This is a genomic window from Shewanella sp. ALD9 (genome assembly GCF_002836315.1).
Lineage (GTDB): Bacteria > Pseudomonadota > Gammaproteobacteria > Enterobacterales > Shewanellaceae > Shewanella.
This window is the reverse complement of sequence record NZ_PJCD01000041.1, coordinates 1-230,686: the sequence shown is the minus strand read 5'-3', so window position 1 is coordinate 230,686 and position 230,686 is coordinate 1. Positions and strand designations below refer to the sequence as shown.

At 41.7% G+C, this 230,686-nt stretch carries 181 protein-coding genes, 6 tRNA genes, 1 other RNA gene and 1 pseudogene (1 of these 189 cut by a window edge); 92 read left to right on the top strand and 97 right to left on the bottom strand.

Features of this window, described 5'->3' with window-relative positions; all coding sequences use genetic code 11:
• Positions 1 to 206, top strand: partial view of a glutathione S-transferase gene (locus CXF88_RS17700; protein ID WP_101088001.1) — the 3' end only. 451 nt of this gene lie to the left of the window's left edge; only the last 206 of its 657 coding nucleotides appear in the window; its start codon lies beyond the left edge, outside the window; the stop codon is at positions 204 to 206.
• 152 nt (positions 207 to 358) lie between these two features.
• On the opposite strand, the gene CXF88_RS17695 is transcribed toward CXF88_RS17700, so the two are convergent.
• The 3 genes from CXF88_RS17695 to CXF88_RS17685 all read right to left on the bottom strand — a co-directional run bounded on the left by CXF88_RS17695 (position 359) and on the right by CXF88_RS17685 (position 4,496).
• Positions 359 to 1,117, bottom strand: coding sequence for an ATP-binding protein (locus CXF88_RS17695; RefSeq protein WP_101087999.1), 759 nt, complete (start codon positions 1,115 to 1,117; stop codon positions 359 to 361).
• A 430-nt stretch (positions 1,118 to 1,547) separates the two neighbouring features.
• Positions 1,548 to 2,432, bottom strand: coding sequence for a DMT family transporter (locus CXF88_RS17690; RefSeq protein ID WP_242445193.1), 885 nt, complete (start codon positions 2,430 to 2,432; stop codon positions 1,548 to 1,550).
• 357 nt (positions 2,433 to 2,789) lie between these two features.
• Complete coding sequence (locus CXF88_RS17685) at positions 2,790 to 4,496, bottom strand: AMP-binding protein (protein ID WP_101087995.1); 1,707 nt, start codon at positions 4,494 to 4,496, stop codon at positions 2,790 to 2,792.
• 583 nt (positions 4,497 to 5,079) lie between these two features.
• On the opposite strand from CXF88_RS17685, the gene CXF88_RS17680 reads away from it, so the two are divergent.
• From CXF88_RS17680 to CXF88_RS17670, 3 genes are all read left to right on the top strand, one after another.
• Positions 5,080 to 8,415 (top strand): MHYT domain-containing protein, encoded by a 3,336-nt coding sequence (locus CXF88_RS17680; RefSeq protein WP_101088218.1) that lies wholly within the window; start codon positions 5,080 to 5,082, stop codon positions 8,413 to 8,415.
• A gap of 14 nt (positions 8,416 to 8,429) precedes the next feature.
• Positions 8,430 to 9,425: a two-component system response regulator gene (locus CXF88_RS17675; RefSeq protein ID WP_192115968.1), complete on the top strand. Its 996-nt coding sequence runs from the start codon at positions 8,430 to 8,432 to the stop codon at positions 9,423 to 9,425.
• A gap of 114 nt (positions 9,426 to 9,539) precedes the next feature.
• Positions 9,540 to 10,745 carry an MFS transporter gene (locus CXF88_RS17670; protein ID WP_101087993.1) on the top strand — a complete coding sequence of 402 codons (1,206 nt, stop codon included), beginning with the start codon at positions 9,540 to 9,542 and terminating at the stop codon, positions 10,743 to 10,745.
• Between the two features lie 274 nt (positions 10,746 to 11,019).
• Here the strand turns inward: CXF88_RS17670 and CXF88_RS17665 are convergent, their stop codons facing one another.
• The gene (locus tag CXF88_RS17665; RefSeq protein ID WP_192115969.1) at positions 11,020 to 11,352 is read right to left on the bottom strand and encodes a hypothetical protein; all 333 of its coding nucleotides are present in this window, start codon (positions 11,350 to 11,352) and stop codon (positions 11,020 to 11,022) included.
• Between CXF88_RS17665 and CXF88_RS17660 the strand changes: the two are divergent.
• Positions 11,329 to 11,559: pseudogene (locus CXF88_RS17660) on the top strand (IS110 family transposase); the annotation flags it as partial. The gene CXF88_RS17665 and the pseudogene CXF88_RS17660 overlap by 24 nt on opposite strands.
• 33 nt (positions 11,560 to 11,592) lie before the next feature.
• Here CXF88_RS17660 and CXF88_RS17655 read toward each other — a convergent pair.
• Positions 11,593 to 11,889 (bottom strand): hypothetical protein, encoded by a 297-nt coding sequence (locus CXF88_RS17655; RefSeq protein WP_157822829.1) that lies wholly within the window; start codon positions 11,887 to 11,889, stop codon positions 11,593 to 11,595.
• A gap of 239 nt (positions 11,890 to 12,128) precedes the next feature.
• Between CXF88_RS17655 and CXF88_RS17650 the strand changes: the two genes are divergently transcribed.
• Entirely contained in the window at positions 12,129 to 13,367 is a 1,239-nt protein-coding gene (locus tag CXF88_RS17650) for a cation diffusion facilitator family transporter (protein WP_101087988.1), read from the top strand.
• An 8-nt stretch (positions 13,368 to 13,375) separates the two neighbouring features.
• Positions 13,376 to 13,783, top strand: coding sequence for a MarR family transcriptional regulator (locus CXF88_RS17645; protein ID WP_101087986.1), 408 nt, complete (start codon positions 13,376 to 13,378; stop codon positions 13,781 to 13,783).
• Between the two features lie 177 nt (positions 13,784 to 13,960).
• Here CXF88_RS17645 and CXF88_RS17640 read toward each other — a convergent pair whose 3' ends face one another.
• The 5 genes from CXF88_RS17640 to CXF88_RS17620 all read right to left on the bottom strand — a co-directional run bounded on the left by CXF88_RS17640 (position 13,961) and on the right by CXF88_RS17620 (position 17,121).
• Positions 13,961 to 14,296: a DUF6488 family protein gene (locus tag CXF88_RS17640; protein ID WP_101087984.1), complete on the bottom strand. Its 336-nt coding sequence runs from the start codon at positions 14,294 to 14,296 to the stop codon at positions 13,961 to 13,963.
• A 69-nt stretch (positions 14,297 to 14,365) separates the two neighbouring features.
• Positions 14,366 to 14,887, bottom strand: coding sequence for a hypothetical protein (locus tag CXF88_RS17635; protein ID WP_011637972.1), 522 nt, complete (start codon positions 14,885 to 14,887; stop codon positions 14,366 to 14,368).
• Positions 14,888 to 14,900: 13 nt separating this feature from the next.
• On the bottom strand, positions 14,901 to 15,599 hold the full coding sequence (locus CXF88_RS17630) for a HupE/UreJ family protein (protein ID WP_101087982.1): 699 nt from the start codon (positions 15,597 to 15,599) through the stop codon (positions 14,901 to 14,903).
• Positions 15,600 to 15,755: 156 nt separating this feature from the next.
• Positions 15,756 to 16,736, bottom strand: a complete 981-nt coding sequence (locus CXF88_RS17625) for a M56 family metallopeptidase (protein WP_101087980.1) — start codon at positions 16,734 to 16,736, stop codon at positions 15,756 to 15,758.
• Between the two features lies 1 nt (position 16,737).
• Positions 16,738 to 17,121 (bottom strand): BlaI/MecI/CopY family transcriptional regulator, encoded by a 384-nt coding sequence (locus CXF88_RS17620; protein WP_101087978.1) that lies wholly within the window; start codon positions 17,119 to 17,121, stop codon positions 16,738 to 16,740.
• A 410-nt stretch (positions 17,122 to 17,531) separates the two neighbouring features.
• Between CXF88_RS17620 and CXF88_RS21935 the strand changes: the two genes are divergently transcribed.
• A complete protein-coding gene (locus tag CXF88_RS21935; protein WP_157822828.1) occupies positions 17,532 to 17,705 on the top strand; it encodes a DUF6435 family protein in 174 nt (57 codons plus the stop codon).
• Between the two features lie 241 nt (positions 17,706 to 17,946).
• Positions 17,947 to 18,276, top strand: a complete 330-nt coding sequence (locus CXF88_RS17615; RefSeq protein ID WP_101087976.1) for a hypothetical protein — start codon at positions 17,947 to 17,949, stop codon at positions 18,274 to 18,276.
• 12 nt (positions 18,277 to 18,288) lie between these two features.
• Here the strand turns inward: CXF88_RS17615 and msrQ are convergent, their stop codons facing one another.
• Positions 18,289 to 18,894 carry a protein-methionine-sulfoxide reductase heme-binding subunit MsrQ gene (gene msrQ, locus CXF88_RS17610; protein WP_101087974.1) on the bottom strand — a complete coding sequence of 202 codons (606 nt, stop codon included), beginning with the start codon at positions 18,892 to 18,894 and terminating at the stop codon, positions 18,289 to 18,291.
• Positions 18,894 to 19,931, bottom strand: a complete 1,038-nt coding sequence (gene msrP / locus CXF88_RS17605) for a protein-methionine-sulfoxide reductase catalytic subunit MsrP (protein WP_101087972.1) — start codon at positions 19,929 to 19,931, stop codon at positions 18,894 to 18,896. The genes msrQ and msrP overlap by 1 nt, the downstream gene beginning before the upstream one ends.
• A gap of 309 nt (positions 19,932 to 20,240) precedes the next feature.
• Here msrP and rmuC point away from each other — a divergent pair, with 309 nt between their 5' ends.
• The 8 genes from rmuC (at position 20,241) to recD (ending at position 38,151) form a co-directional block, all read left to right on the top strand.
• Complete coding sequence (rmuC, locus tag CXF88_RS17600; protein WP_101087970.1) at positions 20,241 to 21,737, top strand: DNA recombination protein RmuC; 1,497 nt, start codon at positions 20,241 to 20,243, stop codon at positions 21,735 to 21,737.
• A gap of 155 nt (positions 21,738 to 21,892) precedes the next feature.
• On the top strand, positions 21,893 to 23,821 hold the full coding sequence (locus CXF88_RS17595) for a transglycosylase SLT domain-containing protein (protein WP_101087968.1): 1,929 nt from the start codon (positions 21,893 to 21,895) through the stop codon (positions 23,819 to 23,821).
• A 400-nt stretch (positions 23,822 to 24,221) separates the two neighbouring features.
• The gene (locus CXF88_RS17590; protein ID WP_101087966.1) at positions 24,222 to 25,133 is read left to right on the top strand and encodes a MoxR family ATPase; all 912 of its coding nucleotides are present in this window, start codon (positions 24,222 to 24,224) and stop codon (positions 25,131 to 25,133) included.
• Between the two features lie 12 nt (positions 25,134 to 25,145).
• Positions 25,146 to 26,264: a DUF58 domain-containing protein gene (locus CXF88_RS17585; RefSeq protein WP_101087964.1), complete on the top strand. Its 1,119-nt coding sequence runs from the start codon at positions 25,146 to 25,148 to the stop codon at positions 26,262 to 26,264.
• Positions 26,261 to 28,330: a DUF3488 and transglutaminase-like domain-containing protein gene (locus CXF88_RS17580; protein ID WP_101087962.1), complete on the top strand. Its 2,070-nt coding sequence runs from the start codon at positions 26,261 to 26,263 to the stop codon at positions 28,328 to 28,330. The genes CXF88_RS17585 and CXF88_RS17580 overlap by 4 nt, the downstream gene beginning before the upstream one ends.
• Before the next feature lie 103 nt (positions 28,331 to 28,433).
• The gene (gene recC / locus CXF88_RS17575) at positions 28,434 to 32,231 is read left to right on the top strand and encodes an exodeoxyribonuclease V subunit gamma (RefSeq protein WP_101087960.1); all 3,798 of its coding nucleotides are present in this window, start codon (positions 28,434 to 28,436) and stop codon (positions 32,229 to 32,231) included.
• Entirely contained in the window at positions 32,231 to 36,094 is a 3,864-nt protein-coding gene (locus tag CXF88_RS17570) for a UvrD-helicase domain-containing protein (protein ID WP_101087958.1), read from the top strand. The genes recC and CXF88_RS17570 overlap by 1 nt, the downstream gene beginning before the upstream one ends.
• Complete coding sequence (recD, locus tag CXF88_RS17565) at positions 36,088 to 38,151, top strand: exodeoxyribonuclease V subunit alpha (protein WP_101087956.1); 2,064 nt, start codon at positions 36,088 to 36,090, stop codon at positions 38,149 to 38,151. The genes CXF88_RS17570 and recD overlap by 7 nt, the downstream gene beginning before the upstream one ends.
• A gap of 126 nt (positions 38,152 to 38,277) precedes the next feature.
• On the opposite strand, the gene CXF88_RS17560 is transcribed toward recD, so the two are convergent.
• The 9 genes from CXF88_RS17560 to CXF88_RS17520 form a co-directional block, all read right to left on the bottom strand.
• A complete protein-coding gene (locus tag CXF88_RS17560) occupies positions 38,278 to 38,985 on the bottom strand; it encodes a hypothetical protein (RefSeq protein ID WP_101087954.1) in 708 nt (235 codons plus the stop codon).
• Between the two features lie 183 nt (positions 38,986 to 39,168).
• Positions 39,169 to 39,468 (bottom strand): DUF2513 domain-containing protein, encoded by a 300-nt coding sequence (locus CXF88_RS17555; RefSeq protein WP_101087952.1) that lies wholly within the window; start codon positions 39,466 to 39,468, stop codon positions 39,169 to 39,171.
• A 207-nt stretch (positions 39,469 to 39,675) separates the two neighbouring features.
• Positions 39,676 to 40,086, bottom strand: coding sequence for an Sbal_3080 family lipoprotein (locus CXF88_RS17550; RefSeq protein WP_242445192.1), 411 nt, complete (start codon positions 40,084 to 40,086; stop codon positions 39,676 to 39,678).
• Positions 40,087 to 40,218: 132 nt separating this feature from the next.
• Positions 40,219 to 40,494, bottom strand: coding sequence for a hypothetical protein (locus tag CXF88_RS17545; protein ID WP_101087950.1), 276 nt, complete (start codon positions 40,492 to 40,494; stop codon positions 40,219 to 40,221).
• Between the two features lie 159 nt (positions 40,495 to 40,653).
• Positions 40,654 to 40,893, bottom strand: a complete 240-nt coding sequence (locus tag CXF88_RS17540) for a hypothetical protein (protein ID WP_197708465.1) — start codon at positions 40,891 to 40,893, stop codon at positions 40,654 to 40,656.
• 205 nt (positions 40,894 to 41,098) lie between these two features.
• A complete protein-coding gene (locus tag CXF88_RS17535) occupies positions 41,099 to 41,767 on the bottom strand; it encodes a cold shock domain-containing protein (RefSeq protein ID WP_101087948.1) in 669 nt (222 codons plus the stop codon).
• A 247-nt stretch (positions 41,768 to 42,014) separates the two neighbouring features.
• A complete protein-coding gene (locus tag CXF88_RS17530; RefSeq protein WP_101087946.1) occupies positions 42,015 to 42,365 on the bottom strand; it encodes a hypothetical protein in 351 nt (116 codons plus the stop codon).
• Between the two features lie 435 nt (positions 42,366 to 42,800).
• Positions 42,801 to 42,941, bottom strand: coding sequence for a hypothetical protein (locus CXF88_RS22130; RefSeq protein WP_242445191.1), 141 nt, complete (start codon positions 42,939 to 42,941; stop codon positions 42,801 to 42,803).
• A 419-nt stretch (positions 42,942 to 43,360) separates the two neighbouring features.
• Positions 43,361 to 44,965, bottom strand: a complete 1,605-nt coding sequence (locus CXF88_RS17520; RefSeq protein WP_101087944.1) for a methyl-accepting chemotaxis protein — start codon at positions 44,963 to 44,965, stop codon at positions 43,361 to 43,363.
• A gap of 362 nt (positions 44,966 to 45,327) precedes the next feature.
• On the opposite strand from CXF88_RS17520, the gene CXF88_RS17515 reads away from it, so the two are divergent.
• The gene (locus CXF88_RS17515) at positions 45,328 to 45,939 is read left to right on the top strand and encodes a Yip1 family protein (protein WP_101087942.1); all 612 of its coding nucleotides are present in this window, start codon (positions 45,328 to 45,330) and stop codon (positions 45,937 to 45,939) included.
• A 500-nt stretch (positions 45,940 to 46,439) separates the two neighbouring features.
• Here the strand turns inward: CXF88_RS17515 and CXF88_RS17510 are convergent, their stop codons facing one another.
• Positions 46,440 to 46,685: a penicillin-binding protein gene (locus tag CXF88_RS17510; protein WP_101088214.1), complete on the bottom strand. Its 246-nt coding sequence runs from the start codon at positions 46,683 to 46,685 to the stop codon at positions 46,440 to 46,442.
• Positions 46,686 to 47,181: 496 nt separating this feature from the next.
• Here CXF88_RS17510 and CXF88_RS17505 point away from each other — a divergent pair, with 496 nt between their 5' ends.
• From CXF88_RS17505 to CXF88_RS17490, 4 genes are all read left to right on the top strand, one after another.
• Positions 47,182 to 48,786, top strand: coding sequence for an alkaline phosphatase (locus CXF88_RS17505; RefSeq protein ID WP_101087940.1), 1,605 nt, complete (start codon positions 47,182 to 47,184; stop codon positions 48,784 to 48,786).
• A 16-nt stretch (positions 48,787 to 48,802) separates the two neighbouring features.
• The gene (locus CXF88_RS17500) at positions 48,803 to 50,752 is read left to right on the top strand and encodes an alkaline phosphatase (protein ID WP_197708464.1); all 1,950 of its coding nucleotides are present in this window, start codon (positions 48,803 to 48,805) and stop codon (positions 50,750 to 50,752) included.
• A gap of 127 nt (positions 50,753 to 50,879) precedes the next feature.
• Positions 50,880 to 51,611, top strand: coding sequence for a hypothetical protein (locus CXF88_RS17495; RefSeq protein ID WP_101087938.1), 732 nt, complete (start codon positions 50,880 to 50,882; stop codon positions 51,609 to 51,611).
• A gap of 500 nt (positions 51,612 to 52,111) precedes the next feature.
• Positions 52,112 to 52,561, top strand: a complete 450-nt coding sequence (locus CXF88_RS17490) for an excinuclease (RefSeq protein WP_101087936.1) — start codon at positions 52,112 to 52,114, stop codon at positions 52,559 to 52,561.
• Between the two features lie 109 nt (positions 52,562 to 52,670).
• Here the strand turns inward: CXF88_RS17490 and CXF88_RS17485 are convergent, their stop codons facing one another.
• Positions 52,671 to 54,578 (bottom strand): prolyl oligopeptidase family serine peptidase, encoded by a 1,908-nt coding sequence (locus CXF88_RS17485; protein ID WP_101087934.1) that lies wholly within the window; start codon positions 54,576 to 54,578, stop codon positions 52,671 to 52,673.
• Positions 54,575 to 55,132 (bottom strand): hypothetical protein, encoded by a 558-nt coding sequence (locus CXF88_RS17480; protein WP_101087932.1) that lies wholly within the window; start codon positions 55,130 to 55,132, stop codon positions 54,575 to 54,577. Before CXF88_RS17480 ends, CXF88_RS17485 begins: the two co-directional genes overlap by 4 nt.
• Positions 55,133 to 55,400: 268 nt before the next feature.
• Here CXF88_RS17480 and CXF88_RS17475 point away from each other — a divergent pair, with 268 nt between their 5' ends.
• Entirely contained in the window at positions 55,401 to 55,724 is a 324-nt protein-coding gene (locus CXF88_RS17475; protein WP_101088210.1) for a YkgJ family cysteine cluster protein, read from the top strand.
• Positions 55,725 to 55,817: 93 nt separating this feature from the next.
• Here CXF88_RS17475 and CXF88_RS17470 read toward each other — a convergent pair whose 3' ends face one another.
• Both CXF88_RS17470 and CXF88_RS17465 read right to left on the bottom strand, forming a co-directional pair.
• Positions 55,818 to 56,294, bottom strand: coding sequence for a hypothetical protein (locus CXF88_RS17470; RefSeq protein WP_101087930.1), 477 nt, complete (start codon positions 56,292 to 56,294; stop codon positions 55,818 to 55,820).
• The gene (locus tag CXF88_RS17465) at positions 56,294 to 57,466 is read right to left on the bottom strand and encodes a PepSY-associated TM helix domain-containing protein (RefSeq protein ID WP_101087926.1); all 1,173 of its coding nucleotides are present in this window, start codon (positions 57,464 to 57,466) and stop codon (positions 56,294 to 56,296) included. Before CXF88_RS17465 ends, CXF88_RS17470 begins: the two co-directional genes overlap by 1 nt.
• Before the next feature lie 260 nt (positions 57,467 to 57,726).
• Here CXF88_RS17465 and CXF88_RS17460 point away from each other — a divergent pair, with 260 nt between their 5' ends.
• Positions 57,727 to 59,832, top strand: coding sequence for a TonB-dependent siderophore receptor (locus CXF88_RS17460; RefSeq protein ID WP_101087924.1), 2,106 nt, complete (start codon positions 57,727 to 57,729; stop codon positions 59,830 to 59,832).
• A gap of 535 nt (positions 59,833 to 60,367) precedes the next feature.
• On the top strand, positions 60,368 to 61,378 hold the full coding sequence (locus CXF88_RS17455) for a D-alanine--D-alanine ligase (RefSeq protein ID WP_101087920.1): 1,011 nt from the start codon (positions 60,368 to 60,370) through the stop codon (positions 61,376 to 61,378).
• A gap of 80 nt (positions 61,379 to 61,458) precedes the next feature.
• Here the strand turns inward: CXF88_RS17455 and CXF88_RS17450 are convergent, their stop codons facing one another.
• From CXF88_RS17450 to CXF88_RS17420, 7 genes are all read right to left on the bottom strand, one after another.
• Positions 61,459 to 62,046: a cytochrome c3 family protein gene (locus tag CXF88_RS17450; RefSeq protein ID WP_197708467.1), complete on the bottom strand. Its 588-nt coding sequence runs from the start codon at positions 62,044 to 62,046 to the stop codon at positions 61,459 to 61,461.
• A 20-nt stretch (positions 62,047 to 62,066) separates the two neighbouring features.
• The gene (locus CXF88_RS17445) at positions 62,067 to 62,537 is read right to left on the bottom strand and encodes a nitrate reductase cytochrome c-type subunit (protein ID WP_101087915.1); all 471 of its coding nucleotides are present in this window, start codon (positions 62,535 to 62,537) and stop codon (positions 62,067 to 62,069) included.
• Between the two features lie 11 nt (positions 62,538 to 62,548).
• Positions 62,549 to 65,038, bottom strand: coding sequence for a nitrate reductase catalytic subunit NapA (gene napA, locus CXF88_RS17440; protein WP_101088208.1), 2,490 nt, complete (start codon positions 65,036 to 65,038; stop codon positions 62,549 to 62,551).
• 2 nt (positions 65,039 to 65,040) lie between these two features.
• Entirely contained in the window at positions 65,041 to 65,298 is a 258-nt protein-coding gene (locus CXF88_RS17435; protein WP_011638005.1) for a chaperone NapD, read from the bottom strand.
• Positions 65,299 to 65,331: 33 nt separating this feature from the next.
• Positions 65,332 to 65,490 (bottom strand): periplasmic nitrate reductase, NapE protein, encoded by a 159-nt coding sequence (locus CXF88_RS17430; protein ID WP_011638006.1) that lies wholly within the window; start codon positions 65,488 to 65,490, stop codon positions 65,332 to 65,334.
• 391 nt (positions 65,491 to 65,881) lie between these two features.
• Positions 65,882 to 66,790, bottom strand: a complete 909-nt coding sequence (locus tag CXF88_RS17425; RefSeq protein ID WP_101087912.1) for a class I SAM-dependent methyltransferase — start codon at positions 66,788 to 66,790, stop codon at positions 65,882 to 65,884.
• A 40-nt stretch (positions 66,791 to 66,830) separates the two neighbouring features.
• Positions 66,831 to 68,045, bottom strand: coding sequence for an AI-2E family transporter (locus CXF88_RS17420; protein WP_101087909.1), 1,215 nt, complete (start codon positions 68,043 to 68,045; stop codon positions 66,831 to 66,833).
• 158 nt (positions 68,046 to 68,203) lie between these two features.
• On the opposite strand from CXF88_RS17420, the gene folX reads away from it, so the two are divergent.
• Positions 68,204 to 68,569 carry a dihydroneopterin triphosphate 2'-epimerase gene (gene folX, locus CXF88_RS17415; protein WP_101087907.1) on the top strand — a complete coding sequence of 122 codons (366 nt, stop codon included), beginning with the start codon at positions 68,204 to 68,206 and terminating at the stop codon, positions 68,567 to 68,569.
• Positions 68,570 to 68,653: 84 nt separating this feature from the next.
• Positions 68,654 to 69,553 (top strand): TIGR01777 family oxidoreductase, encoded by a 900-nt coding sequence (locus CXF88_RS17410; RefSeq protein WP_101087904.1) that lies wholly within the window; start codon positions 68,654 to 68,656, stop codon positions 69,551 to 69,553.
• A gap of 58 nt (positions 69,554 to 69,611) precedes the next feature.
• Here CXF88_RS17410 and CXF88_RS17405 read toward each other — a convergent pair whose 3' ends face one another.
• The gene (locus CXF88_RS17405; protein WP_101087901.1) at positions 69,612 to 70,511 is read right to left on the bottom strand and encodes a LysR family transcriptional regulator; all 900 of its coding nucleotides are present in this window, start codon (positions 70,509 to 70,511) and stop codon (positions 69,612 to 69,614) included.
• A 369-nt stretch (positions 70,512 to 70,880) separates the two neighbouring features.
• Here CXF88_RS17405 and CXF88_RS17400 point away from each other — a divergent pair, with 369 nt between their 5' ends.
• On the top strand, positions 70,881 to 71,330 hold the full coding sequence (locus tag CXF88_RS17400; RefSeq protein ID WP_101087898.1) for a hypothetical protein: 450 nt from the start codon (positions 70,881 to 70,883) through the stop codon (positions 71,328 to 71,330).
• A 42-nt stretch (positions 71,331 to 71,372) separates the two neighbouring features.
• Here CXF88_RS17400 and CXF88_RS17395 read toward each other — a convergent pair whose 3' ends face one another.
• Both CXF88_RS17395 and CXF88_RS17390 read right to left on the bottom strand, forming a co-directional pair.
• Positions 71,373 to 72,080, bottom strand: coding sequence for a pseudouridine synthase (locus CXF88_RS17395; RefSeq protein ID WP_101087895.1), 708 nt, complete (start codon positions 72,078 to 72,080; stop codon positions 71,373 to 71,375).
• Between the two features lie 148 nt (positions 72,081 to 72,228).
• A complete protein-coding gene (locus CXF88_RS17390) occupies positions 72,229 to 73,092 on the bottom strand; it encodes a DUF4010 domain-containing protein (RefSeq protein ID WP_101087892.1) in 864 nt (287 codons plus the stop codon).
• 498 nt (positions 73,093 to 73,590) lie between these two features.
• On the opposite strand from CXF88_RS17390, the gene CXF88_RS17385 reads away from it, so the two are divergent.
• Positions 73,591 to 73,845, top strand: coding sequence for a TIGR03643 family protein (locus CXF88_RS17385; protein ID WP_101087889.1), 255 nt, complete (start codon positions 73,591 to 73,593; stop codon positions 73,843 to 73,845).
• Between the two features lie 82 nt (positions 73,846 to 73,927).
• On the opposite strand, the gene CXF88_RS17380 is transcribed toward CXF88_RS17385, so the two are convergent.
• A complete protein-coding gene (locus tag CXF88_RS17380; RefSeq protein WP_101087887.1) occupies positions 73,928 to 76,411 on the bottom strand; it encodes an FtsX-like permease family protein in 2,484 nt (827 codons plus the stop codon).
• Complete coding sequence (locus CXF88_RS17375) at positions 76,411 to 77,160, bottom strand: ABC transporter ATP-binding protein (RefSeq protein ID WP_101087884.1); 750 nt, start codon at positions 77,158 to 77,160, stop codon at positions 76,411 to 76,413. The genes CXF88_RS17380 and CXF88_RS17375 overlap by 1 nt, the downstream gene beginning before the upstream one ends.
• A 61-nt stretch (positions 77,161 to 77,221) precedes the next feature.
• On the opposite strand from CXF88_RS17375, the gene CXF88_RS17370 reads away from it, so the two are divergent.
• Together CXF88_RS17370 and CXF88_RS17365 are read left to right on the top strand one after the other, a co-directional pair.
• Entirely contained in the window at positions 77,222 to 77,779 is a 558-nt protein-coding gene (locus CXF88_RS17370) for an arylesterase (protein ID WP_162022733.1), read from the top strand.
• 175 nt (positions 77,780 to 77,954) lie between these two features.
• Positions 77,955 to 79,022, top strand: coding sequence for a DUF3083 family protein (locus CXF88_RS17365; protein ID WP_101087882.1), 1,068 nt, complete (start codon positions 77,955 to 77,957; stop codon positions 79,020 to 79,022).
• Positions 79,023 to 79,108: 86 nt separating this feature from the next.
• Here CXF88_RS17365 and sohB read toward each other — a convergent pair whose 3' ends face one another.
• Positions 79,109 to 80,119 carry a protease SohB gene (gene sohB / locus CXF88_RS17360; protein WP_162022732.1) on the bottom strand — a complete coding sequence of 337 codons (1,011 nt, stop codon included), beginning with the start codon at positions 80,117 to 80,119 and terminating at the stop codon, positions 79,109 to 79,111.
• A gap of 122 nt (positions 80,120 to 80,241) precedes the next feature.
• On the bottom strand, positions 80,242 to 82,731 hold the full coding sequence (locus tag CXF88_RS17355; protein WP_101087877.1) for a VolA/Pla-1 family phospholipase: 2,490 nt from the start codon (positions 82,729 to 82,731) through the stop codon (positions 80,242 to 80,244).
• A 259-nt stretch (positions 82,732 to 82,990) separates the two neighbouring features.
• On the opposite strand from CXF88_RS17355, the gene CXF88_RS17350 reads away from it, so the two are divergent.
• Positions 82,991 to 83,728, top strand: a complete 738-nt coding sequence (locus CXF88_RS17350; RefSeq protein WP_011638022.1) for a YciK family oxidoreductase — start codon at positions 82,991 to 82,993, stop codon at positions 83,726 to 83,728.
• Positions 83,729 to 83,901: 173 nt separating this feature from the next.
• Here the strand turns inward: CXF88_RS17350 and CXF88_RS17345 are convergent, their stop codons facing one another.
• From CXF88_RS17345 to pspA, 6 genes are all read right to left on the bottom strand, one after another.
• Positions 83,902 to 84,237 carry a helix-hairpin-helix domain-containing protein gene (locus tag CXF88_RS17345; RefSeq protein WP_101087875.1) on the bottom strand — a complete coding sequence of 112 codons (336 nt, stop codon included), beginning with the start codon at positions 84,235 to 84,237 and terminating at the stop codon, positions 83,902 to 83,904.
• Between the two features lie 141 nt (positions 84,238 to 84,378).
• Positions 84,379 to 85,470 (bottom strand): TIGR01620 family protein, encoded by a 1,092-nt coding sequence (locus CXF88_RS17340; protein WP_101087873.1) that lies wholly within the window; start codon positions 85,468 to 85,470, stop codon positions 84,379 to 84,381.
• Between the two features lie 35 nt (positions 85,471 to 85,505).
• Positions 85,506 to 86,948 carry a YcjX family protein gene (locus tag CXF88_RS17335; RefSeq protein ID WP_101088204.1) on the bottom strand — a complete coding sequence of 481 codons (1,443 nt, stop codon included), beginning with the start codon at positions 86,946 to 86,948 and terminating at the stop codon, positions 85,506 to 85,508.
• Between the two features lie 53 nt (positions 86,949 to 87,001).
• Complete coding sequence (gene pspC / locus CXF88_RS17330; RefSeq protein ID WP_101087871.1) at positions 87,002 to 87,397, bottom strand: envelope stress response membrane protein PspC; 396 nt, start codon at positions 87,395 to 87,397, stop codon at positions 87,002 to 87,004.
• Positions 87,384 to 87,623, bottom strand: a complete 240-nt coding sequence (gene pspB, locus CXF88_RS17325; protein WP_086019761.1) for an envelope stress response membrane protein PspB — start codon at positions 87,621 to 87,623, stop codon at positions 87,384 to 87,386. The genes pspC and pspB overlap by 14 nt, the downstream gene beginning before the upstream one ends.
• 19 nt (positions 87,624 to 87,642) lie before the next feature.
• Positions 87,643 to 88,326: a phage shock protein PspA gene (pspA, locus tag CXF88_RS17320; protein WP_011638028.1), complete on the bottom strand. Its 684-nt coding sequence runs from the start codon at positions 88,324 to 88,326 to the stop codon at positions 87,643 to 87,645.
• 192 nt (positions 88,327 to 88,518) lie between these two features.
• On the opposite strand from pspA, the gene pspF reads away from it, so the two are divergent.
• The 7 genes from pspF (at position 88,519) to fabV (ending at position 96,301) form a co-directional block, all read left to right on the top strand.
• The gene (pspF, locus tag CXF88_RS17315; RefSeq protein ID WP_101087869.1) at positions 88,519 to 89,598 is read left to right on the top strand and encodes a phage shock protein operon transcriptional activator; all 1,080 of its coding nucleotides are present in this window, start codon (positions 88,519 to 88,521) and stop codon (positions 89,596 to 89,598) included.
• 83 nt (positions 89,599 to 89,681) lie between these two features.
• Positions 89,682 to 91,307 (top strand): ABC transporter substrate-binding protein, encoded by a 1,626-nt coding sequence (locus tag CXF88_RS17310; RefSeq protein WP_101087867.1) that lies wholly within the window; start codon positions 89,682 to 89,684, stop codon positions 91,305 to 91,307.
• Complete coding sequence (locus tag CXF88_RS17305; RefSeq protein ID WP_101087865.1) at positions 91,308 to 92,339, top strand: ABC transporter permease subunit; 1,032 nt, start codon at positions 91,308 to 91,310, stop codon at positions 92,337 to 92,339.
• Positions 92,326 to 93,216 (top strand): ABC transporter permease subunit, encoded by an 891-nt coding sequence (locus CXF88_RS17300; protein WP_101087863.1) that lies wholly within the window; start codon positions 92,326 to 92,328, stop codon positions 93,214 to 93,216. Before CXF88_RS17305 ends, CXF88_RS17300 begins: the two co-directional genes overlap by 14 nt.
• A 3-nt stretch (positions 93,217 to 93,219) precedes the next feature.
• A complete protein-coding gene (locus CXF88_RS17295; protein ID WP_101087861.1) occupies positions 93,220 to 94,227 on the top strand; it encodes an oligopeptide/dipeptide ABC transporter ATP-binding protein in 1,008 nt (335 codons plus the stop codon).
• Entirely contained in the window at positions 94,208 to 94,993 is a 786-nt protein-coding gene (locus CXF88_RS17290; RefSeq protein WP_011638034.1) for an ABC transporter ATP-binding protein, read from the top strand. Before CXF88_RS17295 ends, CXF88_RS17290 begins: the two co-directional genes overlap by 20 nt.
• 105 nt (positions 94,994 to 95,098) lie before the next feature.
• Positions 95,099 to 96,301, top strand: coding sequence for an enoyl-ACP reductase FabV (fabV, locus tag CXF88_RS17285; RefSeq protein ID WP_101087859.1), 1,203 nt, complete (start codon positions 95,099 to 95,101; stop codon positions 96,299 to 96,301).
• Between the two features lie 238 nt (positions 96,302 to 96,539).
• Here the strand turns inward: fabV and CXF88_RS17280 are convergent, their stop codons facing one another.
• Positions 96,540 to 98,309: a flavocytochrome c gene (locus CXF88_RS17280; RefSeq protein ID WP_101087857.1), complete on the bottom strand. Its 1,770-nt coding sequence runs from the start codon at positions 98,307 to 98,309 to the stop codon at positions 96,540 to 96,542.
• Positions 98,310 to 98,580: 271 nt separating this feature from the next.
• On the opposite strand from CXF88_RS17280, the gene CXF88_RS17275 reads away from it, so the two are divergent.
• The 3 genes from CXF88_RS17275 to CXF88_RS17265 all read left to right on the top strand — a co-directional run bounded on the left by CXF88_RS17275 (position 98,581) and on the right by CXF88_RS17265 (position 102,046).
• Complete coding sequence (locus CXF88_RS17275) at positions 98,581 to 99,636, top strand: porin (protein WP_101087854.1); 1,056 nt, start codon at positions 98,581 to 98,583, stop codon at positions 99,634 to 99,636.
• Between the two features lie 200 nt (positions 99,637 to 99,836).
• Positions 99,837 to 100,736, top strand: a complete 900-nt coding sequence (locus CXF88_RS17270; RefSeq protein ID WP_101087852.1) for a LysR substrate-binding domain-containing protein — start codon at positions 99,837 to 99,839, stop codon at positions 100,734 to 100,736.
• 77 nt (positions 100,737 to 100,813) lie between these two features.
• The gene (locus tag CXF88_RS17265) at positions 100,814 to 102,046 is read left to right on the top strand and encodes a DUF819 family protein (protein WP_101087850.1); all 1,233 of its coding nucleotides are present in this window, start codon (positions 100,814 to 100,816) and stop codon (positions 102,044 to 102,046) included.
• A gap of 118 nt (positions 102,047 to 102,164) precedes the next feature.
• On the opposite strand, the gene CXF88_RS17260 is transcribed toward CXF88_RS17265, so the two are convergent.
• From CXF88_RS17260 to CXF88_RS17210, 11 genes are all read right to left on the bottom strand, one after another.
• Positions 102,165 to 103,070, bottom strand: coding sequence for a GyrI-like domain-containing protein (locus CXF88_RS17260; RefSeq protein ID WP_101087848.1), 906 nt, complete (start codon positions 103,068 to 103,070; stop codon positions 102,165 to 102,167).
• 121 nt (positions 103,071 to 103,191) lie between these two features.
• Positions 103,192 to 103,815, bottom strand: a complete 624-nt coding sequence (locus tag CXF88_RS17255; RefSeq protein ID WP_101087846.1) for a pentapeptide repeat-containing protein — start codon at positions 103,813 to 103,815, stop codon at positions 103,192 to 103,194.
• 78 nt (positions 103,816 to 103,893) lie between these two features.
• The gene (locus CXF88_RS17250; protein WP_101087844.1) at positions 103,894 to 105,771 is read right to left on the bottom strand and encodes a SurA N-terminal domain-containing protein; all 1,878 of its coding nucleotides are present in this window, start codon (positions 105,769 to 105,771) and stop codon (positions 103,894 to 103,896) included.
• Between the two features lie 220 nt (positions 105,772 to 105,991).
• Positions 105,992 to 106,264: a nucleoid-associated protein HU-beta gene (gene hupB / locus CXF88_RS17245; RefSeq protein WP_059745462.1), complete on the bottom strand. Its 273-nt coding sequence runs from the start codon at positions 106,262 to 106,264 to the stop codon at positions 105,992 to 105,994.
• A 261-nt stretch (positions 106,265 to 106,525) separates the two neighbouring features.
• The gene (gene lon, locus CXF88_RS17240) at positions 106,526 to 108,877 is read right to left on the bottom strand and encodes an endopeptidase La (RefSeq protein ID WP_101087842.1); all 2,352 of its coding nucleotides are present in this window, start codon (positions 108,875 to 108,877) and stop codon (positions 106,526 to 106,528) included.
• A gap of 131 nt (positions 108,878 to 109,008) precedes the next feature.
• Entirely contained in the window at positions 109,009 to 110,289 is a 1,281-nt protein-coding gene (gene clpX, locus CXF88_RS17235) for an ATP-dependent protease ATP-binding subunit ClpX (RefSeq protein WP_101087840.1), read from the bottom strand.
• Positions 110,290 to 110,420: 131 nt separating this feature from the next.
• A complete protein-coding gene (clpP, locus tag CXF88_RS17230) occupies positions 110,421 to 111,032 on the bottom strand; it encodes an ATP-dependent Clp endopeptidase proteolytic subunit ClpP (protein WP_101087838.1) in 612 nt (203 codons plus the stop codon).
• A 92-nt stretch (positions 111,033 to 111,124) separates the two neighbouring features.
• Positions 111,125 to 112,429, bottom strand: a complete 1,305-nt coding sequence (tig, locus tag CXF88_RS17225; RefSeq protein ID WP_101087836.1) for a trigger factor — start codon at positions 112,427 to 112,429, stop codon at positions 111,125 to 111,127.
• A 394-nt stretch (positions 112,430 to 112,823) separates the two neighbouring features.
• Positions 112,824 to 112,899 (bottom strand) — tRNA-His (locus tag CXF88_RS17220).
• An 8-nt stretch (positions 112,900 to 112,907) separates the two neighbouring features.
• Positions 112,908 to 112,984: transfer RNA gene (locus tag CXF88_RS17215), tRNA-Arg, on the bottom strand.
• 85 nt (positions 112,985 to 113,069) lie between these two features.
• A tRNA-Pro gene (locus tag CXF88_RS17210) sits at positions 113,070 to 113,146 on the bottom strand.
• Positions 113,147 to 113,437: 291 nt separating this feature from the next.
• Between CXF88_RS17210 and folD the strand changes: the two genes are divergently transcribed.
• The gene (folD, locus tag CXF88_RS17205; RefSeq protein WP_101087834.1) at positions 113,438 to 114,292 is read left to right on the top strand and encodes a bifunctional methylenetetrahydrofolate dehydrogenase/methenyltetrahydrofolate cyclohydrolase FolD; all 855 of its coding nucleotides are present in this window, start codon (positions 113,438 to 113,440) and stop codon (positions 114,290 to 114,292) included.
• Between the two features lie 114 nt (positions 114,293 to 114,406).
• Here folD and cysS read toward each other — a convergent pair whose 3' ends face one another.
• Positions 114,407 to 115,789, bottom strand: coding sequence for a cysteine--tRNA ligase (cysS, locus tag CXF88_RS17200; RefSeq protein ID WP_101087832.1), 1,383 nt, complete (start codon positions 115,787 to 115,789; stop codon positions 114,407 to 114,409).
• A 143-nt stretch (positions 115,790 to 115,932) separates the two neighbouring features.
• On the opposite strand from cysS, the gene CXF88_RS17195 reads away from it, so the two are divergent.
• Complete coding sequence (locus CXF88_RS17195; protein ID WP_011638050.1) at positions 115,933 to 116,427, top strand: peptidylprolyl isomerase; 495 nt, start codon at positions 115,933 to 115,935, stop codon at positions 116,425 to 116,427.
• Between the two features lie 2 nt (positions 116,428 to 116,429).
• Positions 116,430 to 117,155: a UDP-2,3-diacylglucosamine diphosphatase gene (locus CXF88_RS17190; protein WP_101087830.1), complete on the top strand. Its 726-nt coding sequence runs from the start codon at positions 116,430 to 116,432 to the stop codon at positions 117,153 to 117,155.
• A gap of 65 nt (positions 117,156 to 117,220) precedes the next feature.
• Here the strand turns inward: CXF88_RS17190 and miaE are convergent, their stop codons facing one another.
• The gene (gene miaE / locus CXF88_RS17185; protein WP_101087828.1) at positions 117,221 to 117,988 is read right to left on the bottom strand and encodes a tRNA isopentenyl-2-thiomethyl-A-37 hydroxylase MiaE; all 768 of its coding nucleotides are present in this window, start codon (positions 117,986 to 117,988) and stop codon (positions 117,221 to 117,223) included.
• A 359-nt stretch (positions 117,989 to 118,347) separates the two neighbouring features.
• Between miaE and CXF88_RS17180 the strand changes: the two genes are divergently transcribed.
• A complete protein-coding gene (locus CXF88_RS17180) occupies positions 118,348 to 118,944 on the top strand; it encodes a Yip1 family protein (RefSeq protein WP_011638064.1) in 597 nt (198 codons plus the stop codon).
• A gap of 92 nt (positions 118,945 to 119,036) precedes the next feature.
• On the opposite strand, the gene glnS is transcribed toward CXF88_RS17180, so the two are convergent.
• The 15 genes from glnS to CXF88_RS17105 form a co-directional block, all read right to left on the bottom strand.
• Positions 119,037 to 120,707, bottom strand: a complete 1,671-nt coding sequence (gene glnS, locus CXF88_RS17175; RefSeq protein ID WP_101087826.1) for a glutamine--tRNA ligase — start codon at positions 120,705 to 120,707, stop codon at positions 119,037 to 119,039.
• 159 nt (positions 120,708 to 120,866) lie between these two features.
• Positions 120,867 to 123,179, bottom strand: a complete 2,313-nt coding sequence (feoB, locus tag CXF88_RS17170) for a Fe(2+) transporter permease subunit FeoB (protein WP_101087824.1) — start codon at positions 123,177 to 123,179, stop codon at positions 120,867 to 120,869.
• Positions 123,172 to 123,411: a FeoA family protein gene (locus tag CXF88_RS17165; protein ID WP_011638067.1), complete on the bottom strand. Its 240-nt coding sequence runs from the start codon at positions 123,409 to 123,411 to the stop codon at positions 123,172 to 123,174. Before CXF88_RS17165 ends, feoB begins: the two co-directional genes overlap by 8 nt.
• Before the next feature lie 199 nt (positions 123,412 to 123,610).
• Entirely contained in the window at positions 123,611 to 124,147 is a 537-nt protein-coding gene (locus CXF88_RS17160) for a GNAT family protein (RefSeq protein WP_101087822.1), read from the bottom strand.
• A 70-nt stretch (positions 124,148 to 124,217) separates the two neighbouring features.
• Positions 124,218 to 124,496: a peptidylprolyl isomerase gene (locus CXF88_RS17155; RefSeq protein ID WP_101087820.1), complete on the bottom strand. Its 279-nt coding sequence runs from the start codon at positions 124,494 to 124,496 to the stop codon at positions 124,218 to 124,220.
• 95 nt (positions 124,497 to 124,591) lie between these two features.
• Positions 124,592 to 126,421, bottom strand: coding sequence for a DUF885 domain-containing protein (locus CXF88_RS17150; protein WP_101087818.1), 1,830 nt, complete (start codon positions 126,419 to 126,421; stop codon positions 124,592 to 124,594).
• 789 nt (positions 126,422 to 127,210) lie between these two features.
• Positions 127,211 to 128,458, bottom strand: a complete 1,248-nt coding sequence (locus CXF88_RS17145) for a tetratricopeptide repeat protein (RefSeq protein WP_101087816.1) — start codon at positions 128,456 to 128,458, stop codon at positions 127,211 to 127,213.
• Positions 128,458 to 129,078, bottom strand: coding sequence for an energy transducer TonB (locus CXF88_RS17140; protein ID WP_101087814.1), 621 nt, complete (start codon positions 129,076 to 129,078; stop codon positions 128,458 to 128,460). Before CXF88_RS17140 ends, CXF88_RS17145 begins: the two co-directional genes overlap by 1 nt.
• Before the next feature lies 1 nt (position 129,079).
• Positions 129,080 to 129,484 (bottom strand): biopolymer transporter ExbD, encoded by a 405-nt coding sequence (locus tag CXF88_RS17135; protein WP_011638073.1) that lies wholly within the window; start codon positions 129,482 to 129,484, stop codon positions 129,080 to 129,082.
• Between the two features lie 13 nt (positions 129,485 to 129,497).
• On the bottom strand, positions 129,498 to 130,025 hold the full coding sequence (locus tag CXF88_RS17130) for a MotA/TolQ/ExbB proton channel family protein (protein WP_011638074.1): 528 nt from the start codon (positions 130,023 to 130,025) through the stop codon (positions 129,498 to 129,500).
• Positions 130,025 to 131,380 (bottom strand): MotA/TolQ/ExbB proton channel family protein, encoded by a 1,356-nt coding sequence (locus CXF88_RS17125; RefSeq protein WP_101087812.1) that lies wholly within the window; start codon positions 131,378 to 131,380, stop codon positions 130,025 to 130,027. The genes CXF88_RS17130 and CXF88_RS17125 overlap by 1 nt, the downstream gene beginning before the upstream one ends.
• Complete coding sequence (locus CXF88_RS17120) at positions 131,380 to 132,162, bottom strand: DUF3450 domain-containing protein (protein WP_101087810.1); 783 nt, start codon at positions 132,160 to 132,162, stop codon at positions 131,380 to 131,382. Before CXF88_RS17120 ends, CXF88_RS17125 begins: the two co-directional genes overlap by 1 nt.
• Before the next feature lie 384 nt (positions 132,163 to 132,546).
• A complete protein-coding gene (locus CXF88_RS17115) occupies positions 132,547 to 133,506 on the bottom strand; it encodes a class I SAM-dependent methyltransferase (protein WP_101087808.1) in 960 nt (319 codons plus the stop codon).
• 101 nt (positions 133,507 to 133,607) lie between these two features.
• The gene (locus CXF88_RS17110; protein WP_101087806.1) at positions 133,608 to 136,220 is read right to left on the bottom strand and encodes a TonB-dependent receptor; all 2,613 of its coding nucleotides are present in this window, start codon (positions 136,218 to 136,220) and stop codon (positions 133,608 to 133,610) included.
• Between the two features lie 574 nt (positions 136,221 to 136,794).
• Positions 136,795 to 139,215: a DNA polymerase II gene (locus CXF88_RS17105; protein ID WP_242445190.1), complete on the bottom strand. Its 2,421-nt coding sequence runs from the start codon at positions 139,213 to 139,215 to the stop codon at positions 136,795 to 136,797.
• 93 nt (positions 139,216 to 139,308) lie between these two features.
• On the opposite strand from CXF88_RS17105, the gene dinG reads away from it, so the two are divergent.
• The 6 genes from dinG (at position 139,309) to CXF88_RS17075 (ending at position 144,869) form a co-directional block, all read left to right on the top strand.
• On the top strand, positions 139,309 to 141,384 hold the full coding sequence (gene dinG / locus CXF88_RS17100) for an ATP-dependent DNA helicase DinG (protein WP_101087805.1): 2,076 nt from the start codon (positions 139,309 to 139,311) through the stop codon (positions 141,382 to 141,384).
• Positions 141,385 to 141,392: 8 nt separating this feature from the next.
• Positions 141,393 to 142,166, top strand: a complete 774-nt coding sequence (locus CXF88_RS17095) for a TSUP family transporter (RefSeq protein WP_101087802.1) — start codon at positions 141,393 to 141,395, stop codon at positions 142,164 to 142,166.
• The gene (locus CXF88_RS17090; RefSeq protein WP_101087800.1) at positions 142,163 to 142,825 is read left to right on the top strand and encodes a primosomal replication protein; all 663 of its coding nucleotides are present in this window, start codon (positions 142,163 to 142,165) and stop codon (positions 142,823 to 142,825) included. Before CXF88_RS17095 ends, CXF88_RS17090 begins: the two co-directional genes overlap by 4 nt.
• Before the next feature lie 9 nt (positions 142,826 to 142,834).
• Positions 142,835 to 143,545, top strand: coding sequence for a DUF2057 domain-containing protein (locus CXF88_RS17085; protein WP_101087798.1), 711 nt, complete (start codon positions 142,835 to 142,837; stop codon positions 143,543 to 143,545).
• Positions 143,545 to 144,486 carry a histone deacetylase gene (locus CXF88_RS17080; RefSeq protein WP_101088199.1) on the top strand — a complete coding sequence of 314 codons (942 nt, stop codon included), beginning with the start codon at positions 143,545 to 143,547 and terminating at the stop codon, positions 144,484 to 144,486. Before CXF88_RS17085 ends, CXF88_RS17080 begins: the two co-directional genes overlap by 1 nt.
• A gap of 80 nt (positions 144,487 to 144,566) precedes the next feature.
• The gene (locus CXF88_RS17075) at positions 144,567 to 144,869 is read left to right on the top strand and encodes a late competence development ComFB family protein (RefSeq protein WP_101087795.1); all 303 of its coding nucleotides are present in this window, start codon (positions 144,567 to 144,569) and stop codon (positions 144,867 to 144,869) included.
• A gap of 214 nt (positions 144,870 to 145,083) precedes the next feature.
• On the opposite strand, the gene ffs is transcribed toward CXF88_RS17075, so the two are convergent.
• Positions 145,084 to 145,180, bottom strand: an RNA gene (gene ffs, locus CXF88_RS17070) — signal recognition particle sRNA small type.
• Between the two features lie 607 nt (positions 145,181 to 145,787).
• Here ffs and CXF88_RS17065 point away from each other — a divergent pair.
• From CXF88_RS17065 to panP, 8 genes are all read left to right on the top strand, one after another.
• Entirely contained in the window at positions 145,788 to 147,962 is a 2,175-nt protein-coding gene (locus CXF88_RS17065) for an OmcA/MtrC family decaheme c-type cytochrome (RefSeq protein ID WP_101087793.1), read from the top strand.
• Positions 147,963 to 148,249: 287 nt separating this feature from the next.
• On the top strand, positions 148,250 to 150,211 hold the full coding sequence (locus tag CXF88_RS17060; protein ID WP_101087792.1) for an OmcA/MtrC family decaheme c-type cytochrome: 1,962 nt from the start codon (positions 148,250 to 148,252) through the stop codon (positions 150,209 to 150,211).
• A gap of 166 nt (positions 150,212 to 150,377) precedes the next feature.
• Positions 150,378 to 151,298 carry a DmsE family decaheme c-type cytochrome gene (locus CXF88_RS17055; RefSeq protein ID WP_242445197.1) on the top strand — a complete coding sequence of 307 codons (921 nt, stop codon included), beginning with the start codon at positions 150,378 to 150,380 and terminating at the stop codon, positions 151,296 to 151,298.
• Positions 151,299 to 151,310: 12 nt separating this feature from the next.
• Complete coding sequence (locus CXF88_RS17050; protein ID WP_101087788.1) at positions 151,311 to 153,398, top strand: MtrB/PioB family decaheme-associated outer membrane protein; 2,088 nt, start codon at positions 151,311 to 151,313, stop codon at positions 153,396 to 153,398.
• A gap of 371 nt (positions 153,399 to 153,769) precedes the next feature.
• Positions 153,770 to 154,927: a sugar diacid recognition domain-containing protein gene (locus tag CXF88_RS17045; RefSeq protein WP_101087786.1), complete on the top strand. Its 1,158-nt coding sequence runs from the start codon at positions 153,770 to 153,772 to the stop codon at positions 154,925 to 154,927.
• Positions 154,928 to 155,057: 130 nt separating this feature from the next.
• On the top strand, positions 155,058 to 156,416 hold the full coding sequence (locus tag CXF88_RS17040) for a GntP family permease (RefSeq protein WP_101087784.1): 1,359 nt from the start codon (positions 155,058 to 155,060) through the stop codon (positions 156,414 to 156,416).
• A 20-nt stretch (positions 156,417 to 156,436) separates the two neighbouring features.
• Entirely contained in the window at positions 156,437 to 157,606 is a 1,170-nt protein-coding gene (locus CXF88_RS17035; protein WP_101087782.1) for a glycerate kinase, read from the top strand.
• Positions 157,607 to 157,836: 230 nt separating this feature from the next.
• On the top strand, positions 157,837 to 159,477 hold the full coding sequence (gene panP / locus CXF88_RS17030; protein ID WP_101087780.1) for a pyridoxal-dependent aspartate 1-decarboxylase PanP: 1,641 nt from the start codon (positions 157,837 to 157,839) through the stop codon (positions 159,475 to 159,477).
• Between the two features lie 401 nt (positions 159,478 to 159,878).
• On the opposite strand, the gene CXF88_RS17025 is transcribed toward panP, so the two are convergent.
• From CXF88_RS17025 to CXF88_RS16985, 9 genes are all read right to left on the bottom strand, one after another.
• Positions 159,879 to 159,964 (bottom strand) — tRNA-Leu (locus CXF88_RS17025).
• 49 nt (positions 159,965 to 160,013) lie between these two features.
• A tRNA-Cys gene (locus tag CXF88_RS17020) sits at positions 160,014 to 160,087 on the bottom strand.
• A 41-nt stretch (positions 160,088 to 160,128) separates the two neighbouring features.
• Positions 160,129 to 160,204, bottom strand: a tRNA-Gly gene (locus tag CXF88_RS17015).
• Between the two features lie 237 nt (positions 160,205 to 160,441).
• Positions 160,442 to 160,990 (bottom strand): CDP-diacylglycerol--glycerol-3-phosphate 3-phosphatidyltransferase, encoded by a 549-nt coding sequence (pgsA, locus tag CXF88_RS17010; RefSeq protein WP_011638096.1) that lies wholly within the window; start codon positions 160,988 to 160,990, stop codon positions 160,442 to 160,444.
• A gap of 44 nt (positions 160,991 to 161,034) precedes the next feature.
• Positions 161,035 to 162,867, bottom strand: a complete 1,833-nt coding sequence (gene uvrC / locus CXF88_RS17005) for an excinuclease ABC subunit UvrC (RefSeq protein ID WP_101087778.1) — start codon at positions 162,865 to 162,867, stop codon at positions 161,035 to 161,037.
• A gap of 44 nt (positions 162,868 to 162,911) precedes the next feature.
• Entirely contained in the window at positions 162,912 to 163,556 is a 645-nt protein-coding gene (gene uvrY / locus CXF88_RS17000; protein WP_011638098.1) for a UvrY/SirA/GacA family response regulator transcription factor, read from the bottom strand.
• Between the two features lie 250 nt (positions 163,557 to 163,806).
• Positions 163,807 to 164,226 carry a secondary thiamine-phosphate synthase enzyme YjbQ gene (locus CXF88_RS16995; protein ID WP_101087777.1) on the bottom strand — a complete coding sequence of 140 codons (420 nt, stop codon included), beginning with the start codon at positions 164,224 to 164,226 and terminating at the stop codon, positions 163,807 to 163,809.
• A 1,154-nt stretch (positions 164,227 to 165,380) separates the two neighbouring features.
• Entirely contained in the window at positions 165,381 to 165,689 is a 309-nt protein-coding gene (locus tag CXF88_RS16990) for a DUF962 domain-containing protein (protein WP_101087775.1), read from the bottom strand.
• Between the two features lie 68 nt (positions 165,690 to 165,757).
• A complete protein-coding gene (locus CXF88_RS16985; protein WP_101087773.1) occupies positions 165,758 to 166,387 on the bottom strand; it encodes a GNAT family N-acetyltransferase in 630 nt (209 codons plus the stop codon).
• 173 nt (positions 166,388 to 166,560) lie between these two features.
• Between CXF88_RS16985 and CXF88_RS16980 the strand changes: the two genes are divergently transcribed.
• Positions 166,561 to 166,797 (top strand): DUF2789 domain-containing protein, encoded by a 237-nt coding sequence (locus tag CXF88_RS16980; protein WP_101087772.1) that lies wholly within the window; start codon positions 166,561 to 166,563, stop codon positions 166,795 to 166,797.
• A gap of 34 nt (positions 166,798 to 166,831) precedes the next feature.
• On the opposite strand, the gene CXF88_RS16975 is transcribed toward CXF88_RS16980, so the two are convergent.
• Positions 166,832 to 167,215 carry a DUF3192 domain-containing protein gene (locus CXF88_RS16975; protein WP_101087771.1) on the bottom strand — a complete coding sequence of 128 codons (384 nt, stop codon included), beginning with the start codon at positions 167,213 to 167,215 and terminating at the stop codon, positions 166,832 to 166,834.
• Positions 167,216 to 167,374: 159 nt separating this feature from the next.
• On the opposite strand from CXF88_RS16975, the gene CXF88_RS16970 reads away from it, so the two are divergent.
• The 3 genes from CXF88_RS16970 to CXF88_RS16960 are packed head-to-tail and all read left to right on the top strand — an operon-like array spanning position 167,375 to position 171,243.
• Positions 167,375 to 167,740 carry a hypothetical protein gene (locus tag CXF88_RS16970; RefSeq protein WP_101087770.1) on the top strand — a complete coding sequence of 122 codons (366 nt, stop codon included), beginning with the start codon at positions 167,375 to 167,377 and terminating at the stop codon, positions 167,738 to 167,740.
• Complete coding sequence (locus tag CXF88_RS16965; protein WP_101087769.1) at positions 167,741 to 168,514, top strand: Zn-ribbon-containing protein; 774 nt, start codon at positions 167,741 to 167,743, stop codon at positions 168,512 to 168,514. It abuts the gene before it with no gap.
• Between the two features lie 8 nt (positions 168,515 to 168,522).
• Positions 168,523 to 171,243: an AAA domain-containing protein gene (locus CXF88_RS16960; protein ID WP_101087768.1), complete on the top strand. Its 2,721-nt coding sequence runs from the start codon at positions 168,523 to 168,525 to the stop codon at positions 171,241 to 171,243.
• A 113-nt stretch (positions 171,244 to 171,356) separates the two neighbouring features.
• On the opposite strand, the gene syd is transcribed toward CXF88_RS16960, so the two are convergent.
• On the bottom strand, positions 171,357 to 172,007 hold the full coding sequence (gene syd / locus CXF88_RS16955; RefSeq protein WP_101087767.1) for a SecY-interacting protein: 651 nt from the start codon (positions 172,005 to 172,007) through the stop codon (positions 171,357 to 171,359).
• Positions 172,008 to 172,061: 54 nt separating this feature from the next.
• Between syd and queF the strand changes: the two genes are divergently transcribed.
• Positions 172,062 to 172,919, top strand: coding sequence for an NADPH-dependent 7-cyano-7-deazaguanine reductase QueF (gene queF / locus CXF88_RS16950; RefSeq protein WP_101087766.1), 858 nt, complete (start codon positions 172,062 to 172,064; stop codon positions 172,917 to 172,919).
• Between the two features lie 74 nt (positions 172,920 to 172,993).
• Here the strand turns inward: queF and CXF88_RS16945 are convergent, their stop codons facing one another.
• Positions 172,994 to 173,929, bottom strand: a complete 936-nt coding sequence (locus CXF88_RS16945) for a LysR family transcriptional regulator (RefSeq protein WP_197708463.1) — start codon at positions 173,927 to 173,929, stop codon at positions 172,994 to 172,996.
• Between the two features lie 140 nt (positions 173,930 to 174,069).
• On the opposite strand from CXF88_RS16945, the gene CXF88_RS16940 reads away from it, so the two are divergent.
• Positions 174,070 to 176,061, top strand: coding sequence for an alkyl sulfatase dimerization domain-containing protein (locus CXF88_RS16940; protein WP_101087764.1), 1,992 nt, complete (start codon positions 174,070 to 174,072; stop codon positions 176,059 to 176,061).
• Between the two features lie 86 nt (positions 176,062 to 176,147).
• On the opposite strand, the gene CXF88_RS22200 is transcribed toward CXF88_RS16940, so the two are convergent.
• A complete protein-coding gene (locus CXF88_RS22200) occupies positions 176,148 to 177,140 on the bottom strand; it encodes a 4'-phosphopantetheinyl transferase superfamily protein (protein WP_101087763.1) in 993 nt (330 codons plus the stop codon).
• A gap of 224 nt (positions 177,141 to 177,364) precedes the next feature.
• On the opposite strand from CXF88_RS22200, the gene CXF88_RS16930 reads away from it, so the two are divergent.
• Both CXF88_RS16930 and CXF88_RS16925 read left to right on the top strand, forming a co-directional pair.
• The gene (locus tag CXF88_RS16930) at positions 177,365 to 178,348 is read left to right on the top strand and encodes an FAD:protein FMN transferase (RefSeq protein WP_101087762.1); all 984 of its coding nucleotides are present in this window, start codon (positions 177,365 to 177,367) and stop codon (positions 178,346 to 178,348) included.
• 142 nt (positions 178,349 to 178,490) lie between these two features.
• The gene (locus tag CXF88_RS16925) at positions 178,491 to 178,898 is read left to right on the top strand and encodes a GFA family protein (protein ID WP_101087761.1); all 408 of its coding nucleotides are present in this window, start codon (positions 178,491 to 178,493) and stop codon (positions 178,896 to 178,898) included.
• A 110-nt stretch (positions 178,899 to 179,008) separates the two neighbouring features.
• Here CXF88_RS16925 and CXF88_RS16920 read toward each other — a convergent pair whose 3' ends face one another.
• The 3 genes from CXF88_RS16920 to CXF88_RS16910 all read right to left on the bottom strand — a co-directional run bounded on the left by CXF88_RS16920 (position 179,009) and on the right by CXF88_RS16910 (position 184,439).
• The gene (locus tag CXF88_RS16920; protein ID WP_101087760.1) at positions 179,009 to 180,586 is read right to left on the bottom strand and encodes a general secretion pathway protein GspF; all 1,578 of its coding nucleotides are present in this window, start codon (positions 180,584 to 180,586) and stop codon (positions 179,009 to 179,011) included.
• Between the two features lie 143 nt (positions 180,587 to 180,729).
• The gene (locus tag CXF88_RS16915; RefSeq protein WP_242445189.1) at positions 180,730 to 183,168 is read right to left on the bottom strand and encodes a LamG domain-containing protein; all 2,439 of its coding nucleotides are present in this window, start codon (positions 183,166 to 183,168) and stop codon (positions 180,730 to 180,732) included.
• Between the two features lie 2 nt (positions 183,169 to 183,170).
• Positions 183,171 to 184,439, bottom strand: a complete 1,269-nt coding sequence (locus tag CXF88_RS16910; protein ID WP_101087759.1) for a hypothetical protein — start codon at positions 184,437 to 184,439, stop codon at positions 183,171 to 183,173.
• A gap of 304 nt (positions 184,440 to 184,743) precedes the next feature.
• Here CXF88_RS16910 and CXF88_RS16905 point away from each other — a divergent pair, with 304 nt between their 5' ends.
• From CXF88_RS16905 to CXF88_RS16805, 21 genes are all read left to right on the top strand, one after another.
• The gene (locus tag CXF88_RS16905; protein WP_101087758.1) at positions 184,744 to 187,401 is read left to right on the top strand and encodes a PD40 domain-containing protein; all 2,658 of its coding nucleotides are present in this window, start codon (positions 184,744 to 184,746) and stop codon (positions 187,399 to 187,401) included.
• Positions 187,402 to 187,458: 57 nt separating this feature from the next.
• A complete protein-coding gene (locus CXF88_RS16900) occupies positions 187,459 to 188,199 on the top strand; it encodes an outer membrane beta-barrel protein (protein WP_101087757.1) in 741 nt (246 codons plus the stop codon).
• Positions 188,169 to 188,831: an outer membrane beta-barrel domain-containing protein gene (locus CXF88_RS16895; protein ID WP_242445188.1), complete on the top strand. Its 663-nt coding sequence runs from the start codon at positions 188,169 to 188,171 to the stop codon at positions 188,829 to 188,831. Before CXF88_RS16900 ends, CXF88_RS16895 begins: the two co-directional genes overlap by 31 nt.
• Before the next feature lie 77 nt (positions 188,832 to 188,908).
• Entirely contained in the window at positions 188,909 to 189,412 is a 504-nt protein-coding gene (locus tag CXF88_RS16890; protein ID WP_101087756.1) for a TlpA disulfide reductase family protein, read from the top strand.
• A gap of 4 nt (positions 189,413 to 189,416) precedes the next feature.
• Positions 189,417 to 189,677, top strand: coding sequence for a DUF4266 domain-containing protein (locus CXF88_RS16885; RefSeq protein WP_101087755.1), 261 nt, complete (start codon positions 189,417 to 189,419; stop codon positions 189,675 to 189,677).
• On the top strand, positions 189,664 to 190,818 hold the full coding sequence (locus tag CXF88_RS16880; protein ID WP_242445187.1) for a DUF3570 domain-containing protein: 1,155 nt from the start codon (positions 189,664 to 189,666) through the stop codon (positions 190,816 to 190,818). The genes CXF88_RS16885 and CXF88_RS16880 overlap by 14 nt, the downstream gene beginning before the upstream one ends.
• 54 nt (positions 190,819 to 190,872) lie before the next feature.
• Positions 190,873 to 191,433: an AraC family transcriptional regulator gene (locus CXF88_RS16875; RefSeq protein WP_101087753.1), complete on the top strand. Its 561-nt coding sequence runs from the start codon at positions 190,873 to 190,875 to the stop codon at positions 191,431 to 191,433.
• 117 nt (positions 191,434 to 191,550) lie between these two features.
• Positions 191,551 to 193,668: a hypothetical protein gene (locus tag CXF88_RS16870; RefSeq protein WP_157822827.1), complete on the top strand. Its 2,118-nt coding sequence runs from the start codon at positions 191,551 to 191,553 to the stop codon at positions 193,666 to 193,668.
• A complete protein-coding gene (locus tag CXF88_RS16865; RefSeq protein WP_101087751.1) occupies positions 193,668 to 196,751 on the top strand; it encodes a tetratricopeptide repeat protein in 3,084 nt (1,027 codons plus the stop codon). Before CXF88_RS16870 ends, CXF88_RS16865 begins: the two co-directional genes overlap by 1 nt.
• The gene (locus CXF88_RS16860; protein ID WP_157822825.1) at positions 196,738 to 197,529 is read left to right on the top strand and encodes a tetratricopeptide repeat protein; all 792 of its coding nucleotides are present in this window, start codon (positions 196,738 to 196,740) and stop codon (positions 197,527 to 197,529) included. The genes CXF88_RS16865 and CXF88_RS16860 overlap by 14 nt, the downstream gene beginning before the upstream one ends.
• A gap of 1 nt (position 197,530) precedes the next feature.
• The gene (locus CXF88_RS16855; protein WP_101087749.1) at positions 197,531 to 197,884 is read left to right on the top strand and encodes a hypothetical protein; all 354 of its coding nucleotides are present in this window, start codon (positions 197,531 to 197,533) and stop codon (positions 197,882 to 197,884) included.
• A 141-nt stretch (positions 197,885 to 198,025) separates the two neighbouring features.
• Positions 198,026 to 198,679: a MotA/TolQ/ExbB proton channel family protein gene (locus CXF88_RS16850; RefSeq protein ID WP_101087748.1), complete on the top strand. Its 654-nt coding sequence runs from the start codon at positions 198,026 to 198,028 to the stop codon at positions 198,677 to 198,679.
• Positions 198,679 to 199,251, top strand: coding sequence for a biopolymer transporter ExbD (locus CXF88_RS16845; RefSeq protein ID WP_242445186.1), 573 nt, complete (start codon positions 198,679 to 198,681; stop codon positions 199,249 to 199,251). Before CXF88_RS16850 ends, CXF88_RS16845 begins: the two co-directional genes overlap by 1 nt.
• Positions 199,248 to 199,781, top strand: a complete 534-nt coding sequence (locus CXF88_RS16840; protein WP_101087747.1) for a biopolymer transporter ExbD — start codon at positions 199,248 to 199,250, stop codon at positions 199,779 to 199,781. The genes CXF88_RS16845 and CXF88_RS16840 overlap by 4 nt, the downstream gene beginning before the upstream one ends.
• A gap of 1 nt (position 199,782) precedes the next feature.
• On the top strand, positions 199,783 to 200,781 hold the full coding sequence (locus CXF88_RS16835) for an AgmX/PglI C-terminal domain-containing protein (protein ID WP_101087746.1): 999 nt from the start codon (positions 199,783 to 199,785) through the stop codon (positions 200,779 to 200,781).
• Between the two features lie 376 nt (positions 200,782 to 201,157).
• A complete protein-coding gene (locus CXF88_RS16830) occupies positions 201,158 to 202,039 on the top strand; it encodes a helix-turn-helix domain-containing protein (protein WP_101087745.1) in 882 nt (293 codons plus the stop codon).
• Positions 202,023 to 209,930, top strand: coding sequence for a type I polyketide synthase (locus tag CXF88_RS16825; protein ID WP_101087744.1), 7,908 nt, complete (start codon positions 202,023 to 202,025; stop codon positions 209,928 to 209,930). The genes CXF88_RS16830 and CXF88_RS16825 overlap by 17 nt, the downstream gene beginning before the upstream one ends.
• Positions 209,927 to 212,020 carry a PfaB family protein gene (locus CXF88_RS16820; protein ID WP_101087743.1) on the top strand — a complete coding sequence of 698 codons (2,094 nt, stop codon included), beginning with the start codon at positions 209,927 to 209,929 and terminating at the stop codon, positions 212,018 to 212,020. Before CXF88_RS16825 ends, CXF88_RS16820 begins: the two co-directional genes overlap by 4 nt.
• Positions 212,017 to 217,974, top strand: coding sequence for a beta-ketoacyl synthase N-terminal-like domain-containing protein (locus CXF88_RS16815; RefSeq protein WP_197708462.1), 5,958 nt, complete (start codon positions 212,017 to 212,019; stop codon positions 217,972 to 217,974). Before CXF88_RS16820 ends, CXF88_RS16815 begins: the two co-directional genes overlap by 4 nt.
• Positions 217,975 to 217,991: 17 nt before the next feature.
• Positions 217,992 to 219,620 carry an eicosapentaenoate synthase subunit PfaD gene (pfaD, locus tag CXF88_RS16810; protein WP_101087741.1) on the top strand — a complete coding sequence of 543 codons (1,629 nt, stop codon included), beginning with the start codon at positions 217,992 to 217,994 and terminating at the stop codon, positions 219,618 to 219,620.
• 63 nt (positions 219,621 to 219,683) lie between these two features.
• Positions 219,684 to 219,941 (top strand): hypothetical protein, encoded by a 258-nt coding sequence (locus tag CXF88_RS16805; RefSeq protein ID WP_101087740.1) that lies wholly within the window; start codon positions 219,684 to 219,686, stop codon positions 219,939 to 219,941.
• A 92-nt stretch (positions 219,942 to 220,033) separates the two neighbouring features.
• Here the strand turns inward: CXF88_RS16805 and CXF88_RS16800 are convergent, their stop codons facing one another.
• Complete coding sequence (locus CXF88_RS16800; protein WP_101088192.1) at positions 220,034 to 220,726, bottom strand: fumarylacetoacetate hydrolase family protein; 693 nt, start codon at positions 220,724 to 220,726, stop codon at positions 220,034 to 220,036.
• A gap of 372 nt (positions 220,727 to 221,098) precedes the next feature.
• Here CXF88_RS16800 and CXF88_RS16795 point away from each other — a divergent pair, with 372 nt between their 5' ends.
• Positions 221,099 to 223,135, top strand: coding sequence for a methyl-accepting chemotaxis protein (locus CXF88_RS16795; protein ID WP_242445185.1), 2,037 nt, complete (start codon positions 221,099 to 221,101; stop codon positions 223,133 to 223,135).
• A 106-nt stretch (positions 223,136 to 223,241) separates the two neighbouring features.
• Here the strand turns inward: CXF88_RS16795 and CXF88_RS16790 are convergent, their stop codons facing one another.
• From CXF88_RS16790 to CXF88_RS16775, 4 genes are all read right to left on the bottom strand, one after another.
• Positions 223,242 to 224,825 carry a PAS domain-containing methyl-accepting chemotaxis protein gene (locus CXF88_RS16790; RefSeq protein WP_101087739.1) on the bottom strand — a complete coding sequence of 528 codons (1,584 nt, stop codon included), beginning with the start codon at positions 224,823 to 224,825 and terminating at the stop codon, positions 223,242 to 223,244.
• A gap of 491 nt (positions 224,826 to 225,316) precedes the next feature.
• Positions 225,317 to 226,330: a succinylglutamate desuccinylase/aspartoacylase family protein gene (locus CXF88_RS16785; protein WP_101087738.1), complete on the bottom strand. Its 1,014-nt coding sequence runs from the start codon at positions 226,328 to 226,330 to the stop codon at positions 225,317 to 225,319.
• Complete coding sequence (rimK, locus tag CXF88_RS16780; RefSeq protein ID WP_101087737.1) at positions 226,330 to 227,235, bottom strand: 30S ribosomal protein S6--L-glutamate ligase; 906 nt, start codon at positions 227,233 to 227,235, stop codon at positions 226,330 to 226,332. Before rimK ends, CXF88_RS16785 begins: the two co-directional genes overlap by 1 nt.
• Before the next feature lie 3 nt (positions 227,236 to 227,238).
• Entirely contained in the window at positions 227,239 to 227,670 is a 432-nt protein-coding gene (locus tag CXF88_RS16775) for a RimK/LysX family protein (protein ID WP_011636685.1), read from the bottom strand.
• A gap of 470 nt (positions 227,671 to 228,140) precedes the next feature.
• Between CXF88_RS16775 and CXF88_RS16770 the strand changes: the two genes are divergently transcribed.
• Both CXF88_RS16770 and CXF88_RS16765 read left to right on the top strand, forming a co-directional pair.
• On the top strand, positions 228,141 to 228,812 hold the full coding sequence (locus tag CXF88_RS16770; RefSeq protein WP_101087736.1) for a DUF2461 domain-containing protein: 672 nt from the start codon (positions 228,141 to 228,143) through the stop codon (positions 228,810 to 228,812).
• Between the two features lie 443 nt (positions 228,813 to 229,255).
• Positions 229,256 to 230,632 carry an RsmB/NOP family class I SAM-dependent RNA methyltransferase gene (locus CXF88_RS16765; protein WP_101087735.1) on the top strand — a complete coding sequence of 459 codons (1,377 nt, stop codon included), beginning with the start codon at positions 229,256 to 229,258 and terminating at the stop codon, positions 230,630 to 230,632.
• Positions 230,633 to 230,686: the final 54 nt, after the last annotated feature.

Here is a 230,686-nt window from a genome sequence, read left to right as displayed (position 1 = left end):
AACCAAGTTTGACAGATTTAGCATTAATGCCGTTTATTCGTCAGTTTGCCAGAGTTGAGCGACAATGGTATTTACGATCACCCTACCCCAAATTACGACAATGGCTTAATCACTATTTACAGAGTCGAATGTTCAGCAAGGTGATGGTACAAAACCCAATGTGGTTAGACTCAAAACAAGAAATTGTTTTTGGGGCCAATGTATAAGGCTGGCTTGATAAGCCAGTCATCAAAACTCGCGGCGACAACATTAAAATATTTCGCCTCAGAATATGAACTAACAACCGTCTAAAATAAAAATCATCTAAGATAACAATCATCTAAGTTAAACGTCATCTAAGATAACAATCGATAGCCTATCAACCTTGTGTATCGCTGAGTAAGTTGGCGTAACGTTCCATTGGAATACTCATTTGCTCTTGTAACGCTTTGCCTTTCGCCAGTAGATCGTGTCTTTTTATCGCAGGAATGTCGCTTTTGAATGCGAGCACAATGGTATTGCCGCTTTCGACGTCAAAACTGAGTAATCGATTTTCAAATTCGAGCGCGAGTAATTCATCTAGCTCTTGGCGTAATTCAGCTGACGTATGCCAGATATTGAGCACCAAAACCCCTTGTTGATTGAGTGCATTTTTACAATCGTGTAAGTAGGATGATTGTACTTGTTTCGGCTCCATACCTTGTGAGTTGTATAGATCTGAAAAGATAATATCGCTTTTTATGTCGGTATTTTTAATGTAATTCACCGCATCGTCAATATGAATAGCAAGACGATCAGTTTCAGGTAAGTAAAAAAACTCTTTCGCAGCCTTCGCGACGGCTTCACGGTATTCAACCGCGTGTACCTTCAAATCGGCGAAGCTACTGAGCAATATCTTAGCCATTGAACCTGCACCCAGCCCCATGATTGTGGCTGTTGTTACTGCGGGAATAAAAAATAAACCTGCCATCATGGCTTGGGTATAGCCCAGATGTAATCCATTAATATCATTGATTTTCATACAACTTTGATAGATTTTTCCATCAAAACTGAGAATGCGGCTGTTTCTTGTTTGATAAACATAAATGGGGCCGTGCTCATCTGCTGTAGATGAAATGCAGGTTCCTTTGATATCCATGGTATTTTTGATACCTCTTAAATATGGGGCTGTAGCGGGTAAGGCAGTATAACGGAAAATAAGCTTAGGTCTTTGTTATTGATTTTTATCGTTTAATAAATGAAAGTATTTAGTGAGTAGCCACTTTTATTTGCTACCGTTGTCACGCAACAAAATATGACATTTCACGCTACAGAGTATGAGCTTTAGATCAAAAACCTCCGATTTACAAAAATGAACCTTGCACCGTTAATTTAACGTTAGTCGCTTTTTATCCGTCATCAAGCTTATGCGAAACATTTTATCTATCATTAATGTCTATCGCTAATATCTAACCTAGTAATGTCTAATCTAATAATCTCTAACTTAATAATATCTAGCCTAGTAATCTCTAATCTTATAGTGTTTAACTTTGTTATGCCTTACCGCAGAGTGAATCAATTCACTCTGCTCATGCGCTATTTTTTATCAAACTTGCTGAGACTGTTTTACGGGTTTGAATTAGGGTATATCCGCCACTTAATACCACCAGCAGGCTTCCAAGTAAGGTTGCTAAATCTGGCGATTCTCCAAATATAAATATCCCCAAACCTAAGGCAAATAATAAACGGGTATAACGAAAAGGAGAAATAACCGATACATCGCCCGCGCGCATAGCAATTGTGAGGGCATTATACGCCATCACCCCAAACACAATTGCACCGATAATTTGCGCTGCTGCAGTGGAACCAAGTTGTAATGGCTCGTTTTGGTATAATTGTATGGCAATGCCTGCTGGAATTAGCACAAAAAAACCATACACCCCAAGTTGCATATTAGACAACACCGGCGAAGCAGCACGAGTTGCTAAATCGCGGCCCGCAAAACCTAAGGTCGCGACAACCGCAAATAAAGACGTTGCTTCAAAGCCATCAAGACCAGGGCGAATAATCATCAACACGCCACAAAAACCAATCAATACGGCAATCCAGCGTTTAAAACCAACCTGTTCACCAAACAATAAAGCTGCACCTATCATTGCTATTAACGGGGTGGCCTGCAAAATGGCCGATGCACTTGATAAAGGCGTTAGCGTGATAGCCAATGCAAAACAGAAACGACCAATAACTTCGCACACCGCACGGATGAGTATTGGCGTAGACAATATCGCTGGGTGTAAAATTGTTTGCCCTTTACGCCAAGTCAGCAGCATAAAAATCAACATTCCGCCCAATCCAAATAACGCTAAAATCAGACCAATAGACGTGGTTTCGGCTGCCGATTTAATCAGCATGTCTTCAATAGAAAATGCTGCCATCGCGGCAACCATAAAAAGACTACCTTTAGTATTATTCAAAATAACTCCAACAATGGGTCGATTGTATCCAGCTGAAAAAGCGGAAAAGCTGACGAACTCAGCCGATAAAAATATAAGCCGGCAATGGTATCACTCACCAAATGCTATCGAGAAAACATCATTTGTTTACAATTGTGTTTAACTCAAACCTAAACTCAAACCTAAACTCAAACCTAAACTCAAACTGTTTATCGAAAGTAAGGCTGTTTCAATTATGCCAATGCTTATGACACAGCTATTTAATGCGTTACTTGTCTGTGCGTGTAATATCAATTTCACTTGCAAATATATTGCCCATTAATGTTAAAGCCCAGTGCGATAACTCAACACTGGGCTTTAATGACTACACGCAAAATATCAATTTATGGCTTCATGTAACTCTTGATACATCAACTCACGCATCTTAAATTTTTGAATTTTCCCCGTCACTGTCATTGGGTATTGGTCAACAAACTTGATGTAGCGCGGTACTTTAAAATAGGCAAACTTTTCGGTTAAAAAGTGACGAATATCGTCTTCGGTGATGTCGGCATTGGCACGGACCTTAATCCACGCGCATACCTCCTCGCCGTATTTGTCACTCTGCACGCCAAACACGGCAGCATCCTGCACGTCCTTATGGCTATAAAGTTTTTCTTCAATTTCACGCGGATATATATTCTCACCGCCGCGGATAATCATGTCTTTTATACGGCCAACAATTTGCACATAGCCTAATTCATCCATTTGGCCGATATCGCCCGAATGTAACCAGCCTGCGCTGTCGATGGTTGCAGCCGTTTTGACTGCATCATTCCAATACCCTTGCATGATGCAGTAACCTCGACTGCACACTTCACCGGGTTGACCAATAGCAACCACGTCGCCAAACTCATTGATGATTTTCACTTCGGTATGCGGCAATGCTCTGCCAACGGTGAGCACTTGTTTTTCGATTGGGGAGTCAATTTCAGTAATGTGATTTAACGGGCTGCATTCGGTTTGTCCGTAACCAATTAGCACTTCTTTCATATACATTAACTCTTGTACTCGGCGCATGACTTCTTCGGGGCATGTGGCGCCCGCCATAATGCCTGTGCGCAATGAGCTAAGATCAAACTGGTTAAATTGTGGATGTTCTAATTCGGCAATAAACATGGTTGGTACGCCATGTAGAGCTGTGCAGCGCTCATTTGCGATTACTTGTAACGTGGTAAGAGGATCAAAAGATTCACCGGGATACACAGCTGCTGAAGCATGAATAACACAGGCTAAACTGCCTAACACCATGCCGAAGCAATGATATAAAGGAACCGGCATACATAACTTGTCAGTTGAGGTAAAGCCCATGGCGTCAGCCACTAAATAAGCGTTATTTAAAATATTGTGATGCGATAACGTCGCGCCTTTAGGGCTACCTGTAGTACCTGAGGTAAATTGAATATTAATCGCATCATGAGTATCGAGAGCGTCAGCAATGGTGGCCAACACATGTTGAGCTTCGTCGTTAACCTCCAGCAGCAAATCATTAAAGTTGAGCATGCCGGGTGTACGGTCGGTGCCCATTCGAATAACATACTCGAGTTCAGGCAGTGCGAGTGTAGTGAGCTTACCTGCTGTGCTGGTGCTTAACTCTGGCAGCAACTCATTTAACATCTGTAAGTAATCACTGGACTTAAATTTATCGGCACAAATCACTGCTCGACAGCCCACATTACTTAAAGAGTATTCCAGCTCTTCAGGCCGATAAGCCGGATTAATACACACCATAATGGCACCAATTTTAGCCGTAGCAAATTGGGTTAAACACCACTCAATATTGTTAGGAGACCAAATGCCGACTCTATCCCCGGGCTGAATACCTAGCGTTAATAAGCCGGTGGCAAGCGCATCAACCTTTGCTTGAAACTCACGGTAATTCCAGCGGATTTGTTGATGATGAACGACTACCGCAAGATTGTCTGGGTAAGCACTGGCAATATCATCAAAATATTGACCAATGGTTTTATCGGTAAGCGTCGTTGAAGTGACACCATGATATTCACTTTGAGTAAGCGGTAGTTGTGCTTGATGTTGATTGACCATTAAAGCCTCCTTGCATGTGCTTCGTCATGCTCAAGCTAACCAATTAACGGCCTGACTCACAAGTAAAAAAGCACTACATTAGACTAAAGAGGCATGGTGAGTAATGTTTACAACAAAGGCTAATATTGACAGTAAAGCATTCATTTTTGTCAGTAACGGTTTGATGATGATGTCTAAACAACCTTATTAAAACGACTTTTTAACGCCCCCTAAAAACAATAAACAAAAGTGAACGACGAACTGGAGTGATAACCGGAGCGATAATTGAAACGATAGACGAAATCGAAAAATTAATCATAGCCCAAACTAAATACCTAAATACCTAAACACCTAAATACCTAAATACCTAAATACCTAAATACCTAAATACCACCGACTATTAACATTATTACAACAACATCATGTAAGTTAACTACAGAATGGAATTGAAAAACACAAAACTATTAACCACAACCCGCACTAAATCATTTAAACGTTGATCTAGCGCAAGCTTTAGTTAAAAATCGAACAAATACTGATGTTTTTTAATTCCAAGCCGATAGCTTCCTTATACTTATCTAAAAGTGACATTCATCTAATTATTATGCTTGAGACAATTCGCACACTCTTTTCCGTTACAGATGAAAGCCTTTTAGTCGTTGGTGACTTTCAACCTATAGTCGTTTTCATCTCTATCGCTATCGCGGTTTTCGCCTCGTTTATGGCATTACAAGTCGCGTCGCAAGCGGTATTAACGCTCAATAAATATAAACGATACTTACTCACCAGCTGCGGCAGTATTGCACTTGGTGGCGGTGTGTGGTCGATGCATTTTATTGGCATGTTAGCGTTCAGTTTATGCACTCCAGTGAGCTACGATTTCGGCTTAACCGCGTTATCGTTTATTCCGAGTATTGCCGCATCTTGGGTAGCCTTAAATGTCATATCAACAGCCAAACCAAAACTAAGCCAGTTTGTGGTGGGCGGTATATTGACCGGTGCAGGTATTGGTACCATGCATTACGTCGGCATGGCGGCTATGGAAATGGCTCCTCTACTACGTTACGACTTATTCTATTTTGGCTTATCAATAGTTATTGCCATTATTTTGGCCATTGTCGCACTGTGGATACGTTTTAGCTTGAACCATCTAGGTCGCTTTACCTTAAGTGAATTACATAAAAATGCGATTGCGGCGATGGTGATGGGTTGCGCTATTTCCGGCATGCATTACATCGGTATGGCTGCAGCTCGTTTTGTCCGCCCACCAGGATTTGAATTTTCTGAACAAACCACAAAGATGTCACTGTATTTAGGCATTGCCGTTGCCACGATTACGGTGGTGATTATTTTATTGGTGTTAGCCGTCAACATGCTGATTAAATACCAAACCTCGTTACACCAAGCCAAATTATCTGAAGCACGCTACCGCGCGACCATTAGTACCGCCGTTGACGGTATCATTACCTTTAACGCTAAAGGGCGTATTGAAAGCGGCAACCGAGCGGTAGAATTACTCCTGGGCTGGCGACTTGAAGATGTGTGCCACCAAAATATTCGTGACTTTATACCAGGCCCATTTATCGAAGAATTTAACGCCCGTTTAGACAGTTTTTTTAACCACAACATAGCGCAGCAAAAAAGTACTGGCCGCGATGTAGAAGCGCTACATGTTAACGGTACGGTCATTCCGGTTAGGGTATCTATTGGTCATGCATGTATTGAAGGTAAAAGCCTGTTTGTGATGTACATAAGCGACTTACGTCATCGTATTGAAATGCAACGTGCACTAATTAAAAGCGAAGCCCAGTTTCGCTCACTTATCGCCAATATTCCCGGTATCGCCTATCGCTGTTTAAATATTGAAAACTGGCCGATGGTATTTATTAGCGACGCGGTTGAAAAGATCACCGGTTATCCAGCAAGCTACTATATAGGCGCAACACCAAAACGTCATTTTTACCAACACGTACACCCAGATGACCTTGAGCAAATAGGTAATCAAGTCGTCACAGAGCAAGTGTTTAAGCTGGAATACCGTATCTATAATGCCAACGGCGATATTCGCTGGTTGCTCGGTTATGGTGCTCATGTTGACGGGATAGATGTACAAGATAAATGGCTCGACGGCTTTATTATGGACATCACCGATCGCAAAGAAATGGAACAATCTTTATTAATTGCCAAAGACAAAGCGGAACAAGCAGCATCAGCTCGTTCGGCATTCCTAGCGAACATGAGCCACGAAATCCGCACCCCAATGAACGCCATTATTGGCTTTAGCGACATTTTACTCGACGATTCGCTACCCGCTGAACAGCAAAAGCATTTACGTACCATTAATCAGTCTGCTAAGTCTTTATTGCACCTATTAAACGATGTTCTCGATAGTGCTAAGTTAGATAAAGGCAAGTTCGATCTCGAATTACGCGATTTCTCTGTTATTGAAGAAATTGATTCGGTGGTATCGACTTTATGGTTACAAGCTAGCTCTAAAGGTCTGTTCTTAAATGTGAATGTATCAGCAGATGTGGCAATGTCCTATCATGGTGCTCCAGATCGAATTCGTCAGGTATTGACTAATTTAATTGGCAATGCGATTAAATTTACCGCCGAAGGGGGTGTCAGTATCGATGTGAGCGTTAAACCAAGCGGTTGCATTGAATTTGCCATTAACGATACCGGTATTGGCATGACACCAGAACAATTAACCTTAGTGTTTGATGCCTTCGCTCAAGCAGATGCCAGCATGAATCGTCGTTTTGGTGGCACAGGTCTTGGTACGACCATCAGCAAACAATTGGTTGAATTAATGGGTGGCAAAATTACCGCCAAAAGCACATTTGGCCAAGGCAGTTGTTTTGGTTTTGCCTTGCCATTAACCGCGCCCAAACACATCAACAGCACGTTGACCCCGTTAACAAACAGTCACATTAAACCATTGGCCATTTTGATTGTTGATGACATTCAGCAAAATATTGATTTGCTCACCATTATGATGAAGCGCCAAGGTCATAGCATCATTACTGCCCGCGACGGTAAACAAGCCCTATTGCGGATGCGCAGCGACAAAATTGATATTGTATTGATGGACGTGCAAATGCCTATCATGGACGGATTAACCGCCTCGCGTACTCGTCGTGAACAAGAGCAAAATGAACAGTTACCGCATATGCCAATTATTGCATTAACGGCCAGCGTATTGCCTGAAGACAAAAAAGCAGCCTTGGATGCCGGCATGGATGGTTTTGCCAACAAACCTATCGATATGATGCTGCTTAATCATGAAATTGCCCAAGTATTGAAACTTGAACAAAGCAATGTGGCCGTCGATAACCCCGCTGTTGATATCGACAACAGGCAAGTGGTTAATGAGAAAAAAGGCGCTTCGATGTGGGGAGATCAAATGACTCTCGTGAAAGAAATCAGCCTATTTATGACTAAACAATACGATAGCAACCAACAGCTTAAACAATTAATACAAACTGCCGACTGGCCAGCTATTAGTCAACAACTGCATGGACTCAAAGGGCTGTCTGGCAATTTAGCTCTAATGCAACTGACACGGTTATTTAGCGATGCTGAACGCTCAGCCATGACAAAATCCAGCACAGAATTACTGACCTTGCTGCCAAAGATTGAACAGGCTTTTGCGCGCATCGCAGCCTATCTTAGCACTCAAGATATCAGTCAACACCCAGATAAAGCCGCAGAAAAAGATCCTATGAGCGTCGATGAGTTCATCCAAATCATTAACCTTATTCGCTTAGCTGCAAAAGAAAATCAATACAATGAACACGATGTCGATACACTAATTGCAGCCACTCCGGCGGCATACCGACAGCAATGTATCAACATACAACATGCTCTAGACGACTTTGAATTTGAACAAGCAATAACACAACTCAATACTCTTGAGTCCGATGTTACTGCACAGTAAAAAGACTGAATTGAATGATATATAACAACCAAGACCGTATGCCGACAATTCTAGTTGTCGACGACGAGCCCGCTAACCTCAGAGTATTAAAGAAAATGCTTGAGGATCAGTACAGGCTGATATTTGCTAAAAGTGGCGAAGAAGCTCTGCGTTTAATTGAACGCGACCTGCCTGATTTGATTTTACTCGACGTGATGATGCCAGGTATGACTGGTTTTGAAGTCTGCCAACAACTAAAAACAGAGCAACGCACCAAAGCAGTACCGGTCATTTTTGTTACGGCGTTAAGTGACGAAGTAGATGAAGCCAAAGGCTTTGATGTTGGCTCGGTAGACTACATCACTAAACCCGTGTCCCCAGCGGTGGTTAAAGCACGTGTTCGTACTCATTTGTCTTTAGTGCAAGCAGACGATTTGCGCCGTACTCGTTTACAAGTCATTCAACGCTTAGGCCGAGCATCAGAATACAAAGACAACGAAACCGGTATGCATGTGATGCGCATGAGCCATTTTTCTAAAATCATTGCCCTCGCCTATGGTTTATCAAAATCGGCCGCCGACAATTTACTCCATGCAGCACCAATGCACGATATTGGTAAAATTGGTATTCCCGACAGCATTATGCTTAAACCGGGTAAGCTCACCGATGAAGAATTTGCCATCATGAAAAAGCACCCTGAAATCGGCGCCGAAATTCTAGGTGAATCAGATTCAGATTTGATCGCCTTAGCCAAAGTCGTCGCCATGACTCACCACGAAAAGTGGGATGGTAGCGGCTACCCTCATGGACTTAAAGGTGAAAATATTCCTATTGAGGGACGTATTGTGGCAATAGCCGACGTATTTGATGCTCTCACCAGTAAACGCCCTTACAAAGAAGCATGGACTGTCGACAAAGCCATGGCATTTTTACATGACCAAAGCGGCATACATTTTGACCCGCAATTAGTGACATTATTTCAGCAATCTTTACCCAGTATTTTATACATTAAGCAGCGCTGGCAAGACTAATATGCCGTAATTGGCACGTTAGTTTTTGTCATGCACAAACGGGCTTAGCTCAGTGGTTTAGCCCGACATCAACTGTTAAATTCACCGTATTTTATATCACCACTAGGATTTTTTATGACACCGGCTGCAGCATTACCAAGCCAACTGAATACTACCGCCATTTTGTTAGTGTTAGCCTTAGGCACATTTATATTGGGATTATCAGAGTTTTCGATGATGCCAATGCTGCCATTAATTAGTGAAACATTTTCCTCAACACCGTCACAAAGTGGTTATGCCATTAGTGCTTACGCGATAGGTGTTGTTGTCGGCGCCCCTATTTTAATGCTGACCACAGCCAACATGAAAAAACGCCATGCCTTGGCAATATTTCTGACCTTAATGTTTATCTCTAATGGCTTAAGTGCCATGGCAACCTCACTTGAACAGCTTATTGTATTTCGCTTTTTAAGTGGCCTACCCCACGGCGCTTATTTTGGTGCCGCGATTTTATTGGCTGCCGATATTGCCCCTCAAAATAAACGTGCAAGCTATATGTCTAAAGTGTTTATGGGCCTAACCATAGCCACTATTGTAGGGGTTCCCATAGTCACTTTAGTCGGCCAAAACTTAAGCTGGCGCTATTGTTTAGCGGGTGCATCTGTCCTCGCCTTAATTGCATTAGTGTGCGTATATGTGGTGATCCCTAAAATTGAAAACAACCAACCGTCAAATTTAATCAATGAGTTTAGCGTGTTAAAGAATAAATTGGTTTGGTCAATTCTTGGCATTGTGATTATTGGCTTTGGTGGTGTATTTTGCATTTACACTTACATTGCCGATACCATTTTAGTGGTGACTGAAACGCCGGCATACACCATTTCAATCGCGATGGTAATGTTTGGTATTGGTTGTACCTTAGGCAATTACGTACTAGGCAAAGCAGCCGATCGCGCCGCCTTAAAAACCACTGGTATTGCTTTAGTTTGTACGATTATATTTTCGCTTGCTTACGTCAGTGCCAGCCATAATATTTGGCTATTGTATGGAGTAATTTTCTTTATTGGCTGCAGTGTGGGTTTAGCGACACTGATTCAAACCTTACTGATGGACGTATCGCCAAATGGTCATGCGATGATAGGTGCATTAGTACAATGTTCATTTAACACCGCCAATGCTATCGGCCCTTGGGTGGGTGGCATGTTTATCGCACAGGGTGCAATGCCTAACGAGACAGGTTATGTAGCGGCAGTGTTATTTGCTGGCGGCTTAATGATGTGGCTGTTAAGTTATCTGCAAATGAATAAGAAAAAGGCTCAACTGGAACAATGTTCTGCATAATCAGGCTTTAGAATTTATTCTTTAACGAATTTTTATAACAAATAATCTAACTAATTATCTAACTAACTCCCTAGCGAATTATCGAACAAATTGCCGGGCTCAATACCGATAACATTGTCGGTAACATTGTCGATAACATTGTCGATAACCGTTAGGGTAAGTAGTTTGAGCGTCTGAGAAACACCTATCTCGGCGACTTATCAAACCATTAAAAGCGTCATTTATATTACGTGATGAAAATGTATCGATATCAATAATGTAAATTAATTAACTATTATTTAATCTCAAATTTTTGCATCCATTTATCACAACGAGCGTCATCAAGCTCTTCATAAAGATGCAGTGCAGGTAATAATTCAAGCTCAAAACTTTCCTCGCTATCATTAGCTATAGCGGTTAACAGCATGGTAAACCAAGCCGTTATTCCACCTTGAGGTGACGCCTTTAATCGAGGAAAACTAGGGTCAGTTGCAGTGCCAATTAACCAGTCTTTCGCAAGTTCAGGGGCTATAACTAACGCACGCGCTAATCCAACAAAATCAACATCGCCACATTCTATTACTTTTAATGCCTGAGTATAGGTTTTAAAGGCCATCGAAAAATTCAAGGAGGACGACACCACGTTAGAACCGTTTTATACATGGCCATGATGTCAGCGATACAATCTAACCTCGTTTCCAAAGGGACTTATCAGCGATTAGTTGCTGCAGAAAAACCAAACAAAGTGGTTATTGTAGCCTACATCAGAAAGATGGTTATTAGCTTAAATTCGATGCTAAGAGATGGTGTTTTATGGGAAGCGCCAAAATCTTAAATTAACTATTGACGCCATAGTCTCGTATTAATATTACTCTTTAATACGCCAACCTTTTGATTTTATACATGAAGCGTTTGCGCTAAAAAAAGATAAAAGTTGAATACTAGCAAAAGCGACTTCAAGCTCTTCTGAGTTTTCATTTAATGTTGCACTACTAACACCTTGCCTAGCTTCTAACGCACAATCACTCGCTTCTTTTCGAAACAGTTCGTTGTCAGCTGACATCTCACCGTATTCGTTATGAACAACAATTGGTGGAGTCGTAGAGCAAGAGCAAATCATAGACAATATAAATGCCAAAGAAAGTATTCTTGTGTTTATAACCATAACTTTTCAACAAATCCTCGTAATGCTAACGTTTCACAGTAAAACATTTCTAGCTTTATCTCTTGCAATCTTACTCCCTCCCCTGAAAAAACTGCAATGCTATTATTAATCAAAAAGATAATCCGAAACAAGACTCTCAAATCAGCTTTTTGAATGCTTAAAATTGATAACTAACTTATTTACTTTGATTATCAAACAATATAACATCGAGAATTACTTGATAATCAAACTATTTTCTTATGAATAAAATTGCCGAAAAATATATCCACCAACACAATTTCACCTCCGTTAACGAGCAAAATGTCAAACGTACTTGGTATGTGCTTGTTATCTCAGTCATCACCATGGCAATCGAAGTGATAGCGGGTACGATATATGGCTCTATGGCCTTGCTCGCTGATGGCTGGCATATGGGGACTCACGCAGCCGCTTTTTGTATTACGCTATTCACCTATAGCTATGCAAAAAAGCATGCTAATAGTGACCGATTCTCTTTTGGCGTAGGAAAAGTCGGCGTTCTCGGTGGATATACAAGTGCAATCGCATTAGCCATTGTCGCTATTATTATGCTGGTTGAATCTCTACACCGTTTATGGTCACCTATTGAGATCCAATTTAACCAATCAATTCTTGTGGCTATCGTAGGCCTAGTCGTCAACATCGCCAGTATGTTTATATTGGGTCATGAACATCACGGCCATGACCACGGTGACCATAAACATCATAGTCATAAGCATGATGACCACAAACTTCATAGCCATGAACATGATGACCACGAGCATCATAGCCACGAGCATGATGACCACAAACATCATAGTCACGAGCATGATGACCACGAGCGTCATAGCCATGAACATGATGGCCACGAGCATGATGACCACAAACATCATAGTCACGAGCATGATGACCACAAACATCATAGCCACGAGCATGATGACCACGAGCATCATAGCCACGAACATGATGACCACAAACATCATAGTCACGAGCATGATGGCCACGAGCATCATAGCCACGAGCATCATAGCCACGAGCATCATAGCCACGAGCACCATAATGGTAACGACCACAATCTGAAGGCAGCTTACTTCCACGTACTCGCTGACGCATTAACATCGGTGTTAGCAATTTGTGCACTTTTGGTAGGAAAATTCCTTGGATGGTATTGGTTAGATCCCATCATGGGAGTCGTTGGTGCGGTGGTGATTACTAAATGGGCTTTAGGTTTAATGAAGCAAACGAGTCCTATTCTATTAGATGAAAATATCGACGAAGATTACCAATTAGACATTGTTAACACCATTAATGATGAACAAACCAAGGTCACCGATATTCATATTTGGAGAATTAGTGCCGACCACTATTCTGCCTCTATCGCAATCTGCACATCCACAGATACCAACGTTGAATCATTTAAACACTTATTGAATAAGTTTGATAAGCTAAGCCACTTAACTATCGAAGTGAATTACTGCTGAGGCCCTTTATGCATTCTTTGAATAATTTAATCATAGAGTTTTACGACAAACTGTCTTCTTGGGAGCAGTCTGTCGTTAAAGATACCGGTTATTCACTGGCACAAGTGCACACCATTGAGGTGTTAGGCTCTCACGGTTCCATGAGAATGAAAGAGCTAGCAGATAGGCTTGCAATTACCACTGGCACCTTAACGGTTCAGGTAGAGAAACTGGTAAATTTTGGACTCATTACTCGCTCTCCACATGAAGACGATAGACGTTCAATATTAGTTGGATTAACAAGCGAAGGCATTGCGCTCCATAAGCACCACAATCGCATGCATATACAACTGACAGAAGATATTACTCGTCATTTAGATCAAAATTCGATAGATGTTCTGACCAAGAGTTTTGAAAAAATGAACCAAGAATTCTAATCTTCAGATTGTAGAATATGATGTTACAACGTCAAATGAAGTGCGAATAAGATAACAAGTAAATCGTTTTTATATCAGTATATTGGGCGTGAAAAATAATTTAGCTAGTGCTTGTTTTGTTTTTGAATCAACGTTAGTTTTGGACACACGAAGTTTGTGTCCAAAACTATTTATCAATTATTTAAAAGTGTTACTTTCAGATACTGCCATGACTTCACCATCGTCAGCAATTTGAAAATATAACGTCTTTTTATCTTCTGTATTAGTGGCACTCACAATATAAACGCCTCCTGTAACGCTAAAGACCGTTACATCAGCAACGGTAATATTTTTCCATGATACCGGAAGCTGACCAACCGCATAGCCGAAGTCCTTAAATGTCATTTGTTTTGCAGACTTGATGACAACACTGATGGCAGCATTATCATTCATATGGCCATGGCTTGAATGTGCCAGCGAATAACTGCTGATTAAACAGCTCAAAAGCACCATTGTAAAAAGTAATGTTCTCATAAATTTCTCCTTATTATTTTAAACCGATCATTTTAAACCGATTATTTTAAACCGATCATTTTAAACCGATTATTTTAAACCGATGACTTTGTATTGTCCTTTTACCAATAACTGTACTGCTACCGGTTGATTAGACTTATTTTTCCAATACCATCCGTGGGAACCAGCAAATGGTGCCGTAAAACTACCTTTCATATCAGCCGACGTCGCGATGACATAACTTTCGTAATATCCTGAGGTATCTCCCTTTGGCTCACCATGGAGGTCAACAAATAAAGCCGTCCCATCTGTTATCCATTCATAGGTCATTTTTTCAAATTGTTGCATGTCGAATTTATATTCTATTCCACGCCCTGCAGGTACCATCACTTCTATCGTTTGAAACTCATTAGAGCCTTCGGCAGGAGCGCTTTGTTGTACTTCTGGTTCTGCCGCTTGCGCTAATACTGTGACACCTATTTTTTGTCCAATTCCAGTCGGATCAATGTTGTATTCGGCGGGTAAAATTAGCGTAACTAAAACAATGCCTGCTACGACAATCGCCGATAGAGCGGCTTTAATTAACGTACTGCTGCTGACTGTATGTTGCATATTTATCTCTTTTTTATTTATTAATTACGTAGCCAGTCAGTTGATACACAATCAACATGACACCCGCGCTCATTAGTAGTGTGTTTGTAAGCGTAGAAAAACGCTGAAATGAAGGCCATTTTCGCCATACATTAATGACAATCAAAATAACCACTAGCGCAGCAAATTGACCCAGTTCTACCCCAATATTAAAGGCCACTAGATTGGTAAAAAGGCCTTCTTTTGGTAAATTAAACTCCTGCAACTTAGTCGCTAAACCTAAACCATGAAACAATCCGAAAATTAATACTGCCCATTGGGTATTAGGCTGCCAATTAAAGCAACGCTTAAAGCCGCCTAAGTTATCAAATCCTTTGTACACGACAGATAAACCAATAATCGCATCAACGAGGTAGGCATTAACTTGAATATCACCTAAAACACCAAGTAGTAAGGTAGTGCTATGGCCAATAGTGAACATCGTGACATATAAGAAAACATCCCGGCTTCTATATAAGAAAAAGATAACACCAACCAGAAATAATAAGTGGTCATAGCCGGTAATCATGTGCTTAGCACCAATGTAGAGAAAAGGTACAAACTGCACGCCACTATTTTGTTCTAAAAAAGCTCGAGTGTTGTCATCAACCCCATGGGCAAATACGTCGATACTGATAAAAGCACAACCAATGAGGATTGCGAACAAGCAATAGCTTGATAATTTACTTAGCATTGGATGGCTCCAAAGTGTCTGTTTCAGTCAAAATAACTTCCTTATGGGTATGTAACATTCGATATAGTGGAGTGTGGTAAGCAAAACAAATAAATCAGTTGGTCATCGGTTTTTTACTTTTACGGTTCTAACGAATTGATTGATTCATAGTCTGATTTAATGGATGAAATAAGTTTCAATTAGATGGTGAAAACCATCTACCATTAATACCGTAAACAGCATTGCAGTTAGAAAACACAGTCCCGTAAATACCAGAGTAAGTTCGGATATTTGGCTCTGTGGTGATAGAAGCTTTTGTACCCGCAAAGTAATTTGATCATGACTAAAATGACTAACCACACTCCCCTCACAACGATGAGGAAACTGACGTTGTTTCTTGGCGACTGAAATTAATGTTTGTGCCACATCAAGGTTATCGTGATAACCCGTTACGGCGGAGTCTGCTTGTTGTTCTGTGAGCAAAGTAAAATGCTGTTGTAAAATGCGCCGAATTGGCTTTGGATAAAGCAGACAGAAAAAAGAGTAAATACTTTTAAATAGAGGATCTCTTGCACGTACATGTGCTAATTCATGTTGGATAATGATATCCAGAGCCAATGGTTCAAGTTGTTGAAGTAATCCAGTGGTAAGATAAACCCTAGGCTTGATCAAGCCAATTGTAAAAGCTGCTGGAATGCTTGATGCAATAGAAAAAATAGTCTGATTATTATCACCACTTATAGGTTGCACATCTGAAAATTTAAAAAGGTTGTGCATCGCGATTGAGTGTCGACGAATTTGAACAAACGCAAGGTTAACCATCACAGCCAATATGAGGGCTGCAACAACCAACGTTAAGCCATGCCAGCTTGTAAACTTGAACACATCAATATGGTGCCAATGAGCAATTTTTTCCATCAAAGCGATTACATTATTAGTATCTTGACGTGGAAAAAATATGACAACGCAACATAAAGCTATCCACCAAGGCGCGGTTGCTAATAGCCATAACGTTCGATTTCGAGCAATAAAACCAAATGAATTGAGGTTATTTTTAATCAACGGGATAATGGCAGATATTAATATCGTCACGATAACGAAAGCCGTTATTGCAACACTCATTAAATTCAACAAAATAGCCTCGTTACCCTCTAGCATCTTATATTTTCCTGCTACGTAACTGGCGTTGCTGTTCGATAAGTTTTTCCAACGCTTCAAATTGAGCATCATCGAGATTGGCTGACGAGGAAGCAAAAGCAGCAATAAGACTATGCTCGCCATCTTCGATAAAATCGGCTGTAACATCTGTAATTAACGTGGCGATGAGCGATTCACGATCGACTATAGCGGTATACAAATGTGCATGCCCCTGCTTAGTTCGGCTTAACAGACTCTTCTTAAATAATCGATCTAATGTAGTTTGAATCGTGTTTAACGAGTTACCACGACTCATCCCAACTGCAATATGAACACGCTTCGCATCGGCTTCTTTTTCAGACCAAAGGAATTGAAGTACTAACTTTTCTAGATCGCCTAATTGCATTACAAAGTTCTCTTAACAAAGTACGCAATAGTATGTCAAACTAAAAACCTATCGGCAATAGGTTTTTGAAAATGTGAGTGATAGAGAATCTATCACATTGATAATTAATAACAATTTATCACTGAAACGATTTCTATTTTAACCTCAGAGTTAGTAACTCTAACGATAATTTAGCAGCACTAATCTTTCGATGCCGTTCATTACCAGCACGGTAATGATTTGTTTTTATAGTGAAAATGAATCAATATCCATAAGGCCAACCACAATATCCTTTGAGCAATAACTCGCTGTATCCTCAGTAATACGATGTGCATAACGAGGAACATAGTGGAAAAGAGCGTGAATGATATTGGGCTGAAATCCCACAGCACTCGTACCATATGCAAATAATCATCACTAAGGGTTACACAATGTTTTCATTTTTAAAGCCAGACCCAGTCAAAAAATTACGTAAAAGCTATGATTTAATACTCGAACAAGCCATGCAAGCCCAGCGTAAAGGCGATATTAAAACCTATTCATTACTCACGGCTGAATCAGAACAGGTTTGGGCTAAAATTGCCGCTTTAGAAGCTGCAAAATAAAGGTCATTTGTTTTGCTAACAAGGCGCAACGCCGTTAGCGGAACAAAGATCAGTTTGATAGTCGTTAATATTCTAAGCAGATGTAATTAAGTAATATGTGAACCACAATCAAGATTCGGCCCCCATTTAACGTTATGCTGCGTCAGTCAAGGTCAATTAATACGCTAGTAATACTGGCAATGATGTTATTGACTACGTTACTGATGACATTTGTTATCGCACGTTATTGAGGAGAATTAGTATGTGGTGGCGAGTAACCATTATTAGCTTGGCTTACCTATTATTGGGCGCACATTTCTTACGATTCGATCAGCATATAATGGCTATTATCGCCATCTGTTCACCATTGCTGATGTTCATTAGACACTCATTTGTGCGCACATTACTCAAACTGGGGTTACTGATCAGCGTGGTATTTGTGTGGGCGGTAACCACGTTCAATTTCATCGATATGCGCATTGCACTCGAACAGCCTTGGTTAAGATTGGCCATTATCATGATATCAGTGATGATATTTACTGTGTTTGCGGCATTTTCAACCAACGGCCTCAATCAAAGATTGAGGCGTTAGCCATAGTTTGGGTTATTTTTTCGGCTTCAACCATTTATAAATACTGTCTTTGCGGTAAAACAATAGCACCGCAAATAGCGCAATATAAATGCTAGGTTCAATAATTTCAGACTTTACCGACCAATAAAAGTGGATAGGTGCCAATATTGCCGCCAGATAAATCCAATTGTGCAATGATTGCCAGCGCTTACCCATACTGCGTTTAATCCGGTTCGGAGAGGTTATCGCCAGTAATAAAATGATAATCAAGGTCGCCGCGCCAACTAAAATATAAGGCCGTTTTATGACCTCTTCAAACAATAATCCCCACGCAAACAACAAATCTAAGCTAATAAATGCACTGATGTGCAGCAACGCATAGGCGCACACATACAAGCCCACCAAACGACGAGTTTGTATCAGCGCTGCTATTTTAAAACGCTTGGCGATGGGCGAAATAAGCAACGTCACTAACAGGCTATTGATCGCGCCCATGCCGGTATAGTGAATAATATACTGCACCGGATCGCCGCCCGCATTGTCTGTTAACACTAGCGCCACGAGATAAAAGGCTGGCAATAAAAAGCTAATATGCAACAACACCTTTAACCAAAACAGACCTCGAGGGCTTATCCGCATTAGTAAAACTTCCTCAAATCGATATTTTTGTATAAATCGGCCACTGAATCGCCATAACCATTGAACATTTGCGTAGGAATACGTTTAGCAGAAAATAAGCCGCCTTCACCAATACTGCGCTCAGATGCTTGCGACCAGCGAGGATGGTCAACTTCTGGGTTTACATTGGCGTAAAAACCATACTCACTCGAGGCCAATTGGTTCCAGCTTGTCGGAGGCTGTTTATCCATCACCCGAATACGCACAATAGACTTAATACTTTTAAAGCCATATTTCCAAGGCACGACTAAGCGGATTGGGGCACCATTTTGTGGCGGCAAGGTTTTACCATATAAGCCTACGGCTAAAAACGATAAATCATTCATTGCCTCGGCAACCGTTAAACCCTCAACATACGGGTAATGGATCCCACCACCCATTAAGCGACTCTTTTGTCCAGGCATTTGGTCCGGGTCAAACAGGGTTTCAAAAGCAATGTGAGTCGCATTACTTTGCACGCCGGCTTGTTTAAGTAAGCTAGCTAACGAAAAACCGACCCATGGAACCACCATCGACCAAGCTTCAACACAGCGTAAGCGATAAGTGCGTTCTTCTAGGGCAAAACGGGTTGTCAGCTCATGTAAATCTAGGGTAATCGGTTTATCGACTAAACCATCGATGGTTAGCGTCCATGGATCAACCTTAAACCCTTGGGCATTATCAACTGGGTCCGATTTGTTGGTACCAAACTCATAGAAATTATTGTGACGAGTCACCTTGTCTTCAGGGGTTTTAGGATTAGGTAACACAAATTTGGCAGGTGTGGCGTATTGCAATCCTTGAGTGACAAAAGGATTTTGTGCTTTTTGCTCGCCAAACAAATCAAAAATACCGGCTTGAACCTGACCAGGTAAACTCGCTCCTAATGCACCTAACCCTAAGGCTTTAATAATGTTACGACGATCATTAAATACCGACTCAGGCGTAACTTGGTTATCAGGAATATGCCAAGAAGCACGTTTTTGTATGCCTTGAGTAAAACGTTTTTTACCGGTCATAAATCACCTCGTTAAAATATTTGTCGACAGCCAAGTGTCACTATAATCTGCCTTACGTCTCTCAATAGACAGGTAAAAAGCTATTTTTATTTCAGCTGATGGTTAAAAACAACTAAAAAGCCGCTAACCTTTATCTATTCGCAAAATAGCACACTGAGCATGTCATCATAGTTGTCTGTACGTACCAATATTGCGAGTAGATTTAAATTTAATCATTAACAACAATATTTCATTAAATCCTTAGTTTACCCCTTGCAGCTGCTTATTAGCCGTGCGACCCTTAACCATTATTTTCTATCGGTTTTTGTTATGCCTTTTGCAGTGTCGTTAACTCCTCCTCAAATTGCAGCTGTGATTGCTGTCGCGTTTGTTGCCTTTTTAATTGGCGCCCTAATCAATCAACGATTAACTCGTAAACGATGGGAGCAGCTTAAACTTCAACATGAACAACAAACACTTCAACAGCTCAACGAAGTTCAAATAGAAATGTCGAGATTACAAGATAATCTCGATGATAAAATCGATCACAGTAATCATCTGCAAAGCAAGATAGAAGATTTGATTGGCCAACTTTCCAGCGCAGAAACCAAAGCAGACAGGGTTAACCTCGTCGAGCAACAAATGGTCGACACCCAACATCGTTTAATGGAATCGCAGCTCAACTTAGCCAAGTCAAACGCGGTGCAACAAACGATTTTGGTCAAAGCAGAAACAGAGCAAAAGTCATTACAAGATAAAATCGTGCTACTCGAGTCCGCTGAAGAACGCCTTAAACTGCAATTTGAAAACCTGGCTAATCGGATTTTTGAAGAACGCAGTGAAAGCTTTAAACAACAAAACGTCTCGCAAATTGACGGTGTTCTCGGGCCACTGAAACAACAATTAGAAGGTTTCAGACGTCAAATTCAAGAGTCGTATACTCATGAGCAATCTGAACGAAGCGCGTTGAAACACCAGTTAGATAATTTGCGCGATCTCAACTTAAAAATGAGCCAAGACGCCATTAACCTGACTAAAGCGCTTAAAGGTGACAACAAGCAGCAAGGTAATTGGGGTGAAGTCATTTTAGAGCGCGTACTACAAGAAAGTGGTTTACGCGAAGGCCATGAGTACCAAACCCAACAAGATTTAAAAGACGATAACGGCAAGCGTTTTAAGCCCGATGTGATTGTGCATTTACCCGAGCAAAAAGACGTAGTAATCGATGCCAAAATGTCGTTAGTTAGCTATGAACGTTACTTTAATAGCGAAGACAAAGTTATTCGCGACCAAGCCATAAAAGAACATGCATTATCAATTAGGCAGCATATTAAAGGCCTTAGTCAAAAAGATTATCATAAGTTGCATGGCCTTAAGAGCTTGGACTATGTGCTAATGTTCATTCCCATTGAGCCGGCATTTTTACTGGCCATTGAATACGACCCAAGCTTAGTCAATTTCGCTTTAGAGCAAAATATTATGCTGGTCAGTCCGACTAACTTATTAGTGGCTTTGCGTACTATCAATAATATATGGCGTTATGAGTACCAAAATCAAAATGCCCAAAATATCGCCAAACAAGCAAGTCGTATTTACGACAAATTATGCGGCTATTTGGAAGATATGGAAAAACTCGGGCGCGCCCTAGATACGGCAGATAAAAGCTATCAAAGTGCCATGGCAAAATTGTCTTCGGGCAAAGGTAACGTCATTAGACAAGCGCATTACATGCAGCAATTAGGCGTAGACACCAGTAAGCAGTTAGATAAACAATTGCTCAACCGTGCACTTGATGAGTCAGTCGAAAAGCACGCCAGTAATAGTTAATCGATAAAATGAGTGATGATTAATCTTTATTTAAGCAACAAGGTTAATAGTCACTCAAGCCGTAACATATTTATTTACAGCAACACTTATTAGCAATCATTTATCAAACACATACTGATAGCAAACGAAATACAGAGGCGGAGATTGTCATTTAAATGCGTAAAACTTGGGCGAACACTTTAATTACAGGCGCATTATTACTTAGTACATCATTGGCCTTTATTAGCCAAGCTAATGCGCTGACTTCACAACAGCAACGCTATCTTGATGCTCGCCAAGCTCTGGATAAAAAACAGCTCGACAAGTATCAAGCCCTTCGCAACCAACTCGGCGACTATCCATTAACGGTTTACCTTGATTACCACGCAAAAATCGACAGCATAGTGCAATCTCCTGGCGACAAAGCGCTCAATGCCATCAACCAATTTGATACCACGCCACTTTATAACAATGCGCGTTATCGCTACCTGCTCAATGCCGGTAAAAAACAGCGTTGGCAAGACTTTCTAGTGATAGCGCCAGACACTCCTAACGATGTGCGCTTACAGTGTTATTACTACCAGGCTCAACTTGATGCTGGTAACGAAACCATGGCTTACAAAGGCATAGAACGTTTATGGGTTCATGGCTATTCACGTCCCAATGAATGCGATGCGGTGATAAACCAATGGACTAAAGCGGGCTATCGCACCCAGGAGCTCATTTGGGCGCGGATGTTGCTCAGCTTTAATGCTAGTCAATCCAGTTTGCTGAGTTATTTATCGCAAAAAGTCACCCAACACGATAATGAAGCCAAACTACTATTGTCGGTTTATCGCGACCCTAATATTTTACGTCACATGAACAAGTTTTCCAGCTCTAAACCCATAGTGGGCGATATTGTTGATGCCGGCTTACGTAAGCTAGCGCAAAAGGATTTACATCAAGCGATTAAATTGTACGTTAAATATCAAAAAGCCAACCGCTTCAGCGACCTTGAAGCGCGCCAGCTCAATCGCTATTTAGTCCGCCGAGCGCTGATTAAGCAAGACGCCAAACTGGTGGCGCATATTGATACCATGCTGCCATTACTGAAATCGGACGATTTATACGAAATGCGCCTACGTTGGGCTATTCGTGAGCAAGACTTCAGCACAGTAGAAAAGTATTTAGCGTTATTGAGCGATCAAGGTAAGGTCGATTCTCGCTGGCAATATTGGCAAGCTAAAATGACCTCGCGCCATGACAAAAACCGCGCAACCCAATTACAGTCAACCTTAAGTGGTGAACGTAATTTTTACGGTTTTAATGCGGCTGAAGCGTTAGGCAAACCTCTGGCGATGAACGACGACAATTTAGCCCCTAATCCAGCGTTGCAAGCAACATTAAACCAAGACCCTGGTTTGGCGCGCGTAGTCGAATTAATGGCTTTAGATAAGCAAATTGATGCTCGCAACGAATGGCTGTATTTAATGCGCCGCCACAACAGTGAAATGACCGCCCAATATGGTCTATTTGCCTTAAGCAATGGCTGGCATGCGTTTAGTGTTGAATCCAGTATTCAGGGCAAATTATGGAATTCACTTGTACTGCGTTTTCCTGAGGCGGCTAACGATGAGTTCCTCAAAGCCAGTAAAAAGTTCTCGGTAGACATTGACGAAATCCGCGCTATTTCTCGTCGAGAAAGTGCGTTCTATCTGTATGCCACCTCTGGTGTGGGGGCTAGAGGTTTAATGCAATTAATGCCTGCTACCGCCAAACAAACGGCCAAAAAGAACAAAATACCTTTTAATAACGTAAAAGACCTGTACGACCCTAAAGTAAACATTATGTTAGGCAGCGCCTATTACAGTGAATTACTTAAACAGTTTGACCAAAACCGCGTGTTGGCAACAGCAGCGTATAATGCTGGTCCTGGTAGCGTGAGACGTTGGTTAAGACAGTCTAATGGCAGCTTAGATGTGATGAGTTTTATTGAAACGATTCCTTACACTGAAACTCGCGAATATGTTCAAGCGGTGTTGAGTTATCGAATGATATTCCAACAGCAAAAATCGTTAAGTGAAGGAATGTTTAGTTCAAAAGAACTCAGCTACCTTTATTAAGCACGATTAATTGTTAGTTACCTTTTTAGTTGCTAGCAGTTAGTTTTTGTTAGCAGTTGTTATTCGTTTTTATTCGCAATAGCCGCCACGCTGTGGCGGTGTATTTTGTTTCACACCCGTCAGCAAGATAACGTATGCTTTAAATATGGTACAGACTGGCTGATTATTGAAGTCCACTTGTGGGTAAATGCAATAGGCCATATGGATCAGGCAATGAGCAATCGTGGCAATATATCAAAGTTAGAAACCGAAGCGCTAAAACATAGCGAGAAATCATAGCGAGTAACCATAGCGAGTAACCATAGCGAGAAATGGCTTTAGAATAAAACGACAAACCATCACTACAAACCGTCATTTACAATAAACCCACAACGGTTTATTACTAACAGTTGGAGTTTTCGTGTCGCAATCAACTATTCAAACATTACTTAACCAACTAAGCCAAGTATTGCTCGGTAAACCTGAGCAGATAAAACTTGCCGTCGCTTGTATCCTCGCCAAAGGTCATTTACTGATTGAAGATCTACCCGGCATGGGCAAAACCAGTTTGTCTCAAGGTATTGCCAGCAGTTTAGGCATGAGTTACCAGCGGATCCAATTTACCAGCGACATGCTACCAGCGGACATTCTTGGGGTGTCCATTTACAGCAAAGAACAACAACAATTTATCTTTCATAAAGGCCCAATATTTAATCAAATGTTGTTGGCCGATGAAATTAACCGTGCCAGCCCCAAGACCCAAAGTGCTTTGCTTGAAGCTATGGCTGAACAACAAATAACCATTGATGGCATCACCCATCCGCTGAGTTCACCTTTTTTTGTTATCGCCACCCAAAACCCAGTTGATCAAGCCGGCACCTTCCCCTTACCAGAATCGCAACTCGATCGATTTATGATGCGTATTTCTATCGGTTATCCCAGTGCAGAAGCCGAGTTAGCCATGTTAAAATCACGCACTCAAGCCAATAAACCAGCATCATTATCACAATGCTTAACGCCGCAAGAGCTAATGCTACTGCAACAACAAGTGGCGCAAGTGTCGGCATCTGATGCGGTACTGAATTATTTAATTGCCTTGGTTGATTTTTCTCGGCAACACAATGTCGCTAACGGTTTATCGCCACGAGCCAGTATTGCTTTGCTACAAGCAGCCAAAGCATGGGCTTTTATCAATCAACGCCAGTACGTGGTACCTGAAGATATTCAAGCGGTATTTGCCTCGGTTGCCGAACACCGCATTCGCAGCAGTAGTCAATTTCAAGGCCAAGCGTTGTCTGACACTATTCTCGCCAGCGTCAACCCAATACGTTAACGGCGCAGGCACATGGCTAAATCGACGACAGCAAACAAGCACTCTTCAACAACCTATGCCAATGGCGCTATTAAGCCGTCTCGGTTACGTCGGTTAATTCCAGCATCGTTAATCCAACGCTGGTCAAGGTGGATAAGTAAGCGCCTGCCACCGCAAAAGCAGATTACCCTCAGCCACAAAGGTATTTTTATTCTCCCCAGTGGTTTTGGATTAGTGTGGATTGGGTTGATCGTTTTACTGTATTTGTTTGGCACCAATTATCAAAATAACTTGGTGATTGGCTTAAGCTTATTGCTCGCCAGTGTGTTCCATACTTGCATAATTTACAGTTATAAAAATCTTGCAGGGTTAACATTTAATGCCGTCACGCCACCGCAAGGTTATGCCGAAGACAGCATGCCATTTCCTATCATGTTAACCGGCCATACTCGCCAAAATAATCCCGACACCACCCACCAACAAATTTGTTTGCAATTTAGTTACCAGCGCCATGTTCGGGTTAAACAAATGCACGAGCAAACTATTGCAATTGTGCCGTTTGAACAGCCTAAACGTGGCAAATTAAACCCTGGGCGAATCAAAGTCTCATCCTACTTTCCGTTAGGATTATGCCGCGCATGGTCCTATGTCGACTTAGATATTCATCATGTTATTTTCGCTAAACCAGAAATGTGTGATATCGAATTGGCAAGCCATATTAGCGATAATGATAACCACAATGAACACGGTAAATTGCGCCCAGGTGTTGACGACTACAAAGGCTTACGCAGCTATATTCCCGGTGAATCACTTAAACAAGTGGCGTGGAAAAAATGGGCTCAGGGCAAAGGCATGTTATCCAAAGAATTTGCTGAGCCAGAAGGATTACCCGTTTGGTTAACCTTGGCCAGCACATCGGGCAATGACATTGAACACAAGCTCAGCAAACTCGCATGGCAAGTCGATAAGTTAAGTCAATCGCAGCAAATATTTGGCTTAATTCTGGATGAGCATATTATCAATCAGCAAACAGGCGAAGCCCATCGAGTGGCTTGTCATACCGCCATTGCAACTTATCATGCACCCACACATATGAATCCCGATTTTAATCCAGGTAATGTGGCAACCTCATCCGTGGGTGAACCATCATGACCGATAACTTTGATACCATCATTAGCCGCAATACCTTGTTTTGGTTGTTAATCACCAATGTAGCCATCCTCAGCCCTTTACATCAACAAGCGACCCTGTGGAGCATTGGTATTTGTGCCATTTGTTTTGTTTGGCGCGTGGGGATTTTTCTCGGCAAAGTAGCCGCTCCACCTAAACTATTGGTAACCACTTTGGCCATTGGCGCCGCTACCACCCTCGCCTTAGTGTCGAGTGAAATCGGTTTGCTCAATGCGTTGGTGAACTTATTAATTTTAGGTTACGCGTTAAAATATATTGAAATGCGCGAACTGAGAGATGTTAAAGCCATTGTGTTAGTCGGCTATTTCCTTATCGGCCTGACCTTGCTTGATCAACAAAGCATGCTTAATACCCTGCACTTATTGGCGGTAGCGGTGCTCAATACCGGCGTATTAATCAGTGTTTACCAAGACAAATCGAACAAAGTCGCTAACCTCAGTTTTAGCCTTAAAATAATATTACAAAGTCTTCCGTTAGCCATATTACTGTTTGTGGTGTTCCCACGCCTTGGGCCATTATGGTTAGTGCCTAATATGAAAACGGCCAAGACAGGTTTGTCTGATGAAATGTCATTTGGTGACATTAGTAAGCTCACTCGCTCAGCAGAATTAGCCTTTAGAGTGGGTTTTGATAATCCAGATGGCAGCACCCTAGGACCTGCCAATCAGGATTTGTATTGGCGTACTCTGGTGATGGAAAATTATGACGGCAAAACCTGGCGTCAAGACCCCAGTATTCAACAAATTCAGCGACAGGCATACTTTAACAAGCCCATGCGCCAAGCCCCTAACAACGTTGCTAGTGCTAATGCTAATCCTAGCAGTAAAAAAATCGACTATGTGGTCATTAGCGAACCCAGTCATCAAAAATGGCTATATGGCTTAGATGAAGCGTTTAGCAGCAATGATCAAGTGGTTGAATTAGCAGATTATCGTTTGTATTCGTTAAGGCCTGTCGATCAGCGAATGAGCTATAGAGTGACCTCATATCCTGAGACGATCATGGGTCTCAAACTCGACTCAAATACCCAACAGCTAAACCTTGCGTTGCCAGCCAATAGCAATCCAAAAACCCGAAAACTCGGTTTGCAGTTCGCCAAAGATTATCCAGATCCACAAGCGCGCATTAATGCGATGATGAATTACTTTGCTGAACAAGCCTATTACTACACCTTGAGCCCGCCCCGTGTCGGCGAGCAGCAAATTGATGATTTTCTGTTTGAAAACCGTGCTGGATTTTGTGCTCATTACGCCTCTGCGCTAGTGTTTATGGCACGTGCTAGCGGCATTCCAACCCGTATGGTAACGGGTTATCAGGGTGGAGATTATAATGCTAAAGCGGGCTATTACAGTGTTTATCAATACATGGCCCATGCGTGGACCGAAGTGTGGTTTGAAGGCCAAGGTTGGCAACGTTTTGACCCTACCGCAATGATTGCACCGCAGCGGGTGTTAGATGGCTTTGATGCCACCTTTGACAGCCAAAGCAGCTACTTACAAGACAGCCCTTTTAGCACGCTGCACATGAAACAATACCCATGGTTAAATGAATTACGCCAGCAGTTTGCCAGTGTCGATTACTACTGGAGTGTGTGGGTATTAGGTTTTGACGAACAACGTAAACAGCAAGTATTAGCAAAGTTATTGGGTGATGTTAGCAGCACCAAAATAGCCTTACTGATGATTGTTAGCTTTATCATTATCGCACTGGTTATTGCCTATTACGCCGGTTTGTTCAATGTTGATCGCCACCAAGATCCGCTTAATAAACGTTATCAACTCATTTGCAAACGTTTAGCGAAAAAAGGCATCGCACGCCAGCAAGGTCAAGCCCCGTTTGATTACGCCGCAGCGGTTAGCGCCCATTTAAGTACCCTGTCCCCTCAAGTGGCAGCTGACTTTACAGCCCTAAGCAATGCCTATGTGGCACTTAAATATCAACCGCTGTCGGAATCACAAACCCAGCAACAGCAACAACACTTTAAGCGGTTATATCGCCGATTGCGTTTGCGACTGCTGCGCAATTGATCTTGTGCACAACATCTGCAATCATCCTGATTATTAACGGTTTTGATTGATGATTTAAGGCAGAGTCCATAGAATGAATTAATCTCAAATTAGCGGGTCGACCATGCTTACTTTAATTCAATCTAATCAGATGGAAGTGTTGTCTGAACAACTGGCCAAACTGTTGGCTATTCGTTTAGATAACGTCAGTTTATTAGCCAGTGAGCATGTGTTAGTTCAAAGCCCGGGGATGTCGACTTGGCTGCGTTTAGAAATAGCTAAACACAATGGTATCGCCGCCGCATTATCGTTCCCGTTACCCTCGAGTTTTACTTGGCAGTTATGCCACGACTTGCTGCCCGATGTGCCAAAAGATAACGCTTTTACCAAAGCGGCGATGACGTGGAAGTTAATGGACTTATTACCAAGTCTGCTAGATAACCCAGATTTTAGCCCACTCAAACAGTACTTATTGCCTCAAGTTGATACCACAACTGATATTGCTGCTACAGATATTCTTGATACCGATGTAAACGCGAATACTGATACTGAAACTAATATTCATACAACAAACAGCCACGCCATATTGCAGCTTAATCAGTCTCATGATGCAATTAAGCTATTTCAACTGTGTGGCCGCATTGCCGATATTTTTGACCAATACTTAGTCTATCGCCCTGAGTGGATTTTAGCGTGGGAGCAAAACCAGCCATTATCGAGCCTAGACAACCGCCTAGCATTAGATGAAAACCAGCAATGGCAACCGATCCTGTGGCGAGCATTAATCGACTATAACCAACATCATTTGCACGCCAGCCATTATCATCGCGCCAATTTACATGCCGATTTAATTGCAACCTTGGCTAATCCAGATACCGATTTATCGATGTTGCCCGCTCGCTTATACGTGTTTGGTATTTCGTCCATGCCGCCACAAACCCTCGATGTGCTGTACCATTTAGCCAGTCGCATTGATGTCATTATGTTGTCTCTCAGCCCTTGCCAGCATTATTGGGGCGATATTATTGAGCCGAAAACCCGCGCCCGCATGGCGCTGCAATATGCCAACAAAAAACAACTCGACCAAGACTGGGAAGACAAACTCGAAGTAGGTAATCCCATATTGGCTAATAATGGTCAAATGGGCCGCGAACTCTTAGATTTATTACTGTCTCTACCGCCAGAACACACCGACTTTGGTTACGACTGTTATGTTGAGCCCGAGCCGAATAATCTGCTGCACGGGGTGCAGTACGATATCTTACAAATGGAAACACTCGGCCAGCCATTAGGGCCAAACGCCAGTTTGTATCAAGACATTCATGCCCGCCGCACCTTATTGCCAAGTGATGACTCAATTACCTTACGCAGTTGCCACAGTGCCCTGCGTGAAGTTGAAACCTTACATGATCACCTTTTAGAGCTGTTATCAAACAACAGCGACTTAAGCCCTAAAGACATCGTGATCATGATGCCCGATGTCGCGGCCTATGCACCGTATATTGATGCGGTATTTGGCACCGCCAACAGTCAGTATTTTGCTGATAAAAACCCGCAAAAAGGCGATTACTACATTCCCTACGCCATTGCCGACAGGGGCGCAGCGCAAGAATCACCGCTGATTAATAGCTTTTTAAGCCTGCTAAATATCAATCAAAGTCGCTTTGGCCTCACAGACATTATTGGTATTTTAGAAGTGCCTGCTATTTTGCGTCGTTTCCAACTCGATGATGACGAATTGTCATTAATCCGCCGTTGGCTAGACGATGCGAATGTCCGTTGGGGCCGCAGTGAGCAAACTCGTAGCCAACTAGGTGTGCAGCCTTTTACGCAAAACTCATGGGCATTTGGCATTAAGCGTTTAATACTGGGCTACGCCTTTAACGACGATGCCGATATTTATCGCGATACCTTGATGGTGCAAGGCATTGAAGGTCAATCATCGCAAGCATTAGGTAAGTTGCTCAACTTTTTAGAAACCATCGATACTTATTTCAACTTATTTGCCAATGACTACAGCACCGCAGAGCGCCTTGAACAATTACAACAACTACTCGCCGATTGCTACGACACCACAGATGACGAGCGTGAACAAATTCAAGCCATTCGAGATGCATTAGTCACCCTAGACACTGAGCTTGAAAGTGCTGGACATCAAGGCCAAGTCGATATTGAAGTCCTAAAGCAGTGGTTTAATCAGCGCTTAACTGAATCTCGGGTCGGCCAACGTTACCTGGCTGGTAGCGTGAATTTTTGTACCTTAATGCCAATGCGCTCAATCCCCTTTAAAGTGGTGTGCTTGCTGGGAATGAATGACGGCGTTTACCCGCGGGTTCAACATCCTGTCGGGTTTGATTTAATGGCGCATTTTGGCCCTAAAAAAGGCGATCGCTCGCGTCGATTAGACGACCGCTACTTATTTTTAGAAGCATTACTGTCGGCCAGGGAACAACTTTACATCAGTTATATTGGCCACAGTGAGCGCGATAATGCTGAGCGCATTGCCTCAATGCTAGTGTCTGAATTGGTCGAGTATTGCCAACTCAGCTACCTACCGCAATCCTTACAGCAACAGCTTGAACAACAAGCCGAAATCAACCTTGATGATGCCGATAAAACCGTACTGGCACAGCTTATTCAAGCACAACCTTTGCAGCCGTTTGACGCTAAACTTTTCCGAGAAACGCCACTATCTGCGCATAGTGTGAATAAGCTGCAACATAGCTTTAATGCCCAATGGTGCCCGCCACCAGCCAATGCGACCATTAACAATCACTTTTTTGAGCAAGCATTACCCTTGTCGGCTGAACAGGCGGATGAAGTATTTGCCCATACTCATATTAATAGCGAAGGCATTAAAGTGGTCGAACTCGAATTGTCGGCATTAATCCGTTTTTATCGTAATCCAGCGCAATTCTTTTTCAACCGCAGTTTAAAAGTCGATTTATCACTGGATATTCAAGCCGATGACAATGACGAACCGTTTAGCTTAAATGCACTCGAACGCTATTTATTGCAATCACGCATGCTCGACAATGCCATTGAACATCAACTCGACAGCCCAGATTTCGAATTACTCAGCAAGCTCAAAACCAGCGGTGAATTGCCCATGGCGCCGTTCGACGACTTGTTAATTAATCAATATTTACGCGATATATCGCCGTTGATTAATCGGGTGCAGTTTTTACAAGACCAACAAACCATGCACACGCTGAATGTGGATCTTAACTTTGATTTACCGATGCAGGATTTTCCAGCGCATGCTCTATCTGTGCAGGATTTACCAGCACAAACAAATCCAGCCCATTCGTCCACCGTGCGAGTCAATCTTGTCGGCCGTATTGACGACATTCTGCCTAAAGGCTTAGTCAATTACCGCCCCGGCACAGCCCACGGACGAGATTTTATTCGAGTGTATTTACGTCATTTATGCATCAACGCCATGGCAAATTCGTTCACCTCAGGCATAGGTAAAAATCAATTCAGTTACTTACTCGACATTGGCCATTTTCATGCCTTTGCGCCTATTACTGCTGAACAAGCGCAGGCACAACTCCTGCGCTTTATCAGTGGTTTTATTCAGGGGCAAACTCAACCCTTGTGCTTTATGCCTAAAACGGCCTTCGCCTATGTTGAAACCGATGGAGACCATGAAGAAAAGCTACTTAAAGCCCAGCAAAAATGGGATGACGGCCAAAACCAATTCGGCGAAGGGCACGACCCACATAACCAGCGTTTATTCCATTTCCCAGAAGACTTTAGCGAAGCTAGGTTTGGTGCATTAGCCATCCATTTGCTGCAACCCATGTTAAGCCAGTATCACAAAGATAAATTGGCAGAATTAGACACTTTTGTCAGTGGCACCGCGGTCGATATTCAAGCGCAACTCATCGCCAACGCAGCTAAACTAGGAGCGCATTAATGGACGCTATTACCGTGACACCGCTTAATGCCCTCACCTTACCTTTTAGCGGTTCCAGCTTAATTGAAGCCAGTGCTGGTACAGGGAAAACCTATACTATTTCTGGTTTATATTTACGTTTATTGTTAGGCCATGGTGGCAAAGCACCGTTAAGTTGTGAGCAAATTTTGGTGGTAACCTTCACCAACGCCGCCACAGAAGAACTCAGAGACCGAATTCGTAAACGGATTAACTTAGCGTTTAAACGCTTTTTAGGCTTAGCCGTCAATGATGAGTTTATTGAACAGCTTTACCAAGACACCTCGGAAGATGAACGTCCTATTGCGTTAAGACGCTTAGACTTAGCGTTAAAGTCGTTAGATGAAGCGGCCATTTTTACCATTCATGCCTTTTGCCAACGCGTATTGTCAGACATGGCATTTGAGTCGTCATTGCTATTTGAGTCCGAATTCACCCTCGACGACAGTGAGTTTTTACACCATGCAGTGCGCGATTTCTGGCGTGAAGTGTGTTATCCATTACCGCCCTTTTTAGCCCAAGCCATTAGTGATGTGTTTGCCGAACCTGATGTGTTAGCGCAAAAGCTGCGACCGTTATTAGGTGCAAGCCAAGCGGTATTGTCAAAGCAGCCTCTGGCCTTTGAAACCCTACAACAACAGCTAAGCCAAAGTATCAGCCGCTTTACTTTATTGTGGCAAAGCCTGCACGACAGCACCCTTGAATTATTGCAATCGCTGCCATTAAACGGTCAACGTTTTGGCAAAGGCACCGACGGCTACCCTAAACTTAGCCAACTGTTTGATAGCATTAGTAACTGGGTAAAATTTGGCCAAGGATTACCGCCAATAAAAGCGCTGGAGCAATTGGCATTATCCGAGCTTAAACTCAATAAAGGTGGCGTTATCCCCAGTGCTGCTGAAGCGCCGTTACTTGAGCATATTGAGCGCTTACTTGAGTTGATTAATCAGCTTATTCCGTCATTTTTAGTGCGCGCCCGTGAGGGAATTCGCCAACGCTTTGCTGGCCAAAAACAGCAACGCAATTTGATGACACCCGATGACCTATTGCTCAGCTTAGCCATGGCGCTCAGCCAAAATCCAATCACCCTAGCCCATGCTATTGCTAAGCGTTTTCCGGTCGCATTAATTGATGAGTTCCAAGACACCGATCCACTGCAATTCACCATTTTTAATCAGGTGTATCAACAGCCGTTAGCATCACAGCTGGACTTAGCCGCTGATACCACTGTGCACAGCCAAAATGATGACAGTAAAAGTAATGACGACATTGGTAATGACAACAACGATGATGATGCTAACAAGGGGCGCTTAAGTTTATTAATGATTGGCGATCCTAAGCAGGCTATTTATGCTTTCCGTGGCGCCGATATTTACACTTATATTGCCGCGCGCCAACAAACACAGGCTCATTATAATCTTGACACCAATTACCGCTCATCGACTCAATTGGTCAATGGTGTTAATCAGCTTTTCAGCCAACACCAAGACCCGTTTATTAGCCAAGCTATCCCCTATGATATTGTTAAAACCCCATCATCGGCAGCCAATAAACACCTGAGTGAAGCCACAACCAATCCAGCGGCGTTGCGGATCCGCTTATTAGCCGAAGACGATGTAAATGGCTTAAACAAAACTACCGCAAGACAACGCCTAGCAGCTGATGCTGCCAGTGAAATAAAGCGCTTACTCACCGAAGCGCAACAGGGATTATGCCGAGTTAATACCAGCTTTGAACAGGAAGCTAAACCGCTCATTGCCAAAGACATTGCCATATTGGTGCGCGACCGTAACGAAGCGGCCGTGATGAAAGCGGAATTATCAGCACGTAAAATTGGTGCGGTATTTTTAAGCCGAGACAGTGTATTTAACACCATTGAAGCCCGTGAAATGGCTATTTTATTGTATGCCTTAGCCACGCCTAAAAATGAACGTGCTATCCGCGCCGCGCTGGCCACTGAGCTTGTTGGTTTTAATGCCCAGCGGATCCATCAATTTAACCAAGATGAAGAACAACGTCAGCAGGTATTAGATCAATTCACTCATTGGCATCAGTTGTGGCAACAACGCGGCGTTATGCCTGCGCTGCTTAACTTTGCCAGCGAAACTAAACTGATCCATCGTTATCTGTCGCAATCTGTCACGGCTGACATCAATAGTGTTGATAAACATAACGCTAATGCTCACCGTGATAGCAGCAATAATGACAACAGTTATAGCAGCAATAGTGACAACAGCTTTAATGATGCTGATGACGACAACGCAGCAGATCTTAAAGCCTCAGGAGAAAGACGCTTAACCGACTTTAGGCATTTAGCCGAATTACTGCAGCAAAAGGCCACTGAGCTAGATGGTAGCAGCGCCCTTATCAATTGGTACGAACAACAACTGATTGGTAACAATGGCGGTGATGAGCAGCAATTGCGCTTAGAAAGCGAACAGAACTTGGTGCAAATTGTCACTATTCATAAAAGTAAGGGCTTAGAATATCCGGTCTGTTTTGTGCCGTTTGTCAGCTTAGCCCGCGGCAATAAAAAACGCCCTGCGCCGATGATGTACCATAAAAATGAGCAGCTCATTTGGGATATCGACGCCACCGACGAAGGCTGGGAACAACTCAAACAAGAAACCCTCGCGGAAGATTTACGCTTATTGTATGTGGCGTTAACACGGCCGGTTTACGTGTGTTATTTGTATATTGCCAACCAAAGCCGCCAATTAAAGGCGGGGATCAGCAGTCAATTGCATGAAACAGGTATCGGTTATCTGTTGGGTATTACCGACAAGAAAACCGACTTTGCTCTTATTCAAGCCAAAGTGAATGCCATTGCCACCTTACCAGCGATGAGTGTGGAATGTTTAAGTAATGATGTTGACGATTCAGTGCTCGCCGATATTAACGACAATAATGACATTCTAGCGGCCAAAAAAGTCACTCGAGTACAGAGCCTTGCGTGGCGAGTGGGCAGTTATTCTGGCTTGGTGAAACATCTGCCTCACGAGAGAGTCGCACCCGGTGCCGACGATGAAGACTTCACCGATGAGTTAATCCAATTACAGTTACAAGATGAACTCACCAGCGAACCCGTACTTGATCGCTTTACCTTCGAGCGCGGTGCCAATGCCGGTAGTTTTATGCATTTAGTGTTAGAACTGTTTGATTTTACCCAAGCAGATACTGAACTGACGCCTGCGCTAACAAAAGCCATGAAAAAATATGGGTTTGACGAAGCCCTATGGCAACAACCGCTAATGGACTGGTATCAGCAAATATTGGCCGCGCCGCTGTTTATCAAGCCATCGTCAGAGGACACATCACTGATATTAAGCCAATTAGGCATGAAGCAAAAAATGGTCGAAATGGAGTTTTACTTGCCTATTTCAACCTTACAAGCATCGCAATTAAATCATATTTTGCAGCAGCACGGTTATGTCGCCGGACTCGACTTTGATACCTTAAAAGGCATGTTAAAAGGCTTTATCGATTTAACCTTTGAGCACCAGGGCCAATTTTATATTGCCGATTATAAGTCTAACCATTTGGGCGATAACTATAGCGACTACACTCGCTCAGCCATGGCTAAAGCCATTGATGCTCATCGCTATAATTTACAATACATCTTGTATACCTTGGCGTTGCATCGTTACTTATCGCTTAGATTACCAAACTACAATTATCAGCAACATATTGGCGGCTGCTATTACCTGTTTTTACGCGGCATGCATCCTGAGCATCCTGGCGCGGGGGTGTTTTATGACAAACCACCGCAAGCATTAATCGAACAACTCGACCGCTTATTTTCAGGTAATACAGACAATCGTGCGCCGGAGACGTCATCATGCTAATACTCACCCATCCAATCACTGAGTTATTGCACCTTTGGCAAGAACAGCGGCTCATTACAGCACTCGATCGTCATTTTGCTTTAGAGCTGGCCAGTATTGAAACCATCAATAACGATCCCGCAATAAGCGAACAACAGCCGCAACTGTTCTTGCTTGTTTGCGCCATGCTTAGCCAGCAATTGTCGAATCAGCACAGTTGTTTAGTCATCGAGCAAATTAATTTAGCCAATCCCATGGCAGAAGACAACCGCGGCAACGCTGAAATCAATTGTCGGATTGAGCTTAACCATCAACAATTAATTGAACAAATCGCGCTATTTGATGCCGTCGGCCAGCCTGGTGACAATAAACCGATGATTTTTGAACATGGACGCTTATATTTAAATAAGTACCACTTCTTTGAAACTCAAGTGGCGGCTAAGTTGACCCAATTAGCCAATCAACAGATTGAAATCGACCTAGCTAACAGTAATCTGCCGCAACTCATTGAATGTTTATTTACCGCAGAAGACAGCAATAGCAGCCCGTTTAACTGGCAAAAAATAGCCACTGCAACAGCGTTGGCCAAAGCATTAGCGGTGATCACCGGCGGCCCAGGAACCGGTAAAACCACCACAGTAACTAAACTATTATTGTTACTGTTAACCCAATCGCCGCTAACCATCCGTTTAGTCGCGCCCACAGGTAAAGCTGCAGCAAGGCTGAGTGAATCGATCAAGGCGTCTAAACATCGTTTACTGCAACAGCTAACCCAAGTGAGCGACCCTGCATTGGCGAAAGTATTAACTGATTCGCTAAAACAAATACCTGAAGAAGCCTCAACATTGCATCGATTATTGGGGGTTATCCCAAACTCGTATCAATTTAGGCATCATCAGGATAATCCGTTGCGCTTAGATTTACTGGTGGTTGATGAAGCATCGATGGTCGACTTACCCATGATGTATAAATTACTCAGCGCCCTGCCGTCTCATGGCCGTTTGATATTGTTAGGCGACCAAGATCAACTCGCATCAGTAGAAGCTGGCGCAGTGCTGGCGGATATTTGTGTTGGCTTAAAACAAGCTAATCAGCATGAGGCATCGCCATGGTCAATGCGTTACAGCGCAGCACAGGCAAAGCTCATTGAGCAATTAACCCAACAAGATGTCAGTCAGTTTATTCATCAACAGCCTAAAATTGGTGACAGTTTGTGTATGTTGATGCACAGCCATCGTTTTAAAGGTGATGCCGGTATTGGGTTATTAGCCAATGCGGTTAATCAATCAAATGTGCATGCGATTCGTCAAGTATGGCAACATGATCATGCCGAATTGAATTGGTTTGAACATCAGCATAATGCCCAGGGAGATAACACAGGTAAACAAGCGTTATTGGCATTATCGGTACAGGCTTATGGTGAGTATCTAAGTTTGGTACAGGAAAATCAGCAAAGGATAAATCAACAGGCCATTATCGATCAAGCGGATCGACAGGACTGCGCCATAACATTGCCGCATTCTGAACAAACCATCATCGACAGCTTTAACCAATATCGAGTCTTGTGTGCCATGCGAGCAGGTGAATTTGGGGTTGAGGGCATGAATATCGCCATCACCGACAGCCTTAAACACGCCAAACTGATTAATCCTCAAAATGAGTTCTATTTAGGCCGACCAATCATTATTCAAAGTAACGATTACAACTTAGGCTTATTTAATGGCGACATTGGTTTAATCTTGCAAGACAGCACTAAGCCAAGTCGCTTAATGGCCCATTTTGTTATGGCCGATGGCAGCCTGCTTAAAGTATTACCCGCACGCTTACCCAGCCACGACACTTGCTACGCCATGACAGTACACAAAAGCCAAGGCAGCGAGTTTGATAAAGTCAGCTTTGTATTGCCACATAAACCCAGCTCCGCCCAATGGCAGCTACTCAGTAAAGAACTGCTTTACACCGCCATCACCCGCGCTAAAAACCATTTTTATTGTTTAGGCACGAATATGATATTTGAAAAAGCCAGCAAACAAGCCACATCACGCGCATCGGGGCTAGCTTGGAGATTGTGGGGCTGAGTGGTTAAAGCAAGTGATCAGAACTGATAAGTGAAGCAGATGGATCTATTGTTTAATTTAAATTTGACAGTAAATGCAGCCAAATGGGAACTGCTAGTCTATTGACAGGGGGAAGACTCATATATGTTATGCTTTACTCCCATCAGGCAATCTAACTTCAAGTATTTCATTCAGTTCTTGAGGAGTTAATATCTCAGTTGTTATATCACTAAGATCTCCAACATTTAATGTATATTTTTCTGGTATTTTATAATTTAGGTCGATTAATATACGATGTTCACGTTGATGTTCAAATGTTTTTCTTTTTTGAAAACCATGCATATCAGAATCTAACTCCCCACTAAAAATTTGATCATCAAAGTAATCAACCAACGATATGGCACCATCAACATTTATACTTTTTATTGCAGATTTCGCTCTTGATATAAACTCACTAACATTTGTGATTGCAACACAATAAGAACCGAGCCCATAACACTTAGAATGTACTTCAAGTATATTTTTAAACTCTTTCAATGTATCAACAGAAATTTTGTCAAATCCTCGTGAGTTTAATGCATAGGTACAAAATGCATTTCGCGAAAGTAGATCATTACTATGAACTAAGACTGCTCCATCGAAGGAATCTGAATCTAATTTTATATTTCCAATCTCAAGCTGAATATCATCAGATTGGAAATATCCAACAATACCTTCACATGGATCTCCACGCAGCTCACCATTGTCATCTATCCAATCTTTATAATCACGGAGTGTTTGCATATATAACTCACCGTTAATAAAACTTTGAGCATGTTGTTTTTCTTTAAATATTTTAACCAGTGCATATATCAAATTATCACCTTAGGCATAAACACCTAGATCATACTGAAAAATTGATTAATCAAATGAATCAAGCACCAATTTTTATGACGTATTATTCATCAAGCAATTTGGTTACCTGCTTAACTGCTATCTTTTTAGTGATATCAATAACTGCAGAAAGACCTTCTCTTTGAAATCTATCTTTAATTATGGTCAAACATCTGGTTTATTAAGAGCTAAAGCAAAATCATACCCTTCTGAAGTAATTCGCCAAGGCATACCAGAAGTAAACTCATATCGTCCTTGCTCATCAAATTCAAGCTCTATTCCTAGTTTTTCATGGGAAAAAGCCCCCGTGATTAGTTTCTTTTCTTGCATAAGAATCAAGTGATGGGCTAACTTTTGTGAGTCTTTTTCATATAACTCAATAAAGTCATCAACACTAACGGTACTTGTTTCTGACTCTACAAAATTTATCAAAATTTCATTTATAAATTCGTAATCTAATTTCATTATTAGCTCAATATATCCAGACTCTCATAAGGTTATAGTATTTATGCGTTGAGCGGTTTGCAAAGCATAAATCATTTGTTGGAATTGGCTGATGAACATCAATATTAATCAGAATAATCGTGGGTAGCCATGTTTACGCTTGTTAATTGGAAGAGTTAATTTTTTTGGTTGCATTCTCTTCCGTCATCCGGCCAAACAAAACACTCATCATATAGCCATCCGTTCTTCAGCATTACCAAATTTATTACCATTTAGACTATTTGGCGCTTTAAACTCTACTTTTCCAACACGCTGACCATTTTGAAATGCTTCAATATATGCATCGTTTATATAGAGTGCCAAATCCCACCCCCAATGCCCTTCATACTCAAGCCTCAGTTTTTCTAAATCATGCTTCGATCCATCACTCGATGTAGTGTATTTGAAATTATGTTTATCGAGCCAAGACTCCATTGTCTTCTGAAATCCTTCTCGTGTTTTTTCATCATTGATAATGACAACCTGCACATCACCACTTTCATAGTCATTAGCAATGGCTGTAGCGGTGTATTTTGGCGCAGCACAACCAGCTAAAACCGACGTAAGCAACACAAATGCAATTACAAATATTTTCTTCACTTTAAACCCTTGATACGTAAGTAGGCACCCCCCCCATTTTTATTGCAAATAATCAGGGTGGCTTTTTTTAGCTTCAATTATTGATCTGTTATTGACTGGATAAAGAGTAACATCTCAAGTATTGGGGTTGGTTCACCCCTTGGGATAAGTACGACTTGCCAGTTCTTTTTTATATTTATGTTCGGTTACGTACCACATGGTTACACCAAATAATAAACCAGCTAATGGCCAAACAATAATGTGAACGATTGCGGCTTTAGAAGTAAAACCATCTACGAAAGGCTTGTTCATAAATGCCATTATGGTTAACATTGGTAAACCATACGACAAAACGCCTCTAATTAGAAAAAAGTTTAACTTACCTTTTTCGCGAGTTAGTTCCCATGCCTTGAATTGATCATCCTTCATCTAAAATATCCTCCATAATTGATTAAAGCATTACACCCTAAATTAATCATACCACCCATTTTTATTGCCAATAAGCAGGGTGGCATTTTTTAGCTTCAACACTTGAGATAAAGACACGACTTAGCGCAGCGTATCCCTATTTGTTAGGTTGTTAGACTTTTAAAATAACCAACCAGTAGGGTTGTCAATTGGTTTTTCCAGTTCAAGTGCTTTCATGCCCTTGAGTGAGCGGATTATTAGCCAAACTGCCCAGAATAAGAGTACAAACCAACCAATGATAACTAAAGATAAAATTGAGCCTAAGAAGATATAAATAGCACCAATCCAAAAAGTCCTAATTTGAAACTGATAATGGGTTTTTAACCATTCAGGGGCATCACCTTTATTGATGTAAGCCATTACTACACCGATTATGCCCGTAACAAAAAATTAATCATGCCACCCATTTTTATTTTTAAATCAGTTCTAAGCGCTTTTAAGACACTAGGCAATGCATTTTGAACCCATAAAATAGGCTTTTTATTTAAAAGAGTAATTCTACAGCCTCAACGCCTCAATAAGAGGCGCCGTAGGCGTCCCACTTTATTGACTTGATACATGGCGATTACACCAGCCACTGATAGATTGCTACACTACTGATAACAGGCAATGTTAGGATGATTAAAAATGATCCAAGACAACCGCTGGATGAGCCTCCTCGAGAATAACTTTGAGTTTCCTCTCTCGGTTTGTTTCTGAGCCAGTCCTTGTGGCATTTGTTGCAGAATAATCTAGTTATCCCCCTGTTCCATGCCTCTACAGTTCTAGGATTAAACCTTTCAACGGCTTTGCAATTAGTGCAAGAATAATGATCTTGTTTTGGTTTTTTATTACGACCAGAGAATAAAAAAGCGACTATGGCTGGAATTGCATATGGCCATACCTTCTCAAGATTATTGAATAGATAAAACTGGTATCCGGTGTAGCTTAATGAAGAAAGAATTATGATCATTAATAAGTAATCAAGGACATCCTTTTTTGGTGGATCAACTTTTATTCGTTTGGTGTTTTCAGTGCTGTTTGTTGGAGATAGCCCATCGATAGAAACAGAAGATGCTTTGATTTTTCCATTCTTATCCTTGCTTAGTTCAAAATCAACACTGTCTCCAACTTCAGGTCTGCGACCTCTTGTTCTGATAGTTGAAACATGGAAAAAAACTCTACTTTTTTTGTCTGAAATAGAGATAAATCCAAAACCTTTTTCATCATTCCACTGACTAATCTTACCTTTCATATACTATTCTGATTACTCCTGAATTTGATTAAGCCATGTGACGCAAATTAATCATGCCACCCAATTTTATGATTTTTATTGCAAATAATAAGGGTGGCTTTTTTAGCTTAAATTCTTGATCTGTTATTGACTTGATAAAGAGTAACATCTCAAGTATTGGGGCTGGCTCAACACTTGAGATAAGGACGCAGCTTAACGCAGCCGATCCCTATTTGTTAGGTTGTTAGGCTGTTAGGCTGTTAGGCTGTTAAAATAACCAACCAGTAGGGTTCTCAATTGGTTTTTCCAGTTCAAGTGCTTTCATGCCCTTGAGTGAGCGAATTATTAGCCAAACCGCCCAGAATAAGAATACAAACCACCCAATGATAACTAAGGATAAAATTGAGCCTAAGAAGATATAAATAGCACCAATCCAAAAAGTCCTAATTTGAAACTGATAATGGGTTTTTAACCACTCAGGGGCATCACCTTTATTGATGTAAGCCATTACTACACCGATTATACCTGTAATACCAAACAATAAACCTACCATGTAAAGTAAGTAAACTATTTTGGCTTGTTCCTTAGTCGTTGGAACATTTTCTACTACTTCACTCATCTATTTTATCCTTTAATTGTGATGAATTTTATAATTGATTCTTCAATATTTGTTGAACAAGAAACTATGCCTCTCATTTTTAAGACAATTAACATAACTGCTTTTAGCGTTGATTGCGATAGCTTTCTGACTATTCAAATGTAAAAATTGAACGAAAATCATCAACAAACTGAGTGGCATATGGAAACTGATGAGCAATACGGTTGAGTTAAAGCATTCGCGGCTTGGTTGATATCAAGCACAAAATGAGGTTATTGTTTCAGTGTGATCTCTAGTTTTAAAGGTTAAGTCTTAAGCACACAACCCGCGTTGGCAGTTCGATGATCCTTGTGCTCGCTTTCGCTCTAGATGTTCGAAATATTCTGTTAAAGCTGGTAATGCCTCGAAAAAAACTTTAAATAATGAGCCAAACTCAGTGGTGATTTTTAGCCCGTTTTAAGCGGAAATATTAAGTCTATTGAGAATGTCTTGGCTACCTGAGCTAATAGCACTGCGCTTATCCTCTCGAATAATTCGCCCTGTATTATCTACCTGCACAATATAATCGTTAACGCTGAGCACCAATCCTTTAGGCATATCCTGACGTTCATTACTGACACAAGCCAATAAGCCTGCTGGTTGTTTACCTTTTATCGCTGAGTTAATTCGGCGTTAAATACAGGTGTAATAAGATATTTCTACTATGGTAGTCATCTTGAGCCGGATGTGCCTTTCTGTTAGTGAATAGATCTCGACATAAGCCATAAAGCCCACCCTGCCGCTTCATCTAATAACGCTTGGTTTTTTATAAAGGAATAGGTAAATCTGCCCTCCCACAAATTAGTCGGGAACGAGTAAAATCTGCCAGTACACTTATCTTCTTTGTTGGCCATTGGGGCAAGCGGCTCATTCAAGAAACGCATAAGCCAACTCATTCCAAGCCCACTCATTAAAGTGGGCTTCTATTATAAGTCTTTTGAACAAATTATAGGCAACTAGAGCGAGTTGAGCTCAACTTATTCACTTAAAAAAGAAGCTAACTCATCAACATGAGATTGAGTTTCATTGATGAGTAGGCCAATTTGAACCGCGGCGTCATTTGACGTTTTCGCAAGATTACGAACTTCGTCCGCAACAACGGCAAATCCACGTCCGGCTTCACCCGCTCTTGCTGCTTCGATGGCTGCATTGAGGGCTAATAGGTTTGTTTGATCGGCGACCGCATTAATAGTCGTTACCGTATTTTGAATTTTACTCAACACAGTAGACATCGCATTGTGCGTTTCGGTCACTAACTTATTACGAGAAGAAACATTACTGCCAAAAACAATATACTTAGAAATATTTCCATTCAAATCCGTAATTGAAGAAATAACACAATCTAAAATCACTTCAGTGCCTTGATGAATCAGTTTCATCATGACTGCTGTCGGTTCGCCTCGTTGGATCATCTGCGTACGAGAATGGTCTAAGTGGTCTTTTAAATTTCCCACTACAGTTTGCATTTTTACATCGTCGTGTAAATTTAACTGCTTTTTAGTATAGTCATTAGCTGAAATAAACTGACCACTTTGGTTAAACTCTAACACAGCCGAATGACTGCTTATTGCATCTCTTTGATTAATCTGTTCTAACACAATACGTTTGATTTCACGCACATCAGAGCTCACACCAACAAAGCCTGTGTGCTCACCTTTTTCATTAAAAATCGGATTTACTGCCAATACAATCCAATATGGCACCCCATGTTTATCAAAATTCAATATCTCCTCATAGAAGGCTTGTTTTGCTTTGAGCTTTTGAGATATGCGCTTAATCGTCTCTTTGTCGGTTTGTTCACGTTGCAAAAGTATACCGGGCTTTTTTCCCTTAACCTCTGCAAGGCTCAAGCCTGACAGTTTTTCAAAACCCGGGTTTACATATTCGACTAAACCATATTTATCAGTGATCAATACACTAGTGCTAGTATTACTTACCACCTTTGATAACATTTCGAATTGCTTTATATGCTGGTTTTGCTCTTGATGGGATAATACATAGACTATGAGTTTTTGATTACCAGAATCAATTTTGTGGCGCGCCACACGAAAATAGACCTTATCTTGCTCAGATAAACAAAGTAGTTGATCTTTACTGTTAAGCCCGTTTTGTAACGTTTTCTGCAAATTTATATCTGATTGATTTAAATAAATAAAATCAGTGTTTACGGGATCCAGATTAGCTGTTACTAACTTTTCATTGTTATCAAATACAACATAGGCCTTGCCACTAAAAGCTAATAACTCTTGCCACACACTTTCATTTAATAACGGTGTTAATACAGCATCAAACGTATAAAGTGAGCAAGACTCTAAGTTTTTATAAGTGAGTGAGATAACTTGCTGACTAACGTGTAAGTTTTCATCACAGCGAATAGTTTTGCTACTACTGTCATAACGAGTAAGTAACAAATTAAAGGTTTGATTATGACCAGCTTGTTTTAAGCGCTGGCTTAATTGGTTAAAAGCATCATTAACGGCAATAATATTCTGCTGAGCATCGACCACAACAGCAGCTGACTGATGCGTGGTAACTAGCTGCAATGCCAGCGCTTTCCTACTAATTTTTGAACTAAACCACATAATAGATCTCTAATAAAAAAGTAACAGCGTCAATACGTTAGTCGAGCGCTAATCGATCACTATTTAGGACTCTGTAATTGGGATCATCGCAATAACTGGTTTGGTCTTTAAATTATTAGATTAAATATATAACGGGTAATAAATATTACTCCGCGTTGAGAAAAGAAACCAAGCCGGCCATTTTTATGATAGTTGAGCAGTACACTCTTAACTGTAGTTGCCACTCACTACCGGATAACTAAATACCGCCGCACAAAGCAAATATCCGCTTACCTCCTATACTGATATCTAAGACACACAGTCGTGTGCCAGTAACCTTAGGTTTTATAAAAAACTGTCGCTTGAATAAGCGAGGAGGAAGCATGATTAATCACGTTTGGGGACTTGTACATCATCCTGATAAAGAATGGCGCGACATAAGTAATGAACATGAAACAGTCAGTCATTTGTACAAAAATCATGTACTGTGGTTGGCGGCGATTCCAGTGGTCAGTACCTTTATTGGTACCACACAATTTGGTTGGACTTTTGGTGGTGAAGACACAATCAAGGTCTCAATGGAGAGTGGTTTAGGCCTGGGGATTTTATTTTATGCGTTAATTTTAACGGCAGTGACAATAGTCGGTAGTTTGATCCATTGGTTGGCACGTAAATACCCTAACTGCCCAAGCAGAAATGAATGTATTGTCTTTGCTGGTTACATGGCTACACCGATGTTTTTAAGTGGCTTGTTTGCTATATACCCTATGATTTGGTTGTGCACACTCGCCTGTATTATGGGCATCTGTTATACCGGCTATTTACTCTATAGCGGTACACCAAGCTTTTTAGGCATCAGCAATCGACAGGGTTTTATTATATCAAGCACGACGCTAGCCATTGGTGTATTAGTTCTAGAGGTTTTACTGGCCGCCGTTGTGCTGCTGTGGAGTCTAGGTGCAGACAATACCATTATCTGGAACCTGTTCAGATAGGCCATATTTTTTGAGCCCATCGACGGAAAACGCCTTAACAATTTGACCAAAGATACGTGAGCCGTTCAGTATTAAGTCATCAGGAGATGCATTATCTTCTGATGACTAACCAAAGAAATGAACAGCTTTTTATTGAGATTAAGCAAACAAGATACCTGTATCGTAACGTCTGAATGCTAGGAGCAGTAAAGAACCAAAACCTATTAGCTAAAACTACCATCATACTATTGTCGCCACACCGCCTAAAAACCGTCAATAAGCCTTCATTTCAAATCCGCGAGTTTATCATTCCACAAAAAATGCATCTTACCTTGTGCAGAATCCAGCGAGCAATTTTTGGATAAAAACCAACCATGCACACCATTTTATAGCGAAAAACATCGTCAAATAATAAATGCGCTGTCGTTATCTGCCGACTTTAGGTGTTTAAACCTATGGCCTAGTGTTCTAAGGCTGAATGAACAAAATACTGATAATAATGATGATTTAATGGCACTCAATCAATAGGTTGAGTTGGGCGTACTCTCAGGGTTAACTTCACCATAAACTTCTTCAGGATCAACATCATTAATCAGTAATATTTCCCTAACGGTTTCAATGTGATCTAATATTTTTTGGTAGCTGTCACCATACTCATACTTAGTCACTTCAATTGATTTAGGCATGTAGGTAAACGCAATTTTCAATGCGTTTAATGCAGACTCACTCATTTTGTCACTATTTACTTCACTATTTACTTCACTCATAACTTCCCTCATCTGATTACTTATAACTTCCCCCATACAAACAGTCCTTATCTAATTGTTGGAATTAATAACATCTTACTTAACTATTCTGCCATAAGGTAGAGTTGCGATTGATTGTGTCAATAAACACATAAGCAAGGTAGGAGTTCAACTATGCTCCCCTCTTTTCTAGCTAATCAACTTAACCTCTTTCAACTCAGGTTACGATAGGTTTTATGCTCGCTTATTAATGTATTAGTTAATTTAATCAGGGTGTTGGGGGTTAATTGCATACAAAAACACTCAGAAGCATAGCGGCCAAGCAAACTTATTGTTCTGCAAAATACCAATACTATAGTCACCTTTAAATAACAATAAAATCAGCAGCTTGATTATATGCACATAAAACCTAAACGCTCTTGTAATCAAATTGTAACCGAAGTGTTACTTAACGTTCATTGTAAACCTCTATGTTATGGCCAGGTTCTCAAATAACTTAACTACAACATAGGGTAATATGAATATGCTCAAACAAGGCTTATCAGTGGTTATCGCTAGTATATTGTCATCGGCAACATACGCAGGTTCTGCAACCGCAGCGACAACGACTGACACACAACTCAATAATGCTTGGTATAAAGACGGCCAAGCAACCATCACTGAAAAATTACAACAATCAAGATCAACAAGAGCAAAAAATGTCATCTTGTTTGTTGGCGATGGTATGGGGATTTCTACACTTACCGCAGCTCGGATTTTAAAAGGGCAATTAGCCGGTAATTCTGGTGAAGAAGGTTATTTAAGCTTTGAAACATTTCCTTATTCAGCTTTAGTTAAAACCTACAATGTAGATGCACAAACACCAGATTCAGCAGGCACCATGACAGCCATGATGAGCGGCTTAAAATCAGACGCTGGTGTTCTGGGTGTTGATGAAGACGTCGTTCGTGGTACTTGTGCCTCAGTCAAAGGCAATGAAGTGGTCACGGCCTTGGAGTTAGCCGAAATAAAAGGCTTATCGACGGGTGTGTTATCGACCGCACGTATTACTCATGCTACGCCAGCCGCCACTTATGCAAAGTCAGCAGACCGTAACTGGGAAGATATCTCAGACATGGATATTGACAATAATGCTGAACGTGCAGATTGCGAAGATATCGCATCACAACTGGTTAACTTTGAAAAAAATCTAGAACAACGTTACACCGGAGTTGATGTAGACGGCATTGATGTTGTGATGGGCGGTGGTCGTCGTCATTTTTTACCTAAAGATGCCGCATTTAATAGTGTCGATGCCGTTAGCGCGATTGAAGGTGACCGTACCGATGGCCGCGATTTGACCGCAGAATGGAGTGCTATGTATCCAAATGGTCAATACGTTATTGACCAAACTGGATTTGATGCCATTGATACAGAATCCACTGAACGTGTTTTTGCTTTATTCAATGAGTCGCATATGCAATACGAAGCCGACCGAGCCAATGATATTGCAGGCGAACCCAGCCTGTCTCAAATGACAGAAAAAGCCATTAAAATACTTGATAACAATCCAAAAGGTTATTTCTTAACGGTTGAGTCTGGCCGAATTGACCATGGTCATCATGCTGGCAGTGCAAGCACAGCGCTTAATGATGCTATTGAGTTTTCCAATGCCGTTCAAGCGGCATTAGATGCAACAAATGATGAAGAAACGCTAATCATTGTCACTGCCGATCACAGCCATGTGTTTACGATTGCTGGCTACCCAAAACGTGGTAACCCTATTTTGGGTAAGGTGGTTGGTATTGGTGCGACTGAGCCTAGCGAAGATTCTGCTGGTAATCCTTACACCACTTTAGGTTATAGCAATGGACTTGGTTTCAGAGACTTAGGGGCTGAAACAGATGGCGACGCATCTTATGCTGCTGCAGCTGTCGCAGGCCGTCAAGACATCACCGCAATCGATACAACAACCTCTGGTTATCACCAAGAAGTGACGGTGCCATTAGATAGCGAAACTCACGCGGGAGAAGATGTGGCTATTCATACATCAGGCCCAGGTGCGCACTTAGTTCAAGGTACAGTTGAACAAAGCGTTGTATTCCATTTAATCAATCGTGCTCTTGGTTTAGTTGGTCAATAGACCCTATAAGGTTTTTATGATGAATAAATTTATATTATCAACATTAACAGTTTCTTTGGTTTTGGCATTATCAGCTTGTGGCGATAACGGTGACAATGGCACCGATGGAACTAACGGCATCAATGGATCTGATGGCTCAAATGGCTCAAATGGCTCAAATGGCACTAATGGCACTAATGGTACTAACGGAACCAACGCATTAATTACCCAAACCCCCTTAGCGGTAGGTAATGCTAATTGTCTCAATGGTGGTGTGCAAATCGACTCGGGTATCGATGCAAATGCTGATACCGTTTTAGATGCGTCTGAAATAACATCAACTCAATATGTATGTTCGCCTGCTGCGACCACAGTAAACGATACCGAACTGCTAACCAGTTTAAATAACTCATGGTTTAAACAAGGCGCTGCCGAAATAGAAACGGCAGACGATGTTTGGAATAAAATTGATAGCCAATTAGCAAACAATGCCAACGTATCGATTGCAACTGCATCTACCGCAGCAGAAATAACCGCACTTAAAGGCTCAGCTAAAAATGTGATTTTATTTGTTGGTGACGGTATGGGTGTTTCAACGGTAACCGCAGCGCGTATTTTAGATGGTCAGAATAAAGGCATGATGGGTGAAGAAAACCAATTAAGCTTTGATAAGTTTCCATTTTCTGGTTTAGCAAAGACCTACAACGTTGATGCACAAACACCAGATTCTGCAGGAACAATGACAGCGATGATGTCGGGCGTTAAAACAGATGCTGGCGTATTAGGTGTTGACGAAGATGTGGTTCGTGGCAATTGTGCTAGCACTAAAGGCATTGAGATGATCACTGCCTTAGAATTAGCTGAGATTGCAGGTAAATCAACGGGTGTTATCTCAACCGCACGTATTACCCACGCGACACCTGCTGCAACTTATGCAAAGTCAGCAGATCGTAACTGGGAAGATATCTCAGATATGGATATTGCCAACAACCCTGAGCGCGCTAATTGTGAAGATATTGCATTACAGTTAGTCAATTTTGAAGCCAACTTAGAAGCTCGATATGCCGGTGTAGATGTTGATGGTATTGAAGTGGTTATGGGTGGTGGTCGCCGTCATTTTTTACCTAAAGATGTAGCATATAACAGCAATGACGCAGTCAGTACCATTGAAGGTGACCGTACTGATGGCCGTGACTTAACCGCCGAATGGCAAGCGAAGTATGCAACAAGTGCTTATGTATTTGACCAGGCTTCATTTAATGCTATTGACACTGAAACAACACCGCGGGTATTTGGTTTATTTAACGAATCGCACATGCAATACGAAGCTGACCGTAAAAATGATATTGCCGGTGAACCTAGCTTGTCAGAAATGACCGCCACTGCCATTAAGGTGCTTGATAATAACGACAAAGGTTTCTTCTTAACGGTTGAATCTGGTCGAATTGACCATGCTCACCATGCCGGCAATGCTTATAACGCGCTAAATGACGCTATTGAGTTTGCTAAGGCTGTGCAAGTCGCGGTTGATGCAACAAGCCAAGAAGACACCTTAATTATTGTTACTGCTGATCACAGCCATGTATTTACCATTGCAGGCTACCCAAAACGCGGTAACCCAATCTTAGGTAAAGTGGTTGGTATTGGTGCGACTGAGCCAAGTTTAGCCTCAGACGACATGCCTTATACCACAGTAGGTTATACCAACGGCCTTGGCTTTAGAGATTTAGGCACACAAACCGATGCTGATGCCAGTTATGCAGCTGCTGCAGTAACAGGCCGCGTTGACTTAACCGATATTGATACATCAACCGCAGGGTTCCACCAAGAGTCGCTAGTGCCACTCGATAGTGAAACACATGCGGGTGAAGACGTTGGTGTTTTTGCTGTAGGACCTGGCGCTCACTTAATTACAGGAACTAACGAGCAAAGCTTAATATTCCATGTGATGGATTACGCTGGCAATCTTTCTGGTACCCCCCAGTAAAGTCAGCTAAATAACCTGAACGTGAGATAAATAAGTAAAAAGTCATCAATAAAGAATAGGGGCTTGCCCCTATTCTTTAACTTTTAGCTTGCGCCTTGATACTTGACCAGCCAATAAGACAAAACACATGAAAACTCTATTGTTACTAACCGCTATCACTTTCCCGTTATTTGCATCAGCAAGTGACACTTGCCAATCAACTGCCTTCATGGCGACCTATAACATTGAACAAACGACTCACGATGCAGCATCAAACAAACAAAACCAACTGGTATTATTAAGAGCCCAAAATTCTGTATTTCATATCAACAATCAACAAGTCGCAACACAATGGACCACACTGCCACATAATCACATGAAAAAAACCTCATACTTCATCGATGACAAACGCGCCATTGAATATGAAGCAACCAAAACGATATCTAATCAAGCATGGCAATATCATGCACAATTACTCCATCCATTATTTCAAAAGCAGTCAACACTCATTGAAACTACTGGACAAGATTGCGATAAACTAGAACATTATCAACAACAAACAAATACAAAAACGGTTGATATATGGTGGTTTCCAGCAAAAAAACTAGTACAACGCATTAGTACTACATTGTCAGATAAAACTGAATCTGCAGATAAAGCCGTAAATTGGCAATTAACTGAGGTGACTTACGACAACAAAATGATTCAACAACAGCTAGATACATTCTCTGCGTACCAATCTACTGACTTTGCTGATATTGGCGATAATGAATCTGACCCGTTTTTTAGAAAAATGATCAACTTAGGTTTTATTGAACACAGCGCTTCAGGATTTTATGACAGCGAAGGAAATTCATTATCGTCAGCACATCAGCATTAACATTGGCCATCGTACTGATGAACTTATGGGCTTCATTTATCTCCGCCCTCCCCGCTTCTATATAAGATAAACAAAGCAATAGCCATGTTATTTTGTCTCGCCATCACAGGGAAGTGAAGCGTTACCCTTAATGCAGCTGATTCAACGTAACGCTGTAGCAAAGTGATGAGATAAGGCTTACTCACTCACATGTTGACCACATTTTCTAGAAGTTGCGATGTTAATGAACAAGCAAATATGACCCCATCACTGTCTGTGTCTGTGTCTGTGTCTGTGTCTGTGCAATGTTTATCACTGCATAGACATTGTTTTACCCCAAATATATCAACACACTTGATTGCATCTGCTAATACCTTATGGTTTCTACCCAACTTTATCACCTGCCGAAAAATTGAATATTTCTCATTGATAGGTGTAAAATCAGTGAGTTAATGTTATTTTGCTTCGCACAAAGGATTTTCACCGTAAAAGCCAAACCAATTAAAAGGATGTTTCTTAGTATGAAAAACAATAGTACGAAAAACAAAATCATCGCGTTATCTCTGGCACTCGCTATTGCCCCTTCTGTTTCTTATGCCCGCGACGATGTCGGCAGTTATTCGGTAGCAGATGCGCTGAGTACAGAACACGCAAAAAATAAACTTGGCAGCAATGTAGCCTTTTATTTTGGTGATCAAGCTTATTCTGAGCCAGTAAAAATTATCGGTGAATTCAGTGCTAATAAAAAGACTAATGCTTTTAATAAATCTGATATCGAAGCTTGCCATTGGGTATTTCTATCGGCAATGATCGCGCTAAAAGAGCGAGCGATTAAAGAAGGCGGTAATGCTGTTGTTGAAATCAAATCAAATTATAAAAACAATCTTACTAGTAGCAATGACACTTTCCAGTGCGGTGCTGGCAATATTGTTGCAGGCGTTGCACTAACTGGTAAAGTGGTTGAATTGTAAACATCTATTTTTTCGTAAGTTTTTCATTCACAGAGCCAGATAGGGTTTAATACTATTAACTGGCACTCAAAGCCACTGAATTACAGTGGCTTTGATTAACTGTTTAAGATTATAAGGATGAAGCGATTTCACTTTGAGCAAAACTTTTCTGCATGAATTTATCAATACTATTGTATAGCGCTTGTTGTGTAATGATGTAGTTAAATCCATGTACTTCATTTTCAAAAAACATAGACTCATACGACTTGCCTAATTTATCTAACACATATTTCAATCGAAAATAATGTTCCGAATCGACTACGCGGTCCCTCCCGCCTTGAGCAATAAAAATTGGAATAGATAATTCATTCATTCTATACACCGGTGAATACTCAATTAAGGTATCCCAAGATTCATTTGGGTCACCAAGAATATCGATCAAAACTCGCCGAGAATCATCTTTTTCAGAAATATTATGATCAGAAAACAGTAATGGTATGTCTGTCACACCGGCATAAGAGATGGCACATTTATATAAATCTGGTCGTCTTATAGCACTGATTAATGCAGAGTACCCACCATAACTGATCCCAAACACACACACTTTTTGGCCGTCAATATCATCTCGAGCAATGACTTTGGTAACGGCAGACTCAATGTCATCTTCTATTAGTCGGCCCCATTGACGCTTGCCACTATTAAGAAATTTTTTGCCAAAGCCTGATGATCCGCGATAATTTGGGGTTAATACTGCATAACCTTTTTGAACAAAATAATGTACATCAACTGAAAAGTGTCTCGTATCATTAACACCTAACGGTCCACCATGAGGCATCACAAGCAAGGGGACGTCTTTAGCGGCAGAATTGCTTGGCATCGTTAAATAAGATTCAATTTCAACACCATCGGAAGAAGTCGATTTAATCACTAAACTTTTGCCTAATGAGTATTGATTTAACCAAGGTCGCTCTTCACCTATAAGCTGGCTTTTACCTGTTTCGGCATCGAATAAATAATAAGCAGAAGGTGAATCGATCGATTGGCTAATCGTCACTATTTTTTGGTAATCTTGATCAAAGTGAATAACATAATTGTCTTCTTTATCTCCTTTACCCTCAGATGTACCAGTATATGTTGACAACTTATTGTCATAATTTTGAACTAACACTCCACCGAGCATATAGGTGTAACCTATGATGCTGCTGTCGTAAGGGTTTTGAATAATGCCGACAATATCACGCCCTGGCAGACTGTAAACTTCACCAGTAAAAGTCTTAGACTGAACATCATATCGAGATAAGCTTTGATAACCATTTTGCTGTTCGGATAACACTAATAATTCATTTTTAGCATCATCAAACCATACTGGTATAAATTTAGTTTGATCATCTTGCCGCCAAACTTGTTGCCACTTACGACTGTCAGCTTTTTTAACATGAACCTCTGTTACGCCCCCTTTGCTAATAAAATTAACGTTAGGTTCACCAAAAGGATTAAGTAACCATGCTCCTTCAGGAAATGGGCCTATTGATATACTCTTTTTACTGCGAAACTGCGCTTCAAAAGCATCATCAGTTACATTAATAGTAAATAAATGTGCTTTGCCATTTTTATAGCGCTGGGCGATAAAAATATCGTCAACCGCGAGTAATGGATCAAATAAGTAAGTTTGTTTTAGTAAAGCAACCTGAGTGACGCTATTGGCTGCATCAACTTTGTAAATCAATAACTGGATACCAGAATGGCGATCAAATGTCGTGACACTAAAATACTCTTTACCTAACCAGCCAAAATCACTAATGGACCTTCTAGATTGCTGGCTAAAACTAATCACCTTGGTATCCCAACTAAAATCTGTGCCAGCAAGTATCACTGTATAATTGTTATCGACCAGTTTTTTATATAGTAAATGTTGCCCCTGCGGACTTAACTTCGGTGCAACGACATCTGGATTTCTGAAGAAGTCGTCTTCAAGGCTTGCTGCGACGGTCATCGAGAAAAACGATAATGCAATAAGAATACATTTAATCAGCTTCATAATTGATTCCCTTCAATTGCTTTAGCATATTCAAAAAAGTGGTCTTTTTCTTTGCCGGTGTAGTTCAAATTATATTGAGCCAATACTTCAGGATAGCTAGATTCCATGTATTCCAGGGCTTGGCTGGCTTTGTTATTAAAATAGAACCTAGCACCACCAATCAAGTAATTTAAGCTGCCATTCATCTCGGTATACATTGAAAGATGGCCTGCATAATTGATTTTCCCGGCCTCAACATTAATCACGTACTTCTGATCCGCTAAGTCAATATAAGTCTGTTTTCCTAGGTACACGCGATTCCAAGTGTAGCTGCCTGCATCTACCACTACGAGCCAGTAATTATAGTTTGACTTAAGTTTTTCAAACCTTAAGTCCGACAACCATCCTTCACTGTCTAACGTAATATGACTCGGTACGTAACCTTGCTCAATTTTCATAGCAACAAGAATATATCCCTCATCTTTACTCAGTTCGGTTAGGCAATAACCCAATGTTGAAACGCAACATAAAACCACGCAAAATGCGCTTTGCAGCAATCGTCGATATCCTTTCACACAACAACTCCTTGTTGACTTGTTATTCTTATTAATGAAATGAGTAAACAGCTGATTTCACCATTACTTTCAACCTTTTCACCTCAAAAATATAACAAATAAACTATTGAAATAAAATATAAATTCTGACTACTGGAGTAATTTGGTTGTCATCACAAATTAAATATCACCTCTATTTGAAGTAAATTTATCTTTCATGAACAAATTTACGCTATCCTTAGCCCAAATGTTCAACTGCAGCCCTTAAATGCCCACCAATATCATTACCATGTTCCCTGAGTCGTCCGATAAATCATCGACTCCCGCAACAATAAACTCTGTAGAGCAACCGGCTGTGACCTGTTCAAATTGCCAAGCCTGTTGTTGCCGTTTAGAAGTGATGTTAATAACCGAAACCGGTGTGCCTAAAGTGTATATAGCCAAAGATAATTGGGGCGGAGAAGTCATGCGCCGACTTGATGATGGTTGGTGTGCAGCACTAGACCGAGACACTATGATGTGTTCGATTTACGAAGTTCGGCCACTGATTTGCCGTGAATTTGAAATGGCTGAATACGAATGTGTTTCTGAACGCGAAGCCTTTGGTATTTAACCGCCTAAGAATACGATGTTAAATGCAATGCAATTACATTTAACATCGACAAACTGCTCGATAAAACCAAGCTGCCCCAAAGACTACAATCGTTTAGTTTGATGACTGATAAAATGCATCAGGTAACTTCCAGCTAATGACTTGCTGTTGCCCCTGCCAATTTTCAATGGTTAACCACGCCTTGTGTTCTGCGGTTAATACTTCTGGCGCAATAGCATGAACTTCTTGTCCATGCTGACTGCCATGCAAGATACCTGCATCGCCCATTTGCAGTGTTTCTAATGGTAAGGGCTCTGTGCCAATATTTAAATATGCTTGACGGATCTTGTTTACCTGCCCCTGACTAAACAATAATAAAAAATCTTTAGTGTAGGTACCATCGTGAAGATATGGCGGATCAAGATTATACGGCATAGGTGTTATTTCAAAAGCTCCGACCGCTTGAGTTTCCCATGCATCAGGGAATTGCGGGAATAAAGACTGATATAGAAAATAACAAACTAGCACTAGCATTAAGCCATTTATTTTATACTTGTAACGATTCCATATGGTGTTTTTAATGCGGGCCATTAGTTACCTTCCTGCTCGACAAGTTGTGGGTTGTGTGTTGCCAACGGAGCATCTAGGTCGGTTCTGGCGGCTTTTACGGTTCGACTTCCCCACATTAAAAATCCTGTGATAGACATCCCCGTTAGAAAAATGCCGAAGATAAACCAAATCACTTTTGTCCACAGCCCGCCTATTGTGCCGTAATGCAGTGGATCAGCAATATGCGAAAGCGTTTGTAAGGTGGTCATTGCCGCTGGCGATCTTTCACTTTCAATGGTGCCGCTCCATGGATTCACTGTCACGCCATAAGCGTACTGGTCATAGAAAATATGATCTCCCTGGCCATACACCTTGTAAGTATCTCGTTGGTGCTCAGGAAGCATAATGTAGGTACTTTTAAAGCCTGGGAATTTTTGCTCGGCCACTTGCAGCGCATTAGATAATGTATACGGTCTAATAGGAGCATCATTTGCTGATGTAGGCACTTGGCTTGCCTCAATTAAAGGTGCATGTGGCTCCAAATCTATGTGGTTGTGCCACAAAATCGCTTGGGTTAAATACCATAAACCGGTAATGCTCATCAGCATTAAAAACCACATTGACCACACACCTGCCAATCGATGTAGATCTGCAAGCAACGTTTTTTTACCTTGATTGATACGTAATTTAGGCTGGATAAATGAACGCCAAAACTTTTTATAAATCACCAGTCCAGATATCAACGCCCCCAACATAACGATGGCCATAAAACAGACAATGTAATAGCCGACACTGTAATTAACATGCCATGGAAACAGTAACCAACCGTGTAAGGAGCGCATAAAATTAGTGAAGGTCATGCCAAGATTAATTGCTTGTATTTGGCCGGTGTATTGATTGACATAAGCAATGGCAAAAGGCGCATCGCTATCGTTAAAAATAACCGCATTAACCAGATAAGACTCAAAGCTCATCACTGTGGTGATGTTTGCTGTTGGGTGCGCTTGTTGCACAATTTTAACAAGTTCCGACATCGGCTTTTCAGCCAGATCTTGTGGGTTACTTGCACGAGCGTCAGGATTAGTGAGCCAGGTTAATTCATGGCTTATCACTGAAATTGTCCCCGTTAGGCACACAAAACAAAAAATTATCCATACGGGTAATGAAAACCAGCCATGAAGCTTAAACCAAAATCGATTACTACGTTTTGCCATCTGATGTCCAAATTTGTCCGCTGTCTTTATAGATATTAATTTTCCACACATGCTAATACGATTGATAACCAATCTCAACAACTATTGAGTGATAATTATTATCAATTGTAAATTTTGCGTTAATGCTCACATTTCAATCAATCTAGCCTCGGTCGTGGTTGCTAATGATAATCATTAGCAATAATCTTAGCGTCTGATAAGCGCTATGGTTCGCCGTTAATAATATTCATCATTAGAAAAAGACACAGATAAGGCACAACATGAAACCTAAACATACCTTTGCACTTTCATCATTAGTTTTGGCAATGGGCTTTCTAGTACAGCCCATTGCCCTTGCAGCAGAACAACAACAAAATGCTGACAACAATGATCAAAACATAGAAAAAATTCAAATCTTGGGTGTTCGTTATAAACGCGTTAGCCAAGGCGCGACTGGGTTAACTATGGAGATTGATGAGACACCGCAGTCAATCAGTGTGGTTACCAACGAGCAGATAACTAATTTTGGGGCCAATAATCTTAACGACGTACTTCGTCTTGCGACGGGTATTAATGTTGAAGAATGGGAAACAAACCGCACACAATATACTTCTCGCGGCTTTGAAATTAAAAGTACCCAAATTGATGGCGTCGGTTTGCCCAATGACTGGGGGATCGTCACTGGTGCAATGGAAGCTTATGGTTATGAAAAAATTGAAGTTATTCGTGGAGCTAACGGGCTACTAACCGGAATAGGTAATTCTGCTGGTACCATTAATTATGTGCGTAAACGCCCGACTAACGAAAATGAAGGTGAAGTAGGCATCTCATATGGCTCAGATGACTTTAAGCGCGTACAAGCTGATTACTCTGCCCTGTTAACAGAAAGCGGTAGTTGGGCTGGTAGAGTTGTTGCGGTAGTAGAAGACAAAGGATCATACTTAGATGGCCTAGAAAACGATCGTGGTTATATTTACGCTGTCGTTGATGGCCAATTAACAGATAACTCAACGCTAACATTAGGGTTTTCATACCAGGATGCCAACACAGACGGTAATACCTGGGGCGGATTAGTATTTAACTATACTGACGGCACCCAAGCTGAATGGGATACCAGCGCTAGCACCACACAAGAGTGGACTATGTGGGACACCATCAATACAACCGCATTTGTTGAGTATACTTACATAATGCCTAACGACTGGGACCTTAAAGTTGCCTATAATCATCAAGGATTAGAAGATGAAAGTAAGTTATTTTATGCTTCTGGAACCATTGATAAGGACACAGGCTTAGGATTAAATGGTTGGCCTGGTCGCTACGACACTGAGTTTTCAGCCGATATTTTGGACATCACCACTATTGGTCATTATGGATTATTTGGTCAAGATCACGAACTGACCTTAGGGTTAAGCGGTTCTCAAAGTAAAAAATACATGTACCAACACCCATTTGATTTTGCAGCGACTCCAGCATATGGTCCCACGCCTGCTTTCCCTTACGATCTCAATGCGATCCCTGAGCCTGAATGGGGCGATAAAGTGGAGTACTCTGACATTGATGTAAGCTTACTTCGCGCCTATGGTTCGACTAAGTTCAATATTAATGACAGCCTATTCGTAGTTGCAGGCTTTAATGCGATTAAATATACCCGCGAAGGTATTAATAGCGGCGTTGATATCGACAACGACGAAAGCGAGTTTAGCCCTTATGCTGGTGTGGTTTACAGCATCACAGAGGATATCAACACTTACTTCAGTTATTCAGACATTTACCAACCGCAAGAGCAGTATGATTACGATGGGTATTTTTTAGACCCCACTAAAGGCGTCAATTACGAACTTGGGCTTAAAACCCTATGGCTTGATAATGATTTAATGGCTACCTTTGCACTATTTAGTGCTGAGCAAAATAACCTCGCTAGCTACGCCGGCCTTAATGCCAACGGAAATTACTATTATAAAGGTGCCAATGTCGAATCGAAAGGCTTTGAAGTCGAAGTCACTGGACACATAACAGACAATCTCAATGCCGTATTAGCTTATACGCTGCTAGATGTAGAAGATGAAGATGGCGCTGAGGCAAATGAATGGGCAGCCCGAAACGTTGTTAACTTTTCGATGGATTATACCTTGCCACAATTGCCAGAAGTAAGCGTTGGATTGGGCGGCAGATGGCAATCTGAAACCAAAAATGTTGATTCTAATGTAGAACAAGATGCCTATTTAGTCGTTAACGCTTTCGCAAGTTGGAATATTTCTGAAGACCTAAATCTGAGAGCTAACATTAATAACCTCACCGATGAAAAATACATTAACAGCTTGGCCACTATCGGTTATTACGGCGCGCCTGTGAATGGTTCGGTGAACTTAACTTATCGCTTCTAGGTAAGATTAAAATATTACACCACAGAGACTAAGATTGAAGCAATAAGCTTAAGTATTCTACTGTCATACGTTTGTTAGTACATCAATATAATCAATGTAGTTGACCACGATAGCAGACATTATATTGATTGATTAAAAACCTCTTTTTTATGAAAATAAAAAGAGGTTTTTCTTTTTTACGGCTGATGCAGAAAAGATAACGCTGAGATTGTCGACAACAAAACGACAGTGTATGACGCCACCCAGCATATTATTGCCACTTAGAACGGATGTGACTAACCAAGACGGATGCCACTAACGCTTATGACATTGCCAATTAATACAATCGCTTCGTGAGGTAATGGAGATGTGATAGCTGTTTATTATCTCGTTGAGGTTATTTAATCGCATTAACGTCGGAAATAGACATAAATAGCTGAAATATTATTAACTCTTACTTGCACTGTATGGCTGTGGGTCTTTATCATAAGCATTACTTTTTTAGGGCTAATCTAATTCAAATCTAGCCCATTTTTTGGGTCTTTCAGGAGCAACCATGCCAAAGATTAATCTGCTGTTATTGTGCGGCGGTGGCGGTGCAGAACACGATATTTCGTTAATGTCTGCACGTTTTTTTGAGTCATCACTGGCAAAGTCAGATAAATTTTCGGTACTTAAGTTAGTACTCGATAAACACGGTCATTATCACACTGAAGACGGTAAATTATGCGACCTGACTAATCGCCGTGAAATTCGTTTTGAAGATAACAATACGCCAGCATGGTCAGTTGATTATGTGATCCCGTGTATTCATGGATTTCCGGGTGAAACCGGTGATATTCAATCGTACTTTAACTTAATCCAACTGCCCTACTTTGGTTGTGAATCTGAAGCCTCAAGCAATTGCTTTAATAAAATCACCGCTAAAATGTGGTTTTCAGCTTTAGGCGTACCAAACACGCCTTACATCTTTTTGCACCAACTAGATGATGATGCAATCAAGCAAACTGAAACGGCATTTGATCATTGGGGATCTGTTTTTGTAAAAGCGGCATCACAAGGATCGTCTGTGGGATGCTATAAAGTCGATGTTAAAGCCAATATCGCTAACGTACTTAAAGATGCGTTTAGTTATGCTCCATATGTGGTTGTTGAGCAAACCATCCATGCGCGTGAATTAGAAGTCGCCGTATACCAATACCAAGGGGAAGTGGTAGCTACCTTACCGGGCGAAATTATTTGCGACAGCAATACCTTTTATTCATTTGATGAAAAGTACGCTAAAAATAGTAAGGCCCGTACCGACGTTGTTGCTGATAACCTCAGCCCTGAGATCAGTCAGCTGATCCGGGATTACGCAATAAAAGCCTTTAAAGGGATGAAATTACGTCACTTGTCGCGCATTGATTTCTTTTTAACTGATGATAATCAAATCCTCTTGAATGAAATCAATACCTTCCCAGGGTTAACGCCTATTTCAATGTTTCCGAAAATGTTGCAAAACCATGGCCATGATTTCACTGAATATTTAATTGATGTGATTGGACAACAGGTTGATTTAACGTAAACAACTTTAGTTCGAAATGCATAAAACAAAAGGCCAGCAAATTTGCTGGCCTTTTCTATACACTTACAATATTAACCGGTTTAGAACCCTTCTACACCCGCCATATCAGGTAATTGGTGTGCAATACCTTTATGACAATCGATACAGGTTTTTTCGCCGCTAGCCAGTGATGTTGAATGCATTTGTGATGCACGCTTAGACTGACGAGTGAAATCCATATAGTCGAAGTTATGACAGTTACGGCACTCTAACGAATCGTTAGCTTTGAGGCGTTCCCATTCATGTTCCGCCAGCTCGCGACGTTTACCTTCAAACTTTTCTCGCGTGCTAATAGTACCGAATATTTTGCCCCACACTTCCTTAGAAGCTTGCATTTTACGAGCAATTTTATCGGTCCAGTTATGTGGCACATGACAATCAGGACAGGTTGCACGCACACCACTTCGGTTAGTGAAGTGAATAGTCGTTTGCAGTTCCTGATAAACATTGTTTTCCATTTCATGGCAACCAATACAGAATTGCTCGCGGTTAGTCAGTTCCAAGGCGGTGTTAAATCCGCCCCAGAAAATCACCCCAGCGATAAATCCACCAATGGTTAAGAAGCCAAGACTGTAATGGACACTCGGACGACACAGCACTTTCCACACTATTTTTAGTTGCTCAAACAATTTTGCAATCATAGTGACTCCTAGTGCTTAACTGGGGCTTTCGCCTTCATTAAGTGATCAATATCGACAAAGTCATTTTCAACTAATAACTTGGCATCTAACTGCGGTGCATGGCACTGAGTACAAAAATAACGACGTGGTGATAAATCAGCCAAAAAATTATTATCACGGTCCATATAGTGAGTCACGCTCACCATTGGAGCCTGTGAATGACCAGTACTAGTACGGGCATGACATTGAATACACTTGTTCACTTTAAGATCGATTTGATAACCATCAATCTTGTGCGGGATCACCGGTGGCTGCATTGGGTAATTACGTACCTGCTTAACATCGGTATTGATCACAGCTTGCATCGCAGGCGGTGTCGGTTCTACATTAATTGGCGCTAAACGTAATGTGTCGATTTTGTCTTCAGGTATGCTGGTAGCCATTACACTTACAGAGAAACCTAATAACGCGATAATCGATAATAATTTACCTGTTTTCATGGTCTGTCTCCTTAAGCCTTAACAATCTTTACAGCACATTTTTTATAGTCAGTTTGTTTTGACAAAGGATCTGTCGCATCTAACGTCACTTTATTAATGAGCTGGCTGGCATCAAACCAAGGCACAAACACTAAGCCAACAGGCGGCTTATTACGTCCTCGTGTTTCAACACGGGTTTTAATTTCACCACGACGAGAAACAATTCTAATTTCATCACCACGACGTAAACCGCGCTTTTTAGCATCTTCAGGATGCATAAAACACACTGCATCAGGGAAGGCTTTATAAAGTTCAGGTACACGTTGTGTCATTGAACCAGAATGCCAATGTTCAAGCACACGACCCGTTGATAGCCAAATATCGAACTCTTCATCTGGTGACTCTGCAGCAGGCTCGTAAGGCAATGCGAAAATAACTGCACGGCCATCTGGCTTACCGTAAAACTCAAATTCTGTACCCGCTTTAACGTATGGGTCTGACCCTTCACGGAAACGCCATTTGGTTTCTTTGCCATTAACCACCGGCCAACGTAAACCGTGCTCTTTGTGGTATACATCAAAGTCAGCTAAATCATGACCATGACCACGTCCAAAGGTGGCATATTCTTCAAATAAACCTTTTTGAACGTAAAAACCAAAATGCTTAGCTTCATCATTTAAGTATTTTTGATCAGCATCTGCCAATGGAAATTTATCAACATTGCCATTGAGATAAAGCACTTCATATAAGGTTTTACCTTTAAACGAAGGGTTAGCAGCTAACACTTCTGCAGGCCAAACTTCGTCAGTAGTGAAACGCTTAGAGAATTCCATTAACTGCCATAAATCAGACTGTGACTCTCCTGGTGCTTTAACCATTTGATGCCAAAATTGAGTACGACGTTCAGCATTACCGTAGGCACCTTCTTTTTCGACCCACATTGCTGTTGGTAAAATTAAATCGGCTGCTTGGGTGGTAACAGTTGGATATGCATCAGACACTACGATGAAGTTTTCAGGATTACGGTAGCCCGGTAAACCTTCTTCGTTAATATTGGCGCCTGCTTGGATATTGTTGTTCACTTGTACCCAGTAACAATTTAAATCGCCATCTTTTAAGCGACGGTTTTGCTCTACTGCATGGTAACCAGGTTTTGGTGGAATAATACCACTCGGAATATGCCAAATCTCTTCGGCGCGCTTTCTGTGTTCAGGGTTAGTCACTACCATGTCCGCAGGTAAACGATGTGAGAATGTACCCACTTCACGTGCTGTACCACAAGCAGACGGTTGACCCGTTAATGAGAATGGGCTGTTACCTGGAGTAGAGATTTTACCGACTAACAAGTGAATGTTATAAATCAGATTATTACACCACACACCACGAGTATGTTGGTTAAAGCCCATGGTCCAGAATGAAGTCACTTTACGATCTGGATCTGCATAAAGCTCTGCCAACTCAATAAGCTTATGTTCTGGTACACCAGACAACTTACTGACAGATTCAACATCATAGTCAGCCACAAATTTAGCAAATTCGTCAAAATCAATCGGGGTAGAGTCACCTGCAGTGGCAACGTTTTTGGCTTTCATTTCTAATGGATGCGTTGGACGTAAACCATAGCCAATGTCTGTGGTTCCCTTGCGGAAATTAACATGCTTTTTGATGAAATCTTTATTCACTTTGCCATTTTGGATAATGTAATTGGCAATAAAGTTAAGCATTGCTAAATCGGTTTGTGGCGTGAATACAATGGGCAAATCAGCAAGGTCGAATGAACGATGTTCAAAGGTAGACAACACGGCGACTTTAACGTGTGGCGCGCTTAAACGGCGATCGGTTACACGAGTCCATAAAATAGGGTGCATTTCTGCCATGTTTGAGCCCCAAAGCACAAACGCGTCAGCCGCTTCCATATCGTCATAACAACCCATTGGCTCATCAATGCCGAAGGTACGCATAAAGCCACCTACCGCAGATGCCATACAATGACGAGCGTTTGGATCGATATTATTTGAACCAAAGCCAGCTTTCATTAACTTAACCGCTGCATAACCTTCCCATACGGTCCACTGACCAGAACCAAACATACCGACGGCTGTTGGACCTTTGGCTTTAATGGTCGCTTTCCAACGCTCGGCCATAGTGTCGAACGCTTTTTCCCATGTAATAGGAGTGAATTCGCCATGCTTGTCATATTTGCCATCAGTCATACGCAACATTGGCGTTTGCAGACGATCACGACCGTACATAATTTTAGAAAGGAAATAGCCTTTAATACAGTTTAAGCCACGGTTAACTTCGCTGTTGGCATCACCATGAGTCGCAACAACTTTACCGTCACGGGTGGCTACCATCACTGAACAACCTGTTCCGCAAAAACGACAAGGTGCTTTGTTCCATTCTAATTTGGTTTGTTCTGAGCTAGTGATCAGGTTGCTTGCACTTGTAGGTAGTGCTAATCCTGCAACACTTGCCGCTGCGATAGCGGCATTGGCCTTCATAAAATCGCGTCTATTCATTTTCATACTTCACCCTCTTCAAGCTCTTCACTTTGGTGATACACCATGGTGGCAGTCAACACACCCGGAATGGCATTAATAGTTGATATATCATCCATCAACGATCGTTGGCTCGGACCTTCAACGACAACAACTAACTTAACGTCATTATTAGCTGACAACTCAGCATTTTTGATGGCCATAATTTTTTGTCTTACTTCAGCCATTTGCTCAGGGTGTACTTGGACAATTAGGCTGGTTACGTGAAGTTCATTGCTCATACATCGTTCTCACATTGTTTATTATTTTTAGGATTAGCCCGCGCCTGGAGGCCCAGTTAAAATTTGGCTAAACCAGATAGTAAAACCTAGTGCGCTAACCAGTAATACAGATAAAATTGGGGCTAGAAAGACGGTCAAAAAAATAAAAATCTTTAGCTCTAAACCCTTTTTGCTTTCGGTTTCATTACTCATGGACCCTCCAAGAGTGGGGATAAAAACAATAAATCATCATCGCTTTATTGCTTCTTTATTACGACTCGGTGAATTTTATCGTTAATGCAGTAACAATCTATATACTCACAAATTGGTAAAACAAGGTTAATATGATCTAGATCATCAATTTTAATAAATCATTAGCTAGATCAGGGTTATCGGTCATAAATACCGATTAAAAGAAGGATTATTTAACGATTATTTGAACAGGTATTTCCTTGGTTAGCATTAAGTATAAGCCACTAAAAACAACTTGCGCGGCGAAGATGTCATTAAGGGGTTAATCGTGAGGTATGTCTTGGCATTTTTTACAGGCATAAAAAAACCGACAGTCACATGACTGTCGGTTTATTTGTAACGCGTTAATAAATTAGCTCATGCAGTAACGTAATACTTTTAATGATTTCTGTTCATCTATATCGGCAAAAACGGACGGATTAGCAATTCGCTCAACATAAGTTAATTGTGGCGCAGTATTAGCCACTTGTTGCATCAAAAAATCACAACCAAGCTCTGGGGCATTTAAGCACAGCAACACTTCACCTTGTGGTGCAAGTAAGTCAGGCAGACGTTTCAATAAGCGCTCATAATCTTTAGTGGCCACAAAACTGCCACGTTGATTACTCGGTGGATCGGCCACAATCAAATCATACGGTCCAAGCTTGGTTAATTTACCCCATGATTTAAAAATATCGTGGCCTAAATAACGCGCTCCTGCGGGTAAGTCATTTAATACATGGTTTTGCTTACCAATGCTTAACGCACCTTTACTCATGTCCATGTTGACCACTTCATCTGCGCCGCCTTGCAAAGCCACTACCGAAAAGCCGCAAGTATAAGCAAATAAATTAAGTACCTTTTTATGTTTTGCGTGTTGTTTCACCCATGCTCGGCCGTTGGCCATATCTAAAAATAAACCGTGGTTTTGTCCGCGTAATAAATGGACTAAAAAGCGCGCACCATTTTCGATCACAATATGCTGTTCTGGTACTTCACCATGCAATAACTCACTGAATGTTTGGCCACCTTGACGGTATTGGTAAACCAAATTAAGTGTTTCAGTTGGTCGTTGTTGCTGCCAAAGTACCTTTACTGCAATCACTAATTCATTGAGTTGCTCGGTTTCAAGCATCTTAAAACTGGTGAGCAATAATACTGGTTTATACCAATCTAAACACAGGTGTTCATCGCCAGCGAATAAGCCGCCGCGGCCATGAAATAAACGGCAAACATCATCACCGAACGTCAAATTTGGAACTATTTGTAAAAAACCTTTCATACACTCTCTTAACTCAATAAACTAAATACAATCAATAGGGTTATGCATTTGTGGTTGATGACTTAGCTTTAGTGTCACTGCCCACGCTATGATCATTATCTACGTCGCTACTGACTCCACTATTAACGTCATTATTAACCTGTTCGTCATCGTCGTCTCTGTGGCAATCTTCAGCTGCAATTTCGGCATCTGCTTTAACATTATTGGCAGATTCATTGGGTGAGTCATCATTATCATCCGACAATAAAATTGCCAGCCAATTGCCCGAGTCGCTCGATTCAAGACCAATTTTAACAATCATGGTTAAGGGTACCGACAGCAACATGCCGACAGAGCCAAGCAGCCAACCCCAAAAAATCAATGATAAAAAAACCACTAAGGTAGACAAGCCTAAACCTCGGCCCATAAAACGCGGTTCAACCATATTACCCATCACCATATTGGTACCCACATACAATAAACCGGTAATACCTGCAGCCCCTGGGCCCATTTGGATAAAAGCCAATAACACAGCCGGAATAGCGGCAATAATAGAACCAATATTAGGAATATAATTAAACAGAAAAGCGATGACTGCCCATAACAAAGCATAGTCAACGCCAATGATTGTCAAACCGATACCAACAACCACTGCTGTCGCTAAACTGACAAGGGTTTTAATCACCATATATTGATTAACCGACTGCAAGAATTTATCGATTTGCTGTAAACGCTTATCTGGAGCATCGAGGGCTAAATGAAACTTTCTAGGCATTGATTGCGCCTCAAATAACATAAATACGATAGTCAAAATAATCAGGAATAAATTAGCCATCACATTGCCAACACCAGACAACATATTGGTGGTCATGGATAACGCCATGCCGGGGTCAAAATAATCGAGTACTTTTTGTTGAGAAATCTGGATATTAAAATCTTGCAGTTTTTCAAGGATCCACGCAAATTGTTCAATCAATTGCTCCCGATACTTGGGCATTTCTTTGGAAAACTCAGTTACCGAACTACCCACTAAACTGGCCAGCCACAAGCCCATTAACACAATAAATCCCATCAATAAGATGATCGATAACCATTTAGGAATACGATAGCGCGTCATCAATACAATGGCTGGATTGCAAATTACCGCTAAAAATGCAGATAATACAAAAGGCACCACAATTGGGCTGGCCGTTTTGATTCCCGCTAGAATGATCACCACACAGGCCATCACCACAAAACTACGGACAGCCATAGGCGATTGTTGTAATCCTTTCATAGAACTAAAAATCCTTATTATTGCTTATTAAAATGATTCTGTATGCTAAGCTAAACTCAGTAACATATTGCAAACTAAGTTAAATATTTTTGTCGATTCACATATAAGTTGATGACAATATTGGCTTACAACAACTTTTAGGGATCCACTCACTCAATATGAAACCAGAAACCGCTATTATACGCATTAAAAACTTACGTTTACGCACCTATATCGGCATTAAAGAAGATGAAATCAATAACCAACAAGATGTCATCGTCAATGTGGTGATCCATTATTGTGCCGACAAAGCGCGAAACAGCAACAATGTCACTGATGCGTTGAATTATCGCACCATTACTAAAAATATCATTGCTTTGATTGAAAATAATCGTTTTTCATTACTCGAAAACCTAACCAATCAAACTCTCGCCATTGCCAGTGAACATGATTGGGTTGAATTTGCCAGTGTCGAAATTGATAAACCCCATGCACTTCGCTTTGCAGACTCTGTGTCGATGGAATTATGCTATCAAAAGCCGTAATAACAAGTATGTTGCGTGCAGAATTTGTGATCATTTCTTAAGGTTACCATCGTATATTGTTCTACTGAGTAGAAGGGAGTTTAGATGAGAATATTAATCACTGGTGCAACGGGGTTTGTTGGCAAACGCTTAGTTAAATCGCTTAGCGAACACCAACTGATCATATTGACGCGAAATATTAATAACGCAAAAAATAATCTTGGCAGTCACCATCAATACTGGCAAACCCTTACTGATAAACCACACCTTAACGACATAGATGCCGTAATTAACCTTGCAGGCGAACCGATAGTCAGTAAACGTTGGAGCAACAAACAAAAAAAACTAATATGCGACAGCCGTTGGGACATCACCACGGAATTAACTCAGCTTATTAGTAAAAGTACTACGCCGCCACATACGTTTATTAGCGCCTCAGCGGTGGGTTACTATGGTCGACAAGACCAGAGTCCAGTCGATGAGACAAGTGGATTTCATACTGAATTTAGCCATGATATATGCCAGAAATGGGAAGACCTCGCACTTCAAGCCCAGTCACAACAGACCCGAGTGTGTATTACTCGAATAGGTATTGTGCTCGGGAAGAATGGCGGCGCATTAGCAAAAATGCTACCTCCATTCAAACTTGGTTTAGGCGGCCCAATAGGCAGTGGCGAGCAAGGTATGAGTTGGATCCATGTTGATGATTTAATTGGACTGATTAACTATTTGCTGAACAACACCAACTTACAAGGTATTTACAATGCTACTGCACCTCAGCCTGTTAGCAATGCAACATTTGCTAAAGCATTAGGCAGTGCGTTAAATCGTCCGGCCAAAATAACCACGCCACCATTAGCGCTAAGACTGGCAATGGGTGAAATGTCAGAGTTGCTCACTACCGGCCAATTTGTACTACCCACAAGGACTTTAGCGGCTGGCTTTGAGTTTCAATACACTGATATCAACAGTGCATTACAACACATTATTAATTCTAAGAGCTAACTCAGCGAGCTAACTCAGAGCACTAAACCACCGAGAAAATTCACCGGGCTAACGGGCATCACTTCACCAACTGTTTAATTTTATTGATTATCGGTCCATAACGACGTGCAAGTGGCCGATGTTTTTTGTAAATGATAAACAAGGGCTCACTGACCACCACATTGTTGGCTTGCTCGGTGGCAAAAGATGCTATGCGGATATGCTGTTGTTGGGCAAAATTATCAACTGCAAATTGTGGTAGCACAGCAAATGCCAGCCCTTTAGCCACGGGAACAAGAATTTGGTTCAATTGGTTAACGTAACTGCGAATAGGCACCTGCAACGCTAACACCTGTTTTTCAATAAAATACTGGCCGACTATTTGCGACCAATAATGCATCGCATCTGGATGGCTCACCATTCCAAGTTCCATGAGTTGTTCAAATGTAACCGATTGATGTGGGTACGACTGCGGTAACACCAGACACAGAGACTGTGCAGCTAATGGGGTCACCACCAGCTCATCCATGTTAATCGGCTGCGTAATGATGCCCACATCAACGGTATTGGCCATAACACTATCAATAATGCGTTTATTAGGCGCCGCTTCCAGATGGATTTGTAATTGACTATATGGCAACTGATAGTCAATAAGGTGAGGATATAAAAGCAACGCCATCGATCCCGAACACGCTAAACGACAAACGCCTACATGCTCATCATCAACCGCTAATTGCGACAAAACTTGTTGCTGTTGCTGCTGCCAAACTAATGCTTGTTGATATAACACAATTCCAGCTTCAGTTAGCTCAAAGCTTTTTCCTATTCGAATCAGTAAATCAACGCCCACTTGCAGCTCAAGCTTTTTAATGTGTTGACTCACGCCAGGTTGCGTCATAAAAAGCTGCTCTGCCGTGTGAGTAAAATGCCCTACTTCGACAAGTTTAATAAATGTGGTTAACCATTGTTGATTTAACATGCTGCGCCTCTATTATGCACTGAACACTTCATTGCATCGACAATGAACATCTCTTATACGACATCGATTATGGGGATACTAACGTCACCGCCGATAATGGCACAATGATAACAAAAAGTTATTGTTTTATGTGTTTTTAATAACCTTACCCACTAACGTTAGCTAAAAGGACAATATAACCAGAAAGGTGTGATTCCAGCTCAAACCCGTGGTTAATACGATTTACTTTTTGCCATCCTCATACACTCCCGTAGAACGGCCAGGTTAACATGCCGCATTGTAGAGTGACTTGACTCTACCTGATTCCTTACCATGATTAAATTGTACAAAAAACGAACAAAATAATTAATTATTAAAAAGGATAATAAAATGAAAAAATTATTAATTACATTAGCTTGCGTTGTATTTAGCTCCGCATTATTTGCCAAAGATAGATTGGAGATTTACCAAGATTACGATCTCGGTACTGAAATAATGGTAATGACTACCGTTAAAGTAGATCCTAATATGGCGGATATATATTTGGCAGGTTTGAGTAATAGCTGGGTTAAAGCGGTTAAAATTGAAAAGGAACTTGGTTATATCAAAGACTGGAAAATCTATGCAAGTGATTTACCAGTGAGTGGTGATTTTAACATGTTATTAGTCGTTACTATGGCTAATGGCGCAGACATGGAGCCTAACAAAAAGAAGTATGAAGCGTTCATGAAAAAGTGGAGCGAGGCTGATAAAAAAATGTCTAATGAAATTTCAGCCAAATACCCTGAAGTAAGGACATTAACGGGTGAATATCGCATGCGTGAGGTCATGATAAAATAATCAATAAAGCGCTTTTTACACAAATACTAAGGGGCGCTGAATTTAAAGCTTATTTAAAAGTATATGACTAAATGAACCAATTTCTACATCGGTTAAATAACGCCATTCACCTATTGCTACATCCAGTTTAACCGCACCAATACTTTCTCGATGCAGCGACACCACTTTATTACCTACGGCAGCAAACATGCGTTTAACTTGATGGAACTTACCTTCAGTTAAGGTCAGTAATACTTCTTGTGGTGTGATAATTTGCAACTGTGCCGGTAATGTCAGCTCTTGCTCCCCTTGCAAAGCAATGCCTTGTAAAAAAGACTCTCCGGCATCTGCTGCTATCGGCTTAGCTAATTTAACCCGGTAAACTTTATGGCATTGTCCAGACGGGGACGTGATAGCAAATGTCCAACGACCATCATCGGTAATAAGCACTAATCCGGTTGTGTCGGCATCTAATCGTCCGGCAATATGCAACTCAGATGGTCGTTCGGCGTCAATTAATGAGAATAGCGACGGATAGACACCATCGACATTCGAACAAAGGGCATTGGCAGGTTTATTGATTAACATATAACGAAACGCTCGAGCAGCAAGATTTTGACCGTTTAAGCTGATGTCATTATTTTCATGAACTTGAACAGCTTCATCCCTGACAACTACACCATTAACGAGCACAGCCCCGTTATGGATATGTTGAATAACCTCATACTTTAATAATTCAGTACTTTTACAAACAAATCGATCAAGACGCATAAATAACCTTAACTTGGGATAATCATTTATTATTGGCTACTTAAGCGGATATTATGCTTTGTCTCGTCAGATATGCAGTCAATGGTGGGGGATATTATGCCACAGACGTAAAGTGCAGTTTGTATTATTAGAGAGAATAGCAAACACATTACTCAAGCAAAAAAGAGCAAAAAAACGTAGCACCGACACTTAATGCAAACCCCACAAACATCATCGCAATAAAAATCCATTTGTGAGAAAAATTGCTTCCTTTAAACATCAAGTACGATTTACTGATGGTGTTACCGAGTAAAATTAACAACAATAAATTTATTAAATCAATATCCTGTGGATTCATAGACCATTCGCTCATCACCGATACAAGAATGGCATGAGCTTCAAAAAATGATACCAGCAAAGTACTGATCCCTCGCGATAAACCAAGTTCACTGCCGATAAAATGCATGGCATATACAAGTCCGAGGATAAAAATAGATAGCTTAGCAACATTTTTCCAATTTATCGGGTGATCAATTAATAGCTCAATATCAACTGTTGGTTGCCCTGACTGGTTACTTAAAAAAAGTAAATTGGATTGCATCTGCACATATATTATCGCCGTAATAAAAAACAATAATTGCGTGACAAAGGGGATATAAAAAATAAAGGCTAATTGGTCTGCCAAAAAAAAGATAATAAATAGACATTCCAGTAACATAGAACATAAAGCAAACAACAATGTCAGTAGCAAGTCACGTTCACTTGTTGATGCAAATTTTTTATCATTTAATATTTGTAAAAAAGCTGCCGTACTGGAAATAAATCCTCCCAGAAAGCCCTGTAACTGGAATCGACTGCGTTTTGCTAGTAAGTGAAAACTAAAAAAGCTGAATAACTCTAGACAGGCAACTAAAGGCACAATTTTTAATAGAGGAACGTAGGCTGCAACAACAAACAATGCTGCAAGCATGGTCATGTCAAACCATATATGTTTGTCTTTAAAATGATATGAGAGTGGTGTTTTATGCTCCATCGACAATATTTGCCTCTATAACTATGTATCCTGGTGGACTAAATCATAAATTATTCAGAACTAACACTTTTCATCACAACATTAACCACTACATTTATCGTGATCGGCACCGAGCACTTTTTAATATAGCTTAATTATACAGCAAGCCAACTTAAAACGATTTAGAGAGTAGACAAATGCTTGTCCAATCTCGTAATCGACAGCTAAGGTGGCTTGATAAATTTTATAGCACGACTTGGCAGGGGGAAATAATATTAAATGTACCGCACTCATCATCGGTAATGAGCACTCACCCTGTGGTGCCAGCATTTAACCGTCCGCCAATAGGATGATCAGATAATTGTTCAACATCCACTAATGAAAAAAATATAGGCCAATAAAGCTTGTCTCTATATTTTAACGTATTCATCTGCCTTAAACACAAATCCTTAATACACTAATCTAAACGCTGATAACTAACGTATTAGAGCGCAAACCCAATAAACATTATCAAACTCAATGCTATCACCGCACGATACCTCAAGGATCATTGAAATGGCATGGGAAGACCGCACGCCATTTGAAGCTATTGAACACCTTTATGGCTTAAACGAATCAAATGTGATTAAACTCATGCGCTCATCACTCAAACCCAATAGCTTTAAGTCTTGGCGAGCCCGTGTTAGTGGCCGTAAAACCAAGCACCTTAAATTGCGACCTGAAGGTATTGATAGAGCGTATTGTCCAACCCAATATAAAATGCGTCAAAAGTAATCACATCAGTGATCAACTAAGGTAAAAAGGCAACATAAAAAAGGGAGATGACAATGCATCTCCCTTAATATTTGTAAGTATTTTAGCCCTCTTTTAACATGTCACTGCACGACTTATTGAGTAACTGACGACAACGCCAAACCCCTAAGATTGCCACAATTAACGCGCCTGCGATTGGAGTGATGCCCCACCATGGCCAATGCATGTATACCACTAGCTCAAACACTTGGGTTTTTAGCATATATAAAGCAAACTCAGCCACAATCACCGCTAATAAACCAGCAATTGCACCAAGCAAAGCAAACTCAATTCCAGTAGAAGCACGAAGTAACCAACCGGATGCGCCAAAAGTTCGCAACACTGCGAGTTCTCGTTGTCGAGTCGCCATGCCTGCCTCAGTTTGCGCAATCAACACCAAGGCACTGGCCAACAACACTAATGCCAACACTAGTGATAGTGATAATGACACTTGATCGATTATTTGCCGTAGCTGCTCAACCATCGCCCCAACATCAATAATCGATATCGTTGGAAATTGTTGGATCAGTTGCAATACCACTTGATTGGCGCTCAGCAAGCTACCATCCGCCGCTAATTGCGCATCATTAAGGTGAAAACTGGCCATCGAGGTATAGGCAAATGGCGCCAACGCTTCAGGGGTAAAAATCATGAAAAAGTTAGGTTGTAGGGTTTCCCACTGAACCTGTCTAATACTGGCAACCTTCACCGAAAAGGATTGATTATCGATGCTATAAGTGAGCTTGTCGCCAAGTATAACGCCTAGTCTATCTGCGACACCGGACTCAACCGAAACATCATCCGCAGCTTGATTAAACTTGCCCTCAAGCAGCTTATTATTTGGCGGTAAAGTATCTCGATAGGTTAAGTTTAATTCGCGAGAAATCCCCACTCGCCCTTCAGCTCCGTTTTCAGCTTGTTTGCCCGAAATCAACTCCTCGTCGTTAATATGAGTGAGTCGGCCACGCACCACAGGATAAATATCGGTAGCGTTAATATGATTTAGGCTTAAAAAGTCATTTAATGGCTTAGCATCCTCAGGGGCAATATTCACTAGAAAGTAGTTAGGTGCATTTTCAGGTAACTGCTTTTGCCATTCATTGAGTAAATCTTGACGCAAGGCCAAGATGGTGAGCAATAATACCAATGCACTGCTAAATCCAACCAATTGCACAGCATTTTGACGAGCACGACGGCGAAGCCCAGCTAATGCTAGTTGGAAAGGATTGGTGGTTTTCATGCCAATGCTATGACCGAAACGGATCATCACAAAGCCCAGCACACTGAGTAAAAAACCTAACAACAGCACCGCAAGTACCACTGTCATCGTCAATGCTAAACTTCTTGAATACAAATACCCCAACAAGGCCATCGCGGCCAAGCTTAATAGTAAATGGAGCCACATGCCCAGCTGCAGGCCTTCTAATTGGCGCTGCAATACTCTTAACGGCGGAATGGCTAACAGCCGCATTAACGGATAAGCAGAAAACATAAATGCACTGATTAGCCCCGTGCTTACACCTAATAAAATAGGCCGTAAATACGGGGGAGAATAAGCGGCTATCTCTGGTGGTAAAAATGCCGTAATGCCAGTATCGAGCAATAACCCGCCCAGTAAACCCAGTGCAATACCCAATAAGGTCACTAACGACAAATGCAGCCCGAATAACACCCGAATTTGCTTGCCTGAAGCGCCAAAGGTTTTCAGCATGGCCACAACATCATAGTGGCGTTGACAGTAACGCTGCGCTGCAATACCAATCGCGGCGCACGCTAATGCAATACCGAGTAAACTGGCTAGCAGCAAAAAGCGCTCCGCACGTTGCACAGCTGAAGCTATCGGGGAATCTCCCGATTGCACATCTACCCAACGCTGGCTGTTATTGAGCAAAGGTTTAGCTTGCAGTTCAAAGGCCGTTAGCTGCTCTGCATCGCCAGTAAATTGGTATAAATACGTCACCCGACTACCAGGTTGAATAATACCTGTCGCCGCCACATCATCTAAACGGATGAGTAATACTGGTGAGGACGCAAACGGATTAAACCCTGCATCCGGTAAACGACTAATCTCTTCGGTTAGCGATAACTCACTATTGCCCAATTCAATGCTTTTTGGGTAGCCAAGCAAACCACCTAAACGATTTTCATACCATGCTTGCCCCTTGCTTGGTAATGCTCGAGTGACACCGTTACTCAGCTCTATATCGCCTTTTAACGGATAGCCATCACCTACCGCTTTAACGGTCACTAATTGAAATTTATCGCCCGAATACACCATCGAGTTAAATTGCATGTTAGTGACGTGGGCAAGGCCTAGTTCATTGGCAACAGTAAGAACTTGTGCATCAAGTTCAACCGGTGAGTCGATAATACGGTCGGCGGCAATAAAGTTAGAGGCTTCGCCATTAATGGCCACTTGTAAACGCTCACTAACCCGCGCTAGCCCGGTCACGGATAACACCGCTAACGTAATAGCCAACACGATAAGAATTAATTGTCCTTGAGCGAGTTCACGTTTAAACAATCTCCACGCAATTTTCCACTCCATTAATTAACCTCCGCAACAGGTTCCGCGCTCATATGGGCAGCCTTAAGATTATCTGCGTATGGTTCTGATAAATGGCCATTTTCCATCACTAATTGGCGTGCGCAACGTTTTGCTAAATGTAAATCATGCGTCACTAACACCAACGTGGTGTCACTTTCTTGGTTTAATTCAAACAACATATCAGCAATTTTATCACCATTTACACTGTCTAAGTTGCCTGTTGGTTCATCTGCAAACAACACTTTGGGTTCACAAATAAAAGCTCTGGCAATAGCCACTCGTTGCTGTTCACCACCTGATAATTGTTTAGGCAAATGATTTAATCGATGAGATAAACCAACGCGATTGAGCATGGTTTGGGCTTTCTGCTTGGCATCTTTCACCCCTGCAAGCTCTGCGGGTAGCATAACGTTTTCAAGCGCTGTTAAGGTATCAACCAGCATAAATGACTGAAAGATAAAACTGACTTTTTGCTTACGAAGCGCTGCTTTTTGCTCTTCATTTAATCCGGATAAGGCCACCCCATCCAACACTATCTCACCAGAGGTAGGTGTATCTAATGCTGCAAGTAAACCCAATAGTGTCGACTTACCTGAACCTGATGGTCCCAAAATGGCGATACTGTCTCCTTGCTTGACTTCTATATTAATGCCGTTGAGGATAGTCAACTCTCCCTCTTGGGTCACGACAGTTTTATTGAGGTTAGTTACAGTAATGGCACTGGTATTTCGATCGATATTATTAGACATACAATCCTTCTTATATTCGTCACTTAAACGCGTGCTTACCAGCGTGTTTATACTGATAGTTATGAGTGTACCGACCTATGCTGCCACGATTTTGATATTAGGTGATAGCTTAAGTGCAGGCTATGGCATGCCAGAAGATCAGGGATGGGTACAATTATTACGTAACCAGTTGCCTCAGCATCAGATAATTAATGGTTCTGTTAGTGGTGAAACAACGGCAGGAGGATTACGTAGACTCCCGAGTTTACTGGCTTCAAGCCAGCCAGACCTGATTGTCATTGAGCTAGGTGGTAATGATGGGTTGAGAGGTTTTCCACCAAATAAACTGAAATCAAATCTTACAAAAATCATTACCCTATCGCAGCAACAAGGCGCCAAGGTGTTATTAACTGAGATTATGGTACCACCGAATTACGGCCCGAGGTATGCCAAATCTTTTACTCAGATTTATCATCAGTTAGCCGAACAATATACTATTAAGTTAATCCCTTTTTTCATGCAAGATATTGCCACCGACAAAACGCTTATGCAGCGCGATGGCATTCATCCGAATGAACAAGCTCAAGACACTATTACGCAGTTAATGTTACCTTGGATCACACAAGTTTTATCCGAGTAAACACTTAAATTTGAACAAGTTTTGTTCGACATGTTAAAAACATTTTAATAAAGTGATCGAAAGTCATTTTAATTTAAGCATCAATGTTTAAAATGGACACTCAGCAAGCGCATTAAATAAGCATAAACATATAACGATAAACTTTAGACAACAACTAAGGCAATAAGGAAATAATATGTCCGTCAGTCGTCAAAAAAAAGTATACTTGCCAACAGCAACACGTAAAAATCAATACATTACCATTGGTTTTCCGTTAACTGATGAATATCTTAATGCATACAGTGATTTAGAAACTTGTTACGATGAATTTAGCAAACTCGTCTATCAACTAGCCGAAAAGCAAGAATTGTACAACGTGCACGTTGTCACTACCGATAAATTACCTATGGTACGCTTCCACAGTGAAGCTTATTGCTTAACCACAGATGAGCAATTACGTTTTTTCTATAACCCAGCCCACCATGAGGCTAACCGTTTACACAGCGTTGCAGGCTTTAGAGCTAGAAAACTTAGAATTGTATTTTTAGCCACTGGCAATGACCTTCGCAGTAATTCGGCTGAGTTTCACTCTCATGTACAAAAATTTATAGCTGAATTAAAACCATTATTACCCGTTAAAAATGTGCCAATTAAAGTCCGTGACCACCAGCATATTTCTTATGATTTCTTTGCTAAAGCAAAAGGACTAAAAGAAACCTACGGTTATAAATTACGCGCTGTTGATAGTCGCTATCACCGACGTCATTGCGAGCTACCAGAAAATGTCAGCACGCTCAATTATGTCACCATAAACATTCCAGTTGACCGCCGCATCAAAAAGCAGTTACTCGCAAATGATACCACCGACTTTACCAGTGTTTATCAAAAGGTATGTGACAAGTTTATCGAAGCGACTAAAAGCAAACAGCTTAATCGTGTTGCGGTGGTTGCCAACGGCAAAATACCACTTGTACGTAACAGTAAGTATGAGCAATTAACCAGTACTAACGAATTTCAGATGGTTGGGTTTGATCCTCATGCAGAATCACCAGAGCCGATTTGCCACTGGGATGCGAACAAGCTTGTAGACGTTTTCCGATTTGTGATTGTCGCAGGTAAAAGCGATGAAACGGACGAAGGCTATGGTCGTTTTATGAATCAAGTTGAAGAAGCTATACGTGTATTTACCAATGAGTTCGACATTGATAAAGAACACGCCGATGTCATTTTACGTTTCCATCAACACATCAGTTACAAAGCTTAGTCACTCATAAGCTTACAGTATAAAAAACGACAGCCTAGGCTGTCGTTTTTGTTTTTAATCAATTGCGTTGTGGTGATGTTGCTGTACTACACCGATTGATTACGCTCCGCAAAACGATTCATCATAGTGGTCACTGATAGTGAAACGCCATGAGCAATTTTATCCGCTAGCTTTTTCTTCATTTGATATTGAATTTTAATCACTTGATGGGTGTTAACCAAGTCTAAAATTACATCATCGCTGGTAGAAACCGCATCGATAAGCCCTAAGTCAATTGCTTGCTGGCCATACCAATGTTCGCCAGTGGCAACTTTAGCAATGTCCATATTAGGACGATAACGGCCGACAAACTCTTTAAAAAGCACGTGAGTTTCTTCTAATTCCTGTTGGAACTTAGCTCTGCCTTCATCAGTGTTTTCACCAAAAACGGTTAAAGTACGTTTAAAGTTACCTGCGGTGTGCTGTTCATAATCAATATCATGATTTTTTAACAAACGATTAAAGTTTGGTATTTGCGCAATCACCCCAATTGAGCCCACTATCGCAAACGGTGCGGCGTAAACCTTATTAGCCACACACGCCATCATATAGCCACCACTTGCAGCCACTTTATCCACGCAAATCGATAATGGGATATTAGCTTGACGCAAACGATCTAACTGACTTGACGCTAGGCCATACCCATGAACCATACCGCCACCACTTTCAACATTGACCAATACTTGGTCATCTTTATCTGCGATGGTTATAATAGCGGTCACTTCTTCGCGTAATGACGCGACTTCATTGGCATCTATACTGCCTTTAAAATCAATAACGAATACTTTGCCTTTGGTTAAGTTTTGTTTCTCAGCCGCTTTTTCGGCTGCTTTTACTTGCTTTTCATAGGCTTTAAATTGCTTTTTAGGCAGTAACTCTTCTTTCAACTGATGCTTTAACTGCATAAGCTCATCTGAAATATCAGTCAATCTTAGCTCACCTTTATCAGATTTGTTTTTCATGCTTGCTGCCAGCACAAATATTACTACCGCTAAAATAGCGACAACAATGGTTACCGCTTTTGCTAAAAACAGGCCGTATTCATATAAAAATTCCAAAACTCGCTCCATACAGGGATGACAATCTTGCGGTATTTTAACAGTAATAACCGACAAGTAGACAATAAAAAACCCAGCTAATTGCTGGGTTTCTTAAGATATTGCGTACTAAATAGTAAACATTAGTTACAGCTTTGGATCACATCGCTGTTACTCACAACAATCGTAGCTTGTCCTAAACCTGCTGTTTTTGCAAAACCAGCAACTTGAGACTGCATTTCAACAGTCGCAGCAAGAGCCATTCCGTCTGTTACACCATCTACTTCACCTGGGCTAACAATCGAACTGTGATGGCCTTTAGAGAAGCGTACAGCACCAGAGCCTGGCATTGTAGTATCAACACATCCTAGCGCTAGCGAGGTAATTAACGGTTCAGTACCCGATAATGGGAAACCTTCAACGCTGTTAGGTAATGTTTGGTCACCTAAGTTGCCTGCCCCATCGCCAACCACTTCAATTAAATGCACTGGTAAACCAGTAGCCGCTAATTTTTCGCCATGGTTAATTGGGTCCGCAGAATCGACAGCTGTTTGCACTGCAAAAGCAAATGTTGGTATAAACTCAGCATACACTGCTTGAACTAAAGCAGCATACTCGGCACTACCTTCCTCATAACCTGCAGTATTTGCAGCAGTCACGAGAGCGGCAAACGTACTAGACGCGGTGACATTGGCGAATAACTGTGGACCAAATGCAGCAGAACCCGCAAATGCACCAGCTAAACCACCAGCAGGCGCCACTAACGATGTTGCATTAATAGCATAAGCGTTAGGTAAAGCATCACCCGTCATAGGATTAACTAATCCAGTACTAGCATAAGTAGAGAATGTAGTGCCAACAATGCCACCTAAACTCAAACCTTGTGCACTGATTTTAGACACATCAAATACTTGAGGTTGATTTGCCGCAGCGAGTTGTTGCGCCATTCCAGTCAATAATAATCTTAACCCTAATTGGTCTAAGGTTGCTTGACGGAAATTGTCACGCACAGTCAATGTGCTGGCGATGTTAACAAACACTAATGGGTTACCATTGGTGAACGCATTAGGCTTACCGACTACAGGACCAAAAGCTGGGGCTGTTGCAGATATCTCATAAGTGCCGTCTTTGTCTAAATCAAATGAACGAGCACCGTGCAATGGCATATCAATCGCAATAGTGGCAACACCAGCTGCAGCGTATGTACCCGCATAAGCTAGTGCCATTTCTTTACCACCACCTAAACCATGCATTGCGATTGTGGTTGGCCAACCACTTGTTGGAGGCACAAAAGTTCCACCTTGCGCAGCGGTAAATGCTGCAAGCTTAGCCGCATTCGGTAAGGTAATTTGAACTGAAACAGTTTCATAACCTTTGATAGCCGGAATAGGGTTAAACTTGGTTAAATGTTTCGTTTTATCTGCAGCAGTACCGTCATCAAGTTTCCACTGTTTACCTGCAAGCAATGCAGGATTACCCAACGCAGCTTGAGGATCTACACCGTTATCAGATGCTTGTGCAAAAAAGTTAGCTTGGCTTAATGTACCCGCCTGTAAAGCTAGCAATACCGACACAGGACTGTCACCTTGAGCAAACCAACGGCCATTAGGTGCTGTTGGAGCACCATCGACGATTGGGATCACACAGCCAGCTGATGAACAATCACCGTAGATTGGCAGTTTAATTTTGGCTGTATAAAGATCAGCCATATCGGCGACTACATAGGCTGCACCCGATGCTGGCGTTAACCCAGCAGCCTGAGCAACTGTCAATCCTGTTGGTGTAGGTGCTTGCACAAATGAAGGTGTGTAAGCAGGATTAGAAGCCATCAATAATTTAGTGGTTTCATACACATCAGCGACTGACTGAGTGGTAAATAAACCTGAAAAACTAATCGATTCAGGATCAACACCGTGTGTTTCAGCAACACCTTTTTCATAACTGTTGACCAGATACTGCAGCATTTTTTGTTGTTCTGTTTCAAGCTGCTGTGTTTCAAAATCTAACTTTAACAGACCATAAGTTGTTGACGGAGCAATAGCACGGCCTAGCGAGTCTTGAATAAGATCGGTAGTCACATAGATATAAGACTGACCAGCTTTTAATGGTTTAATCGGTACTATGGCAACTTTATTGCCTGATGCTTTTGATACAAAATCAACACCAAATTGAAGCTCTTCACCTACTTTACAAGCTGAAACTGAAGGTGCTGATTTACACTCAGCATCACTTGATAATGCTCCGCCCACCGTCGCTTCAAACATACGCACCGCACCAGGTTGAAACACAGAAGCTGCATCTAACGTTAATGCATTGCCCTGTAAATCATTAGCAAGTTCGACAGTAATTGAAATTGGTGAACTAGTTGACCATCCATCTAATGCACCTAATGCAATTTGAGGATCAGTATAGTTACCGCTGGCTTCGCCAGGGATAGATAATGTGCCATCAGTGGTTCCACTGAAGAGTAAGTCGTTTGGTAATGGTACTTTGCTATTAGCAGGATCAAACTGCATATGTGAAACAGGCACTAACGGCTCAGCATTATCTACTGCTTCGTTAAAACTGTCACCACCACATGCTGTCAAGCCAAGAGCAGATGTTATTGCAACACCCAAAATGAGTCTTTTCATCTTTTTTCCCCAAATCTTGTTTTAATAATTTTGTTTTCCCCAAGAATTGGTCACAATAGTCCTATCATGCGACCATAAGGACTTATGTTAGTCCTTAACTATTCTCAAGTTAACGTAAAATTATTGAGTTAGCTACAAGTTTGTTACATGCAAATGACCTATTCTCATACAATTATTAATCATTTGTTTCAAACGGTCGTTTATTTTTTATCCGGTACTAGATTTGACGGGCGATTGCGCTAAGAGGAAATAATCAATCATGTTGGAATATCAAGCTGCAAAAGATTTACTCAATAACAAAACAATCTTGGTTACGGGCGCTGGAGACGGTATTGGTCGTGCAGCATCAATCGAATTTGCCAAACACGGCGCAACGGTAATTTTGCTCGGTAAGACCGTTAAAAAACTCGAAAACGTATACGATGAAATTGTTAATGCCGGTTATCCAAAGCCAGCCATTGTACCGTTAGATATGAAAGGCGCGACCGAACAGAATTATATTGATATGGCAGACACCATTGCCGAGCAGTTTGGTCATTTAGATGGTTTATTGCATAACGCATCTCAGTTGGGGGCATTAGGTCCATTTGAGCATATCGATTTAACCTCGCTTGAAACCATTTTAAAGGTCAATGTCACGGCTCAAGCCATCATGACCAAGTCATTATTGCCTATTATGCGTAAAGCCGAGCATGCTTCAATTGTGTTTACTTCTAGCGGTGTTGGACGTAAAGGTCGTGCTTATTGGGGACCTTATGCATTTTCTAAATTTGCCACCGAAGGCATGATGCAAGTATTAGCTGATGAATGTGACAATACCTCTGTAAGGGTTAATAGTATTAACCCAGGCGCGACTCGTACAGAAATGCGTGCAAAAGCTTATCCTGCTGAAGATCCACAAACACTAAAAACAGCTGAACAAATTATGCCGACTTATTTATTCTTAATGGGTAATGAATCTATCGACACCAATGGCCAAGCACTTAATGCACAATAGTTAACCTGCATGAGTTAACCTGCATGAGTTAACCTGCATGAGTTAACCTGCATGAGTTAACCTGCATGAGTTAACCTGCATGAGTTAACCTGCATGAGTTAAGCTGCATTTGGGCTCGCTGAAATAAAAAACGGAAGCAATTGCTTCCGTTTTTGTATTAATAAGCGTCTCAGTTAGAAACTCATATTCTCGGTATTCTGGCTGACTAACTTTTCACCAATTCCTGTCACCATGGTTAACTGTTTCAGATCGGTAAATTTGCCGTTTTTGGTTCGATAGTCAACAATCGCTTTTGCTTTGGCTTGCCCAATACCTTTCAGCGCTTGTAATTCTTCAGCGCTGGCTTTATTGATATTGACCTTTTGCATAGCCGTTGACTTTTTCTCCATCGATTTTGTGGCTTGTTTTGTGGGCTCTGCCATTGTCTTTACCGTTTCAGCGGCGTAAGAATGACTACTTAGCAAGCAACATAAACCCATTAATAATGCAGTTAATGACAATGATTTCATTAGATTCTCCTTTCTTTCCTTAGTTTGCTGGTATGCGTCCTTCTCCATTACCAAGCTCGAACGATTCAGAACGCTATACGTTTTCCGAATCGGAGGCTAACTGTAGTCAACAAAATTGAATTGTACAAAAAAAACACTAATTTATTCGCTATTATCAGCTGACTGAGTTTGTTTCTGTTTATTTTTAGACATCATTGACGAAGTAAACTGCTTTAATTCACCGAGTAAATGTTGATGAACGTGGGATAATTTAGGCTTGTTGTGTTTGTTAAATGCAATCGGCCGGCACAAGCTCATGGCTTGATAACCTAACCTTGCGGTAAGTAAACCACCACCAAGTCCTTGTGCAATCCGAGCAGACACCTTGCCGGTCATTTCTACTGATAATAATTGGGTACCTAAATCGGTAATCACCTCGGTACTGCCAGCATAAATAATATTCGTCACAATACTACGAATCAGTTTTATGCGGCTCCAGTAACCCAGCTCCACGGCATAAATGGCAGCGACTTCATTAATCATTTTTTGATTTCGCCACAAGATAATAGCCATATCCAGCGCAGCTAAAGGGCTTGCGGCTAATAATAATGCCGACTCAGCAGCAAAGCGGTTAACGCGTTTCTTGGCCAGTAAATCGCGCTCGGATAACACGATATCTTCGAATAACAACACGATTTCTGCATCATTATGTTCATGGCTACAAGCTTGTAAATATTGTTGTTTAGCCTGATTATTTGGGTATTTGGCTAATATTGGTGCCAAAAACGTTTTGGCTTCGCCCATTTGCATGCTTTGGGATAATCGTTCAGCTGTGCTTTGATGATCACTGACTTGTTTAAGATTAACCAACTTACGCCATTCTTTAATCGTAATGACCGTGGCCCATAAGCTAACAATGGATAACACAGAAGCATAAAAACCAAATAACCACGGACTTTGTTGAAAAGAGTCAAGTAACCCCATCACGGTTTGTACGATAACCAATAACACCAAACCAATTACCGATAATATAGCCAATAACGACCAACGCTTAGCCTTTGCAGGTTTAATGCTGTCTTCCATTGCTGCTGGCAATTCTGTTAGCGATTGCTCACAAATAAAGTCAACTTCTTCAAATGATTTAGTCGGCTTAATTGCTTCTTCAGCCGATTGAATCTCATCTGTCACAATAAGATCTGACTCGGTAAATATTTGCGATTTTTTTATCGGCGAATTACGTGTAGGTTCATTCATAACTAATGCTCACATTTATTCTCAAAATAAAACCATTAAGACAATTTATCGCCTAATAGAAACTCCAAGAGATGGTCGAGACGAATGTGTTCGAATTGCGGATTATTATCGTGGATATGGCTCAAATTGGGCGGTAGAAAAGCACTAAAGCTAAACCCTTGTTGTTGCCAAAACTCTGCATCGGGTAATGATGTGGGCACATCTCCTGGGTATACGGTGACTTGCTTACCATCAAGCCCAGTGCCTTTTACCACTTCTTGTTGAACACCCTCTATATTAACCATCCCGTGTTGAGTAGCCTTAATAGCACTTATCGCCATGGTTTCAACTTCACTGCCTTCAAAGTTGGCATAATGCTGGCTTTGTTGCAGCATTGCGGTTAACAAACTAAGCACATGGCTTTGCTGATCACGGGTCACTCTGTCTACTTGGCTGGCAGCAAATAACACTTTGTCTATCCGCGGTGAAAATAAACGTTTAATTAAGCTCGACTGGCCAAACTGAAAACTTTCCATAATGCTGTTTAATGCGCGCCCCATGTCATTAAACTGTGCCTGACCATGATTAAGTGCGTTTAAACAATCAACCAACACTAGTTGGCGATCAAATCGAGAAAAGTAGTCGCGGTAAAATGGCTTAACAACTTGTGATACGTACTGCTCATAACGGCGCTTAAGGACATGATAATTTGAATCGCTTGGGCTTGCTGATAATTCTGAGTGCTGAATTGGGCTTAAGGTAAGCAATGGGAAAAATGTCAATAACGGGGTATTTTCGTATTCGCCCGGTAACAACATACGCCCTGGTTGAGCGTGATAAAATCCCTGTTGTCTAACCAAGTCGACTAATAAAGTTTGATACAAGTCAGCAATGTGCTTAAGGTGCTGTTCATCAGCTAATTGGCTTAACTCTAATGTCTCTACAGCTTGATTGAATGCGCTAAATAAGGGCGAGTGACGTAAACATGCCACATTAACCTGTTGTGATAAACACCATTGAGTAAAATCTTGTTTAAGCATCGGTAAATCAAGTAACCACTCACCTGGATAATCAACAATATCTACGTACAAGGTTGCGGTATCTGTTAATTTAGCTAACAAACCTTGTTGAGGCTGATACTTAATGGCTAAACGTAATTCGGTAATGTTTTTGGTTGAAGCAGGCCAATAAGGAGGCGACGAACATAATGCATTCATTGCACCTTGATAATCAAAACTGGCAATGTCTAAATCAGGTTGCATAGCGCGATTGACAGCAATTAACCGACCTTCGCGTGCCACTTGCCATAATGGTAAAGGATTGTGCTTGGCGCCTTTTCCTGCATGCAATAACTGATTTACTAAGCCACTAATAAAAGCGGTTTTACCTGCACCGGATAACCCAGTGACGGCTAATCTGACATGACGATCGGTACTGCGGTTAACAATAGACTGAGCGGTTTGGCTGACTTTAAACAAGGAACGATCTAAAAATCTCATGATGGCTGATGGCTCCCCAAAAAACACGGGCGGATAACCGCCCATTAGAAGGATTAAAGACTATTGATTTGGCGTTTAAGATCAAAGTTGTCTGAGGTGACATGTTCTTCGAGTCGTCTTAAACGGAGTTCTAATCCGTTAAATTGACGATTAACATCAAACAATGCTTGCTTTGCAGGTTCACCTGCTTGCCAAATTTTCTTTTTAATTTCAATATCTTTGTGATTTTCTTTGTTGTCTAAGTTTTGTGGTTTGATGTCTAATATCATCCATAAGGCAATATAAACAACAAACACAATCCCTGTTCCACCGAGTAAGAATATCGACACAGCAATGACTCGCACTAGCCATGTTTCAAAGTTAAAGTAATCTGCAATACCTGAACACACCCCAGCCACTTTACCATTTTTTGGGTTGCGGTATAGAGTACGACCATTAGATGGGACCATGTTTTGCTCTCCATTCTGGTGATTCAGTATCTAAAATCGCTTCTAATGTTTCAATGCGACCGCTCATTTTTTCAGCTTTCGCAATGAGACCATTAAGCTGGTTAAATTCTTCCTCGGTGAGCCCCTGGCTCACTTGTCGCTTACTGCGATAATGAAGAACCAACCAGATAGGTGCCACAACAACCATAAAGATGATAATTGGTGCAATAAGAAGATCCATATCCATAACTCACCTCTGAATAAATTTACGCTTTAGATTTAGGTTGTGCTTTCGCACTCATTTTTGCTTTTAATGCTGCTAATTCATCATTGACAGAATCTTCTGCTTCTAATGCTGCAAACTCGTCAGCTAGAACGTTCTTTTTACCTAAATCATATGATTCTACTTGTGCCTCAAGTCCTTCAACTCGGCGCTCGTATTGTTCAAACTTCATCATTGCATCATCGATTTTGCTTGAATCAAGCTGCTTTTTGACTTCTAAACGTGAAGTGGCAGTTTGCTTACGCATAATGATGGTTTTTTGACGAGCACGAGCATCATTCAATTTTTCTTGAAGTTGAGCGATTTCATCTTTTAAACGAGCGACATGCTCTTCAACAACTTGCAGTTCCATCTCAAGTGTTTGCAATAAACCAACCGTTTTTTGCTTTTCACTCAACGCGGCTTTGGCTAAGTCTTCACGATCTTTGGATAACGCTAACTCAGCTTTATTCTGCCAATCTTGAACTTGCTCTTGAACACGAGCAATCCGGCGAAGTAATTCTTTTTTCTCTGCCAATACTTTAGCGGAGGTTGAACGTACTTCAACAAGTGTGTCTTCCATTTCTTGAATGATAAGACGGACCATTTTTTCTGGATCTTCGGCTTTATCAAGTATTGCGCTGATATTTGAATTAACGATATCTGCGAAGCGAGAGAAAATTCCCATAATGTGTTCCTCAAAATTAACGTGGATGTCGCAGTTGGTATTACACATTACGTGCCAACATTTACAAATGCAACAACATCATATACTTAAACAAATATTTAACTTTTGCTTTCTTTTAACACTCAAGCCATTTATTATGATTTTCACCAATTATTAGTCTAATTCACTAACAATTTTGCGAGTAAGCTAACTGTGAGCAAACAATTCCAGCAAGACAATCTCATCGGCCAATCTAATGCACTGCTTGAAGTATTAGAACATGTGTCTAAAGTCGCGCCATTATCTAAGCCGGTGCTCATTATTGGTGAACGCGGTACGGGTAAAGAATTAATTGCCGAACGACTACATTACTTATCCCCTCGTTGGGATCAAAGCTTTATTAAACTCAATTGTTCTTCATTAAGTGAAAACTTACTCGAAAGTGAACTCTTTGGCCATGAATCTGGTGCATTTACGGGTGCGAAAGGACGACACGAAGGCCGTTTTGAACGCGCCGATGGCGGAACACTGTTTTTAGATGAATTAGCCAACACTTCTGGATTAATCCAAGAAAAGTTGTTACGTGTCATCGAATATGGTGAATTTGAACGAGTCGGTGGCAGTAAAACGGTTCAATCTGATGTGCGACTGATTTGTGCCGCCAATGAAGATTTACCTACCTTGGCTGACAATGGTGAATTCCGAGCGGACTTACTCGATCGTTTAGCCTTTGATGTGATCACCTTGCCACCATTAAGACATAGAACCGAAGACATTATGCCATTGGCCGAACATTTTGCTATTAGCATGGCAAGGCAACTATCACTGGAATATTTTAGTGGTTTTAGTCCGTTGGCGGTAGAACAATTAATGATGCACAGCTGGCCAGGAAATATCCGGGAATTAAAGAATGTCGTCGAGCGAAGTGTTTACCGTGAAGGCGCTGATGGCCAAGAGATTGATCATATTATTTTAGATCCTTTTGCATCTCCCTATCGTCCTGTAAATCGCGTCAAAACCCGCGAACGTCAATTAAATCAAATAGAACATGCACCAACACCAGTGACGGAATCGGCTGAGTTAAATATTAAAACGGAAACATCTGTGGTGCTTAATAGCATCGAATTCCCGATAGATTTTAAAGAATACACCGAAAACAGCGAAATAGAACTATTGCAACGAGCATTAGCTGAAGGCCAATATAATCAGAAAAAAACCGCCGATTTGTTGGGCTTAAGCTACCATCAGCTTCGAGGTATTTTGAAAAAGTACAATTTACTCGACAAGAGCTGAATCAAGCTTGGATATGCTCATTGCCCCAATGCAATGAACACTGTTAAAATACCCACTCAAAGTCGATAAAAAATGATCACACTATGCCTGTTATAGTAAAACGCTGGTATCAGCAGATGTCTTTATGTCTCTCCAGCATCATGCTGGCTGCATGCGGACAAGTGCAATTGCCTTCTGGCCTTGTGTATTGCAGTGAAGGTAACCCTGAAAGCTTTAACCCTCAGCTTGTTACATCAGGCACCACTATTGATGCAACTTCACATCAAATTTACAGTAGACTCGTCAATTACAGCCAAGAAAAAGCCGAAATCACACCTGGTTTGGCGACATCATGGCAGGTGTCCGATGATGGTTTAAATTATCTATTTACTTTACGTCAACATGTGAGTTTTCATAAGACCCGCCATTTTACTCCAGCAAGAGACTTTAATGCAGATGATGTGTTGTTTTCGTTTAATCGGATTATTGATCCACTGCATCCCTATCACTTAGTCAGTAGAACCGGTTATCCATTTTTTCAAAGCATTGGTTTTGCTGATTTAATTGGCTACATTGAAAAAGTAAACGACTACCAGGTTATGTTTCATTTAACTCGGAAAGACGCTTCTTTTTTATCTAATTTGGCCACTGACTTTGCCGTAGTGTTGTCGGCAGAATATGGTTATCAACTGTTAGCGCAAGGCACACCTGAAGATATCGATTATTACGCGGTAGGCACAGGACCTTTTCAGCTTAGCCAGTATGTGAAAAATGAATATATTCGCTACAAAAAGAATCCAGTTTATTGGGGCCCTAAGGTCGAGCTTGATCAATTAGTGTTTGATATCACCCCCAGAAGCACTGCACGTATTGCTAAATTAATTACCGGAGACTGCAGCGTTTCAGCATTACCTAAAGCTGGTGAACTGGCAGTGCTTGACCAACATAAAGATATTATTATCGATGCAAAACCTGGATTGAACGTCGCATTTTGGGCCTTTAACACTCAAAAACCGCCATTAGATGATGTTCGTGTAAGACGCGCACTTGCGCATGCTATCGATAAAAATAATATTCTAGACGTGGTATATAACGATACCGCTGTCGAAGCGACAGGCGTTTTACCTCCGGCATCTTGGGCTTACAGCAAAAACTTATCTCCAAATGAATATAACCCTGAAAAAGCCAAAGTATTACTGCACCAAGCAGGTGTATCTAACTTATCCATTAATGTGTGGGCCATGCCAGTGGCGCGAATTTATAATCCGAGTGCATTGAAAACAGCGGAGCTCATTCAGGCCGATCTAGCCCGTATTGGCGTAAAACTGAATATCATTAGCTATGATTGGAGTGTATTCACCCAGAAGTTAGCCAGTTCCAATTATGATTCAGTGCTTATTGGTTGGAATGCGGATAATAGCGATCCTGATAACTTTTTCACTCCACTATTAAGCTGCGCCGCATTAGCTTCTAATAATAATCGCTCTCGTTGGTGCAACAAAGACTTTGAACATCTGTTAACCCAAGCTCAGAGCGTATCGACTCAACCTGAACGCAAAGCATTTTATCAATCCGCAGAAGCCATTATTAGCGATCAAGTTCCGCTAGTAACAATCGCACATGCCAAAAAAGTGGTGTTGAAAAAGAGCAATATTACCGCCATGCAAATTAGGCCTTATGGCGGTATTTCCTTCGCCAAAACAACTCAAGCAATAGAGGGAACTGAATAAATGTGGCGTTATCTTTTTAGTCGCATAACCCTGTTTATGGCCACTTCGCTAGTCATGGTGGCCGTACTCTTTATGGCATCAGGACAGTTTCCTGTCAGTAAAGCGTATTCTCTGTCTGGGGTTCAATATCCCACGCTTGAACAACAACAGCAAATAGAGCAAGACTATCAACTAAATGATAACCAATTACTGCAGTTTACCGCATACTTGCGCCAGCGCTTATCGGGTAACTTTGGTATTTCCAGTAACTCACAGCAAGAGGTATTGGAGGAGCTTGAAGCAGTACTACCTGCGTCTTTTGAATTATCATTATTTTCTGGTTTTATTGCCGTGTTTTTTGGCGTGCCCATTGGCGTGCTAGCCGCATTAGGTAATAACAAAGCACTGCAACGCAGTATTTTAGCCATCACCTTAACAGGCTATTCTATTCCGGTATTTTGGCTCGGCTTGACCTTATCTATGTGGTTTGGGGTTAATCTCGGCTGGCTGCCTATTTCAGGCCAAATCAATTTACTTTATGAAATTGAACCTGTGACAGGTTTTATGCTGGTCGACACTTTATTATCCGATTCTAGTTATCGCATTCCGGCGTTTCATGATGCTTTATTACACTTGATTTTACCGGCGGTCACTTTAGCGGTACTTCCTTTTACATTGGTAGTGAGGATCACCCGGCAAGCCATTTTAAATGTGATGAATCAAACCTATATCCGCGCCGCTGAAGCTCGCGGTTTACACACGGCTAAAATTCTACTCCGTCATGTTTTGCCCAATGCCTTAATTCCGGTAATAAAAAGTATTGGTTTAATGCTGGGATCATTTGCCAGCTATGGCATTGTGGTTGAAGTGATATTTTCGTGGCCTGGTGTTGGCAGTTGGTTAGTGTCGGGCATTTATCAGCGTGACTATACTGTTATTCAAGCGGGTATCTTATCTGTTTCATTATTAATTATTTTCTTAAGCATTTTGATTGATTTACTGCATACCGCAATCAATCCAATGAGCAGAAAGGAATTGTATGCCTCGAATTAAAATATACCAAGAAGACCATATAGCCTCGCCTATGTGGCGAATGTGGCAAACATTTTCTGCTAACCCATTTGCGGTGATCGGTCTATGGGCAGTGATTTTTTTATTAATATTAACTATTTTCGCCCCGTTTATAGCGCCTTATTCAGCAGAGATGCAAGACCAACAAGTATTACTTTTACCGCCATCATGGGATCCAGCAGGTACTGTAGAACACTTCCTTGGAACTGACGATCTAGGACGAGATATTTTTAGTCGAATCTTACACGGCGTACAATTAACCTTTGGCATGTCATTATTAATTGTTACTGCATCGCTGATATTTGGTTTTATTATTGGTTCTCTTTCAGGAATGATGCACGGCATAAAGTCGAGTGTGTTAAGCCACTTGCTCGATGCATTACTGTCTATCCCATCGTTATTAATGGCTATTCTAGTGGTTGCTGTCATGGGACCTGGGCTTAATAATGTGTTTTGGGGCGTTGGGATTGCGATGGTTCCACAATTTGTGCGTGCTATCCATCTAGCGGTTCATGAAGAGCTTCAAAAAGAGTATGTTACCGCAGCCAAATTAGACGGTGCCAACTCGTTACAAGTTTTTTGGTATGTCATCATGCCCAATGTATGGGATGTGGTGATTATTCAGGTCACTATGGCAATATCTGCCGCAATACTCGATATTGCCGCTCTCGGTTTTTTAAACCTTGGTGCACAAGCACCGAGTCCAGAATGGGGTGCAATGGTCGCACAAGGGCTTGATAATTTACTGCTTGCGCCTTGGACCGTTACTATCCCAGGTGTCGCGATTTTGTTTACTGTATTATCGGTCAACTTAGTCGGCGATGGTTTACGTTCTGCGCTTGCACCGATAAGAAATTAACCTATGCCTTTACTCGATATTCGTAATCTCACCATTGAATTAGATACACCTGAGGGCACTGTGAAAGTGCTCGAAAAAGTCAGTTTGACTATTAATCCAGGTGAAATCCATGGACTTGTTGGCGAATCTGGCTCTGGGCGCAGTTTATTGGCCAAAGCGATTCTAGGCGTACTAGGTCCTAATTGGCATATTATTGCTGACCGTATGATGTGGGATGGAAAAAACTTATTAGAAATGAGTTCCAAGCAACGACGCTGCCTGATGGGCAGTGAAATGGCGATGATTTTCCAAGACCCTTCTGGCAGTTTAGATCCGGTTAAAACCATTGGCAGTCAATTGATTGAAGCTATGGTACCCAACAAAAATATTCCTTTTTGGCGACGTGGAAAGGCGACCTATTTAAACGCGCAGAAATGGCTCCACAAAGTCGGTATAAAAAAACCAAAACAACTGATGAAGTGCTATCCATGGGAATTGTCTGAGGGCGAATGCCAAAAAGTGATGATTGCGATGGCTGTGGCGAATCATCCTAAATTGCTGATTGCCGATGAGCCAACCAACTCAATGGAGCTCAACACCCAAGCGCAAATTTTCAGACTATTGTCGCAACTCAATCAACTGCAAAACGTGTCTATTTTATTGGTTAGCCATGAGTTAGAAACCATGGTGCACTGGTGTGATAACTTAACGATTTTGTACAGTGGTCAAGTTATGGAATCAGGCCCTGTTAGCGAAATGGTAGCAATGCCTTATCATCCTTACACACGGGCATTATTAAAAAATCTACCTGACCATACTGAAAAAATGCGTCATAAAGCTAACTTACCCACACTGCAAGGCTCTTCGCCGTCGATGCAGCATTTACCAGCCGGTTGTCGGCTTGGTCCACGTTGCCCAGAAGCCCAACGCCAATGTGTAAAACAGCCTAATCTTGAACATATTAAAGACCGCTATTTTGCCTGCCATTTCCCTTATAAAAGTGAGCAAGAAGATGACGATGCCATTGCTTAAAGTAACCGACTTAAGTAAACAATACTTAACCGGTTATAAGCATTTTAAACCTCAATATTATCAGGCTCTCTCTCCGGTTTCATTTGAACTCGGTCGTGGTGAAACCTTGGCTATTGTGGGGTCGGTCGGCTCGGGTAAAAGTACCCTCGCCCGAATTCTAGTGGGTGCTGAACAACGCAGTGGCGGCGACATATTTTTTGAAGGTGAAGCTTTAGAAACACGTAATTTAAAACAACGGTGTCGGTTGATCCGGATGATTTTCCAAGATCCGACAACCTCGCTTAATCCACGTTTATCGATTGGTAACTTACTTAAAGAACCGTTACGGTTTAATACCCAATTAAGTTCAACTGAACGAAAAACATTGGTGATTGAAACCTTAAGAAAAGTCGGCTTATTACCTGAACACGCAGAGTTTTATCCACACATGATTTCCGAAGGCCAAAAACAGCGTGTCGCTGTTGCACGTGCCTTAATGCTTAACCCTAAAATTATTATTGCAGATGAAGCACTAACGGCTTTAGATTTATCGGTCCGGTCTCAGATTATTAATTTGCTATTAAAGCTGCAAAAAGAGATGGGATTATCGTATATTTTTGTATCACATAATCTGAATATTATTCGTCATGTTAGCGATAAAATTATGGTGTTGCAAAATGGTCATATGGTCGAGAAGTCTACTACTGAGGCCTTATTTACTTCACCACAACATGAATACACCCAACGACTCATTCAAGAACAAAGTCAATTTATGCAAAAGCGCTAAACTGCTCCAACCACTGTGGTTTTGAGGGCGTTTTAGAAAAAATCAGTGCCAATTGGCCGTCGAACTATTTATCCTAGAGCCAATGTTAAAGGAAGAAGCTTAAATATGATTATTAAACCTAAAATTCGTGGCTTTATTTGTACAACTACTCATCCAGTAGGTTGTGAAGCCAACGTTAAAGAACAAATCGAACTCATTAAGGCCAAAGGCAAAATTGCTAATGGGCCTAGAAAAGTATTAGTGGTCGGTTCTTCAAGTGGCTATGGCCTTTCGTCTCGTATCACCTCAGCATTTGGTTGCGACGCTGCCACTATTGGTGTGTTTTTCGAAAAACCAAGCTCTGAAACCAAACCCGGTACAGCAGGTTGGTACAACACTGCGGCATTTGATAAGTTTGCTAAAGTAGAAGGCTTGTATTCAAAAAGCATTAATTGCGATGCATTCAGCCATCAAGCAAAGCAACAAGTCATTGAGCTTATCAAGCAAGATTTAGGTCAAATCGACATGGTGGTTTACTCACTGGCTTCTCCAGTACGTAAAATGCCTGACACCGGTGAAGTTATCCGTTCATCACTTAAGCCAATTGGCCAAACGTATACTGCCACGGCTGTTGATACCAATAAAAATACCATTATCGACACTTCTGTAGAGCCAGCGACTGAGCAAGAAATTGCTGATACCGTCACGGTAATGGGCGGCCAAGATTGGGAATTATGGATGAGTGCGCTAAGCGACGCTGGCGTATTAGCTGACAATTGCAAAACGGTTGCTTATAGTTACATTGGTACCGAATTGACTTGGCCTATTTATTGGCATGGCGCTTTAGGCAAAGCCAAAATGGATTTAGATCGTGCAGCTCACGCCCTTGATAGCAAATTATCAGCTACTGGTGGCTCAGCTAACGTTGCAGTGTTAAAAAGTGTCGTGACTCAAGCGAGCTCAGCAATTCCAGTAATGCCACTTTACATCGCCATGGTATTTAAGAAAATGCGCCAAGAAGGCTTACATGAAGACTGTATTGAACAAATATACCGTTTATTCAGTGAACGCCTATACCGTGTTGATGGCCAAGCACCAGCTGTTGATGGCGAAAATCGCTTACGCCTTGATGACTGGGAACTTCGCGAAGAAATCCAGCAGCATTGTCGTGATTTATGGCCGTTAGTGACCACAGAAAATTTAAGCGAACTCACTGACTATGATGAATACAAACAAGAGTTTTTAAAGCTGTTCGGTTTTGGTATTGATGGTATCGATTATGAAGCAGACGTGAATCCTAATGTGACATTTGATGTAATTGAATTATAACAATTGAACCTGAGCTTAAACTTTAGAAAACAATAAGCTAAGTTACACAAGTAAAAGCCGTAATGCCCAGCATTACGGCTTTTTTATTGCGTTATTATCATAGCTAATGTTATTGCCATTATAGTGATTATAATTGCGATACTCACTGTCACTACTGGTACAAATTTGGCGTAAAAAAAGGGTTAAGCCATATGGCTTAACCCAAAAGTAACGCAAGGGATAAAAAGATGTAGTTAAACTATTTTGTCTCTAGAGCATGTTTGGCGGCGTTATCTCCTGCAATTCGACCAAATACCACAGTATCAGCTATCGCATTACCACCTAAACGGTTAAACCCATGTACACCACCAGTAACTTCACCTGCAGCAAACAAACCAACAATTGGCTTACTTTGAAGATCAAGCACTGAAGCATCAGTGTCAATAGCAACTCCGCCCATAGTGTGATGTATACCTGGAGCTACTTTTACAGCGTAATAAGGGCTTTGTGTCATATTTAATGGCATATCCTTACGACCAAACGCAGTGTCTTCACCTGTTTTGACATAACCATTGTAGTCAGATACTGTTTTCGCTAAATCAGCGACTTTCATACCTGTGCTCTTAGCTAACTGTTCAATAGTATCGCCTTTATAAAGCATTTCTAAATGGTCGTAGCCGCGTACCATTTTGGCTTTTTTGTATAACTGGTTATCAAAAATAATCCAAGCAAACTTACCTGGTTGTTTTAAGATGGCATCAGATGCTTTATCACGAGTTGTTAACTCGCTAACAAAACGGTTACCATCTTTGTTCACCATCACAGCGCCCACACCACGTACCGTTTCTGAAATCAGAATACGACTGTCTTTACCTATGGTTGGGTGAGCTTGAACCCAATCGATATCTGTCATGCTAGCGCCAATATCTTTTGCCATCAACACACCATCACCAGTGGCTGTAATGTTGTTTGAGCTGGTCATGTCTTTCATTGTTGGACGGTAATAAGCAATCATTTCTTTATTCATGCCGTAACCACCTGTTGCTAACACAACTGATTTAGCACCAATCATGTAATAGCCAGTATGTTTACCATGAACAACCGCACCGACAACATTGCGTTCATCATTGATAACAAGTTTCACAACCCGAGAGTTTAGGCGAGTATCAATGCCCTGATCTTTAGCCGCTTGGCGTAAAGTATCAATAATTTCTGGACCAGAGCTTTTACCACCATGTGGACGGTGGGTTCGGTCAACACGAGCACCACCGGAGCGTTTTAAGTCTTCTAAGTTCGCGCCTAAGTCTTCTAACCATTTAACGGCACTAGCTGACTCTTCAGCAAGAATTGTCACTAATTTAATATCATTTTTCTGACGCCCGCCTTTCATCGTATCTTCGATAAACCATTCAACTTTATCATCAACACCATGAGCGGCTTGTTGAGGAGTCCCAACAGCATTAATACCACCAGCTGAAATCATAGAATTACCACCACTGAATGGCGCTTTTTCTACCAAAATAACATTGGCACCCGCTTTTTTAGCAGATAAAGAAGCATTAAAACCTGCGCTACCCGCACCCACAACTAATACTTGTGTTGTTTCGCGTGGACCAGCAGCAATCGCTTTTTGGATTTTTTCTTGATTCCATCCGTTGTCCCAAGGTTTTTTCTTCTTGGCATCAGAAAATGGCATTGGCTTGATATCAAATGAATGACATTCATTACAGTAAAATTGAGGTGCTTCATGGCCTTTATGGCAACTAGTACAGTTAATATCACCTAAATGTGAAGCATGTGGATCAAATTGCAATTTGTCATTAGCCAGTTCAGCGTAATCTCCGTGACATGATTTACACTGAGCATTTTCATGAGTTTCACTATCACTCACTTTAATAGGATCGGTGTGACAAGACTGGCAACTACCCATGTCAGCATGGAATGAACCCATGTCAGGAGTTTTAGCCATTGCAGTACCAGAAGAGAGCAACACTAATGCCATCGCTGATACCAGATATTTTAGTTTCATTTGTTCATTCCTTTCTTATTTGAATATTGACTTACTTTTTGTTAAGCGAAAGGTTACTCATAAAGAGATAGTAAAACTTAGACATATATCAAACTTGTCTTTTGGTTAAGTTATAGTGAAACCCTATTCAGACTTTCTTAAAACGCTCTAAAAACTTGAGTGCTGTGACCCACGTTAATATTCGTCTGTCAGTTAATCATTAACATTAATTTATGCTTTCACCCCAATACAGAAAGCAACTAATTTAGGTAATAATAATTAATGAGAAGAGATGATCATGAACACAAATAAAAACTTAGTTTCCATAGTATTACTTTCTGCATTATCGGTAACATCACTCAATGCATTAGCTGATTCACCCACTGCTTATGGCCGTTTAGATATCACATTAACTAATTCAGAGCACGGTTTCACCACCCAAAATAAAAAAGAAGGTACGGTACTTGAGAACAACTTTAGTCGAATTGGCGTTAAAGGGAGCGAGAAAATCAATGATGATTTTCAACTAGTTTATCAAATGGAAGTACAGGTAAATGGGGCAACAAACGAAGGTGACGATGAACTTTTTAGCGCAAGAAGTACCTATTTAGGGGTATCGTCCGATGCTGGTACTCTGTTAGTTGGTCGTAACGATACCGTCATGAAATCATCTAAAGGGGATGTTGAAGCGTTTGATCTTACCAACGCTGCTTATAACCGTATGATTGCCGGTCAAGACAGAAAAGCAGACGGTATTACATATTATTCACCCACCATTGCCGGTTTATTTACTGTTAATGGTACTTACCTAATGGATGACAACTATGAAGGTAATGATGAAACACAATATGCGTTGTCTGTTGTTGCCGGTGATAAGAAATTGAAAAACACTCGTTATTATATAGCAGGCGCATACAACACAATTGGTGGTGTTGATGCCTATCGTGGTGTTGGCCAAATCAAAATGGGCAAATTTGAAGTGGGTGGTCTTTATCAACATTCTGAAAGCCAAAGTTATGATGATAAAGAAGGAAATTCTTATTTTGTCGCCGTTAACTATGATTTAAATGGCGTAAACTTAAAAGTTGAATACGGTAAGGATGAAGCAGGCTTTGGTAAGTTCCTCAAATACAATTCAGCGGTAGCATCATCTGGTGATTACAATCAAGCCACTGACGTTGACATTACCTCACTTGTTTTCGGTGCTGATTACCAGTTATCAAAATCAACCATGCTTCAAGCACATTACGCTATGTATGACGGCGAATATCAAATCGCTAACTCAGGTGTCGTTATCGATCTTGAAGACGATAATATTGCAACTGTCGGCATAAGATTTAACTTCTAAAAATACTTTATACAAACAGTATAAAGCAACAACTGCCAAGCCAAGTTAGCTGTTATCAATACACTAACTTGGCTTTTGTCTGGTTAAACATATAGATAAAAGTTGCGCTTGTTAACGTTTTTAACATTTAGACTTACCCTTTTGTGCTGGCTTCCTTTTGGCACGATATACTCTATAAAACAGCCATCGTTGATCTACTTATGCGAATAACCTTAAAACAATTATCTATTTTTAAAGCGATTCATACCTGCGGCCAAATTTCAAAAGCAGCGATAGAACTACATATGTCAGTGCCAGCGGTGAGCATGGCCCTACGTGATTTAGAAGATTCGCTTGGCAGTCGCCTTTTTGAAAGAAGTAGCACAGGGCTTACCATTAATGATAATGGCGCTGTCATATTACCTTATGCCAATGAGATGCTGTCTAAAGGCATGGAATTAGAACATGTTTTTTCTCAAGGTAGCCCCATTAGAGGCAGTATAAAAGTGGGTTGCAGTAAAACAGCGGGCAACTATGTTTTATCTCGCAAAATTCCATTATTTAAACAACAACACCCTTCTGTTGATATCAAACTATTTATTAACAACAGCCTCAGCATTGAGAAAATGGTGGCTGAAAAAGAACTTGATCTCGGCTTTGTCGATGCAAAACCTGGACATAAGAATCTATTACATGAACCTTGGTTACAAGACCGATTGTGTATTATTACTGGCAAAGACAACCCACTAGTAACAGAAATGATTACTCCCGAGTTGTTATCTGAACAACTTTGGGTAATGGATGAAACGATTTCGGTATCGAGAATCCGCAATACTCAATTACTAAAAAGTGCACATGTAAATATTAAGCAAGAGTTATCCATGAACACTATGGGCGCAATTAAAAGAGCCGTTGGTACTGGAATAGGCATTAGTGTATTGCCTTTGTTAGCGGTAGAAGAGGAAGTGGCACGAGGAGAGTTAGTCGAATTATTACTAACAGACTGGGATTATTCACGTCGTTACTGGGCAATATACCGAAACGATAATCCACTCAGTTCGCTCGCGCGTGAGTTTTTAGAATTTAGCCGGCCGGCTACACTGCTAAATGAAAACGATTAACTCGTTTAGTTCTTCAAGCATTTTAGATCTTCAGCAATATTGATTTATGACATTAGGCAGCACATGAGAATAACCAGTTGATTGATCAAGATCCTGTTATTTTAGGATTATTAGCTCTTACCTTAGGGTTAATTTTCTATACGAGTGAATTACCAAGTAGACCATGGAAAATCCTATATCACTTTGTACCTGTTATGGTGATGTGCTATGTAGTGCCCTCTATATTTAACACTTTTCATATTATCGATATGGCAAATAGCCAGCTCAATGTCATTGCCTCTCGTTATATTATGCCAGCTTGTTTAACATTATTGATTATCAGTGTTGATATTAAATCAATGTTATTACTCGGCCCTAAGATCATCATTTTATTCTTCATCGGTACTTTGGGGATTATTTTAGGTGCACCACTGGCTTTATATCTCTTTTCAATCATTTCGCCCGAGCAGCTTAACTGGGATGGTAATGGCTCGACTTGGCGAGCAATGGCAACATTAGCAGGTAATTGGGTTGGCGGGACTGCAAACCAATTTGCCATGAAAGAAATCTACAATGTTGAAGATGATGTGTTCGCCATAATGATATCGGTTAATGTAGTGTTCTCAGCACTTTGGATGGCATTTTTGCTCATGTGTGCTCCCCATGCTGAAAAAATAGATAACAAAATAGGCGCTGATGTAAATGGTATCCGTTTATTGGTCGATGGGATCCATTTACGTAATACAAAACCAACATCATTACCCAGTCTTAAAGGTTATATCTTTATTTTTGCTGTTGCTTTTGGTGTGACAGGCTTAGCCCATTGGGGGGCTGACGAGTTAGTCCCTTTTTTCAGCCTGCATTATCCAGAGTCAGGGAAATGGAGTTGTACCTCGCATTTTTTTTGGATAGTGATAATAGTCACCAGCACCAGCATTGGTTTGTCATATACAAAAATAAGACATTTGGAACAACTGGGTGCTTCTAAAATATCTACGGTATTATTGTATTTCCTTATTGCTACCATGGGGTTAAAAATGGACTTAACCATGATTAATGATTTCCCTATATACTTTGCAATAGGGTTTGTTTGGTTAACAATACATGCACTATTGGTGATTATTGCTGGTGTGCTGATGAAAGCGCCAGTGGCTTACATGGCGATAAGCAGCCAATGCTGTATTGGTGGCGCTGCATCTTCGCCGGTTGTCGCTATGGCTTTTAATCGTCACTTAGCCCCAGTTGCAGTGATGTTTTCAGTTTTTGGATATGCTTGGGCAAATTATATGGTATGGATTTGTGCTGAAATGATGAAACACATAAGGCCATAACACTCAATATATAAGGGTTTAAAGCACTTACGTTTCATCTAGATGAATACCGCAGTAGCGTCTTATCACGATAAAAAATAACCGATTACTGTCCACATCCTAACTTTTCAGTTTGTCATTAAACAATCGGTAAACAAATTAATACCTGTTGCGCATCGAGTGGTGATCCGGATTGTTGTTCAACGGAGGCAGTTCTGCCAATATCGAGTCGTTCTAAATATACCGGGTAATTTCGTAGTGTAATATCATTAGCATTAACCCAATCGCGATACAGGTAATCTATTGCCGCTGTTAGACCATTGTCATCACCACTGTATTTAATCATCGCACATCGTCCCTGAGGGATTGATTTGAGCTTAATCTGGCTCGACTCAGACACTATAGCTTGTGTCTCGGCATTTAACGATACACCAATATCAATTCGATATTGCGTTTTAACAGATAACTCAAGGGTTGAGTAAAGCAGGTTAAAGGTTCTGCAACTTGTAGGAAATAAGCCAAACTGTCGACGCCATTCAATAAATCTCGCAATGGTTTGAGGTAATAAAGCCGGATCACCATGATGTTCCATCACCGCTAATGCCTGCGCATCAAACGATACAATATCAACAGAGTAAGATTGCTTATCTTGCTGATTAGCATCTACTCGAAATGATTTAAGCGGTTGTTGCTTCGCAAAAAAATTGCCCCAATCAGGTGCTTGCTGAAACGATTCAGGGCTTTGACCTATACTGCGAGTAAACGATTCGATAAAATGCTGTTCGTTACGATACGCTAATTTAGCCGCTATTGTGGCCAGAGAAACTTGCTTGCCAAAACCTAATAAGTGGGCAGCTTCTAGACTTTTTAGCAGTTCAACGTAAGCGTCAATAGACATATGATACAGCGCTGTAAACAATGGGTCGAAATGACATCGTGGGATGTGGGCAATATCGGCCAACACTTGTCGATCAAAAGGCTCATTTAAGTGTTGATCTAAATAGGCTAATGCACGCTCAAATGCCTGATCAAGTCTGTGGCTCATGCCCTCTCCTTTGGATTAAATTGTTACTGTCGATTATTTATTATAACTAAACCAATGTAAATTAACGATTTGTACACATGCAATAAAACACACTTTTGTGCTAACAATGTGGCAATGTACACTAGTCGACTAATTGAATATCTAAACCTTCTAGTAAACTTAAGGCTTCGAACCGACTGAATTTGGCTTGCTTAACGTTATTAGCAGTAATATCAATTTGGTAATTCAACGCATCGGTAAAATTCGCCTTCGTTAAATTTGTATGACTAAATTGGCTTAAATTAAAATCGGTCAGACGCAAATCTGCTTTGTTTAAATTAGCTTCTCTAAAGTCGACATCATGAGCGCGGCAATCAACAAGTGAAAACTCGGGTAAATGCAGCGCATAAAAATTACTGCCATCGAGCAAACATCGTTCAAACTTAATTGTGGTTTGAGCCATAAACTGTGGCCACTGAGCTTTAGTCCAATCAATACCTATGGCTTTACTGTCGCTAAAAGTCACATCATCAAACTCTGTAGCAACAACTGACATTACGCTTAAATTACATTGACTAAAAACACACTCAATAAAATGGCAATGATAGAAATCACTTTGACTAAAATCACATTGGGTAAAATGACAGCGTTCAAAAGTAATATGTTTGAACTGTAAAGCAACGCCCTTGATCGATTCGAATAAGTCATCACTGTAATTTGATAACCCAAACAATTCACTAGGTTGTATATTTGAGATAGTTTTCATGCCTTAAGCACCTTATAAACAAAAAGACCTAGACGTGAGCCTAGGTCTTTTTGTATTTCATCTGTTGCGACGACTTAACTAGTCGGCAACTGGATACTCAATTTCAGCATCAGCTTTTAGTGAGGCAACCACTGCTCGATAATCAGCTTCGCTGTATTGAGGCGCAATACGTTGTTTAAGCGTATTGATGAGGTTGTCATTAATGCCTTCTGCTTTATTGACTTTATCAACCACAATAACCGCATAACCTGTCGCTAACGCTGCAGTATCAATTGTGACACTATTTTCAGCAGGAGCGGCAATTTTGAAGGCTTTATTGGTGATAGCTTGATCAATATCCTGATTAAAGCGACCTAGTTTAGCTAATGTCGTCAATGAAGCACCTGTTAGCGTGTTATTACCCGCTTTTAACTGTGCCATATATTCCGCAGCTTTGTCACGAGCACCGTCATTCGCTTTATCTTGCTGTAAACGTTCAACAATACCAGCTTTTACTTCAGCAAATCCCATAACGCCAGCTGTCTGATGTTTTTTCATGCGAATAACCACTACATGGTTTGGCGCAAGTTCAATCACATCGCTGTTTAAACCACTTGCTAACACTTGGTCAGAAAATGCGGCTTTGATAAATTCAGGATTGTTAAATTTAGCCGGTACGTCATCACGCGAGAATAACTGCGTTGATTGTACTTTTGCATTAACCGCTTGCGCAGTTTCAGCTAAAGTATCAGGGATTTCGTAACTGGTATCAGCCAACTTAGTTTGTAAGCTATAAAACACATCTAAGGCTTTCTTTTCTTGTAGCTGAGCAACAATTTTCGCTTTAACGTTTTCAAAAGCGGTTGCTTGGCTAGCTTGTAAATCAAGCAGCTTAATAATGTGGTAACCAAACTCACTTTTCACAATTGACGAGACTTGATCTTTTTGTAATCCAAAAAGTGCTTCATCAAATGCAGGGTCCATTACGCCTTGTTCAAACCAATCTAACTTACCGCCCTGTTGAGCACTAAGCTGATCGTCAGAATCAGTTTTTGCTAACTCAGCAAAATCTTCACCCGCGGTTAACTTGGCTTCAATAGCATCAGCTTTGGCTTTATCTGCGCTGTCATCGTCAGTTGCGGCGACAAAAATATGCGCAGCAAGACGTTTTTCAGCCGTTTGATATTGCTTTTGATTCTCTTGGTAATAAGTTTTCACTTCTTCATCAGAGGTTTCGCTGTTTTTAGCCATGTCGGCAACATTCAATTCAACATACTCAAGGCTGACTTTTTCAGGGCTCATGTATTGCGAAACATTAGCATCGTAATAAGTTTGAGCTTCTTCATCAGCGACAGAAACAGTTGATAAAAACGGTGTTGAGTCGACGACTAAGTAGCGAATATCACGGGTTTGGCCTTGAACTTCTGCAAGCTGTTTAGCTTCACCGTCCAGCACAAACTCACTACCAACAAGCGCATTTAATAACTGACGACGGGTCATATCTACACGCATCATGTTTCTAAAGCTTGTGGTTTGATAACCTAGTTGACGCAATACTGCTAGGTAGCGTTCGTTATCAAATTGACCGTCGGTTTGAAATGCAGGCTCTTCGATAATCGCTTTCTTGATTTGCTCATCTGATACACGTAAGCCCAACTTGTTGGCAGCTTGATCAATGAGCTTATCGGCAATTAAACGATCCAATACACCTTGCTTAATTCCGTTCATGTAGGAGTCGTCAGCCGCTAATGCAGTAAACATTTCGCCTAGCTGTTGCTCAATACGCGAGCGTTCATTTTGAAAAGCCTGTTCAAGTTCGTTGGCGCCAATTTCGTCACCATTAACAACTGCAGCAGGTACACCCGTGTTTGAGCCTAAATAACTGCTCACACCGGCAAAAGCAAAAGAAAGTATCACAAGTACTAGAATTGTTTTAGCAACAATCCCCTGTGATCCTTCACGAATTTTTTCTAACATCTGAATTCTCGCTTGTTGCGATTAATAAAATAAAAAGGCGCATCACCTTGTGGATGCGCCTTATTGTAAATTATATGGAGTTATCAGACGCTACCACGGGTATGACCCAATACTCCCAATATGTATTATGCTTTGCATAACAATATTGCTTTTCGTAAAAAGCACCGCCTAAGCAGTGCTTGTATTACGAATGCCTTACAAAGGCCACGTTATTAACTATTTAGTTAACAGCGTCTTTTAGCGCTTTGCCAGCTTTGAACGCTGGAATGTTCGCAGCAGCAATTTTAATTTCTTTACCCGTTTGTGGGTTACGGCCAGTACGTTCAGCACGTTGACGTACTTCAAATGTACCAAAACCAACTAGAGAAATCTTATCGCCATCTTTAAGACCTTCCGTTACCGCAGCGATAAAAGAATCTAGTGCGCGGCCAGCAGCAGCTTTAGAAATATCAGCACCAGATGCGATTTTCTCGATTAGTTCAGATTTGTTCATGTCATCCCCTTGAATGTTATTGTCGCGCCGCAACCAAATCTATGTTTAGAGCGGTCTGCGGAGGCTTTATTTTATAAGCTTGATAACACACCAAACTTAGTACGAAAACCAAAAAATGAAATTGGATACTGCTCAACGCCAGATGCCCCAAGGGCTTGGTGCGTCTGACTATCCACAAACCTAGGCTACCACAGGTCAGCGTTTTGTTAAGCCCCTTTTTTCATTTTTTTCATGCTCTACAGCAATTTTTTAACTAACAAGCTATTTTTTAACCACTTCAAAGCCTTCAACTGGTCGCTCAAGCGCCAATTTCAACACTTCATCTATCCAACGCACTGGATGAATGATTAAATCAGCAATCACATTTGCAGGAATTTCTTCCAGATCGCGTTCATTTTCTTGAGGAATTAATACATGCTTAATTCCACCGCGATGGGCTGCTAATAGCTTTTCTTTTAAACCACCAATAGGCAATACTTCGCCACGTAGAGTAATTTCACCTGTCATAGCTACATCACTACGTACAGGGTTACCGGTTAAACTAGACACTAACGCTGTACACATTGCCGCACCCGCAGATGGACCATCTTTTGGCGTCGCACCTTCTGGTACATGCACATGAATATCTCGTTTTTCATAAAAATCATTGTTAATGCCAAGATTTTCAGCACGAGCACGTACTACGGTCATTGCCGCTTGAATCGACTCTTTCATCACATCACCCAGCGAACCGGTATAGGTTAATTTACCTTTACCTGCTACTGAGGTGGCTTCGATTGTTAACAAATCGCCACCAACTTGAGTCCATGCAAGACCGGTTACTTGACCGATTTGGTTATTCGATTCAGCTTTACCGAAGTCAAAACGTTGCACACCAAGGAATGACTTTAAATTTTCCTGGTTAACTTCAACCATTTTGACCGTTTTATCAAGCAAGATATGCTTAACCACTTTGCGACAAATCTTCGACAATTCACGTTCTAATGAACGCACACCCGCTTCACGAGTGTAATAGCGAATAATGCCTAAAATAGCGCTGTCATCAACCTTGATTTCTTTTTCTTTAAGGCCGTTACGCTCAATTTGCTTAGTCAGTAAATGCTTCTTAGCAATATTGAGCTTTTCATCTTCGGTGTAACCCGATAAACGAATAACTTCCATACGGTCAAGTAAAGGGCCAGGAATATCCATTGAGTTTGACGTAGCAACGAACATCACATCTGATAAGTCATAATCAACTTCAAGATAGTGATCGTTAAAGGTCGCATTCTGTTCAGGATCGAGCACTTCTAATAACGCTGACGATGGGTCGCCACGCATATCAGAACTCATCTTATCGATTTCATCGAGTAAGAATAATGGGTTTTTAACCCCTACTTTAGCCATCTTTTGAATGACTTTACCTGGCATAGAACCAATGTAGGTACGACGATGACCACGAATTTCCGCTTCATCACGTACGCCGCCTAAAGCAACACGAACATACTTACGTCCGGTTGCTTTGGCAATCGACTGGCCCAATGAGGTTTTACCCACACCTGGAGGTCCGACTAAACACAAAATAGGCCCTTTAAGCTGCTTAACTCGGCTTTGAACCGCTAAATACTCAAGAATACGTTCTTTGACTTTTTCAAGCCCATGGTGATCGGTATCGAGTACTTCTTGCGCCTTGGCTAAGTCACGCTTTATTTTTGAGCGCTGCTTCCAAGGTACCGCAGTCATCCAGTCAACATAGCTGCGCACAACTGTGGCTTCAGCTGACATAGGTGACATCATTTTGAGTTTGTTTAACTCAGCAGTGGCTTTTTCTTTGGCTTCAACTGGCATGCCAGCTTCTTCAATCTTACGCGCCAATACTTCAAATTCGTCGTGGCTTTCGTCAATATCGCCTAACTCTTTTTGAATGGCTTTCATTTGCTCATTCAAATAGTATTCGCGTTGACTTTTTTCCATCTGTTTTTTAACACGAGTACGGATTCGTTTTTCGACATGAAGCAAGTCAATTTCCGATTCCATCATCGCCATTAAATATTCCAGACGCTCACCGACATTGATCATCTCAAGGACAGATTGTTTGTCTTCAAGCTTCAATGGCATATGTGCAGCCATGGTATCTGCTAAACGAGCGGCTTCATCAATCCCCGACAATGAAGTTAATACTTCAGGTGGGATTTTTTTATTTAACTTGATGTAGCCTTCAAATTGACCGATAGCACTGCGAACTAACACCTCTTCTTCTTTATCACTTAATTCTTCAGACTCGAGGTATTCAGCTGTTGCGGCAAAGAATTCTTCTTCTTGGGTGTATTGCTTGATTTTGGCACGCTGGCCACCTTCAACTAATACTTTTACCGTGCCATCTGGTAATTTAAGCAACTGTAAAATAGAGGCGACAGTACCAATATCGAAAATATCGTCTTTGGTAGGCTCATCAAGATCTGCATCTCGCTGAGCGACTAATAAAATTTGCTTGTCTTGTTCCATTGCCGATTCTAGGCAACGAATAGATTTTTCCCGTCCCACGAATAGCGGAATTACCATATGCGGGTAAACTACCACGTCTCTAAGTGGTAACACGGGGAGTTCGATATGCGCTTCACGCTCTTTAGTCATGGCTCGATTCCGTTTAATGAAATTGACTTATTACTGAGTATATTGGGGTGATGTTATCAGTTTCAATGGCTAATACGAAAAAAGGAGCCCAATGGACTCCTTATTTTTCAACTTCCTGACTATCAGTGCAATTATTGCTCGCCTGAAGCAGCCTGTGTCTCAGTGTTTTCGTAAATCAAAATAGGGGCTGACTCGCCTTTCACTACTGATTCATCAACAACGGCTTTAATCACGCCTTGTGTCGACGGAATATCATACATTGTATCGAGCAAGATGCTTTCAACAATAGAACGTAATCCACGTGCACCGGTTTTACGTGACATTGCTTTTTGAGCGATGGCTTGTAATGCATCATCACGGAATTCAAGTTCGACATTTTCCATCTCAAATAATGCACTATATTGTTTAGTTAATGCATTCTTTGGCTCAGACAGAATCTGTACTAATGCAGCTTCATCTAACTCAGTTAGCGTAGCAACAACAGGTAAACGACCAATAAACTCAGGAATTAAACCAAACTTCACTAAATCACCAGGCTCTACTTGGCTAAGGATTTGTGAAATAGTCGCTTTATCCGCTTCGCCTTTTACTTCGGCACCAAAGCCAATTCCGGTTCCGGTGTGTGCACGTTGCTCAATGACTTTTTCAAGTCCAGCAAACGCACCACCACAGATAAACAGAATTTTAGACGTATCCACTTGCAAGAATTCTTGTTGTGGATGCTTACGTCCGCCCTGTGGAGGAACAGAAGCAACGGTGCCTTCAATTAACTTAAGCAACGCTTGCTGAACACCTTCACCCGATACATCACGAGTAATTGAAGGATTGTCAGATTTACGACTGATTTTGTCAATTTCATCAATATAGACGATACCGCGTTCCGCTTTCTCAACGTCGTAATCACATTTTTGCAGTAGCTTCTGAATGATGTTTTCAACATCTTCACCCACATAACCAGCTTCGGTTAATGTGGTTGCATCTGCCATAGCAAAAGGGACATTAAGTGAGCGTGCTAACGTTTCAGCCAATAAAGTTTTACCGCTACCGGTTGGACCTAATAGTAAAATGTTACTTTTACCTAGTTCAACGCCATCTTTAATAGCGCCATTACGTAAACGCTTATAATGATTGTATACCGCTACGGCTAACACTTTCTTAGCCTGATCCTGACCGATTACGTAGTCATCAAGATGTTTGCGCAATTCATGCGGTGTCGGCAATTTGTCTTCATCACGTTTGGGTGAAATCTCTTTGATTTCTTCACGGATAATGTCATTACATAAATCAACACATTCGTCACATACATAAACTGATGGACCAGCAATGAGTTTTCTGACTTCATGCTGACTTTTTCCGCAAAAAGAGCAGTACAGCAGTTTGCCGCTGTCACCGTTATTTTTGTTATCGCCCATTATTCTACCTCTGTTTACAACTTAGGTTGAACCTAAGCTCTGCTTGTAGATACTTATCATAACCACATTGATGACTGAACGCCTTTCAATACAGAATACCTGAAAGTATCTAGAAAATCAGCTACCAGTTTTTAGCCGCGACTCGTGAGTAATGAATCGACAATACCATATTCAACAGCTTGAGTAGCACTCATGAAGTTATCACGGTCGGTATCACGTTCAACAACCTCTAACGGTTGACCAGTATGGTCCGCTAACATTTGGTTTAATTTATTCTTAATACCAAGAATTTCTTGTGCATGAATGGCGATGTCGGATGCTTGACCTTGGAAACCGCCTAATGGCTGATGGATCATCACTCGAGAGTTCGGTAAACAATGACGTTTACCTTTAGCGCCACCGGCTAACAAGAATGCGCCCATACTCGCGGCTTGGCCCATACATACGGTACTCACATTAGGCTTAATGAACTGCATAGTGTCATAAATAGCCATACCTGCTGTGACAGAGCCACCAGGAGAGTTAATGTACAAATAAATATCTTTATCTGGGCTTTCTGACTCAAGGAATAATAATTGAGCAACAATAAGGTTAGCCATGTGTTCTTCAACTTGACCAACTAGAAAGATGACTCGCTCTTTTAATAGACGAGAGTAGATATCATAAGAACGTTCACCTTTAGCTGTTTGTTCAACAACCATAGGTACAAGAGCATTGAGTACTGATTCTGGTGCTTTATGCATTATTCATTTCCCTAAAATAAAAATGGCCCGCATGAGAGGAACCTCATACGAGCCATTATAAATGGCGAACGGCTTGTTAAGTCAAGCTTAGCTTACGCTCGTCCGGTAGCCTTGTTCATAAATTCTTCAAAAGCGACGTCTTTAACTGTTACTTTTGATGATTTTAACAATGCTTCCACCGCTTGCTCTTCAAGCGCTACGTTGCGCATGTTTTGCATGAGTTCTTTGTTTGAGTTGTAGTATGAAACAACTTCAGATGGATCTTCATACGCTGAAGCCATAGATTCGATCAATGTATTAACACGATCATCTTCTGCTTTTAGTTCGTTTGTCTTGATCACTTCGCCTAATAGCAAACCGATTTTAACACGACGTTCAGCTTGTTCAGTGAAAAGTTCAGCCGGAAGTTCAGGCATATTTTCAGTTTGACCACCAAAACGCTGCATAGCTTGTTGACGAAGTACATTCACTTCACCCTCAATAAGCGCTTTAGGAATAGCGATGTCGTTTGCTGCAAGTAAACCAGTAATAACCTGTTCTTTCACATTCGCTTTTAACGCTTGCTCTAGTTCACGAGTCATGTTTTTACGGATTTCAGCTTTAAGTGCATCTAAGCCACCTTCAGCAATACCAAACAATGAAGCAAATTCATCATTCACTTCTGGCAGATTAGCCGCTTGAACTTCAGTCAAAGTAATAACGAACTTAGCCGCTTTACCTTTCAAGTTTTCAGCGTGGTAATCTTCAGGGAAAGTCACTTCGATTTCGAATTCATCACCTGTTTTATGGCCTACGATACCGGTTTCAAAACCAGGGATCATACGGTTGCTGCCTAATTGAAGTTCGAAATCATCAGCTTTTCCGCCTTCGAATTCTTCGCCGTCAATAGAACCGATAAAGTTCATTTTAACTTTATCGTCAGCAACTGCTGCACGTTCAACAGCGGCAAAAGTGGCATGTTGCTTACGTAATGTTTCAATCATAACATCAACGTCAGCATCATTAACTTCAGCTTTAGGCTGTTCAACTGCAATGCTATCTAAACCCGTTAGAACAACTTCTGGGTAGATTTCAAATGTTGCAACGAATTCAAAAGAATCACCTTCAGTTGAACCAGGAGTAAATACTGGTGCACCTGCAGGATTTAACTTTTCAGCTACGATTGCTTCAATAAAGTTGCGTTGCATCACTTCACCAGTGATGTCTTGACGAATGGCTTTGCCATAACGCTTGTTGATTTCGCCGATAGGCACTTTGCCTGGGCGGAAACCTGGAAGACGAGCACGCTTAGCTTCGCGCAATACATTGTCTTTAACCAATTTCTCGATTTGCTCAGCAGGTACAGAAATAGTTAGGCGACGCTCTAGGCCTTGAGTTGTTTCAACAGAAACTTGCATTGTTTTACCTCGAAATATGTCTGACGTTCTTTGTAATGGTCGACAACTCAACCATTAGATATTCGTTTCTTGACCATGGATTTAGCTCTGAAACCCAGCACAGCGATATTATTGATGCTGAAGACGCTGTTGGTACAGGTAGCTTATTTTTGATATTTATCAAGACGCGACATTATAGCTACCGTTTTTAACAGAGTCGAGCCTGAAAAGGTCGATTTACATGATAAAAACGCCGACTTATGTTCAATTTTGACGTGTTTGCACGTTTAATGTGCGAAATGAGTTTTTGACTTACGCTCAAAAGGACTAGGAGCAAAATAATTATCGTGACCAAATCAAACTTATCTGTACCCGTTAAAAGAGTTATACACGATAGTTTGATTTAATCAGAAAATGGGGTGACTGATGGGGCTCGAACCCACGACAACCGGAATCACAATCCGGGACTCTACCAACTGAGCTACAATCACCATTGAAATGGTACACCCGGCAGGATTCGAACCTGCGACCACCCGCTTAGAAGGCGGGTGCTCTATCCAACTGAGCTACGGGCGCATGGTTACAGTTAGATACTGCATCCTGTCTGGCTGAACAAGTTTACTTGTTCCGTTACTCACTGCAAGAGCAAATAACATTAATTTGGTCGGTGATAGAGGATTCGAACCTCTGACCCTCTCGTCCCAAACGAGATGCGCTACCGGGCTGCGCTAATCACCGAAAATATTGCTTTGTTTTCGAGGCAGAAATTATCTATAAACAATAACGATGTTGTCTCGAGAACGGAGCGCATATTAACGAGTCACCTAGCTATCGTCAACGATTTTTTTAACCCTTATTGCTATATGACGAATTTAGCAGCAAATATCGTGATTAGCATCATAGCGCGAATAGTTTATTCACTGTATTTTCCACGTCTAGCAAATGACACTCTTCAATACGCCTGCTAGAATAACGGCCGATCGACCATTGACTTCAACACCTGTGTCACTCAAAGGAAACTCTATAGCCATGACTGCTCAAATTATTGACGGTAAAGCCATTGCACAATCTATTCGCACCACACTAAAACAAAAAGTAACACAACGTAGACAAGCTGGATTTCGCGCGCCAGGACTTGCAGTTATTTTAGTGGGCAGTGATGCCGCATCTCAAGTCTATGTTGGCAGTAAACGCAAAGCTTGTGAGGAAGTCGGTTTTGAATCTCAATCTTTTGACCTTGACACCAATACAACTGAAGCAGAGCTTTTAGCGTTAATCGATGAATGTAATGCCAATCCAAGCATTGATGGGATTCTAGTGCAGCTGCCTTTGCCCGCCCATATTGATGACTCCAAAGTCATTGAACATATTCGCCCAGATAAAGATGTTGATGGATTTCATCCCTATAATGTCGGCCGTCTAGCTCAACGTATCCCAGTGCTTCGTTCTTGCACGCCGATGGGCATTATGACGTTAATAAAATCAACCGGTATAGATACCTATGGCCTGGATGCAACTGTGGTTGGTGCATCAAACATTGTTGGCCGACCAATGACACTAGAATTATTATTAGCAGGTTGCACAACGACAACCTGTCATCGTTTTACCAAAAACTTAGAACAAAAAGTGCGTCAAGCAGATTTATTAGTCGTTGCCGTTGGCAAACCTGGGTTTATTCCTGGTGACTGGATCAAGCCAGGCGCGATTGTTATTGATGTTGGTATCAATCGTTTGGAGAACGGCAGTTTAGTGGGTGATGTTGAATTTAATGTTGCCGCTGAAAAGGCTGCATTTATTACGCCGGTTCCTGGTGGAGTTGGCCCAATGACGATTGCAAGTTTATTAGAGAACACCCTATACGCATGCGAGCAATATCATAGTTAACTAAATCTCAGATAACTAAATCTCAGATAAGCAAATCTCAGATAAGTAAATTATGCTGATTAATAAAAACAAAAGCCTGCTATTGCAGGCTTTTGTTTTTATGCGCTAAATAAACTACTTTTTACGCCATGTGGTGCCGCTAGGGCCACCATCTTCTAACTCAACGCCTAACTCATTCAAGCGATCGCGAGCAACATCCGCAGCAGGCCAATCTTTTTCAGTACGGGCACGGTTACGTTCAACGATAAGCGCTTCAATCTCTGCCACTTCATCGTCACTGCCCTCCCCCTTAAAGAAAGCTTCTGGCGTCTGGCTGATAAGGCCAAGCACATCTGCTAATTGCTTCAAGCTGACACCTAATGCCGATGCTGCTGCCATATCGGTTGTTTTAAGACGATTGATTTCACGTACCATCTCAAATAACACGGAATAGGCTTCAGGAGTATTAAAGTCGTCATCCATTGCCGACTTAAACTTGGCTACAAACGGTTCAGCAGGCGCAGCATCAACAGTTAAGTCTAAACCTTTAAGTGCTGTATATAAACGCTCTAGTGCTGCACGAGCTTGCTTTAAATTGTCTTCAGAATAATTTAACTGACTACGATAATGACCGGATAATAAGAAGTAACGTACCGTTTCAGCATCATAATGCTTAAGCACATCTCGAATGGTAAAAAAGTTGTCTAATGATTTAGACATTTTTTCACGGTCAACCATCACCATTCCGGTGTGCATCCAGTAATTCACATACGGAGTATCGTGAGCACAGCAAGACTGCGCAATTTCATTTTCATGATGTGGAAACTGTAAATCAGAGCCGCCACCATGAATATCAAAATGTAAGCCTAAATGCTTACTGTTCATGGCAGAACATTCAATGTGCCAACCTGGACGACCAGGACCCCAAGGTGATTCCCAGGTTGGTTCACCCGGTTTTGACATTTTCCATAACACAAAGTCCATAGGATTGCGTTTAGCATTATCTATCTCAACGCGAGCACCGGCTTGAAGCTGGTCTAGGTTTTGACCTGACAACTGTCCATACTCAGGGAATGAGGCAACACTGAATAATACATCGCCATTGCTGGCTACATAGGCATGGTCGCGATCGAGTAAACGCTGAACCATATCGATAATTTCTTCAATATGTAACGTTGCTCGAGGCTCAAAATCTGGACGTTTCATGTTCAAGGCATCAAAGTCTTGGTGCATTTCGGCGATCAAACGCTCAGTAAGCGACTCACAAGATTCGTTGTTTTCAGCGGCCCGTTTGATAATTTTGTCATCAACATCGGTAATGTTACGCTGAAAATTCACCTCATAACCGATATAACGTAAATAACGCACTATCATGTCAAACGAAACAAAGGTACGCCCGTGACCAATATGACATAAATCGTAAATGGTCACGCCACAGACGTACATTCCGATTTTACCTGGATTTATTGGTTTAAATTCTTGTTTATCACGGCTAATACTATTGTAAATCTTTAACATCGATTGTTCTCTTTTACACTAATTTATAACGGGAAATGTTAATGCTGAGTTTAGCATGATGTCACCTGTTTTGAACACTGCACTTTATGCGGCAGTTAAGATAAGTTAGAATCGCGCAAATTATTATTTTCAAGTGAGACAACATGATTACTTTACATACCAATATGGGCGATATTACTTTACAGCTAAATGAAGAAAAAGCGCCAATTACCGCGGCTAACTTTATGCAGTATGTTGAAGATGGTTTTTTTGAAGGTACTATTTTTCACCGTGTTATTGACGGCTTTATGATCCAAGGTGGTGGTTTCACTGAAGATATGAGCCAAAAAAGTGTTAAAGCATCAATCAAAAATGAAGCCAACAATGGTTTATCTAACCGTAAAGGCACTGTTGCCATGGCACGTACTTCTGATCCGCATTCAGCGACAGCACAGTTTTTTGTTAACGTGAAAGACAATACTTTCCTTGATTTTAAATCAGAAACTTCACAGGGCTGGGGTTACTGTGTATTTGGTGAAGTGGTTGAAGGTTTAGACATTATTGAAACAATCAAAAATGTTGCCACTGGTAATAATGGTATGCATCAAGATGTACCATTAGAAGCCATTGTGATCAAAAGCGTTAGCGTTAAAGCGTAATTTTGAAGAAAACAATCTTCGTAGGCGATTTGCACTTAAGTGCAGATCGCCCAGATATTACACAAGCCTTCATCTATTTTCTAAACCATGGTTTAGACAATACTGAAGCGCTTTATATCATCGGTGATCTATTCGAAGTTTGGATGGGTGATGATATTGCAGAACCCTTTACCATTGCCATTGCTGAAGCAATCAAAACAGTATCGAACTCAATACCTGTATATTTTATTCATGGTAATCGTGATTTTATGGTTGGCAAACAATTTTGCCTACGAGCAGGCATGAAAATATTACCTGAAGTCTATTGTATCAACTTGTACGGTGTTAATACTGTGATTTTACACGGTGACAGCCTTTGTACCCTTGATATTGCTTACCAGCGATTCAGGCGCTTTAGAAGTCTTGATATAGTGCGTTGGGTCTACTCTCACCTACCTAAAAAAACACGCTTAAACATTGCCGCAAAAATTCGTCAAAAAAGTGTTCAAGGTAATCAGCAAAAACATTATGAAATCATGGATGTTGAGTCAAGTGCGGTAACCGCGCTACTGGCTCGTACTGATTGTCAAAGAATGATCCATGGTCATACTCATCGCCCTGCTATACATCAACTCACTGCACAAGAACAACGTGTTGTGGTCGGTGATTGGTATACTCAAGGCAGCGTGCTAAACGTCAGCGAGAAAGGTTGCGAGTTAGTAACATTACCCTTTTCCGAAACAAACTAGGCTCACTAAACAGTATCAACGTTGATATCATCAGTGAGTCTTGGTTTATATCTCGCAATTGTGGGCTATTGTGGCGGTAAACCACTGTGAAAACGAAACTCGCTATCTTCTGTCAAAATTAATTCCATTTCTTTTTCGCGAAAATAATCAATGCGTTCACTGATATCTTCACCGGCAATATCCTCAGCAAGAGCCAAATAATCTTGAAAATGTCGCGCTTCTGATCGAAGTAATGAAGTATAAAACTTAGCGAGTTCATCATCTAAATGCGGCGCAAGTTTGGCAAATCGTTCACATGACCGCGCTTCAATAAACGCGCCAATTATTAACTTATCAATTAACGTAAGTGGCTCATGAGTCCGCATATGAATAATTAACTGTTTGGCGTAACGACCGGCACGAATATTACTGTAATCAATACCACGCGCAGTCATAATCTGTAAAACTTGTTCGAAATGATGAAACTCTTCTTTAATCAAACGAACCATTTTACTCATTAAATCAGTGCTGTTAGTGAGGTTTTTATTGACTATTAATTCACTAGTGATGTCGTTCTTTTTACTGTCGCGGGCTAAAAACTCGAGGGCATTACGGTCTTGTTGATAAACAAAATCTTCATAAGGCTTAGCCCAGGTCTTCAATAGATGTGAACTACTCTTGTCAATCGCATATTTGCGGATCATTAACATTGCAGTTTGCGCAGCTTTAAGCTCACAGTTGCAATGGTCAATCAGCAACGCGGTGAGTTGTTCAGGTTGTTTAGCTTGTTCGACCCAACGGTTTGGTGTCTCACAACCTAAAAAGTCGTAAATAGGGACAAGTAATTGCTGCATAAAATGGATAATCCTCTCAAAAATCTATGTTCATTTTACCTTTAGAGCGATCTTTTCTGAAACCAAAAACGTAATACAACTTGACGAAAGTCTATTTATGTTCAATAAATAAGCTGAGCATCTAATTTAACGATTTAATAACAGATGCCATCGATCACCTTAAATGATGATTCTAAATTGGGATAGAGTCATAACTTAACAACATAGATGTTGGCAATAGAACGATCTCAGTGTTATGCCAACACCATTCCCCTGTTGATAAGTAGATGTGGACTGATTAAGGCGATTGGTAAAAAGCTGTAGTCAGTTCGTCGTTGTTTGGCGAGCTAGGTCAAAAATGCTAAACAAGGATAACTATAATGGTATTGAATCACTTAATGGGACTTTACACTCATCCAAAAAAAGAGTGGCACACAATTGAAAAGAATCACGAAGCGCTAAAGAGCAGCTTGAGTCATGTATTGCTTATCGCGCTGATCCCTGCAATTTGTGCTTATTTTGCAACCGCACACATTGGTTGGCATCCCGGAGCTGGAGAACTTCTATTCCTAACCTCAAAAAGCGCACTATTCATGTCAGTTGGGATGTATTTCGGCTTAATTATTGGTGTTATGGCTCTCGCGTATTTAGCATATTGGATGGGCAAAACATTTGATGCGGATCCAACTTATACTCAAGCTCTCGAATTAGCGTCTTATACTGCAACCCCATTATTTATGGTTGGTTTGGCAGCACTCTACCCCGTGTTATGGTTCATTATGATCGTCGGCTTGATTGGCTTGTCTTATTCGGTTTACCTGCTGTATGCCGGTGTCCCTATTATTATGAATATCCCGGAAGAAAAGGGTTTCATTTACGCTAGCTCAGTGGTTACTGCGGGACTTGTGTTATTAGTTGCGCTGATGGCCAGTAGTGTTATTTTATGGAGCATTGGTTTTGGGCCAATGATGCAATAATTTATTGATTATTGATTATTGATTATTGACTATTGAAAAAATAAAACAAAAAAGGCGCATTTAGCGCCTTTTTTGTGATTCCATAATGCTAATTACGCAAAGGTATCTCTTAACGGTACCGTTAAGTTAAACACTAAATGTTCAGCGCTTGAATCTTTACTGTCTGCACAGAAATAGCCTTCTCGCTCAAATTGAAACGCTTTCTCAGCCGGCGCATTGACTAAGCCAGGTTCAGCGAGTCCCTTCACTACTGTGAGTGAATTGGGATTTAGCACTTCATCAACAGTTTCAAAAGCTGCAGGATTTTCACTGGTAAATAAACGTTCGTACAAGCGAAACTCAGCAGGTTTCGCTGTTGAGGCTTCAACCCAATGAATCACCCCTTTAACTTTACGTCCATCTGCAGGGTTTTTACCTAATGTATCAGCATCGTAAGTACAATAGACGGTGGTAATATTACCATCTGCATCTTTGTCACAACGTTCAGCTTTGATGATATAGGCATTACGTAAACGGACTTCTTTACCTAAAACAAGTCGTTTAAAGTGCTTATTAGCTTCTTCTTTAAAATCTTCAACATCAATGAATAACTCACGTCCAAATGTCAGCTCACGAGTGCCCATGGCTTCATTGTTTGGATGAGCTGCAGCAATAATGGTTTCGGTTTCAGTATCTGAATAGTTCTCAATGATAACTTTTATCGGTCTTAACACGGCCATCGCACGAGGTGCATGTTCGTTTAATTCTTCACGAATACACGCATCTAACATGCCGACTTCAATTAAGTTTTCTTGCTTGGTAACACCAATACGTAAGCAGAACTCGCGAATAGAAGCTGATGTGTAACCACGACGACGTAACCCAGCGATAGTTGGCATACGGGGATCGTCCCAGCCATCAACCAGTTTGCGTGTGACTAAATCGTTTAGTTTACGCTTAGACATCAAGGTGTATTCAAGATTTAAGCGTGAAAACTCATATTGACGAGTGCGATTTGGTGCTTGGAAATCATTTAAATGATCTAGTACCCAGTCATATAAACGACGGTTATCTTGAAACTCTAAAGTACAAATCGAATGAGTGATATTCTCAATAGCATCAGAGATACAATGAGTAAAATCGTACATTGGGTAAATGCACCACTTGTCGCCTGTTTGATGATGATGAGCAAATCGAATACGATAAATAATAGGATCGCGCATACACATGAAAGGTGATGCCATATCAATTTTGGCACGCAGTGCACACTCACCTTCTTTGAACTCACCTTTACGCATTTTCTCAAATAACGCGAGGTTTTCCTCAACACTGGTGTCACGGTATGGGCTGTTTTTACCTGGCTCTTTTAATGAACCTCGGTACTCTCTGGTTTGTTCGCCATTTAAGAAACAAACGTACGCCAACCCTTTGGTAATGAGCTCAACTGCATATTGATGTAGTTGATCAAAATAGTTTGATGAATAACGGATATCGCCAGACCATTCAAAGCCTAACCAACGCACGTCTTCCTGAATAGACTTAACATAATTGATGTCTTCTTTTTCAGGGTTTGTATCATCAAAACGTAAGTTACATTGACCTTGATAATCTTTTGCAATACCAAAATTTAAGCAAATAGATTTAGCATGGCCAATATGTAAATACCCGTTAGGTTCTGGTGGAAAACGTGTATGTACTTGGCTGTGCTTACCGCTTTTTAGGTCTTCGTCTATGATATTACGAATGAAGTTACTTGGACGTACTTCGGTGTCCACATGACTCATGGAATTCCTCTTGGCGCACAATGGCAATATGAATAAAAATAGATGATCCTACAGATCTTAAGTAGTTACAACTGCTAGCACTGAAAAAGTTAGCTTGTTAAAGCAAATAAACCCAGCAAAGCCGGGTTTATTGTTTAAATCAATCATCAATGCGGTTAACTATTCCGTGACAATACGTATTCCAGGAATAATTTGTTGTGCTTTGCGACCTTTCTTATTCAACCAGAAATAAAACACAACCAAGGCCGCGGCAAAGAAACAGATCCAACCAGCAGACTGCACCGGATGCTGAGTAAATGTAGCCCCCTGATAAACCACCGTTGCAGAACCATAGGCTAATGAAAATGTCCAAATAGCAGCAAAACGGGCCCACTTAGCACCAAACTCATGTACCAAAGCTCCCATTGCTGCCACACAAGGCGTATAAAGCAAGATGAACAACAAGTATGAGAATGCGGCGATCTGGCTTTTAAAGCCTGTTTGAAGCGCACTGAAGGTAGATGTATCAACAGATAACTCCATTGCTGCTTCATCTAAATCTGTGATACCTGCTATCGCAATTGATAATGGGTCACCAGGTTCAATACCTAATAAGTTTGTTGGAATTGTCGCTAAGCCGACTTTAACACTGTCCCAAATAGACAATAACTCTTCATCATCACCTGCTGAGGTGCTGTATAAACTGTTTAATGTACCGACTACGGCTTCTTTAGCAAAAATGCCGGTAATAATACCAACCGTTGCAGCCCAATTGTCTTGTTCTATTCCCATAGGAGAAAACAGCGGTGTGATTTGTTGGCTAGCAACACTGAGCAAAGACTCTTTACTGTCTTCATGACCGAAAGATCCATCTGTGCCAATAGCATTAACAAAGTTAAGCAGTGTCACCACAATAATGATGGTTTTACCGGCGCCCATAATAAAGCTTTTAGTTCGTTTAGTCGTACGAGACAACACAGCTTTAGACTTAGGCATTTCGTAGCTTGGCAATTCCATAACAACTGCACTGCTTGTGCCCGGCAATACCGTTTTGCGCAGTAGCAAACCGGTGCCAATAGCGGCAAAAATACCAATGATGTACAGTAAAAACACCAAATTCTGGCCTGATTGAGGGAAAAAGGCCGCGGCAAATAAGGCATAAACAGGCAATCGAGCACTACAAGACATGAAAGGCGCCATCATACCGGTAACGATACGTTCACGCTCACTGCCTAATGTTCTGGTTGCCATAATGGCAGGAACCGAACAACCAAAACCAACAATCATTGGCACAAAGGCTTTACCTGGTAAGCCAATACGGCGCATCAAGCCATCAACCACAAATGCTGCACGAGCCATGTATCCAGATGCTTCTAGTACTGAAAGGGCCAGAAATAATGCAGCAACAACAGGAATAAACGTCGCGACAGTTTGGATGCCTTGGCCAACACCGCCAGCTAAAATAGTCACCAGCCAATCAGGCGCTCCAATTGATGACAACAAGGCGCCAAAATGGTCAACAAAAATAGCTCCAGCGGTAATATCGAAGAAATCGATAAAAGAATTACCCACGTTAATACTGAATAAAAACATTAGGTACATAACAAATAAGAAAATAGGAATACCCAACACCGGGTGTAACACTACTTTATCAAGCCTATCTGTGGCGCTTATGTGTTTACCTTGATTTACTGATGCCTCAAACACCTGTTGCACAAAATCGTATCGGGTTGTGGCGATCATAATATCGATGTCTTCGCCGGCTTGCTCTACTCGTAAAGTGCACTGCTTTACTGTGTCGTGTAATTGTACTTCACTTGTTCCACAGCCATCTCCATGGCTATTGGCTAAAATAGCAAGTGCCTGCCCACGGCTCAGCTCAGTAAGACCTTGGCTATCATTTTGCATCTGCAGTGCAGTTACACTTGCTTCAATATCAGTGTGGTACTGCAACATTAATGATTGTACAGAGTCACCTTTTTCCAGCAGTGACATTAATTCAGCTTGTAGTTGTTCTACATCGGCTTGATTTCGTGAGCAAATTGCAACAACAGGACAACCTAAACGTACTGACATGTCGTCAACATTAATGTTGATCCCCAGCTTTTTAGCTGCATCAATTTTATTAATAACAACAATAATCGGAATACCTAACTCACGTAATTGGGTGGTTAAATACAGATGACGTTCAACATTTGTGGCATCAACTAGGTTGATGATTGCATCGACTTGTTGATTAGAAAGATAAGCTTGAGCAATTTGTTCGTCTAATGAACAATCGCAGCTATTGCCTGCGGGAAGTAAATCGTAAATGCCTGGGAGATCGGTAAGAAAAATATCCGTCCCTGAATAATTTATCTTACCCGTTTTTTTTTCGACGGTAACACCCGACCAATTGCCAACCTGCTGGCTTGCACCAGTAAGTGCATTAAAAAGAGTCGATTTACCAGCATTGGGATTACCCACGGTGACACAATGAAATTGTTTAGTCATTTTTGAGCACTACCTCGATGATATCGGCTAAATCACAACGCATACATAATTTACTGCCACGTAAATCTAATTCAACACCCGAGCCCATAGGGGCTCTTCGTATAAAATGAAAACGAGTATTGGGTGTAATGCCCATGGATAACAATTTACGTTTAACAGTTTGCGGTAACGTTAATTGACCTATTTCAGAGATAATCGCCTGATCACCAGGCTTAAGTTCACTCAGCTTCATGTAACACTACCTTCAACAACATTAATAACGTTAAAAATTTTATCGGAACTAAACAAGTTAAACTCAAATCTAGATCAAAGTTTCACTTGTTAACGAGAATAGTTTTCAGTTGTATTACGTATTATGTGACAAATGCCCGTTAGAATATAGTGCGACAAAGATTTTATTTTGTTTTGAGGCTAAACGGACTAAAAATTGGTCACGTTCTCTGTGCGGTCAACAACCCCATGTAACAATCATCGGTCCATTTACCATCTATACAGTTATTCTGTTTTAGCACCCCTTCCAAAACAAACCCCACCTTCTCTAATACATTACGTGAAGCAATGTTTTCTTGAGCACAAACGCCAATGTATTTATGCATACTGAATTGTAGAGCACCCCAATCAGTTACCGCGCGTAAGCTTTCACTAGCGAACCCTAATCCTTGCTGTTCTGGCGCAATGAGATAGCCTACTTCTGCCCGCCTTAGCTGTGCATCATCACATCTAAAACCAATAAGTCCCACGGCCTGACTATTATCAATTCGCTCAATAACAAGCGTTAACCAATCTCCTGACTCAAAAAGCCATACCGCTTTACGCTGCTCAAATTTAGAGACAATATCTGATTCAGATTCAATGTTTCTAATATGCTGATTAACACCTTTATCAAGATGTAAACGTAAAAAAAATGCCCAATCTCTACTGTGCAAATTTCGTAATTTCAGCCGATCACTATAAAGATTTATGTCCATATACCCTCTAGTTTTTTTCAATAAAAATGGCAGCCTAAGCTGCCATTATTTATCACGGACTCAATAATGACTAGCCGCGACTGGTCACTTCAAGTAAATGAAAACCAAATTGAGTTTTTACTGGGCCTTGAACAACATTTAATGGTGCACTAAATACCACTTCGTCAAATTCTTTAACCATCATGCCTGGTCCAAAAGAACCTAACTCGCCACCCTGCGCACCAGATGGGCAAGAAGAATTTGCCTTGGCTACGTCAGCAAAATCAGCACCTGCTTCGATCTGTTGCTTGAGTGATTCGCATTGTTCCTGAGTGCTTACGAGTAAGTGTCTAGCAGTTGCTTGTACCATAATTTGGCTCCTAAAATATAATATAAAATAAAAATGTAACACTAACATAATGACAGAACGATGACATACATAAGTCACCGTCCTTTTTACGGCATTTATTTGGCTAGTTCAGCTTTTATCCAATCAGCAATTTTGTTTTCCATCACCGCCATTGGTAATGATCCTGACGTGAGTAATTGATCATGAAAACCTTTTAAATCAAATTTTTCACCCAAGGCCTTTTCTGCATCCGCTCGTAAGCGCAAAATAGTTAACTGACCGACTTTGTAAGATAGTGCTTGGCCTGGTATGGCCATGTAACGCTCCACTTCTGCAACAATATCAGACTCAGCCATTGGAGAATTGTCTTTCATGTATTGAATAGCTTGTTCACGACTCCAGCCTTTCGCATGAAGTCCTGTATCTACGACTAAGCGCATTGCTCTTAACATTTCATCAGATAACTTGCCGAAATACTGATATGGGTCGTTAAATACGCCCATCTCAATCCCTAAGTACTCTGCATACAACGCCCAACCTTCTTCAAATGCAGTGTAACCCTGGAAGCGCTGAAACTGTGGAACATCAGTTAACTCTTGCTTAATCGCAATCTGAAAATGATGACCGGGAGCAGCTTCGTGCAATGACAAGGTTGTCATACCCCATTTGGGTTGTGCTTTTAAGTTGTAAGTATTGATATAAAAAACACCTGGGCGTGAACCGTCAACTGCTGGTGATTCATACGATGCGCCAGCGGCAGATTTCTCACGAAAACTCTCTACAGGCTTAACAATATAATCAGCTTTGGGCATCACATTAAAATACTGAGGCAATACTTGATTTATATGTTCTTTAATCGTCATATAGCCATCAATTAAATCTTGTCGGTCAGTAAAAAAGTACTGCGGCTCTGAAGATAAAGAAGCAAAAAATGCAGTTAAATCACCTTTAAAACCAACTTGTTCTCTGACCTTGTCCATCTCAGATAGAATGCGTGCAACCTCAGAAAGACCAATTTGATGAATTTCATCCACTGACAAAGTTGTTGTTGTATGGCTATTAGCTAAATGTTGATACCAATCTTTACCATTTGGCAGTCCCCACCAACCATCTGAAGCACGAGAATTGGGTAAATATACATCTTTTACATAGTCTCGTAACTGAGTCAATGCAGGTAATAGTTCAGAATCAATAAGTTGCGAGTATTCAGTGGTTAATTGTGTTTTTTGCTCAGCAGTAAAGCTTTCTGGCAGTAAATTAATTGGGGAATAAAACAAACTACTCTGTGCATCTGTAACAAGTTGAGCGTCTAACTGAGGAATAATCCGCTCGACAAGCACTCGAGGTAGTACAACTTTACTTTCTATACCTTCATCCATACGTTGCTGTGCAAGTTTAGTCCAGTTAATAAACCCACGTAAGCGGCCTAACCAATTTTGATAATCTTCAACAGTCTTAAATGGTTGAGCACTTTCACCACTGCCCAACTGGACCATAGTAAATACTGTGCTATAAAACTGATTAATAGGTAAGAAGTACTCTGGATAAGTTTCGCCAATAAGCTCCATATTACGATCATAAATAAACATGTCGTAACTCAACTTAAGTGATGCAGGAAGCTTATCAACATCAATCGTTTTAGCTTGACTAAAGTAACGGCTATTTAAATTATGACGAGCCTTTAAATACTCTTCAGTTAATGCTCCACCGAATTGGTCGTTATAGTCATTAACTCCCACAAAGGTGGCGTAAATCGGCTCAAGCTTTAATTGATCATTAAAAAAATTATCAACCATTGCCAAATACTGCTCTGAGGCAGATTGAGGCATAACGGCAGCACTAGGTTCGGCGGGGGTTTCAGGCGTAGATGAGACAGTAGTCGCTTCAGAACAACCTTGAGCGACCAATAATAAGGACACAGTCAATGCCAGCAATGTTTTATTCATTTTTATTATTCCTTAACACAATTTAACTCACGCCTTATTAGCGTGTCGATTTATCTCGATGTAACTCACCTTAGCTCAGGATAAAAACAGTTATCAAACGCTCCTTGTCTGGCTAACTGTTTTATATCGACTTGCAATAGACTAGCTATTGACGCGTCAATACGCCTTGTTAGCAAAACAAATGACCAGTTTGATATGACATAGGACAAATGTTGTCATTTTGCCTTACTTATCCAATCTCTTAACCCGAGTCGAGGTTAACTATTTAATCTCGATAAAAATATGATTTAGTTATTACGCTTAAAAAAAACAGGATATGGGGGTTTCATTACCACGTATGAGTAGCCTAATTAGAAGTGAATTTATCTCACGCCCAATCACCACTACTCTACACCTGAGCATATTATTAGATAGCACAACATAAGCTCTCACTAACAATGCCCGACCTTGTCTACTTAAGTGTATAAAATACACTTACAATCAGGCTTACTCGTTCTGGATAACGGATTTCCAATATGTAATATCGTTACTATATGCCATACATGACTAAGCAGACATCATCATTTCACTTATTGTATCTTTGCATGGCGGTACATGAAACTAAACTTCATCAAATACACACTATCTAACAATTTATTGATTTCAAATATCAGTCAATACGTTAATTGAACAAGATTCGAGCCATTAATACAGCAAAATTAATAGCCTAAATACAATAAGAAAGATGAGATAATTTTCATGAGAAAATAAAAAAGCCCCTAAAAAGGGGCTTTTTAAATCAAGCTTAGATTAAAGCGTTACGTTGTGAATCCGAGCTTTTTCTTTGATATAAGAAATATAGCTCTTAGCACTGCGTTCAGTCTTTTTATCATTAGCAGCAAGAACTGCACGGTTATAAGCAGACTTGTACTTTTTAAGGCTCAAGTATGCTAAAGCTAGCTCAAATTGAGCTTCACCCGGGTTATCAATACCAGCATCAAGTGCTTTTTTAAGCACCGGAATAGCTTCATTGTATTTTTGTTCTAAAGCAAGAATACGACCTTGTTTTAAATACAGTTCACCCTTATTACTAACTGCAGCAGCTTTGCCATAATAGTAAGCAGCTTCTTTTAGCTCTTTAGCATTATGATAAAAACCAGCGAGTGTAGTTAAACTCTTCTCGCTTTCAACAACTAAACCAGACTTCATGTGCTTTTCAAAAATGGTAGCAGCTTTATAAGGCGAACCTTTTTGCGCTAACAATTGAGCCAAACGAGTAATATTACTGTCCGTCTCTAAAAAGCCATTTTTATATGCTAAATCATATGTTGCTAGTGATTTATCATAGTCTTCAGTCATCAAGTAAAACTGAGCTAACTGAACCCAGAGACGTTTGTCGTCTTGGAACAAAGGCACCATAGTTTCTAACACTTTTACGGCTTCTTTGTACTTTTTCTGGTTGAAGAAAGCGGTTAACTTCATTTGATACAAGCCTTTATCAGGCGATTCAGCTAAAGTTAAACCTTTGTCAGCAACTTGCAGTACTTTATTCCAATCTTTTAACTCAGTGTAGGCAATACCAATTCGACGATACATTTGCGCATCAGCCTTACAGGTAAAATCCATCCACTTGTAATAATATGGAATCGCTTCTTTAAACTGTTTCTCTTGTAATAACAAATCAGCATACAAACGCATTGTTGCAGCATGATCTGTACCACCAAGAATGTCAGCATCAACAGCAGTCTTTAAATATTTGATTGCTGTCTTCATCTGACCTTTTTCAGCATAGAAGTTACCTAACATACGATCGACATACGCTTTGTCGAAATCGTTTTTAGCATTAGCCTCAAGCAAAATTGCAATCGCTTGGTCTAAATTCCCTTCGGTATATGCTTCAAAAGATTTTTGAACTTTTTTTGCAGCGCTTTCGCCAACAGCACGAGATTGACGTTTGTCAATCTCACACTTTTCCGCAGCAACTACAGAGTTAGACAATAATGCACTTCCGCAGACTGAAAGTAATAACGCTGTAGCGATACTAGTAACTTTACGCATTATCTACCTCCCTTCTCTAGTGTGAAGTCCAGTTGTACTGTCATACCACTTTGTCTTAATGGCTTGCCATCGACAATCTTTGGTTTGTATTTCCATTTTTTCAATGCGCGAATCGCTTCACGATCGAATAAACGCTTAGGTTCAGCTTTGATAACAGAAACGTCATCAACACCACCTAGTTCGTTAATTGTAAAGGTAAGTTGAACCCAACCCTCTTTACCATCACGAGCAGCAGCAATTGGATACTGGGGCTCAATACGAACAATAGGGGTAGCATCACCATCACGGGTCATCATGTTACCAAGCTTGAAACCAGTACTTGGTCCACCAGATTCGATTCCACCCATATTGAACGCCATATTAGTGTCAATATTAGATGATGAATCAGGCGGAGTAGTATCCGGCTTCGGTGGCTGCTCCGGTGGTGGAGGTGGCTTAGGTGTAACCCTTGGTTTTTTCTGTGCCTTCGAATCCTGTTTATCCATCGTAATTTCAATAACAGGGGATTCCACTGAGTCGCCGTTGCGTTGTGCGCCGCCGCCGACCAGGAAAGCCATGAAAGCAAACAGCCCAAAAGTCACTGCAGCACCAATGATTATTGATACGAGTGCTCTTAGCATATTACTCATTCCCCGCTGATACTGAAATTTTATCGATACCTGCAGCTTTAACGTTATCAAGCACTTTAACGACTAAACCATGTAAAGCGTCTTTGTCTGCTTGAATCAGTACGGCTGCTTCAGGTGCTTCCGCCAACATACGTTCTACGTTTGCAGTTACACGTTCGATATCAACCTGACGATTTTCCATCATAATGACACCAGTTTTACTGATACCAATAAAGATGTTCGCCGAAGGTTTAGACGTAGCCTGTGACGCTTTAGGCTTGTTATAGTCTAAGCCTGATGGCTTAACAAACGATGTTGTTACAATAAAGAAGATCAGCATGATAAACACGATGTCTAGCATCGGGGTCATATCAATTTGCGCTTCCTCTTCCATAGTGGAATGCTTCTTACGTGCCATGTTCAATCTCTCTCTAGTGGTGAGGCATGCTGTCTTTTAGCTTTTCTAAACTGATTCTCATTTTTGAGTCTAAACGTGTGCTAAAGAAAACACCCGATAGAGCTGCAACCATTCCTGCCATTGTCGGCATTGTGGCCATAGAGATACCAGCGGCCATTAAACGAGCATTACTCGTCCCCTGAACTGCCATCACATCGAATACTGAAATCATACCGGTTACAGTACCTAATAGACCAATCATTGGACAAATGGCTACTAGGGTTTTGATTAACAGCATACGTGCATTCAAATCTTGCTTCGCTTGGGATACCCAAGCTTCACGGATACGGTGAGCATGCCAAGAAGTTGTTTCTTCTCTTGCTTCCCATGAGGCGATAACGGCTTGATGTTGTTTTGGAGATATCCAATTTAGATACCAATAACGTTCAAGCATTAACACCCACATTAGGAATAGCACAGCTGCAACCAGCCAGAGGACATCGCCTCCGGAGGCCATGAAGCCCCTGACGGAATCCCATACGTCCATCAGGATTAGCATCATTAGTCAGCCCTCTTCTCAGCATGTTCTGCAATGATACCGGCACTTTGTTCTTCAAGAACTTGAACAATAGACTTACTACGAGCAACTACGATTGCATGTAATAACATTAGAGGCAATGCAGCGATAAGACCTTGAACAGTCGTAATAAGCGCCATAGAAATACCGCCAGCCATCAATTTAGGGTCACCAGTACCGAATAATTGAATAGATTGGAAGGTTGCGATCATACCGGTAACCGTACCCAATAGACCCATCATAGGAGCGATAGCTGCAATAACTTTGATGATTGAAATACGAGCTTCTAAAGCTGGTGTTTCTTTTAAGATAGCTTCATCAAGTTTTAGCTCAAGCGTTTCAACATCAACATCTTTATTTGACTGGTATACTTTAAGAATACGACCTAAAGCGTTGTTACCAGGGTTTTCGATGTTTTTACGTTGGCTATTAACTTTAGTACCAATGATAGTCAGAGTCACTAAACGCTCAACCGCAATCAACATACCTAATGCTAACAATGCAAGAATGATGTAACCAATCGTTCCACCGGCTTCTAAACGATCTTCTAAACTAGCTTTGTTAGTAAAGATGTTTAGTAACACGCCACGAGCTGGATCGATATAGAAAGGAGCAACACCTGAAGTAGTATTTTCCCACGTATCAACGGCACTAACCTGGTAGCCTTCTGGTTGCTGTGATAATTGTTGAATTAAACCAAGTTCAGGTTTGTAAACAACATATTTACCTTCAGCAGTTAAGTTGAAAGGACCTACACGGTGAATTGCAGTATTTACTACATTGCCATCGATAGCAGTAACATCACCATCAAATTTAACAACTTTACCTGACTCAACCATTTCAAATAACTGTGCTTCCCAAAATTGTTCTAACTCTTCAATTTTAGGCAGTGATTTACGTGCACCCAATTCAGCAATAAAGGTGTCACGACCAGGAAACTGAGCACTGATGTTAGACGCAGCTAACTTACCAGCGAAATCACCGGCTTCACCTTTAACAACACCAAACATTTCACCCAAGTCACCTTGAGCAGTTTTTAAGTCTTCTTCTAACTGAGCAATTTTACGCTCGTTGTCCAAGAATGCTTGGTTCAAATCTTTGCCACGTTGCTTTTCAGCAGACAGGGCATTTTTTTCACGCTTAAGTAATTCAGCTTTATCGCCACGTTCCGCTTGAAACTCTCTTTCACGCTTAGCGTTTGTCTTACCTTCGTTAGCTCGGTCGGCTTTAACTTGCTGTAACAGTTGACCGATAGTTTTTGGTGCATCTGCAGCAGAAACCATACCAGCTGTTAAAGAGAAAGTTGCAGCTACTAGCACTGATGTAATTAACTTCTTCATTATTGTGCAGTCTCCGCAGCAGGAATTGGTAATGCGAATAGGTCTAGAGCGCCTTGCTTACGAGCAATGCGGATACCTTTAGTAATATCACGTAGGTAGCTATCGTCTAACTTATTCCAAGACTTCGCATCTGCGTCGTACATCCATGCTATTTTCTGATCCAAGCTCTGTGCATAAAGTGCAACGCGGCCTAAATTGAAGAAATCAACTAGCACTTCTTTACCGTCTAGATCTAACTTACCGGTATGAACTGCTACAAAGCTACCATACTCACGCTCAATGCTATAAGCATCAAGGATTAGACGGTATTTTTCTGCCAATGTAACTTCAGCAGTATCAAGGATATCTTTTAAATTCTTAACACGATTCTGACGAGTCTCAATGTTAAATGGTAAATCTAAATTTACGAACTGCTCTAAAGCGTCAACCATTTTAAACATTAATGGCACAACACCCTGACGAAGTTTATCCACGCCGTTGATATCAGTTTGAATTAAATCAAGTGAATTTTGTTGATCAGCTACCAAGCCTGCAACGTAATCATTATATGCTTTCAATGACTCACGCTCATCAGCTACGCTGCCATACTCAAAAAGCATGTCTTGTGCTTGGTCAAAATATTTGTCGACTTTCTGTTGTGACGCAGCTGAAGCAGCATTAAGGCTGCTATCTGCTTTTTGAACGTCAGCTAGAGGATCTGCAACAACGAAGTTGCTACCAGCTAAAGCCAGAGCGCCAACAAGTGCAGTAGCGATTTTTGTTCTATTGCTTACCTTGGACATAGTTCCCAACCAATTTGAAGTGAATTAAAAAGTTCAACTTTGCAAAATAACGATGATCTAAAATTGTTAATCAATGTTACTTCAACTAAGCACGTCTTTTTCTTGTGATTGTTAGTTTTTCTTCCCTTTTCTACACCTATTAAAGCGTAGACCCGTTGGCATCATTTCACAAAATGTTGACCTATGTCAACATTTGCAAAGTTTAAAAACTTGTGGAAAGAGCTGTTAGAGGCGTTAATGTTGTCGAAAGGTTAATAAATAAACGTCTTCAACATAAATGTGTCGTAATTTAATGCTAAGAGAAAAATATTACTTGTTTTTATTCAATTAGTTATAAAATGTTGTCAATTCAATAATACAATGTATTTAGCCTTTTCCTCATTACTAAATAAATTTTGAACCATGTAAATACCAGCCTAAGACTTCATTTCGTTCATTATTTAATACTTTGAGTTCATTTAATATCATATTATTTTGGTGAAATTTAGCTATAAATGTTGCCAATTTAGTTTCATCAAATGAAGCGTTCACTAACTCAGCTAACCGTAGTCTTAACGTATCCATTTGTATTGTAATAAATTCAATAAATTCTAACTTTTTTGCAACAGGCCAAAATAATCCAGCTTTGAAAAACTGAGCCACGAAACGCATTAAATCACAATCCTGAGCGGCCGACTCATCAAACATGACTAATAATTTAATCAAGTGATTGATTTCTGCTCTAATTTGCTCACATTGAAGGTCTTTCTTAATTCGCTCAACATCTTCTTGATTGCTGATATTGCCCATGGCATTTGCCATTTTAGCTAAACAATTAATTAATAAATTGACTTCTGCTTTATCAATTAACGTCAAAATCCTTCTATTACGGTTAAGGATCATTGAACGATTATGATGACAAACAATAACAAATTGGCCATCGTCCTTTAATACTCTAGCCGCTTCTTCAAGTGACTGCTCGACATTTGAATACTCAAAACCAAATTGAGATATATAAAGGTCAACGGAGTTGGGTTCAAAAGGAAGTTGTTCGCAGCGAGTATTAGACATTAAGGCTATGTCTATATTTTGATTGTTGTTACTTACTGAGTTGGCTAAAGTAACCTCTGCTAAATCAACACCAATAACCTTACCCGTTAGCTCACCTTTTGATAACCCATCTCGTAATAACAGCGGTAACGAACCATTACCCGTGCCAACATCAACTACCAAAAAGCCTTCTGTAAGAGCGCTAAATACCGGCTCCCATACACTTTTTAATACACCTTCGTAATTACCTGATAATGCCTCACCGAATGAAGTTGTGTGTCCTTGCTGCCAATATTCACTCCAGTGACTATTCATTTAAACTCCCCTCTTAACCACAACATATTGCTACATAATATACCAAGTAAAAAGGCTCCCGAGGGAGCCTTTCTTATATCTAATTAATAACTAATCAGAATTTAGAACTTAAGTGTATAACTTGCACGATATTCACGACCGTAGTTGTTATACAGGTCAGGATTATCGTATGTGCCTACAGAGCTCAATACTGGATCTTCATCTGTTAGGTTATTGATACCTAACAATACAGAACCATAATTACCTGCGTCATATACATAACTTAGGTTATGGATTAACCATGAATCTAAGTGACCAGTAGCATCATCTTCATATGTAGATGATGTATAGCTCATGTTCCAAGACAGTCTATGGTCGCCCATGCTGTAATTAGTAGTGAAGTTAGACTTGTAGTCAGGTGAACCATTCCAACCAGCGATATCAACCGCTGCAGAACCACCTTCAACTTCTTCGATATAATCTAGCACAAAACTGTTGTTCCAGTTGAAGCCGATATCACCGATTGCAGTTTCAAACTTAGCGTTTAACGCTACGTCAATACCAGTAATTTCTAGCTTGTCACCGTTACCATAACCAGTACCGACTTCTAAAGCACGACCTAATGAACCATCAGCGCCATTAGGTGCACGATTAACGTAGAAAGTTTCATTTTCTACTAGCGTACCAGCAGCAACACCACGCATAACGTTAGTAATTGTGCGGCTGTTAATAACATCATCGATGTTCAGGTTAAAGTAATCAACCTTGATCCCGATGTCATCAACGATATCCCAAGCAACGCCTAAGTTTATGTACTCAGATGTTTCAGGACCTAAGCCAGTGTTAGCACGAATATATGTGTCGTACTGTTTTGAACTACAATCTGCAGCAGAGATACCAGCAGATTCACAGAACGGGTAATCGGTACCTGTATCAGCACTGAATGTTGTTGCTGCGTATAACTGGTTTAGAGAAGGTGCGCGGAATGCTTCTGAGTAAGATGCACGTACTACTACGTTCTCAAGCGCTTGCCAGCGAATAGATGCTTTTGGCGCTACGTTGTCACCAAAATCACTGTAGTCATCGTAACGAGCTGCAAGGTTTAATTCAATGTCATCTGTTAACGGTAGAACCGCTTCATAGAACATTGCCCATACTTGACGATCGCCACCTGCAGAGTTACCCGCACTACCACCGACTAAGCCAGCTTCAGACTGTGCGTCATACACTTCGCTAAACTGTTGGTCGAAATATTCCATACCTACGTAATGTGCAACTGCACCACCTGGTAATTCGAATGCATCAAAACCAATACCACCACTGTACTGATCAAAAGTAGCACGGCCTTGTGTTAACGTCGTGGCTTTCATGTTATTGACGCCAGCTTCAGAGCCTAAATCAATACCATTAGCTTGGTTATAAGCAAGACCAGAATAGCTTAAGTAGTACTCACCGATAGATTTGTTATCGGCGATATTGTGATGGTAGTAAACTTCCCATTCAGCATCGTTTAGTGCACTAATAGTACCGCGTAAACCTGTTAGGTAATCTTGGTTGTAATCGTCTACGTTACCGTCACGAGTACCGATACCCACCCAACGGAAATAACCTGTTGTTTCTTCACCGTATGGGTTATTTGGGTTGTCTGCAGCCATGCTATTCCAAGCTGCAGCTGGAGGCGCGTAACGACCAAACGAGTTACCTTGAGTTACCATTACACGACCAAACCATTCTACGTCTTCTGCAACTTCATAGTTAGCATCAACATATACTGTATTACGCTCTGTAGATGCTTTGTTATAAGAAACGTTAGCAAACGCATACATACAGTAAGTAGAGCCAGCTCCACCCCAATCGTTGTCTGCTTTAACAGTTTGGAATACATTTGAACCGTATTCTGATTCTAAGTCATCACATAATAGTGATGCTTGAGCAGTAGAGAAATCAGGTGCGGCAACTGTTGCGCCATAGATACTCCAACCTGCAGTTTCTTCGTAAGCTTGGATTTCACCATCGCCATTGAAGTCTGTCATGCTCGCCGCAGTATATGGACGATCTGCGTCTGAAATACCTTTACGGTCTTGATGGTCGAATGAGAAAGTAATGTTACCTTTATCCATTTGATAACCAGCAACAACCGAGAATTCTTTACTTGTTAAACCACCGTCCTGGTCGCGTGAGCCACCACCAACGTTGAATTCAATACCCTGGTAATTCTTTTTCATGATGATGTTAACAACACCAGCAATTGCATCAGAACCATAAGTAGAAGATGCGCCGTCAGTAAGAATGTCGATACGTTCTACTGCAGCCATAGGAATAGCGTTCAAGTTAGCAGATGCACCACCTAGCGTTGGTGAACCTGGGAAACGCTTACCATCAATAAGTACTAAAGTACGGCTTGAGCCTGCACCACGTAAGTTGATAGTTGCTTGAGATTGTGCAGAACTACCTGAACGCTCAGAGAATGATCCGAAAGAGTTCAAGTTACTGTTACGAAGTGCATCAGCAACTGTAAAGTTACCTTCCATCTTCATATCTTCAGTTGTAATGGTCGTAATTGGCGAAGCGCCTTCAAGGTCAGAACGCTTAATGCGCGAACCAGTAACCTCAATACGTTCTACTTTTGCGCCATCTTCATCAGCAGCAAAAACTGCTGGCGAAGCAAATGCAGCTGCTGCTGCACCACTGATCAGTGCTAAACGCACCGACTTAGCTAATACGTTCTTATGCATTGTCTATCTCCCTGGACTTTTTTATGTCTTTCTTATAATGCTAACAACCTTTTTAGGTGTTAGTTCAATGAGGGGATGCAACAAAAAACAATCACAACCTCTCAACTACAGGTGCAATAAAATCACATTTGAAACAACTAATCAACATTTGAAGTGTCGTAAGCGCAAAAGTTAATCAAATGTAACAACTTTAACTGTTAAGAAATATGAACAGGTAATTTTTTTTAACCTTATAAACAATAAGTTAAAGTTGTTTAGTTATTGTCGAAATAACATACCAAGTCTAAAGTTAAAAAATTAACCTATTGTTTTAAATAACTATTAATCTGGAGAAGGTAGTTTTTTACTACTTCTGGTAAACATAAAAATGTTAAGTGTTAATAAATAAGGCTATGTAAGTAATTGCTTAACATTAATCGTCTAGATAAATCTTCGTAGATTGGGTTTGCGAGGTTTGTGCGTCATCAAACAATGCTTGATTGCCTTTACTAAATTAAGAACGTAAGGACACGAAGAAAAACAAGCAATGTTAATTAACATTGAAAACATAAGATTGGGGTGTTGGTAAGTTAACTTATAGCAATAGAAGTTGATTATTCACCAGTGAGTCAAAGCTATGGCCACACAGTTGTAGAATGGGCTCCGCGATAGGTTGAATTTGTTTACAAATATAGTATTCATAATCAATATTTTGTGGTTTTGCTTCTATGGCTTGTGCACCAGTGAGTGTCATTATATATCGAATCTGTTGTCCTTTTCGGGTAACACTTACGTCACCGAGTAGTTCGGCAAGCTGTTTTGCGGCTTTAACATGGGGTGACGACTTTGCGGTATAATCTTCAACATTGCGTCTTAATCGCTTTTTAAAAATAAGTTCATTGTCTCGAGCACCGCACTTAATTGCCGCCAGCTCGTTACTCAAATAATCAATAACATCCTCGCCCTTGAAAAACAATTCATATAAATGGTACTGCATCCTTCTTGCTATAGGGCTCCAGTCACTCCTCACCTGCTCCATACCTTTAAAGGTTAGAGTTAATTGTTGCTGATCATTTGACACTGCGCCGACATAACGCTTTTTACTGCCTTCATCCGAGCCCCTTAAGGTAGGCATAATAAATTGTTCAAAGTGGGTTTCAAACTCCAGCTCAAGATAACTGTCTAATTGATATTCTTCTGCGCACCATGCAAGCCAACGTTCGGTTATTGATACAGAAAGATGTTTTCCAACCGCTTGGATATCTTTAATCCCATGATTATCTCCTAACCAGACAAAGGTAGAATCGGTGTCACCATAAATCACTTGATAACCGCACTCTTCTATCCATTGCTTAGTGAGTTTCATAATTTGATGACCGCGCATGGTAATCGAACTGGCTAACTTAGCATCATGAAATACACAACCTCGAGAGCCTAATACGCCATACAATGAGTTCATAATAATTTTTATCGCTTGCGATAACGGCGCATTTTTATCTCGTTTGGCCAGTTCTCTTTGCTCTGCAAGGCTGGCAACTAATGCAGGTAAAATAGGCGATTGCCGACTAAATTGAGCACCTAAATATCCAGCCACTGTCGTTGCATCACCTTTTACTTCACTCGCGTAGAGTCCTTCAACTAAGCCTTTAGGATCGATAAGAAATGTCCTAATAATCGACGGATATAGACTTTTAAAATCTAATACTAAAACATCTTTATAATAACCCGGTATAGAGGACATAACATATCCGCCAGGGCTTTCTAAACCTTGGCTCGCGGGTTGTGCGGGGGCCACAAAGCCACTTCGATGTAAGTGAGGTAAATACAAATGATAAAATGCCGCAATCGATGCACCCACGCGGCCGAACTCCAAGCCCGTTAACTTGGCGCGTTCAAGAGCAAAATCTAACAACTGTGTTTTTTCAAAAATATCCCACACTAGTCGGCAGTCGGTAATATTATAAAAAGCCAATGCATTTTTATCTTGTGCAAATAAATGAGTAATTTCTTGGCCACGATTTTCAACATGATCAATGGCTTTACCTTCGGCTAATAACTGCCTCGATACCGATTCTAACGAAAAACTATCAAACTGATAAAACGCCGCTTTAAGCCAATCAATACCATCCAAAACCACACGCCCAGGTAAAGATAATGTTTCCGGCCGATATTTGTCAGCCACTTTCCAGCTCAGTTCGCTATTACCTCTACCAATTAATAATGGAATTTGATGTAAAGCACAGCGTTTGAACAACAAGGCTAAATCAAAGGTCACTACTGCCCAGCCAATAATAATATCGGGGTCATAGTCGCTAAACCACGCTATTAAATGATGTATCAGTTCAATCTCATTTTTTACCCAAACAATGAAGTCATGACATTCTGCTTGCGGTTCGCCCACCATATACACACATTGATAATCGGCACCATATAAACCAACCGAATAAAGTTCACCCGTAAAACTGCACTCAAAATCCAGTGAAACCATCTTCAAAGGGATATCAACAAGTTCGTTAGCGGGCATTTTTCTAGCCCGATTAATCGATAACAAAGGCATCGTTGAAGTTGAATTACGCTGTTGATAATGCCCTGAACACTCAATATCTAAGGCAATAAATCGTTCTATAAGGTAGCGTTGCTCAGACCTAATATCGGCTTCAAATAAAGTAATACCGCTATCATTAGCTATGCGACTGAGTAATTTCAATTGGGTATTTGATTTAAGATACAAGGCACTGATAGGTTCATGTGCAAAGCTCATCAATGATATCGACTCAGCCTTAAGGGCAAAGCCGACTTTTTGACTTAATTGATTAACATCTTGCTGACGGCAGAAACAGATCACTTCACTGTGATACAGCTCTGCTAATACAGGTCCTTGAGCGGTTTTAATATAATATTGAAGCACTAATTGTCCATGCCGATAAATAGCATGACGAGTTAATACTCGTCCCTTCACATGATTATTGGTCGTTGGATTATCTGTCGGCGTCACAACGGGTTTGAATTCCGGCACAAGTTTACTCAATTTGATTTATTACTTCGTGGCATGCTAATTCACTGTTATTATGTACAGCATAATTCAGTCTATGTAGAAATCATACTTCCTATGCTACCGGATAACATAAAAAGTCAAATTCGCACCATTTATAAAGAAATTGCCGCATCTATGCCGCAATTTCGTTCTCGTCGCGAACAAAACTATATGGTAGCGGAAATATCAAAAACCTTAGCAGGCGAGTATGACAAAGACCGTCGTATCATTGTGGTTGAAGCGGGTACCGGCATTGGTAAATCTTTGTCTTATATCTTAGGGGCAATCCCTTTAGCCATCTCGAGTAAAAAGAAAGTCTGTATTGCCACTGCAACCGTGGCACTTCAAGAACAATTACTCCACAAAGATCTACCTCATTTTTTACAACAGTCTGGTATTGATTTTAAATTTGGTTTGGTAAAAGGTCGTCAGCGTTACGTATGTTTAGCCAAACTTGAAGCCATGATAGGGGCACAAGACAGCTCACAAATAGCCATATGGCAAACTAAACCCGACCAAAGTCAAATTAACGAATTACAAAAATTGCATCAAGATTTTCATCAAAAACGCTGGAATGGTGAAATTGATACTTTAAAACACCCTATTCCTGATTTCTTGTGGCAACAAATTTGCTGTGATAAACACAGCTGTCATCGTCAAGTATCGGCACACCATAATTGCCCGTTTCATAAAGCTCGTGAAGATGTGGACACTTGGGATGTACTCATTGTTAACCACAGTCTGTTATTTGCCGATTTAGAACTTGGCGGCGGCGTCATTTTACCAGAACCCGAAGACATGTTTTATGTTATCGACGAAGCTCATCACTTACCGATAGTTGCCAGAGATTTCTCCAGTGCTCAAGCCACACTTCGAGGAGCATGTGATTGGTTAGAAAAAGCATCGAAAACCTGTTCTAAGTTACAAAATCAACTCAAAACCACTCATATCATTGCCCCTGTACAGGCCATGCTTGACCACACCACAGAGTTAACCAATTTACTGACCCAGGTTGCTCACTTTTGTGATACCCAACCACAGTTATTCGCTAACCCTGAATCCAGGCTTCGTTTTGAACATGGCCAATTACCACAATCGTTATTAATACAGGCAGAAAATCTGGCTACTGCATCAGGTTCCGCGGTAAAGCAATTTAATAAAGTGGTATCAGTGTTAAATGAAGCAATAAAAGATGGTGAAGTGCCTAAACATCAGTCGGAAGGGTTGTTATCAGAAACTGGTTTTATTTTACAGCGGCTAGATAACTTACATAAATTATGGAAGATGATGGCCAAAGAGGACAGTAAAAAAGGCGCACCAATGGCGCGTTGGGCTGAATTAATTACTGGTAAACAACAAGATTATTTATTTTGTTCATCGCCTATAGAAGTGGGCTTTATGCTTGAATCTATGTTGTGGCAAAAAGCCGCTGGCGTGGTGTTGTGCAGTGCAACGCTTCGAGCCTTAAACAGCTTCAACCATTTTGCTCATCAAGTAGGCCTGTCAATGAATGATGGCAGCCGATTTTTAGCATTATTATCCCCTTTCGATTACGAAAATAATGCGACCTTATTTATACCTCAAATGGTTTGCGAACCTACGGACGAAAATTACACCACCGAACTTGCACAACATATTGTGACACTTATCGATGGTGAAATGGCCACATTAGTGCTGTTTGCCTCATATTGGCAAATGGATAAAGTGGTTGAGCTCGTCGAAGGTAAAATTCCCAAAGACCAGCTTTTTGTTCAAGGTGCTATTCCACGTCAACAAATATTAGAACAGCACAAAAAACGCTGTGATGAAGGTCTACCCAGTGTCATTTTCGGTACTGGCAGCTTTTCTGAAGGCCTCGATTTACCGGGCGATTACTTAACAAACTTAATCATTACCAAACTTCCGTTTGCGGTCCCGACCTCACCAGTAGAACAAGCTCACGCGGAATACTTAAAAGTAAAAGGCGGTAATCCATTTTTACAGCTGACAATTCCTGATGCTTCACGTAAATTAGTCCAAAGTTGTGGCCGACTGTTACGAAAAGAGCAAGATTATGGCCGAGTGACCATTTTAGACCGTCGTTTGGTCACTAAACGTTATGGCAAATCATTAATTGATGCCCTTCCTCCTTTTAGACGTGTTATTGAATAGGTATTGAGTTGGATTTATTATTAGACCCTAGCCATTGGGCTATATTAGCGGTCATAGGTATATTTGCGGGTTTTATTGATGCCATAGTTGGCGGTGGTGGGCTTCTGTCTATTCCAGCATTACTCACCGTTGGTATTCCGCCACATTTAGCATTAGGAACCAATAAATTAGCCGCTTGTTTTGGTTCTCTTACTTCGAGTTACACCTTTTATAAACAGCATTTATTTAACCCTACATTATGGAAAACGTGTTTTTTTGCCACCTTGGTTGGGTCGATTGCAGGTTGTGGTTTAGTATTTCTGATTGACCCACAATGGTTAGACAAAATATTACCACTACTCATAATTAGTATCGCTGTTTATACCTTATTTAGCCCCAAAGCGATGGGTGACAAAAATATAATGGCCCCAAAATATCGTTCACCAAAATACAAACAAATTAGCCAAGGATTTGTTTTAGGTGGATACGATGGTTTTGCAGGACCAGGTATTGGTGCTTTTTGGACGGTATCGTCTATCTCGCTGTATAAACTCCCTCTGTTGCACAGCTGTGGATTAGCGAGAGTCATGACCGCGGTGAGTAACATCACAGCACTCATTATCTTTGCATCCATGGGGCAAGTACAATGGATGCTCGGCTTGTGGATGGGGGTATGCATGATGGCAGGTTCATTTATCGGCGCCAGAAGTGCGATTCGATTTGGGATACCTTTTATTAAACCAATATTCATTATTATGGTATTGTCGATTGCAGTCCATCTTACGTGGAGTGCATGGGTATGAACACCCAACAATTGCTATCAATGTTAAAACAACAGCTCGCTAAACTTGAGCAAGACGCATTAATACACGACCAGAATTTGGCGCCTTCGCAACGACAGTCTTTACAAGAAATTGAACGATTTAACAGTCAGCTATTTGCCCAACAAGGAGCCCAACTAAGCCCTTGTATCACTCAGTTACGTCAAGATATTAAACAACTCGAAAAACAACTTTACCTTAAGTTGGGCAGTAATGTTATCCAACTCAGTTGTGATCGTATTCAAGACCGATTTAGTGCATTACGCAGAGCATTGCTAACCACTCACATCAACCTTAAATCCGAACAACAGCGCAAAGCCAGTAATCGAGCCCGATATGCAAAAAAACAACAACAAGCAATACAAGACAGCGGATTTGGTTGGATAGCCAGTAATGTGATGCAAAATAGCCATCAACTCTACGCTGAACTCAATAAACATTTAAATTGGGCAAAAAAAATAGAGCAAAAAATACAACAAATGGAAGCAACTCTTGAATTCTGTCATAGTGATGACAAAATAAAACTGCAAAATGATATTCTGTCTATGCATCGCCGTTTAGGAAAGTGCAAACAAGCAACCAGTTATATTGAAGAGCGTATTCAACTTTTTGAAAGACCTCGCCAAAGTTACCCACGTTAAGGAGCAACAATGAAATCTTTATTTACCACAAGTGCGCTTTTGGCATTTTTAACATCATCATCCGTCTTAGCAGCGAATTTAACCATTCCAATGTCTTTTGAGTACCTAGCGCTTGATGGTGCAGAAGTTGAAACCAGTATGTTCAATCATCAATCGGATTTAGCGTTAACCAATGGCACCCATAAAATTGCAGTCCGTTATCATGATGTGGTTGATGATTCCTTTAGTGACAGTCAATCTTTTGTAAAATCGACACCTTTAATTGTGACGTTAACGGTTGATGGCGATCATCAATATCTATTACAACCCGCTGACGGTGACGTTATCAAGAATCCAAAAGCATTCGCTAAAAAACCACAAATCAACATTAAACGCCAAGATAATGCAGCGGTAACTTACAGTGTAGAACAAACTAATTTTACTGAAGAGTCATTTATTACTAGCCTGTTTAACAATAAAAACCAACATGATATTGAAACCTTATCGGCTTCAGCTACAGGTAACGGCAGTCAACCAATACAAGCATTAGCAGTCAAATCAGATATTGAATCTGCTACGATGAGTGCACCAGTTATTGCAACTGTACCAGTAACGGTGCCAGCAACAACGGCGCAAAAACCGACTCCAGCACAAGCAGAACAAATGCTGCAATATTGGTGGTTACAAGCCGATGACAAAACGCGTAAAGAATTTATGGGTTGGGCAATAAAGCAACTTTAATGTCCGTGTCGATCCCTTTTGTTTACCACGCCAGCTATTCACTGCTGGCGTTACCTAGCACCCATCGTTTTCCAACCACTAAATATCACAACTTATACCAGCACGCGCTCAAACAACAATTGTTGTTTGAGCAATATCGCCATTCGCCTACGCCAATATCGAAAGATTCGCTCTATACAGTGCATTGCCCGCAGTATGTCGAGCAATTTATCAATGGCACCTTAGACCATAAAGCCCAAAGACGTATTGGTTTCCCATGGAGCACAGCGCTAGTCACCCGCACCTTACACGCCGTAAATGGTACCCGTTTATGTGCTGAATTAGCGCTTAAACATGGAATTGCAGTTCACTTAACCGGTGGTTATCATCATGCGCACTATGATTTTGGCAGTGGTTTTTGCATTTTCAATGATTTAGTTATCGCGGCGAGATCAGCCATTGACTCAGGTAAAGCGGATAAGGTACTCATTTTTGATTGTGATGTTCATCAAGGTGATGGAACCGCGACACTCACTCAAGGCAGCCCAGATATTATTAGTTGCTCGATCCACTGTGCACAGAATTTCCCGTCCAGAAAGCAACAATCTGATCACGATATCGCTCTGGATAAAGGGTGTACCGATAAACAATATCTTGAACACATACAACAAATATTACCTTACTTGATACGCATCCATCAGCCAGATCTGATCATCTATGATGCTGGGGTCGATATTCATCAACATGATGACCTTGGATATTTCGCCATTTCGAATCAAGGTATTCTCGCTAGAGATAAACAGGTAATATCGATAGCACAAATGCATAGCATCCCACTTGCAGCAGTAATAGGGGGAGGCTATAGTCGTAATGAAGCAGAATTAACCATTCGACATAGCCAATTGTTAATTGCTGCCAATGAAATCTGGTCACCACAGTGTCAGACAATGCAAAACCAATAACACTGCGTCACTAAATTAAACAAACATCTCGACATTGAAGCATATGTCGATAAAACAAACTGTCTCAATGGAGCGTAATAATGCAATTAGAGATCCGAAACTATTATGAAGTTCTATTAATGGAAATGCTGCGAGATGAAGGTCTAATGGAAGAGTTGCCAGAAGAATACTTAGCGGATTTATGCTGCGTCACGCTGAATCAGTTACCCGTCAGGTACATTCGCCATTTAGTTGATACGTATTTCTTCGAAAATTATCAAGAATTAAAACAGATGAAAACAGAGATAAGCGAAGCACTAGAACGTTCGAGACAATTCCTCAAAGCAAATTTGCAAAAACGTTTAAAAGAAGAAGCTGAAATCGCAGCAGAACAACAACAGTAATTTCACCGGCATTAGCTGATGCTTGCCATTAACTGATGTTTTGCAGGATATTGAATGAATATATTCTAGTAAGCACTGGTTATGGTAATTCCATGAATAATTTATTCGTACAATACAGCTATTTTTTGATTGGAATTTTTTGGTTAGAATATTTTGGTTGCAATACTTTGTTGGAATTAATGCGGTGAAAATCATACGGGGAATATTGGAGGTTCCCCTAGAGCCACACCCCGGCACACGAGTCACTTGCTGCGGTTGCTCCCTTCCAGGCCTGGCCGAGTTCACAAGTTATCGTTGCGGGGGGACCCTAGGGTCACCATTGACTTCTGAACCATATAATACAAAGCTTATGTCTCAGAACGGGGCGATTATCCCCTAACCCATTGGCTGGATCAAGCCTTTATCCTAATAAGTTTTCAATCCTCTACCTAACTGCGCAATACTTAACCTTAACAGGGAATACTAGATGGGATAAGGGATGGGTCAACCGACATAAATCGATCTATTCACAAGCCAAGTATGCCAAACACACTATTTATGTTGCCCATAATACGAATTCAGACGTGAATCATTAATCTATTGAACATAAATACATAGCCAGATGAAATAGAAAAACAGTGGTGAGATAATCGTTTATGACGTCGAGCACAAGTCACTGATGCAGGTTCACATCACTTAGCGTATTCAAGAATATGCTAATAACGGTATTAACACTTTGGAACTATCCTATTTATTTCAGTAATACCGGCAAATCTTCATCAAACAACGTTACCCATAAAGGAATAGTCAGATCTCAGTCACAACTCTAGACATAATTCAATGAGTAAGTGGCCAAGGTTAGCTAACATTAGATTTGAATAAAATCCGCACACTTATAACCAGTAGTGAATGCGAGATAACAAAAAATGCAGGGAATACATGATGAAGACAATAACAGTTAGTCCCGCTGCAAAAGCGGTATTGAGTGCAGGGCTTATTGCTCTAGCGCTATCGGGTTGTGGAGGCAGTGATGGTACTAATGGCGAAGATGGGCCAGATGGTATTATTGGTGTAAACATAGATGCGACATCAACCCTAAAAGCGACCTTTACCGATGCAACCGTAGTCGATGGAAAAGTCAGTGTTGACTTTATTCTTAAAAATGCCAATGGTGTTGCGGTATTGGGACTAACAAAAGATCATGACCTTCGTTTTGGTATCGCTCAATTAACCCCGGTTACTGAAATGGTCGGTGCTGATGGCGCTAAAGTTGAAGTCGACCGTGGTTATCAATGGCAGTCTTATATCAATACAACCAAGCAACCTAATGCAAGTTGGATCCCTGCTGATGAAACCAATATTGCTCCTTCTGCGCAATTTCAAGCTGAAGTGGAGGCTGCTTCAAAATGTGCCGATTGCTTAGTTGATAATCTAGATGGCTCATACTCATACACCTTTCAAACCAATATTGCTCAAGTAACAGAGCCGTTAAGCATCACTTACCAAGCTGATGACACTCAGCGCATTACATTGGAATTAAAACAACCATTAATCACAGCCAATGCTCATTACGATTTTCAACCTTCGACTGGCTTAACCGAAGATATTGCATCACGCGATGTTGTCTCGATTAATGCTTGTTATACCTGTCACCAACCAGAAAGCTTAGCATTGCACGGCGGTCGTCGAATCGATCTTGAAAACTGTGCATCATGTCATACCGCAACATCTGGTGATCCTGAAACCGGTAACAGTGTTGATTTCACTTACATGATCCATGCCATCCATAAAGGCCAAGACCGCGTAACCAGCACTGTTGATGGCGATGTAGCCTCACCTTATAAAGTGATTGGCTATGGCGGTGGAATACACAATTACGGTAACGTGATGTATCCACAAAAACCTGCTGCCGATTGCAGTGCATGTCACGTAGAAGGCACAAACGCTCCCAAAGATGCCGCGCTGTTTAATGCCAATAAAAGTGATACCGCTTGTATTGCGTGTCACACAGAGTTAGCGTCTCAACAACATGTTGGTGTCGGCACAAATTGTACGTCATGCCATGTTGAAGAAGGCTATGGTCGCAGTGCAAAAGAAGCGCATGGCGATGTGATGAAAGCCTATAACGAAACCCAAGCGATGAACGCTGTATTCAGCGACGTAATAGTTACTGCTGATGGGAAATTCAGTACTACGATTAAATTTACTGATGCTTCAGCTAATGTTATTGCAGCAGAATTTATCGACCAAGGTAGCCGTATCGTTATGGCATGGGACAGCGACAAAAACTACCCAACGTATCAAGATGCCAGTTACAGTAATCGTCGTCTTAGATTAAGTGAAGGTACCGCCAACGCAGATAATAGCTGGACCTTAGTTTGGGATAAGATCACCTTACCAACAGATTATGTGGGTAAAACATTTGAACTATGGTCAGCAGTCACAGCCTGTTTTAATCATGGTGGCTACGGCAGACCGGAAGTTAAACTAACGGCTTGTAGTACTGATGATGTTCAGAAAGTGGAAATTAAAAGTAGTCCATACCATTTTGTTATGGCTGCAAGTGCAATAGACACTAGCCAAACCACTGCTACACGTAGAAACATTATCAACACAGAAAGCTGTCAAGGTTGCCATAACCAAGAAGTGTATCACTATGACAATGGTGTCAATTGCCAAACCTGTCATACCGCTGATAAGACGCTTAAAAATGACGATACTTACCCTGGTGGCAAAAAATCGACCAGCTTTGCCTTTAAAGCACACAGCGCTGAAGGTCATTACCTCAAATATGCCGGTGTTGAATCTGGAACCGTGTTGAAAACCGATTGTAAAACCTGTCATACCGCGGATGGGATCCAACTTGGTAGAGCCACTGACAGAGTATGGCGTTATGGCGATATCGATACTGGAGCCGATGTATGGATGTCATCAGATACTGGAGCATGTTTAAGCTGTCATCAAAAGTATCGTACTGATGCCACCGTGTCGCATATTGAATCTAATGGCGGTATTGTTGATGGGATCAGTGAGGACGATGCTCGTAATCGTGCATCAGAAATATGTTCTACCTGTCATACCGTAGACCGCGTCACTAAAACACATGGTTTTTAAACAGTAAAAAGAAACAACCTTGGCGTTTTATCCATCAAAGACCTTAGTTTATAACTAAGGTCTTTTTGTTATCCGAACAATCCTCCCCCGTTAAACTGCGCATTTTACATACCTCTTTATTAATAGGCTGATCATCATCACACAATTACGTTCGTTTTAAAGACGAGTTGCTGTTTGTAACGTAATCTTAGTGTTGGGAAAATTAATTCCAACATCAACTTAACTGAATAAGATAATTGCAGAACATACTGCCAGTGAGTTAGATGGATGACCTTTGCAGGGAAAATATGATGAATAAAAAATACACAAAAATGGCATTGTTACTTGCTATGTCAGCATCAATGACACTGGTCGGTTGTGGCGGAGGCGATGATGGTGAAGCTGGTAATCCAGGAAACCCTGGTGGCGAGCCTGCTGAAGCAATTAAAACGCTAAACTTAGATATCACTAAAGTCACTTATCAAGATAGCAAACCGACTATTGAAGTATTTGCGACCAATGAAAAAGATCTCCCTGTAGCGGGTCTTAAAGACTTTGAAATTAAAAAAGTCGTCCAACTCATTCCAGCTGGCGCAAGTGGTGCAGGTAATTCAGCCCAATGGCAATTTATTGGCTCCGAAAAAGCCTTTACCGACCATGGTAACGGCAATTACAGTTTCACAGTCAATGTTGAAGGCTTTAACCCAGAGCTAACCCAACGTTACAATGTAATTGCAAGTGCATCAACCTTGCAAGACGGCGTTACCGGAGTGCCGCGTACTGAAATTACCAAAGATTTTGACGGTGAAGGATTTGAAGCTAAATACACTAAAAACATCGTCAGTGGCGCTACTTGTAATACCTGCCATGCAAAGGGTGAAAGTATTTATCATAGCTACACTGATTTAGAAACCTGTACATCTTGCCATACCAACGAAATGGCCATTGAAAAAGACAAGGTTCAAGTTGAGTTCAGTCACTTAATTCATAATGTTCATAACAATGCCAAAATGTATGGCCGCAACTTGGACAAGAGTGCAGAAGCAGCGCATGCGATAGTGCAAGATAATTGCACCACTTGTCATGTTAATTCAGAACAACTGAGCGAATCGAACAACTGGTCTCGAATTCCAACCATGGAAGCCTGTTCAAGTTGCCATACCGATATTGACTTTAAAACGGGTCAAGGTCATCCGCAACAAGTGGATAATTCAAATTGTATAGCTTGTCATAATGCAAGTTGGACAGAAGAATTACACACAACTTCGTATACTCAGAAAAAAGCATTTATCGATTTATACGGCATGACAGCAACACTAACGGCTAATAAATCAAGCACCGAAGACAAGTCAGCGACCCTATCGGTAACGATTTTAGATGCTAATGGTACGGCCATTGATGCTGCAAGCTTAGTCAGCAAAATTCAACGAATTGAAACCATCACTAACGTCGGACCTAACTTTCCAATTATGGGATATAACCCTAGCCCAGGAAGCGGTTTAGCCAAAATCAGTAAAGACTTTATCAAAGCGGGTCTGTTACAAGCCGATGTAGTCATTGAATCAGGTAACTTAGTCTATAACATTGCATCACTGCCATTTGGCGCTGGCGACACAGATACCGCCTTTAGTTTTATTGGTCTTGAAATGTGTAACGATGGTATTCAAGCCATTGATTGTGCCGACGGCGTAGCAACTACCAGTATGAAAGCCGAGCTCACAGTAGGCACTTTCTCTGGTAATGCGCCTAGCTATCGTCACACTGACTCGGTCAATTTTGGTTCATGTGATAATTGCCATGGAGATACTTTTGAGTTACATAAAGGCCACCATGCTGGTTTTGTGATGTCAGAACAGTTAGCCCGTGAACTTAATGGCGAAGTCACCATAGGTTTGGATGGTTGTGTGGCTTGTCATACGCCAGATGGCACTTATGCTTCTGGTGCTAATCAAGGTGCCATTGAAATGAAATTGCACAGTGTTCATGGTGAGCAAGGCATTATCAAAGACTGTACTCAGTGTCACAACGACTTTAATCTTGATGCATTCAAAGTTAAAGGTGCACTTGCTACGTCGCAAGGCCTTTATACAACACCTATCACTGCAACGTGCGCATCTTGTCATGGCTTTGACACGATTTCGCAGCATGCACAAAGTCAAGGTGCGGTTGTTAATGGTAGCTATCAAGAAGCCAATGATGCTGCGCAGTTAGAAACCTGTTTCTTCTGCCACGCACCCACCATTGAAAACCACACACAAGTGAAGCTTTAATTTGTCCATTGAGAGAGAAGCCCTGCTTCTCTCTCATGCTATGGCTTACGTAATCAACTTGTTGATCATCAAAATGGACAAATTAGGAAGTCTACTTATGAAGACCACACATTCAATCAATACCCTATTTTTAGCCCTGCTCTGCCTTACCGCTTCGACGCTGTTTATGTCGAGTCATGTACAGGCGGCAAAGTGGGATGCCAGCATGACACCTGCAGAAGTTGAAGCAACACTCGATAAAAAATTCGCCGAAGGAAAATACTCACCAAAGGGTGCCGACACTTGTTTGATGTGTCATAAAAAATCAGAAAAGGTCATGGATTTATTCAAAGGTGCTCATGGCGCAATTGATTCATCAAAAAGTCCAATGGCTGGATTACAGTGCGAAGCGTGTCACGGCCCACTAGGTTCACATAATCGTGGTGGTAAAGAGCCAATGATTACCTTTGGCCCAACTTCAACACTCGCTGCAGACAAGCAAAACAGTGTGTGCATGAGCTGTCATCTCGACGACAAACGCGTGGCATGGGACAGTAGTCATCACGCCAATGCCGATGTGGCATGTGCATCTTGTCATAGCATACATGCTGAACATGACCCAATACTGTCAAAACAAACAGAAGTCGAAGTATGTACCACTTGTCACACCAGACAAAAAGCTGACATGAACAAGCGCACCAGTCATCCAATGAAATGGAATCAAATGACCTGTAGCGACTGTCATAATCCACATGGCAGTTTGAGCGATTCAGATCTTGTTCAGCCAACAGTCAATGAAACGTGTTATTCATGTCACGCTGAGAAACGCGGCCCAAAGCTGTGGGAGCATGCACCCGTCACCGAAAATTGCGTCAATTGCCATAATCCACACGGTTCTGTGAACGATGCAATGCTCAAAACTCGTGCGCCACAACTGTGTCAGCAATGTCATGCGAGTGACAATCACACCAGCAACGCTTATCTAGGTAACACTGATATGGGTTCAACAGTAAATGGTAATGCCTTTACTGGTGGTCGCAGCTGCTTAAATTGTCATAGTCAGGTGCATGGTTCAAACCATCCGTCTGGTAAGTTACTGCAGCGCTAAGGAGATTATATTATGAATACCAAATTGAACCTCATTACCTTAGCGTTACTCACTAGTACCAGCTTTAGCCTGATGGCTGATGGTTATGGCCTAGCAAATGCTAAAACCGACAATATTAAATATGATGCTTGGAATTGTAAGGCTTGTGCTGTAGAAACAGGTACCACAGGAACTGTCGGGGTTGGTATTGGTTACAACAGCGAAGACGATATTAACTCAGCCAACGCATTTAATAGCAGTAATCAAACAGCGGGCAAAGTGGATGCCGATATAAAGTATCGAGGTGACAATGGCTACCAAGCAAAAGTCGTCGCAAATAATATGGGCATGGACAATGGCCGTATGGAAATAGATGTCGGTAAACTTGGATTGTATCGCCTCAATCTAGGTTATCGCTCCATCGCTACGTATCAAAGCAATAATGCCTTAAGTCCTTACCAGAATATCGGCAGCGATAATCTTACTTTAGCGGATAATTGGGTAACGGCAGGTTCAAGCTCAGACATGCCAATGCTTTATAGCGGTTTAACCCCATTTGAATTGTCGCTTAAACGTGAACGTGCCGGTCTAGGATTTGAATATCAAACAGAATCACTGTTCACAACCTACGTTAATTTTCAGCGTGAAGAGAAAACCGGAACCAAAGTTGCCTCTGGCAGTTTTTTCAACCAGTCAATGATGTTAGCGGAGCCGGTTGATTACACCACCGACATCTTAAACGCTGGGATTAAACTCCGTGGTGATCACTGGTTTACCAGCATAAACTACAATGGTTCAGTGTTTAGCAATAACCACCAGCTGCTTGGTTTTGACAGCGCCTTTAACCCTACGTTTGGGGCACAAAGTCGTGGTTATATGGCGCTAGACCCAGATAACGAGGCCCATACTATTTCGCTAATGGGCCAATATAACGATTCCATTACCAGCTTAAGTGGCCGTTTACTCATGGGCCAAATGACCCAAGATCAGCAATTAACTAGCATAGGTTATGGCTATTCATTACCGGCAGATTCTATTGATGCAAAAGTTGATATCACCGGCATGACACTTAAAGCGGTGACTAAGCTCAGCCGAGCATGGCGTCTCACTGGCAGTTATGATTATAACGACAGAGAAAACAACACCCAAATCGAACAATGGACTCAAATTAGCATTAACGATGTTACCGGCAAAGTGCGGTATAACACGCCATACGATCTCACTACCCATAGCGCTAAATTATCCACTGACTATCGTATCAACCATGGTTTAAAACTCGATGCGGGTTATGATTTCAAACGAGATGAACGCAGTAATCAAGGCAGAGAAACCACTGACGATAATAACGTCTGGGCACGTTTACGCGTCAATAGTTTTGACATGTGGGATATGTGGCTTAAAGGTAGTTTGAGCAAGAGAGATGGTTCAGAATATAAAGCATCAGAATCGTCATCTGCAGAACAAAATCCGTTGCTACGTCGATACTATTTGGCCGACCGTGACCGCACTCAAATAGAGGCGCGTATTAATCATAGCCCTATTGATAACTTGAACGTCGATTTTGGGGTTCGCTATGCATATGATGACTATACAAATACGCAAATAGGTTTAACTGAATCAAAAGACACAAACTACGATATTAATCTGAGCTACATGATTAATGACGATATGAATGTTAATACATTTTATAACCATCAAATCATCAAATCGGCTCAATCTGGCAGCGCCAATTTAAGTATAGCGACTTGGCAAGCCGATATTGAAGACACTGTCGATGTTGTTGGAGCTGGCTTAAGTTACAATAATTTAATGGACAGTCGTTTACGCTTAGGCTTAGATTATACCTACTCAGACTCAGACAGTACTACCCAAGTAAGACAGGGAATTAGTGGCGATTACGGTGACTATTTTGCAAAAGTACATAACATTAATGTGTACGCACAATATCAAGCCACCGAAAAAATGGCCTTGCGTATAGACTACAAAATGGAAAAATACCTTGATAATGATGACGCCAACGATATTGAGCCAGATACCATTTGGAATGTCATGAGTTTAGGTAATTTACAGCATGACTACACTGCACACATGATCATGCTCAACGTGAGTTATAGTCTGTAAGTGATATCACGGTAATATAACCAAGTCGATCACATTAAAAATGACGCCAACCTTGTCTAGGTTGGCGTTTTTATATCATTTGATTTAATGACCTTTAGACACAAAAACGGTCGCTAGCATCCTATTGTATAAAAAACTTGCAATTACACCAGATTTAACATTATATTAACAAGGTGAATAGCTTGTGATTGAAGTTTGGGCAAATGGATGTGCCCCCCATTTTATGTTGCTCATCTTTCCTCCCCTATTGCTTGTTAAAGACCATTGCTTGTTTTTTTAAATTTCCAATGCATTTAAGCGCCAACCTCCTCCCAATACTTAGCGAACATCAGGTATCATTCAGTACCGATATTGATTGCCCAGAGAAATTCATGTTTCAAATTGATACACTAATTGCCACTAAAATTGTCGACCGAACCATGAAAATTATTGGTCATAATATCAATGTTATGAATGCTCAAGCAGTGATATTAGGTTCAGGCGATATCGATCGGATTGGCACTGTACATGAGGGGGCACTATTAGCTATCAGCCAAAATCGCAATGTTGAAATAAGCCAAGCCATCGCTTCAAATTTACATGGCGTCAAACCTGGGCTAAATTTGCCATTGCATTACCAAGGTCAAGTGGTTGGCGTTATCGGTATCACTGGCGAGCCAGACACATTAAGCCATTATGGTGAACTGCTTAAGATGACAGCAGAGATGATTGTCGAGCAAGCAAATTTGCAAGAGCAATTACAGTGGCAGAATCGTCAAAAAGAGGAGTTTATTTCGCAACTCATTCATGCCAATGAGCAAGACTTGCCTTCTTTACAACAATGGGCATTGCAATTAGGTGTCGATTTAAGCGTACCGCGAGTGGCCGCCATTATCGAACTTGATAACAAAAACCCATTATATCAACAAGACAATCAAGCATTAAAACAAGTACTGTATTTATTACAAAATCCTGTACGCGATAACTTAATTGCGATGACCTCACTCACTCAATTAGTTATTTTAAAGCCGGCTTTTTTAGATGGTAAGCAATTTGACCCTGAGCTTGAAAACCAACGCATCAACAAATTACTCAAACGCTTACCCGCCAATATGCAACTTAGCCTGCATATTTCATTGGGGCATTATTTCAGTGGTGAATTAGGCATTAGTTACTCCTATCGCACCGCCAAAGAAACGTTAGATATTGGAAAAAGATTACATCCAACAAAAACCAAATATTTATACCAAGACTACAGCTTACAAGTACTGTTATCAGGGTTACGGCACCACTGGCGAGGTAATGCGCTTGCTGGGCCTTACATGAAACTGATTGCAGTTGACAATAACCAACAATTGCAAAAAACACTTGCCGCTTATCTAGAACACATGGGAGACATCCAAGCCTGTGCTAACAGTTTGTTTATCCATCGAAACACACTGCGTTACCGATTAGATAAAATTCAAACTATCACCAATATTGATTTACACAGTTTTAATGGATTACTGAGTTTATATTTAGGTCAGTTAATCCACCAACCTAGCACTTAATTGTGCGTCAGCACAAAAATAGTATTAACTCGTAGATTTATTAGTGCAAGCGCACAAAGTAATTTATAGGTAATGGTTTACTATGATGAATACTAAACCACCCCCTACAATAATAAATAACGAGTACTCTATGGGACTAATATTGATCTTAATCGGCGTGATAGCCTTTATCGTCATCGCCACCTCTAAATTTAAACTGCACCCTTTTTTAACCCTCATTTTAGCCTCATTTCTCACCGCATTTGCCTATGGTTTACCCAGCAATGAAATTGCCAAAACCATCACTGGCGGTTTCGGTGGTATTTTAGGTTACATCGGCTTAGTCATTGTGCTCGGTACGATTATTGGCACCATTCTCGAAAAAAGTGGTGCAGCCATAACTATGGCAGATGTGGTCATTAAACTGTTTGGCCAACGATTCCCAACGTTAACTATGTCAATGATTGGCTACTTAGTGTCGATCCCTGTTTTTTGTGATTCAGGTTTTGTGATTTTAAATTCATTAAAACAGTCAATGGCAAACCGGATGAAAGTGTCTCAAGTTGCCATGAGCGTCGCCCTAGCAACTGGGTTATACGCAACTCATACCTTTGTGCCGCCAACCCCAGGTCCTATCGCTGCAGCGGGTAATCTTGGTCTTGAATCACAACTTGGACTCGTTATTGCTGTCGGTGTGTTTGTTGCTGCCATTGCCGCTTTTGCCGGTATGTTGTGGGCCAATCGTTTTGCCAATGAGCAGCCAGACGGAGAAGGCGCCGAAGAACTGAATCTGCAGCAAGAAGATTTTGATGATCTAAAGAAAACCTATGGCGAATTACCTAGCCCTACCAAAGCATTTGCGCCTATTTTTGTACCTATCATTTTAATCTGCTTAGGCTCGGTGGCTAACTTCCCTTCAAAACCATTAGGTGAACAAGGCTTATTCGATTTATTAGTGTTCTTGGGCCAACCTATTAACGCCTTAATGATCGGCCTATTTCTGTCGTTATCGCTGTTAAAAAGCAACCAAAAAATCAAAGAGTTTAGCGATCGTATCAGCCAAGGTTTAGTGGTATCAGCACCTATTTTATTGATCACCGGTGCTGGCGGTGCATTTGGCGCGGTATTAAAAGCCACTGAGATTGGTGCATTTCTGGGTAGTAGCTTGTCCGCTTTAGGTGTGGGTATTTTTATGCCGTTTATCGTGGCCGCGGCACTCAAATCAGCACAAGGTTCATCTACGGTGGCATTAGTCGCTACCTCAGCATTAGTGGCACCATTACTAGGAGATATTGGTTTAGCCTCAGAAATGGGCCGAGTGTTAACCGTAATGGCAATTGGTGCGGGTGCGATGACCGTCTCACATGCAAACGATAGCTTCTTCTGGGTGGTGACTCAATTTAGCCGCATGAGCGTCAAACAAGCGTATCGGGCCCAAACAATGGCCACCTTAATCCAGGGAGTCACGGCGATGATTACCGTTTATCTACTAAGCTTATTTTTACTGTAAATTATTAATCAGAGTCTTATATGAAAATTGTTATTGCACCCGATTCATTTAAAGAAAGCCTAAGCGCCCTAGAAGTGGCTAATGCCATTGAGAATGGATTTAAACAGGTATTCCCAAACGCGCAATATTGTAAAGTGCCAATGGCCGACGGCGGTGAAGGTACAGTACAAGCTATGGTCGATGCCACCCAAGGACAGATTATTAATCTCACTGTCACAGGGCCTTTAGGTTTACCTGTTAACGCATTTTATGGCGTGCTAGGCCAACTAGATGAGGATGGAAACCAAACGGCAATAATCGAAATGGCTGCCGCATCAGGTTTACATCTGGTGCCATCCACTCAACGTAATCCATTATTAACCACCAGTTTTGGTACTGGTGAGTTGATTGCCGATGCATTAGACAGAGGCATAAGACACATCATTTTAGGCCTAGGTGGCAGTGCGACTAACGATGCAGGCGCAGGCATGATGCAGGCCTTAGGAGTCCAACTAAGTGATATAAATAATACTCCATTACCTTTTGGTGGAGCTGCCCTCGCCGAATTACATTACATCGACATGCAATCATGCCATCCAGCCATTAAGGAGTGCGTAATTGAAGTTGCGTGCGATGTCGATAATCCATTATGCGGGCCACGAGGCGCCAGTGCTATTTTTGGTCCACAAAAAGGGGCTACTACTGAGATGGTTGAGCAACTTGATCTCGCTTTGGGGCATTTTGCTCATATCATTAACCAACACCTTAACCAGTCAATTGATGGACACTGTCAATTACACCCTGGTGCTGGGGCTGCTGGCGGTATGGGATTTGGCGTAATGACAATGTTAAATGCAACCTTAAAACCTGGGGTCGATATTGTCACTAAAAGCGTTAAGTTGGCACAACATTGTCTCAATGCTAATCTGGTTATTACCGGTGAAGGTCGAATAGACGGTCAAACCGTGTTTGGTAAAACCCCTATGGGAGTATTGAATGTCGCCAAACAACTTAATATTCCGGTTATCGGTATTTCAGGATGCCTTGGTGAAAATGCAGATGCTATTTTAGCCGAAGGCATGCATGCTATTTTTCCTATCATTCCTGCGTTGCAGCCCTTAGAGCAAGTATTGTCTGAAGCCCAGGTTAATCTAACCAATACCGCGCGCAACATTGCGGCAATGATGTCACTTTCATTTGCAGACAAGTAATCTAATCCAGCACAAATGCCTTATCGCATTTGTGCTGGATTATTCATATCAACATCATTCATATTCTGAATTAACGCAGCTAATCCGCAGTAATAACACGATAAATACTTGAAGCGAAACCAGCCATACAGTAAAGTTAGCACCCTCATTTCATCCTGAAGGTGTAGCGTTAATCGTAAAGCACCCGTCAATGCTATCAGGATGAAGTTTTCATCATTACGGCAAGCAAAATGACCTCGAAAATCACCCGTCAAGCAAACGCTTCAGAAGACAGCTTACTGCGAATTTTTACCGCCCCTGAAGATTCAACCTCGACGTTGAGCATTATTGAGCAAAAGCTGTCTCAAGACCTCGCAGGTTTTTTAGGTAACAGCATCGCCGCACTGGAAAAACCGCTGTCAGAAATAGAAACTGACTTTAGCGCCTATCAGATCCCGACAGATCCCAAGTTCGTTTCTGATTATGCCGACGAAATCATGCAAAACCTAGTCGCTCATTCAGTCCATACTTCAGCACCCAGTTTTATTGGACACATGACCTCGGCATTGCCTTATTTCGTGTTACCACTGTCAAAAATGATGGTGGGTCTAAATCAAAATTTAGTCAAAATTGAAACATCGAAAGCCTTTACCCCATTAGAGCGCCAAGTGTTAGGCATGATGCATCATTTGGTGTATCAACAATCTGATGATTTCTATCATCAATGGATGCACAGTGCTAACCACTCACTCGGGGCATTTTGCTCAGGTGGCACCGTTGCCAATATCACCGCGCTGTGGATTGCCCGAAACCGGCTGTTACAACCACGCGGCGAATTTAAAGGCGTCACCCGCGAAGGAATGACGAAAGCATTGCGTTTTTATGGCTATGATGACCTTGCTATTTTAGTGTCCGATCGCGGTCATTACTCTTTGGGCAAAACTGCCGACTTGTTGGGTATTGGCCGAGATAACATCATTAGCATCCCAACAGATGAGCATCATAAAGTCGATGTTGCTGCCATGCGTGATGCAGCAGAAAAGCTGGCACAACAAAATATAAAAGTCATGGCCATTGTTGGTATCGCCGGTACAACTGAAACAGGCAATGTGGATCCCTTAACTGAATTAGCAGTGTTAGCCAGCGAGCTAAATTGTCATTTCCATGTAGATGCGGCATGGGGCGGCGCAAGTTTATTGTCCAAAAAATATAGCCATTTACTAAAAGGCATCGAGTTAGCTGACTCCGTGACTATCGATGCCCATAAGCAAATGTATGTTCCAATGGGCGCCGGTATGGTGCTATTTAAAGACCCAGAACTGGCGCAAGCCATAGTGCATCATGCTGAATATATTCTACGAGTGGGTTCAAAAGACCTAGGCAGTCAAACGCTGGAAGGTTCGCGACCTGGAATGGCAATGCTCGTACATGCTTGTCTTCAAATTATTGGCCGCGATGGCTATGAAATCCTCATTAATAACAGCCTAGAAAAAGCCCGTTACTTTGCCTCAATCATCGACCAACATCCTGATTTTGAGTTAGTCACTGAGCCTGAGTTATGTTTGCTGACCTATCGTTATGTACCAAAATCGGTGCAAGCCATACTTACTACAGCTCTAGCCAACCAAGATAGCGTTTTAGTTGCATCAATCAATGAACTACTCGATGGACTGACGCAATTTATTCAAAAGCATCAACGCGAACAAGGCAAATCGTTTGTGTCACGCACACGTATTAAGCCAGCAAAATACTTACGTCAACAAACGACAGTATTTCGCGTGGTACTCGCCAATCCGTTGACCAGTCATCAAATATTGCATGATGTGCTCACCGAACAAATCGATATTGCAGCGTTAGACAGTGAGTATTTACCACAGCTGTTGGCGTTATAATGCGGGGGGAGCAATAATCCCCGCAATTTTTATCTCTTTGATTTAACGTCATGTGTATCAGTAAGTCAGATTGAAACAGACACATAATGAAAGCTTATGATCTGAATCAGATTAAGACAAACATTGGTTTAAGACATGGCCTTCGGCCACGACGTTAGTGGCAGCAGGCCATGTCAAACAGTTTCACTATGTTAAGGGTTAAGCCAAAGAACTTACCTACTTTCAGAATTAACCGCTCTTATAGCCGCGTAGCGAACTAGCAGGACGAAGTCCGCTCTAGTATCTAGACTCTCGATCACACTGTTGCTAACGTTTGTTATCATTCACAATCAAATTACAGACGTAAAAAAGCCCCAACTAATGTTGAGGCTTTTTTACACCATACTTACGTATGTAAATGATGGTACCCGAGGCCGGACTTGAACCGGCACGCTTATTCAGCGAGGGATTTTAAATCCCTTGTGTCTACCGATTCCACCACTCGGGCAAAGTGTTGTTTTAACCGTTACTTAAAGTAACCATTAAACGCAATTTTGTGGAGGCGCGACCCGGAGTCGAACCGAGATAGACGGATTTGCAATCCGTAGCATAGCCATTCTGCCATCGCGCCATCTTTAACCAAATTCGAATCCATCGGATAAGATAAGAAATTGGAGCGACATATCGGGTTCGAACCGATGACCTATACCTTGGCAAGGTATCGCTCTACCAACTGAGCTAATGTCGCTTATTCAATCGTTTCAACGCTTTATTAAATCTGCGAGAAAGGTATCGTCTTTCAACCTATCCAACTGAGCTAATGTCGCATTAATCGTGTTAGTTAACATAAAACCCTAAGGCTTGTTGTTGACTCATCACTTGTCTACGGGGAGGCATTCTACCGAATTAACCTCGTGTGTCAATTATTGATTTACGCAATTATGACTGTTTGCGCACTAAATAATCTTATTGAACTATTATTACGCTATTCTGCCGTTAAATCTTTCCAAGCTGCTGAAATGTAACTCATCATCGACCAGAACGTCAGTGCTGCGGCAATATAAAACAAGCCGTAAGCGACATCAGTTAGCCAAGGTGTGGGTTTCCAAATCAATCCAATAATCGCGATCATTTGCGTGGCAGTTTTATATTTACCAATCCAAGACACGGCAACTACGCCACGTTTGCCTATTTCGGCCATCCATTCACGCAAGGCTGAAATAACAATTTCGCGACCAATCATAAATAACGCTGCTAAGGTTAAGTACACATTGTCATTTTGTTGAACCAACAGCACTAATGCGGTCGACACCATGACTTTATCTGCAACTGGATCCAAAAAAGCGCCAAATCGGGTTAGTTGACCAAGTTTACGCGCAGCATAACCGTCTAACCAATCGGTCAAAGCGGCCAACCAGAAAATAAATGCCGAAACAAATGGTGCCCATGGATATGGTAAATAAAATACCGCTATAAATACGGGTAACAAAGCAATACGGAATAATGTCAGTGCAATAGGTAAGTTAAACGGCATAAAAAGACCAATTTGTCAGAAGCAGCGCCAATCTTGCCTTAATTTTAGCCCCCTCGCAATGCATCATGAATTGTTTGTGCCATTTCTAAGCTAATTCCGGGTACTTTTGTCAATTCAGCCACGCTAGCGCCCTTCACTTCTTGAATTCCGCCTAAATGTTGCAACAAAGCTTTACGCCTTTTAGGGCCCACACCTGCGATGGATTCTAAGGTAGAAGTATTGCGAGTTTTCTGACGTTTATTACGGTGTCCGGTAATCGCAAAGCGATGTGACTCATCGCGAATGTGCAACATTAAGTGAAATGCAGGCGAATCACTGGGAATATCGAAAGCTTGTTCACTGCCACCAACAATAAAGGTTTCAAGGCCTGCTTTGCGACCCTCACCTTTAGTCACGCAAATGAGTAATGGTGGATTATCAATATTGACACACTTTTCATCGACAATCGTTTGCGCCACTCTTAACTGGCCAATACCACCATCAATGAAGACTAAATCGGGTACTTTGCCATTGTTGTCGATTTTATCAAATCGACGGCTTATTGCCTGTTCCATCGCGGCATAATCATCACCACCGGTAATACCGGTAATATTGTAACGGCGATAATCGGCTTTATGCGGCCCTTCTCGATTAAACACCACACACGATGCCACAGTGCTTTCGCCCATAGTATGACTGATATCAAAACATTCCATCCGCTTAATCGGTTCATTAAGTTCAAGTGCTTCTTCAAGTAATTGAAAACGTTGTTCAACAGTATTCTTATGTGACAGTCTGGTCGCGACGGCATTACTGGCGTTAGTCATGGCAAGACGTAAAAAATTAGCTCTGTCGCCTCTTACTTGCGTTTTTAACTCAAACTTTTTATCTAATGCGTGTTCTATCGACGCTTCTAATTCTTTTATACCGTCAAAGTGATGGCTGAGAATGACTTCTTTTGGAATAGTACGCTGAATATCGGCATTAAGGTAAAACTGGCCCAAGAATGATGACAACACTTCTTCAATTTCAGTTTCTGCGGGTACTGAAGGATAATAGCTGCGACTACCAAAAATTTTACCATCGCGAATAAACAATAGATGAAAACAGGCAATACCTGAGGCGTAATCGACGCCGATGACATCCATATCGCCTTTATGATTTGACACTTCCTGCTGCTCTGCTACGCGCCTTAATGCGGTAATTTGGTCGCGATACTGTGCCGCACGCTCGTATTCCATATCAATTGCAGCGGTCTCCATTTTGGCCACCAGCTGTGATATGACTTGTTTGTCTTTGCCGCGTAAAAATAAACCGGCTAATTTGACCTGTTCGCTGTATTCCTCATCACTGACAATCCCCACACAAGGCGCACTACAACGATCTAATTGATACTGTAAACAAGGCCGAGATCTGGATTTATAATATAAGTCATCGCATTGACGGATTGGAAACAGCTTTTGCATTAAATGCAAACTCTCACGGACTGCACCACCATTAGGGTATGGGCCAAAATAATGACCTTTTTCACGTTTTGGACCACGATGATAAGCAAGTCGAGGGTGCTTATGGCCGCTCAACAGAATATACGGATAAGATTTATCATCACGCAACAGCACGTTGTATTTGGGCATGTACTGTTTGATGTAATCGTTTTCGAGCAATAACGCATCAGTTTCGCTGTGCGTAACGGTCACATCAATATGATCGATATGCGAAACCAGCGCCTGAGTTTTAACATTGGCGATATTGACTCTAAAATACGAGCTTAAGCGTTTTTTGAGATCTTTGGCTTTACCAACATAAATAACCTGTTGGTGTTTATCGTACATTCGATAAACACCAGGCGCTGAGGTGACATGTTTTAAAAAAGATTTGGCGTTAAAACCACTTGGCATGATTAAAGCTACTTAATGCGTTGCGAGGAATACATTATTCCTGACTAGAATGAACCTGTATCGAGCATTTTGTAACGGATAGCTAAACGGGTCAACTCAACGTCACCGCCGATCCCCAGTTTGGCAAATAGTCGATAACGATAGCTATTGACAGTTTTAGGGCTTAAATTTAATTTTTCAGAAATATCATTAACCTTTTCACCATTGGTTATCATCATCATAATTTGCAATTCTCGCTCAGACAAACTGCTAAATGGATTCTCGTCAGAGTGGTTGAATTGGCTTAGCGCCATCTGTTGCGCAATTTCTGGCGACAAATAACGTTGACCACGAGCCACTTGAGTAATGGCACGCAATACTTCTGGCGATGTGGAACCTTTGGTTAAGTAACCAGAAGCACCAGCCTGCATCACTTTGGTCGGAAAAGGGTCTTCTGTTTGTACGGTTAACACAATAATTTTAGCGTCTGGCTGATAGCGTAAAATCTTACGGGTGGCTTCTAATCCCCCCATACCAGGCATATTCATGTCCATTAAAATGACATCCGCTTCATTTTGTCGAGACCACTGTACGGCTGTTTCTCCATCAGGTGCTTCACCGATGACTTTAATACCGCGTTCATCTTCCAAAATGCGACGAATACCCGTTCTCACGAGTTCATGGTCGTCAACCAAATATACAGATATCACGTAAACCCACCTATTATTATGCGTAATTCATTTTTGAATTTTAGGGCCGTTTTTATATATAAAACATTTATATGTAAAATCTTATCGTAAAAAAACACCAGTAACATTGCATATTTTACACATCTCATTTATCTGCTTGAATTTAGCATCTTTACATTTACTGACACAAGCAAAGTCAATTATTAACGTGAGAAATGAATGTAAAATAGGCAATTTTGTTACCTTAGTATTGCAATTTAACCTTTTTAAATCATTCACCCTGCAAGGTGATAATAATTGTGCGCGCCGAAGCATGGTCCCGATGCTCACATAAATATAAACCTTGCCAAATACCCAAGTTCAAACGCCCATGGGTAATCGGAATTGACTGACTAGCCCCAATCAGGGTCGACTTGATATGCGCAGGCATATCATCGGCACCTTCATAAGTATGCTGGAAGTATGGCGCACCTTCTGGTGCGAGTACATTAAAATGCCGTTCCAAATCGCCACGAACAGTAGGATCAGCATTTTCGTTTATCGCCAGCGATGCTGAAGTATGCTGAATAAACACATGCAATAAGCCAACATTGATACCTCCTAGCTCTGGCAGCCGTGCTATCACTTCATCAGTAATTAAATGAAATCCTCGTCTTTTAGAGTTAAGTGTCATCTCTCGTTGTAACCACATCAAATAAATCCCTCTTCAAGCGACACGCACAGATGAATAAACCATTAAGCAACAACATGCAGAACGAAATACAAAGCATACATCAGAGCAGTGTTAAGACTGAAAAAAATGAGGCTATTGTCACACAATTTACTCACTATTTACCGAACAATTAACCGATTAATATCAATTTCACTGTTCATAGAGTAGTTACATCCTTAGCAATATAAGAACATCTAAAAGAATATCCAAAAGAACATCATTAGATTTAACAATTATTACTTTACAAACAATAATATAGGGAAATTTATTTTTGTATACTTTTGGATTGATTATGAAATGTAGATAATAAAGGCTAGGTTTGCAAAGATTTAAACGGTCTATATATATTCACCATTAATGCTAACTAAACAGAAAAATGATCATAAATTGGCATCTGCATAACTTTAAGCACTGTGCTTTAAGGGTAACGAAGCATACATCATCGTAACCAATACATTATTCTAAGGCTGGATAATTTCCGCCAGAAAGCAAAAAGGCACAACCTTAAGTTATAAGGTTGTGCCCGTTAACACTTTTGTCAGCAATCCGGCTGAAATTTGCTCCCTGCACCATCCATGTAAACATGCTTCCTGCAGTCCTTTTCCCTGTTCTCATTTCCTTATCTATTTGTGTAACACAAACAAACGCATGAGTTTCATTCCGTTGAACAGCCTATCCGTTGGCTGAGCGGTAAATCTATTCAATCCGTTGAATTATCCCAGCTGCATCCTGCAGCCCTATCCTTTTTTTCCTTGTGTCGACTATTTACTGTCTTCACCCATCCTTGATTCGGCTATCCATTTGCCGAGCTTATGCTCAAATCCGTGAGCGTGTCCTAGTATCATCCTTAATATTCTTAAGCATCATTAGTCTTATTTCTCATCCTAAGAAAACCAACTGATGACCCGCTTTCGATAACTACATTCTAGCCAAAATAAACGCCGAGAAAAGTCACTCTACTCCATTTAAATACACATCTCACATGTCAGTAAATCGTTAGAAAAATGTAATTGCCTGATTTTAAAAGATTAACAATAATTTATAACGTTAAACACTGACAACTTTAGATAAGATCCCTTACACACTTGTAGGATATTGCTTACAAAAGCGTGAGCAAGTTAATACTTCCAGGGTTATTTGCGCCATAAACGCTTTATCATTTGACCAAACATGACCCAATCTGCCCATAAACTGTATAGCGGATAAGTGAATGTTGCGGGGCGATTTTTTTCAAATATAAAATGCCCTAACCATGCAAAACCATAACCGACTACCGGCAACCACAATAGCTGCCACCAATGTTGGTTAATCAGAGTGTTAATAATAATCACAACAATAATGCTACTGCCAATGTAATGCAGTCTTCGACAAACGGGATCTTGATGTTGCGACAGATAAAATGGATAAAACTCTGCAAATGAAGAATAACGCTTAGGTTCCATTACTCACTCCTTATTAACAACTCGCTAATGGTATGCTCTGTTAGTATTAGATTATTTCATTTTAGACACTATGCCTTACTGTAAAACAATATTTCACCTTCAATATTGCCAATACTCACAGTGGCAATGCTGACAAATTCTTGTTTCACGAATGCTTGATGGTGCGAAGAGTTACTCACAAATACCCCAATGCCATCAAGCCCAGGTTGCTCATCACACCAACTCAATACCGCTTGAATTAACTTGGCACCATAACCTTTTTGCTGCTCATTGGGGGATAAGGCAATAAATTGCAAAACCCCGCATTTTTGCGAAGGAAGATGTTCTAAAATGCAGGTCTCTTTTTGCATTAACCCTTGAGTTGATTTCCATCCTGTACCCAACATCATTTTAAAACGCCAATGCCAATAACGCCCCTCACCCAAAGGTACTTGTTGCGTAATCACACAGGCAACCCCAATTAAACGGTCACCGTCAAATAGGCCAATTAAAGGTTGTTCTTGTTGCCACAGTTCATTTAACTCTTCACGAATCGCCGCTCGAAGTTTCTGTTCGTATTGTTGATTGTCATCTTGCCCAAGTACCTCGATAAAATAGGGATCATCATGATAAGCATTATAAAGAATAGAAGCTGCGACTCGTAAGTCTTCTGCCGTCAAATAGACTGCACGTAAAGTTTCCAAGGTGTTATTGTCCATTATTATTCCTTGTTGGTTAACTCGCTAAACTTAACTTAACAAGTTTGAAACATTGTACAAGTTTTGTTTACCCATTTTACCTGTTAGCGGTTGTGAGTGTCAGTTGTTTGCAATTTATCTCATCAAGACGGATACTAAAATTGTTTATCTAACCATCATAAGGAATGCGCCAAATGGACACTACATCAAATGATTTAAGTCACTTATTTAAGCAATTAGGTTTGCCTCACGATCAAGAGGGAATCGACGACTTTGTTATCCAAAACAAACTGGATAAACACACATTAATTACTGATGCCGATTGCTGGAATTCAGGTCAAAAAGCATTTTTAAAAGAGGCATTATTACAAGACGCCCAATGGTCAGAAGTGATTGACCAATTGGACGTGATGATGCGAGCTAAATTGTAATTAACACTTAATGCCGGATAACCTCACTCGGCAATTAGTGCTGTCTATAGGCGGTATCACCCCAGCCCACTAAAACGTCATCTTTGAACACAATTGGCGTGCATTCATCTTTGGTTGTTTTACCATCGCCTTCTGCCCATTGGGTACGATAAAACAACACTTTGATGGATTGCTCTGCATTATTTTGAGCCGACTTGGTATAAGCTTCACTAAAATCAGCCGTTCCCATTAAGGTTGTGACTTGATCACTGCTCATTCCCATAGACAATTTGCTCAACAGATCACGATTTTTATCTTGTTGCACTTGCCAATAATCAGCACTTTTACCCGATTCATGGTCTCCGACACTAATAACACAACCACTTAATGCTAGTGATGTTGCGCCAATTAATGCCGCTGCGATAAGTTTTAATTTCATGTTGCATCCTTTTTGTTAAAATAAAATCCGCATTGTATTTACAGATCCTTTAAGCCAAAATCGTGCCATAAAATAATATACTGATTTATATAGCTTTATGTTTTAATTCAACAAGAATTAGTTAATCTCACTATATGGAATTAAGGAATTAAACCAACAATGAGTCCAATTGAACAAGTGCTTGCCGCAGCAAAATCAATTGCTAACAATGGCCATACGCCCAGCTTGGCGCTGATAAAAAGTCGTTTAGGCAATAGCATTCCGATGCCTATTCTTATCCAAGGTTTACAACAATTTAAGGCGCTGCCTAAATCTGAGTGGCAACATTTACCGGAATTAGCAGACATTCCATCAATAGCCGATGTCCCATCACATGATCAACCCGATCTTACTCAAGTGATTCAACAGGTTATGGCCCTACAACAACATATTAGTCAGCTAACCCAACGAGTTACTGAGTTAGAAAACCAATTACAAAATAATATGACTCAAAGCTACATAATCAATAATAAGGCTGAGCAGTAGATGTTTGTCACCGAACTACGCTTTGAATGTTTTGCCGATACGACAATTGATACGGTAGAGAAAGCCATTAACGCTTTTCTTGAAGCCTTACGAGCTAATGGACAAATTTTAGGACGTGAATTTGCGGTCGCCTTTAATGACGGTGAATTTAGAGTTCGTTTGCTGTTACCTGAAAAAACCAGCTTAGCTAACCGCCACAGTAGCCCATGGGTAAAAGTGGCCTTAGCAGGCCTAACTGCAGCGAAACTATTGGCCCCTAGAGAGAAATTCATCGGCCAAGACATTAACTCCGAAGCCAGCAATACCGATACGCCTTCATGGCAACTGCTGTATACCAGTTATGTGCATATGTGTTCGCCACTGCGTAATGGCGATAACCTGTTACCAATACCTCTTTATCAGCTGCCAGCTACTTTTAATGGCGATCACAAACGCATCATAAAATGGCAAACAGAATGGCAAGCATGCGATGAACTGCAAATGGCCGCAGCCACTAAAGCAGAGTTTGCAGCTTTGGATGAGATCACTCGAGCGGACAGTGACTTATTTAGACGCGGTTGGGATTTACGTGGCCGGATAGAATATTTAACTAATATCCCCACCTATTATTACTTATACCGTGTGGGCGGCGAATCATTGCAAGCGGAGCTAGCTCGCCCATGCCCACGCTGTGGATCTAAAGATTGGAAGCTAGATGAGCCACTTTTAGACATGTTTCACTTTCGCTGCGAGCCTTGCCGTATTGTGTCTAATTTGTCTTGGGATCATCAATAAATGGAATTGTGCCATTGAGTTATCAGCAGATTATTTCCTACTACAAAGATTGTTATAAGGAAGATAGCGCCTCCATCAATCTTTGGAATGTGAACAAGTTTAAACAAGAAGATCGTCTCATTCTTGAAGGGCAAGATGAACTAGGCACTGGTTTTTTACCTCGTTTTCCTATCCTGCAAGAATTTGCTGAGCCAATGCTTAAGCGAGTGGCAATGTACCAAAGGGAAAGAATACTGCTGTACGCACGATTTCTATTTGTCGGTAAAGTGACTATAAAAGATGAGCTCAAAACGGTTGTCTCACCGCTGCTGTTTAATGAAACCACCATTGAACAACAAAACAATAATTTCTATTTTTCAGCCCAAACAGAAGACACTGAAATCAATGAAGCCCTGCTGCAACAATTGCTACCAGAAGATAATGAGCTTTCAGAAAATCTCATCAATGAAGATATACATTCACCATCTTTTTGGACCTCATATTTTAGCAGTAATCAAATTGACATAAACTCACTAGAGTTATTGCAATATCCCAGGCTTGCTGGGCACCAAGACATTAAAAAAGCATTAACCCAAGACACTCCCCGCTTATTACCTATTTCGATGCTACTTTTTGTCGAGAGGTCATCGAGCAGTCGCGGTGTTCTTCACGAATTAGAAAGTATCATTAACGCTAACGAACAATCAGCTCCTATTTGTAAACTGTTTAACCAAACGTTTGAAAAACGTGCTGTAAGACTCAGAGCCCCAACACTTAAATATGACTTTTTACCGGGGTTATTATCTACGCCACAAAAGAAAGTTATTCATATCGCTGCCAATGCCGATTTAGGCTGCGTATCTGGTCCGCCAGGAACGGGCAAGAGCTACACCATATCTGCTGTTGCTGCCGAACATATGGCGCGCGGTGAGTCGGTGCTTATTGTGGCCAATAATGACGTAGCCCTTGATGTGATTGCAGATAAATTGGCGAGTAATTTTAACTTGGGCGACGTGTCTATTCGCGCAGGACAAAAAGCATTTTTAAAACAATTAAAAGACTATACCGCGGACTTACTCGCAGGATACTTTAGCGATGACTTAAGCCAAAACCCGCAAGCATGTGAAGACGAACTGAATAAGCTGCAACGATTACTGATAAAACTGGAAAAACGTTTCCTGGCGTTCAGTCGCAGGTCTATTCGCCGTGGTTTGCACCTACATAAACTTCAAGCACAACAATCAACATGGCTAAAACGGGTTTATTTGTTTTTTACCCAAGGGTCAATAAACCAATGGCATCATCAATGGGATGCGTTAAACGCCATTAATAAACACACTGTTACGCGGGAAACACTGGCAGCTGAATATCTTAATGCACTAAAAAAGAATAACTTAAACACATTAGTTAATCAGCACCGTAAATCGCTACAGGCTTTTAACCAAGCGATTCGCAGTAGAACGTCCAGTAAACAACTCGCGCTATTTGAAAAAATAGAATACGCCACATTATTTGCCGCATTTCCCATCTGGCTAGCAAGCTTAAACAGCCTACACAGGGTATTGCCACTTAATCGTGAAATGTTTGATTTAGTGATTATTGACGAGGCAACACAATGTAACATTAGCAGTTGCTTACCTGCGCTATACCGTGCAAAACGTGTATTGATTGTTGGCGACACAAAGCAATTAAAACATTATTCCTTTTTAGCCAGAAGCAAACAAACTCAATTGCTTGCCAAAAATAATGTGCCCGAAAGCAGCCCAGGAGCCATCAGTTATCGAGATAACTCCATCTTAGATTTAGCGTTAAAAACATTAGCTAGTGCGCAAGAGTTGGCCTTTTTAGATGAACACTTTAGAAGTAAGCCTGAGCTGATTCATTTTAGTAACCAGTCTTTTTATCAATCTAAATTAAAAATCATGCAACACCGACCCTGCACCAGTTCAGGCCATTTACACCTTCACCGTGTCGCCGGTACTCGTGATACATCGGGCGTTAACCCACAAGAAGCACAGAGTTTATTAGCAGAGATCCAACATCAAATAACACAAGATGCCCAAACTGGCATCACTCATAGTATTGGAGTTATCTCGCCTTTTAGCGCGCAGGCTGAATATATTGCCACATTGATTGAGCAGAAGATCCCTCAAACAGATGTCATTAAACACAGCATACGTGTAGCCACGCCGTTTGGGTTTCAAGGCGAAGAGCGGGATATCATGCTGATTTCGTTTGCGATTGATAACGACAGTAAACGTGCGGCTGCTTATTTAAATAAAGCGGATGTGTTTAACGTCACCATTACCAGGGCACGTCAAAAGCAGTTGATATATTTGTCTATGGACGACTCGTTATTACCAGAACACAACCTGTTACGCCAATATGTTACTTCTATAACAACCTTTAATGCCAAACACAGCGTGACCTCAGAGATAGACACATTTCAGCAAGAACTTATTGAGGCGTTAACACAGTACAATATTGATACTTGGCCTGGGTATACCATTGCCGGTACCGAAATAGACCTATTGTGTCGTTATGCAGACAAATACCTTGCTGTTGATCTTATTGGTTTTCCTGGGCCTTGGGCTAACTTTTTTGAGCTAACAACCTACAAATTATTTAAACGGGCTGGCGTTGAAGTATTGCCCATAAGCTACGGATTGTGGATTGTTGATAAACAAGCGTGCATAGACAAAATAACTCAGACACTAAAGTGTGGAGTAAATAACCTAAGCGAAGCATAAAGGAGGATGTTACGAGCAAGATGAGTGTTTGAATGCTCGTGTTTGAATGCTCGTGTTTGCATGCAATGAACGCATTAAAGCACCATAAAATGGCACTTCAATGCTTGATGCGGTTACTTTTTGCGTAGCAAATAATCCCACATGGTTTTAATGCGTTGCCAAATACCTGGATGATCTACCGTATGAGGTAATTCCTCGACGGGTTTTGATGGCGGTTTGATCATCGGCGATATTTGCTCTAAAAACGCCGTTAATGATTCGGCTAATTTAGTGCGCTGTTTTTCACCTGGAATTTCAATCCACACGCTGCCATCATCATTATTTACCGTTAGCATTTCGTCGTCATCACCTAGCACACCGATAAACCAAGTTGCTGGTTGTTTGAGCTTTTTCTTCATGATCAAATGACCAATTACATTTTGTTGCAAATTTTCGAAGTCATCTTGATTCCATGCTTGGAGTAATTCACCGTCGCCAAATGATGCAGTAAACGGTAATGGCGCGGAAAAATACTGGCCATAAAATGCATGAATATCTTGGTGTAATTGAATATTTAATGCATGCTCCACGTTACTAAAGTCAGCAACATTGTCACGTTTAATGGGCTGCCAGAACACAGTATCATCAGTGTCCGCATTAAAGGTGCCTTGAATACATATTGAGTCTTCGCCCAAAGGATAATAGCGCGGAAATTCAGATAGCGTATCTTGATAAGATTTAAGATAGTTTTTTATAAAGCAATCTAATGCAGATGAACAAGACACTTAAGCCACTCGTAGTTTATAATAAAACCATATTTTGACACGGAAACCGATTAGATGACACACAATCACGACCCTTATAGTGATGCAGCAGCATTAAAAGGCCTAACATTAGGCCAAGCAACTGCTTATCAAGCTGAGTATGACGCGTCACTGCTGCAAGGGGTTCCACGTAAACTTAACCGAGATGCTATTGAATTAAGTGGTCAACTCCCTTTTCACGGTACCGATATTTGGACCGGATATGAATTGTCTTGGCTTAATGCTAAAGGCAAGCCTGTTGTTGCCATTTTGGAAGTTCAGTTAGATATCAACAGTGTCAATTTGATTGAATCTAAATCTTTTAAGCTGTACTTAAATAGTTTTAACCAAACTAAGTTTGACAGTGTCGAAGCCGTACAAGAAACGTTAAGCCGCGATTTAATCGCTTGTGCCCAAGGTGACCTGACCGTCAAAGTCATCGAACCAAAGCATTTTAATCTCGAACGTATTATTGATTTACCGGGTACTAGTATTGATGACTTGGATATTGAAGTCGACGAATACGCATTTAATCCCGATCATTTAATCGGTGGTACAGATCCTGACAAAAACGTGGCTGAAACACTGAATTCAAATTTATTGAAGTCTAATTGTTTAATCACCTCTCAGCCAGACTGGGGCAGCGTGATGATCCGTTATCAAGGCCCTAAAATTGATCGTGAAAAACTGCTGCGCTATTTAATCTCATTCCGCCAGCATAACGAGTTTCACGAACAGTGCGTTGAGCGTATTTTTATCGACTTAAAAAAATACTGCCAGTGCACTAAGTTAACCGTTTACGCACGTTATACGCGTCGTGGTGGCTTAGACATCAACCCGTACCGCAGCGACTTTGAAAACCCACCGGAATCTAATCGCCTCGCGAGACAATAATCGCCATCACATATAGCGATATTAACAAAAAGCCAATCTCTCTAAGATTGGCTTTTTGATTAATGTTCCCTGCATTATGAAGAGCCATATGCATCATGCATCAGTTTTTCAATTATTTCCCTTAACCAAATACATGACTTATCTAATGCATGTTTTGTCGGCCAAATGCTGTATAAATTTATTGGCCGAGTCTTAAAAGGTAATTCAAGCAAGGTTAGTTTAAACAGTTGCGCATAGCTTTGGGTAAAAGTATATGGCGCTATGCCTATGGCATTCGACTTACTGATTAACGACAACATACTCAAAATAGACGACTGCTCACTGTATAAAGTGCGCTGCGGTAATGGATCATTAGAAATGATATCTGCAACACGCATATTATCGCGATGTAGACGATACATAACGTGCTCGGCGGCAAAAAAATCATCGCTGCTGACATGGTTTTTTATCACTGGATGATGTTGACGTACCACACAAATAATCCGCTCTTGGGCGACCTTTTTAAAACTAAACATTTTTAGTTTTGGCGGCATAATATCCACTACCAAATCTACTTTTTGCATTTGTAAGTCTTGAAACTGTTCCGCCTCTAATACTGGTGAATTACGTAGCACCACCCTGACAGACAAATTAGCTAATGCTGTATCTAATTGCGGTTGTAATAAATCGATAACAGCTTCATTGGCATAAATGGTAAAAACTCTTCTAGAGGTACTGGGATCGAACGCTTTAACTCCCATCAAAGTTTGCTCAATGGTATCTAGCATTGGCTGAACAGTATTAAATATATGTAACCCTGTTGCTGTAGGTTCAATACCACGACCAACACGAATAAATAATTCACAACCCAGTGTGTTTTTAAGACGGCTAATCGCATTGCTCACAGACGACTGCGTCAACCCTAACTGTTCTGCTGCGCGGGTGATTGATGATTGCTGGCATACAGTACAAAAAACTCGCAGTAAATTTAAATCCAATGCTGGCAATTTATTGGCAAACGCATCGCTCATACTCATTCCTTTTTAGGCCAAATACATTCATATAAAAAATGTTTTATCACCATTTCACTATAGTTATTTTTTGGTATTTAACCACTAAGATAGTTTCATCAACGTTAAAACATTTATCTTTAACTATATGAGGACTTACCATGAAAAAATCTATCATCGCACTATCAATGATTTCGACCCTGTCACTCAATGCTTTAGCCGCTCAGCATGAACACGACCACTTAAGTGTCGATTACCAGGGAAAAGAAGCGACTCCAGCAACGGCAGCCCACAATACCGAGGTAGCCAAAACGCTTAACTTTAATGACAAAAATGCGTTCACCCGTTTCAACCAAAATAGAATTGCCGAGTTTGATCAAGCCACCGCAGATATTCTGCGTGCAGAATTTAGCTTTATCAGTGATAAATATCCTGACTCAGTTAACCCGTCGCTATACCGCCAAGCACAGCTTAATATGGTCTCGAACGGATTATATAAAGTCACCGATGGCATATATCAAATTCGTGGTACTGACTTGTCAAATATGACCTTAATTCGCGGTAAAACCGGTTGGATTGTTTATGATGTGTTATTAACCAAAGAAGCGGCGCAGCAATCTATCAAATTTGCTTTTGAACACCTTCCTGAAGGGAATACATTACCGATTGTTGCAATGATTTATTCACATAGCCATGCTGACCACTTTGGCGGAGCCCGGGGGATTCAAGAGCTATATCCTGATGTAAAAGTGTACGGGTCAAACAATATTACAACCGAAGTGGTTGCCGAAAACGTACTCGCAGGCAACGCTATGAGCCGTCGAGCCAGCTACCAATATGGAGCAACTTTGGGCAAACATGATCATGGTATTGTTGACGCTGCGCTTGCTAAAGGTTTATCCAAAGGTGAAATTACCTACGTAAAACCCGACTACGAACTTAATCAAAAAGATAAATGGGAAACCTTAACTGTCGATGGACTTGAAATGGTGTTTATGGATGCCTCAGGAACAGAAGCAGCCAGCGAAATGGTCACTTATATTCCTTCAATGAAAGCCTTATGGAGCGGGGAATTAACCTACGATGGTATGCACAATATCTATACTTTACGCGGCGCAAAAGTACGCGATGCATTAAAATGGTCAAAAGACATTAACCAGATGATCAATTCATTTGGTCAAGATGTTGAAGTGCTATTCGCATCGCATTCAGCACCAGTATGGGGTAACAATGAAGTAAATCAATACCTTAAAATGCAACGCGACAATTATGGTTTAGTTCATAACCAATCACTGCGATTAGCTAATCAAGGCGTAGTATTACAAGATATTGGTGACGCAATTATGGACACCATTCCACAGCAGGTAAAAGATCAATGGTACACCAATGGTTATCATGGCACTTACAGTCATAATGCTAAAGCTGTTTATAACATGTATTTAGGCTACTTTGACATGAACCCAGCTAACTTAAACCCATTGCCAACGCAACAAGAAGCGACAAAATTTGTCGAGTACATGGGCGGCGCCAACAACGTTGTCGCAAAGGCCAAAGCAGACTTTAGCCAAGGTGAATACCGTTTTGTAGCTACAGCGCTTAACAAAGTGGTTATGGCAGATCCAAGTAACCAAAGTGCTCGAGATCTACTAGCCGACACCTACGAGCAACTAGGTTATCAAGCTGAAGGGGCTGGTTGGAGAAACATCTATTTAACCGGTACTCAAGAGTTAAGAATAGGAATTCAGCCAGGCACACCTAAATCAGCCTCTGCAGATGTATTGAGCGAAATGGATATGCCGACTTTATTTGACTTTTTAGCCGTAAAAATAGATAGCATTGCCGCAGATAAACTGGGCGATATTAGTTTAAATGTGGTGACTAAAGCCGATAAGACGGAAGTTGAAAGCACCATATTTGTAGAGCTTAGTCATGGTAATTTGAACAATATTGTTGTTAATAAACTTCAAAAAGCTGATGCAACGTTAACCATTGCCAAAGCAGATGTTGTCAGTATTTTATTAGGTCAAACCACGTTAACGCAATTAATTGAACAAGGTGATGCAAGTATGACTGGCGACAAACAAGCCTTTGGGAAAATTGCCTCGACCTTAGTACAATTCAATGACAAATTTGAAATTGTACCGTTAAAATAATTACCAGATCGTACCATCTTCTTGGTCTTGATCTTGGCTTTAGTCTTAGCCGAAGCATTGCTTCGGCTAAGTCATCAACGGTTCCATCAACCCAACAAATCATCAAAGCTTAATTGGGCACACGATAAGGTGTTGTAAATAGAGTAAGGTTCAATTACCACGTTAGAAACAGCTGAGTTAGCCAACCCCAAAGTCACCGCAAAACGGTATTCATTATCGAGTCGTCCCATCACCGTTTGCCAACTAAAATCGGTTGCGGCAGGCTGTTTGCTATCGGTAAAATTCAGTTTTACCGGCTTAAGTAACTCAATTGACTGACTGTGATTATCAGCCCGTTGCAACGGGGTATTGCACTGCTCTGCCAGGCTAAAATCAACACTGAATGACTTAAGTGATAACGCTAATCCCAGTCCGCGTGCTTTTATGTAGGATTCTTTTACGGCCCATAAATCAAAAAATCGTTGTCGTTGTAATGCCTCGGGCAATTGCAATAAGGTGTTGGTTTCTGTTTGAGTAAAATAGTGATTCAAAATGGGCACTATGTCGGTACTGCTACGCTGTCGTTCAATATCGACACCAAAACAAATATCTTGTTCAGGATTGTATACCCACTCGTTACTCGCTCCATCAATCGTTGGCTCAGTTTTTTCTTCAGCATTGGGTGCTATCAATACTCCAATCATTAGCCATTGACCACTGTGGCTTAAATTGAAATGCAGCCCAGTTTGCGCCAACAAATCTTGTGTCAGTGCAGGCTTACCTTTAGCGCCGTAAATAAAACGCCATTGTTGAGGCGTTAATGCACTGTGCAGCGATAATACAGCCCGAAGCGCTAAGCGCACTTGCAACGCATTATGACGCGCCGACACGCTTTTATAACGACCAACCTTGGCCAGTTCATCATAACTTAACCAACCTAAGGCTAAACCCACTTCATAATCAGCTGGTGATAACGCCCCATTAAGTGGCACAAAATAAACATAAGGCTGAGAAAGCCCAGTTGATCGAGTGGTTGATCGAGTGTCTGGTCGAGTAGCTGAATGATTAGTGAGTTGAGTTATTGAAGACATGACCGACATAAAAAACACATAACACTCTGTTAAACGATAATACGGCTAAACTACCTCAATAAACCCGATGCCGCGAGAATTTTGTCAAATATCCCCCATATAACGAGTGATGCAAATAAGCATTTTCTGCATCAAAAAAGTTATTTTCGCTTTTACTGTTGATGATTGGCACTAATTCATCAACAATCACCGCTATCACCGCTATCACCACAACATAGAAAGCTTATACATTCATGCGCACAGTCAGCCTAGTCATTATATTATTGTTATCGGTACTCAGTTCAAATGCTGCGTTTGCTCAATGGCACCAAAAGAGTTTTGATGTCATGGGAACGCTGGCACATGTTGAGTTTTGGCTACCTGACAATGCCGAAGCATCAACGGCAGATGGCTTAATTGCCGCGGTAGAGCAAGAAATGCAGCGCATTGATCAAACAATGAGTCCTTATATCGCCACCAGCGAACTCAGTCTCATTAACCGCGATGCAGCCAAAAAACCCGTGACCATCAGCCCAGAGCTATTTGATTTACTCACCGACGCGCAAGACATTGCCAAGTTAACCAATGGCATGTTTGATATCACCTACGCCTCCGTAGGTTACCAATACGATTATCGTAAGCACCAAAAGCCCGACCAAGCAGCCATTAACACCGCATTAAAAGCAATAAACTACCAAGCAGTAATACTTGATAAGTCCACCTCTTCAGTTCGTTTTGCTAATGCTGATGTCAAAATTGATTTAGGCGGCATAGCCAAAGGGCATGCGGTTAAAAATTGCATTGCTATATTGAAAGATTCAGGCATAGAACATGCTCTTATCAGCGCTGGCGGCGACACCACATTACTCGGCGATCGCATCGGACGCCCTTGGTTTGTCGGCATAAAACACCCTAGGGCAGACGACAAAACCGCGGTGCAATTACCATTAAGTGACGAGTCGATTTCAACCTCTGGCGATTACGAGCGTTACTTTATCGAAGACGGCGTGCGCTATCATCACATTATTAATCCCAAAACCGGCGACTCAGCACGCAATGTTGTCAGCGTGTCAATTATCGGTAAAAATCCAACTTATGTGGATGCCCTATCCACCGCCATCTTTGTCATGGGGTTACAAAAAGGCATGTCGTTAATCAATGAGTTACCAGAATACGAAGCGATCATAATAGACAATCAACAAACGTTACATGTATCGACGGGATTACAGCAAGACTAAATTTATTGGTTCTTGGTTATTGGTTATTGGATTATTAGCTGCGAGACTTAGAGAGCTTAAAAAGTCTTTACGCTTCAGCATTTATAAAATATATACTGTTATGAATCATGAATTTTTTGATACAAAAATAGGATGTTAACGGATGAAAGATAAACTAATAGGCAGCTGTTTTTGTGGTGAAGTTACATTCGAAGTTGTTGATAGTTTTAAAGCCTTTTATCAATGCCATTGCCATCAATGTCAAAAACTAACAGGGACTGCTTTTGCGTCAAACTTAATTACCGATACTGTAAATATAAAATGGATTACAGGGCTCGATTTTATTTCGACTTACGAACATCCTCAAAGATCATTCTCTAAAGCATTTTGCAAATCTTGCGGCGCAGCAGTGCCATTTATTAATAAAAGCAAAACGTCATTGATTGTGCCCGCAGGCTCATTAGATACAAGCATAACGATGGCGCTTGAAGCCAATATTTTTGTATCTGAAAAAGCATGTTGGTCAACTGCAGAGTCTGCTATAAAACATTACTCGCACTACCCTGAGTAATCATTTATTAGTCTAGGCAGTTGTTTGCAAATAGATTCCCCCTTTAAAGCAATTAGGTTTTCTCGTAAGCAACAAGAAAACCTAATTATCAACGCTAGCAACAACAAGATCTACACTATTGGTTGAAACGCAGTTAACGAATCGAGCATAGTGGCATTACCTAATCCTTGTTCTGGGGCAATTGAGGTAAATTGGCTTTGTTCGCCATGTAGAGCCATATAATTTAGCAATACGGTTTCTACCAACAAGTTAACGTTATTGGCCGACGGGGCTGACGCGGTATCAACGGATGCATCGCTGCGCATAAAACCAATTTGTTGTTTCCTGGCCATTTGGTCGGCGCTGCCACCCATTAGCTGTGGTTTGCCAGACGGATTGTAAACCAAAAAGAAAGACGCACCTGTTGATGAATTATCGCCAGTCCATTCGCCTTTACCGCGCCCTTCCATTGAGTCATCGATGCGACCATTACTGGCAACTGAGCCATCACTGAACACGTATAGCATTAACGGCATATTACGACGTGAAGCATATTCTAAACACGCGCCCATGCAGCGACCGGCTCGTAAGTCTCTTAACTCACCTGTGGCGCGCTCGCCAGTGTGATAGTCAAACCCCCCCATGGTGACCGTGCCCGCACCAGAAAAGCCATTAACCACTAACTTCATAATGGACGCTGTTTTTTGGAACTCAGACTCAGAGTCAAATTCATTAATCCCAAAAATGCCACCAGGACCGACAATATCAGGGTCTAACAATGGGTTTAATGTTGATGGGTCGCCAAAACGGTCGGCAAGGTCAGCACTTTTAACATAACCACAATTAACCAAATCTTTAATCACATCACCGCGGGTAACTTGCGTGTTCACTGCCGCCATTTTTTGCGCGCTAATACGTTGAATACTTTCCATCACGGCCACAGCATCACGTTGCGACAATAAACTGAATAAATCACCTACATCCACTAAACCCGTTACGTCTGAAGGGCGATCAATTTTAGTGGGACGTTTGCTTAAATCGATAAAGTTGGTGGGCGCCATTGAATTGCCGCCGGAATCTGAGTTACGGGAGCCCACTAACGGCATTAACGAACCGTTCGCCCCTGCTGCTGCAATGGCATACATTGGATTGTGTGGATTATTGCCCGTGTCATTGTCTGAGCGATTTGGGATCACAGCACCGTTGATGCGTGATGCGGTATCTGACGATACTTTCTCTAAAATCCCGCGTAAAAAAGCCGAGTCAGAGTGAAACGCCAGCCCTAAATCAGTATTAATAAAATCAGACATTCCCGCATTGGGGTTCGCAATTGACGGAGCCATATCACCAGGTAAACCCAGCTTGTTATAACCGGCCGTGGATAAGAAATCTTGCTGGCCACCTGCGCCGCCAACCAACACATTAGAACCCGCTATATTGGCACCACCGGCTAAATCGAAACTAATAAACGGAATTTTGCCCGCCCCTTGTACGCTTATGCCGCAAGAGTCTCTTAGTGCTTCAAGATCGGGTGATAGCGCCGCATGAGCATTGTTAGGGTTAGCAAACAGGCTAAATAACGATAAACCGGCAACTGCAGCGCCGCCTTTGTACAAGCCTGTCGAAATAAAATCTCGCCTAGTCATCGGCTTACTATGGTCAGCAAACAACAATGGACTGTCTGGATGAAGGTGCTTAGGTCTAGTCATTGTTGAATCCCTTTTGTGCCCGTATTACGGCTATATCAGTTGCATGGGTTAATCGTGAAAACGTCAATCCAGCAACCGTTTGCCTTGACTGCTGTACGGTTGATGCTATCAATCGCTGTAAATATCGTTTCATACTGTCACCCCTATTGCACTAGCATCACGGCACTGGCCAATACGGCAGCACAACTAGACTTAGCGATAGTACGGGTGCGCTCTGCAGTACAGGTGCCACTACAAACCGACAGACCGCTCACTAAGCTATCAAGTTCATTGTAAACCGAACTTTGACTTGGCTGACTGGCTAACGATAATGGCATAAGTTGGTTAATTAACGGGTTCAATAAATTGGCGCGCTCAGTGGTATTTAACGCCACACTAGGTACGGCAGTAAAGTCCACATCTGGGAACCAATTACTGCGAATCGTGTTGTCTTCAATCGCAGTATCACAATAGGCAATGGCAAGCTGGGTGATGCCCATTTGCTGCGCAGAGATAAAGGTTTCGATATTTTCAAGACTCGGTAATTGACGTTTAACTAACTGATAGGTGTTAAATACTTTAGTCGATTGTTGGTCAACACCCGTGAGCATACTCATACTGTGATTGATTTCAGCAAAGTTACGCACACCGACTTGAGCCGATTGAGTGGTTGCTGGCACCTCGGCAGGGGTAACAAATACCCCAGGTAACACTACATTGGTGTGTTCGCCTAATTGTTCAAAGGTTAAGAAAAACTCATCCAGATTAGCGCCTTTTTCAAGGGCGATAATAGTACCCAATGCTGAGATAGAAAACGGCTCTGCAATCGCTTGCCCTGCCGATACTGATAAATCGAGATTCGCGTATGACTGGCCTTGAGCACTTTCTTTACCGTTAATACCGATACGTAAGCCTTTTAACGCAAAGCTGTCTGCTACTGGCGTACCGTCAATGTTCACAATGGCAGCATTACTAAACAAATAGCTGTAGTTATCAAACTGACTGACTTCAAACATGACGTAGGTATTGGGAAGATCAATTAAATGGCTAATCGAGAAAAGTAAAAAGAACTTTTCACCCACTCCAACATTATAATTTTGCTGTACTTGCTCAGGTGCGAGTACCCGATTATAAATGGCTAATAAGCGAATATCGCCTTGCCATACATGCTGGTTTGACGCTTCTCTACCCAAAATAAGCGCGAAGCTGTCGTCCCAATTGGCAAGTGGCGAAATGTCTTCATCGACCACATCAATCAATTGACCATTAACGTAAATACTGCGGCCAGTGGTGGCATTGTAAGTCATCACTACATGCTGCAATGTGGCTTGTAATACCTCATCCGCGTCTGGTGTACTTAATGCTGGCTCGCCATTGGTACTAGATGCTTGAGTGCGCAGCATAAAGTCATAGTTATATTGAGTTTGGCCTAAGGTAAAATTACGTGCGCTGTCTCCCGCAGAATAGGTCACTATTCTGGCTGGACCTTCTTGAGTTACATTATTAGGTGTCACCCAAGCCTCAACAGAAAACTCACCTGTTGCGGTAATTAAATCATGCAGTTTTTTGCTGTTAGCGGTACTCGCCTGCGCTTTACCGTTAGTAAACGACAAGCCCCAACTGCCCAACCAATCTACATCACCGGTTAAGGTCAAATTAGCGGCTGGAGATATGCCTGAGGTGTCATAAGCAATGCTGCCCTCACCTGTTTTAAATTGATATAAAGCAATTACGTCAGTTTCAAAACGGCCACCACTTGAGGCGGTAATGCCATCGGTTAAACGTAATGACTTTGACACCACCATGTCTGGTGAAATCTCATCAAGTTCAATGCCATCACTGAGCGCCATAATCGCATCGCGCATTTCAATGCTATCGTCTACACAATTGCTCCAGCAGTTATGAAACTCCGAACCTAAACGCACCACAAGCCTTGATTGCGCTAGGTCGTCTAAGTTAATGACTCCTTTGGCGGCTTCATAAGCTTGGCTCACATCGGTGCTGGCAAAAAATGGCGACTGGGGAGATTGTGCTGCTTCATTATGGCAAGACACACAATATTGATTCACGATGGGATAAACGTGCTGACTGAATAAACTGCTGTCATCAGGGAAGTTTTTACTAGAACCTGGATCACGAATAACCGGTGCAGTCAGCTCAATAGTATTGACCGTACTAACACGCTCATCGGCCCATAACTTGATCCATTGGGTCATGGTTTCACCACAAGCTGAATCACTGGCGAGCCAACAATTGTGTCCACCAGCGACTTTACTGACTAAACGTGAAGCTTTAGGGTCGGTTAAGTCAACCAATGGATTCGTGGCAGCATAAGCATCGTTAACGTTATTTCGACTGGCAAAATAAGGCGCTTGATTACCTTCTGTATGGCACGCACCGCATTTGTCTTGGGTTGAGATGTTATCCCACAACGATGCTTTGTATTTTTGAATATCAGCCGTTGCTGCTGCAGGGCCGGTATACACGTCAGATTGTGGCGTTTGTTGCGCAGGCGGATTCTTTTCAACATCCCCGCCACCACAAGCAGAAAGCCCGATGATTAATGAGGCAATAACAAGGCCTTTAGCCATTAAATATTTCACGGTTATTCTCCCATACAGTAGTTGCCAACTTCAGCAAAAACGCGCTTAAGTTGGTAAGAGTGCTGTTTAAAAGAAGCCGTAGTAGCACTAATTTGTGCAATATCAGCTTGGCTTTCTGCGTCTCGTAAACACACAGTTTTAAACACCTTTTTAACTTGGCATTGGGCGAAGGCATTACTGTTTGCCAGCTCTTGGCCTAAGGATTTAGCCCCACTACCTTGACCAGACAAACTGTTATCCCAACCCAATTTTTGATTAGGGCCTTCGCGCCAGTAATTGTTCCATCTATCGTTTGGTGTGGCATAGCCAAAAGGAAAACTGGTTGAATTGATATGATACTTACCTTGCACTCGTGTGCCGGTGGCGGGGTCGGTTTGACCGCTGGTGTTGTAAGCTATTGCTCCAGCTTCACCCGTTGGGTCTTGGTCACGGTTAAACTCATATTCATAAAAAGCAAACGCTTGCGCCAGTGGATCCATACCACTGTGACAACTTGAGCAGTTATTGATAAATAAACGGCTGTCTCCACCAGGGCTGCGGCTCACATCTTGTCGAATACGATCGGTTGGGCGGGTGTTGTCTTTTAATGGCTCTAAATCGGTACACAAATGATTCATTAAGGTAAAACGAAACATCGCGCGGTTAGTGCCTAAATAGAAAAACTCTTTCGCAGCGGCGCGGCTAGTTAATACCCCTGCCGTTGCATCAGCAGGTAATCCATTCACACTCGATTGAGTGGTGCGCTCTAAACCATCTTTTAAATCAATAAATTGGTCTTCTAATGCCTGATAATGGTCATTATTGTTGCGATTGTAGCCGGGTAAATTTAAACTATTCTTACCCACATATACCATGTCGGCTTGCAGAATATCTCTAAAATCAACATCGTCTCTAACCGCACCAATCACAGTGGCTGAATAGTCATTTAACGGCGCAAAAATGTCTTGATCAATATTGGTCCACGGTGTGGCGAATAATTTCAACGTCGTAGAATAAAATGCCGGTGTTTCCATTGCGAGGTATGCCGCTTCGATGGGTTTGCCGTCATCAAGTAATGCTGCCATATTTTGCAATGTGGTTTCGGAAGCTGGAACCCCAGCTATGCGGTCATGCAATTGTTTTGCTTGCTCTAAGCTGGCAGCAACCACATTGGCCGACAAAAGGCTCAATACACCAAGTGCTAATACACTCATAAACGGCTTAAAATGCATCGTTTTTCCATAATAAGATAATAAGCTGAAGCTTTTTACCGTACGAAGTCGTTGCTTCATACTGTCTCCTTGTTAGCACTTGACTGCCTGGTATTGAACTGAAATTGATATTTGGACATGATAAAAATCGAATGGTGCTGATTAAATCATTCAACGGCTCACATTAAAAGTTTTTATTTTGTTAATTTTTTTGACACTTGCAGCCAATAACTTGGCGCCAAAAAAGCGTCTTGCCGTGTCAAAATAAAGTATTCAAATATTTAATAAAAAATGTTGAAACACTGGGCCTAGAAAGCAATAATGTCAGCCGCAATAGGGTTTTGCTATGATACTCACAAAAATAATAAATCGTTAAGGAAAACAAATGAGGCCGACTTTGGGCTATAACATTATGATGTTTACGGTAATTACATTGTTATTGGGATGTAACACCGAAACAGCAATTAAAGATCAACAGCCTGATCCCGTTCTTGTTGAATATCCTGTGGCTTATATTGAGCGTAATTTAACTGCGGTCGATCAAAATCCTGCACAATTTGAAGATCTTAATCCAGGCCATTTTAATCCTGGCGCGCAACTGCTAATTAAAAGAAATGCATTTGCAGACTCTCCAGCAACCAATTTAACGACAACATTGTTTGGCACTGATCAGCTTATTGATATTCGCGATTTGTCGGTGTCAGATGATGGTCAACAACTGCTTATGACCATTCGCGCACCTGAAATCGACGGTGTTGACGACGATGAACAACCTAAATGGAACATCTGGCGTTATACGGTAGCAAGCCAAATCTTAGAACGAATCATCAGCAGTGACATAACGGCAGAGCAAGGCGATGATTTAATGCCGGCGTTTTTGCCCGATGGCAGAATTATATTTGCCTCAAGCAGGCAGCGTTTATCTCGGGCAATTTTGCTTGATGAAGGTAAACCACAATACACAGCATTAGATGAAAGCCGTGCTAATGAAACCTTTAACATCCATGTAATGGACCCAGACGGCAGCGCCATTAAGCAGTTAACCTTTAACTTAAGCCATGACTTTTACCCATTGGTTCTGCAAAGCGGAAAGATTTTATACAGCCGCTGGGATCGAATGGGCGGCGACCACGGAATTAACCTGTACCGTATGAATCCAGACGGAACAGAAAACGAATTAGTATTTGGCTGGCATTCGCATCAATTGACCCTTGACGGCCAAACCGAATCGATTGATTTTATCAAGCCACAACAATTAGCTAGCGGCGAAATATTGATGTTGCTTTCATCACAGGACGACACCAAGATTCAAAAACGTCCGGTGCTGATTAATATTGACGACTACATTGATGCCCAGCAAGCCACTGCCAATTCTGGCGCGCAAGGCGAAGCGATTACAGACGCCACGTTATCAGAATTTAACGTCTCATTTTCTGCCGCATTATCAGAAACAGGTAGAATCAATCATTTATACCCACTACCCGATAACAGCCAGCGCTTTTTAATGAGTTGGGATTTGTGTCGTGTTGTTGTAAATGACATCGTCCGCGCCTGCGGTCAACTCACCGCGGAGCAACTCGCTGACGATAATCTGATTCAAGCCGATCCCTTATACGAGCTATGGCTACTCAACAATGCCAACAACACCCAACAATTGGTGGCCACAACAGCTCAAGGGACGGTGCTAACCGAATCGGTGGTGATGCAACCTAGCGCACAACCAAAAACCTTTATCGCGGACAAGGTCGTCGGCAACGAACTTGATTCACAGCTAAGTCAAGAATTGGCTGGTTCTATCCACATTCGCAGCGTATATGACTTTGATGGTATCGACACCACTGCCAACGTAGGTGGTATTAGCCGTTTAAGTGACCCATCGCAAACACCCGCAGCCAACTTACCGGCTCGCTTTTTACGGATTGTGCGTGGTGTTCCCATGCCACCCGACGATGTTAGAGACATTGCCAATACCGATTTTGGCCGCAGTAATAACCAACTCATGCGCGAAATTGTCGGTTATAGCCCAATTCAACCCGATGGTTCAGTCAAAATAAAAGTGCCTGCTAATGTCCCATTGGCCATCAGTGTGTTAGATATCAATGGTCAGCGTATTGGCGGACGCCACAATCAATGGATCACGTTAACGCCGGGTGAAACCCTAGAATGCACCGGCTGTCATACTGCTAACAGTCAACTGCCTCATGGCCGACTCGACGCCCAGGCCGCTAGCATTAATACCGGAGCCGCGGGTGGTTCTGCCTACCCTAATGCCACAAGCAATATCATTCCTGCGCAAGGACAAACCATGGCCGAAGCCAATGAAATGGTCAATGGCCTTGCCGAGCTTAGCGACAGTATTAAATATCAAGATATTTGGACTAACCCAGTATTGTCTGCCGTTAATCCAAATGTTGAATACAGTTACAGTAATTTGGCCACACCGGCGCCTAATGGCAGCGAATGCTTTGACAATTGGACGCCCTATTGCCGCATTCAAATCAATTATGTTGAACATATTCAACCGCTGTGGGACTTAGCTCGACCCGTTATAGACGCAACAACTCAAATAATCGTTGCCGATAACACTTGTACCAATTGCCATAATATCGTCGATGCCGATGGCGCGGCGCAAGTGCCTGCGGGACAGTTGTCGTTAATCAATTCACCTTCGAGCGATCAAGCTGCACACTTAACCTCATACCGTGAACTGTTTTTTAACGATGTTGAGCAAGAAGAAGTCGATGGTATTTTAATCGACAAATTAGTTGAAGTGCTTGATGCCGATGGCAACGTAGTTTATCAAGTAGACAGTAATGGTGAGCTTATTCTTGACGCAGACGGTAACCCTATCCCGGTGTTAACCACAGTCAATGTGCCGGCAATTTTATCGACTAATGGCGCGCGTTCAAGTAACACATTTTTTGAGGTGATGAATAACACCACCCATCAAAATATGCTGTCGGCCGATGAGCTCAAATTACTTAACGAATGGTTAGACATTGGCGCGCAATATTACAACACGCCATTTTACTCACAGGACTAACAAAGCATGCCACAAGCAAAACCATAGGTTTGCTTCATGACTTTGCGATAGGGAATTATGCAAACATATTTACGAAACACCTTTTTGCTACTGACAATACTGTGTTTAAGCCCCGTATTACAGGCCGACGATAACCCAAGTTTGCGGATCGATGTGCCCTTTATTGAGCTGCATTCAGGACCAAGTGATGGCTATCCAGTGGTTTCAGTTATCGAGCAAAACGAAATGGTAACGGTGTTGCTTAAGCGAACGTCTTGGTTAAAAGTACTAAACAAACGCGGCATTGAAGGCTGGTTTCATGAAGATAACCTAAAGGGTTTATCCCAAGATGGCCAAGCTATAAATGCTAACTTGATAACAGATCAAGACGTCATCAATCGCCAAATTGAAGCCGGTGTAATGTACGGCGATTTAGAAGGTGCCAACTTCTACAATATTTATGCGGGCTATGCATTTACCCCAGTATTTAGCGCTGAAATATCAGCAGGTAAAGCACTGGGGAGTATTTCAGACAGTGATGTATTTGAAGTCATGCTGTTTAGCCAACCTCTACCCGACTTAATCGTAGTGCCTTACATTGGCGTTGGCGCGGGGATCATTAATACCGAACCCCATAGTGTGTTAGCCGACACCGAATCGCGTCGCAGCACCTTAATGAGTGCTGCGGTTGGGATTAAATATCACCTTGCACGTAATTTTTTATTACGAGCCGAATATAAACTCTCGTTAGCCTTAACCGACCGAGATGAAAATGAAGAGATCCAAACATGGAAAATAGGATTCAGCGTATTTTTTTAATGCCTTTGTTCACTGCTAGTACTTTAGCGCTGACCGCATTAATACCAAGCTCAGCAGCATTTGCAGCAGACGATGTTCCAACCACAGTCAAAGCCGATTTAGAACGTCGAACGGTGCTTGATGATGTGATTGATACTGAAAACTTTGAAGTGGGTATTCAAGGCGGTATTTTGTCGATTGAGGATTTTGAATCAAATCCTTGGATAAGTGCCCATGTGGGTTACCACATCAGCGAGCACTTTTATGTCAAAGCTCGCTATGCTCAAGCCAAAGCAGGTGAAACCAGTTTTGAAAAACTGTCTAATGCAGCCCCTTTGTTAACTGACGATGAGCGCGAGTTAACTTATTACGGCTTAAACATTGGTTATAACTTGCTGCCTGGTGAGATCTTTTTCAGCAAAGACACGGTGTTTAACAGTGTCTTTTCGATTGAATTAGGTGGCGGCAGTACCGAGTTTGCCGGTGACGAGCAATTTACCGTCAACCTCACAGCAAACTACCGGGTATTTTTAACCGACTGGATAGCATGGGATTTAAGCATGAGTGATTACCTGTTTAATACCGAGGTTACTGGCGCGTCTAAAACAACCCATAATCTGAATTTTGCTACGGGTGTGTCGTTCTATTTTTAATCCACCTCGATAGTGGTCGTTAAAAGAGACCATAGAATATTCGAGTAGCAAAAGTGAAAAACCAATAAGGAAATACAATGTTGTTCAGTCGATTTAGTGGTAAATGTCTTATTGCATTAGGTGCAATATTGTTGTCGATGCAGGTACAGGCGCTCACGCTTGGCCAAGCTGCACCCGACTTCACCTTAAAAAACCAGCAAGGGACTAACCTCAATTTAGCCGAGCAACGTGGCGAGATTATCTTGATCAACTTTTGGGCATCTTGGTGTGGACCATGCCGTAAAGAAATGCCGATTTTGCAAAAATTACAAGACAAGTATCAAGACCTCGGCGTTCAAGTCTGGGGCATTAATGTTGAACAAGAAAACCAAGCAGGCAAAGACTTTCTAGCCGATCTTGATTTACGTTTCCCAATATTTTTCGACCAAACCAATTCTTTGTCTAAGACCTATCAAGTTGAAGCCATGCCAACCACAGTGATTATTGATCGCGATGGTAATGTGCGCTTTGTATTTCAAGGCTATAAAGACGGCTTTGATAAAAAGTATGCTGCTGCTATTAAACAGCTGATTAGGGAGTAAATTGATGAAAAAAACCTTATCTCCTCGTATCACTGCTTTATCGCTTAATTGCATTGCGCTATTAAGCTTAATTAGTTTAAGTGGCTGCACGAGTATGGGCATTGAGCCTTGGGTTAAACCTTACGAGCGTCAAAATTTAGCCGACCCCATCATGCGCTTAAATCGCCATCCAAGTGCCAGCATGCATATGGCTCACGTACTTGAAGGTCGTGAATCGGCCCGTGGCGCTGAAGGAACCGGAGGTGGTGGTTGTGGCTGTAACTAATTTGCTCAATAAAAGCATTAAGCTATTCACGGCATTACTTGTCAGTATGACGTGCTTGTCTGCCCAAGCTGCAGTGCTCGATCCTGATCGCGCTGACGTGTTGTATCACAGCTACGAAGGCGGCGGCATGACCATTGATGGTCCGTCAGTGTTACTCAGAAAAAAGACCTCTGAATCGGTCGCATTTACCGCATATTATTATTTAGACAGTATTTCATCCGCATCTGTGGACGTTATCAGCACTGCCAGTGCGTACACAGAAAAGCGTAACGAAGGACAATTTGGGGTTGAATACCTGCATGACAAAACCTTGATGTCGTTTAACCTGCGTCAAAGTGATGAAGACGATTATTTAGCCCAATCATTTAGCATCAATGTGTCACAAGACACCTTTGGCGATTTAACCAATTTAAATCTGGGTTTGTCTTATGGCGATAATGAGATTCGCCGTAATGGTGACGACCAGTTTGAAGAGCAAAGCGAGCAATATCGGATTCGCGCTGGCATCAATCAAGTGTTAACCCGCAACCTTACCGCAAGCTTTAACGTTGAAGCTATAGCAGACAGCGGTTATTTAAATAACCCATACCGCACAGTGAGATACATAGATAACAGCGTTCCATCTGGTGTGGCTTATCAGGCAGAAGTGTACCCAGAAACCCGCAACTCGTTTGCAGCAAAGTTCTCGGCCAGTTACTTTTTACCTTATCGCGCAGCCTTGTTTTTTCATTACCGCCACTTTAACGACAGCTGGGAAATCACCGCCAGTGATGTAGAGCTTGGATATCGACATCCACTAGGCGACAGTATCGAATTAGAATTTAAAGTGCGTTATTACCAGCAAACTCAAGCTGAATTTTACAGTGACTTGTTTCCTTATCGCGACGCGCAAAACTACCTTGCACGCGACAAAGAACTCAGTGACTTTAGCGACATCACTTACGGGATAGGCATTACCTATCAATTACCCGCCTCGGTATCGTTTGGCGACACGCGTTCAGAAGCATCGCTGCAATGGGATTATATTGACTTTCAATACAATAACTTTAGAGACCCTACCGCAGATGGCGGAGTGGGCAACGAACCGTTTTATGGGTTCTCTGCCAATGTCATCCGCGCTTTTGTCAGCGTGTATTTTTAATTGATCGCCCTAAATATTGATACTTTTAACAACGTAATTGCCAAGGCCATAACTATGACTACCGACCGTAAATGGGGTGCTTTTTTAACGCGGTTATTCGCAGCAACGTTACTGATTGCTGGTTTATTTGCATTACCAGCCCAAGCTGAAGATACCAAACAAGGCAATGGTGCATTAGCCAGCGAGCTTGAAGATATTAAAAGCCAAGTACTAAAACTCAATCGCGATCTATTTATTTTAGAAGAAGATTTATTGTTTCCTGCCAGCACCCAAATCGCGGTTTTTGTGTCGGTTGATGTGGGCCGATTTCTCAAACTCGACAGTGTTGAGTTAAAAATTGACGACAATAATGTTAGCGGTTTTTTATATACCGAACGTCAACGCAAAGCATTAGAACAAGGTGGAATTCAGCGTATTTACCTGGGTAATCTTAAAATGGGCCCTCACCTGCTAACCGCAATATTTACTGGCAATGATGCCGAAGGTCGTACAGTGCAACGGGCCATTAGCCATAATTTTGATAAAACCGATGAAACAGTAATGATAGAACTCAAAGTCGAAGACAGTGAATCAAGCTATCGGGCTGATATCAAAGTCGAACAGTGGGTATTGTAAACAACAATGGCCGTTAACACTCAATCATTTAGCCTTATGCTAGCTCACATCGGTAACCGACTAACACAAGGTTTGGGCCGTGCCGCTATGCTTTGCAGTTGCTTGGCACTCTTGCACATGACTGATCTTCAAGCGGCAGAAAACGCTGTAAAGGACTCAGTGGAGGCAACGGCAGCTAAAACAGACTTAGAAGATAAGTTTTACCGCCAATCATTGTACTTTTATTTTGCCGGTGATTATGGCGCGGCATTAAGGCAAATCAGCCTCAACCGCCAGCGCAAAGGCATATATTCTGATCGCAGCCAATTGTTCGAAGCCGGACTACAAGTGTCGATTGGCTTGCACGAGCAAGCCACCCAAACCTTGGCACAATTTGAACAACAACAAGCAAATACTTCGACCCAAACCACAGCGAATAACAGTACTAATACCAATAGCAGCAAAACGAAGTCAGCCACATCGCCAACCGAATTATTATTAATCGCTTTGTTGCAGCTCAGCGAACAGCAAATTGAACACGGCAACATTGATACAGCCAAACTCACACTAGGCAGAATTACCACATTACTGCCCGATTATGTCGAGCAATATCATGTATTAAACCAATTAGCTTATTGGCCAGATACGCCGCCATTAACCGCCCAAGTACAGCAATCAACATCAGAAGATGAGCAGCCACCAGCGAGTTCATCTGTCGCTTACATCGCCTTAAACCAGGCGTTGTTGCACATGGAGCAACAGCAATACAGTGCAGCACAACCTATATTAATTGAGCTTAAAAGCCAACAATGGCAGCCACCCAAGATTAATTTTTGGCAGCAAGTGTTTAACCCTTTTGCTGAACCCAATATTTTTGACGATAACGATGAGTTATTGCCAGAAGTTAAAGACGCCTTGTTGCAACAACAGGCCATCAATGATTATGCAAAGTTACTGTTGGCACAGTTGTATGTTGCCAATAAACAATACGATTTAGCCTATAACGAACTGAGCGATTTTCCTGAGCAAAGTCCTTATGCTGAATCCGCTTTGTTTTTATTTGCCTACTCGGCCCAGCAACAACAGCACTATGACATGTCGTTTAAGTTGCTATCGCTATTGCAGCAGCAATACCCCTACTCAAATTTAGCCTGGCAAGCCGCGTTGTTAACTGCAAAACAAGTCAGTGAGCAGCAATCTTTAGCACAAGGATTAACCTTGTATCAGCAAGCTGAACAACTGTATTTACAAAAAATTGTCGAGATAAAAGGGTTTGCAGAAACAGTTAGCACCATTAGCAATGTCACCGACTTTGCCAGTAAGACGCTTGATCAACAAACACCTTCCTTGGCAACCAAGTCTGACGCGTTAGAGCTTATCCTTACCGAGCGTTTTAGCACTGATTCGCCTTGGCTAAAAAAAGCCTTAAATGACCCGCAATTAGCGACCGATTATCACACCTTATTAAGCCTTGATTTACTTAGCGACAATGTGCAAAAACAACAGATTAACAGTCAATGGTTAAAGGACACTTTAGCCCTCAACACCCAGCGCCAAGCCCGCGTCATTGAACAACAAAAACAGCTCGCCTACACAGAGATGATTAACGCTCTCACAGAGCAAAAACAACGTATTGCCAAGATTATTGATCAAGCAGAAGCTGAACAAAATGCCCAAGTGTTTGCCGACCCAAGTCAGCAACAATGGATAGACCGTATTGATGCCAGCCAAGCCAGGTTAACTACATTGGCGACTCAACGTAATATCGACGACGAACAACAACGACTTGATAGGGTTAAAGGGGTGTTGCAGTGGCAATTACAGCAAACATTGCCACAACGACTTTGGCAGCATAAAAAAAGCCTGAAGCAATTAACAACACAACTTGAACAGCTTGAACGACAAGCTAATCGATTTAGTGCATTGTCGAGTAACACCCGCTTGTTATCTGACTTTGAGTTACGTCAACAACAAACCCAAACCGACATTAACAGCACGAACGTTAATATTACCGGACTGCGTGACAAAACCGACCGAGATATTCGTGGCAAAATGAGCATTTTTACCCAGCAACAACAATATACGTTACAGCAACTACTGCTCACCACTCGCCACCAAATGGCCAATGTATTAGAACAAATGTCACAAGCAGACACTGCGCCAATCAATCCCTTCTCAGCAAACGAATCGGCGGTAAACAAATCGACTGAAAGTGATTCCACTGTAGTTGAGTCAGCTGCACAAGGAGCGCGCTAATGTCAGTATCGGCTTATTTATCAGGCGCATTAATCTTAATCAGTGGTATTGCATTATCGGGGTGCTTTAGCAGTGGGCAGGCTGATTATGCTCAACAAGCTAAACGCACTAGCTTAGGCGATTTGGCCAACAAACGCAGCAGCGAAACGGTAGCGAGTGTTGAAATGAGCCAAACTCAACGCAGTGCCAAGTTGGCTAATATTTATCAGCAATTGCTGACACTTGAACCCGATCCTGAAATCCGGACGCACGTTGAATATCGCTTAGCGCAAATCAATACCGAATCATTTGAAGCCCAGTCTTATACAGATCTGGATGATGAGTCGCAACCAGACAGTCAAGTGCTAGCTCAGTTGACTCAAAACGATGCGGCACTGCAAAAATTAGTTAACGAATATCAACAATTATTGCAGCGTTATCCGCAACGACCTGAAAACGAACACATACAATATCAATTAGCTAAAGCGCTCGATTTACAGGGTAAATTGGATGCGAGTTTGGCTGAAGTTGAATCATTACTGCGACACTATCCGCAGACAATGTATCTTGCCGAGCTTAACTTTAGACGCGGTGAAATCTATTACAACTTACAGAATTACTCTGCAGCCATTACAGCATATCAGCAAGTATTAACCGCTAATGATAATCAAAAATACCAACTGAACAGTTTATATATGCTCGGCTGGTCCGAATTTAAACTCAATCGACTTGCCAATGCCGACAAAGCATTCTTGCAAGTGTTTGAAGCCTTAGTGGCCGGCCAGCAAAGTAATCGTGATATTGCAAACTTAACCTCCGACAACTTTGCTTTTGAAAAGCTCGGCAGCCGCGCGCAAAATTTGGCGATTGATACCCAAAGAGTATTGAGCATTTCTTTAAGCCAACAACTGCAATCTCAGTCGTTAGTTTCCTTAGTTAACGCGAATCAATCCTTGCCGAATATCAACTTATATCAGCATGTATTATTTGCCAATTTGGCCCAATTTTTACTCGACAAAAAACTCGACTACGATGCAGAACTAACTTATCAGGCATACATCGATTTGGCGCCAGATAATATCTGGGCAGCTCGCTATTCGCTAAATTTGCTCGACCTTTATCAGCGTCAAGGCAAGTTTGCCGCCATGCATCAGCTGAAAAATGACTATGTTAATCAATATGGTCTTAGCAGCACTTTTTGGGTCAATGCCAGCACAGCGCAGCAAGCAGAGTTATTACCACAACTGCTTAGCTTTAGTGACGAGCATAGCCGCCGTTTGTACGCCGATGCGCAAACTCAACAAGGCGCACAACGAGTTAGCGCTTTCGCACAGGCTGCCAGCGCATTAAACACCTATTTACAATTGGCCAAATTACCTCAAGCCAGCACGTTACTCACTAAAGATATTCTTAATGACGAGTACTTGTTTGCTGACGCCAATTTTGAAGCCAAACAATATCAGCAAGCACTTGCCAGTTATTACGCCATTGCCTATGACACCACAGCAACGTCGGCAGCCTTGCGTAAGATACAACAGCAATCGGCTTACGCAACAACCGTCACCATACGCGAAATCATTTCGCAACATGATCAAAGCCAACAAGGTCACAACCAACAAAAACAAAGTGGTCAAAGTGGTCAAAGTGGTCAAAGTAATACTGATGATTACAATAAACTCATTTCACAACGTAATCAGCTAGATAAAGACTTTATCAATCAGTATCCATCTGACGAGCGTGCCTTACAGCTCGCCAGTAACGCCGCCCAATATTCGTTTGATGCTAAAAACTACACCGACCTTAAATACTTTACTGATTTTGTATTACAAGCCCACGGCATTCACACGATCAATAATGCGGCAAGCTCAGTGCAAACCGCTACGCCGTTGTCAGACTCTGCCCGTAAGCAAGTGCAGTTTGTTAGCCAGCTTTATGCCAATAGCTTGTATCAGCAAGAGCAATACGCACAGGCTGAAGAGGGTTACATTTTAGCGCTGCAATACACAGACAAGAGCACTGACTCGTGGTCAGAAATGCGTAACCTGTTGGCTTCAAGCATTTATTTCCAAGCGCAAGCCGTTAAACAAACCGAGCCAGAATTAGCCGTAAGCCAGTTATTACGCGTTGCTCAAGCGGTTCCCGAATCAAAATATGCGGTTAATGCCGAACTCGATGCAGCAAACTTATTGCTTGAACAAAAACGCTGGCAAGAAGCGGTCGACGTATTAAAACCGTTTCAGCAACGTTATCCACACCATGAGTTTAGCGCGGTCATTCCAGCTAAATTAGCTCAATCCTATGAAGCACTAGCCCAATGGGATTTAGCCGCCGAGCAGCTTTTGATCATTGTCGCCAATGAAAAGCCCAGCGCATTAAAGCGTGAAGCTCAATACACTGCGGCGGAGTATTATTTAAAAGCAGGCGATAACAGTAGCGCACTCAGCACCTTTAGAACTTATGCTAAAACCTACCCACAACCGTTTGATGTAGCACAAGAGGTTCGCTTTAAAATGAGTGAGTTTTACCGCCAAAGCGGTGAAGCTAATAAGCAATATTACTGGTTTAGACAAATCCTAAGCTTTGATCGCAAACAATTGCAGCAAGATGCGAATGCCATTCAAGCTCGTCAAATTGAACTTGCCTCTATCGCAGCATTTTCCTTGGGTGAAGCTGAACAACGCAGTTTTGCGGCAATTAAACTCAACGCACCGTTGCAAAAAAGCTTGAAGCGCAAACAAGATACGATGAAAAAAGCCATTGGTTATTATCAACAAGTGCTCGACTTTCAATTAGCCAAATACGTTCCTCATGCAACATATAACCTCGCTGAAATGTATCGCCAACTTGCAGCCGACATGATGAGCTCACAACGCCCTGGCGACTTAGATGAATTAGCCTTGGAAGAGTACGAGATTTTACTCGAAGAGCTGGCTTATCCATTTGAAGAGAAAGCCATCGAAATTCACATCAGCAATACCCAAAGAGCATGGGATGATATTGTTGATCAATGGATTGAAAAAAGCTTTGAACGCTTGGCACAAATGTCCCCTGCCCTTTATCAAAAACAAGAGTTAACGCATGAGGTTATCGATGCTATCCATTAAGTCATTATTTACCTCATCGACACCGAAACTGGCACTATTCACGCTAGTAAGCCTTATGCTGTTACCCGGTTGTAGTACGTCACCTAGTGGCACTAACGCCAACAAGCAAACTACTACGGACCCAAGCCTAAAGGGCATGGACAAAGACATTGTCGACTTAGTTAGCCTCAATACAAAAAGTGTCAATAACAGCACCAGTATCAGTGCTGGCTCAACGGATAACCGTAATATGTATCTTGAACAAGCCTCACAGCGGTTAGCCGATGTGCCCACATCGGTATTGAGTCAATATCAGCAAGCCATTAGCCACATGAAAAACCAGCAATGGCAAGCGGCGAATAGTTTGTTTGATAAAGTGATTGTTGCAGAGCCTCAATTGTCGGGCGCCTATGTCAATAAAGCCATCATAGCAATAAATCAGCAGCAATTAGATCAAGCCGATGCACTGCTCGCAAAAGCGATTGCGGTTAATAACAGCAATCCTTATGCCCACCAAATTAAAGCTAATATAGCAAGGGTACAAGGCCAGTATGCTCAGGCTGAGCAAGGTTATTTAACGGCGCTAACTCTGTGGCCTCAATACCCACAAGCACAATTAAATTTGGCGATTTTATTAGAGTTATATCGCGGTAAGTTGTTGCAAGCCCGCCAATACTACCTGGCGTATTTGGCTAATCAGCCAAATGATGAACAAGCCAAACGTTGGCTCGCTGGCGTAGAAATAAAAATTCAACGCGCAGGGTTAACATTACCCGACAATGCTAATGGAGCAGGCTAAGATGACCATGCTAAAAGTGTTTCAAACAATCTGTTGTCATCGCGCATTACCACTGGTGTTAGCCACTTGTTTACTGAGTGTATCAGCTCAGGCTACGGCCAATGATGACACTGAAAAGCAACAAGCGGTGAAACCTGCGAGCAACAAACCTGTCGTCATTCAAAGCCAAGTGACGGGCTCACAAGAGCAACCCAAAGTGCTTTATATTATGCCATGGCAAGGGATCAATAATCCGATAGACATTAACAACGAAGGCATGCGACTGACGCTGCCTGAGTTTAGGCCTATCAATCCAAAAGTATTTCGACAACAAGTCAGAGATTTTGCCAACGGCACACCAGAAAGTAATCAATAAACACCCTGTAATAAGCTTTTAAATAAGCCATTAAATAAGCAACATGCTAGCCAAAAACTGAGTAACACCTAACAAAAATAATTGAACACCTGTAGCCATTAACGCCAGTGTTCAATACGACAATAAGAGAAGGAACATCACATGAGTTTTACCGACCATATCATTGCGTTTTTACAAAATGGCGGCCCATTTATCTATCCTATCGCCTTAGTGTTAGTGGTCGGTTTGGCCATTACCATTGAGCGCTGGTTATATTTAAGCTCTGCACATCGTAGTAACCAGCACGCTTTTGCGCTGATTAAAAATGCCTTAAAAACAGGTGACATCAATACCATTAGTCAGCATGCACAAAACCATAAAGCGCCTGTGTTTGACGTGTTGCAGTCTGGTATTGCCCGTATATCAAGTGCAAGTCGCCGTGAAGACGTAGAATACGCCATGGAAGAAACCGTGATGGAATACATGTTACGCCTTGAAAAACGCACCCCCTTTATTGCTACGCTCGCTAACATTGCCACCTTATTGGGTCTATTAGGTACCATTATGGGCTTAATCGCAGCATTCTCGGCAGTGGCTAGCGCCGATCCAGCTGAAAAAGCCAACTTATTGTCTTCTAGTATTTCGGTTGCGATGAACACCACCGCATTTGGTTTGATCACTGCCATTCCGCTGATTTTATTTCATTCAAGCCTACAAACTAAAACGGCAACCATCGTTGACTCTATTGAAATGGCAGGCATTAAACTGCTCAATTCATTGTCATTTAACAAGCAAACGGATAACAACCGAGGCTAATGAGTATGAGACGCCGTCGTCGCCCTAATACCCAAGACGCAGAACTGGATATCACCTCATTCATGAATTTGATGATTGTGTTAGTGCCAGTACTCCTGTTGAGTTTGGTGTTCTCACAAGTGCGTATTTTAAATCTGCAATTGCCAGTATTGTCTGAAGCAGAACAAGCACAAGATGATCAAGAGCCCAAAATACTCGAACTAGTGATTACCCCTGCGCGCTTAGCACTAAACTACCCAGCAGGCATGTCACTTAAACAGTTTGAACTGACTGATAAAGGTTATGATTTCGCCGCATTGTCTGTGTATCTACAAGACTTAAAGCTGACATTTCAACAACAAGGTATTGAAAAAAATGACATCGTATTGTTACTTGATCCTGCGGTTGACTATCAAACCATCGTGTCCGCCATGGACACGGTACGATCATTTAAAGCGGTAGTGGCAGCCAATTTGGTAGATGCGGAACTGTTTCCGATGATCTCATTAGGTGATGCTCCGGCCACTAATGACGCCGATGCTGCTCAGCCGATACAAGCCACTATTGGAAAACCAGTAGGAGCTAAGCCATGATGAAGCAATCGGCAAGAAGCCGCAGATTAGCTAAACACCACAAACGCTTAAAAGCTGGCAGTAAGCTCAACCTTGTTGCATTAATGGATATTTTTACCATTTTGGTGTTTTTCTTAATTGTGAATCAATCTGAAGTGCGAGTACTGCAAAATATCGAAAAAATCAGTTTGCCCGTGTCTGTTGCAGATGTACTGCCAGTTGAAAACCTGGTGATTACAGTGTTTACCGACACCGTATTAGTGCAAGAGCGCCCTATATGGCAAAAAGGTACTGATGAAATAGGCTTAACCGAACAACAAAATCCTGAGTTTATTAATGCCTTAACCAACGAATTGACCTATCAAGCCAGTAAACGCAGCGAGCTTAGCGAAACCGAGCAACAAAATGGCCGGGCAGTAACCATTATTGGCGATGCATCCACGCCTTATGTTGTTCTTAAGCAAATTATGGCTGCTTGTGCTGCAACCGGTTACCGAGATATTTCGTTGGCGGTTGAACAACAAGCAAAACAAGCTAATGGTGAGGGCTAATATGACAACAGCAACCTTACACCATCACCAAACCAATCAGAGCTTTAATGATTTAGGCGACTTATTTAAACCCAGCAAACAAGACAAACTGTTTAAACAGATTTTGTGGTTGTTGCTGTTAGTTTATGTCGTCTTTGCGGTCGTAGTACCCATGCTTGAACAAATTGAACTTCCACGTGAAGTAAAAGAGCAAGTACCACCGCAATTAGCCAAAATCATCTTGCAAGAAAAGCAATTACCGCCACCGGCCAAACCAGAAGAGAGGCCAGAGGTGAAACCGCCTGAGCCATTGCCTGAACCGGAGCCTGCACCACCAGAAGAAAAGGCACCCGAAAAGTCTGTTGAACAAGCTGTAAAGCCATCAATAGTTCAGCCGACGACGCGTGAAGCAGCAAAAGAGAAAGCCAGCACATCAGGCTTAGCGGCGATGAAAGATGAGCTTTTTTCGATGCGCGAAGCCTTTGATGTTAAACCCGCAGCGCAACGTAAACTTGACCAAACGACAGCACAAGAAGTCAAAGTAAAACGCGACTTGTTAGCTGGCGCGGCCAATAAGCAAACCGACAGTTTGGCCAAATCGACCATAAGCCAAACCGTTGCAGCAGAATCGTTAAGTGGCAACCAAACTCAACAAATACGTTTAGCAAAAGAAGAAGTATTAGCTACCCAAGGTGCCTCTGCAGAAAAAGCCAGTCAAGCTAGCCAAGGTGGACAACGTTCTGAAGCAGCATTAAGACGAACATTAGAGGCCAATAAATCGCGGCTTTATTCGTTGTACAATCGTGCACTGCGAAAAGATCCGTTTTTAAAAGGCAAAGTGATGTTTGAAATTGTCATACAACCCAATGGCAATATCAGCAAGGTAACGATTAAATCAAGCGAACTCAATAACCCCAAGTTAGAGCGTCAATTAACCTTGGTATTACGTTCAATCAGCTTCCCAGCAGAAAAAGTCGCGCTAATGACTACTATCTGGGCTATCGACTTCTTCCCGAGTTGATGGGCATAAACCTTAGTATGTCGATTGATCAAAAAAAGCAGGTAATGAGAAAACTCGTTACCTGCTTTTTATTTGGGGCAATATATCAAATGATTAACTGACAACATAATCGCCAAAACAAGGTAAATTCAGTGCAATTTTAGATCTAGAGATGCCTTGACACATTCCTCAGATAATCATTTTTTACACCTCATATCTTGTTTTCAGTCTCGGGTGATTGTATCGGAGTGAAACCTCAGGTAATCTGCTTTGTGTTAAAAAAAGCATAAATGGATATTTAGACTAATTTTTTATCTTCTTTAAGTATGACTTAAGTAAGTATCGGTAAGTTTAAATGCGCTAAAGTCCCAATAGATTATTTGGAATCCCGGTCTAGATGACAAAAAAGATAACCACACATTTAGAATCTGGTCTATTTAAGGGTAAGCCTCGCCCAAAAACGGTCCAACACCGTAATGCGACGACAACACCTGAAATGCGTCAATTTATTCAGCAATCCGATTACAGCGTCAGTCAATTATCCAAAATCCTCAATATCAGCGAAGCTACAGTACGTAAGTGGCGTAAACGTGACTCAATCGATAACACCCCAAATACCCCGCACAAACTCAACACGACACTATCTCCGATGGAAGAGTACGTGATGCTGGGTTTGCGTTATCAATTAAAAATGCCTTTAGATAGGCTATTAAAAGTCACCCAAGAATTTATCAACCCCAATGTCTCTCGCTCCGGTCTTGCCCGCTGCTTAAAGCGTTTTGGGGTCTCTAAACTAGACGAATTTGACAGCCCTTTTGTCCCAGAAAAATTCTTCAATCAGCTGCCTATTACTCAAGGCGCCGATATTCAAACCTATACCGTTAACCCGCAGACATTAGCCGACACTTTAGCCCTGCCGAGTCCAGATCCAGACAACGTAGTGCAAGTAGTGTCGTTAAGTATTCCGCCTCAATTAACGAAGCAGCAAGCCTATTCTGTTTTGCTTGGAGTCGATTTTAAGTCTGACTGGGTTTACCTCGATATTTATCAAGACAGCCATACCCAAGCGAGTAATCGCTATATAACGCATGTCTTAAAGCACGGACCATTTCATTTACGTAAGTTATTGGTTCGGAACTATCACACTTTTCTTGCTCGATTTCCTGGAGCAGGTCAACCAGCCGCAGTATCCACTAGCACCATTGATGCAGCTGGATCCCAACACCAGATAACTGAACCTCAGTTATCAAACGGAGACTCATATGAGCCAATCCAGTAATAAAGATAAGCGTTTAAACAAACGCTTAAAAGACATGCCTGTCGCGATTGTCGGCATGGCAAGTATTTTTGCTAACTCACGTTACCTAAACAAGTTTTGGGATTTAATCAGCGAAAAAATTGATGCGATTATCGACGTTCCAGAAAGCCATTGGAATGCTGAAGATTACTACAATGCCGATAAATCAATGGCCGACAAAAGTTACTGTAAACGTGGTGGTTTTTTACCTGAAGTCGATTTCAATCCAATGGAATTTGGCTTGCCCCCTAATATCCTCGAACTAACAGACACCTCACAACTTTTATCGTTAGTGGTCGCCAAAGAAGTGCTAGCTGATGCAGGTATTGATGCACAGTACGATACCGATCGCATCGGTATTACACTAGGCGTCGGCGGTGGTCAAAAAATCAATCATAGCCTCAGCGGTCGCTTGCAGTACCCAATACTCAAAAAAGTATTTAAAAATAGTGGTCTAAGTGATGAAGACACTGAGATGTTGATCAAAAAGTTTCAGGATCAATATATTCACTGGGAAGAGAACTCATTTCCAGGTTCACTCGGCAATGTGATTGCTGGGCGTATCGCTAACCGCTTTGATCTAGGCGGCATGAATTGCGTGGTTGACGCAGCTTGTGCAGGTTCTTTAGCGGCAATGCGCATGGCGATTACAGAGTTAGTTGAAGGCCGCAGTGACATGATGCTCACTGGTGGTGTGTGTACCGATAACTCGCCTTCTATGTACATGAGCTTTTCAAAAACACCGGCATTTACCACTAATGACACCATTCAACCTTTCGATATCGATTCTAAAGGTATGATGATTGGTGAAGGTATTGGCATGATGGCGCTTAAACGTCTTGATGATGCTGAGCGTGATGGTGACCGAATTTATGCTGTTATCAAAGGTATTGGCTCATCATCAGACGGTAAGTTTAAAAGTATCTACGCACCGCGCCCAGAAGGCCAGGCAAAAGCATTAAGACGCGCTTATGATGATGCTGGTTTTGAACCGCACACTGTTGGCTTAATTGAGGCCCATGGTACTGGTACTGCAGCAGGTGATGTCGCGGAGTTCAATGGCCTTAAATCGGTGTTTGCCGACGGTAATGACACTCAACAGCACATTGCTCTTGGGTCAGTTAAATCACAAGTTGGCCACACTAAATCAACAGCAGGAACCGCTGGTGTGATTAAAGCGGCTCTGGCTTTGCATCATAAAGTGTTGCCACCGACCATTAACGTCAGTAAGCCGAATCCTAAATTAAACATTCAGGACTCGCCATTTTATTTAAATACCGAAACCCGTCCATGGTTGCCAAGAGCAGACAATACACCGCGCCGCGCGGGTATTAGTGCCTTTGGTTTTGGTGGCACTAACTTCCACATTGTGTTGGAAGAATACCGTCAAGAACATGTTCGTGGCGATAAGTATCGTCAACGTTCAGTGCCACAAAGCCTATTGATCCATGCTGAAAACAAAGCCGCATTACAGGCTCAATTAACCGCTCTGCAAACTGAAATTAAGGCTGTTGATACCACACAGCAAAATCGCCAAGAAATTGTATTAGCCGATTTTGGTAAACGTTTTGCCTTAAATACTATTGCCCCTAACGCGGCACGCATAGGTTTAGTGGTTGCTTCGTTAGCAGACTTAACCATTCAGCTGACTCAGGCGCTGGCGCAGTTAAGCTCAAATACTGCCGACTGCTGGCAATTGCCTTCTGGTACCAGTTATCGCGCAGCAGCATTGATTCATCCTGAAGCGGCAAGCCATAAAGTGGCAGCACTATTTGCCGGACAAGGGGCGCAATATCTGAACATGGGCGCCGATTTAGCCTGTTTGTATCCAGAAATGCGTCAGCAACTGATGCAAGCTGATAAGGTGTTTGCGCAACATAAACAAACGCCACTATCGCAAATTATGTACCCAAATCCTGCTTTTGAAGCCGAAGATATTGCCGCACAACAGGCCGCATTAACCAATACCGCCAATGCCCAGAGTGCTATTGGCGCGGTCAGCATGGGCCAATATGCATTATTGACTCAAGCAGGTTTTAAAGCCGATATGGTTGCTGGCCATAGTTTTGGTGAACTGTCAGCATTATGTGCAGCAGGCGTCATCAGCCAAGCTGATTATTACCAATTGGCCTTCGCTCGTGGCCAAGCAATGGCGGCAACACCTAAAGATCAAGACGCTGGCGTAATGTACGCCATTATTGTCCCCGCTCAATCTGTTGACAACGGTGTTGAAAAGCTTGAACAGTGCATTAGTGCATTTGAAGGCGTTAAGGTGGCTAATTACAATGCACCAACCCAATTGGTTATTGCAGGGCCAACAGCGTCATGTACCTTAGCGGCACAAGCTATCACCACCGAACTTGGTTTTAAAGCAATCGCCCTGCCGGTTTCTGGTGCGTTCCACACTCCATCAGTGGCGCATGCGCAGCAGCCGTTTGCTGCGGCAATCAATAAGATTAAATTTGCTAAGCCAAAACTAAGCCTTTATGCCAATGGCACAGGTAAAGCACATCCTAATGATCCAAAAGCAATCCAAGCAGCATTTAGTGAACATATGTTGCAATCGGTTCGTTTTAGCGAGCAACTAAACGCCATGTATGATGCGGGTGCTCGAGTATTTGTTGAGTTTGGCCCTAAAAACATCCTCCAAAAATTGGTGGAGGCTACCCTAGGCAATAAAGCAGAATCAGTCAGTGTAGTGAGCTTGAACCCAAATCCTAAAGGCAATAGTGACACTCAACTGCGCCAAGCGGCTTGTCAGCTTGCAGTATTAGGGGTGGCATTAACTGAGGTTGATCCTTATCAAGCGCCTATCGCTGAGCTTGCAAAGGTGTCACCGATGAACGTTAAGTTAACCGCGAGTAATTATATTAGTCCGGCCACTCAAGCCAAAATGCAAAAATCATTGCAAACTGGCACCGTTACCAGCCAGACAGTGGAAGTGCCTGTCGAAAAAGTTGTGGAAAAGATTGTGGAAAAAGAAGTCATTAAAACTGAATATATTGAAGTGCCTGCAACATCAGCACCAGCTCAAGCCTCTGCAGTCGCCGCACCTTTAACGGCAACAGCTCCTATCGCTAAAGCTCAACCAGTTAGCTCAAGTGTGTCAGCGTCGACCGATAGTATCGGTGCATTTTTTGCTGCGCAGCAACAAACCGCTGAATTACATCAGCAGTTTTTAGCCATACCACAGCAATATGGCGACACGTTTGCTCACCTGATGACAGCCCAAGCGCAAATGGCGTCATCGGGATTAGCCATTCCAGAAAGCTTGCAACGTTCGATGGAGATGTTCCACCAGCATCAAGCACAAACATTGCAAAGTCATACTCAATTCTTAACGTTGCAAGCACAAGCAAGCCAAGCTGCGTTAGCCATGTTGCAAGGGCAAACACCAATGCCAATGGCGGCTTCTGCACCTGTATCGCTACCTGCTGCATCAGTACAGCCTGCGTTTGTGCAGCCAAGCCAAGTTGCTCAAGCAGCAATACCTTCGCCAGTGGTAGCCCCCGTTGCTCCAGCTCAGGTTCAAACCGCTCAAGCGGTTCAACCTCAACCGACAGCCAATATACCTGTTCAAGCTCCAGTGGCTCAGCAAGTTAGCTCAGCAGCGGTTTCTGCACCAACAGCCGGACTAACACAGCAACAAGTGTTAGACACTATGCTCAATGTGGTCGCAGACAAAACCGGTTACCCAACAGAAATGCTTGAACTTGGCATGGACATGGAAGCAGACCTTGGTATTGACTCAATCAAGCGGGTAGAAATTCTCGGCACAGTACAAGATGAGCTTCCAGGCTTACCAGAACTGAGCCCAGAAGATTTAGCCGAGTGTCGCACCTTGGGCGAAATCGTTAGCTACATGCAAACTAAACTGCCTGCGGCAAACACAACTACTGTAGCGTCAACAGGATCAACATCGGTAGTTACTGCAGCACCAGCATCAACGGGCTTAACCGCTGAAAACATTCAGCGCACCATGTTAGCTGTGGTTGCCGACAAAACCGGTTACCCAACTGAAATGCTTGAACTTGGCATGGACATGGAAGCAGACCTTGGTATTGACTCAATCAAACGTGTAGAAATTTTAGGCACAGTACAAGATGAGCTTCCAGGCTTACCTGAACTGAGCCCTGAAGATTTAGCTGAGTGTCGCACCTTGGGCGAAATCGTCAGTTACATGCAAACCAAATTACCAGCGGCCAACTCGGTTGCTGTAGCGTCAACGGGATCAACATCGGCAAATGCTGCTGCACCGGCAGCAACGGGCTTAACCGCTGAAAACGTCCAACGCACCATGTTAGCTGTAGTTGCCGATAAAACTGGTTACCCAACGGAAATGCTTGAACTGGGCATGGACATGGAAGCAGACCTTGGTATCGACTCAATCAAACGTGTTGAAATTCTAGGTACAGTGCAAGACGAGCTACCAGGTTTACCTGAACTCAACCCAGAAGATTTAGCCGAGTGTCGCACCTTAGGCGAAATCGTCAGCTACATGCAGACTAAATTACCTGCTGTCAGCACATTGGCTCCAGTAGCAACGGTATCTTCATCTTCATCTGCAACAGCAACGCCAACAACGGGCTTGAGTGCTGATACCGTATTAAGCACCATGATGTCAGTAGTAGCCGACAAAACCGGTTACCCTGCAGAAATGCTTGAACTGAGCATGGACATGGAAGCAGACCTTGGTATCGACTCAATCAAACGGGTTGAAATTCTAGGCACAGTGCAAGACGAACTACCCGGTTTGCCTGAGTTGAACCCAGAAGATTTAGCCGAGTGTCGTACCTTGGGCGAAATTGTCAGTTATATGCAAACCAAATTGCCTGCAACCAACACTGAGGCTCCAGTATCTGCTCCAGCAGCAACAACAGGATTAAGTGCTGATACCGTTTTAAGCACCATGATGTCAGTGGTAGCCGACAAAACCGGTTACCCTGCTGAAATGCTTGAACTGAGCATGGACATGGAAGCAGACCTTGGTATCGACTCAATCAAACGCGTCGAGATTTTAGGTACAGTGCAAGACGAACTACCAGGCTTACCTGAGCTGAACCCAGAAGATTTAGCCGAATGTCGCACCCTAGGTGAAATCGTTAGCTACATGCAAACCAAATTGCCTGCAGCAACCACTATTGCGGCGGTAGCATCAACTGCAAACAAGGCTGACGTTAACACCGCGGCATTACCTCCACACAGCGAGGTAGCGCTAAAAAAGTTACCAGCGGCGGATAAACTCGTAGATTGCTTTTCAACAGACTCTTGTATTGTCATCACAGACGATGGCCACAGTGCAGGTTTACTAGCAGAAAAGCTAAATGCAAAGGGATTAACCGTCGCCGTTATTCGTAACCCACAAACCATTAGCGTGGCACATTCACCCTTAAGCAGCGATATTAAAAGCTATACATTGAGCAGCATTGATGATGCCCAAATTGCACAAGTCATTGCCGATATTAAAGCCGATTTGGGCGCTGAACATGCCATTGCAGGCTTTATTCATTTACAGCCTCAAGCTACCGCTAACAGCAGCGAATTAATGTCGTGCACTGTTGCAGCAAAAGCCGCTGTCGACAACGCGTTTTTATGGGCTAAGCATCTTCATGCTGAATTTGCTAAACCAGCTCAAGGTTCGCGCTTATGCTACTTTACCGTGAGCCGTTTAGACGGCGGATTTGGTTATCTTGATAATACTCAGCTAGCAACAGCAGAGCTCAATCAAGCAGCCTTATCTGGCCTGAGCAAAACCCTAAGCCATGAATGGCCACAGGTGTTTTGCCGCGCATTAGACATTGCCAACAATATTGATACAGCAAGTTTTGCCGATGCCATCGTTGCTGAGTTATTTGATATCAATGGTGCCAATGCTAGCGCGGACCGCATTAATGAAGTGGGGATCAGTAATCAAGGTCGAGTAACCTTAGTTGCCGGCAACGCTAGCGAACAGTTTGCACCAGCAAGCCTAAACAAAAATGACACTATTTTGGTCACCGGCGGTGCAAAAGGCGTAACGTTTGAATGCGCCCTCACCTTAGCCAGTCAATGCCAATCACATTTTGTGTTAGCAGGTCGTAGCCAACATTTTGGTAGCAACTTACCGGTTTGGGCGCAAGGCAAACCAGCTTCAGAATTAAAAGCCGCAGCCATCGCTTATATTCAATCTCAAGGCAATAAACCAACGCCAAAACAGATTGATGCTCTAGTGTGGCCAATAAGCAGTAGCCTAGAAATCGATGCTGCGTTAAGCGCTTTCAGTAAAGTTGGTGCCAGTGCTCAGTATGTCTCGATGGATGTCAGCGACGCCACCGCGGTAGCGGCTAGTCTTAAAAGTCTGACTAATGCCAAGGGCGACTCATTAACCATTAATGGGGTTATTCACGGTGCGGGCGTGTTAGCCGATAAGCACATTCAAGATAAAACCTTGGATGAACTTAACCGCGTATACCACACCAAAGTGACTGGGCTTGCCAGCATCATTAATGCACTAAACCCACAACAGATTAAGCTGATTGCACTGTTTTCATCGGCGGCCGGTTTTTACGGTAATACCGGTCAAAGTGATTACGCTATGTCGAATGAAATCCTCAATAAAACTGCACTGAAACTGGCGCACACTTTACCGCAAGCTAAAGTGATGAGTTTTAATTGGGGTCCTTGGGATGGCGGTATGGTCAGTTCAGCATTAAAGAAAATGTTTGTTGAACGTGGCGTTTACGTTATTCCGCTACAAGCGGGTGCCGAGCTATTTGCTCACAGTTTATTAAGCCCACAAGGAGCACAACTGCTTATTGGCTCTGATATGCAAGGTTCATCAGAGCAGGACAACGCTGTAAAAAAGCTTAATGCGGACGCTTTGCTTATGGCCAAGGGTTCGCTGACATTTGCTACTAATACACTTGTGACTAAAGCATTTACGGCTAACGCAGTTACAACTGAGGCAGTTACGACTAAGACATCGGCTGCTGATGTTATCAGTCAGACGGTGACTCGAGTATTAACCCCGGCTGAAATGCCTTTTGTTAGCGATCATTGTATTGCTGGCAATCCGGTATTGCCGACGGTATGCGCCATGCAATGGATGCGTGATGCGGCAGAAACGTTATGTCATGTGCCTGTCAGTATTGCTGAATACAAATTGCTTAAAGGGGTTATTTTTGACACCAATGAGCCACATTTGTTGCAACTGGAACTAACGCAAACTGACGCGGGGATCAGCGCGCTGATCTCCTCTCGTTTATTAAGCGATCCAAGCGCCGCCATGAAACCGCAATACCAAGCTCAATTGGTGATCAATAAGGCAATATTGGCAACTGATGTTGCTAAACCGATTATTGGCGACAGCAGCTTGGCTCAATGGGCTAACATGTCACCATTGTATTCAGGCGCTGAACTGTACCAAAATGGAACCTTGTTTCATGGTCCGCGTTTGCAAGGCATTGCTCAAGTGTTGGCATTTGATGACGCTCAACTATTGTGTCAGGTTCAATTGCCGAGCATTAATGCTAGTGATTGCCAAGGTTTTATCCCGTCATCGGTATTAGGTGGTAGCCAAATTTTCGCGGAAGATTTGCTACTACAAGCCATGTTGGTATGGGCAAGACTAAAATACGATGCCGCAAGTTTACCGTCAACAACCGGTGAGTGTGTTACTGCTTGGCCATTTGCAAATGGTGATAAAGGTTATATTCAACTTGATGTAGTTAAGCACAGCGGCAGAATGCTCGTGGCTAACGTGAGTTTATATCATCAAGACGGCCGCCTGAGTTGCCAAATGCTCAATGCTAAAGTAACCATTAGTAAGAGTTTGAATGGGGCATTTATTCCACATCAAGCTTCTGCAGAACTATCACACAAGGACACAGTGTGACAGCCACAGATAACATGGCGCTAAAATCCATTAGTGAGCGTATTTTGCAGCAACAAACCAAGCCAATGCGCTTGGCTTTGTTGCTCAGCAAACCCAATATCGACTCGGTTAATGAGCACAAGGTTGCGATTGATACTCAGCATAGCGACGGTTTTGAACTGGCGTTATTACACAGCATAGAGCGGCTATCATCCACTGCAGATGAAATGATCAATCTTGCCGATCGGTTGTGGATAATGCCGGGGTTACTTGCCGCGAAACATGGCGTTCATGCGCATGCTTATCTCAATGGTATTGCACTTGGTAGCAATCAGGCTGAAGCAATAACACTGGCGCTGAACCATGCAAAACGTTTACATACTCAACCGCAGATTGTCGCGTTAGATAGCAATGCAAAAACCAATACGGCTAACAATGCACAAACCGCATTAGCAGCAATGGTTACCCTAGTAGAGTCTATCGCCAGTCGTAACATACCAGCACAAGATAAGGTCAACAGTCAGTATTGGTTTAGCCCACTTCACCAAAGTCGGGTTGCAGCGTTATGTTACCAAACTGGCGACGATGTTCAGGCAATGATCTTGACCCAAGGACGTGCATTAGTCGCCTCAAAGCAATTGGTTAATCCCCAACGTTTATGGCTGCCACTGTGTGCCACTTCATTGGCGCAATTGCACACTAAACTGATGGCTTTTTCTGCACAGGTCCATTCGACGACTGACGATTTAAGCTTACTTACACTTATCAAAAGTACATTGGCCGATTATCAAACGGATGCGCCCCTAGCTTTAGTGTTAATGGCGCAGGATCGTGGCGGATTAATCATAGAAATTAATGCGATGTTGGCAATAATGTCGACTCACCTTCAGCCAGACGTTAACGATAAGCCGCCGATAGAATATAAAACCCCTGCTGGCAGTTGCTTCTATTCTGCACCGCTTGGTGATCATGGCTTGAGTTTTGTCTATCCCGGCGTAGGTACTGTGTATCCAAACATGCTCAGTCAAATGGGCTTGGTTTTCCCCAATGTGTATGCTGAACTCGAAAGCCAAGGTGACATGCAATCGATGTTACAAACCGAGTTTATTTACGCGGCAGATAAAAACCATGCCACACAGATGAGCTTAAGCCAATTAGCCATTGCCGGTGTTGGCGCCAGTTATATTTTAACCAAGCTGTTGCAGCAAGAGTTTGCCATTGTGCCCAAATTTGCTTTGGGTTACTCCATGGGTGAAGCGGCCATGTGGGCGAGTTTAGATGTATGGCAAGCGCCACATACTATGATTGAAGCAACCCAAAACAGCAGTATCTTTACCCAAGATATTTCTGGAGAGCTTCGCTGTGTTCGCCAGCAATGGCAATTAACCGATGACGAACCCATTGTCTGGAACAGCTTTGTGACTCGAGCCAGTATTGATGAACTCACGCCCCATTTAACGGATTATCCACGCGTTTATATTGCCATTATTCAAGGTGATACCTGTGTTATCGCAGGTTGTGAATCCAGTTGTAAAGCATTGTTAAAGCAAGCTGGTAAACGTGGTATTACAGCCAATCGAATTACCGCAATGCATACGCCAGCCGCGCTAAATATTGTCGACGATGTACGCCAGTTTTATCAGCAACCGCTGCTGGAAAATTTACCCAAGCAATTGCAGTTTATCTCGGCGGCTCAAACAGCACCTGTCACGCTAGACTCGCACGCTATTGCACAATCGATTGCCGATACTTTTTGTCATCAGTTGGATTTTACTCAGTTAATCCACAATGCTCGAGAGCAAGGCTGCCGATTATTTGTTGAGGTAGGAGCCGATAGGCAAACCACCACCTTAATAGACAAAATCAATGCTCAGAGTGGTAACACGTCCCCAGCGATGGCGATTGCTGTTAATGCCAAGGGCGGCGACGATGTCAGCAGTTTACTCAAGTGTTTGGGACAATTAATAGCGCATCGCGTGCCGATGTCATTAACGCCCTTTTTTCGCAGCCTTGACGATGCAATTAACTCATTATCTCAGCAGACGGCAATAGCCGGCGGCTCACCACTGTCTCGTTGCAGTGAAACATCATTAGAAGGAGAACCTCATTGAGTTCTCAAGCCACCCCTAAAATCGCCATTGTCGGTTTAGCCAATCAGTATCCCGACGCGGATACTCCGGCTAAATTTTGGCAAAACTTATTAGACAAAAAAGATTCGCGCAGCCAAATCAGTGCGAGCAAACTCAATGCTTCACCGAGTGACTACTTGGGTGTACAAGGCGAGTCGGACCGTTTTTATTGTGATAAAGGCGGCTACATTCAAGACTTTCAATTTAACCCTCAAGGTTATCGTATTGAGCCCGACGCATTTACTGGTTTGGATGACAGTTTCTTGTGGGCAACCGACACAGCGCGAAATGCGTTAACTGATGCAGGTATTGACCTTAATCATAACGTGCTGCAGCGCACTGGTATTGTCATGGGCACCTTATCGTTCCCTACTGCCAAGTCTAACGAGCTATTTGTGCCGCTTTATCACAGCGCGGTCGAAAAAGCCTTACAGACTAAACTCCAACAGCCAAACTTTAATCTGCAATCGTTTAATCAAGCATCGCAAAGCAATACCGCAGAAAATGCCAATAACAATAATAATAATGTAGCACCTAAAACGGTCAACCTGCGTAATGGTGCTGTTGCCCATAATGCCTCAAAAATCGTTGCCGATGCTTTAGGTTTGGGTGGTACACAACTGAGTTTAGATGCCGCCTGTGCAAGTTCGGTTTACGCATTAAAATTAGCCTGCGACTACTTACATACCGGCAAAGCTGACATGATGCTGGCTGGCGCAGTGTCGGGAGCCGATCCGTTCTTTATCAATATGGGCTTTTCGATATTTCATGCCTATCCCGACCACGGTATTTCCGCCCCATTTGATAGTAACAGTAAAGGCTTGTTTGCCGGTGAAGGTGCGGGAGTATTAGTGCTCAAACGCCTTGAAGATGCCGAGCGTGATGGCGACCATATTTACGCTTTGGTCAGTGGCATTGGCTTGTCGAACGATGGTAAAGGCCAGTTTGTGTTAAGCCCAAACAGCAAAGGCCAAGTGCAAGCATTCGAGCGCGCTTATCGCGATGCAGCAGCAATCGATCCAAGTATCACCCCTGCCAGCATTGAAGTGATTGAATGTCATGCTACGGGGACACCATTAGGCGACAAAGTTGAATTAACCTCGATGGAGCGTTTTTTTGAAGATAAACTTCAAGGTAGCGCCACGCCATTAATTGGTTCAGCAAAATCCAATTTAGGCCATTTACTCACCGCAGCAGGCATGCCAGGGATCATGAAAATGATTTTTGCGATGCGCCAAGGCGTGTTGCCACCGAGTATTAATATCAGCTCACCTATCGCCTCGCCTAATGGCTTATTTGGCCAAGCGACCTTGCCAAATGCAGTGCTACCTTGGCCCGATAAAGTTGGCAATAAAGCCCGCCATGCTGGCGTATCAGTATTTGGTTTTGGCGGGTGTAACGCTCATTTATTGATTGAGTCATATCAAGCTAAAACCGTCGCTGACAATACGCTGAACAATCATTCTCAAAATAATCATTCTCTAAATAATAATGCTCAAAATAATAGCATTCAAACTCGCAGCACGGCGTTAGTTGATGCAGAAACGCCGATGCACATTACCGGCATGGCTGCGCATTTTGGTCAATGCAGTAGTATTGATGCACTGGCGAGTAAAATCATCGCCAAACAAGCCATCTTTAGCCCGCTACCCACTCAGCGTTGGAAAGGCTTAGACAAACATCCTGAACTATTAGCCCAATATGGCATCACCCAAGTGCCGCAAGGCGCGTATATCGATCAGTTCGATTTTGATTTCTTGCGTTTTAAAGTGCCACCCAATGAAGATGATCGCCTAATATCGCAACAACTACTGTTGATCAAAGTCGCCGATGAAGCTATCGCCGATGCCAAGCTAACGCCAGGCAGTAAAGTCGCCGTGTTAGTCGCCATGGAAACCGAACTTGAACTGCATCAATTCCGCGGTCGAGTTAACTTACACAGCCAAATAGCGCAAAGCCTTAACGCTCAAGGTATTCAATTATCTACAGCGGAATATGACAGCCTTGAAACCATTGCGATGGACAGTGTGCTCGACGCCGCTAAGCTTAACCAGTACACCAGCTTTATTGGTAATATTATGGCGTCGCGGATAGCCTCATTATGGGATTTCAACGGCCCGGCATTTACCATTTCTGCAGGCGAGCAATCAGTTAACCGCTGTATCGATGTGGCGCAAAACTTGTTTGCTTTAGGCTCGTTACAAGAGCCATTAGATGCCATCATTATTGCCGCTGTAGACTTGTCTGGCAGCATTGAAAATATGTTATTCAATACCGCAAAACTTAACGCCAAAGGATTAAGTTCAACAGATTGGTTAGTGGGTGAAGGGGCTGGCGCACTCGTGCTGCAACAAACCAATGCAGCACACACTCAGCTTGATAGCTATGCCAGTATCGATAGCGTCAACTTTACGCCATTGTCACAATTACCAACACAACTGCCAACTGAATTATCAGCAGACATTGTTGAGTTAAACCAATCACCTGAATGCATATTAACAACTCAAGGTCAACAGTTTGCCCAAGGATTAACTGATGCTGCAATCGCGGTCAGCTCAGCGCCGTTATTGAGTAAAGCTCATGATATTCTCGGTCATACATTTGCCGCTTCTGGCATGGCCAGTTTGCTGCATGGTTTAGTGCAAACTCGTCACATCGATAAACCGTCTATCAATGCCAGTGTATTCACCAGCAGCGACAATCAATACTCACAAGTTAATCTGTCTGTTTCTGCGGCGCAACAACACGCATTGCACGCTAGACTGGGCAATAATTTAACTCAACAACTGGCTACGGGCAGTAAGTTAAGTTTAATTAAACAAGTCAGTTTAGGTGGTCGAGATATTTACCAACACATTATCGACAGCCCACTTGATGCGCTCGACAGTATTATCAATCAATGTGCAGATATCGCCCCAACGGTGGTCAACACCATTGAAAGTAAACAACCAACTATTCGTGATAATAACCCTCTTAGCGTCAATAATAGCGAGAATATCGCCGAGCCTCTTATGTCAGAAAATATGCCCGATAAAACAATTCCAAAGCAACCAAGGGTTGCCAGTATGACAAATCATGCTATTCCACCTGCACATTTAACGGCATTTCAACAAAATCAGTGGTTAGCACAACAAGCGCATTTAGCTTATTTGGCCAGCCGAGATGCAGGCTTGAAAGTAGCCGACAGTTTATTACGATCTCAATTGGCTGGTTTTAGCCATCAGACAACTGCGACTCAAGTCGCGTCTCCGGCTGCTAATACTTATGCGGTTAATGCTGCAGTACAAACCGCGGTTAAGAGTGAAACCATTAGCCCTGCCAGGTTAATCCAACCTAATCATGCTTGTGTGCCCGCTTACACTGCACCTATTCCAGCGAATAAACCGTGTATTTGGAATTACGCTGATTTAGTTGAATATGCCGAAGGCGATATCGCTAAAGTATTTGGCTCAGATTACGCCATTATCGACAGTTACTCGCGCCGAGTTCGCTTACCGACAACAGATTATTTATTGGTGTCACGCGTCACTAAACTCGATGCCACCATGAATCAATACAAACCGTGTTCAATGACTACAGAATACGACATCCCCGTCGATGCCCCGTATTTAGTGGATGGTCAAATCCCTTGGGCTGTCGCGGTAGAATCGGGCCAGTGCGATTTAATGTTGATCAGTTATTTAGGTATCGATTTTGAAAACAAAGGCGAGCGGGTTTATCGCTTATTAGATTGTACTTTAACCTTCTTAGAAGATTTACCCCGTGGCGGCGACACTCTGCGTTACGACATTAAAATCAATAACTTTGCCAGCAATGGCGACACGTTATTATTCTTTTTCTCTTACGAATGTTTCGTAGGCGACAAGATGATCCTAAAAATGGATGGCGGTTGTGCAGGCTTCTTTACCGACCAAGAACTGGCCGATGGAAAAGGGGTTATTCAAACTGAAGATGAAATAAAACATCGTCAACAAGTGCTCAATAATCCGAATAAACCAACCTTTACACCATTACTACATTGTAACCAAACAGCATTTGATTATGGTCAAATTCATCATTTACTGACCGGTGATATTGGCAGCTGTTTTGGTGGCGACCATGTCGCGCATCAACTGCAAACTGGGCTGCAAAAATCGCTTTGTTTTGCCTCTGAAAAGTTCTTAATGATTGAGCGAGTGAGTCAATTACAAACACAAGGTGGTACGTGGGGCTTAGGCTTACTCGAAGGTCATAAACACATTGCGCCAGACCATTGGTATTTCCCTTGTCATTTCCAAGGCGACCAAGTGATGGCAGGCTCGCTAATGGCAGAAGGTTGTGGCCAGCTATTACAGTTCTTTATGATCCACATTGGTATGCATACTCTAGTAGAAAATGGTCGATTCCAACCATTGGAAAATGCTTCGCAAAAAGTTCGCTGTCGTGGCCAAGTGTTACCACAAACGGCTGAGCTGACTTACCGCATGGAAGTGACTGAAATCGGTATTCATCCCCGCCCTTACGCTAAAGCCAATATTGATATTTTACTCAATGGTAAAGTCGTGGTCGATTTCCAAAACTTGGGTGTGATGATTAAAGAAGATGCCGAATGTGCTCGTTATCCGCTTATCTCGTTAAACACAGCCAACACTAGCCCTGCCGTTGATTCAAACGCTAGCAGTAAAGTGATTACCAACAAAGCCCCGTTAATGGCGCAAGTTCCAGATTTAAACGCCCCGAGTAACAAGGGCGTTATTCCACTAAAACACGTTGAAGCGCCCATAGTCAGTGCCGATTCAAAGTACGCTAATCGCGTGCCTGATACCGTGCCATTTACCCCATACCATATGTTTGAATTTGCTACTGGCGATATCGAAAAATGCTTTGGCCCTGACTTTAGTATTTACCGCGGACTTATCCCACCGCGCACACCTTGTGGCGACTTACAGTTAACCACTCGCGTGGTTGAAATTAACGGTAAACGCGGCGAATTGAAAAAGCCATCATCATGTATAGCAGAATACGAAGTGCCAGCAGATGCTTGGTACTTTGCAAAAAACAACCACCAAGCGGTAATGCCTTATTCGGTGTTAATGGAAATTTCATTACAACCCAATGGCTTTATTTCTGGCTACATGGGCACCACCTTAGGCTTTCCTGGGCAAGAGCTATTTTTCCGTAACTTAGACGGTGGCGGAAAATTATTACGTCATGTCGATTTACGCGGCAAAACTATCGTCAATGATTCAAAGCTATTATCAACCGTCATTGCTGGCAGTAACATTATTCAAAGCTTCACCTTTGAGTTAAGTGTCGATAACGAGCCGTTTTACACGGGTAGTGCGGTATTTGGTTACTTTAAAGGTGATGCGCTCAAAAACCAGCTCGGCATAGATAATGGCAAAATTACTCAGCCATGGCATATTGATAATAACGTCGCGGCAGACATCAGCGTTAATTTATTGGATAAACAGTCACGGGTGTTTAATCCGCCAACTAGCCAACCGCATTATTGTTTAGCGGGCGGCCAGCTTAACTTTATCGACCAAGCCGAAATTGTTGAAGCAGGCGGCAAATACGGTAAAGGCTATCTTGCTGCGTCACGCACTATTGACCCAAGTGATTGGTTCTTCCAATTCCACTTCCATCAAGATCCGGTTATGCCCGGCTCATTAGGTGTTGAAGCCGTGATCGAGTTGATGCAAACTTACGCCATCAGTACAGACCTAGGTAAAGGTTTCACTAATCCAAAATTTGGCCAAATATTGTCGGATATTAAATGGAAATATCGCGGTCAAATTAACCCACTTAACAAACAAATGTCACTTGATGTACATATCAGTGCAGTAAAAGATGAAGACGGTAAACGCATCATAATAGGCGACGCAAACCTCAGTAAAGATGGTCTGCGCATTTATGAAGTCAAAGATATCGCCATCTGTATTGAAGAAGCTTAGGCCAAAAAGGAATAATAATGACAACTCAAGTGCATAACGAAAAGCTTTCTCCTTGGCCATGGCAAGTTAGCCAGCAACACGTCAGTTTTGACCCTGTAGGCATGGATAAGAAGCTTAAAGATTTATCACAAGCGTGTTATGTGGTTAACGACACACAACAAGGCTTAGGGGTTGCTCAGCAAGCCCAAGTCGTAACCGGTGCTATTACTGCAGCAAATGCTCTGCCAGTCAGCGCATTTGCCCCTGCCCTTGGCACCCAAAGCTTAGGTGACAGTAATTTCCGCCGCGTGCATGGGGTAAAATTCGCCTATCATGCTGGCGCAATGGCCAATGGTATTTCTTCTGAAGAACTGGTTATTGCGTTAGGTCAGGCTGGTATTTTATGTTCATTTGGCGCAGCAGGGTTAATTCCATCTCGAGTTGAGCAAGCGATTAACCGCATTCAAGCCGCGCTGCCAAACGGGCCTTATGCGTTTAATTTAATCCACAGCCCAAGTGAACCCGCACTTGAACGTGGCAGTGTCGAGCTATTTTTAAAACACAAAGTGCGTACTGTTGAGGCATCTGCCTTTTTAGGCTTAACCCCACAAATTGTCTATTACCGCGCAGCAGGCTTAAGCCGTGACGCACACGGTGATGTGCAAATAGACAATAAAGTAATTGCGAAAATTAGCCGTACTGAAGTGGCGATTAAGTTTATGCAACCTGCGCCAGTTAAAATACTGCAACAGTTGGTGGATGAAGGTCTTATTAGCGCAGAACAAATGGAACTGGCTCAATTAGTGCCTATGGCTGATGATATTACTGCTGAAGCAGACTCTGGCGGTCATACAGACAATCGACCATTAGTCACTTTACTGCCGACTATTTTGGCATTAAAAGATGAAGTACAAGCACAGTACAAGTATAAAACCCCTATTCGGGTTGGTGCCGGTGGTGGTGTTGGCACGCCTGACGCAGCACTGGCGACTTTTCATATGGGCGCAGCCTACATTGTTACCGGTTCAATCAACCAGGCTTGTGTAGAAGCGGGAGCCAGCGAGCATACGCGTAAATTACTGACCACCACAGAAATGGCCGATGTGACGATGGCACCTGCTGCCGATATGTTCGAAATGGGCGTTAAGCTGCAAGTCGTAAAACGTGGCACCTTATTTCCAATGCGCGCCAACAAGTTATACGAAATTTATACCCGCTATGACTCGATTGAAGCCATTCCAAGCGACGAGCGTGAAAAACTTGAAAAACAAGTATTCCGCTCAAGCCTGGATGATATTTGGGCTGGCACGGTAGCGCATTTTAATGAGCGCGACCCAAAGCAAATCGAGCGTGCTAAAGATAATCCTAAACGTAAAATGGCGTTAATTTTCCGTTGGTATTTAGGTTTATCAAGCCGTTGGTCAAACACTGGTGAGCTTGGTCGCGAGATGGATTATCAAATCTGGGCAGGTCCGGCACTCGGCGCATTTAACGCATGGGCTAAAGGCAGTTATTTAGATGACTACACCCAGCGTCATGCAGTAGACTTAGCCAAACACTTAATGCATGGCGCAGCTTATTTGGCCCGAGTTAATTTATTAACAGCACAAGGTGTTAGCCTTCCGGTAGCATTACAACGCTGGCGCCCAGTTGATCAAGTAAAGTGATCGACCAAGTGAATAGATTGATCTCGCTTTATTGCGAGATCAGCGAGAAAGATAGGAACCGACATGAGCGATACCCAGAAACTCGATTTTTCAGCGATTAATGAACCGACATTGGCATCCTTTAATCAACAAAAAAATCTGATAAAACGCATGATCAAAGGCAACAGCGCAACTTGCAGCGACTGTAATAAACCACTAACACTGCAATTACCGCCTAATACTAAAAAGGCACCAAAAAACGCTAAAGCCCCAGGGATTTATTGCGCTAAAGGTTGCACTGATATCGAGCTAGACATGGAAGCCGTAGCGTTAATGCAATAGCATTAATACCCATTTAATGTCTTCATAAAAAAATGACCCTCTTTAGTAAGAGGGTCATTTTTTTCGAGTATTCTTTATTGCACGGCCTAACGTTATTTAGCCAGCCATTGCTTAACGATCTTTGGGTTACCACAAAGCTGTTCAATCGGTTTATCGCCGGACAGCGCAGCCTCAAATACAGTAAATGGTACATTTGCCCATAAGCTCAACTCAAAGGTAGTATTTTCTGTCACCACGCCTACGCCTTTAGGTGTCCCTGTCATCACAATGTCACCATCATTTAAGCTCATAAACTCACTGACAGCGTTATAAATAGCGTGTGGCTGGTACATCATTAATTGCTGATGACCTAATTGCGTCACGGCATTATCAATGGTTAATTGAAAGCACCAATCTTTTATCTCTGCGGTTATAGCAATAAATTCGCTGAATAACGCCGAACCATCAAAAGCTTTAGAACGCTCCCACGGTAAGCCTTTAGTTTTTAAATTGGTTTGCAGCTCACGCTTAGTCATATCAAGCCCAACACCAACCGCACTAAACTGACCATTATTCACCATAAAGCATAATTCGGCTTCATAATGTAAAGGCTCACCTAAGTGACTACACAAAGTAGTGGTAATGGCTGAGTTTGGTTTAAGGAACACCACCATATCATCAGGAATTTCATTACCGAGTTCGTCAATATGCTCAGCATAATTACGCCCAATACAAATGATTTTTGATGGCGAGACGAGGCGTACTTGCCCATCTGATTGCGTTAGCGAAACGGATTGTAAACTCACATTAACCTCGAATAATTGAAATAGTGATAAGAGTAATCCTTCTAACAATAAAGCGAATTATTTCAAAATAGAACAACGACTCTTTTTAAATCATACCCAAAGCATTATCGCTTGCCTATTAGATTGTGAATGGTTCAATGATATTGCTCATTAATCATAATCAATTGGCACACATGCTCAATATCTATTTGGATTGAAAAAGTAAAATATAACTATAAAAACAAAGGTATATTTCTATTTTTACACAATGCCATTTACATTATTTTAACAACCAACTACTCTAGAGTTTGTCACTATTGGACAAAAATCATGCTTGATTAAGTATTAATACAGTAAGAATGACGTCAGAAAAATAACAATATGAGAGACTAAATGACAATATTCGAATTGACAATCAAACAAAAAATAGCATTAGGATTTGCCTCAATTGGCTTATTACTGCTTGCTGGAAGTAGTTTTTTTTATCATTCCTTGAGTAAAATTCAAACAGCCAATATTAATATCGAAACGTTAGCAGTACCGGTACAAAACCAGTCAAATGCCTTACAAATTACCTTATTAAAAATGGCTAAAACCGGCAGTTTAGCTTATTCACAAATCGATAATGACAATATTGACCTCAGTTATAAGCAGTTCAAGCAATTGCAACTAGAGTTCAGAGAGGTATTAAAGACATTATCGGCAAAAGTTGCTGATCAACCCACAATGCTTCAGTCATTAACTCAAGCTCAAAAATCATACCAGCAGTACGAACAGCAATCGCACATCATGTTCAGCGCTAAACTTGAAATAGGACAAAACCGCGGCAGCTTCAGCACGTTAAAACAACAATTTGATAATGTTCGAATTAATGCCAGTAACAATATGATTGATTTAGAACTGATAGAAGCCCCGTCGGGCGAGCAGCAGTTATTAAACGAAGTCATTGGCGGCGGAGTACGCATCGACGACATGCTATTTACTCTAGGCAATACCATGACGGAACTTGGCCGATTAACCTCTGTTGATACCGTTAATATCCATAAACAAGATGTGGCCATGTTATTGGGTAATATTACGGTTAATGGCAACTACTTAACCCAACAAGCAGAGCCTTTGGGGGCAACTGCGCTTTTTGTCGACTTTGGCACTAACTTGCAAGCCATTAAACAGTTCACCGACACCCCTGGGACCTTATACCTCGCACAAGCAAATGTCGTCAATCAGCAGCGCTTAGCCGAAAATAGTAACCAGCAAGCTAACACCTTTTTTGATGCCACCAACACTCAGTTAGATCAATTGGTCAAACTTGCCAATGAAAGATTCCATCAATTACAAATGGTTGCGATTGATGAAGTAAGTACCGCACAAACTTTTGCTATTACAATGGCGGTGGTGTTTGTGTTAATGGCGATGTTTATCTATTACTTTACCTCAAAAGCCATGTTAGGCCCTCTACAAGCCATTAACAGTGCATTATCGCGCATTGCCAGCGGTGATTTATCTCGGAGATTAACCAAACGAAATAATGATGAATTTGGCGAGCTGATGGATAACATCAATAAACTGTCTGACGATCTAACTAATTTATTGCAAGCCATTAGCCGTGATGCACACTTGCTAGATGAATCCGCTCTTCGCTCGCAAGCGCAAAGCGAGACAATATCCCATTCGGCCGCCGGACAAATTAACAATATTAATCAAGCTAAACAGCTTGCAGAGCAAATACATCACAGTTCAAATCAGGTCAATGAGCAAGCTTCAGAATCAGAACAACATGTTAAATTAGCCTCTTCGCAAGGAGTACAAATAAAAACCATTGCTAATGATAACCGTTTCCGTATTGAAGCCTTATCAACCAGCTTGCGCGACTCAGTCGAGACCATGGCAAAGCTCAGTCAACACAGTGATAATATTGGTGGGATTTTAACCACCATCAGTGCGATTGCCGATCAAACTAATTTGTTGGCCTTAAATGCCGCGATTGAAGCCGCTAGGGCCGGTGAGCATGGGCGTGGCTTTGCCGTTGTTGCTGATGAGGTGCGTTCATTAGCCTCTAGAACGCAATTAGCAACCGCCGAAATTCAAACCATGATTAGTGCCTTACAACAAGAAACAACCTATGCCGTGACAGCCATCTCACAAGGGCAAATACAAGCCAGTGAATGTGTAGAACAAAGCCAGTCGTTGCATGATGCAATCGAACAAATAGAGGCGGCGCTTAGCACCATTAATGGCATGAGCCAAAGCATTACTCATGCAGCCAATGAACAAGTAAGCCATAGCCAACAAATAGAGCAAACGATGACTCAAACAGCCGATTCAGCAGAACAAAATGCCCATGAGTCAGCTTCAATGACACAGCAAAGCCAGCAATTAAATCAATTAGCTCACTCACTTACCACCTCTGTTGAACGCTTTAAACTCTAATCAGTAGCGTAATAAAATCTTTAGTAAGAGACACAATAAAATAGGCCAGTAATCACAATGATTTCTGGCCTATTTTGACGCTGTAAAAGATGCTGTGGTATATCGTCTATTTCTTACCTAAGGTCCCTACAGCAAAGCGCCTGATAATAGATCGAACAATTAACACTGACTGGCCCAATTCACTACTGTTATGTAGCGATTTTTCTGATGAAGCTTTAGTAATTTCTGCAGAATCAGCAATATCAATAATTTGCTGATTAATATGCTCAGCAACAGCACTCTGCTGCTCTACCGCCGCGGACATATCTAAAGTAAGTTGGGTGATTTGTTCAACGGATTGGTTAATCGACGCTAATGCATTACGTGTTTTATCAACAATTTCAACACCTTTACTGGCCGCTTGTTCACCACTAACCGACACTTGAACGGCATTACTGGCTCGCTTCGTTAATACGCTCACAATGCTGTGAATTCTGTCGGTGGATTCGCGGGTTTTCAGTGCTAGGGAGCGCACTTCATCTGCAACAACGCTAAAGCCACGACCTTGTTCTCCCGCCCTTGCTGCTTCAATCGCGGCATTTAAGGCCAACAAATTGGTTTGGTCGGCAATACTCGAAATCAGGCTGGCGGCTTGTCCTATCTCACTTGTAGATTCAGATAACTCGCGTACTGTTTTGGCGATATCCGCGACAGAGAGATTTAACTCATCAATAGATTGCTTAGCTTCATTAGCCAGTTGAGCCCCTGCATTAACATTGTCTAACGCTTCTTTTGCACTATAAGCATTACGTTCAACGTTCGCGGACACTTCTTGGATAGCAGTGGACATTTGGGTAATTGCCGAGGCAATTTGTTGTGTTGCTCCACTTTGTAAGCTCACAGCTTTAGCCGTTGACTCAGCTTCTATTTGGGTGTGTTCGACAATGCCATCTAGTGATTTTGCAGCATCTTCAATCCGCGTCATCGCAGTACGACAACGGGCAACTTCGCAACCCAACGCTAATTTTGCCTGCGCTTTGGCGCCAAAGTCAGCAAAATAGGTTTCTGCAACAATGAGATCTGTAAACGAATTAGGATTAAGTTGGACCACTTCATACCAATCTTGTTGCTGTTTATAGCCCAACCATGCCGTTGATATTACAAGCGTGAATAACCCTATTGCACCAGGGAGAACGCCCCAAAATTCAGTTAATACAAGGGACAAAATAAACATGGGTAACCAAGCCGGTAATAATTTAATGACTTGATGTTTTATTTTTGCATGAAGTGGTCTTGGTGACTTTTTAGCTTTTATTCTGGCATAAGCCGCTTCAGCACGGGCAATTTCGCTTGGTAATGCAGTCACCCTAACGGATTCGTAACCGGCGACTTTATTATTATCAAATACTGGCGTAACAAATGCACTAACCCAATAATAATCACCATTTTTACGGCGATTCTTAACCAGCCCCATCCATACTTTACCGGCTGAAATACAGGCCCACATCTCTTTGAACACTTCACCTGGCATATCGGGATGACGCACAAGATTATGTGGCTTACCAATCAATTCATTTTTGTCGAAGCCGCTGACGTCAACAAAAGCATCATTGCAGTAGATAATATGACCGCGCAGATCGGTTCCTGAAATTAAACGAACATCATCATCGAAGTGGTATTGATTAAGGGTAATGGGTTGATTATTGCGCATAGGTACTGACATCCTTGTCTCGGTATAGTGAATAAGAAAACTCATTAATGCTATCTGTTACACCAAAGGTGCATAGACAGAACTTCCATTTAATAAGGTGGTGGAGAAATGTCATCACTATTGTGAGTGTGCCATATCCCTATTTATTATAAGTCATTATAGTTTGATATGTATTTGAAAATTGTCAATTAAATAATTAATTTCACCCTAATACTTACAATATACACGATGATATAGATAAATTCTGCTAAGGCGTATTTATCGATTTACCCAAGCGACTACCCAGGGCAGAGCTTAACAGGTTAACTGCAAAAGTGAGTTATTTCTTAAGGGGATATAGTGGTGAAGGCTTAATATGTGAGGCAATGTATTGCCCCACATATTAATTTGACGCTCAAATGATCCAAGTCGTGCTCTCAATCAGCTAACAATATTCAATTTGAGCAGCAACAGGGCCATTTACACAAAACAAACATCAATGTACAAATGTATTAAGCGTATTCTTGCATAAAATCGTCAAGGTTATCGTTGATGATTTCTATCTCGTCACCGCTAAATTGCGCAATATGAAACAAGGCTTCGCCTTCATTGGTCACGGGAATATTGCTGTTGCCAATAATAATTCCGTCTGTCGGCGCTAGCAATGGCAATGGTTCACCACCCAAAGGGTTAACGATATTGGCTAACACCTGCCCTTTAGAGACGCGCTCACCCAATTTAAGCTTAATATTTACTAATCCATCAGACTCACTACGGACCCAATAACTGCGGCTGGCATTGACGCTGGTACTTTTAGTTTTAATTTTGCCTTTAGTCATACTTAAACAGCGCATCACATTGATAACACCATTAACGCCAGATTTAATCGACATATCACTAAAGCGCAGTGCTTCACCTGCTTCATATAAAATACAAGGAATATTCAGGCTGTTGGCATAACCACGCATTGAACCCTCACGTGCTTTTGATGACATTATCACCGGAGCACCAAAGGCATTTGCCATGTCGAGCATCACTTCATCGTCGGTGTCACAACGGATCTGCGGTAAATTATCGCGATGGATAGCACCGGTATGTAAATCGACAATATGGGTTGCACGTTTCACTAAAATACTACTGAATAAATGGGCTAAACGACTCGCTAGCGCACCTTTAGCAGAGCCCGGAAAACAGCGATTTAAATCGCGACGATCCGGTAAATAACGAGATTGTTGAATAAAACCAAACACGTTAACGATGGGAACAATTAATAAGGTTCCCGTTAAGGTTTTAGCATTAACACGACCGAGCAAACGTCGACATATTTCAATGCCATTTAACTCATCACCATGGATTGCTGCGCAAACCAATAAAACAGGTCCCGCTTTAGTGCCGTGAAACACTTCAACGTGCAAATCCATCGGTGTATCGTTATACAGTTTTGCTGCGGGCAATTTGACACTTTGTTGAGTGCCTGCCGCTACGCTAACATCACCGATAACAAACGGTTCATGCTTTTTTACCATTAACCAACACCTTTCGTTTTTGAACTGGTGGATTTAACGTTTTTCTCAATAAACTGAATGATTTTTTCAGCAACATCAATGCCAGTAGCTTTTTCGATACCTTCAAGACCAGGAGATGAGTTAACTTCCATCACTAATGGACCGTGTTTAGAACGTAAAATATCTACGCCAGCAACATTTAAACCCATTGTTTTAGCGGCACGTAACGCGGTTGAGCGTTCTTCAGGCGTTAATTTAACAATGCTAGCAGAACCACCACGGTGTAAATTAGAACGGAACTCGCCAGGTAATGCTTGGCGTTTCATCGCGGCAATCACTTTGTCACCAATAACAAAACAACGAATATCTGCTCCACCGGCTTCTGCGATATATTCTTGCACCATGATATTAGCTTTTAGGCCCATAAAGGCTTCAATAACAGATTCCGCCGCTTTGCGAGTTTCAGCTAAGACAACACCAATACCTTGGGTTCCTTCAAGTAGCTTAATCACACAAGGGGCGCCACCGACCATGTCTAATAAATCGGGGATGTCTGCCGGTTTATTGGCAAAACCTGTTACTGGTAAACCAATATTTTTACGTGATAATAGTTGCAATGAACGTAACTTATCACGTGAGCGAGTAATCGCGACCGACTCATTTAATGGATGTGTTCCCATCATCTCAAACTGGCGCAATACCGCGGTACCATAAAAGGTGACAGATGCGCCAATACGCGGAATAACCGCATCAAATTTTGGCAGTTCTTCACCGCGAACATGGATGCTAGGCGCATTCATGTTGATGTTCATATAACACTTTAATGGGTCAACAATATTGACAATATGACCACGAGCTTCAGCAGCTTCTTTTAACCGACTTGTCGAGTATAAATTCTTATTTCTCGACATTATTGCAATATGCATTTGTTATTCTCCTGCTAGAAATGATTCTGCTGAATTAACCAAAAAACGCCCTTCTAATGCGCGGCGTCCCAATAACATTCTAAATTTCATGTGATCTCTATTGGTTAACGTCAGTTCGATGTCAAAAAGTTGATCACCGATTAAGATCGGCGTTTTTATCACGTAGCGTTTCGTTACATGACCACCAGAGTCACTAACATCTCGGCGATCAAATACATGAAATTCACATACGACTTCACGATCTGAACCTTGGTCAGGATGAAGCCAGACTCGAACCCATTTTTGGTTTTCTTTTTGAAACGGTTTTATTTTGAACGCATGTAAACAAGATGTTTTTGCGCCAGTATCCACTTTGATTTTGACTCTTTCGTTGCCAATATCAGGAAAAGTGCCCCATTCACGCCAACCCACAATACCGAGGGAATGTTCAGTCATGGTCAATCCTTTCTTGTAGAGGAATTATTCATTCCAAAGTGTTATCTTTCTATAAATTCAATATTTGAGCAGACGCCACAATTAAGTTTTTGATTGCACTGCTCAACGTATACGCTTTGTTAACCAAACGTTAACCGACAAAGTTTTTGTCAAAAATATAGCCTTCAAAACAATTTTAACACCAACACTTTATTTATATCAAACTAACATTAACAACATATCTAAAAAAAATTTCTATGTCAGTAAGTTACAACAACAACACGACCATACCTAAAGCGCCAAAAACTAACGTTTACCTTGTTTTTTAATACAAAAAATACAGAGTTAACATTTAAATGTTCAAATAACGTGCACAATATTAATGGCTTAAATCAACCCTAGCTATTTCACTCAGAGTAGACATTGTTTAACATGATAGCCAAATTATAACATTAATATCTGCATCGCTATTGTAAAAAAAAGGTACCGTCATGTTCAGTCAGCATAGTTTCGATTTTTTAAACAGTCTAGCAGTTAACAACGATAGAGAATGGTTTAAAGCCAACCAACAGCAATACGAAGATCAAGTGAGAACGCCAGCTTTACAGTTTATAGAAGCCATGCAAGGGCCTATTTTAGGTTTGTCGCCACGATTCATCGCCGTGGCTAAAAAAGTTGGCGGCAGTCTAATGCGCCCACAACGCGACAGTCGCTTTAGCAAAGATAAAACGCCTTATAAAACCAATGTCGGCATTCAGTTTAAACACTTTCAAGCCAAAGATGTCCATGCTCCGGGGTTTTATGTTCACATCGCTAATGATGAATGCTTCATTGCCGCGGGTATTTGGCACCCAGAATCAAAAGATCTCAATGCCATTCGTCATTGTATTGATGAAAACCCTAATGCTTATCAAAAAGCATTAACTCAACTATCACAAGCAGGATTTGAATTAACGGGAGATAGTTTAATTAGACCTCCACGAGGATTTGATAAACATCACCCAATGATTGCCGAGCTCAGGCGAAAAGACTTTATTGCCATCAAACCAATTAGTTCAGAACAAGTATGTCAGGCTGATTTTGTTGAATTTTGTGCACAAGAATATCAACATACCCGCGCGCTAATGGCCTATCTATGTTTTGCATTAGATTTAGACTTTTAGTGAGAGTGAATCATAACATCATCATAGAAGCGTCGTTTCGACAACGTGAATAAGCGTATTTAACCTGAACTAGGGATAAGGAATGAACTTAGCTATTTAAAATCAGCATGTTAACCAAGCTCACTTTCAAGCTTGTCATTTGTTATGCTAACAAGGCGAATTGACACGTCAATAGCTAGCCTATTGTAAGTCGATTCAACACAGTTAGCAGGACAAAGGGCTGTTTGAAAGGCGTTTATTATCCCGAGCTCAGGTTATTTAACACAGAACGCGGGTGATAACCTTTGAGAATTATTTAATATTACAAGATTATCGCTAAGGTATGATGTCATTTTGACCAACATAGTTTTAGCTCATCATTTAGATAAGCCGTGTTAAACTAGCAAGAAATAGTCCCCTGTACAGCATCGGTTATGTGCTGTGCGGCAATATCAGGTCAATTCATGAGTCATAATATTCCCGCCATGTCTAACGCAACCACATCAGACGAGACACATGCGCAAGAAATAGCTGCGACGACACCAGCACAAAAGCGAGCCCTAAGTTATTCAACCACTATTGAGACACTGTTTAATCAGGTTATGAGTACCAACATGCCTGCCGATCGAATCATTGGCCAATATTTTCGTGAACATAAAAAACATGGGTCAAAAGATAGGCGAGTGATCCGCGAAAGTTTGTTTGGTCTATTTCGCTGGTGGGGCTGGTTAAAGCAATTAAATTCAAGCCAAAAACACACTACATGGTTTCAACAGCTAAGCACATGCGCGATGTTGGAACAACATGAATGGAATGACGTTACTACTGCCTGGAATGACTTCGCAAGTTGGCCTCAAACCCGCCCGGACCAGGTTGAACTGATAAATACCCCTTCATTAAATGACAAATTAACCGCCTTTATTAATGTAAGTGGCATTGATACCTGTCAACTAACCCAGTTGTTACCACAATGGTTTTGGCAACTTTGCCCTATTGATGATGTTGATCAATATGCTGTTGTTAATGCAATGAGCAGTCGACCTCCGATCTGGGCTCGTGCACAAACATTATCAACAGAAAAAGTGATCGAATCTCTTCGACAAGCGGGCGTTGAAGCAAAAGCGAATAGTTACTTTTCTGATGCCATAAATTTAGGTCATAAAAGTATTAATCTAAATGAAATAAATGTTTATAAACAAGGTTATCTTGAAATCCAAGATTTAGCCTCGCAAGTAATTGGTCAAATTTGTCAACCAAGTAACCATGAAAAATGGTGGGATGCTTGTAGTGGTGCTGGCGGCAAAACACTGCAATTATATTCATTAATGTTGCAGCAAAGCTCTGCCTTAACGGGCAGTATTATTGCATCTGATATTCGAACTAAACCGTTGGAAGAGCTACGCAAGCGTGCCAAACGTGCAGGTTTTGATAATATTAGTGTTGCACCTTGGAAAGGCGACGTATTGCCCGTAGATGCGAATACCTTTGACGGAGTGTTAGTCGATGCACCCTGTAGCTGCACAGGTACTTGGCGTAGAAATCCAGATATGCGATGGCTTGATGATGCCAGTGCAGTAACAGATAAACCGATGCTACAACTAGCCATTTTACGACGTAGCGCAGTGGCAGTAAAAGTAGGCGGTAAATTGGTTTATGCTACGTGCTCTTTATCACCTAGTGAAAATGAACAAATTGTAAAAGACTTTTTATCTGAAACAGCCGAGTTTGAACTTGAACCGGTCATCCATCCTTTTACTGGGCAACCGTGTAATATGCTGACAATTTGGCCTCAGCAAGCCAACAGTGATGGCATGTTTGTCGCAAAAATGCGCCGCAAATAGTACGCCTAGCCGGAAGAGAATTAAAATTTCCCACTAAAAAGCCATCATATCGAT

Bases quoted from the DNA above. Each gene is read 5' to 3' on its own strand.
- CXF88_RS17080 (WP_101088199.1), top strand. From the start codon at position 143,545: ATGTCCGTGTCGATCCCTTTTGTTTACCACGCCAGCTATTCACTGCTG.
- CXF88_RS17150 (WP_101087818.1), bottom strand. From the start codon at position 126,421: ATGAATAAAACATTGCTGGCATTGACTGTGTCCTTATTATTGGTCGCT.
- CXF88_RS17300 (WP_101087863.1), top strand. From the start codon at position 92,326: ATGCCTCGAATTAAAATATACCAAGAAGACCATATAGCCTCGCCTATG.
- CXF88_RS17085 (WP_101087798.1), top strand. From the start codon at position 142,835: ATGAAATCTTTATTTACCACAAGTGCGCTTTTGGCATTTTTAACATCA.
- CXF88_RS17340 (WP_101087873.1), bottom strand. From the start codon at position 85,470: ATGAATGAACCTACACGTAATTCGCCGATAAAAAAATCGCAAATATTT.
- CXF88_RS16790 (WP_101087739.1), bottom strand. From the start codon at position 224,825: ATGCGCAATAATCAACCCATTACCCTTAATCAATACCACTTCGATGAT.
- CXF88_RS17155 (WP_101087820.1), bottom strand. From the start codon at position 124,496: ATGGTACAAGCAACTGCTAGACACTTACTCGTAAGCACTCAGGAACAA.
- pspA (WP_011638028.1), bottom strand. From the start codon at position 88,326: ATGGGAATTTTCTCTCGCTTCGCAGATATCGTTAATTCAAATATCAGC.
- CXF88_RS17545 (WP_101087950.1), bottom strand. From the start codon at position 40,494: ATGAAGGATGATCAATTCAAGGCATGGGAACTAACTCGCGAAAAAGGT.
- CXF88_RS17280 (WP_101087857.1), bottom strand. From the start codon at position 98,309: ATGAAACTAAAATATCTGGTATCAGCGATGGCATTAGTGTTGCTCTCT.
- CXF88_RS17295 (WP_101087861.1), top strand. From the start codon at position 93,220: ATGCCTTTACTCGATATTCGTAATCTCACCATTGAATTAGATACACCT.
- CXF88_RS16930 (WP_101087762.1), top strand. From the start codon at position 177,365: ATGCGCACAGTCAGCCTAGTCATTATATTATTGTTATCGGTACTCAGT.
- CXF88_RS16885 (WP_101087755.1), top strand. From the start codon at position 189,417: ATGAAAAAAACCTTATCTCCTCGTATCACTGCTTTATCGCTTAATTGC.
- CXF88_RS17585 (WP_101087964.1), top strand. From the start codon at position 25,146: ATGGCTAAATCGACGACAGCAAACAAGCACTCTTCAACAACCTATGCC.
- pgsA (WP_011638096.1), bottom strand. From the start codon at position 160,990: ATGCCGTTTAACTTACCTATTGCACTGACATTATTCCGTATTGCTTTG.
- CXF88_RS22130 (WP_242445191.1), bottom strand. From the start codon at position 42,941: ATGCCTAAAGGATTGGTGCTCAGCGTTAACGATTATATTGTGCAGGTA.
- queF (WP_101087766.1), top strand. From the start codon at position 172,062: ATGACACACAATCACGACCCTTATAGTGATGCAGCAGCATTAAAAGGC.
- CXF88_RS16920 (WP_101087760.1), bottom strand. From the start codon at position 180,586: ATGACTAGACCTAAGCACCTTCATCCAGACAGTCCATTGTTGTTTGCT.
- CXF88_RS16975 (WP_101087771.1), bottom strand. From the start codon at position 167,215: ATGAAATTAAAACTTATCGCAGCGGCATTAATTGGCGCAACATCACTA.
- CXF88_RS17110 (WP_101087806.1), bottom strand. From the start codon at position 136,220: ATGCATAAGAACGTATTAGCTAAGTCGGTGCGTTTAGCACTGATCAGT.
- CXF88_RS17595 (WP_101087968.1), top strand. From the start codon at position 21,893: ATGCGTAAAACTTGGGCGAACACTTTAATTACAGGCGCATTATTACTT.
- CXF88_RS17305 (WP_101087865.1), top strand. From the start codon at position 91,308: ATGTGGCGTTATCTTTTTAGTCGCATAACCCTGTTTATGGCCACTTCG.
- CXF88_RS17055 (WP_242445197.1), top strand. From the start codon at position 150,378: ATGTCGAGTCATGTACAGGCGGCAAAGTGGGATGCCAGCATGACACCT.
- CXF88_RS16965 (WP_101087769.1), top strand. From the start codon at position 167,741: ATGTTTGTCACCGAACTACGCTTTGAATGTTTTGCCGATACGACAATT.
- CXF88_RS17475 (WP_101088210.1), top strand. From the start codon at position 55,401: ATGTTCCCTGAGTCGTCCGATAAATCATCGACTCCCGCAACAATAAAC.
- uvrC (WP_101087778.1), bottom strand. From the start codon at position 162,867: ATGCCAAGTGGTTTTAACGCCAAATCTTTTTTAAAACATGTCACCTCA.
- CXF88_RS16840 (WP_101087747.1), top strand. From the start codon at position 199,248: ATGATGAAGCAATCGGCAAGAAGCCGCAGATTAGCTAAACACCACAAA.
- CXF88_RS17655 (WP_157822829.1), bottom strand. From the start codon at position 11,889: ATGGTTATAAACACAAGAATACTTTCTTTGGCATTTATATTGTCTATG.
- CXF88_RS17350 (WP_011638022.1), top strand. From the start codon at position 82,991: ATGTTGGAATATCAAGCTGCAAAAGATTTACTCAATAACAAAACAATC.
- CXF88_RS17335 (WP_101088204.1), bottom strand. From the start codon at position 86,948: ATGAGATTTTTAGATCGTTCCTTGTTTAAAGTCAGCCAAACCGCTCAG.
- CXF88_RS17490 (WP_101087936.1), top strand. From the start codon at position 52,112: ATGAAAAACAATAGTACGAAAAACAAAATCATCGCGTTATCTCTGGCA.
- CXF88_RS16875 (WP_101087753.1), top strand. From the start codon at position 190,873: ATGACTACCGACCGTAAATGGGGTGCTTTTTTAACGCGGTTATTCGCA.
- CXF88_RS16805 (WP_101087740.1), top strand. From the start codon at position 219,684: ATGAGCGATACCCAGAAACTCGATTTTTCAGCGATTAATGAACCGACA.
- CXF88_RS17115 (WP_101087808.1), bottom strand. From the start codon at position 133,506: ATGAATAGTCACTGGAGTGAATATTGGCAGCAAGGACACACAACTTCA.
- CXF88_RS16870 (WP_157822827.1), top strand. From the start codon at position 191,551: ATGACTGATCTTCAAGCGGCAGAAAACGCTGTAAAGGACTCAGTGGAG.
- feoB (WP_101087824.1), bottom strand. From the start codon at position 123,179: ATGACTAAACAATTTCATTGTGTCACCGTGGGTAATCCCAATGCTGGT.
- glnS (WP_101087826.1), bottom strand. From the start codon at position 120,707: ATGAGTCATGTGGACACCGAAGTACGTCCAAGTAACTTCATTCGTAAT.
- CXF88_RS17375 (WP_101087884.1), bottom strand. From the start codon at position 77,160: ATGTCTAATAATATCGATCGAAATACCAGTGCCATTACTGTAACTAAC.
- CXF88_RS16945 (WP_197708463.1), bottom strand. From the start codon at position 173,929: ATGAGCGATGCGTTTGCCAATAAATTGCCAGCATTGGATTTAAATTTA.
- CXF88_RS17090 (WP_101087800.1), top strand. From the start codon at position 142,163: ATGAACACCCAACAATTGCTATCAATGTTAAAACAACAGCTCGCTAAA.
- CXF88_RS17435 (WP_011638005.1), bottom strand. From the start codon at position 65,298: ATGAGCAATGAACTTCACGTAACCAGCCTAATTGTCCAAGTACACCCT.
- folD (WP_101087834.1), top strand. From the start codon at position 113,438: ATGACTGCTCAAATTATTGACGGTAAAGCCATTGCACAATCTATTCGC.
- CXF88_RS17420 (WP_101087909.1), bottom strand. From the start codon at position 68,045: ATGAAAGGATTACAACAATCGCCTATGGCTGTCCGTAGTTTTGTGGTG.
- CXF88_RS16770 (WP_101087736.1), top strand. From the start codon at position 228,141: ATGTTCAGTCAGCATAGTTTCGATTTTTTAAACAGTCTAGCAGTTAAC.
- CXF88_RS17035 (WP_101087782.1), top strand. From the start codon at position 156,437: ATGAAAATTGTTATTGCACCCGATTCATTTAAAGAAAGCCTAAGCGCC.
- CXF88_RS17650 (WP_101087988.1), top strand. From the start codon at position 12,129: ATGAATAAAATTGCCGAAAAATATATCCACCAACACAATTTCACCTCC.
- CXF88_RS17680 (WP_101088218.1), top strand. From the start codon at position 5,080: ATGCTTGAGACAATTCGCACACTCTTTTCCGTTACAGATGAAAGCCTT.
- CXF88_RS17250 (WP_101087844.1), bottom strand. From the start codon at position 105,771: ATGTTAGAAAAAATTCGTGAAGGATCACAGGGGATTGTTGCTAAAACA.
- CXF88_RS17580 (WP_101087962.1), top strand. From the start codon at position 26,261: ATGACCGATAACTTTGATACCATCATTAGCCGCAATACCTTGTTTTGG.
- CXF88_RS17520 (WP_101087944.1), bottom strand. From the start codon at position 44,965: ATGTGGTTTAGTTCAAAAATTAGTAGGAAAGCGCTGGCATTGCAGCTA.
- CXF88_RS17460 (WP_101087924.1), top strand. From the start codon at position 57,727: ATGAAACCTAAACATACCTTTGCACTTTCATCATTAGTTTTGGCAATG.
- CXF88_RS17540 (WP_197708465.1), bottom strand. From the start codon at position 40,893: ATGGCTTACATCAATAAAGGTGATGCCCCTGAATGGTTAAAAACCCAT.
- pspB (WP_086019761.1), bottom strand. From the start codon at position 87,623: ATGGATATGGATCTTCTTATTGCACCAATTATCATCTTTATGGTTGTT.
- dinG (WP_101087805.1), top strand. From the start codon at position 139,309: ATGCTACCGGATAACATAAAAAGTCAAATTCGCACCATTTATAAAGAA.
- CXF88_RS17620 (WP_101087978.1), bottom strand. From the start codon at position 17,121: ATGCAATTAGGCGATCTAGAAAAGTTAGTACTTCAATTCCTTTGGTCT.
- CXF88_RS17395 (WP_101087895.1), bottom strand. From the start codon at position 72,080: ATGCGTCTTGATCGATTTGTTTGTAAAAGTACTGAATTATTAAAGTAT.
- panP (WP_101087780.1), top strand. From the start codon at position 157,837: ATGACCTCGAAAATCACCCGTCAAGCAAACGCTTCAGAAGACAGCTTA.
- lon (WP_101087842.1), bottom strand. From the start codon at position 108,877: ATGACTAAAGAGCGTGAAGCGCATATCGAACTCCCCGTGTTACCACTT.
- CXF88_RS17495 (WP_101087938.1), top strand. From the start codon at position 50,880: ATGAAAACTCTATTGTTACTAACCGCTATCACTTTCCCGTTATTTGCA.
- CXF88_RS16835 (WP_101087746.1), top strand. From the start codon at position 199,783: ATGACAACAGCAACCTTACACCATCACCAAACCAATCAGAGCTTTAAT.
- CXF88_RS17345 (WP_101087875.1), bottom strand. From the start codon at position 84,237: ATGAAATCATTGTCATTAACTGCATTATTAATGGGTTTATGTTGCTTG.
- CXF88_RS17075 (WP_101087795.1), top strand. From the start codon at position 144,567: ATGCAATTAGAGATCCGAAACTATTATGAAGTTCTATTAATGGAAATG.
- CXF88_RS16830 (WP_101087745.1), top strand. From the start codon at position 201,158: ATGACAAAAAAGATAACCACACATTTAGAATCTGGTCTATTTAAGGGT.
- clpX (WP_101087840.1), bottom strand. From the start codon at position 110,289: ATGGGCGATAACAAAAATAACGGTGACAGCGGCAAACTGCTGTACTGC.
- CXF88_RS17370 (WP_162022733.1), top strand. From the start codon at position 77,222: ATGAGTGTACCGACCTATGCTGCCACGATTTTGATATTAGGTGATAGC.
- CXF88_RS17425 (WP_101087912.1), bottom strand. From the start codon at position 66,790: ATGAAAGGTTTTTTACAAATAGTTCCAAATTTGACGTTCGGTGATGAT.
- CXF88_RS17195 (WP_011638050.1), top strand. From the start codon at position 115,933: ATGATTACTTTACATACCAATATGGGCGATATTACTTTACAGCTAAAT.
- CXF88_RS17555 (WP_101087952.1), bottom strand. From the start codon at position 39,468: ATGAAATTAGATTACGAATTTATAAATGAAATTTTGATAAATTTTGTA.
- CXF88_RS16865 (WP_101087751.1), top strand. From the start codon at position 193,668: ATGTCAGTATCGGCTTATTTATCAGGCGCATTAATCTTAATCAGTGGT.
- CXF88_RS17050 (WP_101087788.1), top strand. From the start codon at position 151,311: ATGAATACCAAATTGAACCTCATTACCTTAGCGTTACTCACTAGTACC.
- CXF88_RS17635 (WP_011637972.1), bottom strand. From the start codon at position 14,887: ATGCAACATACAGTCAGCAGCAGTACGTTAATTAAAGCCGCTCTATCG.
- CXF88_RS22200 (WP_101087763.1), bottom strand. From the start codon at position 177,140: ATGTCGGTCATGTCTTCAATAACTCAACTCACTAATCATTCAGCTACT.
- recD (WP_101087956.1), top strand. From the start codon at position 36,088: ATGCTAATACTCACCCATCCAATCACTGAGTTATTGCACCTTTGGCAA.
- hupB (WP_059745462.1), bottom strand. From the start codon at position 106,264: ATGAACAAATCTGAACTAATCGAGAAAATCGCATCTGGTGCTGATATT.
- CXF88_RS16825 (WP_101087744.1), top strand. From the start codon at position 202,023: ATGAGCCAATCCAGTAATAAAGATAAGCGTTTAAACAAACGCTTAAAA.
- CXF88_RS16795 (WP_242445185.1), top strand. From the start codon at position 221,099: ATGACAATATTCGAATTGACAATCAAACAAAAAATAGCATTAGGATTT.
- CXF88_RS17675 (WP_192115968.1), top strand. From the start codon at position 8,430: ATGATATATAACAACCAAGACCGTATGCCGACAATTCTAGTTGTCGAC.
- CXF88_RS17505 (WP_101087940.1), top strand. From the start codon at position 47,182: ATGAATATGCTCAAACAAGGCTTATCAGTGGTTATCGCTAGTATATTG.
- CXF88_RS17640 (WP_101087984.1), bottom strand. From the start codon at position 14,296: ATGAGAACATTACTTTTTACAATGGTGCTTTTGAGCTGTTTAATCAGC.
- CXF88_RS17685 (WP_101087995.1), bottom strand. From the start codon at position 4,496: ATGGTCAATCAACATCAAGCACAACTACCGCTTACTCAAAGTGAATAT.
- CXF88_RS16990 (WP_101087775.1), bottom strand. From the start codon at position 165,689: ATGGAACCTAAGCGTTATTCTTCATTTGCAGAGTTTTATCCATTTTAT.
- CXF88_RS17065 (WP_101087793.1), top strand. From the start codon at position 145,788: ATGATGAAGACAATAACAGTTAGTCCCGCTGCAAAAGCGGTATTGAGT.
- CXF88_RS16860 (WP_157822825.1), top strand. From the start codon at position 196,738: ATGCTATCCATTAAGTCATTATTTACCTCATCGACACCGAAACTGGCA.
- CXF88_RS16775 (WP_011636685.1), bottom strand. From the start codon at position 227,670: ATGACTGAACATTCCCTCGGTATTGTGGGTTGGCGTGAATGGGGCACT.
- CXF88_RS17465 (WP_101087926.1), bottom strand. From the start codon at position 57,466: ATGGCAAAACGTAGTAATCGATTTTGGTTTAAGCTTCATGGCTGGTTT.
- rmuC (WP_101087970.1), top strand. From the start codon at position 20,241: ATGCCTTTTGCAGTGTCGTTAACTCCTCCTCAAATTGCAGCTGTGATT.
- CXF88_RS17140 (WP_101087814.1), bottom strand. From the start codon at position 129,078: ATGCTAAGAGCACTCGTATCAATAATCATTGGTGCTGCAGTGACTTTT.
- pspC (WP_101087871.1), bottom strand. From the start codon at position 87,397: ATGGTCCCATCTAATGGTCGTACTCTATACCGCAACCCAAAAAATGGT.
- CXF88_RS16940 (WP_101087764.1), top strand. From the start codon at position 174,070: ATGAAAAAATCTATCATCGCACTATCAATGATTTCGACCCTGTCACTC.
- CXF88_RS17515 (WP_101087942.1), top strand. From the start codon at position 45,328: ATGATTAATCACGTTTGGGGACTTGTACATCATCCTGATAAAGAATGG.
- CXF88_RS17455 (WP_101087920.1), top strand. From the start codon at position 60,368: ATGCCAAAGATTAATCTGCTGTTATTGTGCGGCGGTGGCGGTGCAGAA.
- CXF88_RS17535 (WP_101087948.1), bottom strand. From the start codon at position 41,767: ATGAAAGGTAAGATTAGTCAGTGGAATGATGAAAAAGGTTTTGGATTT.
- tig (WP_101087836.1), bottom strand. From the start codon at position 112,429: ATGCAAGTTTCTGTTGAAACAACTCAAGGCCTAGAGCGTCGCCTAACT.
- CXF88_RS17670 (WP_101087993.1), top strand. From the start codon at position 9,540: ATGACACCGGCTGCAGCATTACCAAGCCAACTGAATACTACCGCCATT.
- CXF88_RS16765 (WP_101087735.1), top strand. From the start codon at position 229,256: ATGAGTCATAATATTCCCGCCATGTCTAACGCAACCACATCAGACGAG.
- CXF88_RS17380 (WP_101087887.1), bottom strand. From the start codon at position 76,411: ATGGAGTGGAAAATTGCGTGGAGATTGTTTAAACGTGAACTCGCTCAA.
- CXF88_RS17430 (WP_011638006.1), bottom strand. From the start codon at position 65,490: ATGAGTAATGAAACCGAAAGCAAAAAGGGTTTAGAGCTAAAGATTTTT.
- CXF88_RS17365 (WP_101087882.1), top strand. From the start codon at position 77,955: ATGTCCGTCAGTCGTCAAAAAAAAGTATACTTGCCAACAGCAACACGT.
- CXF88_RS16980 (WP_101087772.1), top strand. From the start codon at position 166,561: ATGGACACTACATCAAATGATTTAAGTCACTTATTTAAGCAATTAGGT.
- fabV (WP_101087859.1), top strand. From the start codon at position 95,099: ATGATTATTAAACCTAAAATTCGTGGCTTTATTTGTACAACTACTCAT.
- CXF88_RS16995 (WP_101087777.1), bottom strand. From the start codon at position 164,226: ATGTGGTTACAACGAGAGATGACACTTAACTCTAAAAGACGAGGATTT.
- CXF88_RS17145 (WP_101087816.1), bottom strand. From the start codon at position 128,458: ATGCGTAAAGTTACTAGTATCGCTACAGCGTTATTACTTTCAGTCTGC.
- CXF88_RS17040 (WP_101087784.1), top strand. From the start codon at position 155,058: ATGGGACTAATATTGATCTTAATCGGCGTGATAGCCTTTATCGTCATC.
- pfaD (WP_101087741.1), top strand. From the start codon at position 217,992: ATGACAACTCAAGTGCATAACGAAAAGCTTTCTCCTTGGCCATGGCAA.
- napA (WP_101088208.1), bottom strand. From the start codon at position 65,038: ATGAATAGACGCGATTTTATGAAGGCCAATGCCGCTATCGCAGCGGCA.
- CXF88_RS16850 (WP_101087748.1), top strand. From the start codon at position 198,026: ATGAGTTTTACCGACCATATCATTGCGTTTTTACAAAATGGCGGCCCA.
- CXF88_RS16890 (WP_101087756.1), top strand. From the start codon at position 188,909: ATGTTGTTCAGTCGATTTAGTGGTAAATGTCTTATTGCATTAGGTGCA.
- CXF88_RS17510 (WP_101088214.1), bottom strand. From the start codon at position 46,685: ATGAGTGAAGTAAATAGTGAAGTAAATAGTGACAAAATGAGTGAGTCT.
- CXF88_RS17130 (WP_011638074.1), bottom strand. From the start codon at position 130,025: ATGATGCTAATCCTGATGGACGTATGGGATTCCGTCAGGGGCTTCATG.
- cysS (WP_101087832.1), bottom strand. From the start codon at position 115,789: ATGTTAAAGATTTACAATAGTATTAGCCGTGATAAACAAGAATTTAAA.
- CXF88_RS17310 (WP_101087867.1), top strand. From the start codon at position 89,682: ATGCCTGTTATAGTAAAACGCTGGTATCAGCAGATGTCTTTATGTCTC.
- CXF88_RS17060 (WP_101087792.1), top strand. From the start codon at position 148,250: ATGATGAATAAAAAATACACAAAAATGGCATTGTTACTTGCTATGTCA.
- CXF88_RS16905 (WP_101087758.1), top strand. From the start codon at position 184,744: ATGAGGCCGACTTTGGGCTATAACATTATGATGTTTACGGTAATTACA.
- CXF88_RS17275 (WP_101087854.1), top strand. From the start codon at position 98,581: ATGATCATGAACACAAATAAAAACTTAGTTTCCATAGTATTACTTTCT.
- CXF88_RS17125 (WP_101087812.1), bottom strand. From the start codon at position 131,380: ATGAAGAAGTTAATTACATCAGTGCTAGTAGCTGCAACTTTCTCTTTA.
- CXF88_RS17645 (WP_101087986.1), top strand. From the start codon at position 13,376: ATGCATTCTTTGAATAATTTAATCATAGAGTTTTACGACAAACTGTCT.
- CXF88_RS16845 (WP_242445186.1), top strand. From the start codon at position 198,679: ATGAGTATGAGACGCCGTCGTCGCCCTAATACCCAAGACGCAGAACTG.
- CXF88_RS17160 (WP_101087822.1), bottom strand. From the start codon at position 124,147: ATGGACATAAATCTTTATAGTGATCGGCTGAAATTACGAAATTTGCAC.
- CXF88_RS17405 (WP_101087901.1), bottom strand. From the start codon at position 70,511: ATGTTAAATCAACAATGGTTAACCACATTTATTAAACTTGTCGAAGTA.
- CXF88_RS17390 (WP_101087892.1), bottom strand. From the start codon at position 73,092: ATGGAGCATAAAACACCACTCTCATATCATTTTAAAGACAAACATATA.
- CXF88_RS17355 (WP_101087877.1), bottom strand. From the start codon at position 82,731: ATGAAAAGACTCATTTTGGGTGTTGCAATAACATCTGCTCTTGGCTTG.
- CXF88_RS17410 (WP_101087904.1), top strand. From the start codon at position 68,654: ATGAGAATATTAATCACTGGTGCAACGGGGTTTGTTGGCAAACGCTTA.
- CXF88_RS17290 (WP_011638034.1), top strand. From the start codon at position 94,208: ATGACGATGCCATTGCTTAAAGTAACCGACTTAAGTAAACAATACTTA.
- CXF88_RS17400 (WP_101087898.1), top strand. From the start codon at position 70,881: ATGAAAAAATTATTAATTACATTAGCTTGCGTTGTATTTAGCTCCGCA.
- CXF88_RS17180 (WP_011638064.1), top strand. From the start codon at position 118,348: ATGGTATTGAATCACTTAATGGGACTTTACACTCATCCAAAAAAAGAG.
- CXF88_RS17625 (WP_101087980.1), bottom strand. From the start codon at position 16,736: ATGCTAGAGGGTAACGAGGCTATTTTGTTGAATTTAATGAGTGTTGCA.
- CXF88_RS16785 (WP_101087738.1), bottom strand. From the start codon at position 226,330: ATGGTAAAAAAGCATGAACCGTTTGTTATCGGTGATGTTAGCGTAGCG.
- CXF88_RS16855 (WP_101087749.1), top strand. From the start codon at position 197,531: ATGACCATGCTAAAAGTGTTTCAAACAATCTGTTGTCATCGCGCATTA.
- CXF88_RS17120 (WP_101087810.1), bottom strand. From the start codon at position 132,162: ATGTCCAAGGTAAGCAATAGAACAAAAATCGCTACTGCACTTGTTGGC.
- CXF88_RS17135 (WP_011638073.1), bottom strand. From the start codon at position 129,484: ATGGCACGTAAGAAGCATTCCACTATGGAAGAGGAAGCGCAAATTGAT.
- CXF88_RS17530 (WP_101087946.1), bottom strand. From the start codon at position 42,365: ATGAGTGAAGTAGTAGAAAATGTTCCAACGACTAAGGAACAAGCCAAA.
- recC (WP_101087960.1), top strand. From the start codon at position 28,434: ATGCTTACTTTAATTCAATCTAATCAGATGGAAGTGTTGTCTGAACAA.
- CXF88_RS16925 (WP_101087761.1), top strand. From the start codon at position 178,491: ATGAAAGATAAACTAATAGGCAGCTGTTTTTGTGGTGAAGTTACATTC.
- rimK (WP_101087737.1), bottom strand. From the start codon at position 227,235: ATGCATATTGCAATAATGTCGAGAAATAAGAATTTATACTCGACAAGT.
- CXF88_RS17630 (WP_101087982.1), bottom strand. From the start codon at position 15,599: ATGCTAAGTAAATTATCAAGCTATTGCTTGTTCGCAATCCTCATTGGT.
- CXF88_RS17255 (WP_101087846.1), bottom strand. From the start codon at position 103,815: ATGAAAACTATCTCAAATATACAACCTAGTGAATTGTTTGGGTTATCA.
- clpP (WP_101087838.1), bottom strand. From the start codon at position 111,032: ATGCATAAAGCACCAGAATCAGTACTCAATGCTCTTGTACCTATGGTT.
- CXF88_RS17615 (WP_101087976.1), top strand. From the start codon at position 17,947: ATGTGGTGGCGAGTAACCATTATTAGCTTGGCTTACCTATTATTGGGC.
- CXF88_RS17470 (WP_101087930.1), bottom strand. From the start codon at position 56,294: ATGGCCCGCATTAAAAACACCATATGGAATCGTTACAAGTATAAAATA.
- CXF88_RS17270 (WP_101087852.1), top strand. From the start codon at position 99,837: ATGCGAATAACCTTAAAACAATTATCTATTTTTAAAGCGATTCATACC.
- CXF88_RS16900 (WP_101087757.1), top strand. From the start codon at position 187,459: ATGCAAACATATTTACGAAACACCTTTTTGCTACTGACAATACTGTGT.
- miaE (WP_101087828.1), bottom strand. From the start codon at position 117,988: ATGCAGCAATTACTTGTCCCTATTTACGACTTTTTAGGTTGTGAGACA.
- CXF88_RS17500 (WP_197708464.1), top strand. From the start codon at position 48,803: ATGATGAATAAATTTATATTATCAACATTAACAGTTTCTTTGGTTTTG.
- folX (WP_101087907.1), top strand. From the start codon at position 68,204: ATGAAACCAGAAACCGCTATTATACGCATTAAAAACTTACGTTTACGC.
- CXF88_RS21935 (WP_157822828.1), top strand. From the start codon at position 17,532: ATGTTTTCATTTTTAAAGCCAGACCCAGTCAAAAAATTACGTAAAAGC.
- CXF88_RS17570 (WP_101087958.1), top strand. From the start codon at position 32,231: ATGGACGCTATTACCGTGACACCGCTTAATGCCCTCACCTTACCTTTT.
- CXF88_RS16910 (WP_101087759.1), bottom strand. From the start codon at position 184,439: ATGAAGCAACGACTTCGTACGGTAAAAAGCTTCAGCTTATTATCTTAT.
- CXF88_RS17445 (WP_101087915.1), bottom strand. From the start codon at position 62,537: ATGAAAACAGGTAAATTATTATCGATTATCGCGTTATTAGGTTTCTCT.
- CXF88_RS17385 (WP_101087889.1), top strand. From the start codon at position 73,591: ATGCTATCACCGCACGATACCTCAAGGATCATTGAAATGGCATGGGAA.
- CXF88_RS17165 (WP_011638067.1), bottom strand. From the start codon at position 123,411: ATGAAGCTGAGTGAACTTAAGCCTGGTGATCAGGCGATTATCTCTGAA.
- CXF88_RS16985 (WP_101087773.1), bottom strand. From the start codon at position 166,387: ATGGACAATAACACCTTGGAAACTTTACGTGCAGTCTATTTGACGGCA.
- CXF88_RS17260 (WP_101087848.1), bottom strand. From the start codon at position 103,070: ATGAGCCACAGACTTGATCAGGCATTTGAGCGTGCATTAGCCTATTTA.
- CXF88_RS17045 (WP_101087786.1), top strand. From the start codon at position 153,770: ATGTTTCAAATTGATACACTAATTGCCACTAAAATTGTCGACCGAACC.
- CXF88_RS17485 (WP_101087934.1), bottom strand. From the start codon at position 54,578: ATGAAGCTGATTAAATGTATTCTTATTGCATTATCGTTTTTCTCGATG.
- CXF88_RS16895 (WP_242445188.1), top strand. From the start codon at position 188,169: ATGGAAAATAGGATTCAGCGTATTTTTTTAATGCCTTTGTTCACTGCT.
- CXF88_RS16970 (WP_101087770.1), top strand. From the start codon at position 167,375: ATGAGTCCAATTGAACAAGTGCTTGCCGCAGCAAAATCAATTGCTAAC.
- msrP (WP_101087972.1), bottom strand. From the start codon at position 19,931: ATGACCGGTAAAAAACGTTTTACTCAAGGCATACAAAAACGTGCTTCT.
- msrQ (WP_101087974.1), bottom strand. From the start codon at position 18,894: ATGCGGATAAGCCCTCGAGGTCTGTTTTGGTTAAAGGTGTTGTTGCAT.
- CXF88_RS17695 (WP_101087999.1), bottom strand. From the start codon at position 1,117: ATGGATATCAAAGGAACCTGCATTTCATCTACAGCAGATGAGCACGGC.